This is a genomic window from Cupriavidus sp. GW821-FHT02F09 (genome assembly GCF_059421605.1).
The window spans coordinates 1-194918 of record NZ_JBWKVH010000012.1 but is presented as its reverse complement, the minus strand read 5'-3'; the positions used below and the strand labels follow the sequence as shown (position 1 = coordinate 194918).

At 65.9% G+C, this 194918-nt stretch carries 172 protein-coding genes and 1 pseudogene; 108 read left to right on the top strand and 65 right to left on the bottom strand.

What is annotated here, in order from left to right; genetic code table 11:
* The first annotated feature begins 145 nt into the window (after positions 1–145).
* The 3 genes from AC07XB_RS16485 to AC07XB_RS16475 all read left to right on the top strand — a co-directional run bounded on the left by AC07XB_RS16485 (position 146) and on the right by AC07XB_RS16475 (position 2665).
* Positions 146–469, top strand: a complete 324-nt coding sequence (locus AC07XB_RS16485; RefSeq protein ID WP_492371287.1) for a GIY-YIG nuclease family protein — start codon at positions 146–148, stop codon at positions 467–469.
* A 143-nt stretch (positions 470–612) separates the two neighbouring features.
* Positions 613–2076, top strand: a complete 1464-nt coding sequence (locus AC07XB_RS16480; protein WP_492371288.1) for a DegQ family serine endoprotease — start codon at positions 613–615, stop codon at positions 2074–2076.
* Between the two features lie 271 nt (positions 2077–2347).
* Positions 2348–2665 carry a hypothetical protein gene (locus tag AC07XB_RS16475; protein ID WP_006164639.1) on the top strand — a complete coding sequence of 106 codons (318 nt, stop codon included), beginning with the start codon at positions 2348–2350 and terminating at the stop codon, positions 2663–2665.
* A 259-nt stretch (positions 2666–2924) separates the two neighbouring features.
* Here AC07XB_RS16475 and AC07XB_RS16470 read toward each other — a convergent pair whose 3' ends face one another.
* The 5 genes from AC07XB_RS16470 to AC07XB_RS16450 form a co-directional block, all read right to left on the bottom strand.
* Positions 2925–4499 (bottom strand): MFS transporter, encoded by a 1575-nt coding sequence (locus tag AC07XB_RS16470; protein ID WP_492371289.1) that lies wholly within the window; start codon positions 4497–4499, stop codon positions 2925–2927.
* On the bottom strand, positions 4496–4984 hold the full coding sequence (locus tag AC07XB_RS16465; protein ID WP_492830760.1) for a MarR family winged helix-turn-helix transcriptional regulator: 489 nt from the start codon (positions 4982–4984) through the stop codon (positions 4496–4498). The genes AC07XB_RS16470 and AC07XB_RS16465 overlap by 4 nt, the downstream gene beginning before the upstream one ends.
* Positions 4985–5099: 115 nt before the next feature.
* The gene (locus AC07XB_RS16460) at positions 5100–7127 is read right to left on the bottom strand and encodes a transglutaminase TgpA family protein (protein ID WP_492830759.1); all 2028 of its coding nucleotides are present in this window, start codon (positions 7125–7127) and stop codon (positions 5100–5102) included.
* Complete coding sequence (locus tag AC07XB_RS16455; protein ID WP_492830758.1) at positions 7124–8170, bottom strand: DUF58 domain-containing protein; 1047 nt, start codon at positions 8168–8170, stop codon at positions 7124–7126. The genes AC07XB_RS16460 and AC07XB_RS16455 overlap by 4 nt, the downstream gene beginning before the upstream one ends.
* A 6-nt stretch (positions 8171–8176) precedes the next feature.
* Positions 8177–9097, bottom strand: a complete 921-nt coding sequence (locus tag AC07XB_RS16450; protein WP_043357117.1) for an AAA family ATPase — start codon at positions 9095–9097, stop codon at positions 8177–8179.
* 289 nt (positions 9098–9386) lie between these two features.
* Here AC07XB_RS16450 and AC07XB_RS16445 point away from each other — a divergent pair, with 289 nt between their 5' ends.
* Positions 9387–10157, top strand: a complete 771-nt coding sequence (locus AC07XB_RS16445) for a phytanoyl-CoA dioxygenase family protein (RefSeq protein ID WP_492830757.1) — start codon at positions 9387–9389, stop codon at positions 10155–10157.
* Between the two features lie 13 nt (positions 10158–10170).
* Here AC07XB_RS16445 and AC07XB_RS16440 read toward each other — a convergent pair whose 3' ends face one another.
* Positions 10171–11019, bottom strand: coding sequence for an IclR family transcriptional regulator (locus tag AC07XB_RS16440; protein WP_492371294.1), 849 nt, complete (start codon positions 11017–11019; stop codon positions 10171–10173).
* Positions 11020–11160: 141 nt separating this feature from the next.
* Between AC07XB_RS16440 and AC07XB_RS16435 the strand changes: the two genes are divergently transcribed.
* Entirely contained in the window at positions 11161–12090 is a 930-nt protein-coding gene (locus AC07XB_RS16435) for a LysR family transcriptional regulator (protein ID WP_150991598.1), read from the top strand.
* A 157-nt stretch (positions 12091–12247) separates the two neighbouring features.
* On the opposite strand, the gene AC07XB_RS16430 is transcribed toward AC07XB_RS16435, so the two are convergent.
* Positions 12248–12526: a hypothetical protein gene (locus AC07XB_RS16430; protein ID WP_253930380.1), complete on the bottom strand. Its 279-nt coding sequence runs from the start codon at positions 12524–12526 to the stop codon at positions 12248–12250.
* A gap of 209 nt (positions 12527–12735) precedes the next feature.
* Positions 12736–13305, bottom strand: coding sequence for a YggT family protein (locus AC07XB_RS16425; protein WP_492371295.1), 570 nt, complete (start codon positions 13303–13305; stop codon positions 12736–12738).
* A gap of 202 nt (positions 13306–13507) precedes the next feature.
* On the opposite strand from AC07XB_RS16425, the gene AC07XB_RS16420 reads away from it, so the two are divergent.
* From AC07XB_RS16420 to AC07XB_RS16410, 3 genes are all read left to right on the top strand, one after another.
* Entirely contained in the window at positions 13508–13960 is a 453-nt protein-coding gene (locus AC07XB_RS16420; RefSeq protein WP_492371296.1) for a MarR family winged helix-turn-helix transcriptional regulator, read from the top strand.
* A 178-nt stretch (positions 13961–14138) separates the two neighbouring features.
* A complete protein-coding gene (locus AC07XB_RS16415; protein WP_492371297.1) occupies positions 14139–14816 on the top strand; it encodes an outer membrane lipoprotein in 678 nt (225 codons plus the stop codon).
* A gap of 130 nt (positions 14817–14946) precedes the next feature.
* Positions 14947–15627, top strand: a complete 681-nt coding sequence (locus tag AC07XB_RS16410; RefSeq protein ID WP_492371298.1) for a type 1 glutamine amidotransferase domain-containing protein — start codon at positions 14947–14949, stop codon at positions 15625–15627.
* 10 nt (positions 15628–15637) lie between these two features.
* On the opposite strand, the gene AC07XB_RS16405 is transcribed toward AC07XB_RS16410, so the two are convergent.
* The 3 genes from AC07XB_RS16405 to AC07XB_RS16395 all read right to left on the bottom strand — a co-directional run bounded on the left by AC07XB_RS16405 (position 15638) and on the right by AC07XB_RS16395 (position 19061).
* Positions 15638–17179 (bottom strand): fatty acyl-CoA synthetase, encoded by a 1542-nt coding sequence (locus tag AC07XB_RS16405; protein ID WP_492830756.1) that lies wholly within the window; start codon positions 17177–17179, stop codon positions 15638–15640.
* Between the two features lie 305 nt (positions 17180–17484).
* A complete protein-coding gene (locus AC07XB_RS16400; RefSeq protein WP_492809565.1) occupies positions 17485–18204 on the bottom strand; it encodes a dienelactone hydrolase family protein in 720 nt (239 codons plus the stop codon).
* Between the two features lie 122 nt (positions 18205–18326).
* Positions 18327–19061, bottom strand: coding sequence for a DNA/RNA non-specific endonuclease (locus AC07XB_RS16395; RefSeq protein ID WP_492371301.1), 735 nt, complete (start codon positions 19059–19061; stop codon positions 18327–18329).
* 275 nt (positions 19062–19336) lie between these two features.
* Here AC07XB_RS16395 and AC07XB_RS16390 point away from each other — a divergent pair, with 275 nt between their 5' ends.
* On the top strand, positions 19337–20248 hold the full coding sequence (locus AC07XB_RS16390; RefSeq protein ID WP_492830755.1) for a LysR family transcriptional regulator: 912 nt from the start codon (positions 19337–19339) through the stop codon (positions 20246–20248).
* A 208-nt stretch (positions 20249–20456) separates the two neighbouring features.
* Positions 20457–21200, top strand: coding sequence for an SDR family oxidoreductase (locus AC07XB_RS16385; protein ID WP_492371303.1), 744 nt, complete (start codon positions 20457–20459; stop codon positions 21198–21200).
* Between the two features lie 33 nt (positions 21201–21233).
* On the opposite strand, the gene AC07XB_RS16380 is transcribed toward AC07XB_RS16385, so the two are convergent.
* Positions 21234–21485, bottom strand: a complete 252-nt coding sequence (locus AC07XB_RS16380; RefSeq protein ID WP_006163098.1) for a hypothetical protein — start codon at positions 21483–21485, stop codon at positions 21234–21236.
* 247 nt (positions 21486–21732) lie between these two features.
* The gene (locus AC07XB_RS16375; protein ID WP_492371304.1) at positions 21733–22917 is read right to left on the bottom strand and encodes a tartrate dehydrogenase; all 1185 of its coding nucleotides are present in this window, start codon (positions 22915–22917) and stop codon (positions 21733–21735) included.
* A gap of 59 nt (positions 22918–22976) precedes the next feature.
* Between AC07XB_RS16375 and AC07XB_RS16370 the strand changes: the two genes are divergently transcribed.
* Entirely contained in the window at positions 22977–23909 is a 933-nt protein-coding gene (locus AC07XB_RS16370; RefSeq protein WP_492830754.1) for a LysR substrate-binding domain-containing protein, read from the top strand.
* A gap of 45 nt (positions 23910–23954) precedes the next feature.
* Here the strand turns inward: AC07XB_RS16370 and AC07XB_RS16365 are convergent, their stop codons facing one another.
* Both AC07XB_RS16365 and AC07XB_RS16360 read right to left on the bottom strand, forming a co-directional pair.
* Positions 23955–24959: a Bug family tripartite tricarboxylate transporter substrate binding protein gene (locus tag AC07XB_RS16365; RefSeq protein WP_492371306.1), complete on the bottom strand. Its 1005-nt coding sequence runs from the start codon at positions 24957–24959 to the stop codon at positions 23955–23957.
* A gap of 112 nt (positions 24960–25071) precedes the next feature.
* Positions 25072–26478, bottom strand: a complete 1407-nt coding sequence (locus AC07XB_RS16360) for an amidase (RefSeq protein WP_492830753.1) — start codon at positions 26476–26478, stop codon at positions 25072–25074.
* Between the two features lie 437 nt (positions 26479–26915).
* Between AC07XB_RS16360 and AC07XB_RS16355 the strand changes: the two genes are divergently transcribed.
* Both AC07XB_RS16355 and AC07XB_RS16350 read left to right on the top strand, forming a co-directional pair.
* Positions 26916–27878, top strand: a complete 963-nt coding sequence (locus AC07XB_RS16355) for a LysR family transcriptional regulator (RefSeq protein ID WP_492830752.1) — start codon at positions 26916–26918, stop codon at positions 27876–27878.
* A gap of 164 nt (positions 27879–28042) precedes the next feature.
* Complete coding sequence (locus tag AC07XB_RS16350) at positions 28043–28249, top strand: dodecin (RefSeq protein WP_150991561.1); 207 nt, start codon at positions 28043–28045, stop codon at positions 28247–28249.
* Here AC07XB_RS16350 and AC07XB_RS16345 read toward each other — a convergent pair.
* From AC07XB_RS16345 to AC07XB_RS16325, 5 genes and pseudogenes are all read right to left on the bottom strand, one after another.
* Positions 28218–28991 (bottom strand): tetratricopeptide repeat protein, encoded by a 774-nt coding sequence (locus AC07XB_RS16345; RefSeq protein WP_492830751.1) that lies wholly within the window; start codon positions 28989–28991, stop codon positions 28218–28220. The genes AC07XB_RS16350 and AC07XB_RS16345 overlap by 32 nt on opposite strands.
* Positions 28992–29149: 158 nt before the next feature.
* Positions 29150–31366 carry a TonB-dependent receptor gene (locus AC07XB_RS16340; RefSeq protein WP_492830750.1) on the bottom strand — a complete coding sequence of 739 codons (2217 nt, stop codon included), beginning with the start codon at positions 31364–31366 and terminating at the stop codon, positions 29150–29152.
* 480 nt (positions 31367–31846) lie between these two features.
* Positions 31847–32077: pseudogene (locus tag AC07XB_RS16335) on the bottom strand (TonB-dependent receptor plug domain-containing protein); the annotation flags it as partial.
* A gap of 10 nt (positions 32078–32087) precedes the next feature.
* Complete coding sequence (locus AC07XB_RS16330) at positions 32088–33755, bottom strand: ShlB/FhaC/HecB family hemolysin secretion/activation protein (RefSeq protein WP_492371311.1); 1668 nt, start codon at positions 33753–33755, stop codon at positions 32088–32090.
* A gap of 199 nt (positions 33756–33954) precedes the next feature.
* Positions 33955–35472: a collagen-like triple helix repeat-containing protein gene (locus tag AC07XB_RS16325; protein WP_492830749.1), complete on the bottom strand. Its 1518-nt coding sequence runs from the start codon at positions 35470–35472 to the stop codon at positions 33955–33957.
* Positions 35473–36174: 702 nt separating this feature from the next.
* Here AC07XB_RS16325 and AC07XB_RS16320 point away from each other — a divergent pair.
* The 14 genes from AC07XB_RS16320 to AC07XB_RS16255 all read left to right on the top strand — a co-directional run bounded on the left by AC07XB_RS16320 (position 36175) and on the right by AC07XB_RS16255 (position 50439).
* Positions 36175–37350, top strand: coding sequence for a collagen-like triple helix repeat-containing protein (locus tag AC07XB_RS16320; protein ID WP_492371313.1), 1176 nt, complete (start codon positions 36175–36177; stop codon positions 37348–37350).
* A gap of 355 nt (positions 37351–37705) precedes the next feature.
* The gene (locus tag AC07XB_RS16315; protein WP_492830748.1) at positions 37706–37885 is read left to right on the top strand and encodes a Flp family type IVb pilin; all 180 of its coding nucleotides are present in this window, start codon (positions 37706–37708) and stop codon (positions 37883–37885) included.
* 21 nt (positions 37886–37906) lie between these two features.
* Positions 37907–38392, top strand: coding sequence for an A24 family peptidase (locus AC07XB_RS16310; protein ID WP_492830747.1), 486 nt, complete (start codon positions 37907–37909; stop codon positions 38390–38392).
* An 87-nt stretch (positions 38393–38479) separates the two neighbouring features.
* Positions 38480–38944, top strand: coding sequence for a TadE/TadG family type IV pilus assembly protein (locus AC07XB_RS16305; protein WP_043357084.1), 465 nt, complete (start codon positions 38480–38482; stop codon positions 38942–38944).
* Between the two features lie 82 nt (positions 38945–39026).
* Positions 39027–39998, top strand: coding sequence for a Flp pilus assembly protein CpaB (gene cpaB, locus AC07XB_RS16300; protein WP_492830746.1), 972 nt, complete (start codon positions 39027–39029; stop codon positions 39996–39998).
* A gap of 97 nt (positions 39999–40095) precedes the next feature.
* The gene (locus tag AC07XB_RS16295; RefSeq protein ID WP_492809584.1) at positions 40096–41457 is read left to right on the top strand and encodes a type II and III secretion system protein family protein; all 1362 of its coding nucleotides are present in this window, start codon (positions 40096–40098) and stop codon (positions 41455–41457) included.
* A gap of 38 nt (positions 41458–41495) precedes the next feature.
* Entirely contained in the window at positions 41496–42713 is a 1218-nt protein-coding gene (locus AC07XB_RS16290) for a CpaE/TadZ family protein (protein ID WP_492371421.1), read from the top strand.
* A gap of 1 nt (position 42714) precedes the next feature.
* Positions 42715–44031, top strand: coding sequence for a TadA family conjugal transfer-associated ATPase (locus AC07XB_RS16285; RefSeq protein ID WP_492830745.1), 1317 nt, complete (start codon positions 42715–42717; stop codon positions 44029–44031).
* The gene (locus AC07XB_RS16280; RefSeq protein WP_492830744.1) at positions 44024–44950 is read left to right on the top strand and encodes a type II secretion system F family protein; all 927 of its coding nucleotides are present in this window, start codon (positions 44024–44026) and stop codon (positions 44948–44950) included. The genes AC07XB_RS16285 and AC07XB_RS16280 overlap by 8 nt, the downstream gene beginning before the upstream one ends.
* A 12-nt stretch (positions 44951–44962) precedes the next feature.
* On the top strand, positions 44963–45985 hold the full coding sequence (locus AC07XB_RS16275) for a type II secretion system F family protein (RefSeq protein WP_492371320.1): 1023 nt from the start codon (positions 44963–44965) through the stop codon (positions 45983–45985).
* Complete coding sequence (locus AC07XB_RS16270) at positions 45982–46872, top strand: pilus assembly protein TadD (RefSeq protein WP_492371321.1); 891 nt, start codon at positions 45982–45984, stop codon at positions 46870–46872. Before AC07XB_RS16275 ends, AC07XB_RS16270 begins: the two co-directional genes overlap by 4 nt.
* Before the next feature lie 77 nt (positions 46873–46949).
* A complete protein-coding gene (locus tag AC07XB_RS16265) occupies positions 46950–47306 on the top strand; it encodes a DUF3613 domain-containing protein (RefSeq protein ID WP_492809593.1) in 357 nt (118 codons plus the stop codon).
* Between the two features lie 59 nt (positions 47307–47365).
* Positions 47366–49030, top strand: a complete 1665-nt coding sequence (locus tag AC07XB_RS16260) for a TadG family pilus assembly protein (protein ID WP_492830743.1) — start codon at positions 47366–47368, stop codon at positions 49028–49030.
* Between the two features lie 38 nt (positions 49031–49068).
* Entirely contained in the window at positions 49069–50439 is a 1371-nt protein-coding gene (locus tag AC07XB_RS16255; protein WP_492830742.1) for a sigma 54-interacting transcriptional regulator, read from the top strand.
* A 33-nt stretch (positions 50440–50472) separates the two neighbouring features.
* Here AC07XB_RS16255 and AC07XB_RS16250 read toward each other — a convergent pair whose 3' ends face one another.
* Together AC07XB_RS16250 and AC07XB_RS16245 are read right to left on the bottom strand one after the other, a co-directional pair.
* Positions 50473–50799, bottom strand: a complete 327-nt coding sequence (locus AC07XB_RS16250; RefSeq protein ID WP_150991512.1) for a hypothetical protein — start codon at positions 50797–50799, stop codon at positions 50473–50475.
* A 72-nt stretch (positions 50800–50871) separates the two neighbouring features.
* Positions 50872–51729 (bottom strand): helix-turn-helix domain-containing protein, encoded by an 858-nt coding sequence (locus AC07XB_RS16245; protein WP_492809598.1) that lies wholly within the window; start codon positions 51727–51729, stop codon positions 50872–50874.
* 400 nt (positions 51730–52129) lie between these two features.
* On the opposite strand from AC07XB_RS16245, the gene AC07XB_RS16240 reads away from it, so the two are divergent.
* Complete coding sequence (locus tag AC07XB_RS16240; protein ID WP_492809600.1) at positions 52130–53119, top strand: Bug family tripartite tricarboxylate transporter substrate binding protein; 990 nt, start codon at positions 52130–52132, stop codon at positions 53117–53119.
* Positions 53120–53240: 121 nt separating this feature from the next.
* On the opposite strand, the gene AC07XB_RS16235 is transcribed toward AC07XB_RS16240, so the two are convergent.
* A complete protein-coding gene (locus AC07XB_RS16235) occupies positions 53241–53585 on the bottom strand; it encodes a NirD/YgiW/YdeI family stress tolerance protein (RefSeq protein WP_492371325.1) in 345 nt (114 codons plus the stop codon).
* A 211-nt stretch (positions 53586–53796) separates the two neighbouring features.
* On the opposite strand from AC07XB_RS16235, the gene AC07XB_RS16230 reads away from it, so the two are divergent.
* The 7 genes from AC07XB_RS16230 (at position 53797) to AC07XB_RS16200 (ending at position 63165) form a co-directional block, all read left to right on the top strand.
* Complete coding sequence (locus AC07XB_RS16230) at positions 53797–54942, top strand: exonuclease SbcCD subunit D (protein ID WP_492371326.1); 1146 nt, start codon at positions 53797–53799, stop codon at positions 54940–54942.
* Positions 54939–58016, top strand: a complete 3078-nt coding sequence (locus AC07XB_RS16225) for an AAA family ATPase (protein ID WP_492830741.1) — start codon at positions 54939–54941, stop codon at positions 58014–58016. Before AC07XB_RS16230 ends, AC07XB_RS16225 begins: the two co-directional genes overlap by 4 nt.
* Before the next feature lie 396 nt (positions 58017–58412).
* Positions 58413–59096, top strand: coding sequence for a 3-oxoacid CoA-transferase subunit A (locus tag AC07XB_RS16220; protein ID WP_043357062.1), 684 nt, complete (start codon positions 58413–58415; stop codon positions 59094–59096).
* A gap of 20 nt (positions 59097–59116) precedes the next feature.
* Positions 59117–59764, top strand: a complete 648-nt coding sequence (locus AC07XB_RS16215; RefSeq protein ID WP_492371328.1) for a 3-oxoacid CoA-transferase subunit B — start codon at positions 59117–59119, stop codon at positions 59762–59764.
* Between the two features lie 98 nt (positions 59765–59862).
* Positions 59863–61065, top strand: a complete 1203-nt coding sequence (gene pcaF / locus AC07XB_RS16210) for a 3-oxoadipyl-CoA thiolase (protein WP_174424128.1) — start codon at positions 59863–59865, stop codon at positions 61063–61065.
* Between the two features lie 223 nt (positions 61066–61288).
* Positions 61289–62020: an SDR family NAD(P)-dependent oxidoreductase gene (locus AC07XB_RS16205; protein WP_043357057.1), complete on the top strand. Its 732-nt coding sequence runs from the start codon at positions 61289–61291 to the stop codon at positions 62018–62020.
* A 125-nt stretch (positions 62021–62145) separates the two neighbouring features.
* A complete protein-coding gene (locus AC07XB_RS16200; RefSeq protein WP_150993157.1) occupies positions 62146–63165 on the top strand; it encodes a Bug family tripartite tricarboxylate transporter substrate binding protein in 1020 nt (339 codons plus the stop codon).
* Positions 63166–63398: 233 nt separating this feature from the next.
* On the opposite strand, the gene AC07XB_RS16195 is transcribed toward AC07XB_RS16200, so the two are convergent.
* Positions 63399–63620 carry a hypothetical protein gene (locus tag AC07XB_RS16195; RefSeq protein WP_416051513.1) on the bottom strand — a complete coding sequence of 74 codons (222 nt, stop codon included), beginning with the start codon at positions 63618–63620 and terminating at the stop codon, positions 63399–63401.
* Positions 63621–63931: 311 nt separating this feature from the next.
* Here AC07XB_RS16195 and AC07XB_RS16190 point away from each other — a divergent pair, with 311 nt between their 5' ends.
* On the top strand, positions 63932–64477 hold the full coding sequence (locus AC07XB_RS16190; protein WP_150993161.1) for a PadR family transcriptional regulator: 546 nt from the start codon (positions 63932–63934) through the stop codon (positions 64475–64477).
* 115 nt (positions 64478–64592) lie between these two features.
* On the opposite strand, the gene AC07XB_RS16185 is transcribed toward AC07XB_RS16190, so the two are convergent.
* Together AC07XB_RS16185 and AC07XB_RS16180 are read right to left on the bottom strand one after the other, a co-directional pair.
* Complete coding sequence (locus AC07XB_RS16185) at positions 64593–65594, bottom strand: NAD(P)H-dependent flavin oxidoreductase (RefSeq protein WP_174424123.1); 1002 nt, start codon at positions 65592–65594, stop codon at positions 64593–64595.
* A gap of 60 nt (positions 65595–65654) precedes the next feature.
* Positions 65655–66035: a nuclear transport factor 2 family protein gene (locus tag AC07XB_RS16180; RefSeq protein WP_220810808.1), complete on the bottom strand. Its 381-nt coding sequence runs from the start codon at positions 66033–66035 to the stop codon at positions 65655–65657.
* Between the two features lie 385 nt (positions 66036–66420).
* On the opposite strand from AC07XB_RS16180, the gene AC07XB_RS16175 reads away from it, so the two are divergent.
* Entirely contained in the window at positions 66421–67446 is a 1026-nt protein-coding gene (locus AC07XB_RS16175; protein WP_492371422.1) for a tyrosine-type recombinase/integrase, read from the top strand.
* Between the two features lie 185 nt (positions 67447–67631).
* Positions 67632–68651, top strand: a complete 1020-nt coding sequence (galE, locus tag AC07XB_RS16170; RefSeq protein WP_492371329.1) for a UDP-glucose 4-epimerase GalE — start codon at positions 67632–67634, stop codon at positions 68649–68651.
* Positions 68652–68847: 196 nt separating this feature from the next.
* On the opposite strand, the gene AC07XB_RS16165 is transcribed toward galE, so the two are convergent.
* On the bottom strand, positions 68848–69153 hold the full coding sequence (locus AC07XB_RS16165; protein ID WP_043357044.1) for an H-NS histone family protein: 306 nt from the start codon (positions 69151–69153) through the stop codon (positions 68848–68850).
* Between the two features lie 346 nt (positions 69154–69499).
* On the opposite strand from AC07XB_RS16165, the gene AC07XB_RS16160 reads away from it, so the two are divergent.
* The 3 genes from AC07XB_RS16160 (at position 69500) to AC07XB_RS16150 (ending at position 74135) form a co-directional block, all read left to right on the top strand.
* Complete coding sequence (locus tag AC07XB_RS16160; RefSeq protein WP_492830761.1) at positions 69500–70105, top strand: flavin reductase family protein; 606 nt, start codon at positions 69500–69502, stop codon at positions 70103–70105.
* Between the two features lie 184 nt (positions 70106–70289).
* Positions 70290–72041: a methyl-accepting chemotaxis protein gene (locus AC07XB_RS16155; protein WP_492830740.1), complete on the top strand. Its 1752-nt coding sequence runs from the start codon at positions 70290–70292 to the stop codon at positions 72039–72041.
* Positions 72042–72173: 132 nt separating this feature from the next.
* Positions 72174–74135: a putative bifunctional diguanylate cyclase/phosphodiesterase gene (locus AC07XB_RS16150; RefSeq protein WP_492830739.1), complete on the top strand. Its 1962-nt coding sequence runs from the start codon at positions 72174–72176 to the stop codon at positions 74133–74135.
* Between the two features lie 53 nt (positions 74136–74188).
* Here the strand turns inward: AC07XB_RS16150 and AC07XB_RS16145 are convergent, their stop codons facing one another.
* Positions 74189–74941 carry a hypothetical protein gene (locus AC07XB_RS16145; RefSeq protein ID WP_492371332.1) on the bottom strand — a complete coding sequence of 251 codons (753 nt, stop codon included), beginning with the start codon at positions 74939–74941 and terminating at the stop codon, positions 74189–74191.
* Between the two features lie 344 nt (positions 74942–75285).
* Between AC07XB_RS16145 and AC07XB_RS16140 the strand changes: the two genes are divergently transcribed.
* The 22 genes from AC07XB_RS16140 to AC07XB_RS16035 all read left to right on the top strand — a co-directional run bounded on the left by AC07XB_RS16140 (position 75286) and on the right by AC07XB_RS16035 (position 98650).
* On the top strand, positions 75286–75669 hold the full coding sequence (locus AC07XB_RS16140) for a response regulator (protein WP_492371333.1): 384 nt from the start codon (positions 75286–75288) through the stop codon (positions 75667–75669).
* Between the two features lie 168 nt (positions 75670–75837).
* Positions 75838–76314 (top strand): chemotaxis protein CheW, encoded by a 477-nt coding sequence (locus AC07XB_RS16135; RefSeq protein ID WP_492371334.1) that lies wholly within the window; start codon positions 75838–75840, stop codon positions 76312–76314.
* 45 nt (positions 76315–76359) lie between these two features.
* On the top strand, positions 76360–78000 hold the full coding sequence (locus AC07XB_RS16130; RefSeq protein ID WP_492830738.1) for a methyl-accepting chemotaxis protein: 1641 nt from the start codon (positions 76360–76362) through the stop codon (positions 77998–78000).
* Positions 78001–78152: 152 nt separating this feature from the next.
* The gene (locus AC07XB_RS16125; RefSeq protein WP_492830737.1) at positions 78153–79976 is read left to right on the top strand and encodes a methyl-accepting chemotaxis protein; all 1824 of its coding nucleotides are present in this window, start codon (positions 78153–78155) and stop codon (positions 79974–79976) included.
* A gap of 50 nt (positions 79977–80026) precedes the next feature.
* Complete coding sequence (locus AC07XB_RS16120; RefSeq protein WP_492371337.1) at positions 80027–80761, top strand: DUF4088 family protein; 735 nt, start codon at positions 80027–80029, stop codon at positions 80759–80761.
* Positions 80762–81170: 409 nt separating this feature from the next.
* Positions 81171–81488 carry a flagellar transcriptional regulator FlhD gene (gene flhD / locus AC07XB_RS16115; RefSeq protein WP_006162633.1) on the top strand — a complete coding sequence of 106 codons (318 nt, stop codon included), beginning with the start codon at positions 81171–81173 and terminating at the stop codon, positions 81486–81488.
* Entirely contained in the window at positions 81485–82090 is a 606-nt protein-coding gene (flhC, locus tag AC07XB_RS16110) for a flagellar transcriptional regulator FlhC (protein ID WP_043357029.1), read from the top strand. Before flhD ends, flhC begins: the two co-directional genes overlap by 4 nt.
* Positions 82091–82329: 239 nt before the next feature.
* Entirely contained in the window at positions 82330–83193 is an 864-nt protein-coding gene (motA, locus tag AC07XB_RS16105; RefSeq protein ID WP_253930423.1) for a flagellar motor stator protein MotA, read from the top strand.
* 18 nt (positions 83194–83211) lie between these two features.
* Positions 83212–84234: a flagellar motor protein MotB gene (gene motB, locus AC07XB_RS16100; RefSeq protein ID WP_492371338.1), complete on the top strand. Its 1023-nt coding sequence runs from the start codon at positions 83212–83214 to the stop codon at positions 84232–84234.
* Between the two features lie 59 nt (positions 84235–84293).
* Positions 84294–86312 carry a chemotaxis protein CheA gene (gene cheA / locus AC07XB_RS16095; RefSeq protein ID WP_492882697.1) on the top strand — a complete coding sequence of 673 codons (2019 nt, stop codon included), beginning with the start codon at positions 84294–84296 and terminating at the stop codon, positions 86310–86312.
* Positions 86313–86333: 21 nt separating this feature from the next.
* Positions 86334–86828 (top strand): chemotaxis protein CheW, encoded by a 495-nt coding sequence (gene cheW / locus AC07XB_RS16090; RefSeq protein ID WP_006162638.1) that lies wholly within the window; start codon positions 86334–86336, stop codon positions 86826–86828.
* A 70-nt stretch (positions 86829–86898) separates the two neighbouring features.
* A complete protein-coding gene (locus AC07XB_RS16085) occupies positions 86899–87801 on the top strand; it encodes a CheR family methyltransferase (RefSeq protein WP_492830360.1) in 903 nt (300 codons plus the stop codon).
* Complete coding sequence (gene cheD / locus AC07XB_RS16080) at positions 87801–88457, top strand: chemoreceptor glutamine deamidase CheD (RefSeq protein ID WP_492371341.1); 657 nt, start codon at positions 87801–87803, stop codon at positions 88455–88457. The genes AC07XB_RS16085 and cheD overlap by 1 nt, the downstream gene beginning before the upstream one ends.
* 23 nt (positions 88458–88480) lie before the next feature.
* Positions 88481–89557 (top strand): protein-glutamate methylesterase/protein-glutamine glutaminase, encoded by a 1077-nt coding sequence (locus AC07XB_RS16075; protein WP_492371342.1) that lies wholly within the window; start codon positions 88481–88483, stop codon positions 89555–89557.
* A gap of 88 nt (positions 89558–89645) precedes the next feature.
* Positions 89646–90041: a chemotaxis response regulator CheY gene (gene cheY / locus AC07XB_RS16070; protein WP_006162642.1), complete on the top strand. Its 396-nt coding sequence runs from the start codon at positions 89646–89648 to the stop codon at positions 90039–90041.
* Positions 90042–90051: 10 nt separating this feature from the next.
* Positions 90052–90687, top strand: coding sequence for a protein phosphatase CheZ (gene cheZ, locus AC07XB_RS16065; protein WP_492371343.1), 636 nt, complete (start codon positions 90052–90054; stop codon positions 90685–90687).
* A gap of 274 nt (positions 90688–90961) precedes the next feature.
* Positions 90962–92104, top strand: a complete 1143-nt coding sequence (gene flhB / locus AC07XB_RS16060; RefSeq protein WP_492371344.1) for a flagellar biosynthesis protein FlhB — start codon at positions 90962–90964, stop codon at positions 92102–92104.
* Positions 92101–94188: a flagellar biosynthesis protein FlhA gene (gene flhA / locus AC07XB_RS16055; RefSeq protein WP_492371345.1), complete on the top strand. Its 2088-nt coding sequence runs from the start codon at positions 92101–92103 to the stop codon at positions 94186–94188. Before flhB ends, flhA begins: the two co-directional genes overlap by 4 nt.
* A 13-nt stretch (positions 94189–94201) precedes the next feature.
* Positions 94202–96643, top strand: a complete 2442-nt coding sequence (flhF, locus tag AC07XB_RS16050; protein WP_492830361.1) for a flagellar biosynthesis GTPase FlhF — start codon at positions 94202–94204, stop codon at positions 96641–96643.
* A gap of 3 nt (positions 96644–96646) precedes the next feature.
* Entirely contained in the window at positions 96647–97465 is an 819-nt protein-coding gene (locus AC07XB_RS16045; RefSeq protein ID WP_492371347.1) for a MinD/ParA family ATP-binding protein, read from the top strand.
* 40 nt (positions 97466–97505) lie between these two features.
* Positions 97506–98222 carry an RNA polymerase sigma factor FliA gene (locus AC07XB_RS16040; RefSeq protein ID WP_006162649.1) on the top strand — a complete coding sequence of 239 codons (717 nt, stop codon included), beginning with the start codon at positions 97506–97508 and terminating at the stop codon, positions 98220–98222.
* On the top strand, positions 98219–98650 hold the full coding sequence (locus AC07XB_RS16035) for a flagellar protein FlhE (protein WP_492371348.1): 432 nt from the start codon (positions 98219–98221) through the stop codon (positions 98648–98650). The genes AC07XB_RS16040 and AC07XB_RS16035 overlap by 4 nt, the downstream gene beginning before the upstream one ends.
* A gap of 194 nt (positions 98651–98844) precedes the next feature.
* Here AC07XB_RS16035 and AC07XB_RS16030 read toward each other — a convergent pair whose 3' ends face one another.
* From AC07XB_RS16030 to flgA, 3 genes are all read right to left on the bottom strand, one after another.
* On the bottom strand, positions 98845–99303 hold the full coding sequence (locus AC07XB_RS16030) for a flagella synthesis protein FlgN (RefSeq protein ID WP_492371349.1): 459 nt from the start codon (positions 99301–99303) through the stop codon (positions 98845–98847).
* Between the two features lie 54 nt (positions 99304–99357).
* Complete coding sequence (gene flgM / locus AC07XB_RS16025; protein WP_183033945.1) at positions 99358–99663, bottom strand: flagellar biosynthesis anti-sigma factor FlgM; 306 nt, start codon at positions 99661–99663, stop codon at positions 99358–99360.
* Positions 99664–99830: 167 nt separating this feature from the next.
* Positions 99831–100550: a flagellar basal body P-ring formation chaperone FlgA gene (flgA, locus tag AC07XB_RS16020; RefSeq protein WP_492830364.1), complete on the bottom strand. Its 720-nt coding sequence runs from the start codon at positions 100548–100550 to the stop codon at positions 99831–99833.
* A gap of 222 nt (positions 100551–100772) precedes the next feature.
* Between flgA and flgB the strand changes: the two genes are divergently transcribed.
* The 11 genes from flgB to flgL all read left to right on the top strand — a co-directional run bounded on the left by flgB (position 100773) and on the right by flgL (position 111465).
* Complete coding sequence (gene flgB, locus AC07XB_RS16015; protein ID WP_416051536.1) at positions 100773–101183, top strand: flagellar basal body rod protein FlgB; 411 nt, start codon at positions 100773–100775, stop codon at positions 101181–101183.
* 7 nt (positions 101184–101190) lie between these two features.
* Positions 101191–101598 (top strand): flagellar basal body rod protein FlgC, encoded by a 408-nt coding sequence (flgC, locus tag AC07XB_RS16010; RefSeq protein WP_006162655.1) that lies wholly within the window; start codon positions 101191–101193, stop codon positions 101596–101598.
* A 14-nt stretch (positions 101599–101612) separates the two neighbouring features.
* A complete protein-coding gene (locus AC07XB_RS16005; RefSeq protein WP_183033949.1) occupies positions 101613–102284 on the top strand; it encodes a flagellar hook assembly protein FlgD in 672 nt (223 codons plus the stop codon).
* 56 nt (positions 102285–102340) lie between these two features.
* Positions 102341–103582, top strand: coding sequence for a flagellar hook protein FlgE (flgE, locus tag AC07XB_RS16000; RefSeq protein WP_492371351.1), 1242 nt, complete (start codon positions 102341–102343; stop codon positions 103580–103582).
* 50 nt (positions 103583–103632) lie between these two features.
* The gene (gene flgF, locus AC07XB_RS15995) at positions 103633–104376 is read left to right on the top strand and encodes a flagellar basal-body rod protein FlgF (protein WP_416051539.1); all 744 of its coding nucleotides are present in this window, start codon (positions 103633–103635) and stop codon (positions 104374–104376) included.
* A gap of 51 nt (positions 104377–104427) precedes the next feature.
* Complete coding sequence (gene flgG, locus AC07XB_RS15990; RefSeq protein WP_043356996.1) at positions 104428–105213, top strand: flagellar basal-body rod protein FlgG; 786 nt, start codon at positions 104428–104430, stop codon at positions 105211–105213.
* 2 nt (positions 105214–105215) lie between these two features.
* Positions 105216–105893: a flagellar basal body L-ring protein FlgH gene (flgH, locus tag AC07XB_RS15985; protein WP_370564869.1), complete on the top strand. Its 678-nt coding sequence runs from the start codon at positions 105216–105218 to the stop codon at positions 105891–105893.
* Positions 105894–105907: 14 nt separating this feature from the next.
* Positions 105908–107041, top strand: coding sequence for a flagellar basal body P-ring protein FlgI (locus AC07XB_RS15980; protein WP_492830366.1), 1134 nt, complete (start codon positions 105908–105910; stop codon positions 107039–107041).
* 2 nt (positions 107042–107043) lie between these two features.
* Positions 107044–108066: a flagellar assembly peptidoglycan hydrolase FlgJ gene (gene flgJ / locus AC07XB_RS15975; RefSeq protein ID WP_043356992.1), complete on the top strand. Its 1023-nt coding sequence runs from the start codon at positions 107044–107046 to the stop codon at positions 108064–108066.
* A gap of 215 nt (positions 108067–108281) precedes the next feature.
* Entirely contained in the window at positions 108282–110195 is a 1914-nt protein-coding gene (gene flgK / locus AC07XB_RS15970; protein ID WP_492830369.1) for a flagellar hook-associated protein FlgK, read from the top strand.
* A 37-nt stretch (positions 110196–110232) separates the two neighbouring features.
* Positions 110233–111465, top strand: coding sequence for a flagellar hook-associated protein FlgL (gene flgL, locus AC07XB_RS15965; RefSeq protein ID WP_492371356.1), 1233 nt, complete (start codon positions 110233–110235; stop codon positions 111463–111465).
* A 156-nt stretch (positions 111466–111621) separates the two neighbouring features.
* Here the strand turns inward: flgL and AC07XB_RS15960 are convergent, their stop codons facing one another.
* Positions 111622–111822 carry a hypothetical protein gene (locus AC07XB_RS15960; protein WP_492830371.1) on the bottom strand — a complete coding sequence of 67 codons (201 nt, stop codon included), beginning with the start codon at positions 111820–111822 and terminating at the stop codon, positions 111622–111624.
* A gap of 416 nt (positions 111823–112238) precedes the next feature.
* On the opposite strand from AC07XB_RS15960, the gene AC07XB_RS15955 reads away from it, so the two are divergent.
* The 4 genes from AC07XB_RS15955 to AC07XB_RS15940 all read left to right on the top strand — a co-directional run bounded on the left by AC07XB_RS15955 (position 112239) and on the right by AC07XB_RS15940 (position 120489).
* Entirely contained in the window at positions 112239–114044 is a 1806-nt protein-coding gene (locus AC07XB_RS15955) for a methyl-accepting chemotaxis protein (RefSeq protein WP_492809636.1), read from the top strand.
* A 932-nt stretch (positions 114045–114976) separates the two neighbouring features.
* Complete coding sequence (locus AC07XB_RS15950; protein WP_492830372.1) at positions 114977–118366, top strand: bifunctional diguanylate cyclase/phosphodiesterase; 3390 nt, start codon at positions 114977–114979, stop codon at positions 118364–118366.
* Between the two features lie 50 nt (positions 118367–118416).
* Positions 118417–118995, top strand: coding sequence for a glycine-rich domain-containing protein (locus tag AC07XB_RS15945; protein ID WP_492371360.1), 579 nt, complete (start codon positions 118417–118419; stop codon positions 118993–118995).
* Positions 118996–119088: 93 nt separating this feature from the next.
* Positions 119089–120489, top strand: coding sequence for a hypothetical protein (locus AC07XB_RS15940; protein ID WP_492830375.1), 1401 nt, complete (start codon positions 119089–119091; stop codon positions 120487–120489).
* Positions 120490–120556: 67 nt separating this feature from the next.
* Here the strand turns inward: AC07XB_RS15940 and AC07XB_RS15935 are convergent, their stop codons facing one another.
* The 5 genes from AC07XB_RS15935 to pgaA all read right to left on the bottom strand — a co-directional run bounded on the left by AC07XB_RS15935 (position 120557) and on the right by pgaA (position 127846).
* A complete protein-coding gene (locus AC07XB_RS15935) occupies positions 120557–121795 on the bottom strand; it encodes a hypothetical protein (protein WP_492809644.1) in 1239 nt (412 codons plus the stop codon).
* 114 nt (positions 121796–121909) lie between these two features.
* A complete protein-coding gene (locus AC07XB_RS15930; protein ID WP_492371363.1) occupies positions 121910–122353 on the bottom strand; it encodes a hypothetical protein in 444 nt (147 codons plus the stop codon).
* A 13-nt stretch (positions 122354–122366) separates the two neighbouring features.
* The gene (gene pgaC / locus AC07XB_RS15925; protein ID WP_492371364.1) at positions 122367–123689 is read right to left on the bottom strand and encodes a poly-beta-1,6-N-acetyl-D-glucosamine synthase; all 1323 of its coding nucleotides are present in this window, start codon (positions 123687–123689) and stop codon (positions 122367–122369) included.
* Between the two features lie 59 nt (positions 123690–123748).
* Positions 123749–125794: a poly-beta-1,6-N-acetyl-D-glucosamine N-deacetylase PgaB gene (pgaB, locus tag AC07XB_RS15920; protein ID WP_492830377.1), complete on the bottom strand. Its 2046-nt coding sequence runs from the start codon at positions 125792–125794 to the stop codon at positions 123749–123751.
* A gap of 6 nt (positions 125795–125800) precedes the next feature.
* Complete coding sequence (gene pgaA / locus AC07XB_RS15915) at positions 125801–127846, bottom strand: poly-beta-1,6 N-acetyl-D-glucosamine export porin PgaA (protein WP_492830379.1); 2046 nt, start codon at positions 127844–127846, stop codon at positions 125801–125803.
* Positions 127847–128729: 883 nt separating this feature from the next.
* Between pgaA and AC07XB_RS15910 the strand changes: the two genes are divergently transcribed.
* The gene (locus tag AC07XB_RS15910) at positions 128730–129305 is read left to right on the top strand and encodes a hypothetical protein (RefSeq protein ID WP_492830381.1); all 576 of its coding nucleotides are present in this window, start codon (positions 128730–128732) and stop codon (positions 129303–129305) included.
* Between the two features lie 113 nt (positions 129306–129418).
* Here the strand turns inward: AC07XB_RS15910 and phbB are convergent, their stop codons facing one another.
* From phbB to AC07XB_RS15890, 4 genes are all read right to left on the bottom strand, one after another.
* Positions 129419–130162, bottom strand: a complete 744-nt coding sequence (gene phbB, locus AC07XB_RS15905; RefSeq protein ID WP_492830383.1) for an acetoacetyl-CoA reductase — start codon at positions 130160–130162, stop codon at positions 129419–129421.
* Between the two features lie 146 nt (positions 130163–130308).
* Positions 130309–130866, bottom strand: a complete 558-nt coding sequence (locus tag AC07XB_RS15900; protein ID WP_492371368.1) for a phasin family protein — start codon at positions 130864–130866, stop codon at positions 130309–130311.
* A gap of 1052 nt (positions 130867–131918) precedes the next feature.
* Positions 131919–132593 (bottom strand): M24 family metallopeptidase, encoded by a 675-nt coding sequence (locus AC07XB_RS15895; RefSeq protein WP_492830384.1) that lies wholly within the window; start codon positions 132591–132593, stop codon positions 131919–131921.
* A gap of 331 nt (positions 132594–132924) precedes the next feature.
* The gene (locus AC07XB_RS15890) at positions 132925–133842 is read right to left on the bottom strand and encodes a LysR family transcriptional regulator (RefSeq protein ID WP_492371371.1); all 918 of its coding nucleotides are present in this window, start codon (positions 133840–133842) and stop codon (positions 132925–132927) included.
* A 153-nt stretch (positions 133843–133995) separates the two neighbouring features.
* Between AC07XB_RS15890 and AC07XB_RS15885 the strand changes: the two genes are divergently transcribed.
* The 7 genes from AC07XB_RS15885 (at position 133996) to AC07XB_RS15855 (ending at position 141801) form a co-directional block, all read left to right on the top strand.
* Positions 133996–135201, top strand: coding sequence for a pyridoxal phosphate-dependent aminotransferase (locus AC07XB_RS15885; protein WP_492830386.1), 1206 nt, complete (start codon positions 133996–133998; stop codon positions 135199–135201).
* 46 nt (positions 135202–135247) lie between these two features.
* Positions 135248–136222: a Bug family tripartite tricarboxylate transporter substrate binding protein gene (locus tag AC07XB_RS15880; RefSeq protein WP_492371373.1), complete on the top strand. Its 975-nt coding sequence runs from the start codon at positions 135248–135250 to the stop codon at positions 136220–136222.
* Between the two features lie 11 nt (positions 136223–136233).
* Positions 136234–136950, top strand: a complete 717-nt coding sequence (locus AC07XB_RS15875) for an RraA family protein (protein WP_492371374.1) — start codon at positions 136234–136236, stop codon at positions 136948–136950.
* A 243-nt stretch (positions 136951–137193) separates the two neighbouring features.
* The gene (hpnI, locus tag AC07XB_RS15870) at positions 137194–138471 is read left to right on the top strand and encodes a bacteriohopanetetrol glucosamine biosynthesis glycosyltransferase HpnI (RefSeq protein ID WP_492830388.1); all 1278 of its coding nucleotides are present in this window, start codon (positions 137194–137196) and stop codon (positions 138469–138471) included.
* Complete coding sequence (gene hpnJ, locus AC07XB_RS15865) at positions 138468–139889, top strand: hopanoid biosynthesis associated radical SAM protein HpnJ (RefSeq protein ID WP_492371376.1); 1422 nt, start codon at positions 138468–138470, stop codon at positions 139887–139889. The genes hpnI and hpnJ overlap by 4 nt, the downstream gene beginning before the upstream one ends.
* 17 nt (positions 139890–139906) lie before the next feature.
* Positions 139907–140758, top strand: coding sequence for a hopanoid biosynthesis-associated protein HpnK (gene hpnK, locus AC07XB_RS15860; RefSeq protein ID WP_492371377.1), 852 nt, complete (start codon positions 139907–139909; stop codon positions 140756–140758).
* Positions 140755–141801: a lysylphosphatidylglycerol synthase domain-containing protein gene (locus AC07XB_RS15855; protein ID WP_416051584.1), complete on the top strand. Its 1047-nt coding sequence runs from the start codon at positions 140755–140757 to the stop codon at positions 141799–141801. The genes hpnK and AC07XB_RS15855 overlap by 4 nt, the downstream gene beginning before the upstream one ends.
* On the opposite strand, the gene AC07XB_RS15850 is transcribed toward AC07XB_RS15855, so the two are convergent.
* From AC07XB_RS15850 to AC07XB_RS15825, 6 genes are all read right to left on the bottom strand, one after another.
* Positions 141785–143866, bottom strand: a complete 2082-nt coding sequence (locus AC07XB_RS15850) for a 3-hydroxyacyl-CoA dehydrogenase NAD-binding domain-containing protein (protein WP_492830390.1) — start codon at positions 143864–143866, stop codon at positions 141785–141787. The two genes, AC07XB_RS15855 and AC07XB_RS15850, sit on opposite strands and share 17 nt — an antisense overlap.
* Before the next feature lie 81 nt (positions 143867–143947).
* On the bottom strand, positions 143948–145150 hold the full coding sequence (locus AC07XB_RS15845; RefSeq protein WP_492830392.1) for an acetyl-CoA C-acyltransferase: 1203 nt from the start codon (positions 145148–145150) through the stop codon (positions 143948–143950).
* Between the two features lie 32 nt (positions 145151–145182).
* Positions 145183–146940, bottom strand: a complete 1758-nt coding sequence (locus tag AC07XB_RS15840; protein WP_492830394.1) for a long-chain-fatty-acid--CoA ligase — start codon at positions 146938–146940, stop codon at positions 145183–145185.
* A gap of 54 nt (positions 146941–146994) precedes the next feature.
* Entirely contained in the window at positions 146995–148332 is a 1338-nt protein-coding gene (locus AC07XB_RS15835) for an MFS transporter (RefSeq protein WP_492371380.1), read from the bottom strand.
* Positions 148329–149003: an alpha/beta fold hydrolase gene (locus AC07XB_RS15830; RefSeq protein ID WP_492371381.1), complete on the bottom strand. Its 675-nt coding sequence runs from the start codon at positions 149001–149003 to the stop codon at positions 148329–148331. Before AC07XB_RS15830 ends, AC07XB_RS15835 begins: the two co-directional genes overlap by 4 nt.
* A complete protein-coding gene (locus tag AC07XB_RS15825) occupies positions 149000–149935 on the bottom strand; it encodes an alpha/beta fold hydrolase (protein WP_492371382.1) in 936 nt (311 codons plus the stop codon). Before AC07XB_RS15825 ends, AC07XB_RS15830 begins: the two co-directional genes overlap by 4 nt.
* Positions 149936–150177: 242 nt before the next feature.
* On the opposite strand from AC07XB_RS15825, the gene AC07XB_RS15820 reads away from it, so the two are divergent.
* The 7 genes from AC07XB_RS15820 to AC07XB_RS15790 all read left to right on the top strand — a co-directional run bounded on the left by AC07XB_RS15820 (position 150178) and on the right by AC07XB_RS15790 (position 158648).
* Complete coding sequence (locus tag AC07XB_RS15820) at positions 150178–151362, top strand: acyl-CoA dehydrogenase family protein (protein WP_416051591.1); 1185 nt, start codon at positions 150178–150180, stop codon at positions 151360–151362.
* A gap of 50 nt (positions 151363–151412) precedes the next feature.
* Positions 151413–152540: an acyl-CoA dehydrogenase family protein gene (locus tag AC07XB_RS15815; RefSeq protein ID WP_492809669.1), complete on the top strand. Its 1128-nt coding sequence runs from the start codon at positions 151413–151415 to the stop codon at positions 152538–152540.
* A gap of 432 nt (positions 152541–152972) precedes the next feature.
* Complete coding sequence (locus AC07XB_RS15810) at positions 152973–153929, top strand: ABC transporter permease (RefSeq protein WP_043356856.1); 957 nt, start codon at positions 152973–152975, stop codon at positions 153927–153929.
* The gene (locus AC07XB_RS15805) at positions 153929–154864 is read left to right on the top strand and encodes an ABC transporter permease (RefSeq protein WP_492809671.1); all 936 of its coding nucleotides are present in this window, start codon (positions 153929–153931) and stop codon (positions 154862–154864) included. Before AC07XB_RS15810 ends, AC07XB_RS15805 begins: the two co-directional genes overlap by 1 nt.
* A 13-nt stretch (positions 154865–154877) precedes the next feature.
* Positions 154878–156587, top strand: coding sequence for an ABC transporter substrate-binding protein (locus tag AC07XB_RS15800; protein WP_492371387.1), 1710 nt, complete (start codon positions 154878–154880; stop codon positions 156585–156587).
* Between the two features lie 50 nt (positions 156588–156637).
* Positions 156638–157621 carry an ABC transporter ATP-binding protein gene (locus AC07XB_RS15795; RefSeq protein WP_492830398.1) on the top strand — a complete coding sequence of 328 codons (984 nt, stop codon included), beginning with the start codon at positions 156638–156640 and terminating at the stop codon, positions 157619–157621.
* Entirely contained in the window at positions 157608–158648 is a 1041-nt protein-coding gene (locus AC07XB_RS15790) for an ABC transporter ATP-binding protein (protein WP_492830437.1), read from the top strand. Before AC07XB_RS15795 ends, AC07XB_RS15790 begins: the two co-directional genes overlap by 14 nt.
* Positions 158649–158727: 79 nt before the next feature.
* Here the strand turns inward: AC07XB_RS15790 and AC07XB_RS15785 are convergent, their stop codons facing one another.
* From AC07XB_RS15785 to AC07XB_RS15735, 11 genes are all read right to left on the bottom strand, one after another.
* Entirely contained in the window at positions 158728–159957 is a 1230-nt protein-coding gene (locus tag AC07XB_RS15785) for a TetR/AcrR family transcriptional regulator (RefSeq protein WP_492830400.1), read from the bottom strand.
* Between the two features lie 109 nt (positions 159958–160066).
* Positions 160067–161524 (bottom strand): amidase, encoded by a 1458-nt coding sequence (locus AC07XB_RS15780; RefSeq protein ID WP_492830402.1) that lies wholly within the window; start codon positions 161522–161524, stop codon positions 160067–160069.
* Between the two features lie 7 nt (positions 161525–161531).
* Complete coding sequence (locus tag AC07XB_RS15775; RefSeq protein WP_492830404.1) at positions 161532–161786, bottom strand: hypothetical protein; 255 nt, start codon at positions 161784–161786, stop codon at positions 161532–161534.
* Positions 161779–162474, bottom strand: a complete 696-nt coding sequence (locus AC07XB_RS15770; protein WP_492830405.1) for an RraA family protein — start codon at positions 162472–162474, stop codon at positions 161779–161781. Before AC07XB_RS15770 ends, AC07XB_RS15775 begins: the two co-directional genes overlap by 8 nt.
* A 26-nt stretch (positions 162475–162500) precedes the next feature.
* Entirely contained in the window at positions 162501–163286 is a 786-nt protein-coding gene (locus tag AC07XB_RS15765; RefSeq protein ID WP_492371393.1) for an SDR family oxidoreductase, read from the bottom strand.
* 21 nt (positions 163287–163307) lie between these two features.
* Entirely contained in the window at positions 163308–164123 is an 816-nt protein-coding gene (locus tag AC07XB_RS15760) for an aspartate dehydrogenase (RefSeq protein WP_492371394.1), read from the bottom strand.
* Between the two features lie 41 nt (positions 164124–164164).
* Positions 164165–165046 carry a polysaccharide deacetylase family protein gene (locus AC07XB_RS15755; RefSeq protein ID WP_492830407.1) on the bottom strand — a complete coding sequence of 294 codons (882 nt, stop codon included), beginning with the start codon at positions 165044–165046 and terminating at the stop codon, positions 164165–164167.
* A gap of 63 nt (positions 165047–165109) precedes the next feature.
* A complete protein-coding gene (locus AC07XB_RS15750) occupies positions 165110–166078 on the bottom strand; it encodes a TMAO reductase system protein TorT (RefSeq protein ID WP_492371396.1) in 969 nt (322 codons plus the stop codon).
* Positions 166079–166166: 88 nt separating this feature from the next.
* Positions 166167–167177: an ABC transporter permease gene (locus AC07XB_RS15745; protein ID WP_492830409.1), complete on the bottom strand. Its 1011-nt coding sequence runs from the start codon at positions 167175–167177 to the stop codon at positions 166167–166169.
* A 10-nt stretch (positions 167178–167187) separates the two neighbouring features.
* Entirely contained in the window at positions 167188–168153 is a 966-nt protein-coding gene (locus AC07XB_RS15740; protein ID WP_492830411.1) for an ABC transporter permease, read from the bottom strand.
* Entirely contained in the window at positions 168140–169726 is a 1587-nt protein-coding gene (locus tag AC07XB_RS15735; protein WP_492830413.1) for a sugar ABC transporter ATP-binding protein, read from the bottom strand. Before AC07XB_RS15735 ends, AC07XB_RS15740 begins: the two co-directional genes overlap by 14 nt.
* Before the next feature lie 172 nt (positions 169727–169898).
* Here AC07XB_RS15735 and AC07XB_RS15730 point away from each other — a divergent pair, with 172 nt between their 5' ends.
* The 11 genes from AC07XB_RS15730 (at position 169899) to AC07XB_RS15680 (ending at position 179638) form a co-directional block, all read left to right on the top strand.
* On the top strand, positions 169899–170849 hold the full coding sequence (locus AC07XB_RS15730) for a LysR substrate-binding domain-containing protein (protein ID WP_492830415.1): 951 nt from the start codon (positions 169899–169901) through the stop codon (positions 170847–170849).
* A gap of 208 nt (positions 170850–171057) precedes the next feature.
* On the top strand, positions 171058–171603 hold the full coding sequence (locus AC07XB_RS15725) for a RidA family protein (RefSeq protein WP_492371401.1): 546 nt from the start codon (positions 171058–171060) through the stop codon (positions 171601–171603).
* Between the two features lie 78 nt (positions 171604–171681).
* The gene (locus AC07XB_RS15720) at positions 171682–172470 is read left to right on the top strand and encodes an ABC transporter ATP-binding protein (RefSeq protein WP_492830417.1); all 789 of its coding nucleotides are present in this window, start codon (positions 171682–171684) and stop codon (positions 172468–172470) included.
* Complete coding sequence (locus tag AC07XB_RS15715) at positions 172467–173759, top strand: ABC transporter permease (RefSeq protein ID WP_492830419.1); 1293 nt, start codon at positions 172467–172469, stop codon at positions 173757–173759. The genes AC07XB_RS15720 and AC07XB_RS15715 overlap by 4 nt, the downstream gene beginning before the upstream one ends.
* Positions 173756–174424, top strand: coding sequence for a DUF3299 domain-containing protein (locus AC07XB_RS15710; RefSeq protein ID WP_492830421.1), 669 nt, complete (start codon positions 173756–173758; stop codon positions 174422–174424). The genes AC07XB_RS15715 and AC07XB_RS15710 overlap by 4 nt, the downstream gene beginning before the upstream one ends.
* A 248-nt stretch (positions 174425–174672) precedes the next feature.
* Positions 174673–175575 (top strand): NAD-dependent epimerase/dehydratase family protein, encoded by a 903-nt coding sequence (locus AC07XB_RS15705; protein WP_492830423.1) that lies wholly within the window; start codon positions 174673–174675, stop codon positions 175573–175575.
* Positions 175576–175659: 84 nt separating this feature from the next.
* Positions 175660–176463, top strand: coding sequence for a 2,5-didehydrogluconate reductase DkgB (gene dkgB / locus AC07XB_RS15700; RefSeq protein ID WP_492830425.1), 804 nt, complete (start codon positions 175660–175662; stop codon positions 176461–176463).
* A gap of 366 nt (positions 176464–176829) precedes the next feature.
* The gene (locus AC07XB_RS15695) at positions 176830–177096 is read left to right on the top strand and encodes a TRAP transporter large permease subunit (RefSeq protein WP_492371407.1); all 267 of its coding nucleotides are present in this window, start codon (positions 176830–176832) and stop codon (positions 177094–177096) included.
* A gap of 10 nt (positions 177097–177106) precedes the next feature.
* Positions 177107–178183 carry a LacI family DNA-binding transcriptional regulator gene (locus AC07XB_RS15690; RefSeq protein ID WP_492371408.1) on the top strand — a complete coding sequence of 359 codons (1077 nt, stop codon included), beginning with the start codon at positions 177107–177109 and terminating at the stop codon, positions 178181–178183.
* 115 nt (positions 178184–178298) lie between these two features.
* Complete coding sequence (locus AC07XB_RS15685) at positions 178299–178604, top strand: hypothetical protein (RefSeq protein WP_492371409.1); 306 nt, start codon at positions 178299–178301, stop codon at positions 178602–178604.
* A 185-nt stretch (positions 178605–178789) separates the two neighbouring features.
* Positions 178790–179638: a transcriptional regulator gene (locus AC07XB_RS15680; protein ID WP_492830428.1), complete on the top strand. Its 849-nt coding sequence runs from the start codon at positions 178790–178792 to the stop codon at positions 179636–179638.
* A 28-nt stretch (positions 179639–179666) separates the two neighbouring features.
* Here the strand turns inward: AC07XB_RS15680 and AC07XB_RS15675 are convergent, their stop codons facing one another.
* Positions 179667–180677, bottom strand: a complete 1011-nt coding sequence (locus AC07XB_RS15675; RefSeq protein ID WP_492830430.1) for a tripartite tricarboxylate transporter substrate binding protein — start codon at positions 180675–180677, stop codon at positions 179667–179669.
* A 257-nt stretch (positions 180678–180934) separates the two neighbouring features.
* Here AC07XB_RS15675 and AC07XB_RS15670 point away from each other — a divergent pair, with 257 nt between their 5' ends.
* The 3 genes from AC07XB_RS15670 (at position 180935) to AC07XB_RS15660 (ending at position 185351) form a co-directional block, all read left to right on the top strand.
* Positions 180935–181375, top strand: coding sequence for a DoxX family protein (locus AC07XB_RS15670; protein WP_492371412.1), 441 nt, complete (start codon positions 180935–180937; stop codon positions 181373–181375).
* A 52-nt stretch (positions 181376–181427) separates the two neighbouring features.
* Positions 181428–183035 (top strand): MFS transporter, encoded by a 1608-nt coding sequence (locus tag AC07XB_RS15665; RefSeq protein WP_492371413.1) that lies wholly within the window; start codon positions 181428–181430, stop codon positions 183033–183035.
* 252 nt (positions 183036–183287) lie between these two features.
* Complete coding sequence (locus tag AC07XB_RS15660; protein WP_492371425.1) at positions 183288–185351, top strand: NAD(+) synthase; 2064 nt, start codon at positions 183288–183290, stop codon at positions 185349–185351.
* A 121-nt stretch (positions 185352–185472) separates the two neighbouring features.
* Here AC07XB_RS15660 and AC07XB_RS15655 read toward each other — a convergent pair whose 3' ends face one another.
* A complete protein-coding gene (locus tag AC07XB_RS15655; RefSeq protein ID WP_492830432.1) occupies positions 185473–186435 on the bottom strand; it encodes a LysR family transcriptional regulator in 963 nt (320 codons plus the stop codon).
* Positions 186436–186560: 125 nt separating this feature from the next.
* Here AC07XB_RS15655 and AC07XB_RS15650 point away from each other — a divergent pair, with 125 nt between their 5' ends.
* Positions 186561–187808 carry an MFS transporter gene (locus tag AC07XB_RS15650; protein ID WP_492371415.1) on the top strand — a complete coding sequence of 416 codons (1248 nt, stop codon included), beginning with the start codon at positions 186561–186563 and terminating at the stop codon, positions 187806–187808.
* Positions 187809–188039: 231 nt separating this feature from the next.
* Here the strand turns inward: AC07XB_RS15650 and AC07XB_RS15645 are convergent, their stop codons facing one another.
* From AC07XB_RS15645 to AC07XB_RS15625, 5 genes are all read right to left on the bottom strand, one after another.
* Positions 188040–189521: a carboxylesterase family protein gene (locus AC07XB_RS15645; protein WP_492830434.1), complete on the bottom strand. Its 1482-nt coding sequence runs from the start codon at positions 189519–189521 to the stop codon at positions 188040–188042.
* 4 nt (positions 189522–189525) lie between these two features.
* Complete coding sequence (locus AC07XB_RS15640) at positions 189526–190863, bottom strand: MFS transporter (protein WP_492809707.1); 1338 nt, start codon at positions 190861–190863, stop codon at positions 189526–189528.
* An 18-nt stretch (positions 190864–190881) separates the two neighbouring features.
* On the bottom strand, positions 190882–192027 hold the full coding sequence (locus AC07XB_RS15635) for a porin (RefSeq protein ID WP_492371418.1): 1146 nt from the start codon (positions 192025–192027) through the stop codon (positions 190882–190884).
* Positions 192028–192353: 326 nt separating this feature from the next.
* A complete protein-coding gene (locus AC07XB_RS15630) occupies positions 192354–193394 on the bottom strand; it encodes a LysR family transcriptional regulator (protein WP_492809710.1) in 1041 nt (346 codons plus the stop codon).
* Between the two features lie 6 nt (positions 193395–193400).
* Positions 193401–194780: an MFS transporter gene (locus AC07XB_RS15625; RefSeq protein ID WP_492830436.1), complete on the bottom strand. Its 1380-nt coding sequence runs from the start codon at positions 194778–194780 to the stop codon at positions 193401–193403.
* Between the last annotated feature and the right edge of the window lie 138 nt (positions 194781–194918).

Here is a 194918-nt window from a genome sequence, read left to right as displayed (position 1 = left end):
AAAGTAGGTAATCGCCAGGCTCTCCCTTGAAACCCCCCAGTACGAAAGTACTGGGGGGTTTTGCTTTTGCGGCTGCGAAAAGTGATGGCAGCAAGCATAATTGCCGCTCCGGCCATCTTGCCTCCCCTTTTCTAGCTCATTTCGAATGCCAGCTGACGGCGAAGCCCCGTGGTTTCTTTACCTGCTCGAATGCGAGGGCAACACGATCTACACCGGTATCACCACGGATGTGGAGCGGCGCTTCGCCCAGCATCTGGCAGGAACGGGCGCTAAATATACGCGATCGCGCAAGCCAGTCAGGATCCTGGGCTGGCAGCGCTTCGACAATCGCTCGGAAGCCTCAAAAGCTGAAGCGGCGGCGAAGCGGCTGACTTCCGCGCAGAAGCGGAGTTTTTGCGCGCAATTGGCGACAGAGATGCCCGATGCTTCAGCCGTCGATCCTGGCTTGAGCAATATCCTCGCACCTTGAATACCCCGCATCGGTGGCACCCTTCTTGATCCCGACAGTGCCTTCTACGCTTCCTTAAGTCTGGTTTAAGGATCGGCCTTTAGGATGGTCCTGTCGCGTCCAGATAGCCCGGACGCCTGAGGTAACCAAGAAAGGAAAACGCCATGATTCGCCAGACGCTTGCACGCTCCGCCATTGGCATTGCTGCCCTGGCCGCTCTTGCCGGGGGGTATGCCTATCTGCAGAAGGAAGTGATCACGCCGGGATATGCCGCCCAGGCGCCCGTGACGGCCTCGGCCCAGCCGCTGGCCGTGGCCGCGCCCACCGATTTCTCGAGCATCGTCGACCAGTACGGTCCGGCGGTGGTCAATATCAGTGTTACGGCGCGTGCCCAGCACGCTTCGGCGCAAGTGCCGCAGGGCATGGACCCGGATGATCCCCTGTTCCAGTTCTTCAAGCGCTTCGGCCCGCAATTCCAGGGACCGCAGAATGGCCAGCAGCAACTTGTGCGTGGCCTTGGCTCGGGCTTTATCGTCAGCCCCGAGGGTCTGATCCTGACCAATGCGCACGTGGTGGACGGCGCTCAGGAGGTGACGGTCAAACTGACCGACCGCCGCGAATTCAAGGCCAAGGTGCTGGGCGCGGATGCGCAAACGGACGTCGCAGTGATCAAGATCGACGCCAAGGATCTGCCGACCGTGCGCCTGGGCGACCCCTCGCGCGTACGCGTGGGTGAGCCGGTGCTGGCCATCGGCTCGCCTTACGGTTTCGAGAATACGGTCACCGGCGGCATCGTCAGCGCGAAATCGCGCTCCTTGCCCGATGACACCTATGTGCCGTTTATCCAGACCGATGTCGCGGTCAATCCCGGCAACTCGGGCGGCCCTCTGTTCAACCAGCGGGGCGAAGTGATCGGCATCAATTCGCAGATCTACAGCCAGACCGGCGGTTACCAGGGGTTGTCGTTCTCGATTCCCATCGACGTGGCCACCAAGGTGCAGGCGCAGCTGGTGGCGCATGGCAAGGTCACGCGCGGCCGTCTCGGCATCGGCGTGCAGGAGATCAACCAGGCCCTGGCGCAATCGTTCGGCCTGCCCAAGCCTAGCGGGGCGCTGGTCAACTCGGTGGAGCCGGACAGCCCGGCCGCCAAGGCCGGCCTCAAACCGGGCGACGTGATCGTGCAGCTTGGCAACGACGTGATCGACCATTCGGGCGACTTGCCTGAGCATGTGGCCGACATTGCGCCGGGCACGCAGACTTCGCTGAAGGTGATCCGCAAGGGCGAGCCCCTGACCCTGACGGTGAAGGTCGGCACGGCCAAGGATGCGGCAATCGCTGGCAAGACCCCCGCCAATGACGCCGGCGGCAAGCTTGGCCTGGCGGTTCGCCCGCTGAGCCCGACCGAGAAGCGCGACAGCGGGATCGACGGCGGGCTGGTGGTCGAAGATGTCGCAGGCCCGGCGGCCAAGGTGGGCATCCAGCCGGGTGACGTCATCCTGTCCATCAACGGCACGCCGATCAGCTCGGCGGAGCAGTTGCGGGCCCTGGTAGCGAAGTCTGGCAAGCAGGTTGCACTGCTGGTGCAACGTGACGATGCCCGTATCTTTATCCCACTGGACCTGGGTTAACGGCAAAGCCGGCCACGGAGTTAGCCAGGGAGTTAACCGCGAAGTTAACCCCGAGTTAACCTCGGCATAAATGGCGGACGGGCCGGCGCGAAGGTATACGTGTCGGCCCGCCAAGCCTTAGTGGACGCCGAATTCCGGTGCAATAGGGCTGCCAGAACGCGCGGTAACAGGTATCATCTCGACTGCGAAGCAGGACACGCAGTAACGGCCTTGACCATCCCGGGCCATTAATGCGAAATTGTCCTGCAGACTCGATGACACAAGGAAGTCTATGCAGTTGGATTTCACCCGCGCGTCCGCGACCACGGGTACCGAGAGAGCGCGGCGCCTGCCGCAAGCCTCGCCCACCCCGCGCCGACGCAAGAAAGCCGAAGCCCCGCACTGGGAGCGGGGCTACCGTTCGCATTTCTACCGCAATGAGCGCGGCGAGAAACTGGGCGAAGTTCGCCTGTCCGATCGCGGCGACATGCCGGTGGTCTATCACTGGGCCGCAGGCAATTACTCCGGTGCGGAGGGCTCGCTCGCTCACGCCCGCATGCGCGTGGAAGAAACCATCGGCTTTGGCATGCGCCAGCTCGCTCTGTTCTGACTAGAACCGCTAGAGCCACTAGAACCGATCAACTAGCCGACCCGACGCTTTCCCGGAAAGCGACAGCCGCGCGCGCCCCGCGCCGCGCCTCCCCGGAGCGATCCGCTCCGGCATGCCAGCCAGATTCAGCCAGATTCAGCCAGATTTACCAGATCCAACACGCTGCTCCAGCCCCTCGGGCCGACACTGCGTAGCCTGTGCGGCAGACAGATCTGCCCGCGCCCCGGCATCCAACTCCCAGTCTTGCAGCAAGCGCGCTTCAATCGAGACGGCGTTGCGCCAGCATAAAGACAGCAGCCATCAGCGCAAGCGCCGCGATCAGCCGATACAGATCCTCGCAGGCAATCAGCCTGGCCTGCGTATCGACCAGGCCGGCAAGCTGCGCCAGCGCGGCCTGATAGGCATGGCCCGGATCCAGCCCACGCGCGCTCAAGGCTGCCTGGGCGGCCGCCATCCACTGCTGCGTCTCTGCCGTGTGCTGGCCAAGGGCGCCGGTCAGGCTCGTGTGTACCGCGAACTGCCGGTTCTGCAAAAGCACGGCGCCAAGCGCGGACGCGAAGGACGCGGCGATCTGGCGCAGCAGGTTCTTGCTGCGGTAGCCGTGGGCGAAATCGTCGCCTGCCAGCGAACGGAAGGTGAGTCCGGCAATCGGGATGATGACCATCACGCCAAACAGGCCCTTGCCCACCAGTCCCCACGCCAGCGCCGACGGGCCAGCGTTGGGCGGCATCGACGAAAACCACCACGCGGCCCCGGCCATCAGCAGCAGGCCGCTTGCCATCAGCGGCTTCTTGTGCGGCAGTTTTGGGGCCAGGCGCAGGTAGACGAAGATGCCGGCCAGGCTGACCGTGGCGGCGAAGGTGTTGAGCCAGCCGGTGGTCGCCAGCGGCAGCCCGAGCGCCTGCTCGGCGTAGATCGGGAACACGTAGCTGCTCAGGTTGCTGATCAGGTAGTAAACAAAATACATGGCCAGCCCGGTCAGGTAGACCGGATTGCGCAGCGCGCGCAGATGGAGCACCGGCGTGCTGTGATGCCATTGCTGCCAGAGAAACCCCATCAGCAGTCCGACACCCGCCGCGCAGATCAGCGCCAGCCGCAGTGGGTGCGAGAAGATATCGAAGCGCGCCTCCGTCATGGCGGCCTGCAGGGTCACCACCGCCGCGCCGAATAGCAGCAGCGGGCCCAGCGCGGGGCCGGGATCGTCCTCGCGCGGCTCGGCGTCTGGCAGCAGCAGCCACGCCCCCAGCGTTGCCAGCGCGGCGAAGGGCAGCACGCCGTAGAACACGTCCTGCCACACGCCACGGTCGATTAGCTCGGCTGCCATGGCGGGCGCCAGCGCGGAGGCGGCAAAGATCCCCAGCATGAAGATGCGCGAAGCGCGTGGCCGGTCGGCTGGCGCGAACATCACATTGACCAAGATGCGGCAGCTGGTAAACAGCGCCCCGCCGCCCACGCCCTGCACAAAGCGCGCGCCCACCAGCTGCGGCAGCGAATGGCTGGTGGCCGCCGCCAGCGTGCCCGCCATGAAGATCAGCAGCGCGCCGGTGAGGTAGTAGCGATAGCCAAAGCGCTGCGCCAGCCACTGCTGCTTGAGGATCATCAACATGCTGCCCACCGCGTACGCGGCCTGGACCAGGGCGAAGCTGCGCGGATCGGCATCGACGCCGCCAACGATATGGCTCGATGCGAACACGAACATGATGTTCTCAAGGAACTCCACCGAGGTGGCCAGCGCAAGCAGCAACATCACCAGGGTCTGGCGCTGCCGGTGGCTGAGCAGGCGCAGCCACCGCAGCCCGAGCCGCAGCGGCCGTAAGGCAGACACGGTTTTCATGGTTCCAGCGTCAGCAGGTTCTGGTGCATCCGGTTGAGCGCACGCGTGGCAGCGGCCAGGCCGCTTTCGCCTACCGGCCCCCAGGCTTCGGCGTAGGCCGCATGCACGGCCGGGGCGGCACGCTCCAGCATGCGGTGGCCGGCGGCTGTCAGTACCAGCTCGGTGCTGCGGCGGTCCTGCGCCGAGGTGTGCCGGCGCACCAGGCCGCGCGCTTCGAGGCCGTCCATCAGCCGGGTCATCTGCGTGCGCGTGGCGTCGAGCGTGATGCCGAGCTCGGATGGCAGGCTGGGCTGGTCGTCGTCGGTGGCGAGCAGGCTGATGGCGAGGTATTGCTGCAGGTCCAGCTCGAAGGGCGCTAGCGCGCGATCGATGTGGCTGCGCAGCAGGCGTGCGGTGCGCATGAGCAGCCGGGACGCCAGGATCAGGTCGCGCGGTGCTTCCGGATGGTCCGCGCAGAAGCGGTCAATGCGGTCTTCGAAGGACATGGCGGGGAGTCAGGTGATGCCGGAGCAACGGAGCCGGTCCGGCAATATAATTACAAACGTAATTATATCATCTGAAACAAGTCAGGGCGCTGATGCCTCCCGGCGCTCGCTATGTTTAGCGAGCAAGGTGACGGCAAAGCCGCCGCAGCGCTTGGCGCAGCCCGGCAAGCTCGGCCGAGTGCTGCGCCGGCGCCAGGCGGCCGTAGCGCAGCCTGGTGTAGCGATCGCTGAAGTCCCGCACTGCCAGCGCGGCAGCCGGGAGGGCGCGCGCGGCCCGTGCTGCAAAATCTTGCGGCCCTTCGGACGGCGCGCGCACGCAACCGCGGCGTGCCAGCTGGCGGCAGAAGCGTGCGTAGGCGGCTTGCACGGGATCGATCCGGCGGCGCTTGAGCACGAGCGGCAGGAGCGCCAGCAGGCTCAGCGCCGCCAGTCCACCCAGCAGGACTTGCGGCACGCTGTCGCCGATGCCGAGCTGCTGCATCAGCCGGGCCTGCTGGCCGCGATCGTATTGCAATACCCAGCGCTGCCAGGTGTAGACCATGCCGTCCATGCCCCAGCGCAGGTTCCGCAGCCAGCCCGGGTCTCGCATCGCGTGCAGTGCTTCAATCTCGCTGGCCTCCAGTGCGGCGTCGATGCCGCGCTCGACCCGGCTTGGCGCCACCGCGCTGGTGGGATCGACGCGCACCCAGCCGCGCCCTTCGAGCCAGATTTCCGCCCATGCGTGGGCATCGGCCTGCCGCACGATGTAGTTGCCGCCGATGGGGTTGTACTCGCCGCCGAGATATCCGGTGACCACGCGCGCGGGCACGCCGGCCGCGCGCATCAGGAACACGAAGCTGCTGGCGTAATGCTCGCAAAAGCCGCGTTGCGTGTCGAACAGGAAACTGTCGACCTGCTCGTGGCCAAGCGGCGAAGGCGAGAGCGTGTAGCTGAACGGCGCGGCGGCAAACAGCCGCAGCGCGGCCCGCGCCCGCTGGGCGGGATCCGGGTATTGCTCCGCCCACGCGGCGGCGAGCGCCCGCGTGCGCGGGTTGCCCGGCGGCAATGCCAGCGCCAGCTCTCGCGTCGCCAGATCGAGAGGCTGCGCTGCGGCGGGAGCCGAACGCGCGCGGTAGCGCAGGCGCCGGTCCACCGGGTCGCGCGTAAAAAACTCCCCGTCGGCATTGATCACCGCGCCGGCGCCGGGGGCAATCGCCTGGCCACGGTCGAGCAGGAACAGCCACGCGTGCTGGTTGGGCTCCAGCGTGATGCTGTAGTTGACGATCCCGTTGGCCGAGGCGTTGCCAACCGTTTCGCCAGGCCCGGCATCCGCAGCCGTGTCGTCGGCCGCCGGCAAGCCCGGCGCCGGCTGCGCGCGCCGCTGCCGCAGTGGCGATGGCCGCCAGGTCTGTCCATCGAATTGCCACAGCACCAGCGCGCGCCAGTACAGGGCGCTGGCCGGCAACGGACCGCCTTGCACGTCGGCGCGCAGTGCGACTTCGGTCGACTGGGTGAGCCGGCTCACGCTGCCCGGGCTCATGGTGTCGCTGATGCCGGTAGTGGCCACGGCCTCGGCTTGCGGCAGCCGCCACAGTGGACGATCCAGGCGCGGAAACAAGACAAAGAGCAGCAGCGCCCAGGGTAGCCCGATCAGCGTCAGGCGGCCGAGCAACGGCCACACGGCAAGATAGCCGCGCGCCTCGGGATGCCCCAGGAAAAGCCAGTTGCGCAGCAGCCAGGCGGCAATGGCAAGGCTGTACAAGGCCAGCCAGAACGGCTGGTCAAACAGGTACAGGCTCAGCAGCAGGTAAAAGCACAGCTGGGTAACCAGCGTGGCATCGGCCAGCACCCGGCACTCCAGCAATTTGAGCACGACGAAGGCGCCCAGCAGCGCCACCGACAGGTCGCGCCCCATGTTGCCGCCGGCCTGCCAGACCAGTGCGGCGGCCACCAGCATCACCAGCCCCGCGATGATCCCGAGCATCAGGCGCGAGGGCAGCGGCGCGCGCTGGTGCCACAACAGCCAGCGCCACGCCAGCAGCAAGACCAGCAAGACGCTGATGGTCACCGGCAGGCTGCGCGCCTGCGGCGCGAGCACCAGTGCCAGCTGGCTCAGCAGCAGGCCATGCTCTTCGTGCGCAAGGGGGCGCGGTGGCAGCTTCACGGTGTGCGCTCCGGCGGGGCTTGACCTGCGCGTCCCGGCCACAGGGCCAGGGCTTCGAGGCAGGCGCGGCGATGCGCGCCCCCGCGGCCGGGCGAGATATCGACCCCGGGCAGCCGCAGGCCGATTTCCATGGTGTCGCCCGCGGCCACCACCCAGGCGCACAGGCGCGATAGCCGCGCCTCAGGGCCGAGCTGTTGCGGCAGGGCCTGCCAGTCCAGCCAGCAGGTCGGCAGGCCGCCGGCCTCGCCGGTGCGGCTCAGCCAGCGGCCGGTACGCGCGCTATGTTTCCAGGCGACGCGGTGCAGCGGATCGCCGCTGCGGTAGCGCCGCAACTGATCCGTGCCATCGTCCGAGGGCAAGGACGCCGCGCCATCATCGTCGGGCTGCGCGGCAAAAGGCAGAGGCGGCGCGCCAGGTTCCGGCCTTGGGTAGACCAGCGCGGCCAGCGGCAGGTCGGCATAGCTCCACACCCGGAACAGGCCCAGCGGAAAACGGCTCGAGAGCGTGACGCGCGGCAGCGCCAGCCAGCCGCGCTGGTTGGTAGGCATGTGCAAGATCAGCTGGCCGGAGGCATCCCGTGCCAGGCTCAGGCGGGCAGGCAGCGCGCCGGCCTGGGCCGGCAGGCTCGCCTCCACGCCGATGCGCACCGGCGCGTCGCTGCCTGAAATGCGCAGGCTGAATGCCGCCGGCTCGCCGGCAAAGGCTGGCGCCGCGCTGACACCGGCCACCGTCATGTCGAGCAGGTTGCGGTAGGCCTGCCACATGCAGGCCATGCCGATGCCGCCGAGCAGGAAGGTGAGGGCGAAGCCCAGGCTGATGTTGTAGTTCAGCGAAGTCAGCAGCATGGCCATCAGCAACACCGCGAAGCCCAGGCCGGCCCGGGTGGGCAAGATGTACAGGTGACGGCGGTCGAGCGTTACCACGCCTTGCCGGGGGGCGCGCCGGCGCTGCAGCCAGGGTGGCGACGCCCATGCCTGCCGCTTGGGGCCAGGCGCGGCCGGGGATGCCGTGCCCGGCGAGGAAAACGGCCGGCCGCGTGCCATCGGGCGTCAGGGAATGGCTACATCAGCCAGCAGGCGGGTAAGCGCCTCCTGGCCACCGCCGGCTGCGCCGGACGGCAGCAGCCGGTGGCCCGCCACTGGCATGAAGACCGCCTGCACGTCTTCGGGCAGCACGCTGTCGCGCTGGTGCAGCAGCGCCCAGGCGCGCGCGCAGGCCAGCAGCGCCAGGCCTGCCCGCGGCGACAGCCCGGCGGCAAAGGCGGAGTGCGCGCGCGTGGCCTGCACCAGCGCCAGGGCGTAGTCCACCAGCGCCGGGCCGGCATAGACCTGGGCCGCGGCCTGCTGCAGCGCGGCCACCTGCTCGGCATCCATCACGGGCGTGCCGGCCGCGGGCGCTGCCCCGCCGAGGTAGAGCACGCGCTCGAAAGCCGGATCGGGATAACCCAGCGACAGGCGCATGGTGAAGCGGTCGAGCTGCGATTCGGGCAAGGCGTGCGTGCCGATCTGGTCCAGCGGATTCTGCGTGGCGATGACAAAGAACGGGGACGGCAAGGCATGGGTGACGCCGTCGTGGGTGACTTGTCCCTCCGCCATCGCCTCCAGCAGGGCGCTCTGCGTCTTGGGGGTGGCGCGGTTGATCTCGTCGGCAAGCACCACCTGCGCGAACACGGGGCCGCGATGGAAGCGGAATTCCGCGCTGTCGCGCACGAAGACGGAGACGCCGATCAGGTCGGCGGGCAACAGGTCGCTGGTGAACTGCACGCGCTGGAACTGTAGCCCCAACGTGCGCGCCAGCGCGTGGGCGAGCGTGGTCTTACCCACGCCCGGCAGGTCCTCCAGCAGCAGATGGCCACGTGCCAGCATGCAGGCCAGCGCCAGCCGGATCTGCCGGGGCTTGCCCAGGACGATGCGGCCAAGCTGGGCTTCCGCCTCGGAGAGCGATGCGACGATGCGTGGGCGAGCTGTCACGTGGAGCCTGCGGGTCGGGGGAGAACCCGGCCATTGTAGCGGCGCGCCTAGGCGCGGGAACAGTCTGTTTGCGCACGCAACGGGCACCCAACACACGCGGGGCGCGCCGATTCGCCCGGCTTCTGGCATTATCGAAGCTGTCGGCCCAGCCAACCCCCCATCCGCTGCAATGAACTCCCCGCTTGCTGTCCCGCCGGGTGCCGCTTCCAAAGTGGCTTCCACGGCTTCCAAGGTTTCCACCGCTTCCATCGCTTCCATCGCTTCGGCCATCGCCCCGACCGCTGCAGACTTGAACGAACTCAACCGCGCCTTTCACGCAGATGGCTATATCGTGCTGCGCGGCTTTGCCCCGCCCGCGGTCTGCGACCAGCTCGAGCAGGTTGCACGCGCGCAACTGGCCGCGGCGGCGGCGCCGGTCGAATATGAAGCCGAGCTAGGCTATCCCGGCGCGCCCGCAAGCCGCGACGCCGTCGGAGGGGCCACGGTGCGGCGCTTGCGCCAGGCCTATGGGCGCGACGATGCGTTCCGTGCATGGGCCGCCGATCCCGCGGTGGGGCAGGTGGTGGCGAGCTTGCTGGGCGAGCCGGTGCGCCTGACTCTCGCTCACCACAACTGCGTGATGACCAAGCATCCGCACTATGGCAGCCAGACCGGCTGGCACCGTGATACCCGCTACTGGTCATTTGCTCGCCCGGAGCTGGTGACGGTGTGGCTGGCGCTGGGCAGGGAGGATGAGAGCAACGGCGTGCTGCGCGTGATTCCCGGCTCGCACACCGTCGCGCTCGAACCCGGCCAGCTCGATGCGGCCGAATTCCTGATCGAGTCGCATCCGGCCAGCCAGGCCATGCTGCAAGGCGTGCGGCCGCTGGCCCTGGAACGCGGCGACGTGCTGCTGTTCGACAGCCGGCTGTTTCACAGCGCAGGCCAGAACGTTTCCGAAGCGGTCAAGTTGTCGGTCGCCTTCGCCTACCACGGTGCCAGCAACCATCCGCTGCCGGGCACCCGCTCGGCCGAGTTCGGCAGCGTCGAGCTGCCCACGCCGGCAACGCCCACGCGCTAACCGCGCTGGCGCATCAGCTCCGCAGGCTGATCAGGTTCGAGATTTTCTCGGAGGCGGCCAGCAGCGGCGGCAGGAAGCTGCTGGCCATGTCGTCGGCGCTGGTGCGGTTGGCCTGGCCGCTGATATTGATGGCGGCGATGACCTGGCCGGCACGGTTGCGGATCGGCGCGGCCAGCGAAACCAGCCCTTCTTCCAGCTCCTGGTCGTTCTGGGCCCAGCCGCGTGTGCGGATGCCGGCGATGATGGCCTTGAGCTCGGCGGGATCGGTGACGGTGCGGCTGGTACGGGCGCGCAGTTCGCTAGCGCCCAGCACCCGGTCGAGCTCCTCAAGCGGCAGGCCGGCCAGCAGCACGCGGCCCATCGACGAGCAATAGGCCGGAAGCCGGCTGCCGATGGACAGGTTGATCGTCATGATCTTGCGCGCTGGCACCCGCAGCACGTAGACAATCTCGGTGCCGTCCAGCACGGAGATCGAGCAGCTTTCACGCACCTCCTGCGACAACGCCTCCATGATCGGCTCGGCCAGGTTCCAGAACGGCATCGAGGTCAGGTAGGCGAAGCCCAGGTCGAGGATCTTGGGGGTCAGGCGGAACAGGCGGCCATCGGCGCGCACATAGCCCAGGCCGACCAGGGTCAGCAGAATGCGCCGCGCGCCGGCGCGGGTCAGGCCGCTGGCCTGCGCGATCTCGCTCAGCGTCTGGGCGGGGTGCTGCGCGTCAAAGGCACGGATGACCGAGAGCCCGCGTGCAAAGGACTGCACATAGCTATCGCTCGGCTTCTCCGGGCCCGGCGCGGCGGCGGGCGCCACGGAAGCATCCGTGGCCGGGTGGTCGGAATTGTCGGGAGCGGCAGGGCTGGCCATCGGTTGGTTCGGCTGATTGCCGAATACACACGGAAAGGCCGAAAGGGTAGAGGAAATGCGGGACGCGCGCCAGTGGCGCGCCCGCTGCGCGCATAATGTCGCGCGTTTGGGAAACATAGCTTGTAAAGGAAACATCGCCTGGTGAACGAGACAATCCAGTGGAACGATTGGGAAGCCTTCTGCTGCGTGGTGGAGCAAGGCACTTTCACGGCTGCGGCCGAGCAGCTCGACTGTCCCAAGTCCCGGGTCTCGGCGGCGGTTGCGCGGCTTGAGTCGGCCATCGGCTCCAAGCTGCTCCAGCGCACAACCCGGCGCATGCGCCTGACCGACGCCGGCAGCGCGGTGTACCGCGACGTGGCGCCCTTGTTCGCGCGGCTGCGTGAGATCCGCCAGGAAACACTGGCGCGCGAAGAGCGGGTGCAAGGCGTGCTGCGCATCGCCGCGCCGTACGAGTTTGGCGCCCAGCAACTGGGCGGCGTGATCTGCCGCACGCTGGCGGCCCACCCGGCACTGGACGTGAAGGTGGAGATCTCGCAAGGCATGGTCGATCCAATTCGTGACGGATTCGACGTCGCCTTTGTCGCGGTCGATGCCGACCTGCCCGATTCCGGGACCGTGGCGCGGCGCATCTATCATGTGGAGCGAGGCCTGTTCGCGGCGCCGGCGCTGGCCGCCGGCCTGCCGCTGCAACTGCAGCCCGAAGACCTGGCCAACCTGCCAACCCTGACCACGCCCGGTGACGGCATGTGGGAATTTACCCGCGATGGCGAGCGCGTGGCGGTACCGATCCGGCCGCGCATGCAGACCGCCAACGCCGAGCTGCGGCTGCAGGGCGCCCTGGCCGGCCTTGGCATTGCCCGGTTGTCGCTGATCTATTGCGAAGCAGAAGTCGCCCAGGGACGGCTGGTCAAGGTGCTGCCGGACTACCCGCCGCCGCCGCTGCGGGTCTTTGCCTTGCTGCCCGATCGCCGGCTGCAGCCGCGCAAGGTACGCGTCTTCATGGAGGCGGTGGAAGCCATGATGGCCTCCGAACTGCAGGACCGAAACGACGCAGCCGCGCCCGGCCCGTGAGGGCTGGCGCGGCTGTGGAGGTCATTGCGGTTGGGGGTGGGCGGCTGGCAGGCCTGCCCATGTCCGCGCTGACAATGTTGCTCACACCGTGAGCACTTGCTGACTATCTCTGACTATCTAACTGTCTCTTCCACACCTGGCGAATGCCAGGTTGCGCTCAGGCGCCGTCGCTGAAGCTGCTGCGGGGCTCGTTCACGCCGCGCGCGCCGTCGGTGTACGGGTCACGCGGGCCGCTGCGGGCGCCATCGGTGAACGGGTCGCGCGGGCCGTTGCGGGCACCGTCGGTGAACGCGTCGACCGTGCGGCCGATGCTGCCATCGAGGCGAGCCAGGTCGGAAACCGGCGTACTGGCGTGCGCGGAGGCGGCGGCCATCGACAGGCCGATGGCGCAGAGGAGGGAAACGGCGAGGGTGCGGGTTTGTGCGAGGGTCTTCATGATGCTTTTCTTCCTTCGGGCATATCGTGGTGTGTTCCACGTTGGCTGTAATGTATGCCTACATCTGCCCAGGAAAAAGCGTCAATCACCAAAACACTGTTCGTCACTATGGACAATGCCCCGGGCCTGGGCCCGGGGCACCCACAGACATCCCTTGCTGGCGGGGCCTTCAAAGGCCTTCAGAGGTCTTTAGTGGTCTTTAGATGTCTTCAGAGGCCAAATCGCGCGCCGAACAATCCCGCGCCAAGGCGGGCAATGATCATCAGCAGGATCTGCGCGATCACGAAAAGCGCCAGCGGCGAGATATCGAAGCCGCCCAGGCGCGGAATCACGCGGCGGATCGGGCGCAGCAGCGGCTCGGTCAGGTGGTTGATGGCGGGCGTAACGGGTGAGTGCGGGTTGACCCATGACAGAATCGCCATCAGCAGCGTGACCCACATCACCATGCTGATGCCCCACTTCAGCACATTGAGCACGGCGATCAGCAGGATCAGCGGCAGGTAGGTCAGCGGGTCGGCGCCGGAGACCAGCAGCACCAGCAGCAGGAACGCCAGGGCGGTCAGCCAGGCGCCGATCAAGGTGGCCCAGTCGATGCCGCCAAGGCCGGGAATGAACCGGCGTAAGGGCCGCACCAGCCAGTCGGTGACCTGGAATACGCCTTGCGAGACGGGATTGCGCGTGGGCAGCCGTGTCCATTGCATCCACAGGCGCAGCAGCAGCGCCATGCCGAACAAGCTGAAGACGGTATCGAGCAGGAAAAGGGCGATTTCCGAGAACATCGGTTTCGATTCCGGTGGAAGTGTGATGTCGGCAGTCAGGAGTGTCTGCGAACGCACAGATTCTGCCATACCCGCATCGGCGCAGGTCGAAACCCTGGCCTGGCCCCGGAACCTGGCACTGCCGCACGTCCGCGGAACCGCTGGGGGCAGCCCCTATAATGAGCGTCGAGCCAAGTTCCCCAGCGCCCAGACGCTGCCCCTTATGACCCGCCAGCCTGCCGCATCCAAATCCCCGCTTGACAAGCAGGATTTCGAGGCACTTTCCGATTTTCGCTACCAACTGCGGCGTTTCCTGCGGTTTTCAGAAGATGCCGCCCAGAGCGAAGGGCTGACCGTGCAGCAATACCTGCTGATGCTGCATATCCGCGGCTGTGCCGGCAAGGACTGGGCATCGATCGGCGAGCTCGCCGAGCGCTTGCAGGCCAAGCAGCACGGCGTGGTCGCGCTGGTCAACCGCTGCGAGGCGGCCGGGCTGGTCAAGCGCAAGGCCAACCCGGATGACCGCCGCATTGTCGAGGTCCACCTGATGGCCAAGGGCGAGCGTTTCCTTAACCGGCTGGCCATGCTGCACCGGAGCGAGCTGGAATCGCTGCGCGGCACCTTCCGCGTGGCACGCCTCACGGCCTTCAACGACGATGGCGCGGAGCGCGTCTGAGCGCCCTTGAAGCACCCCTGAAGCATTCCTGAAGCGGGAAAAAGGGTTTTTTTTACCCGGCAGGCACTCCTCGTTACAGGCGGTTACCAATCACAAGCCTCGGTGACACCCGAGGCGCTCCTGCGGCCCTAGACTCGCGCGCATTCCCACTCGCGTTGCTACCGCAGGAGTTTCCCCGATGCCTTTCCCTTCTTTCCCCCTTCGTACCGCCGCGCTTGCCTTGCTTGCAGCGGGCGCCCTGGCCGGCTGCGTGAGCGCGCCATATGGCGGCGGGTATGGCGGCTACGGGGCCTATGGCAATTCGGGCACGTACGGCAGCAGCACGCAGGCGGGTGGCGCTTACCCCGTGGCCTATCCGCAGCAGGGCTACCAGCAACCCGCTTACCCGCAGGCCGACTACCCGCAATCGGGCTACCCGCAGGCGCCGGTACAGGAGAGCTATCCGCAACAGGGTTACCCGCAAGCCGGCTATCCGCAGGCGAGCCAGCCGCAAGCCGCCTACGGCAACGATGCCTACGGCGTGCGCTATGGCCAGGTTGAATCCATCGAGATGTTGCCGGGACAGCCGGCTAGCGGCGGCGTCGCCGGTACTTTGATCGGCGGCATGGTTGGCGGCCTGCTCGGCCACCAGGTAGGCGGCGGCCGCGGCAATACGGTCGCGACCATCGGCGGCGCGGTGGTTGGCGCGGTGGCCGGCAACGAGGTGGAGAAGCGTGCCAACACGGCACCGCCCGCGTACCGCATCCGCGTGCGCACCACCGACAACAGCTACCTCACGCTGACCCAGTCGACGCCGTACAACCTGCGCAACGGCGACCGGGTCAAGGTGCAGAACGGCGTGGCAATGCCTTACTGACGATGGGGTTGCCCGGATCTTCTATTGTCTGAGGTCTAAGGGTGTTAGGGTTCCCGGGTGGAGAGGCGGCCGCGCATAGCGCACCCGCTCCTTCGCCTGGCGCCGTTCATCCCACAGCAAGGAGCACAGCATGAAGATCCTGATGGTTCTGACCTCGCATGACCAGTTGGGCAATACTGGCAAGAAAACCGGCTTCTGGCTTGAAGAGTTTGCCTCGCCCTACTATGTGTTCCGCGATGCGGGGGCCGACATCACGCTGGCCTCGCCCCAGGGCGGCCAGCCGCCGCTGGACCCCAAGAGCGACGCGCCCGATGCGCAGACCGAAGCCACCGGACGCTTGCGCAAGGACGCCGCGGCCCAGGCTGCCCTGGCCAGCACGCTAAAGCTCGCGCAGGTCAAGGGTGGCGACTACGACGCCGTGTTCTATCCCGGTGGCCACGGCCCGTTATGGGACCTCGCCGAGGATCGCGCTTCCATCGCGTTGATCGAGAGCATGTATGCCGCTGGCAAGCCGGTTGCTGCCGTGTGCCACGCGCCCGGCGTGCTGCGCCATGTGCGTGGCCCGGACGGTGAGCCGCTGGTGCGGGGCAAGGCGGTGACCGGCTTTTCCAATGCCGAGGAGGCCGCCGTCCAGCTGACCGAGGTGGTGCCCTTCCTGGTCGAGGATGAACTCAAGCGGTTGGGCGGCCACTACAGCAAGGCGGCCGACTGGCAGAGCTACGCGCTGGTGGCGCAGCGGCTCGTGACCGGGCAGAATCCTGCTTCGTCGGCCGCAGCGGCCGAGGCCTTGCTGACGTTGCTGAAGTCCTGATCGCCTTCGCCTACGCGCCTGTCCCGAACAAGTTCGCGTAATCCTCGCGCAATTGCCGCTTGAGCAGTTTGCCGGCGGTGTTGCGCGGCAGGTCGGACACGAACACGATGCGCTTGGGCACCTTGTACGGGGCGAGCGCGGCGCGGGCATGGGCAAGCAGCGCCTCCTCCTCAGCGCGCGTCTCGCGCTTGAGCACCACGCAAGCCGCCACGGCTTCCACCCACTTGGGGTGCGGCAACGCGAAGACGGCGACTTCCGCCACGGCCTCATGCTGGTACAGGCACTCCTCGACTTCACGGCTGGATACCAGCACGCCGCCGGAATTGATCACGTCCTTGATGCGGTCCACCACATACAGATAGCCGCCCTCGTCCATATAGCCCAGGTCGCCCGAGTGGAACCAGCCGCCGCTGAAGGCCTCGGCGGTCTGCTCCGGCTTGTCCCAGTACTCGGTGAGCAATTGCGGCGAACGGTGCACGATCTCGCCGAGCTCGCCGGGTCTGGCGTCCTGCATCTTTTCGTCGACGATGCGGGTTTCCACATTCAGCACGGGCCGCCCGGCCGAAGCGGGCCGCTCGCGGTGCTCATCGGGGCCGAGCACCGTGGCCAGCGGGCCGATCTCGCTTTGTCCGTAGCAGTTGAAAAAGCCCAGCGCGGGCAGTCGCTCGCGTAGCTCCTGCAGCACCGGCAGCGGCATGATCGAGGCGCCGTAATAGGCCTTGGTCAGCGAGACCAGCTGGCGCGGATCGAAGTCCGCGTGGCGCAGCAGCGCAATCCATACGGTGGGTGGCGCAAAGAAGCTGGTGATGCCGGCCTCGCGCACCGTGCGCAGGCAGTAGCCCGGCTCGGGACTTTGCGCCAGCAGGATGCTGCCGCCCATCAGCAGCAGCGGCATCAGGAAGACATGCATCTGCGCGGAGTGGTAGAGCGGTAGCGCAGCCAGCGCGTCATCCTCCGGCTTGATGTCGCACGTGGCGATGGCGCTCATGTATTCGGCCAGCAAGGCGCGATGCGTCAGCACCGCCCCCTTGGGCGCGGACGTGGTGCCGGAGGTGTAGAGGATCTGCGCCGGCATGGCGTCGTCAAGGGTGGCGAGGATCTCCCCGGCGGGGCCCTTGGCCGCCGTCAGCACGTCGCGCTGGCCGCCGCCATGCAGGCTCCCCAGCAATGGGCAAGGCAGCCCTTCGACGTGCGCGGCCAGCGCCGGGTCGGCGAACAGCGCGCTGGCGCCGGACTGGGCGACGATGTATTCGACCTCGCCGCGCGTCATCGAGAAATTCACCGGCACATGGATCAGCCCGGCACGCAGGCAGCCCAGCCACAGCAGCACGTAGGCATCCGAATTCTTGCCGAACGCCGCCACGCGGTCGCCGGGGCGCAGGCCCCACCGTTGCAGCGCGGCGCCCACGCTGGCCGCCGCGGCCTCGAGTTCGCGATAGGTCCAGCTGCGTTCGCCAAAGCGCAGCGCCACCTTGTCGGGGCTGCGCCGTACCGCGCGGGCGAGGGCATCGGGGATGGTATTGCGCAGGACGCGCTGCTGCTCTGACTGCATGGTGGTCTCCGTTATGGTTTTAGGGTCCAGCAAGTCTTGAGAGCCGATGCCGCGGGGTTTGATCGCGTCATTGCATGCCTGGCGCAAGCACGATGCCATGGCCGCGGCGTTGGCCTTCGAGGGGCCAGCATAGGGGCGGGACGGCACAGGCGCAAGCCGCCCTGGCGTGGGGGAAGGCGAGAGACGCCGGGCAGGACGCTCGGCGCAAGGGGACGATAAAGCGAGGCAGCGCGCCACGGCAGGGCCATGGCGCGTGCGTGTATGCAGCCCGGTGGCGGCGGCTGCCGGCTGCCGCTACCGCTGGCTCAGGCGGACAGCGCGCCAGCCAGGAAAGTCAGGGCTCGGCCATGGGCCAGCGCGGCGGACGGCTGATGATACGAGCCGCGCGCCCAGCAGTTGAAGCCGTGATCGGCCTGCGCATAGACGTGGATTTCCGCCTGGAGATTGCCGGCCACGGCCGCGCGCACTTTCTCGACGGCGTCAGCCGGGATATGCGCATCGAGCGCGCCGTAGTGGAACTGGACCGGCACCTTGATACTGGCGGCTTCCTGCAGATTGTTCTGGATGCCGCCGCCATAGTAAGGAACCGCCGCATCGACCAGGCCGCGCGCGGCGCTCAGGTAGGCCATCAGGCCACCGAAGCAGTAGCCCACCGCCGCAATCTTTGCGCCCGGGCTGAGCTGGCCGCGCAGCGCCTTGGCGGTGGCGGCGATGTCTTTCACCGCCAGCTCCACATCCACCTTCTGGCGCAACTCCATCGCGCGCGCCATGTCCGCACCAGCATAGCCGAGCTCCACGCGCGGCGCCAGGCGCCAGAACACGTCCGGCGCCAGCACCACGTAGCCGTCGAGGGCGTACTGGTCCGCTACCGCGCGGATATGTTCATTGACGCCGAAGATTTCCTGCACCAGCACGATGCCCGGTGCATTGGCAGCCTTGCCAGTGGGCGGCAGGGCCAGGTAGGCATCGAAGGCGCCGCCTTCGGTTTCAACGCGGATCCATTGGCTGTTGCTGTGGTTAGGCATGCTTGCTTGCTCCATTGACACTCAGTGACGTTGATCGGCAGGACAGAAATCCGGAAAGCTGCAAGTGTGCCACTGTCCGGGCAGACGTGCCGGGCGTGCCGCAGCCCGGCACGTCTGGCGCATCAGCTTGCCGGCTGAACGCCAGGCAGGAACTCGATGCCGGTGCGCTTGACCAGTTCGCCGTAGGAGATCGGCTTGCCCGGCCGGGCGGCGTCGGAGTTTTCGATCCAGTGCGCCCAGGCGCGGTTGGTCGATGGATCGTAGACGAGCTTGTAGAGGTATGTGGGGACCCAGACCTTGCCGTTGCCGATGGTGCGAACGTTGCCATCGAAGACCGGGCCCGTGATGACATAGACATCGCCGGCCGCGCGCATGGCGTACTTGCGCGTGGCCTTTTCGATGGAGGCCCATGCCTTGCGGTTGTTCTGGCTGTATTGCGGCACCACGTTGGCAAGCGTGAACGATTGCGACATGGCTTGCGCGGTCGGCTGGTCAGCCGCAGGCGACATATGGCCACGGTCGATGCCTTCATTGCCCTTGTAATCGTCCAGTTCCGCCCGCTCGGCGCGGGGCAGGCGCGCATCGGAAAAGAAGCGATTCGTTCGTGCTTCGTCCCTGGCATCGATCAGTTGCGCGCGCGACAGGCGCTCGGCCACGTACAGCGGGGTCTTGCTGCGGCCCGAGTGCATGACCGCAAAGGCGTCATAGCAAAGCGGGCGCAGCTTAAGCTCGGCCGAGCTCGGTGCCTTGGGGGCCGCGCTTTGCGCGAAGAATTGAGGACATTGGGCAAAGCTACCGGAAGCGCTGGCCACGCCAGATGCCAGGCACAGCGCCACCGAGACAAAAAACGTCTTCATGCGAGAAAGGAATCCTTACAGCTTGCAGATTGAAGAGACGGCAAAAAGCCGGCGAGAGCCGTCAGAGGACATTGCACCGTCGCGCAGGATGGCGCAGGCCGTGCGCGGGAGCCGGGCATTCTGCCAGACAGAAGCGCGATGCGGAACGAGCGATGCGCAACCTACATTGACCAGGGTGGCAATGAGACAGTTCTCATTCAACGCCGTGGCGGCTCCTATAATCGCGCTTTTGCATCATCACCCACGCACCTGCGCTTTTCACGGCGCACACCACCATGCTCAACCGGCTGGAAATGCTGAGGATCTTCTGCGCGGCAGCGGAGTCGGCTTCGTTCAAGGCGGCCGCGACGCGGCTGGGCACGTCGCCGCAAACCGTCACCCGCGCGGTCAAGGACCTCGAGGAAGCCGTGGGCGAGCCGCTGTTCCACCGCAACACCCGCCAGATTCGCATCACCGCCGCCGGCGAGCGGCTGGCCGAGCGCGCCCGCGCGGCGCTCGTCGATGTCGATAGCCTGTTCGCGCATCCGGCCAGCCGCTCGGACACGGAGCTCAAGGGCGTCGTGCGCATTACCGCGCCGAGCACGCTGGGGCGGCAGCATCTGCTGGTGGCGCTGCGGAAGCTGGCGCTGGCGCATCCGGGCATCACGCTCGATATCCGGCTCTCGGACCAGGTCGCCGATGTGGTCGACGACGAGATCGACATCGGCCTGCGCCTCGGCATGTTCCGCGACCAGCGGCTGGTGGCGCGCATGACGACGCGGGTGGGCTTCCATATCGTGGGCACGCCGGAGCTGGTGGCGCGCGTCGGCAAGCCCGCCGACCTGGCCCAACTCGCCGCGCTGCCCACCACAGGCCTGATCGACCGCAGCAGCGGCCGCGCCTGGCCGTGGTATTTCGCGCAGGGCGAGCAGTTCAATCCGCGCGCGCCAGCGTTTCTCACCGACGACCCGGAGACCGAAATGGAGGCGATCCTCTCCGGGCTCGCCTACGGTCAGTTGCCTGACTATCTCGCGCAGCCCCATCTGCGCTCGGGCCGCCTCGTCAGCGTGCTGGAGCGCTTCGCGCCCGCGCCGTGGGGTTTGTACATCTACCGCTCGCGCCGTAGCCCGGTGCCGATGCGCATCCGGCTGGTGTTCGACGCGCTGGTGGCTTACTTCGGCGACAAGGATGCCGTGCCGGCGCGCTGAGCGCGCTTCCCGCTGGCTTGAACGAGTGGACGGTGGCATGCCGCCGCCGGGCAGGGTTAGCCGATAGCCGATAGCCGATAGCCGTTAGCTGATGAGTTCCAGAAAATGGAATACTGAAATCAAAACGTTTCCATTTTGATTGATCGTCGCAGCCAAGATAATCACTCCCATCCGCAGGCAGCGCGCCTGCAGTTTTCCGGAGTGAACAATGAGCACGAACATCGCAAGCAAGGTTGTCGTCATCACCGGCGCCAGCAGCGGGCTGGGCGAAGCCACCGCGCGTCACCTGGGCGCGGCGGGCGCCTCGCTGGTGCTGGCCGCGCGTCGCGGCGACCGCCTGGAATCCCTGGCGGCCGAGATCCGCGCCAAGGGCGGCAAGGTGGAAGTGGTGGTAGCCGACGTGAGCCGGCGCGCCGATGTCGAGGCCTTGGTGCAAAAGGCCGTGGCCAGCTTCGGCCGCATCGATGTCATGATCAACAACGCGGGCCTCATGGCCATCGCCCCCATGAGCGAGGCCAAGGTCGAGGAATGGGAGCGCATGATCGACATCAACATCAAGGGCGTGCTGTATGGCATCGCCGCCGCGCTGCCAGTGTTCCAGAAGCAGGGCACGGGGCACTTCATCAATATTGCCTCGGTCGCGGGCGTAAAGGTGTTCAGCCCGGGCGGCACGGTGTACAGCGGTACCAAGTTCGCGGTGCGCGCCATTTCCGAAGGCCTGCGGCATGAAACCGGCGGCGCGATCCGCACCACGGTGATTTCGCCGGGCGCGGTCGACTCGGAGCTCAAGCTGGGCAGCTCCCACGCGGAAAGCGCCAAGGTGGTGGGCGAGTTCTATCAGCAAGCCATCCCGGCCGATTCGGTGGCGCGCGCTATCGCCTATGCGATCGAGCAGCCGGCCGACGTGGATATCAACGAGATTGTGCTGCGCCCGACCGTGCAGGAATTCTGAGCATTGCGGGCAACAAGGCCGCGCCCCTGTGGATCAGGCAGCGCGCGGTGTCTTTCGGCTGCGCATGGCCGAGGGGCGCACCTGCTGCAGGGTGCGCAGGCTCTGGATGGCATCTTCGATCGCCTCGATGCCTTGAGTGAGGCGATCGCGCGCCTGGCCCAGCGCGGTCTGGGTCTCGGCGTCGAAGATCGCCAGGTGATCAAGCGAATCGACCTCGGCCTGCAACTGGCCGACGAGCCGTCGCAACTGCGCGGTGCTGTGTGAGGCGGTGGAACGGATTGCCATTGCGGTCTCCGGAAAGGCAGGGCGCACACTCGTAAGGTAGAACGTATGCACCGGAAAGGACAAACACTTTCTCGGCGCATCCGATCGTTTTACGCGTCAGGCATCAGTCTGGAACCAGTTGGGCAAGACATCGCAAACCACAGCAAGTCGAGGGCACGAATCGCGCCATGCAATGGCATGATCCTTGCTGCCGCAAAAGCCTGTGCCGCGGCCCTTGGCGCGCACGCACGGCACATGCGCCACGCAGCTATGCAGCGAGTGCGTTCGCTAGTGGCTTGGCGTTGCGCACAATCGCCGCAATGGCCGCGCCCACGTCATCCGTGCGCGCTTCGCCGCCCAGGTCCGGCGTGCGCGGACCCTGCGCCAGCACGGCCTCGATAGCCTGCACGATGGCATCGTGCGCTTCGCGGTAGCGTGCGCTGTCGGCCGCCGCCAAGCCTTCGGTGCTGCTGAGGAAGTCCAGCATCAGCGCACCCGACCAGATCATCGCGATCGGGTTGGCGATGGCCTTGCCGTAGATGTCCGGCGCCGAACCATGGACCGGCTCGAACAGCGAGGGAAACGTGCGGTCCGGGTTGAGATTGGCCGAAGGCGCCAGCCCGATGGTGCCGGCGCAGGCGGGGCCCAGGTCGGAGAGGATGTCGCCGAACAGGTTGGAAGCCACCACCACATCGAAGCGGTCTGGTTGCAGCACGAAGCGCGCCGTGAGGATGTCGATGTGCTGCCGGTCAACCGTCACATCCGGGTAGTGCTTTGCCATGGCGTCGGCGCGTTCGTCCCAGTACGGCATGCTGACCGCGATGCCGTTGGACTTGGTCGCCACCGTGAGGTGGCGGCGCGGCCGCGATTGCGCCAGCGCGAAGGCGTAGCGCAGCACGCGGTCGGTGCCCACGCGGCTGAACACGGATTCCTGCAACACCACCTCGCGCTGCGTGCCCTCGAACATGCGGCCGCCCAGCGAGGTGTATTCCCCCTCGGTGTTCTCGCGCACCACGAAGAAATCGATGTCGCCCGGCTTGCGGTTGGCCAGCGGGCAAGGCACGCCCTCGAATAGCCGCACCGGGCGCAGGTTCACGTACTGGTCGAACTCGCGCCGGAACTTCAGCAGCGAGCCCCACAGCGAGACATGATCCGGCACTTTGGCCGGCCAGCCCACCGCGCCGAAATACAACGCGTCGAACCCTTCCAGTTGCTCACGCCAGTCCGCCGGCATCATCGCGCCGGTTTGCAGGTAGTAGTCGCAGTGCGCCCAGTCGAAGCGGACGAATTCAAGCGCCAGCGAGTAGCGCTCGGCGGCGGCTTCCAGCACGCGCAGGCCTTCGGGCATGACTTCATTGCCGATGCCGTCGCCAGGGATGACGGCAATGCGCAGGGGCGTGGGGGAGGTCGGGTTCACGTTGGAGTCCTCACTGATGGGATCGGGGAGGCCCATGGTAAGCAACTTCAGGCGGAATATAATCGGCCAAACTGTAATGCCATAAAACACACATCGTGAAGAATGACGTGCTCAACGAGGACCTGCGGGTATTCATCGAAGTGGCGCGCAAGTCCAGCTTTGCCGCCGCTGCCGAGGCACTCGGCGTTTCGCCTGCCTATATCAGCAAGCGGATCCAGCTGCTCGAAGCCGCACTTGCGGTCAAGTTGTTTCACCGCACTACCCGCCGCGTGGTAGTGAGCGACGATGGCGAGCGGGTGTATGCGCTGGCGCAGCGTATCCTCGACGATGTGGACCGTCTCTACGAGGAAGTCTCCAGCGCGCGCCGCGAGCCGCGTGGCCTGCTGCGGGTTTGCTCCAGCTTCGGCTTCGGCCGCGTCGTCGTGGCGCCGGCGATCTCGGAGTTGTCTATGCGCTATCCCGCGCTCCAGGTGCGCTTCGAGGTGTTCGACCGGTTGGTGGATGTAGCCACGGAAGGCTTCGACCTCGATATCCGAGTGGGCGATGAGATCGCACCGCACCATATCGCGCGCCGGCTTGGCGACAACCACCGGATCCTGTGCGCGGCCCCCGCCTACCTCGCGCGCCGGGGCCGGCCGCGCACGCTGGCCGACCTCGCCAGCCATGATTGCCTGGTGATCAAGGAGCGCGACCATCCCTTCGGTGTCTGGAAGCTGCGTAACGGGATGAATGGCAACATCGAGCAGACCGTCAAGGTCACCGGGCCGCTCTCGTCCAACCACGGCGAGATCGTGGTGCGCTGGGCGGTCGACGGGCGCGGCATCGTGCTGCGCTCGCTATGGGACGTGGGCCCGCAGTTGGCCACGGGTGAACTTGAGCAGATCCTGCCCGAATGCCATCAAGAGGCGAACATCTGGGCGGTGTACCCGTCGCGCCTGACCACCTCGGCCAAGGTCCGGGTTTGCGTGGAATTCTTCGAGGCGTTCTTTCGCGAGCGGGCGGCCTCGCATGGCAGCATGCGAGGCTGATATCGGTCAATTCGGTTGATGCTTGTTGATGCTGGCTGATGCCGCTTAATCCGCGTGGATATTGGCCGCTTGCGCGATCTTGCGCAGGCGCGCGATCTCGCTGGTGACGCGCGCGCGGTATTCGCCGGCGCTGCCGTACTCGGGCTCGAAGCCGTTGGCGGTCATGCTCTGCTGCAGCGCGGGATCCTTCATCATGCTGGCAATGGCGGCGTCCAGCGTCTGGCGCACCGGCGCGGGAATGCCCTTGGGCGCGACGATGGCAAACCAGGTGCTGAGCGACACGCCGGGATAGCCGCTTTCGATCGCCGTGGGCACCTGGGGCAACAGCATCGAACGCGCGGCGCTGGTGACGGCGATGGCCTTGACCTTGCCGCCCTTGATTTGCGGCGCGGCTGCCACCACGGTATCGACCGACAGCGGGATCTGATTGCCGATCAGGTCGGCCATGGCGGGCGCGCTGCCTTTGTACGGTACGTGCAGCAAGCCCATGCCGGTCGCCGCGTTGATCATCTCGCCCGCGAAGTGCGCGGTGGTGCCCGCGCCATAGGAGCCGTAGGACATGCCGCCCGGCGTGGCCTTGGCCTCGGCCACCAGTTGCTTGAGCGTGTCCGCCTTGACCGCCGGATTGGCCAGCAGCACTAGCGCGGTGGAGCCGACCATGCCGAGCGGCTCGAAGCTCTTGAGCGAGTCGTAGGGCAGGCGCGAGTATGTGACCGGATTCACGGTGAACGTGGTGGCGGCACTGAGCAGCAGGGTATAGCCGTCAGGCGTGGCTTTCGCCACATAGTCGGCACCGACGATCGTGCCCGCACCGGCCTTGTTCTCCACCACCACGGATTGCCGCAGCACTTCGCCCAGCTTGCGCGCCACCAGGCGGGCCAGCACATCCGTGGAGCCGCCCGGGGGAAACGGCACTACCAGCTTGACCGGCTTGTCCGGGTACGTCTGGGCCAGCGCCGGCCCGGCAGCCGCCAGTGCTGCGCAGGCGGCGGCACCGCCAATGATGCATCGGGCCACGCCGCTGGTCATGCCCAGCGTCCATCTTGTCATGTGCGTTGCAAACATCTGTGTTTCCCCTTGTGTTGCGATCAATGTGGTCGATGTTGTCGAAATGGTCAATGTGGCCCGGTGCGCCGGTCCTGGCCGGCGCCGCCGTGGTGGCTTACAGCGCCGGGCGGATGCGCCCGGCAGGATTGGCCTGCTCGAACAGTTGCGCAAACGCCAGCAGCGCGCGCTCGCCGCGATACTTGCCGACGATCTGTAAGCCTACCGGCAAGCCGTCGTCGGTAAAGCCGCAGGGCACCGAGATGGCGGGATGGCCCGTGATGGTGATGCGGTAGCACGAGCGCATCCAGCCGATATAGCTAGGCATCTGCACGCCTTCGATGCGCTGCGGATACTCGGTTTCGACGGCGAACGGCGTCACCTGCGACACCGGCGCGATCAGGAAATCGTAACGCGCCAGCAACGCCTGCATGCGTGCAAACATGCGGCTGTGGGCCCGCGCGGCTTCCGCCATCGCGGCGCCGTCCTGGGCCAGGCCCAGGTCGATGTTCCAGCGCACGGTTTCCTTCATCTGTTCGCCATGCTCGGTGCGCGCCGCGCCGTAATTGGTGGCGAACGCCAGCGCGCGCAGCACCTCGAAGGCGTGGTCGGCCCCGCTGAAATCCGGCTCCGCCTCGTCCACCGTGCAGCCCAGCGCCTGGCACTGGCGAATCCCCTCCTGCAGCATGCGGCTTACCGCCGGCTCGAACGGCAGCCCGCCGAGCGTCGGGCTGACCGCCACGCGCAGGCCCTTGCCATCGATCCGGGGCAGGGTGGCGAAATCGCTGGCGTCGGCAGCGATTGCCAGCGGGTCGGCCGGATCGTCGCCGGCCAGCACGCTGAACATCAGCGCCACATCCGCCACCGAGCGGCCCATCGGCCCGCCCACCGTGAGCGTGTTGAAGGCATGGTTGGCCGGCGTCATCGGCACGCGGCCGATCGACGCTCGCAAGCCCACCACGTTGCAGAAGCTGGCCGGGTTGCGCAGCGAACCGCCCATGTCCGAGCCATCGGCCAACGCGACCATGCCCGCGGCCAGCGCCGCCGCGCTGCCACCACTGCTGCCACCCGCCGATACGTCCTGGCGGTAGGGGTTGCGCGTGGCGCCGAACACGGCATTGAAGGTGTGCGAGCCCGCGCCGAACTCCGGCAGGTTGGTCTTGCCCAGCATGATGGCGCCCGCCGCCCGCTGGCGCGCCACCACGGCACTGTCCTGCGCCGGCACGAAATCCCGGTACACGGCGGAGCCAAAGGTCGTGCGCACGCCTGCGCTCAGGAAGGAATCCTTGTGCGCCACGGGCAGGCCAAACAGCGGCCCGGGCACGGCGCCGCGCGCCAGCGCCGTGTCGGCCGCATCGGCCGCTGCCTGTGCCTCGTCGAAGGTGGTGGTGACGATGGCGTTGATGGCCGGGTTGACGCGCTGGATGCGCGCGATATGCGCGTCAACCACTTCGCGCACGCCGAGTTCGCGGGTGCGGATGGCGCGGGCCATTTCCACGGCGCCCAGGTAGCAGATGTCTTCCATGAGGTTACGGTCTCCTTGCTTGGCTATTGCATTTTTGTCGGCGCCCCGCTGCCGCATGCCGCCTTGCATACGCTGCGCGGCGGGGCATGGCGTAACGATAAGGGCAGCCGGGCCGGTTCCCGCGAAGGGGCGTGTCGCAATGCCAACAGCATCTGCGGTCCTTGCATGCCAGTTCACGCCCGCCCGTGGCGTGGCGCGGCGCACTACCCGCACCGCCACGGTGCCGTTTGCGCGAGAACCTGCCGCGCAGGCCGTGCTGCACGGCATTTCGGCACCAATGGCGCTCGGGCCGGTTAGAAAGCTGCTTTCTAAAATCAGCAAGGCAAGTGCAGGCAGGAATTATCATTGTGCAAAGGCCGGTGCGGCATTGCAGCGCGCCGCCCGCCTATCTCACCGCCAGCGCGCAAGCCAGAGGCACGGAAGCCGGAAGCAAAACCATGAAGCTCACATCGATCCACGCGGTACCGCTGGCCTATTTCCTGGAGGTGGCGCAGCGCGGTTCGCTCAGCGCGGCCTCTGCCTCGTTGCATGTCGCGGTGTCGGCCATCAGCCGGCAGGTGGCCCGGCTCGAAGCGGAACTCGGTACGGCGCTCTTTGAGCGCGAGCCGCGCGGCATGCGCCTGACCGAGGCCGGACTGGTGGTGCAGCAGTACGGACGCCGCGCCTTCCTCGACGCGCAGACCCTGCAGGCCGATCTCCAGGGCTTGCTTAGCGTGGCGCACAGCAAAGTCAGGCTGGCCTGCACCGACGGCTTTGCGCGGGACTACATGCCTTACGCGATGGCGCTGTTCCAGCGCCGTTTCCCCGGCGTGAGCTTTTCGCTTGAAGTCTGCGCGCCCGCGGTCGCCACGCGCATGGTCCGCGAGGGCACGGTGGACCTGGCGCTGACGTTCGCCATCGCGGCCCAGGAAGGCGTCGAAGTTGCCTATTCGGAAGCCGCGCCGGTCTATGCCTATGTAGCGCGCAAGCATCCGCTGGCCGCGCTCAAGCGCGCCAGCCTGAAGGAAGTGGTTGCGTATCCGCTGGCGCTGCCCAGCGAAACCAACACCATCCGGCAACTGTTCGACCTGGCCTGCGGCGTGGAGGGGCTGCGCCCGCGCATATTGCTTAGCAGCAATTCACTGAGCGCGCTGGTGGGCTACCAGGCGTACGCGGACGCGGTGTACCTGACGGGTTCCCTGGCGGTGCGCAACAACCTGCGCGCGGAGCGGCGCGTGCTGGTGCCGATCGCCAGCCGCGCCATGCAGCAGCGCGCGCTGCAGATACAGACCATGGCGGGGCGCCACCTGCCGCCGGCGGTGCGCGCCTTCGTCGAATGGCTCGCCGAGGACATCGCCGGGCGGCGCCGCGCGGTGCCGGACCAGCCGGCACGCCGGCGCGCGGGCCAGCCTCAGGCATGAAACGCCGGCACGGGGCCGGTGCTTAACCCGTCAGCAATCTTGTCGGCGAGTAACCGCACTTTGGATTTGCCGTGCCTGCTGCCTATGATGGAGAAACGTATCCGGAGCACCAAGCTGGCGGGTGCGGATCATAGCCAGCGGCCATCGCGCCAAGGAGGGCGGACATGTCAAACCACACCTACAAACTGGTCGAGATCGTGGGCTCGTCGCCGGACGGCTGCGACGCGGCGATCCGTAGCGCCATCGAGAAGGCGAGCGAGACCATCAAGCATATCGACTGGTTCGAAGTGGTTGAGACACGCGGGCACATCGCGGACGGCAAGGTTGCGCACTTCCAGGTCACGCTGAAGATTGGGTTTCGCGTGAGCTGAGCTGCGCGGCATCGTCCGCGTGGCTATACAACTGGTTCAGCGCTGCGTCGGGCGCGTCGCGCAGGAAGGCGAGCATCTTGTCGATGAAGGGCGCATTGGCGGTGCGTGGCACTTGCCGCACCCAGCGGATGGCCTCGTGTTCCTGGCCGCATAGCGCCAGCGCGCGGGCGTAGTTGAACTGGCCGCGAAAATCGCCGCCTTCGGCGGCGCGGCGGTAGTAGTCCATTGCCACGGCTGCGTCGCGTTCTACTTCCCAGCCGTCCTCGTAGAAGCCGCCCACGATATTGAGCGACTTGGCGTGCCCCATGTCGGCGGCCCGCAGATACCAGTCGAGCGCTTGTGGGCGGCTGGCGGCAATGCCGCGGCCCAGCACCAGCGCGGTTGCCAGGTTGTACATGCCCCAGTCGGAGCCGCGCTGCGCCGCGAGCGTGTACCACTGCGCTGCCGCGTGATCGTCCTGCAGCGTGCCCCAGGCGTTTTCGTAGCAACGGCCAGTCATGTTCGAGGCCCCGGCGTGGCCGGCGTGCGCGGCGTGCTTGAACCACGCGAAGGCGCGGGCTTTGTCGCGCTCGACGCCGTGGCCGGCGAGAAACCACTGGCCGAGAATCATTTGCGCTTCGAGGTTGCCTTGCACGGCGGCGCCGCCCAGCCAGGGCAGCGCCAGGTGTGGCGGCTCGCGCAGCTTGTCGGCCAGGCCGTTGGGGCCAAGCTGGTCAAGCTCTCCGGGAGAGACGATGCGCAAGGAGAGTGTAGCCAGTGTGTCCAGTGTTTCCGGTGTTTCCATATGGGGCGATAAAGTAAAAACGGCACACCGTGCCGCAAGGGTGGTGTGCCGTGTGCGGGCTGGCCGGCCAGCAAGACCGGTCAGCAGCGCAGGGTTTGCCGAGCGCTTGCCGCCGCTTAATAACGCACGTTGAGGCTCAGGACACCCGAGCGTCCGGGAGCGATCGATGCGTAGTGGCTGGCGAAGGCCTGGTTGTAATAGACCTTGTCGGCCAGGTTGAACACATTGAGCTGCACCGCCACGTTCTTGTTGATGCGATACGAGGCCATCGCATCAAAGCGCCAGTACGAGGGCACCCACTTGTTGGTGGCTTCGCTGCCCCACACCTTGGAGACGTAATACGCACCACCGCCTACCGTGAGGTTGGGGATGATCTGATAGGTGCTCCACACGCTGAAGCTGTCCGCTGGCGTGTTGGGGAATGACTGGCCGTTGGTGGCGCCGAAGGCCGCACCGGAGCCGCCGTTGTTGCGCAGTTCGCTCTTCAGGTGCGTGTAGCCGCCGAATACGGCCCACTTGTCGGTGACGTTGCCCGAGAAGCCCAGTTCTACGCCGTCCACGCGCTTGTTGCCGGCCATGGCGGCGGTGCCGTCCTGCTGCGTGATGCGCGCATTGGTGGTTTCCACGCGGAAGATCGCGGCGGTCAGCGCCAGGCGCTTGCGCAGCACGTCCCACTTGGTGCCGATCTCGAAGGCGCGGTTCTTTTCCGGTGCGAGGTCGGAGCCGGGATTGCGGCCACTGCGGTCCGGCCCCAGTGCGTTGCCGTCGCTGCCTTGGGCCAGGAAGGAGCCGGCCGGGGTCGACGAGGTGCCGTAGGAGACGTAGAAGCTGGCGTTGTCCACCGGCTTGTAGACCACGCCCAACTGGTAGTTGAACAGGTTGTCGTCGCGCGAGTACTCGGCGCGGGTGCCGTTGGCGGCGCGGGCGGCCTGGAACTCGGTGCTGTAGCGGTCAAAGCGCACGCCGGCGTTGAGCAGCCACTGCTTGTTCAGCTCGATCGAATCGAAGGCGTAGACCGAGCTGGTGTTGGTCTTCGAGTTGGTCGGGTTGTTCGCGCGGCTGATGGCGCCCGCCCATGGGTCGTTGGGGTTCGGGTTGTACAGCGTGGTGCAGTTGTAGCCGCTGGCAGCGCCCGGGCCGCTCGGGCAGCGGTTGCTGCCGGTCGCCACGTTGTAGCTGTCGTTCTCGCTCTTCTCTTGCGCGAACTCCACGCCGAAGGCGTACTTGTGCTTGATGGTGCCGGTGGCGAACTCACCCGACAGGTCGGTCTGGTTGGCAATGGTGTTGGCGGTGGCCACACGCGTATTGGCGCGGCGCCAGATCATCCCGTAGTACAGATTGCCCTGGCTGTCGTCCGGCTGGGTCCAGATGAAGTCCTGGCTGGTCTTGGCAATACGGGTCTGGTTGCGGAACTTGAGCGCGGGGCTGAAATCGTGCTCGAAGCGGATGGTGCCCATATCGGCCTTATCCTTGCGGAAGTCGCGATCGGACAAGCCGTAATAGGTGTTGCGCGGCACGTTCACCGGCGAGCCGTCGCCGGCAACGCTCAGGCGCGGGCGGCCATCGGTGCGGCGATTGAAGGTGGGGTTGTTGTACGGGATGCCGGTGTCGGGGATATCGTCCGACTGCATGTGGTAGTAGGACAGCGTCAGGCGGGTGTCGGTACCCAGGCCGAAGGCCACGGAGGGCGCAAAGCCCCAGCGACTCTGGTGCGTGGTATCGCGCCCGGCGACGCCGGCATCGTGATACATGGCGTTCAGGCGGAAAGCCGCGTGGTCAGCGAACTTCCAGTTGCCGTCGACCGTGGCGCGCTTGTAGTCTGCGTTGCCGACGCCAATGTTGCCTTCGGCGAAGCTGGTCAGCTTGGGCGCCTTGCTGACGATATTGATGCTGCCGCCGGCCGAGCCGCGGCCGTCGTAGGCGCCGGCCGGGCCCTTGGTGACCTCGACGGATTCGACGTTGAACAGCTCGCGGCTTTGCGAGCCGATGTCGCGGAAGCCATCCAGGAAGGTGCTGGCCTGCGCATCGTAGCCACGGATAAAGGGCCGGTCGCCAACCGGGTTGCCGCCTTCGCCGGCACCGAAGGAGATTCCGGGTACCGTACGCAGCACATCGCTCAGGCTGGTCGAGCCGGTGCTCTGGATCACTTCCTGCGGAATGATGGTGATCGACTTGGGTGTATCGAGCAGGGCGGCGGGCGTCTTGATCGACGATGCGGTGTCCGCCTTGAAGCCGCTTTCGTTGGCGCCACTGACGGTTACCGCGGGCAATTCCACGGCGGCAACGGTCGTGCTGGCCGATTGGGCAGCCACCGGCGCGGCTGCGACCGCCATGCCAACGGCACCGGAAAGGCGCGGGATGACGTTATGTTTCTTGTTCTTCCGGACGACAAAAGCGGTCTGCACGAATTCCCCCGATCTCTTGAATGATGTTGCGAATGAGAGGAATTATCATTTGCATTTCATATGTCAGTCAAGACATACATGCATAGCGTCCGTAGCGAAAACGTTACATGTTGGGGGTTGCGGTATGGGAATACATGCCGAGGCGCGAGCGGCTCCCGCGCGCCACGGCGGCGACCCACCTCGGCTCAGTAGCGCAGGTTGACGTTGAAAATGGCGGCGCGGAGGCAACGCGGAGCCCGCGCTGGTCGGCGCGATCCCGCTCGGCTCGCTGCCCTGGCCGACCACGGCGCCGGCTGCCGTGGACGAGGTGCCGTAGGACAAGTAGACACTGGCGTTTTCCGCCGGCTTGTAGACCATGCCGAGCTGATAGTTGACGAGGTTGTCGTCACGCGTGTGCGTGCTGCGTGGGCCGACGCCACCGTTGGCGCCGGCCGGCCCGCTGGTAACCTCGACCGACTCGATGTTGAACATCTCGCGCGATGGCGCGCCGATGTCGCGCATGCCATCCAGGAAGGTGCTGGCCTGCGCATCGTAGCCACGGATAAAGGGCCGGCCGCCAACCGGGTTGCCGCCTTCGCCCGCGCCAAATGCAATGCCGGGCACGGTGCGCAGCGCCTCGGCGAGGCTGGTGGAGGCGGTGCGCCATCACCTATTCAAACTGATAGGAGTAAGTCGCGTTCAGGCGCGGCGACCGGCGCGCGGCATTGGTCGGCTTGTCGCCAACCGGCTGCGCCACCGAGACATCCAGCGTGTAGTAGCGCCGGTCCGAGAAGCGCAGGCCGATGGCCACCGATTGCAGCGTGCGGTGCACCAGCGACAAACTGTTCGAGTACACGCGCGCCATGTCAGTCAGCACGTAAGGCTGCACGGTCTTCAGGTAGGTCAGGCCGGGCGTAAAGAGGCGGTTGATCTCAGCCGACGCGCCCCAGCCCTTGTCGCCCGCCACCTCGCCCGCCGGATAGCCGAGCCCGAAGAAGCGGCCGCCAAAGCTGATCTGCTCGCTCGACGCCAGGCGCTGCCCGCTGTACTGGCCCGCCGCGGATACCGCTACGCCGAAGCCCCAGGGCAAGTCGGTGGCCTGCGACACCACTAGCCGGCTGCGCACGAAGTCCAGGTCGTTGACGTTGTTCTCACGGCTCGCGCCGAGCGCGTTCATGCCTTTGTAGACGCCTAGCGTGGCACTGCGGGTCTGGCCCTCCTGCCGCTGCACATAGGCGAGTTCCGCGCTCAGCACGCGCACGTGCGTGGTCAGCGCGATCTGGCTGCCCGTGCCCGACTGCGTGTAGCGCTCGAACTGGTCGTTGGCATAGAGGCCGCCGGTAGCCGTGAGCGAGTATGCGTTGTTGAGGATCACCGGATAGCTGAGCGTGCCGCCGAGGCGCTTGGTGTCGTTCACGTAGCGCGTATCGAAGCCGATCTGCGCCAGCGTGCCGTTTTGCGGCACGCCACGGTAATGCGAGGCGCTCAGGCGGGCCATCATGCCCTCGGTGCCGATCGGCTGGCCGTAGCTGGCGACGTAGTATTCCTCATGGTCCGGGCCCCGGGGCGCCAGCGCGGAGACCGATATCTGTTCTCCCAGCGGCGTCAGGCTGTTGGTGGTGGCGGTGAAGATGCCGCGCACGCTCGGATCCTTGTAATCCAGGCCCATGCCAAACGTAAAGGGCTTGCGCTTGACCTCGAGCACCATCTCGCAGGCGCCGTCCGTGGTCTGCGGCGGTTGCACGGTCGCGGCCACCTGCATGCCGGGCTGCAGCGCCAGCACGTTGACGTAATGCTCGAAGGTCTCGCGGCGCAGCGGCTGGTCCTGCATCAATTGCTCTGCGATGGCGCGCAGGCGGCCTTCGGCCGGGCCCGCTTCGCCGCGGATCGTGATGGTGGAAACATGGCCCTCCACCACGGTGACCAGCACATTGCCATTTTCGAAGCTCTGCGCCGGGACAAAGGCGAAGGACAGCGGAAAGCCGCGTTGCTGGTACATCTGGGTGACTTCATTCGCTACCGCCAGCAGCTGGCCCACCGTGATTTCCTTGCCGGCCAGCGGTGCGAACCTGGCTGCGATCTCCGCGAATGGGATCGCCTTCACGCCTTCGATCTGGAATCGCTGCGGCGTGAGCTTGCTGGTGAGCAGGTTTTGCAGCGCGGAGTCTGGCCGTTCGACCTGCACGGTGACATTGCTCTGCGGCGGGCGCGCGGGCGCGATGCTAGGCAAGGTTTGCGTGGGATCGCCCAGGATCGGGCTGCGTGGCTCCGCAAGGATACTGTTGCAGGCGCCGATGCCGAGCAGCAATGTGGCAACACGCAGGTGTGTGTGCGTCATGGTAATACCCCTGGATCCGTAAAAATCAGCATGCGGCTTTAACGCGCTGTGCCAATGACGCCAGGGGTGCCGCTACCCTTGGCGCTGCTGCGTGGCCGATCGCGTTCTCTTTTAAAAGGGGCGCGTCGAACGCGCCCCCTTTTTTTAATTCTTACATGCAGGCGCACGAAGCGCGAAGCATGTATTGCCTGCTTGACACTTAGCGCTTGCCGCCGAGGCCGCCCAGCAGGCCACTCACGAGGCCGGTAACCGGCGCCAGTGCGTTGTTGCCCGAGCCGCTGCCGCTGCCTGCGCCATTGCCGCCGGTGACACCAGCGACGATGCCGGTAACCGGTGCGAGCGCATTGCCTGCGCCGCCACCCGAGGCACCGCCAGCTGCGCCGGTGACCGTGCTCACCACGCCGCTGACAAGGTTGGTGACAGGCGCGAGCGGGCTGCTTGCGCTGCCGCTGCCGAGGCCGCCGGTGAGGCCACTGACCAGGCTGGTGACGGGCGCGAGCGGGCCGCTTGCGTTACCACCGCCCAGGCCGCCGGTGAGCCCGCCCGTCAGGCCGCTGACCAGGTTGGTGACAGGCGCCAGCGGGCCGCTTGCGTTGCTACCGCCCAGGCCACCGGTGAGCCCACCGGTCAAGCCGCTGACCAGACTGGTGACGGGCGCGAGCGGGCCGCTTGCGCTGCCACCCGTCAGACCACCCGTGAGGCCGCCCAGCAGGCTCGTGACCGGCGCCAGCGGGTTGCCAGTACCCGTGCCGCTCGGGTTGTAGGCCACGCCGCCAAGCGCGGCCACCGTGCTGCCCGCGCCAGCGACGATGCCGCCCACGCCCGACACCAGCGGCGTGTTGGTCTGCTTGATTGTGTTGCCCGCCGTGGCCAGGCCGCCGCCAAGCGTCGCCAGGAGATTGTTGACCGGAGCTCCCAGGCCGGTTGCCGCCCCGAGCGTCTGCGTGGTGCTGGTGAGTTGCGAGGTGAGCGGCACGATGAGCCTGCTGACGCCGCCGGTGAGCTGCTCCACGGGGCCGGTCGAGAGGGCCGCGCCGAGCTGGGCGCCCGCGCCATTGACCGCAGTGCCGACTTGCGAAACCAGTGAGCCCACCGGTGTGGTGACGGCTGCCAGGGGCGACAGCGGACCGCTGCCCAGGCCGCTGACGAGCGAGCCGGCGTTGGTCACGGCATTGCCCACCTGACTGACTACGCCGCCGGTGCTTGCCACCGTGGTGCCGAGCGGGTTGGTGGCATTAGGGATGTTGCCCAGGCCGTTTTGCACGCCGTTGCCCAGGGTGCTGACCGCGGCGCCGAGCGAACCGACCACGCCACCCAGGCCATCCTTGGATTGGGTCGAGAGAATCGGCAGGTTGGTGTTCTTGATCTGCGTGCCGAGGTCGCTCACAGCGTTGCCGGCGGAGGTCACGACGCCACCCGCCTGATCGACGATCTTGCTGGTCGGCGTCAGCGCGGCCGTGTTGCCACCGTTATTGCCACCGTTGTTTCCGCCATTGTTGCCGCCGTTGTTCCCACCGTTATTGCCGCCGTTGCTGCCACCGCCCGTGCTGGCGTTGGTGCCGCTGCCGCCGGCGGTGCCTGCGCTGGTACCGCCGCCATTGCCGGTGCCCGCACCACTGCCGGTATCCATGGACGTTGTGCCACCACCACTTGCGCAACCGCCAAGTGCCAACAGCGAGCCGAGCAGTGCCGTGATGAGGATCTGTTGAGTACGCATGACCTTTTCCCTTTTTTCTTCCCGTCGTGAAATCACGGAGCGCGTGGCGCCTGCCGTGGTGTCACTCCATAGCGCAAAGGGTGTGCCAGTGCGTGCCAGCATGCCGCCGGCTCGTGCGCGGACGCCGGATAAAAACGCGCCAAGCCTTGCCGCGCTTGGGTTTGAAGAGGATGAGACATAGCCGGTAAAGGACCAGACATGAGCGCGCTGTGCGGTGTTTCAGTGTTACGCGTTACGTAACGCCGCGGCGCCCATACGGAACAACGCGGACTTGTTCCCTGCGCCGCTGCCGCATGCCACCGTGTCGGCAACGTGTGGGCAGGCGGTGCGTGCGCAGTTGCGCATCGGGAACATCGAGGGGGGAACATGTTACGTAGCACGTAACACGCCGCGCGGCTTGGGGGCGCCTTGCTGTGCAACGTGACGCGTGACTGGCCCATGTTCGCCATCCCGCGTCAATCAACGGTTTGCGCGGCGGCGCCAGCGGTGATGGCCTGCCTTGCCGACAGCGTGCCATGCAGCTGGCACGCAGCTTGCGGTATTGACTCCCGACAAGCGCGGCGCACAGCGCGGCGCGGAGCAAACGCCCTCGTCGTAGTGCGGTATTGCGTTCCGCGCTCAAGGCTTCGCATGCATCGTCCAAGAGCCAATTCGATTGCAGTTCCAAAGGAGAACCTTCCGCGAGGAAGACCAGGAGATCCCATGAAAGCGCATTTCGCCCCGATGTCATCCATGACCCTCGCCTGTGCCGCCGCACTGTTGCTGCTGGCAGGTTGCTCCTCCGGCGGATCCGGCAGCGGCGTGAGCCCCAGCGCCGTCACGCCAACCACGCCCCCTCCGAATACACCGGCTGCGACGCCCGACACCACGCCCACCGCCAAGGTCACTGAAGGCGTGGGCAATACGGTGGTGGCAGCGGGCAATGCGGTGAGCGATATCGGCAAGCAGATCCAGGCTGCGCAAGTGCCGCTGCTGCCTGACGCCACGCGCAACGCGCTCGGCGGCGTAGTGGTAAATGCGGGGAACACGGTTGGCACGCTAGGCGTGGGTGTGCGCGACGGCCTTGGCAAGATGGGTGCAGTCACCGATCCGCTTGGCATCACCGTGTCCAGCACGGGCAACGTGGTGCAGAAAGCCGGCGTCACGGTATCGAGCGCGGGCGATCTCGTGAGCAGCCTCGGCACCGGGCAACTGGCGCCGCTAGGCGCGGTGACCACACCCGTGGGCGGCCTGGTCAATCAGGTTGGCGGCGCGGTGACGATGGCCGGTGGCAAGCTCGGCGAGGCGCTCTCGACCGGCCCCGTGGCGCAAGTCACCGGCAGCGTGAGCAAGGTGATCGTGCCGCTGACCACGCAGGTCACCACCGCTACGCAAACGGTTGGCGGAGCCACCGGCCTTGGCGCGCCGCTGGACAAGCTGCTGGCAACCCTCGGCAACTCCGTGGCCAGCGGCGGCAGCCTGCTGACCAATACCCAGGCCCCATTGGTCTCCAGCCTCGGCGGTGTCGTGACCGAGGCCGGCAAGACCGTCGCCGGGGCCGGCGTGCTGGTGCACGGCAACGGCACCGGCGGCAATCCGCTCGGCGGGTTGCTCGGCAACCTGCCTCTTGGCGGCATCGCGGGCGGTTCCAGCTCGGGCACGGGCGCAGGCGCGGCAGGCATGCTGGCTCCCGTGACAGGCTTGCTGGGGGGCGTGACGGGTGGTGCTGCCGCGGGCACTGGCACTGCCGGCGCGCTGGGACCTTTGGCCGGTTTGCTGGCGCCTGTGACGGGCGTGCTGAGCGGCGCGCGCAACGCTGCAGCGGGTGCGGCTACGACGACATCGAGCACGCCGAACACGCCGGGGCTGACCAATCTGCTCGGTGGCCTGGCTCGTTAATTGTTGATCTGAATACGTCGAATACGTCGATACGTCTTTACGGTGCGCAGTTGTCCTTACCCCGCGGCTGCGCATCCTTTTACATCACACCGCGCCAAATGGCTCACCCGAACGGGTGTGGTATTTGACGCGAGTAGAACTTTTGCTCTTTAAAAAACACTGTTTTCAAACGGACGTCAGCCATTATGCTGAGACAACTATAACTCCAAGGGGGGGTATGGTTGATACATGGCTTTGATCTATAAATTGTTCACCAGCGTTACCGCTCGGTACTAACCTGGCCACAAGAGCGAGGCGGTATCGGAGGGGTAAGCGGACGCTGCGTGATGACATAAATTAAAATCGGAGTGACATCATGAAAAACGCTTTGGCACGCTTTCTTCGGGACGAACAAGGGGCAACTGCAATCGAGTACGGGTTGATTGCAGGACTCATTTCCCTGGCTCTTATCGGCACGGTCACCCAACTGGGCCTCGACATCAGTGGCATGTTCACTGGCTTGAGCGGCAAGGTTAAGGGCATTCTTGGTACCTAAGTGTTAGCCCTAGTTGCCGCGTTGTTCTGCGCGGCAATCATCTGGACCGATTTCGCTTATCGCAAAGTACCAAATGCCGTGCTGGTTGCCACGATCGCGGCAATCGGCGTGGCGCTTGCGTTCGGGCCGGCTCTCGAGCCTAGGCTGGCTTCCCGGCTGCTCGGCTTTCTGGTGGGCCTGCTGGCCATGCTGCCGGTTTATGCACTCGGCCGCATGGGCGCGGGCGACATCAAGTTCTTCGCCGTCACAGGCTTGTTCACTGGCCCCATGGGGCTGGTGACGGTATGGGTCGTCGGCAGCCTGCTGGCGCTTGCGCATGCTTTGCTGGTGCGCATGCAAGCTGGCGCGGTCTGGGCTGTATGGCGAGACCATTTCGCAAGCTTGCTGCAGCGAGGCGGCGGCATGAGCGTCCCCGGTGCGGTGCGCCATACAGCGGAGGAGCGCGGCATTCCGTACGCCGCGTACCTTGCGATCGGTTTGTTGGTCTGGATGATTTTGGGAAGGTAGCTGCCGCGCGGGCGAGGGGCTGTTAGCCAACCGCCTGTCGCCCGCGCCACCGGTCGGCGCAAAAAGTAAAAGATAACCGGGTGAAGTATGCCATTGCGGGGAAACCATGCCGTGCGGACGCGCTCGTCCGGAACGGCTGCGCTTGAATTTGCCATCGTGCTGCCGGTTCTTCTGGCTGTCGTGATCGGCATTGTCTATTTCGGCATCGTGCTGGCCCTGCAGCAGACACTGACACTTGCTGCGGAAGAAGGTGCCCGTGCAGCCCTGCGTTACCCCAGTGGGGCATCGGCCAATAACGCGGCTGCCACGCAAGCCTTGCGGGTGAGCGCGGCTTCGACGACGGCTTTGGCTGTGCTGCCTGCCTCAATCAGCAGCGTCATTCCCACCGCCAATATTGCGCAAGTTGTCTCCTGCGCCAATCCAAGCGGCTCGGTATGCGTGACGGTAACGCTGAACCTTCCCTCAAGCGCGATCTTGCCGGTCATACCCGGGGTACCGATTCCCACAACGCTGACTGGCAGCGCGACGGTGCAACTGGCACCTGACACATGAGGATCTGCCCACGCCACGAGCGGATGCCGTTTGTCGACATGTGCCTAAGCCAGATTCCATTTATCCAAACCAGAGAGTTCGCATGACCAGCAAACAGATCCGCGTGCTTGCCATCGCGCTGCTCGTCCTTGCCGCGTTGCTGGCGTTGCTCGCGTGGCGCGTGGCGCGTACGCCGGCCAAACCAGCGGAGCCCGTAATGGCAAGCATGCAGTCGTATCCGGTGGTGATCACAGTGAAGCCGATCGAAGCCGGCAAGCCGGTCCCCGTCGACGCGCTCAAGGTAGAGCAATTGCCCATCAATCCGGCGGGGGCTTACACCGAAGTGGCCCGCGTGGCAGGCCAGGTGCCGCTGGTTGGCATCGGCGCGAACGTGCCGGTACTGGAAAACCAGCTGCTGGCGGGCCTTGCCACTCAGGTGAAAGAGGGCGAGCGCGCGGTGGCGGTTGCGGTCGATGAAGTGATTGGCGTTGGCAACCAGGTGCAGCCGGGCGACTTTGTCGATGTGTTCGCGGTGTTCCGCCGCGATGGCCAGGAGATCGCAGGCAGCCAGGCGCGCATGCTGCTCGCGCGCCTGCGCGTGCTGGCCTATGGTGCGGGGACGGTCAATGAAGCCGCCAAGCCCCCGCCCGAGCAAATGATGGCGCGCCGCGAAGGCGCGAAGACCGCCGTGCTGGCAGTGCCGGTGGCCAACGTCGGCAAGCTGGCTATCGCACAGCAAACCGGGCGCCTGTTGCTGGCCCTGCGCAATCCCGACGATCCGGATGTTCCCACCGAAGGCTTGTTTGAGGATCCCGCACCGGTCATGCAGGCAAAGACGCAGGCAAAAGGCGGGGCGCCTGCCGCAGCGCTGGCGCCATCCGATCGCGCAATGGCAGGCGTTGCGCTGGCAGGGATCGCGGGTGGGGCACGAGGTGAAGCGCTTCCTGTCAAGGCAGCGCCATCGCCTGTCCCGGCACCTGCAGCCATCGCGCAGCGCGCCCATGGCGCGGGCGCGAGCAGCGTCGCGCAAAACAGTGTTGAGATGATCCGCGGCGGCAAGCGCGAGATCGAATGAAGCCAGGCACGCCGTCGTGGTCGAAGCATGCCTCGTGCACGCCCGCCGGATTGCATTTGGATTGGTGTTTTCAGTGTTACTTCTGGATAGTCGATTGATGAAATCCATTCTTGCCGGGGCCGCCACCATCCTGGCCGTCTGCTGCACCGTCCCCGCGGCGTGGGCGCAGCAGGCCGATGGCGGCGTGCGTGATCTGAGGCTGGTGGTGGGTAGCCAGCGTGAGCTACGTCTGAACAAGCCACTGGAACGCGTGGCGATCGGCAACCCTGCCGTGGCGGATGCGTTGCTGCTAAAGAGCGGCTCGGGTGCCAACGGCGTGCTGGTGGTGGCCAAGAAGCCGGGCGCTACCGAGCTGATGGTTTGGCCGCGTGGCGAAGCCGCGCAAACCTACCGGGTGCAGGTGGATGCGACGCGAGGCGAGTCCGGCGATCCCGACGTGACAGTGTCGGGCGGGGGCGCACTGATCAGCGGCGAGGCGCGTGATGCGCAGGCTTCGCTGCGCGCCCAACTGGCGGCGCGCTCGGCCACCGCTACCGCCGAAGGCAAGGGTGGTGTGGTGATCGATCGCTCCACGATTCCGGTCAGCAGCACGGTGCAGGTCGACGTGAAAGTGGTCGAGGTCAGCAAGACCGTGCTCAAGGAGGTGGGGTTCAATTTCTACCGGAACAACGGCGGCTTCGCCTTTGGCACGTTCTCCCCGTCGTCGCTGAACAAGTTCACTTTCACACCGCGAACGGACTCCACGCCGGGTTCGCTCAGTGCCGACATCAGCTCGCCGATGAGCAGTGCCTTCAATCTTGTCGCGGCGTCATTCTCGCGCGGGATCTTCGCCAACCTGAGCCTGCTTGAGAGCAATGGCATGGCGCGGGTGCTGGCCGAACCGAGCCTGGTGGCGCTGTCCGGGCAGAGCGCGAGCTTTCTTGCCGGCGGGGAGATCCCGATCCCGGTGCCGCAGGCACTCGGCACGACCACCATCCAGTTCAAGCCCTTCGGCATTGGCCTGACCGTGACGCCCACCGTGCTAGCCAAGGATCGCATTGCCTTGAAGGTGGCGCCTGAAGCCAGCGATCTCGATCCGTCACGCGGCATATCGATCAACGGTGCCATGGTGCCTGCCATTGTCACCCGCCGCGCCGACACCACGGTGGAACTCGGCGATGGCGAGAGCTTTGTGATCGGCGGGCTGGTCAGCCGCACCACGGTCAGCAACGTCAACAAGGTGCCTTTGCTCGGCGACCTGCCGATCATCGGCACCTTCTTTCGCAACCTGAACTTCAACCAGGAAGACCGCGAGCTGATGATCGTGGTCACGCCGCGCCTGGTGCGCCCGCTCGCCAAGGGCGCGGCGGCTGTGGCCGCGGTCAGCGAGGATGGACGCACCAGCGGCAACCCCAATGTGTGGGGCCGGTATGTGCTTGGCGAATACGTCGATCCGACGCTGCCAGGGTTTTCAAAATGACATTGGGCAAGCAGGACGACGGCGCAAGGCAGGGTCAGATGGACTTCTTCCTGTTCAACACCGCACAGCCGGAGCCGCGCCAATGGCTGGCCAACGCGCTCGGCAACCTGGGCCGGCTGGTCGTCGAGGCTGGCCCGCAGGATGCCTTTGTGGAGCAGATCGCCACGGTCAATCCCGGCATGGTCTTCCTGCATTTTTCGCGGGAGCAGGCGCTGGCATCAAGCCGGCTGGCCGAGCACGTGACGAAGCTGTACCCGGGGCTGCCGCTGGTGGCGGTGGGCAACGCGGGCGAGCCGGACATCATGCTGGCGGCGCTGCGGGCTGGCGCCAAAGATTTCATCGACATGACCGCGCCGCCGGCCGGCGCGATCGAGATCGTGCGCAGGCTGCTGGCGGTGCGCGGCCACGCGGAGCCGGCGCGCCGGGGCAAGGTCGTGGCGGTGCTTGGCGCGCGCGTGGGCGTGGGTGCCACAACGCTGGCTACCAACCTCGCGGCAGCGGTGCGCAAGCGCAGCCATGGCGAAGTGCTGTTGATGGACCTGGGGCTGCCGTCGCGCGACGGCTCGTTGTATATGAACATCAGTCCCGGCTTTCACTTTGTCGAAGGCGTACGCAACCTGCGGCGCTTCGACCAGGTTTTCGTGCAGACGGCGCTGGCGCGCCACGGCAATGGCGTGGCCGTGTTGCCGCTGCCGGCCACGCTGGCGGAGATGCGGGATATCTCGTTCATGGAGGCGCTTGGGCTGCTGAATCGCCTGCGCGCCTTTTTTGACCTGCAGGTGGTGGACCTGGGCGGCTTTAGCAATGTCGATTTCATGGCGCACCTGGTCAAGGCCGCCGACATGGTGGTGTTGGTGGTGGACCAGAGCGTCGGCGCCATCGTCTCGGCTGCGGAGTTGCTCCAGGAGTTGAAGAAGCGCGAGGTGGAGCGCGAGGACCTGCACTTGCTGGTCTCGCGTTTCGAGGCGCGCCTGGGCGTGGACGCCCAGCAGATCGCGCAGCGCCTGGAGGCGCCCTCGGTCGGCACCTTGCCCGACCGGCGCGAGCCGCTGGTGCTGGCGCTCAACCGTGGCGTGGTGCTGGCCGATGACAGCCCCGCCGATCCCTATGTCCGTGCCATTGGCCAGTTGGTGGATCGGCTGGGATACCGTGCCGGCACTGCAAGCGAAGCTGGCTTGCTGGGCCGGGTAAAAGAAAAACTGCCCGAAGCGCTACGCGCCATGCGCGTGATACGCGCTGAGCGGGCTGGGAACTGACATGTCGCAAGCCATCGAATTCTCCGATAACTCCGCCGCGCCTTTTCCTGCTTCGCAGGAATTCCAGAACATCAAGGAGGCGGCCCATGAGCATCTGCTCACCCGCATTGAGGAGCTGGGCGCGGAGTTCGGCCGCTGGTCGCGCACCGCGATCAACCGCTTTGTCGACCTGGAACTGGAGAGCTTCATGCGGCTGCGCCGCATCCCCATCAACGAGGCCGAGCTGCATCAGATCGCCGAGGCGCTGACCAAGGAGCTGGCGGGCTTCGGTCCGATCGAGGACTTGCTCAACGACCCGGCGGTGGAAGACATCCTGGTCAACGGGCACCTGGACGTCTACGTATCCCGGCATGGCGTGCTGGAGCGCATCCCCGTGCGCTTTGCCGATAGCGGGCATCTGCTGCGCATCGTGCGCCGCATCCTGGCGCCGATCGGCCGGCGGCTGGATGAGTCCAATCCCATGGTCGACGCACGCCTGCCGGATGGCGGGCGCATCAACGTGGTGATTCCCCCGCTGGCGCTGGCCGGACCGGTGGTGTCGATCCGCAAGTTCCGCAAGGACCCGCTGACGCCCGCGGACCTGCAAGGCCTGGGCACCATGAGCCCCGAGGTCAACGAACTGCTCGAGGCCGCCGTAAAGGCCCGCTGCAATATCCTTGTCAGTGGCGGCACCAGTTCGGGCAAGACGTCGCTGCTCAATGCGCTGGCCACCTATGTGCCCGACGGCGAGCGCGTGATCACCATCGAGGACACGGCGGAACTGGCGCTCAACCATCCGCACGTGGTGCGGCTGGAGAGCCGCCCTGGCGGCTTCGAAGGCACGGGCGTGGTGTCGATCCGCGACCTGCTGCGCAACAGCCTGCGGATGCGGCCCGACCGCATCATCGTGGGCGAGGTGCGCGGCGGTGAGGTGCTGGAAATGCTGCAGGCCATGAGCACGGGGCACGATGGCTCCATGGGCACCATCCACTCGAGCAGCCCGCGCGAGTGCCTGTACCGACTGGAGATGCTGGCCGGCTTTGCCGGCTTCCAGGGCAGCGAGGCCAGCCTGCGCCGGCAGATCGCCAATGCCATCGACTTTATCGTGCAGATCGGCCGGCTCTCCAACGGCAAGCGCCGCATCCTCTCGATCACGGAAGTCACCGGCCTTGGCGACAACATCATCTCGACCCAGGAGCTGTTCCGCCACGAGCCGTTCATCGGCCCCGACGGCAACGAGGTAGACCGCTGGCTCTCGCTTGGCATCCTGCCGCATTCGCCCAAGCTGGCGCGCATGCGCCCGACCAACTTTGGCCTGGACGACCGCTTCGATGTCTAGCGCGGCGCTGGTCGTTGCGGCGGCCGCTCTCGTCTTGCTGGGACTGGGCCTGCTGATGCTGTCCAGCGCCAAGGCGCGCGCGCAGGAAGAGAGCGCGCGTGCGTTCCTGCAAGCGCAGACCGAGCAGGTCAAGGCACGCTATGCGACTACGCCGGAGCCGCAAGCCGGCAAGAAGCAGCACGACCTGCGGCGCAAGTGGGCGGATTTCCTGCGCCGTGCGGACCTGGCGCCGACGCGGCGCACTTATGCGTTGTGGGGTGGTTCCATCATCGGCTTGGGGCTCGTGGGCGTTGCCATGGGCGGCTGGCTGGCTGCATTAGCCGCGCTGTCAATCGGGGTGGTGATCCTTTATTTCATGCTCTGGAACCGAGCCCGTCGTACCGGGCAGAGACTTCGCCAGCAGTTGCCGTCGTTTCTCGATGCGGTAGTCCGGATGATGAGCATCGGCAGCAGCGTGCCTTCGGCCTTTCAGGCTGCCATCGGCAATACCGAGGCGCCATTGCGCCAGTGCCTGGTACAGGCCATCCACTTGCAGCGCGCAGGCAAGGAACTGGATCAGGCGGTCTTGCAGGTCGCGCGGATCTACCAGGTCGACGAACTGATGCTGCTGTCTTCCGTGCTACGGCTCGCGGTGCGCTACGGCGGTCGCGCGGACATTGTCATGGAGCGTACCGCCGCCTTCATGCGAGACCGCGAGCAAGCGCAACAGGAACTGCATGCGCTGTCGTCCGAGACGCGGTTGTCGGCCTGGGTACTTGGCTTGCTGCCGATGGTGGTGGCGGGGATGATGTTCGTGATGAATGCCGCCTACATCATGATGATGTGGCGCGACCCGGCCGGCAAGACGCTATTGCTGGTTGCCGTGATACTGGAAGTGATGGGGGCGGCCATGCTCTATCGGCTGGCCAAGTCGGTATAGGAACAAGGGACCATGGATAGCACTACCTTGATCTCGCTGAGCCTATGCGCGGCGGCCATCGGGCTAGCGGCCCTGGCCTTGCCGCTGGTGGGGCAATGGCGGCAACGTCACCGCGCCGAGCGCACCATCGACGCTGCGCTCTCGCGGCAGGCTGCCGCGGCTGCCGCCGTGCCGGATGCTCCCGCCACTGCTCCGGCCAGCACAGCCAATGTTGCCAACGCCGCCGCGGCACAAAGCGCCGGCGCTCGCATTGGCGTGCGGCTGGGCAGCCAGCTTAGCAAGCGCTTTGACCAGCGCTGGCTTGAGTCGCCTTTGGGCAAGGCCGTGGTGACAGCGGAAGAGCAGCGATTGCTTGAGCAGTGTGGCCTTTACGGTGACAAGGCCCGGGCCATATTTGGAGGACTGCGCCTGTCATTACCGGCGGCGTTGGCGGCAGGGGTCTTTGCATGGCGTTTGCCCACATCGCTGATGGGCGCAACGATGTGGGCCTTCGTCACGTTCGCGGTGTTTTTCCTGGCGCCAAAATGGGCGCTGCAGCGTCGGGCCAGCAGTCGCATGCTGCGCCTGGAGGATGAGTTGCCTGTGCTGGTCGACATGCTGCGCCTGTTGCAGGGTGTGGGGCTGTCGATCGATCAGAGCCTGCAGGTGATCGTGGCGGAGTTCGGCGGCATGCTGCGCGTGCTTGGCCCTGAACTGATGCGTGCCAACCAGCAGTTTGCCTCGGGCCGGTCGCGCGACCAGACGCTCCAGCGCATCGGGAAGTTGTTCGATAGCGAGGACCTGAAGAGCCTGATCACCATGCTTAGCCAGGTGGATCGATTTGGCGGTGCCGTTCAGGAGCCACTGCGGCAATTCGGCTTGCGCCTGCAGGAATCGCGCAAGGCGCGCATGAAAGAACAGGTGGGGAAGCTGACCGTGAAGATGACTGCCGTCATGGTGGTGACCATGCTGCCCGTATTGCTGATCATCACGGCCGGACCCGGCTTTTTGGGCGTGATAAGAATGCTGGCGCATATGTCGGGGGGACCGAAATGAACAAACAAGACAAGCGCTCGGGAAGCAGGACGAGATATCGATCGCTTTGGCCCGCACACTCTTTAACCACCCTGGCATCGGCCCTGGCCCTGGCCGTGCTATCCGGCTGCGGCACCAGCCTGGCTACCCGCATGAGCGATCAGGCCGATGCCCAGGTGGAGCTGTCCAAGCTGCGCGACAAGCAGGACCGGGCCATCTACGACGATAAATCGGTCTACCTCGGCCTGATCGGCAAGATGCAGGAAGAGGGCCTGTACTTCGCGTCGCTTGCGCATATCGACGTCTACGAGAAGCGCTTCGGCGCGTCGCCGGCGATGACGCTGATGCGCGCGGACGCGTTGCGCGAGACCAATCAGGATGCCGCTGCCGAGCAGGCTTATCGCAGCCTGGCCGGCACTTCGGTGCAAGCGCGCGCCTACCACGGCCTGGGCCTGATCGCCGGTCGCAGGAACGACTTTGCCGCTGCCGCGACAGCGTTTCAATTGGCAGCCGGCGCGGATCCCACCAACGCGCAGGTGGCCAATGACCTGGGCTACGCGTTGATGCGCACGGGTGCGTTGGGCGAGGCGCGCGTGCCGGTGATGCAGGCCTTGCAACTCGATGGCAAGAACCCGCGCGTGGTGAGCAACGCGGCGGTCTGGCTCGCAGCCGACGGCAAGCGTGAGCAGGCGGCGTCGCTGATGCAGCGGGCCGGCCTGCCAGAGGCAACGCGCAAGGCGGTGTTGCAGGAAGCAGAGCGGGTCCGGCGCGCGAGCACGCAACGCGAACGCGTTGCCGCGCAGCAGGCCGTGGCGCAGACCGCGCCACAATCGGCCCGGCTTGCCGCCGCCGCGACACCCGGCCCGAACCATCAGCGCCTGACCGATATCCTCCAGGCCACGCCATGAGAGATCGCTGGATGGCACAACCGCGCAATACCCGATACCCGTTGTCCGCGCCGACGGCACCAACCCAGGAGATTTCCATGAACCAGACCGGAACAAGAAGCCTGCGTGGCCATGCCCGCCGCAGTGGACTGGCGCTGGCGATCGCCATGCTCGGATTTGGCGCCTTCCCCGCCGAGGCCCAGACGGACGCACCTGCAACACCCTTGGCGCGACCGGCCCGGCAAGAGATTGGCCCGCATACCCGTGGCATCCTCGAGATCCAGCGCAGTGGCGCCCAGGCTGGCGAGCTGCAGGTGTTGCGTGGGGAGCAGGCAGCCCTGTCCTACCAGCGCTATATGGCGACGTTTGCCTATCCGATCCCCGAGTTCTACACGGGCCAGGCGGGATCGAAAAATGGCGCCGGCGGCGCAAGCCAGGGAGTGGCAGGCCGATGATTCGCTGCCGCTCGCCTCTCGTCGCCGGGCGCCGACGCGGGCAGCGCGGTGCCATCGGCGTGCTTGGCGCCCTGCTGCTGGCGACGGTTGCGATCGGTTCGCTGGTGTCGATCGATGTCGGCCATGTGTTCTACCGGCAGCGCCAGTTGCAAAAGATCGCCGACATGGCCGCACTGGCCGGCGCGCAGCAGCTCAAGCAAGCCGCGGCCGCCGCCACCGTGTCGGCCAATGTGCTGAGCGCCACGCAGTCGGCGGGCACGCAGAATGACTACGCCGGCACGGCGACCGCCAATTGCAGCGCAGCGGGCAGCAGCGATGCCGATGGCATGCGTGTCTGCCTGGGCGTATGGGATCCGGCTTACAGCACTGGGAGCGACACCGTACGGCACTTCAACGCCGGCTACGACACCACCAAGCTATCGGCAAACGCGGTGCAGGTGGTCGTGACCCAGACCGTGCCGATCCTGTTCGTGATTCCTGGCAGCGCGTCGCGCCAGTTGCGCGCGGAGGCGATCGCCAATGCGAGCCCGCCGGTGGCGTCGTTTTCGCTGGGTAGCGGGTTGTTGGATGTCAACACCGGTAGCAGTGTGCTCAGCAGTTTGCTGGGAACCTCGGTGCAGTTGTCCGTTTTGGACTGGCAAGGCTTGCTCAACGCCAATGTCACGCTCGACCAACTGCGCCTGAAGCTGGGTGTTGGCACCATTGACGACTTGCTGAAGACCTCGCTGTCGATCCAGCAGTTCTATGCGCTCGTGCTGGGCGCGGCCGGCAAGGATTCGCTGCTGTCCGCGGCGCTGGGCAGCCCGCCCACGCAACTTGGGTTGAGCGGGGTCAAGGCCAACGTGGGACTGGGTCAGTTGCTGAACCTGGGCGTGCTGGCGCCGGCGGCGTCGTCAGCGGCTGACGTGGCATTGAATGTGGCGCAGTTGCTGATGCTCGGGGCGCAGGTCGCGAATGGCAACTCGGCGATCCAGGTGAAGTTGCCAAATCTTAGCGTGCCCGGCCTTACCAGTATCGGCGCCCAGCTCTATGTCGTGCAGCCACCTGTGATGGCGGTTGGGCCGGCGCGGCAGCTGAGTCCCGGAGTCTGGCAGACTACCGCGCATACGGCGCAGGTGGGGTTACGACTCGATGCCGGAATCAGTATTGACGTGGCCAGCCTAGTGGGCATCGGCATAAACGTGCCACTTTACATTGAGGTTGCGGCGGCCACGGCCTCATTGCAGGGCATTCAGTGTGCGGCCGCAAAGGCGGATTGCCGTGCCACATTGGGGGTGAACACAGGCTTGGTCAAGGCATGCCTTGCCGCAGCCTCCGGCAGTGGCTGCGCGTCCGGCCCTGTCACGTTGGTGGACACCGGGATTAGTCTTCTCGGTACGGGGGTGAGCATCATCGCCAGCGGCAGTGCGCGAACCGGCGTGGTCGGCGTCAACAGTTCGACTATCAGCATGGCACCAGGCACAACGACTCGAGTCGGGACGCCCCAACCACTGACGGGTGTCCTGATCGATGTTGTGGGTAGCCTGAACCTGACGGTCGCCGTCAAGGTACTCTGGCTTGACTTATTGAGCGTCAAGTTGCCACTGGCCGGTCTGCTTACGCCTTTGTTCACTGCTTTGGACAGCGTGCTTGGCCCTCTACTAGGCGCATTAGGCATCCAGCTAGGCTACGCCGACATCTGGATGCAAGGAATCGACTGCAACAACGCCGAGCTGGTGTTCTGAGCCATGCAGCAGGCTAATCGCTATACGGCGGAAGACAGATGAAGACAGATCGCTGGGCTTACGAGAGCCTTGAAGTATATGTATGGGAAGGCAAGTCTGATATTGCCGACCGTGTGTCGCGTTTCCTGTCGCCGCTTGGCGTGGACGTGATCCGCGCCGGCGCGCTGGAGGCCTTGCCCGCGGAGCCGCGGCTCAAGCCGTGCGTGGCGGTCATCAGTGTCTCGGTGATCGGCGCGGCGAAGTTCACCGCGCTGGACTGGGAGGCGGCCCACGGCATGCCCGTGGTGTGGGTGGCGGCGCCGGGACGCGAGACGGATCCGGGGCGCTTTCCCGCGGAGTATGCGCATATCCTGGCCGACGATTTCACGGGGCCAGACCTGCGCAACCAGATCGGCAAGCTGCTGCCGCAGTTGCTGGCAGCCGCCGAGCCCGCGAATGCGGTGGCGGACCTGGTGGCGGAGTCACTCGCCATGCAGCAGTTCCTGTCGCAGGTGGAGACCTTCGCGGATTTCGGCAGCAATGTGATGCTGTACGGCGAGACCGGCGCGGGCAAGGAGCGGATCGCGCAGCGCTTTCACGAGCGCAACAACATCTATGGCAAGGGACCGTTCGTTGCCGTGAATTGCGGGGCGATTCCCGATGGCCTGTTCGAGTCGCAGTTCTTCGGACATGCCAAGGGCGCGTTTACCGGCGCGATGTTCGCGCACCGCGGCTTCTTCGAGCAGGCCAACGGCGGCACGCTGTTCCTGGATGAAATCGGCGACCTGCCGCTGTTCCAGCAGGTCAAGCTGCTGCGCGTGCTGGAGGAGAGCGCGCTGACCCGGCTGGGCTCGACCATGCCGGTCAAGCTGGATTTCCGCCTGGTCGCGGCCACCAACAAGGATCTGCGCGAGGCCGTGTCACAGGGCCGCTTCCGTGCGGACCTGTATTTCCGGCTGGCGGTGATCGAGCTGCGGCTGCCCAGCCTGGAGGAGCGGGGCGCCGTCGACAAGGTGGCTTTGCTGGTGTCGTTCCTCAAGCAGATGCTTGGGGCCTCAGGCCTGGACGCATTGCCGCCCGTGCCTGACTGGCTCAAGGGGGCGGTGGGCACGGCGTTCTTCACGGGGAATGTGCGCGAGTTGCGCAACCTGGCCGAGCGCATCGGTATTACTGTGCAGCAGACCGGGCATTGGGACGAGGCGCGGATCCGGCCTTTGTTCCGCAGCCTGCGCCCGGGTGCGTTCGATAGCAGCGAGCGCACGGCCGACTGGCGCGGCGAGACCGAGGAGCGCCGCCGTATTGTGGCCGCGCTGGATGCCAATAGCTGGCGGCGCCAGGATACGGCGGCCAGCCTGGGCATCAGCCGCAAGGTGCTGTGGGAGAAGATGCGCAAGTTTCAGATCGCCGACAACGAGGCCGAGCCGGCGTGAATTGTCCCCGTCATGGCACGGGGGCGCTGCGCTTCAGAACGTCTTCTTGCCGCCCTGGTAAGCGCTGACGATGCGGTTCATTTCCGCCAGCAGCGCGGCGCTCTCGCCGTGCAACGTGCGTGCAATGCCTTGCATGTAGCCGAGCAGCTCCTGCTTGGCGGCTTCGGCAAAGTCCATGGTCACTGCCTGGTCCTCGTACAGCAGCACGTACGAGCGGGCGAAGCCATACAGCAGGAAGTAGGCCGCCGCGTGTGCGGGGTCGGTGTCGATCAGCTCGCGCGTGGCTTTCTTCACCGTCACGAAAGCGTCGGTGCCGGGGAGCGAATCCTGGAATTGCTGGAGGGTGGTTTCAAGCGTCATGGCGCAATATCGGTTAGTGAAAACGGGTTCGGTACATCAAATGAAAATGGCTGCATGGCGGATCGCGCCCGCTCATACGCTGTTCAACATGCGCCGCAGCAGTGTGGCGCCATCGCGCCCCTTGTAGGCGCGTTGCCATAGGTCATTGACCATGGTGGTGTAAAGCCGTACCGCCTCGGGCGCTGCGGTCACGGTGGCGATGCCGGTGGACACGTTGGGAAACTCGCCAAAACGAAATGGGCTGGTGGCCACATAAGCCTTGCCGGGCCGCTCGAAGACCTGGAAGGTCACGTTGGGCATGCTGCCGTCGACGATGCCGATCTGCAGGCCGATGGGCTGCGCGTCCAGCAGGTCGATCACGCGTTCGATCTCGCGCCGGGCTGCCAGCGAGCGCTCCATGCGCACCGCGGGCGGCAGGTCCAGCCGTCCCACCAAGCCAAAATGCACGAAGCGCTCCAGCGAGCGCAGGTCGATCAGGCTGGTGATGGGCGGCACGCTGCGCGCGAACGATTGCTTGCGCTCTTCCAGCAGGTCCAGCAGGGCGTCGATGGTTGCGGCTGGCGCTGGCTGCGGACTCTCCGCCAGCATCTGGCGCAGGTGGCCGGCGTAATCGGGCGAGGTCAGCAGGTAGGAGATTGGTTCGAAATGGGCCAGGATGCGCGTCGCGCCGTGCTCGAGCTGGCGCATGCGCTCGATATACGCCACGGCCGAGTAGTAGTACTCGGACTCGACCCCCAGCATGGATGCCAGCGAGGTGCCGAGCAACTGGGCGAGACGGCCAAGGGTCTCGATCTTGACGATGTCGCCCTTCTCCATGCGATAGATCGCGGCCCGCGATACGCCGAGCTGTTCGGCGATGGCTTCCGCGCGCATCCCCGCGCCTAGACGGTACGCGCGCAGGCGATTGCCGATTTCAACGAAATCAACCATTGGGCCGGCAGCGAGCGGAGCGTCCATCCTCGGGGAATCTCAAAAAGAAGACAAGACCCATCCTAGCATGGGCCGTGGCCGGATGGCGAGAGAAGCAACATGTCGGAATGCCATGCCGCCGCACTTCCCCGCGTTCAAGGCATTCGCGCATCCGGACGATATACCCACGACGGCTGGATGATCTGGATAAGCCGCATTTTGTGCATCAATGTGCCTTTTGTGCTCAGTTGTGGTGCATAAAGATGGCGTCAATGCTTGTACAGTCTCGTAAACGAGACTTGGCTAGTTTTTTGGATGGCATGTATATTGCGATCCGCATCATGAGGCCCGCAATCCGCTGGTTTCCCGCATCACGCTTGCCACACCAAAGGAGCGCCTCAGGCGCCAGAAAAGGAATCCGATGAAGAAGTCCCTCGCCACGGCGCTGACCGCCGCCGTCACCATCGTTACGACCGCCACGCTGACCCTCGCCGTAGCGCCTGCCCAGGCCGCCGGTTATCCGGACCGGCCCATCACCATCGTCGTGCCCTACGCCGCCGGCGGCAGCAACGACCTGGTGGCGCGCGTGCTGAGCCAGCGCCTTGGCCAGGACCTGGGTGTATCGGTGGTGGTGGACAATGCGCCGGGCGCCAGCGGCACCATCGGCGCGCTCAAGACCATCAATGCGCCGGCCGACGGCTATACGTTGCTGCTGGGTTCCAACAGCGAAATCTCGATCGCCAAGCTGACCAACCCGAAGATCAAGTACGACGGCCAGCGGGATCTCGTGCCCTTGCGCATGGTGGGCTCGCAGCCCATGGTGCTGGTGTCCGGCGCGCATTCCGGCATTCAGGGCGTGGCGGGTTTCCTGGCGCTGGCCAAGAGCAAGAAGCCGGTGAACTATGGCACCTCGGGCATCGGCACGCCGCTGCATCTGTCGGGAGAGCTGATCCGCGGCGCCAGCAAGGTCGATATGACCCACGTGCCGTACAAGGGCGGCGCGCCGGCCATCGCCGACCTGATGGCAAACCAGATCGAACTGGGCGTGCTGGTGCTGTCGACGGCGCTGCCGCAGATCAAGTCGGGCAAGCTGCAAGCGATTGGCGTGACCTCGGCCACGCGCTCGCATGCCGCGCCCAATATCCCGGCACTGGCGGAGAACAAGGCCCTGGCCAATGTGGACATGCGCCTGTGGTTTGGCTTGTTCGCGCCTGCCAACACGCCCAAGGCGGTGACCGACAAGCTGACCGACGCACTGGCTCGCGCCATCAACGCGCCGGAAGTGAAGAGCAAGCTGTCCGAATCGGGTGTCGACATCGATGCGAAGGACGCCGTCGCCTTTCGCAGCTTTATCGCCAAGGAAACCGAGTCGTACCGCAAGATCGTGAGCGAAGCCAATATCCAGGAATAATCCGGATTCCAGGCTTCCAGGCTTCCAGTCTTCCAGTCTTCCAGTCTTCCAGTCTTCCAGACGTCAGTGCGGCGATGCCCGGGTGCTTACGGCCCGGCCATCGCCGTTTTTGCGCTATGCATTAAAGAATGCGGATCTGCTTGACCTTGAACTTGGAGTCGCCGAAGAGCGCCTTGTCGTATTCGCCCAGCAGTTCCACTTTGGTCGATGCGTCCACCGGCTTTCCGGCAGGCCACAGCTTCTTGTCGATCTTGATCCGGATCTGGCCGGTGCCGTCGTCGAACTGGTAAAGCTCGTGGCCCACGCTGCTGATGATTTGCCCGCGCAGCACGGCGTGCTGGTCATCCTTGCCTTGCTCCGTCAACGCCTTGACGGTGGTCGTTGGAACCGTGGTTGGGCCCACGTACTGCGCTTGTGCCAATGCGGCCGTAGCCGTCAGTGCTGCCGCGATCAGGATGCGTTTCATGGTTTCTCTCTCAGGTCTGGTTGAAACATAGCGGCTGGGGGGCGGCAACCTGGCCAGCCCATTGTGCCGGAGGCGGTGTTTTTGCACTGACTCGGCGCCTATTGTGGAGCGTGCCGGCTGAACCGAAGCTGAATGGCGGCTGGGCAACGTTATGATGGCGCTTGCCGCCGCGGTCCGCTCCGGCCCGTCCACATACTGCTAGGGATTCACATTGCGTTTTCTTCACACTGCCGACTGGCATCTCGGGCGCGTATTCCATGCGCGCAGCCTGCTTGAAGACCAGGCCTGGGTGCTTGACCAATTCGTTGCGCTGGTGCGCGAGCGCCGGCCCGATGCGGTGCTGATCGCCGGCGACGTGTATGACCGCGCGGTGCCGCCGCCCGAGGCCGTGGCGTTGCTGGACGACGTGCTGGCCCGCATCGTGGTGGATGCCGGCATTCCGGTGGTGATGATCGCGGGCAATCACGACAGCGCCCAGCGGCTTGGTTTCGGCGCGCGGCTGCTGACGGCGCAGGGTTTGCACGTGGCCGGCATCACCGAGCGCGATGCCACTTGCGTGACCTTGTCCGATGCCCATGGCGAAGTACGGATCTACGCCTTGCCCTATGCCGAGCCCGCAACCGTGCGCGACGCCTTCGACATGGAACTGCCCGGGCACGAGGCGGCGTTGGCGGCGCGCCTGGACGCGATCCGCGCCAGCCATCCGGCGCAGGCGCGTTCGGTGGTGGTGGCCCACGCTTTCGTGATCGGTGGCGAGGCCAGCGAATCCGAGCGGCCGCTGTCGGTTGGTGGCAGCGGCGCCGTTGCCGCCAGCGTGTTCGACGGCTTCGACCTGGTCGCGCTTGGCCACCTGCATCGCCCGCAGACCTTCAGCCAGCGCATCCACTACGCCGGCTCCTTGCTGAAGTACTCGCTGTCCGAAGTCACGCATGCCAAGTCGGTTTCACTGATCGAACTGGCGGCCGATGGCGCGGTCAGCATCGAGCCGATCGCGCTGTCGCCACGGCGCGACCTTCGCATCATCGAAGGGCAACTGGCCGATCTGCTGGCGCAAGGCGCGGCAGACCCGCGGCGCGATGACTACATCCACGCGGTGTTGACCGACAACGGCGCCTTGCTCGATCCGATGGCGCGCTTGCGCCAGGCCTATCCCAATGCGCTCGCCATCGAGCGCGCGGTGCTGGCGCGCACGGGCGAGGCCGGCGCGGCGGGCCAGCGCCTGCGCCAGCTCGATACCGGCGAACTGTTCGCCAACTTCTTCAAGGAGGTGGCGGACGAAGAGCTGGACGACGATAAGCGCCGCGTGCTCGACCAGGTGCTCGAGGGCATTGCCCGCGCAGACCGGGAGTCCGCATGAGACCGCTGCGCCTGAAGCTGCAAGCCTTCGGCCCATTTGCCGCCAGCGAGGAAATCGACTTCACCCGGCTCGGGGAGCGGGCATTCTTCCTGATCCACGGCCCCACCGGCGCGGGCAAGACCACCTTGCTCGACGCGATCTGCTTTGCGCTCTACGGCGACACCTCTGGCGGCGAGCGCAGCGCGCAGGACATGCGCAGCGCCAACGCCGATCCGGCCTTGCGCACGGAGGTGACGTTCGAGTTCAGCTTGGGTGGCCAGCGCTACATGGCCACGCGTTCGCCCGCGCAGGAGCGGCCCAAGCTGCGCGGCGAGGGCACCGTCAAGGAAACGCCCAAGGCCCAGCTTGATGTCATGGGCGACGCGGGCTGGACCAGCAAGGCGAGCCAGCCCAACAAGGTCGATGACTTCGTGCGCAACCTGCTGGGCTTTGACAGCAGCCAGTTCCGCCAGGTGATCGTGCTGCCGCAGGGGCGCTTTCGCGAATTGCTCACGGCGGATTCCAAGAGCCGCCAGGCCATCCTCGAGCGGCTGTTCCGCACCGAGCTGTACCGGCGCGTGGAGGAACTGCTCAAGGGGCAGGCGGCCGGCATTCGCCAGGAAGCCGAGCGCCTGCGCATCGAGCAGACGGCGTTGCTGCAGCAGTATCAATTGGAATCCGTGGACGCGCTGCGGGAGCAGGCTGCAGGGTTGCAGGCCCAGCTGGCCGAACTGCAGCAGCGCGAGGTGGCCGCGCGCACCGCGCTGGAGGTGGCCACATTGGCAACCAGGCAGGGCGAGCAGACGGATGCCCGCCTGCGGGAGCAGCGCGATACCGAGGCGGCCCATGCTGCGCTGATGGCGCAGCGGCCCGAGATGGAGGCGCAGCGCCAGCGCCTGCAGTCCGCACGCCGTGCCATGCAGGTGCAGCCGTTCGAGCAGCATCTGGGGCAGGCCGTGCAGGAACACCAGCAGGCGCAGCAAGCGCTGGCCGCCGCAAGCGCGCGGTCTGCCGATTGCGCCGCTGTCTCGGCCACTGGCGCTGCGGGGCTTGAGGCCGAAGTGGCCCGTGCCGGCGAGCGCCAGACGGCGCAAAAACAAGTGACGGAGCTGGAGGCCATGTTGCCGCAGGCGCAGCGGCTCGGCGTGCTGCAGCAAGAGTTGCAGGCCGCCGCCCGCCAGCAGGCGCAAGCGGGTGCGGCCCATGCCGGGGCGCTGCAGGCGCAGCAGCAAGTCACCGCCACGTTGCGCCAGGCCGAGGCCGGCCTGGCCCAGGCGCAGGAAGGCGCGCGCGGGCTGGAGACGATCCAGCTCAAGCTGGCCGGCCTGGCGCAGCAGGCAACCACGCTCGACAAATACGCCGCCACGCTGGTGCAGTGCGAGCAAGCGCACCGCCAGGCCGATGCCGACCAGCTCGCTGCGCAGCAAGCCGCCACACAGCAGGCAGCGAGCCTGCTGCGCCTGCGCGAGACGGAGCAGGCCTGGCGGGCCGGGCAAGCCGCGCGGCTGGCTGCCGGCTTGCAGGATGGCCAGGCGTGCGCTGTCTGCGGGAGCACCGCGCACCCGCAACTGGCGCAGCACGTCGATGCACTGGTCTCCGACGAGGCACTGGACCTGGCCCGCGAGGCCGCACGGCTTGCCGACCAGGCGGCGCAGGGCGCGGCCAGCCGTGCGCAGGGCGCGTTGCTGGCAGCCACGCACCGGCAGGAACAACTGGATGAACTGCGCGAAGCGGCGGGAACGGTGGGCATGCCCGACGGCGCCGCGCAAGACCCGGCGGCGGCCAGGCAGCAGCTTGCCGGCGCCGTCCAGGCGCTGCGCCAGCAGCAACAGGCGGCAGAGGCGGCCGCCGGCCGCTGCCAGCCGCTGGCCGCGGAAGTTGAGCGGCAGCAAGCCGCTCTCACGGCAGCCGAGGCGGCCATTCGCGCTGCCGACGCCGCTGTGCAGGATGCAGGCCAGCGTCACGCCAAGCTCCAGGGCGAGTGGCAGGCCGCCAGCACGCAGGTGCCGCCGGACCGGCGCGAGCCGGAGCGGCTGACAGCGGCGCTAGCACAGGCACGCCGGGACCTTGCCGCGCGCGAAGCCGCACTGGCCGCCGCGCAGGCCGCCGACAAGCAGGCCGGCGTGGGGCTGGCGGCAGCGCTGGCCGCGCAAGCCGCCGCGCAAGCGAGCCTCGCTACCCACGCAAAGCGGGAGACGCAGGCGGGCGCCGCATTCGCGAGCGCGCTGGAGCAAGCCGGCTTTGTCACTCGCCAGGCCTATGCCGAGGCGCGGATGCCGGGTGCGCAGATGGAGCAGGCCGAAGCCCAGGTCAATCGCTTCGACCTCGACCTGGCCGCTGCCGGCGATCGCCGCGAGCGCGCCGCCATTGCCGCGCGCGACCTTGCCCCGCCGGATCTTGCCGCCCTGCGCCAGGCCCAGGCGGACGCCGCCGGCGCGCTCGAGGCGCTGGTCCGGCAGCAGGCCGACCTGCACCGCAGCCGCGAGAACCTGCTGCAATGCCAGCAGCGGCTGGATGCCCTGGCCAGCAAGGGCGCGGACATCGAGCGCAGCTACGCGGTGCTCGGCCGCCTGGCCGAAGTGGCCAACGGCAACAATCCGCGCCGCATGACATTCCAGCGCTTCGTGCTGGCCACCTTGCTCGACGAGGTGCTGGAAGCGGCCTCGCTGCGGCTGATGCGCATGAGCCGCAACCGGTATGAGCTGCAGCGCGTGCGCCAGCAGGGCGACCAGCGCACCGCCGGCGGCCTCGACCTGGAGGTGTTCGACCACGACACTGGCATGGCGCGCCCGGCCAATACCTTGTCCGGAGGCGAGGGCTTTCTGGCCTCGCTCTCGCTCGCGCTGGGGCTGGCCGATGTGGTGCAGTCGCGCGCGGGCGGGATCCAGCTCGATACCTTGTTTGTCGACGAGGGCTTCGGCACGCTCGATCCCGAGAGCCTGGACTTTGCCATCCGCACCCTGATCGACCTGCAGCATGCCGGACGGCTGGTGGGCATCATTTCCCACGTGGCCGAGCTGCGCGAGCGCATCGATGTGCGGCTGGAGATCCGGGCCGGGGCCGGCGGCAGCCGAGCGGAGCTGCAATTGCCGTAGCGGCCCGGGCGCCACCTCAGCGGGGCCTGAAGAGCGTAAGCTGTCCGATGTTCCGGGCCGCCGTGGCCCCGTTGGCAAGCTAGCTTTCAACTGCCCTACGGTCGTGGCCGGCTAACGCACAAGCGATTTGCCGGCGCCTTGACCACCCGCGGACAGGGGGTGTAACCTGTTCATTCTGCGAATTGAAGTTCGCAATTAGAACAAACCACAATAATAAGAAAAACCAAAGTCTGTTGGATTCGTTTCCGGCGGTGCGCCTTTTGCAAGCGGAGGGCGCCCAAGCCGGATGGCTCTTCCGGCAGGACTGTCCGGAGACAGCGTTTGCGCGCCGCCTGGTTTCCCTCCTTGGCGGCCGGTTCCGGATAGTTCGTCCGGACTCTCGGAACTGGAACGCAAGTGATCAACAAGCTATTCGACTCGGTGGAATCGGCCATGGCCGATATCCAGGACGGCGCCACCATCCTGATCGGCGGCTTCGGCATGGCAGGCATGCCGGCGGAGCTCATCGATGCCCTCATCGCGCAGGGCGCCCGCGACCTCACCATCGTCAACAACAACGCCGGCAATGGCGACACCGGGCTGGCTGCGCTGCTCAAGACAGAGCGCGTGCGCAAGATCATTTGCTCTTTCCCGCGCCAGGCCGACTCCTACGTCTTCGATTCGCTCTACCACGCTGGCAAGATTGAGCTGGAACTGGTGCCGCAGGGCAACCTGGCCGAGCGCATCCGCGCCGCCGGCGCCGGCATCGGCGGCTTCTTCACCCGCACCGCCTATGGCACGCCGCTGGCCGAGGGCAAGGAAACCCGCATTATCGACGGCCAGGGCTACGTCTACGAGACGCCCATCCATGCCGACTTCGCCCTGATCAAGGCGCTGCGCGCCGACCGCTGGGGCAACCTGACCTACCGCAAGACCGCGCGCAACTTTGGCCCCATCATGGCGATGGCCGCCAAATGCCCCATCGTGCAGGTCAGCGAGATCGTCGAACTCGGCGAGCTGGACCCGGAACACATCGTGACCCCGGGGTTGTTCGTCAAGCGCGTCGTCAAGGTCGACGGCGCCAGCCAGGCCGCTGCCTGAGCGCCAAGGAGATTCAGAATATGCAACGCCTGACCCGCGATCAGATGGCCGCCCGCGTGGCCAAAGACATTCCCGACGGTGCCGTGGTCAATCTCGGCATCGGCCTGCCCACCCTGGTTGGCAATCACCTGCCAGCCGACCGTGAAATCCTGCTGCACAGCGAGAACGGCCTGCTCGGCATGGGCAAGGCACCCCCCGCCGGCGAAGAAGACGGCGACCTGATCAACGCCGGCAAGCAGCCGGTCACGATCAAGCCGGGCGGCTCGTATTTCCACCATGCCGATTCCTTCGCCATGATGCGCGGCGGCCACCTCGACTTTTGCGTGCTGGGGGCTTTCCAGGTCTCGGTGAAGGGCGACCTGGCCAACTGGCATACCGGCGCGCCGGGCGCGATCCCCGCCGTGGGCGGCGCGATGGACCTGGCGATCGGCGCCAAGGAGGTGTTCGTGATGATGGAACACCAGACCAAGCAGGGCGAGAGCAAGATCGTGGCGGAATGCACGTATCCGCTGACCGGCATGACCTGCGTCACGCGCATCTATACCGATCTGGCGACCATCGACGTCACGTCCGACGGGCTGGTGGCGCGCGACCTGGTTGAAGGCCTGTCCTTCGACGAACTGCAACGCCTGACCGGCGTGCCGCTCAAGCAGGGCGCTTCTGCCTGAGTGCCTGAGTGTTGGCCTGACCGGCGGGGCGAGCCCCGGCGAGCACGCTTGCAAGCCTCCCGTTTTCACGATCACGAACAAGCAAGAGAGAGACAACCATGACCGAAGCCTTCATCTGCGACGCCATCCGTACCCCCATCGGCCGCTACGGCGGCAGCCTGTCCGGCGTTCGCCCGGACGACCTGGGCGCGGTGCCGCTCAAGGCCCTGATGGCACGCAACCCGAACCTGGACTGGTCCGCCATTGACGACGTGATCTACGGCAATGCCAACCAGGCCGGCGAAGACAACCGCAACGTAGCGCGCATGTCGCTGCTGCTGGCCGGCCTGCCGCAAAGCGTACCGGGCGCCACCATCAACCGCCTGTGCGGCTCTGGCATGGACGCTACCGGCACCGCCGCGCGCGCGATCAAGTCCGGCGAAGCCGGCCTGATGCTCGCTGGTGGCGTGGAAAGCATGAGCCGCGCCCCGTTCGTGATGGGCAAGGCCACCAGCGCCTTCTCGCGCGATGCGCAGATTTTCGACACCACCATCGGCTGGCGCTTCATCAACCCGGCGATGCGCGCGGCTTACGGCGTGGACTCGATGCCCGAGACCGCCGAGAACGTTGCCACCGACTACAAGATCAGCCGCGAAGACCAGGACTTGATGGCCCTGCGCAGCCAGGAAAAGGCATCGCGCGCGCAAGCCGATGGCACGCTGGCGCAGGAAATCACCGCGGTGACGATCGCCCAGAAGAAGGGCGATCCGCTGGTTGTGGACCGCGACGAACACCCGCGTGCCACCAGCATGGAAGCGCTGGGCAAGCTGCGCGGCGTGGTTCGCGCCGATGGCACCGTGACCGCCGGCAACGCTTCGGGCGTGAATGACGGCGCCTGCGCCATCCTGCTCGCCAGCGAAGCCGCGGCCCGCCAGCACGGCCTGACGCCCAAGGCTCGCATCGTCGGCATGGCAACCGCCGGTGTGGCGCCGCGCGTGATGGGCATTGGCCCGGCACCGGCTTCGCAAAAGCTGCTCAAGCAACTCGGCATGACCATCGACCAGATGGACGTGATCGAGCTGAACGAAGCGTTCGCCGCGCAAGGCCTGGCCGTGCTGCGCGAACTCGGCGTGGCCGACGACGACGCACGCGTCAACCCGAATGGCGGCGCGATCGCGCTGGGCCACCCGCTCGGCATGAGCGGCGCCCGCCTGGTTACCACCGCCATGTACCAGCTGCACCGCACCGGCGGCCGCTACGCGCTGTGCACGATGTGCATCGGCGTGGGCCAGGGCATCGCTATGGTGATCGAGCGGGTCTGATCGTCAGCTGCCTGACCGTTTGACGCCTGGGCGCCCGCGGGTTTCGGCTCGCGGGCGCCGTGCGCTAAAGATTGCCGCGCGGCTGCCGTTAGTACCCGGTGGATGTGCAGGCTGATGAAGTTTCCCAACGCAAAGAAGCAGCGCGACAGGGCCGACTGGCTCGCCGGCTCTCGTCGCATCCTCTTCAGCATGACCCGGTGCCCCTTGCCGGTCGGAGTATGTGATGTCCCTTCCCGTTGCCACGCTCGTTACCGGCGCCAGTTCCGGTATCGGCCGCGCCATCAGCGAAATGCTGCTGGCCGATGGCGTGACCCAGGTGGTCAATGTCGACTATGTCGCCCCCGCCTGGTCCCATCCCAACATGACGTTTGTCCAGGCCGACCTGACCAATGCCGACGCGACCCGCGCCGCGGCCGAGCAGGTGACCTCGCGCTTTGCCGTGACCCGGCTGGTCAATAATGCCGGCGCCACCCGCCCCGGCACGGCCGACACGGCGCGCGTCGAAGACCTGGACTATGTGGTTGGCCTGCATCTGCAAGCCACCCTGCTGCTGACCCAGGCCTGCCTGCCCGCCATGCGCGCGGCACGCTTTGGCCGCATCGTGAACATGGCCTCGCGCGCGGCGCTGGGCAAGCCGGAACGCGTGGTGTATTCCGCCACCAAGGCCGGCCTGATCGGCATGACCCGCACGCTCGCGATGGAACTCGGCGGCGACGGCATCACGGTCAATGCCGTGGCGCCTGGCCCGATTGCGACCGACCTGTTCCGCAAGAGCAACCCCGAAGGCAGCGAGCAGACCAAGCGGATCCTCGCCAGCATCGCGGTCAAGCGCATGGGCACCCCGGAAGACGTGGCTCGCGCCTCGATGTTCTTCCTGTCGCCGGAGAACGGCTTCGTGACCGGCCAGGTGCTTTATGTGTGCGGTGGCACCACCCTCGGCGTCGCACCCGTGTAGTCCCGCGGCGTGACCGGTGCAAAACGCGCACCCGTCATCACGCCGCAGCATTTAGTCCGTAGAAAACTAAAAAAGATGACCCGCGCCACAAGCGCGGGCTTACAGCGATTTATCCTGGAGCAAACATGAAATCCCATTCCCAAGCTCGCACCCCGCACAACAGCGCGCGCCGTCGCCTGCTGGCTGCCGGTGTGGCATTGGCCGCCACCTTCGGCGGCATGACCAGCGCAGCCTACGCGCAAGGCAACTATCCGACCAAGCCGATCACCATGATCGTGCCGTTCTCGGCCGGCGGCACCACCGACATCCTGGCGCGCATCGTCGGCCTGCAACTGGGCAAGGCGCTCGGCCAGCCGGTGGTGATCGACAACCGTCCGGGCGCGGGCGGCAACATCGGCGCATCGATCGCGGCCAAGGCTCCGGGCGATGGCTACACCCTGTTCATGGGCACCATCGGTACCCATGCCATCAACCAGTCGCTTTACTCCAAGCTGCCGTTCGATCCGGTCAAGGATTTCGCGCCGATCTCGCGCGTGGCGATGGTGCCGAACATCGTGGTGGTGAACCCCAAGGTGCCGGTCAACAACGTCAAGGAACTGATCGCCTACGTCAAGGCCAACCCGGACAAGCTGTCGTACGGTTCGTCGGGCAGCGGCTCGTCGATGCACCTGTCGGGCGAGTTGTTCAACTCGATGACCGGCCTGCATATCCAGCACATCCCGTACAAGGGCAGCGCCCCGGCGGTCAACGACCTGCTGGGTAACCAGATCGGCCTGATGTTCGACAACATGCCGTCGTCGTACCCGCACGTGAAGGCCGGCAAGCTGCGCGCTATCGCCGTGACCTCGGCCAAGCGCTCGCCGGCACTGCCGAACGTGCCGACCGTGGCCGAATCCGGCGTGCCGGGCTATGAAGCGACTTCCTGGTTCGCGTTGTACGCCACCGGCGGCACGCCGCAGCCGATCGTCGATCGCTTGAATGCGGAAGTGGTGAAGATCCTGGCCATGCCGGAAGTGAAGAAGCAGATGGCCGACCAGGGCGCGGAGCCGCATCCCGAGAAGCCGGCCGAACTGGCCGCTTTCATGAAGACCGAGACCGCCAAGTGGGCCAAGGTGGTGAAGGCTTCGGGCGCCACGGTGGACTGATCGATCCCCGCACGGTTGCCCCGGCCCGGACTTCTGGCCCGGGCCGATGACAGTAAAAAGGCCGGCCCTTCGGGGTCGGCCTTTTTACGTGCGCTTGATGTGTGGACGCGCTCAGGGCAGAAAAAAGCCCGCGGTAGGTTGCGGGCCCAATCCTGGCCCACACACAGGGCAGGAGGAGACAGGGGGGAAACATTGGCAGGAGACGGTGCACGGCGCACGCGGCGCATCAGCCGTCAGGCCAGGCTGTACTTGACAACCTGTTCTTCCACGCCCACAAAACGCACCAGCTGACGCAAGCCGCTGGCGTACTCCTTGATATGGTGCCCGTCCGGCGTATCCGGCAGGCGGTAGTACACGGGCATCGTTGTAGCCGACGCGGGCTGGCTGGCGGCTTGGGGCCCATCGGCCTCCCACGGGACATCCCGGTCTTCGGCGAAATCTGTTCGTCCTGGCATGGACCACTCCTGGTGAATGACTGGCATGGCTGTGCCGTGGCCGAGAACCGGCAACAGGCATGCGGAATGACTATGTCTGCAAATGTATTGCACCCTGCCGAAAAATGCTATTTAGCATTTTTTAGATCTGCATCAGCGTTGTCGTTGCCTTGTCATTTTTCGTGTGTCCAACAGCCGGAAATTGGCGGTATCCGTGGGCAGCAGCCCTGGCGGGGCCGGGCTTTGCGCTACCATAGGCGCTCGCCACCCAAAGCCATGGCGGCAGCCATATGCCGCCACCGGGCGACCGGCCTCCACGTCACGCTTCCCGCATGTCCGTTCAGCACGCACTCCTGACCTCCCTTCTGGAAAAACCGTCTTCCGGCTACGAGCTGGCTCGCCGCTTCGACCGCTCCATCGGCTATTTCTGGCATGCGACGCATCAGCAGATCTATCGGGAGCTGGGCCGCATGGCCGAGCACGGCTGGATTGCCGCGGATGAGGGGGAGGGTGACGCCAGGAATCGCAAGAAGGTCTACTTCGTGCTGCCGCCAGGGCGCGACGAACTGGCGCGCTGGGTGCTGGCGCCTACCGCCGGCCTGGACGTGCGAGATGAAATCCTGGTGAAGCTGCGCGCCGATGCTGTCGTGGGCCCGCTCGGGCTGAGGCCGGAGATGGCGCGGCTGATCGGCCTGCACCGCGAGCGGCTCGAGACCTATCGCCAGATCGAGCGGCGCGATTTCTCCGCCGCGCAGCCCACGCGCGCGCAACAGGTGCAGCACGCCCTGCTCAAGCGCGGCATCCGGTATGAAGAGGATTGGGTGTCGTGGGCCGAGGAATTGTTGCCGCTGCTGGATAAGCAGGACGACGCGGCCTGAAGTCGCGCCGGGCGATCGCGCCCGGCGGATGGGAAATGCGTGGAAACGGGCGGCAATAGGGGGATCGGACAGGTGGCCAGGCGCTGCGGCGCGCTGGCCACCGTCAACAACGCGCTCAGGCCAGGTCGGCCGCCGTCGCGCCGTTGGCGTAAGCCGCTGCCGGGGCCAGCCCAAGGCGGCGGCGCGCCAGCGCGTATTCCTCTGCAAAGCGGCGCACCAGTTCGGCGGCCGGCACCACGCGCTTGATGGCGCCCACGCCCTGGCCAGCGCCCCAGATGTCTTTCCAGGCCTTGGCGCTGCCCGAACCGAAGTTCATCTTGGACGGATCCGATTGCGGCAGCGCTTCCGGATCGAGCCCGGCATTGACGATGCTCTGGCGCAGGTAGTTGCCGTGCACGCCGGTAAAGAGGTTCGAGTAGACGATGTCCGACGCCGTGCTGTCGACGATCATCTGCTTGTAGCCGGCCTGCGCGTTGGCCTCTTCGGTGGCGATAAAGGCCGAGCCCACATAGGCCAGGTCGGCGCCTGCGGCCAGCGCCGCGAGGATGCCGTCGCCGCTGGCGATGGCGCCCGACAGCAGCAGCGGGCCGTCGAACCACTCCCGGATTTCATGCAGCAGTGCAAACGGCGACAGCACGCCGGCATGGCCCCCTGCGCCCGAGGCGACCGCGATCAGGCCGTCGGCGCCCTTCTCGATGGCCTTGCGTGCGAAGGTGTTGTTGATGATGTCGTGCAGCACGATGCCGCCATAGGAGTGCACGGCATCGTTGACTTCCTTGCGCGCGCCCAGCGAGGTGATGACGATCGGCACCTTGTAGCGCACGCACAGTTCCAGGTCGTGATCGAGCCGGTCATTGGACTTGTGCACGATCTGGTTGACCGCGAACGGTGCCGACGGGCGGTCCGGATGCTTGGCGTCGTGCTCGGCCAGCTCGGTGGTGATGCGGTCCAGCCAGTCGTTGAGCACCGGGCCAGGGCGTGCATTGAGCGCCGGGAATGAGCCGACCACGCCGGCCTTGCACTGGGCGATCACCAGGTCGGGGTTGGAGATGATGAACAGCGGCGAGCAAACCACCGGCAGCGAAAGACGGTTCTGGAGAATGGCGGGAAGTGACATGGCGTTTCTGCGAGAGTGAATACAGTGGAACGGATAGGGATACGGGAAACGGCGATGCGCTCAGGCGCTGGCGCCCTGCAACACGGATTTCTGGCTGGCGAGGCGGGCGCCCATGGCGGCGGCGAGCGCGTCCAGGCCGCTCTTCGGGCGGACCATGACTTCGAAGTCGTCGATCTTGCCGGCGTCGTTAAAACGAATCATGTCGATGGCCTTGACGGATTTGCCATCGACCGTCGCGCTGAACTCCAGCACCACGCTGCGCCCGTCGTCGCTGACAAACGTGCGGTGGTAGCGGAAGTCCTGGAACACCTGGTTGACGGATTCCAGCACCATGCGCAGGGCAACGCGGCCCGGGTACGGCGTGTGGGCGACGGGCGAGTGAAAAACCACTTCGTCCGCCACGATGCTGTCCAGGTCGGACATGGAATGGGTGGCGATCATGCGGTGCCAGATGGCTAGCGAGGCCTGCGCCGCCGCTGACAAGGTTGCTTGGGTCACGGTGTCTCCTCCGGTTGGGCCGAGGGCGTGGGAGTCGCCCGTTGCGGCACGCTGCGCAACGCTTGCCCGTGGCCCCTCAGGGGCTACGGCAGCGGCGGCTTACACATCGCTATGCAACTGGTTGCATAGCGATGTGTGAAAGGTAGCAGCAGACGACGGCAAATGCAATGGCCTGACGTTGCGAGGGCAGGAACCGGTGCGTTCCGGATTGCCGGATGAGGCCCGCCCGTGCTTGGGCAGCGGTCAAACGAACTCTGTCTTTTGTGGCGACTTGTCTACAATAGCGGCATTGCCGAAAACCAATGCAGGAGCGCGAGTGAGTACTGACATGAGCGCCAACGGGCCCTCCCCCGACCTGTTCGATGCGGACCTGGAGGCCTGGCGGAAGCAGCCCGAGCGAGCCTTCGATGGCTGGCTGGCCAGCCACGGTTTTCGCCATGGCACGGCTGTGGTGTACCGCGCGATGTGGGGCAAGCTCTTGCGCTGGTCGGGCGAGCGCGGCTTGGCGCCGCTGTCCTGGTCGGCGGAGCAGATCGGGGCCTTCCTCGATGAGCAGGATCTGCACAAGCATCACCGTTACCGCTACACGCGGCTGATCGAGCGTGTCTTCCACCATCTATCGCTATTGCAGGACGGCTTGCACAACCCGGCCAGCCAGGCGGTGCGCGCTCACCTCGCCGAAGGCGAGAACGATCCGACCGCCTTCTTGCTGCCCGCCGAGCGCGATGCCCTGATTGCCCGCGTGCTGGCACCGGCGGCCCTGGCGGCCGGGCAGGACGGCGCCGCGCTGTCGGCCACCCAATGGAAGCGCGCCCGCGATACCGCACTGGTGGCCGTGTTGCTGGGCGCCGGCCTGAAAGTGGGCGAAGCGCGCGGCCTGGGCATCGACAGCATCGCCGAGGACGCCGCCAGGCTGCGCCTGGTGCGCGCCGACAACGGCCGCGCGTACGAGGCGCCGGTCTTTGCCTTCGCGCGGGCGGCGCTGCTGGCCTGGATGGAAATCCGCTCCCGTACCGGCACGCTGGGCAACCTGGTGTTTCCGGCCATGCCAAGCGGGCGGCACTTGCACGCGGCCTCGCTATACCGCCGTGTGGAGATCCTGCTCGACGAGGCTGGCGTGCTGGCGGGGCGCAGCGAGCGCGCGTCGCCGCAGACGCTGCGCAATACCTGCGGCGCACTGCATTTCGAGGCCGGAGCCGGCCCGGCCGAGGTGGCGCAGTGTCTCGGCATGCGCGACCTGGAGTCCGGCTGGCGCTTGCGTGCCGCTTTTGAGGCCTGGCAGGCACGTGCAGGGCTGAAACCGGTGCGCCGTGCCGGTGACACAGGCGCGACAGATGTGGCCTGCTATGCTTAGCCGCCCTCTTTCAACCTCTTTCAATCTGTTTCGATCCGATGCGGGCAACCCTGGCGGGGCGTGCCTGCCGCCCGCCAGGACAGCGCCGCGATATTGCAGCCTGAAGCATGGATTTCGCTTGTTGCATCGTGCGCCCTGTCCTGGCGCCTGTTACGTCTCTTTTCACAACTATTTGATGAATCGCTATGTCTGAAACCTTGCTGCTCACGGGAGCCACCGGTTATATCGCCTCGCACACCTGGGTCGCCTTGCTCGAGGCCGGCTATCACGTGATCGGCCTGGATAATCTCTGCAACAGCAATCGCGTCGTGGTCGAGCGTCTTGCGCAGATTACCGGCCAGCGCCCGCATTTTGTCGAAGGCGACGTGCGGGACCGCGCTTTGCTGGACCGTTTGTTCGCCGAACACCGGATCTCGGGCGCGATTCATTTCGCGGCACTCAAGGCGGTGGGGGAATCGGTCAGCAAACCGCTGGATTATTACGACAATAATCTCAATGGCCTGCTCACCCTCTGCTCGGCCATGAACACGGCTGGCGTGAAGCAACTGGTGTTCAGCTCTTCCGCCACCGTTTATGGCAATCCGCATGCGGTGCCGATCCTGGAGGACTTTCCGCTGTCGGCGACCAATCCGTATGGCCAGACCAAGCTGATGAGCGAGCAGATCCTGCGTGACCTGGAACTGTCGGATCCCGCCTGGCGTATCGCCTACCTGCGCTATTTCAATCCGGTGGGCGCGCACGAAAGCGGGCTGATCGGGGAGGACCCGGGTGGTGTGCCGAACAACCTGATGCCTTATGTGGCGCAAGTCGCCGGCGGGCGCCGCGAGAAGCTGCAGGTGCACGGTGGCGACTATCCCACGGTCGACGGCACCGGTGTACGCGATTACATCCACGTCTGCGATCTGGCAGCCGGCCACCTTGCGGCCCTGGTCTACCTGCGTGACCAGCAGCAGTGCCTGACGGTCAATCTCGGCACGGGCCGGGGCTACAGCGTGCTGGAAGTGGTCGCGGCCTACCAGCGCGCCAGCGGGCGCCCGGTGCCCTACGTGATCGGGGACCGCCGCCCTGGCGATATCGCTTCGTGCTACGCCGACCCCGCGTTGGCGCAACAGCTGATCGGCTGGCGCGCGCAGCACGACATCGATCGCATGTGCGAGGATTCCTGGCGCTGGCAGTCGATGAACCCGCTGGGGTTTGCCGGCTAAGCTGCCTGGCGCGGACGCGCGGGCACGTAGGCAAGCGGGGCGCGCAGCCGTTATCTGCGTGCCCGGTTTCTCCGGCGTGTCGAGGCGAGGACAGGGCAGCAGGTAATAAAGACGGCCGGGCAAATGCCCGGCCGTCTTCAGGAGTCCTGCGGGCTCGCGGCGCAGTCGGCCGCCATGCCCGGCGTTGCGCCCGACTTTAGCGAATCAGGAAGTCCTCGATGGTCTTGCCCGCGGCCAGGGCCTGGGTCAGCCAGCCCGGACGCTTGCCGCGGCCAGTCCAGGTATTGCCTGCGCTGTCGCGATAGCGAACCGGTACCTTGCGGGTTGCCTTCTTGCCGGCGGCGGGCTTGGTGCCGAAGCCAAGGTCGTCCGCGGTCAGTCCATATTGGTCGATTTTCTGGCGAATATCGGCGATGACGGAAGCCTGCTCGCGGGCCTTGATTTCCTCGGCCTGCTTTTGAAGTTCGCTGATTTTCTGAACAATTTCCTGATAAGTCGCCATTACGAGCCTCGATTTACTGGGTGAGCATGATGAACCGGATGAATTATAACGGCCGCAAGCGATCCTGCAAACGCTTTTAACCCCGATGGGGAGAATTCTGATAAATCATCTGCTCCATCTAATTAATGAACTTCCGCGCAGGTCGCCGGTCATCGATGGGGCCGGATTTTCCGGCGTGGTGCCCACTTTGGCGGCTCGCCGAAATCCATGCGTGGCGCAGATTCGGTTTTTTACACTCGCGCTGCGCAATAACCCTTCCCCTCGTAATGGCGAGGGTCATAAAGTGCTTTTGCTGCAACAATGCCGATCCGATTTCAGTTTGAGCGAACCTTCATCCGTATCCGACATGCTTGACGACTCGATTAACGTCGGCGCCGCTTCCCGGCGCGTCCCCGTAGAGCTGGCAAAAGCCTATCGCCTGCTGAATCACGGCCCGGTGACGCTGGTCACCAGCGCCCATGCTGGCCGGCGCAACGTGATGGCGGCATCCTGGGCCATGCCGCTGGATTTCCAGCCACCGAAAGTGGCGGTGGTGATCGACGCCAGCACGCTCACGCGCGAGCTGGTGGATGCCTGCGGTGAGTTCGCGCTGAACATACCCGCGCGTGGGCAGGCTGCCGCCACGCTGGCAGTGGGCTCGCGTTCCGGCCGCGAGCAGGACAAATTCGCCGCTGCGGGACTGTCCACGTTCGCGGCGGCGGAAATTGCCGCGCCGTTGGTGGCCGGCTGCCTCGCCTGGCTGGAGTGCCGCGTCATTCCCGAGCCAGCCGTGGCTGGCCGCTACGACTTGTTCATCGCGGAAGTGGTGGCCGCGTGGGCAGACTCCGCTGCATTTTCAGAGGGTAGATGGCATTTTCCGGACGCTGAGTGCCGCTCAATGCACTATCTGGCTGGTGGCGCTTTTTTTGCCACGGGAGAGGGTTTTCAGGTAGTGCCAGGAGAGCGCGAATGAGCAGGGCGAGGGCGCTGCGCCGCGGCCGTCCCGCCATGAGCGGTCTGGCGTGGCGGGCACGGCACCCGGCTCAAGGAATCGCGGGGCACCGCCGTTATCTGCCCTGAGCGGGTCGCTGGGGTGTCGATCCGCCGGGCCGGGGCCGGTGGAGGCCTTGCGCATTCCTTACCGTATCGGGTGCTTCATGTCTTTCCATAACAATATCCAGATCAAAACTCTGCTGCGCGGCGCAATGGCAATGTTGTCGCTTCTTCTGATGCTGGTTGGCGGCGTTGGCCTGTATGGCATGTCGCACAGCAACGAGGCGCTTCAGGAAACCTATGGCAACCAGCTAGCCTCCTCGCAAGCGCTGGGCGAGGCCATGCTTGGCATGACGCGCATGCGCCTGGCCCTCGATCGCGGCGTCATGCCGGGAGAGGGAGATGATGCCAAGGCGGTGGTGGACCGTTCGATGGTATTCGTCGACAGTGCCGAGGCGGCCTGGAAGCGATACTCTGCGCTACCGCAGGACGCTGAAGAAAAGGCACTGGCCACCGAGTTTGGCCGCAAGCGCCAGGAATTCATGGAAAAGGGCATCCTGCCCCTGCAAAAAGCCTTGAAGGAGAACAACGCGGACGCGGCACTCAAGGTTGCCAAGAAAGACTTGCCCGATCTGCAGCGCAGCATGGCAACGGCCTACGAGGCACTGCAGGCATTCCAGTACCGTACCGGCGAGTCCAATTTCAATGACGCGCAAGCTGGCTTCCGGCATGTGCGCGTGCTCTGCTTCCTGCTGATCGCCTTTGGCCTGGTGGTGGCCGCGCTGTGCACGACCACCCTGCAGCGGGCCATCGTCCGGCCGGTGGAGGAGGCCTTGGCGGTCTTCGAGCGTATCGCAGCGGGTGACCTGACCTCGCGTATCACCAATGTGTCGCGCAATGAGGTGGGCCGCATGATGCAGGCACTGGTCGCCATGCAGGAAAGCCTGTCGAACATCGTCTCGCAGGTGCGCGGCGGCACCGACTCGATCGCCTCGGCCACGCAGCAGATCGCCACCGGCAATCTCGATTTGTCGCAGCGTACCGAAGAGCAGGCCTCGTCGCTGGAGGAGACCGCCGCCAGCATGGAAGAGCTGACTTCGGCCGTGCGCCAGAATTCGGACAACGCGCGCCAGGCCGGCGTGCTGGCCACCGATGCCTCGCAGATCGCGCTCAAGGGTGGCGACGTGGTGGGCCGCGTGGTTGATACGATGAACGAGATCAATGGCTCGTCACGCAAGGTGGTCGAGATCATTGCCGTGATCGAAGGCATTGCCTTCCAGACCAACATCCTGGCGCTGAATGCCGCGGTGGAAGCCGCGCGTGCCGGCGAGCAAGGCCGCGGCTTCGCGGTGGTGGCAGGCGAGGTGCGCACCCTGGCGCAGCGCTCGGCCGCCGCCGCCAAGGAGATCGAGGCGCTGATCAGCGAATCCGGCCAGCGCGTGGAAAGCGGCACCAAGCTGGTCGCCGAAGCCGGCCAGACCATGGGCGAGATTGTCAACGCGGTCAAGCGCGTCACCGACATCATGAACGAGATCAGCGCGGCCACGCAGGAACAGACCAGCGGCATCGAGCAGGTCAACCAGGCGGTCACGCAGATGGATCAGGTCACCCAGCAGAATGCCGCGCTGGTGGAAGAGGCCGCGGCGGCAGCCGGCGCCCTGGAAGAGCAGGCGCAGAAGCTCAATGGCGTGGTGTCGGTGTTCCGTCTTTCCGGCAGCCACGTGATGGCAGCGCAGCCGCCGGCAACGCGCGCGCCCGTGGCCGCCAAGGCCGCGGCGAGCAGTTCACCCGGGCGCCAGCCGGCCATGCCGGCGCGTCCGCGCACGCCGGTCCAGCGCCAGGCACGCGCGGCACGTCCGGCCGTCCCGGCAATGGCTACGGCCAACGCTGGCGGCGACGACTGGAGCGCGTTCTGAGCCATGGTTGAACGTTTGCCGCCGTTTTCATCACCGGGGAAGCGCGTGTGATGCGATGATGCGGGGTTTGCGCCCGCATCGCCTGGATCGTCGCGCCATCGCCCCCAATTTTTGCGCAGCTTCCTTATTGACATGAGTGCTAGCCTTCTGCTGCTCGCTGCCCTATCCGGCCTCGCGGTCGGGTTGGGGATACGTGCAGCCAAGCCGGACCGGGAGCTGCCTAGCGGGCCGGCCCGGTCGCTGCAATGGGCGGTCTTGCTGCTCTCCCCTGCTTCCGTAGGCCTGCCGTTATGGGTTGCGCTGGGTTCCGGCAGCCTGCGCGTCACGCACGACGTGTCGCAGGCCGCGGTGGCACTCGCCGCGACGGCCGCACTCACGCTTGCCTTTCCCTGGCTGCGCCGCAACGTGCCACTGCGTGGTGCTGCGCTGGCGATGACACTGGCCGGCGCCGGCGTGGTGGTGGCTGCCGGCATGCGCCTGAGCACCCTGTGCGGCGAGGCCCCGCACCCGTCCGCCCTGTGCCTGGATCCCGGCAGGTTCATGCCGCCGGCCTGGATGGCGGCAGGCGCGCTGCTTTTGCTGCCGCTGGGATTCTTCGCCCTGCGCCGCGCCAACTTGCCCGGATGGCGGCTGGCCAGCAGCGGCAGTTTCGCAAGCCCGCAGAGCCATGCGCTGGACGAGATGTTCGAGGACCATCCGGCCGGTACCGGTGGCATCGCCGGCAGCGGTGGGCCGACGGTACCGATGCGGCGCCGTGGCCGTATCCCGGGCCGCCTGACCGTGCGAGCGACCGCGCGCGGGCATGGCACGGTCGGGGAGTACAGCGTCAGCACGGACCTTCCGGACCGCACCGGCTTTGCGCGCTGGCTCGACCAGTCGATCGCCCAGGCGCGCCTGGCCGAGACCAGCTGCGCCGTGCTGCTGGTGCATATCGCCGATTTTCGCGAGGTCGATGAGGTTTTCGAGGTCCGCGCCGACGATATCCTGGCACAGGATGCCGGGGCGCTGGCCCAGGCAGCGCTGGAGCCGCACGACTTCCTGGCGCGCCTGGCGCGGGACGAATTCGCGGTCGGCGTGCCGGAGATGGTGCACCAGAGCCGCGCCAATGAGCTGGGCGCGCGCCTGCTGGGCTCGCTCGCGGAGTTCGTGGCCGCGCGTGGCCTGCAGATGCAGATCGGCGTGAACATCGGCATTGCCATCTACCCGCGCGATGCGCAAACCTCCGAGGCCCTGATGCAGGCGGCACGCGTGAGCCTGAGCGAGGCGCGCGAGAGCGGCTCGAACCAGGTGCGCGTATTCAACTCGGCAGCCGGTGAACGCGCCCGGCGCATGCGGGTGATCCGCCGCGACCTGTGGCTGGCCATCCAGGACGATGGCCTGGCCTTGCAGTACCAACCGAAGTTCGACGTGCGCCAGCGTACCGTGATCGGCGCCGAGGCCCTATGCCGCTGGCGCCATCCGACCCTGGGGCAGGTCAATCCCGCCGAGTTCATCACGGTGGCGGAGCAGTCCGGCCAGATCGACAAGCTCGACGACTGGGTGATCGCCACGGTCTGCCGGCAGATCCGACAGTGGCAGGACGACGGCATCCCTGTGGTGCCGGTGGCCATCAACGTCTCCGGCTTGCGCTTTGCCAGCCGCGACTTCCCGCAGTACCTGCTCGAGCAGATCCACCAGCATGACATCCCGCCATCGGCTGTCACGCTCGAGATCACCGAGACCGCGGCGATGAAGGACATCGCCCAATCGCTGGAGACGCTGCTGGAGCTGCAGGCGCTGGGCATCCACGTGGCGCTGGACGACTTTGGCAGTGGCTATTCAAGCCTCGGTTATCTCAAGCGCTTGCGGGTCGGGACGCTGAAGATCGATCGGACCTTGATTGGCGGGCTGGATGTCGATGCGCAGGGCAGGGCCATTGTCGGGTCGATGGTGGCGCTGGCGCACGAGCTGAAGATGCGGGTGGTGGCCGAAGGCGTGGAGTCGCATTCGCAACTGGATATCCTGGCGGGGATGGGGTGTGACGAGGCGCAGGGGTACTTGCTGTCGCATCCCTTGGACCCGGTCACGTTTGCCAATTTGTTATCGGGAGCGTGAGGAGAATCGGCCGATTTGGGCGATTCGGGCGAATGACGCCTCGCCGTCAAACCTCACTTTCTGGGCGTGAACGGCTCCGGTAACGCGCCTCCAGGCGGAAACAACGCCAAAAGCCGGGTAAACCGCCCGCTCTCAGGCACCAGCAAGGCAAACCGGGTCTCGCAATGATGCCCTGTAACGGCCCCAAGCCGGCGCAACTGCTGGCTGCAACTAACCAGCGACGGCAGCCCGCGCGGCAGGTAGATGCTCGCCAGCAGCGCCTCCGGCTCGATCCGCGTGCGGCCATGAAAGCGCGCCAGCTGCATCAGCAGCTCATCCGACATGCCGGCCTCGCTGCTGGTGTCCAGGTGCAAGGGCAGGCCAATGGCGTCGCGATTGGCCACGGTCTGCACGTCCCGCCAGTTCAGAGGCATGGGCCCGTCGCTGAGCACCGGCGCGAACAGCACTGAAGCCAGCAGCTGCAGGGTATGCGGCAGCGCCTCGGCGGTGGTCGGCACGATGGGCCCGCAGCCGCTGGCGGCATGTGGCAGGCCGTCGACCAGCAATGTGAGCACAAGGCGATCGGGATGGCGCAGGGAGCGCAGGCGTTGGGCGGTGGTAGCGTTGATCTGCCGCTCCACGATCACAAGCTGCGCATCGGCCGGCTGGCGCGGGCGCCGCGATACCCAGTGCAGGCATCCACCAAAATCCGGCAGCGACGCCAGCAATGCGTCCGGGGCGCCCTGGACGAAGACGGTGAGCTTGTCGGGTTGGCGCGGGTCAGGGGTATCCCGTTTGCTCCACTGCGGGCCTGGCAAGTTCGACATGATCACGTTCCGATGGTATTGCAGTGCCTCAGTCGCGGGTAGCGCAGGCGTGCCATGGCCCGCCGGTGCGCGGGCCATTTTACGGCGAGGCCGTAGTATGCCCACCCGCCGCCGCCAGATGCACCCCATGCTCGTGGGGTAACAAATGCCACAAATCCCGCCGATCGACGCAACCGTGCTACGGATTCGGCCGCCGCTGCCGATATGCCCCAAAGGGGCGTTGTTTGCACCGGCCACGCCAGTCGCGCATCGCCGCACACCGCAGCCCCGTCCGCAGGAACATCGGTCCACCGTGCCAGAACCCCGGCTTGTGGACTCACCATCGTGCTGTCAACGGAGCCGCTATGTCTTTGCCTCATATTCTAGTCGTCGATGATTCTCCCTCCTTGCGCCGCATGATCGGCGCCTGCCTGCGCGCGGGGGGCTACGCCGTGTCCGAAGCCGCCGACGGCGACGAGGCGCTGGCGCTGGCCCTCGACGCTGACTTCGGCATGCTGGTGACCGACCAGGTGATGCCGGGAACGGACGGCCTGACCCTGATCCGCACGCTGCGTGCGAAACCTGCCTATGCCGCCATCCCGATGCTGATGCTGAGCACCGAGGCCGACAGCCAGGTGCGCGAGCAGGCTCGCGTGGCCGGCGCGTCCGGCTTCCTGGCCAAGCCGTTCGATCCGGATCAGTTGATGGAAGCCGTGAATGCGCTGCTAGACCCCTCCAAGGTAGGGTAAATGCCTTGGCATTGTTGCCCTTCAGTCACGTCCAGGACTGCCGTTAAGAGGTAAACGATATTCGTGCCTCGTCGCAGGCTGAGTCTCGGCCTGGCTGCCCGCCCGCGGGCCGGCCGGCTGCGGCTTTGGCAGCGCCGCATGGCCGGTCATTGCAGCGGGAGCCAGCAAATGAAAGCCGGGAACAAGACAGAGGGCGCGGGGGAAGAGTTCCTCGCGTTCAGGTTGGGCGGCGAGGAGTACGGCGTCGACATCCTCAAGGTGCAGGAGATCCGTGGCTATGAGAACGTCACGCAGATTGCCAATGCGCCCGCCTATCTCAAGGGCGTGGTCAACCTGCGCGGGATCATCGTCCCGATCATCGACCTGCGCATCAAGTTTCGCCAGGACAAGGTCAACTACGACCAGTACACGGTCGTGATCATCGCCGACCTGCACGATCGCACCACCGGCATCGTGGTCGACGGTGTGTCCGACGTGCTGACGCTGGCGCCGGGCCAGATCCGGCAGGCACCCCAGCTCTCCGGCGAGACGGATTACATCCGCGGCATCGGCTCGGTCGAAAGCCGCATGCTGATCCTCGTCGACATCGAGAAATTGCTAGACACCGAAGAACTCGCGGCCATCGAGGCAGCCGCGGCCAGCTGAGGCGGCCGCACGTAGCGAGAGCCCGATCCATGCAGTCTTCCATTCATGCGAAATAATCAACCCGTTACCTCCCGAGAGTACAAGCTCTCCGCAGACGATTACCTGATCTCCAGGACCGACCTGAAGGGTCGCATCACGTTCGCCAACCGCGCCTTTATCGAGGCCAGCGGATTCGCGGCCGAGGAATTGCTCGGCGCCGCGCACAACCTGGTCCGCCATCCGGACATGCCGCCGGAGGCATTCGCCGACCTGTGGAAGACCATTCAGGCCGGACGCTCGTGGGTCGGCATCGTCAAGAACCGCCGCAAGGACGGTGATTTCTACTGGGTCAGTGCCACGGTGACACCCACGGTCGTCGACGGCCAGCTGGTGGGCTATACCTCGGTGCGTTCGATGCCGCAGCGCGAGCAGGTCGAGGCAGCAGGCGCCGCTTACGCACGCCTGCGCGAGGGCGGCGGCTCGGGCCTGGCCGTGCGCGATGGTGCCGTGGTACGCAGGGGCCTGGCGGGGCTGCCGGCACGCCTGGGCAAGATCACGCTCAAGCGGCGCATCCTGCTGTCGCAGGCGGCGGGCCTGGTGTGGTTCCTCGCGGCGCTGCTGGCCTTCGAGGCGCTGGCCGGGGCAGAAGCCACGAGCCAGTTTCGGCCCTGGTTGTGGGGCGGTTTCGGGCTGGCGGTCGCGTCATCCTTTATCGGCGGCACGCTGCTGCTGGCACGCGTGAACCGGCCGGTGCAGGACATGCTCGACTTTGCCTTGCGCATGGGCGCGGGCGATCTCACCACGCGCCTGGACTACCGCGCGAGCGACGAGGTGGGGGCGCTGGCGCGTGCCATGCGCACGATGCAGCGCAGCTTGCTGTCGGTGGTGGGCGAGATCCAGGAGGGCATGGCGAGCATTTCCACGGCCACGCGCCAGGTGGCCGCGGGCAACAGCGACCTGTCGCAGCGCACCGAACAGCAGGCAGCCTCGCTGGAAGAAACCGCATCGAGCATGGAAGAGCTGACCAGCACGGTGCGCCAGAACGCGGACAACGCACGGCAGGCCAGCGGCCTGGCAGCCAACGCCTCCGAGATTGCCGTCAAGGGCGGCGAAGTGGTGGGCCGCGTGGTGCAGACCATGGACGACATCAACGGTGCATCGAAGAAGATCGTCGACATTATCGGCGTGATCGAAGGCATTGCCTTCCAGACCAATATCCTGGCGCTGAACGCGGCGGTGGAAGCCGCGCGGGCCGGCGAACAGGGCCGGGGCTTCGCGGTGGTGGCGGGAGAGGTGCGCGGGCTGGCACAGCGCAGCGCGAACGCGGCCAAGGAAATCAAGGGCCTGATCGGCGACACGGTGGCACGGGTGGACAACGGCTCGGCACTGGTGGGCCAGGCCGGGCTGACCATGGGCGAGATCGTGCAGGCGGTCAAGCGCGTGACGGACATCATGGGCGAGATCAGCGCGGCGTCCGCCGAGCAGAGCTCGGGCATCGAGCAGGTGAACAAGGCCGTGGCCCAGATGGACGAGGTGACACAGCAGAACGCGGCACTGGTGGAGCAGGCCGCGGCCGCGGCCGGCGCACTGGAAGACCAGGCCGGGCGCTTGCGCGATGCGGTAGCCACCTTCCGCGTCAGCTTGCGCCCTGAAGCACGGCCGGTGCGCGCCCGTCAGGGCGATGCGCTGCATCTGGCGCAAGCCTGAAAAGAGAAAGAGATCAAGCAGTGTCGAGGCAATCGGCCTGAAAGCGTGTTCTAGAAAAAGAAGTAGCGCCTGTCGTGCGCACTGCCGGCAACCCGCCGGCAGCGGACAGATGAGGCCCCGGTCAAGTCATTCAGAAAAAAGAGGTAGTCTGCATGCAATGGTTCAATCAGCTCCGCGTCACGACCAAGCTGGTCGTTGGCTTTCTGGTCGTGTCGCTTATCGGCGCGGTGATGGGTCTGCTGGGCGTCATCAATATGGGACGCATGACGGACTGGACCAGCCGGATTTATCACGGCGACCTGCAGGCGCTCAAGGCGGTGCAGAGCGGCAACATCGACCTGCTCTATTCCAGCCGCGCGCAGATTGCGCTGCTGTCGGCTTCGACCATGGGCGAGCGCGCCGCCGAGAAGGAGCAGATCGAAAAGTCGCTGGTCCTGCTGGACGAGAGCATGAAGCGTGCGCGCCCGGCGTTCGGCCAGCCCGAGGGGATCGCCCTCGTCAAGCAATTCGACACCCTGCTGCCGGCCTACCGTGAGCGCCTGGGCAAGTATGTGGCGCTCGTCAGCAAGCAGCCGCTCGATACCTCGCAGTTTGAAAGCCAGGTCTTTAGCGAAAGCGCCGACCTGATCAAGGATAGCCGCGCGCTCGAAGACGTGATGGCAAGGATGGTCAAGCGACGCGACGATCGCGCGCTGGCCAATATGGACGAAGCACGTGGCGTCTACGAAAGCTCCCGCCTGTGGATGCTGGGCCTGGTGCTGGGCGGCCTGGCCGTCTCCGTGCTGCTGGGCGCCTTCCTGGCCCGTACGCTGTCGCGCCAGCTGGGCGGCGAGCCGGCCTATGCGGTGGATATTGCCTCGCGTATCGCCGAGGGTGACTTTTCGGCCGACGTGAAGCTGCGTGCGGGCGACAAGGACAGCCTGCTGCACGCCATGCGGCAGATGCAGCAGCAACTCTCGGCCATGGTGCGCGACTTCAAGGATTCCGCGGAATCGATCGCATCCGCCTCGCGTGAGATTGCCGCGGGCAACAGCGACCTGTCGCAGCGCACCGAACAGCAGGCGGCCTCGCTGGAAGAAACCGCATCGAGCATGGAAGAGCTGACCAGCACGGTGCGCCAGAACGCGGACAACGCGCGCCAGGCCAGCGGCCTGGCGGCAAACGCCTCCGAGACCGCGGTCAAGGGTGGCGAAGTGGTGGGCCGCGTGGTGAAGACCATGGATGAGATCAACGATGCCTCCAAGAAGATCGTCGACATTATCGGTGTGATCGAAGGCATTGCCTTCCAGACCAACATCCTGGCGCTGAACGCGGCAGTGGAAGCCGCGCGTGCCGGCGAGCAAGGCCGGGGCTTTGCGGTGGTGGCAGGCGAGGTGCGCAGCCTGGCGCAGCGCAGCGCGAACGCGGCCAAGGAAATCAAGGGCCTGATCGGCGACACGGTGGCGCGGGTGGACAACGGCTCGACGCTGGTGGGCCAGGCCGGGCACACCATGGGTGAGATCGTGCAGGCGGTCAAGCGCGTGACAGACATCATGGGCGAGATCAGCGCGGCGTCCGCCGAGCAGAGCTCGGGCATCGAGCAGGTCAACAAGGCCGTGGCGCAAATGGACGAGGTGACGCAGCAAAACGCGGCGCTGGTCGAGCAGGCCGCGGCTGCCGCCGGTTCCCTGGAAGACCAGGCCACGCGCCTGCAATCCTCGGTAGCCAGTTTCCGCCTGGCCGAAACGGATGCCTTTGCCGGCTCGCGCGTGCAAGCGCCGCAGCCCAAGGTGATCGCTGCGCCCAAGGCCAAGCCCAAGCGCATGGAGCCGTCGGCACCGGCCTCCCGCCACGAAGAGTCCGGTCATGCCGAGCCCGCGCCGGTGGACAAGGATGAGCGCGAGGGCGGACGTGATATGCCTGCGCCGGTTACGGCGCGCGCCGCGCGTCCCGCAGCCCTGGTTGCCTCGGAAAGCGGCGACTGGAGCGCTTTCTGACGGCGAACAAGGTGCTCCCACCGTCAGCGGCATAGCCGGATCTGCATATCATGACTACTGAAATCACCCTGGCGCTGCCCGAAGAAGCCGCGGCCAAGCTGCGTGCCGAGTTCGAGCACTTCGTCAAGCTCTCGACCGGGCTGGACAACGAGTTCACGCCGCCCGGCTTCGATGATTTCCTGCGGGCGCGCCTGCTTCACCATGACGGCCCGCTGACCGAGCGTGCCGTCACGCGGCTGCTCTCGGGTGGGGAATACGCCTGGGCCAAGCGCGTGTTCAACAAGCAGTTGCCCAATGCCATGGCGACCCTGATGCGCGACGCGCAGCGCTATGGCTATGGCCTGGCGGTGCGCTACGAGTGGACGCCCCAGGAACGCCTTGCGCACGCCCGTGACTGGTCCCGGCAGATTCTGGAGGACGCCGGGGCCGACCTGGCCTTTACCGATCCCCTGGCATCCCAGCTGGCCACCTCGGCGGTGGATATCCGCACGCTTGAGGAGCAGATGCAGACACCGGCATGGCGCGTCGCGGAAAGCCTGCGCCGCCGGGTCTACGACCTCATGTACATGGTGCAGACTGAGCGCACCGCAGGCACGGCACGCTCGCGGCTGGGCGAGTTGCGTGCGTTGCTGGGGCTATCGATGGACTATGGCACTGTGAGTGCCGAAGAGGCTGCACGCGTGATGGAGCAGGTGGAGCAAACCTGCCCGCATCTGTTCCGCGAAGAGCCCGACGACCTGTTCGCACGGGTGGCGGCATGGCTGCGCAGGGTCCTAGTGCAGTGAGACCGACCCGTCAATAGAGGAATGCGACTAGTACACCCTCGGGCGGGATGACCTAACGCGCCATTTTAGAGCTTTTCCTCTGTTACATACGCGTAACAGTTTTGATGCAAATCACATGACAAGGAGATGTCTGTTACAAACTTTGAATCCCATGTATGTTTCATGCGACATTGCTGTACCCCAACGTAAGAGGGGATTGGCAGTCTGCTCAAATTGCCGATATAACACTGTCAGTCGCACTTACACTCTGTAACATTTGTAACGTTTCAGATAGGTCTGACCAAGCGCAGTTCCGTAGTCGTACGCAGTACCCGTCGAACACGCACTCAAACGATCTGGTCGCCTTCAGCCTTCGGCTGCGGGTAAGCGCCGGACAAGCGGTCGAAGGGCTTTTGGTAGCGGGGAAAAATTGGAAAGCAGTGAAGTTCTCCAGGAGATCAGGGAGGTCAATCTCGCCTATCTGCTGCTCGCGCAACGCCTGGTGCGCGAAAATCATCTGGAAGCCATGTTCAGGCTTGGCGTCAGCAAGGAAATTGCCGACATTCTCGCCAAGTTGACACCGGCCCAGCTTGTCAAACTGGCAGCATCAAACATGGTCCTATGCCGTTTTCGGTTCGACGACCATGCCTTGCTGTCGACACTCACCCATACGGCCAAGAGCCATGATATGCAGCAGATCCATGCTGCGATCCTGCTCGCACGGCAGCCCGTGGAGTCGCTCAATTGACCGCGCTCCTGCAGGCCCCGTCAGCCCGGAGTACCACGGCCACTCCCGTCCCCAATCGCAAGAGCGTCCTGCAGGATGCCAACCAGACCCAGCTCGCCATTGAGCTGATCGGCCTGGGTGCGCGCCTGCAAGTCCTCGAAGCCGAGACCACGCTCTCGCGCGATCGCCTGATCCGCCTCTACAAGGAGCTGCGCGGCGCCTCGCCGCCCAAGGGCATGCTGCCCTTCTCGACCGACTGGTTCACCACCTGGTTGCCAAACATCCATTCCTCGCTGTTCTTCTCGGCCTATCAGTTCATGGTCCAGCAGGGCGAGACGGTTGGCATCCGCGGCGTGGTGGCAGCCTATCGGCTCTATCTTGAGCACGTATCGCTGCTCGAAAGCGAAATTGTCTTAAGTTTCACCCGTGCCTGGACGTTAGTACGGTTTTTCGAGAGCAACATGCTGCAGCTTTCCAGCTGCACCTGCTGCGGCGGGCGTTTCGTTGCGCACGCGTACGAGCCGCATGCGAATTTCGTATGCAGCCTGTGCCGTCCGCCCTCGCGTGCTGGCAAAGCCAAGAAGCTCTCGAAGGACATCGCACCAGCGCAAGCTGTCGCCTGACTGAAATCCTTGGGTCGATAGGGCACTAAGTCTTCAAGTCTTGCCGTCTTCAGTCGTTAAGTCTTAAGACGGACAGACTTCAGGACCCAAGGCTTCAAGGCCCGATAGTCCCAAGGTCTCAGATCCGATGGCAGCCTGCGTGACAGGTGAGCCCTGCCAAGGCAGGCGGTATATCCGCCTGGCTGGAGGGGTGACCCTTGTGCGTGCCTGACGCGTGTTTTTCTGACGGGGAATCAATCGTGCTAGTTGTAATTGGCTTTGTTGTCGTGATAGCGGCGGTGCTTGGCGGATACGCCATGACCGGCGGCCATATGGGCGCGCTTTATCAACCGGCAGAGCTTGTCATCATTGGGGGCGCCGCGGTCGGCGCGTTCATCAGCTCCAATAATGGCAAGGCTATCAAGGCCACCATTCGCGTGCTGCCGACACTGTTTCGCAGCAGCAAGTACAGCAAGGCGCTGTACATGGAAGTCATGGCGCTGCTCTATGTCCTGCTGTCCAAGGCCCGCCGCGAAGGCATCCTGTTCCTCGAGAAGGAAATCGCGGATCCGGCGGCCAGCAGCGTGTTCAGCCAGTATCCGCGCATCCTTGCCGACCCGGGAATGATGGAGTTCCTGACGGACTACCTGCGCATGATGGTCAACGGCAATATGAACGCCTTCGAGATCGAGACCCTGATGGATCACGAGATCGAGACCTTCCGCCACGAGGCCGAGGTGCCAGCGCATGCGCTGACCCGCGTCGGCGACGGATTGCCCGCCTTCGGCATTGTCGCCGCGGTGATGGGCGTGGTGCACGCGCTGGCCTCGGCAGACCTGCCGCCGGCCGAACTGGGCGCGCTGATTGCCCACGCCATGGTCGGCACCTTCCTCGGCATCTTGCTCGCCTACGGCTTTGTCTCGCCGCTGGCGGCGCGGGTCGAGCACCAGGTGGACGAAACCGTGAAGATGTACGAGTGCATCAAGGTCACGCTGCTGGCTTCGCTCAATGGGTATGCACCTCTGGTGGCGGTCGAGTTCGGCCGCAAGGTGCTGTACTCGACCGAGCGGCCATCCTTCCTCGAACTGGACGACCACGTCCGCGAAGTCAAGAGCATCACCTGACGAAGAGGAGCGACAGCGATGAGCAGTGAGCACGGTGCGCACCCCATTGTCGTCAAACGCATCAAGAAGAGCAGCGCCGGGCATCATGGCGGATCGTGGAAGATCGCCTACGCCGACTTCATGACGGCAATGATGGCGCTGTTCCTTGTGCTTTGGCTGCTGAAGGCTGCCCAGCCCAAGGACCTGGTGCAATTGGCAGAGTATTTCCGCACGCCGCTGAAAGTGGCCATTGCGGGCGGCAACAAGAGCAGCTTGTCTTCCAGCGTGATCCCGGGCGGCGGCACGGACGTGACCCGCCAGGACGCGGAGGTCAGGAAGACGCCCGAAGACGCCACGGAAAAGGCCAAGGAACGCCAGGAAGCCGAGCGCCTGCGCTCGCTCAAGAAACGTCTTGAGCAGATCATCGAGAACAACCCGGTGCTGCGCCAGTTCCGCCCCCAGTTGTTGCTCGATATCACCAGCGAAGGTTTGCGCATCCAGATCCTGGATACGCAGAACCGGCCGATGTTCCGTACCGGCAGCGCCGCGGTCGAGCCGTATATGCGCAGCATCCTGCGCGAGATCGGCCCGGTGCTCAACGAGATGCCCAACAAGGTCAGCCTGTCCGGCCATACCGACTCCGCCAACTATTCCAATGGCGAGCGCACATATAGCAACTGGGAGCTGTCCTCCGACCGCTCCAATGCCTCCCGGCGCGAGCTGATTGCCGGCGGCATGAACGAGGGCAAGGTGCTGCGCGTGATCGGCCTGGCCGCGACCATGCCGCTCGACAAGAAGGACGATCTCGCGCCGGTGAATCGCCGCATCAGCATCGTGGTGCTGAACCAGCGCGCGCAGTCTCGGATCGAGGCTGAGAATGCCAGCGCCGCCGAGGTTTCGATCGCAGCAAAGGCCGGTGAAGCCGGCCAGGAAGTGCAGGCAGGCCTGGCGGCCGCCTCCGCCCCCGCAACCGCAGTCGCGCCGGCCGCTTCGGCCGCCCCGGCTGCGGCTGCGCCGGGCAACGCCGCCGCGGCCCCGGCCAAGCCGGGCAGTGTTCAATGAAGACCGCCTGCCATGCCGGCAGCGGGCTTCGCAGCAAAATTCAGTGAGCCAGGACGGTTATGTCTGTCGATATCGATATCACGCAGTTCTACCAGACCTTTTTCGAGGAGGCGGAAGAGCTCCTCGTGGAAATGGAGCAACTGCTGCTCGGGCTGGATCTCGAATCCCCCGATGCGGAAGAGCTCAACGCGATTTTTCGCGCGGCGCACTCTATCAAGGGTGGCGCGGCCACGTTCGGCTTCGCTGCCCTGACCGAAACCACGCACCTGCTGGAAAACCTGCTTGACCGTACGCGGCGGCGGGAACTGGCGTTGTCCCGGACCATCATCGACACTTTTCTGGAAACCAAGGACGTGTTGCAAGATCAGCTCAACGCCTACCGTAACGGTACGGAACCCGATCCGGAAACGCTGGCGCGTATCTGCGCCGTTCTTCAGCAACTGGCGCTCGAGGCTGCGGGCGGCACGCCGGCAGCGGCGCCCGCCCCGGCGCCTGTCGCCGCGGCGGCAACCGTGGCAGCTGCGGCACCTGCGAGCGCCGGCGGCGGCCTGAAGGTGACCCTGGTCAAGGTGTCGCCCTCGGATCAGGCGCTGTTGCGCGAGGAACTCGCCAACCTGGGCGAGATCACTGGCCAGAAGGAAGAGGGCGGCGATCTCACCGTGTGGCTGTCGAGCCAGTGCAGCGCCGATGACATCATCGCGGTGTGCTGCTTCGTCGTCGACGGCGACCAGATCATCGTGGAAGCGGCGGATGCGCCGGCTCCGGCCGCAGCGCCGGCAGCGGCCGAGCCGGTAGCTGCGCCGGCCGCCGCCGCACCGGCGCAAGCCCCGGCCGCGCCCGCTCCCGCCAAGGAAAAAGCCAAGGCACAGCCCGCCGCGGCCGCGCACGCGCAGGAGAACGGCTCCATCCGCGTGCCCACCGAAAAGGTGGACCAGATCATCAACCTGGTGGGCGAACTGGTCATCACGCAGTCGATGCTGGCGCAGACCGCATCCGCGCTCGATCCGGTGCTGTTCGACCGCTTGTTCTCCGGCATGGGCCAGCTCGAGCGCAATGCGCGCGACCTGCAGGAAGCGGTGATGTCGATCCGCATGATGCCGATGGACTACGTCTTCTCGCGCTTCCCGCGCCTGGTGCGCGACCTGGCCGGCAAGCTGGGCAAGCAGATCGACCTGGTCACTTTCGGCAAGGCCACCGAGCTCGACAAGAGCCTGATCGAACGCATCATCGACCCGCTGACCCACCTGGTGCGCAACAGCCTGGACCACGGCATCGAGACACCGGACTTGCGCGTTGCCGCAGGCAAGGAACCCACCGGGCAGCTGATCCTGTCGGCCCAGCACCACGGCGGCAACATCGTCATTGAAGTGAGCGACGACGGCGGTGGCCTGCGCCGCGACAAGATCCTCGCCAAGGCACTGCAGAATGGCCTGCCGGTGTCGGAGAACATCAGCGACGATGAAGTCTGGCAACTGATCTTCGCGCCGGGCTTCTCCACCGCCGAAGCGGTGACCGACCTGTCCGGCCGCGGCGTGGGCATGGACGTGGTCAAGCGGAACATCCAGGAAATGGGCGGCCACGTCGAGGTTACCTCGCGTCCCGGCCAGGGCACGACCACCCGCATCGTGCTGCCGCTGACGCTGGCGATCCTGGACGGCATGTCCGTCAAGGTGGGCGCCGAGACCTTCATCCTGCCGCTGAACTGCGTGATGGAGTCGCTGCAGCCCAAGCCGGAAGACGTGCACACGGCCGCCAACAACGACCGCGTGATGCATGTGCGCGGCGAATACCTCCCGCTGCTGGAACTGCACCGCGTGTTCAACGTGGCCGAAGCCGTGCACGAGCCGACCCAGGGCATCGCCGTGATCCTGCAGGCCGAAGGCAAGCGCTTCGCGCTGCTGGTGGACCAACTGATCGGCCAGCACCAGGTCGTGCTGAAGAATCTCGAAACCAACTACCGCAAGGTGCCTTGCATTTCCGCTGCCACCATCCTTGGCGACGGCAGCGTGGCACTGATCGTGGACGTCGGCGCGCTGCAGCGCACCGGAGTGCGCCGCCAAGACCCGGCGCTTGCTTAACGCTCAGGAGAACAAGACATCATGGCCGGCATCGGACACATCGATACCCCCGGGAGCGAAGCTTCCGGGCAGGAGTTCCTGGTTTTCACGCTGGGAAGCGAAGAGTATGGCATCGACATTCTCAAGGTGCAGGAGATCCGCGGCTACGACGCGGTGACCCGCCTGGCGAATGCGCCTGACTTCATCAAGGGCGTGACCAATCTGCGCGGCGTGATCGTGCCGATCGTGGACCTGCGCCTGAAGTTCCGCTTGGGCAACGTGCGCTACGACCACCAGACCGTGGTCATCATCCTCAATATCGCCGGCCGCGTGGTTGGCATCGTGGTGGATGGCGTATCGGACGTGCTGACCCTGACCGGCGAAGCCATCAAGCCGGCGCCGGAGTTCGGCGTCTCGGTCTCCAACGATCACCTGACCGGCCTTGGCACTGTCGACGGCCGCATGCTGATCCTGATCGACATCGAGAAGCTGATGACCAGTGCCGAAATGGAACTGGTCGAAGCCGAGCTCGCCTGATCCCGAGCGGATCCGCCTGAGTTCACCAAAGCAAGCCCCAGCAAGACCACGGCCAAAAGCCCCGCAACACATGACGCAGCCTCGCCCAACCGCCTTTGCCGCCGGCCCGCAATCAGCGCAGCCCGCTTCCCTGCGGCGCGACGAGCCGCGTGACTTCCTGCTGACCGAGCGGGACTTCGAGAAGATCCGCGCGATGATTCATCGCCGCGCGGGCATCTCGCTTGGCAGCCACAAGCGAGAGATGGTGTACAGCCGGCTGGCGCGACGGCTGCGCACGCTGCAGCTGGTCGATTTCGGCACTTACCTGGCGATGCTGGACGCCGATGCCGGCTCGGACGAGTGGGAGTTCTTTACCAACGCGCTCACCACCAACCTGACGTCGTTCTTCCGCGAAGCCCATCACTTCCCCTTGCTGGCGGAGCATGCCAAGAAGACCGGCCGGCCCTACTCGGTATGGTGCTCGGCCGCGTCCACCGGCGAGGAACCTTACTCGATCGCCATCACGCTGGCCGAAGCGCTCGGCGATCGCGCCGCCACCGTGCTGGCCACCGATATCGATACCCAGGTGCTGGCCAAGGCCCGCTCCGGTGTCTATACGGCTGAGCAGGTGAACAAGCTCTCGCCGGAGCGGCTCAAGCGCTTCTTCCTCAAGGGCACCGGCCAGCGCGCCGGCGCGGTCAAGGTCAAGCCGGAACTGGCGGGCACCATCAGTTTCGAGCCGCTCAACCTGCTGGCGCCGGACTGGGGGATTCGCGAGAAGTTCGACGCGATCTTCTGCCGCAACGTGATGATCTATTTCGACAAGCCTACGCAGGGCAAGATCCTGGAGCGCTTCGTGCCGCTGCTCAAGCCGCACGGGCTGCTGTTCGCGGGCCACTCCGAGAATTTCTCCTACGTGACGCGCGCCTTCCAGCTGCGCGGGCAGACTGTCTATGAACTGGCGCCGCAGTCGGCCCGGCTGGGAGGATCGTGATGCGCACGCCCCAATTGCCGGAGGCAATCGCCACCCGCAGCTACTTTGACCGTGAATTCGGCAAGCAAGCCATCAAGCTGCTGCCTAACGAGTACTACGTGACCCGCGAAGACGTGGTGCTGACCACGGTGCTCGGCTCGTGCGTAGCGGCATGCATCCGCGATGAGACGGCCGGGGTAGGGGGCATGAACCACTTCATGCTGCCGGATGACGATGGCGTGGGTGCCGACCGGCTGCTGTCCGCGTCGATGCGCTACGGCTGCTACGCGTTGGAGGTGCTGGTCAACGAACTGCTGAAGATGGGCGCGCGCCGCGAGCGGCTCGAAGCCAAGGTGTTTGGCGGCGGCGCGGTGCTGGCCAACATGACCACGCTCAACATCGGCGACCGCAATGCAGAGTTCGTGATCCGTTACCTGAAGACCGAAGGGATCCGGCTGGCCGCGCAGGACCTGCGCGGCCCGCATGCGCGCCGGGTCAGCTATTTCCCGCTTACCGGGCTGGCGCTGGTGCGCCGGCTCACGCGCCAGGACGACCAGGTGGTGGTCGAGCGTAACGAACGCGCGCTGGCACGCGCCATCGCCAGCTCCGCGACGACGCCTGGAAAGGGCGGCGCGGAATTGTTTTCACGGCGTGCGCCATCGGCTGCCGTTTCCTGATACGACAAGGACTTTTTCCAGACATGACTGCGGCCAAGATCAAGGTATTGTGCGTGGACGACTCCGCGCTGATACGCAGCCTGATGACGGAGATCATCAACAGCCAGAGCGATATGGAGGTGGTGGGTACCGCCCCCGATCCGCTGGTGGCGCGCGACCTGATCAAGCGCCTGAATCCGGATGTACTGACGCTGGACGTGGAAATGCCGCGCATGGACGGGCTGGATTTCCTTGAGCGGCTGATGCGCCTGCGCCCGATGCCGGTGCTGATGGTGTCATCGCTGACCGAGCGCGGCTCGGAAATCACGATGCGCGCGCTGGAACTCGGCGCGGTGGATTTCGTCACCAAGCCCAAGCTCGGCATCCGCGACGGCCTGATGGATTACACCGACACCATCGCCGACAAGATCCGTGCCGCGTCGCGCGCACGCATCCGCAGCAACGCACCCGCCAGCGGGGAAGGGGCAGCGCCGGCTACCCCGATGCTGCGCAGCCCGTTGCTGTCCACGGAAAAGCTGATTATCGTCGGGGCGTCCACCGGCGGCACCGAAGCCATCAAGGACTTCCTGATGCCGATGCCGCCCGATTGCCCCGCCGTGCTGATCGTCCAGCATATGCCGGCGGGCTTCACGCGTTCGTTCGCGCAGCGCCTGGACGGCCTGTGCCGGATCACGGTCAAGGAAGCGGAGCACGGCGAGCGCGTGCTGCCCGGCTACGCCTATATCGCCCCGGGCGACTCGCACCTGCTGCTTGCGCGCAGCGGGGCCAACTATGTGGCCCACCTGTCGCAGGAGCCGGCGGTCAACCGCCACCGGCCGTCGGTGGAAGTGCTGTTCGACTCCGCGGCCAAGCATGCCGGCAAGAACGCCATCGGCGTGATGCTGACGGGCATGGGCAAGGACGGGGCGCAAGGCATGCTGCGCATGCGCGAGGCCGGTGCTTATAACCTGGCGCAGGACGAGAGCAGTTGCATTGTATTCGGCATGCCCAAGGAGGCGATTGCCGCCGGTGGGGTGCATGAGGTAGTACCGCTGCACGCGATGAGCCAGCGCGTGATGGCACGCCTGGCCACCTTCGGGACACGCGCGCAGCGAGTTTGACAGGGCACAAGCGCCGGCCCGGCCGCATACCGGCGGGGCCAGCGCAAGTATTGCAGCAACTTTCCACAACTGTATTGGAGCCGTTAGAGTGGACAAGAACATGAAGATCCTGGTGGTCGATGACTTCCCCACCATGCGTCGCATCATCCGCAACCTGCTTAAGGAACTGGGCTTTGCCAACGTCGAGGAAGCCGAAGACGGCGCCGCGGGCCTGGAGAAAGTCAAGGACGGCAGCTTCCAGTTCGTCATTTCCGACTGGAACATGCCGAACATGGACGGCCTGAGCATGCTGCAGGCGATTCGCGCCGAAGGGGCGCTTGCCAAGTTGCCGGTACTGATGGTGACGGCCGAGGCCAAGAAGGAAAACATCATCGCTGCGGCACAGGCCGGCGCGAACGGCTATGTGGTCAAGCCGTTCACGGCTGCGACGCTCGATGAGAAGATCACCAAGATCTTCGAGAAGCTGGCGAAGGAAGGGGCATAAGGTGGGCGACATGTCGACGACTCCGACTCTAAGCAACGAATCTGCCGAGCAGCTGTTCCAGCGCATTGGCGCCCTGACACGGATGCTGCGCGACAACATGCGCGAATTGGGGCTCGACAAGGAAATCGAGCGCGCCGCGCAGGCCATCCCCGACGCGCGTGACCGCCTGAGCTATATCGCCTCCATGACCGAGCAGGCTGCCGAGCGCACGCTGACCGCGGTGGAGCTGGCGCAGCCGATCCAGTCCGGCATGGAGAAACAGGCCGAGGCGCTCGACAAGCGCTGGGAAGCCTGGTTCGAAAAGCCGGTGGAGCTGGGCGACGCGCGCGAGCTCGTGCTCGATACCCGCGCCTTCCTGACGGATGTGCCGCAGCAGGCCCGCGCCACTGGCAGTCACCTGCTCGACATCATGATGGCGCAGGATTTCCAGGACCTGACCGGCCAGGTCATCAAGAAGATGATGGACATGATCCACTCCCTGGAGCAGGAACTGCTGCAGGTGCTGATCGACAATGTCCCGGCCGATCGCCGCGTGGAAGCGCCGCCGACGTTGATGAACGGGCCGCAGGTGAACCCCGAAGGCAAGGCCGACGTGGTCTCCGACCAGTCACAGGTCGACGACCTGCTCGCCAGCCTGGGCTTCTGATCGCCAGGCACGGACCGCGGCGCTGCTAGCGGCGCCGCGCCGTCCCGCGTGCGCCCCTTCCCCGGGGTGCGCTGCCGGAGCGCCCCCGCCGCCAAGGCGAGGGCTGCGCATCGCGCATGCCGGCCCTCCCTCGCGCGCCGCGCGCCCCGCCCAAGCGGCGCCATCGCGCAAACAGCGCCAGAATCCCGGTCCTATTCCAGCTAATGCCCACCGGTTTCCGCTCCGATAATCGATCCTGACGAACGGCCGCATGCCGCTTCGTAACGGAGCGGCCATGTCCGAAGAAAGCGATCTCGAGAAAACCGAACCTGCCTCAGCGCGGCGCCTGGAAAAGGCGCGCGAAGAGGGGCAGGTCGTGCGTTCGCGCGAGCTCGCCACGCTGATCATGCTGATGAGCGGCGTAGTGGGCCTGTCGACGCTGGGCGGCACGCTTGCCAACAAGCTCGATGCCGTGCTGCATGCCAGCCTGGCCTTCGAGCCGGCGATTGCCTTCGACACGACGCGCATGATGTCGCGCTTTGGCATCGCGGTCTGGGAGGGCCTGCTGGCCTTCCTGCCGCTGCTGCTGTTCTTTGGCGCGGCAGCGCTGGCCGGCCCCATGCTGCTGGGCGGCTGGATGTTCTCCGCCAAGTCTTTCGCCCCGGATTTCTCCCGCCTCTCGCCACTCAAGGGGCTGGGCCGGTTGTTCTCCTCGCAGTCGCTGGTGGAGCTGACCAAGGCCATTGCCAAGGCGCTGCTGGTTGGCAGCGTGGCCGGCTGGGTGCTGTGGCGGCGGCTGCCCGAGGCCATCGCGCTGATGAGCGCGCCGATCCACGAAGCGCTGCTGCACATGCTGGAGATGGTGCTGAGTTGCACCGCGATGGTGGCGGGTTCGCTGGTGCTAGTGGCCGCGCTCGACGTGCCCTGGCAGTACTGGACCTTCTACAAGAAGCTGCGCATGACCAAGGAAGAGGTCAAGCAGGAGCACAAGGACAGCGATGGCGACCCGCACATCAAGGCGCGCATCCGCCAGCAGCAGCGTGCCATGGCCAAGCGCCGCATGATGTCCGAAGTGCCGAAGGCGGATGTGGTGGTAACCAACCCCACCCACTTCGCCGTGGCGCTGCGCTACGAAGAAGGCCGCATGAGCGCGCCGCGTGTGGTCGCCAAGGGCAGTGACGCGATTGCCGCGCGCATTCGCGAGATTGCCGTCGAGAACGGCGTGCCGTTGCTGTGCGCGCCGCCGCTGGCGCGCGCGCTGCATCGTCACGTAGAGCTGGGCAGGGAAATCCCTGCCGGCCTGTACACCTCCGTGGCCGAAGTCCTGGCCTGGGTCTATCAACTGAAGCACTGGCACCACAGCAGCGGCCCGCATCCGGCGGCACCCTCCGATCTGCTGGTGCCTGACGAGTTAGCCGTACCGGAAAGCCAAGCATGAACGCATTGACCTCGCTGTTCAAACTGCCGGGGGGCCAGACAGGCGGGCAGATGAAGGCCCTGGCCGGCCCGCTGCTGATCATCATGATCCTCGGCATGATGATCCTGCCGCTGCCGCCCTTTGTCCTGGATCTGCTGTTCACGTTCAACATCGCCCTGTCGATCATGGTGCTGCTGGTGGGCATGTACACCCAGAAGGCGCTGGACTTCGCAGCCTTCCCGGCGGTGCTGCTGTTCACCACGCTGCTGCGCCTGTCGCTCAACGTGGCCTCGACCCGGGTCGTGCTGATGGAAGGGCACACCGGGCCGGATGCCGCGGGCAAGGTGATCGAGGCCTTCGGCCACTTCCTGGTGGGCGGCAACTTTGCAGTGGGCATCGTGGTGTTCGCGATCCTGGTGGTGATCAACTTCATGGTCATCACCAAGGGCGCGGGGCGTATCGCCGAAGTTGGCGCGCGCTTCATGCTCGACGCCATGCCCGGCAAGCAGATGGCGATCGACGCCGACCTCAACGCTGGCCTGATCAATGAAGACGGCGCCAAGAAGCGCCGCGCCGAGGTCTCGCAGGAATCGGACTTCTACGGCGCGATGGATGGTGCCAGCAAGTTCGTGCGCGGCGATGCCGTGGCGGGCCTGATGATCATGTTCATCAACGTCGGCGCTGGCATGGTGGTGGGCATGGTGCAGCATGACCTGGACTTTGCCACCGCGGTGCGCAACTACACGCTGCTGACCATTGGCGATGGCTTGGTCGCGCAGATCCCGGCGCTGGTGATTTCCACCGCCGCGGGTGTGATCGTCTCGCGCGTCTCCAACGAGCAGGACGTGGGCCAGCAGCTGACCGGACAGCTGTTCTCCAATCCGCGCGTGCTCTACCTGACCGGCGCCATCATTGGCATGATGGGCATCATCCCGGGCATGCCGCACTTCGCCTTCCTGGCCTTTGCCGGGGCGCTGGTGTGGTTCGGCCGCTATGTGGCACGCCGCGACATGGCGCAGGCGCAGGAAAAGAAGCGCGAGGAACGCGCCCCCGCGGTGGCGCCGGAATCGACCGAAGCCAGCTGGGACGATGTCACCCTGGTTGATCCGCTCGGCATGGAAGTGGGCTATCGCCTGATCCCGCTGGTGGACCGCGCGCAGAACGGCGAGCTCCTCGGGCGCATCAAGAGCATCCGCAAGAAGGTGGCGCAGGAGATCGGCTTCCTGGTGCCGGTGGTGCATATCCGCGACAACCTGGAACTCAAGCCCAACGCCTACCGCATCACCCTCAAGGGCGTGGAGATCGGCCGCGGCGAAGCCGCGCCCGGGCAGTGGATGGCGATCAACCCCGGCCAGGTGTCCGGCGCGCTGCCGGGCACGCCCAGCCAGGACCCGGCCTTCGGCCTGCCCGCGGTGTGGATCGAGAGCGGCCTCAAGGAGCAGGCGCAGACCTACGGCTACACCGTGGTGGACGCAAGCACGGTAGTGGCGACTCACCTCAACCACCTGATCCACATGCACGCGGCCGAGCTGCTTGGCCGCCAGGAAGTGCAGGCGCTGCTCGACCGCATCGCCAAGGAATCTCCCAAGCTCACCGAAGACCTGGTTCCCAAGGTCATCACGCTCACCGCGCTGCAAAAGATCCTGCAGAACCTGCTGGACGAAAGCGTGCCGATCCGCGACATGCGCACCGTGCTGGACGTGGTGGCCGAGCACGCGCCGAAGGTCAGCGATCCCAACGAACTCACCTCGCTGGTGCGCATGGCGCTGGGCCGCGCCATCACCCAGCAGTGGTTCCCCAACGGCGCCGACCTCCAGGTCATCGGCCTTGACGCTGGCTTGGAACGCGTGCTTTCGCAAGCGCTCACTAACGGCGGCGGCATCGAGCCGGGCCTGGCAGATGCGCTGTTGCAGCAGACGCACGGCGCGGTGACCAGGCAAGAACAGCTGGGACTGGATCCGGTGCTTCTGGTGCCGCATCCGCTGCGCCCGTTGCTGGCGCGCTTCCTGCGCCGGACCATGCCGCAACTCAAGGTGCTCTCGCATGCCGAGGTGCCGGACAACCGAAATATCAGGATCACCGCCATGATCGGTGGCACAGCGTGAGGGGTTTCGCAAAATGAGCGTAGCTAAATTCGTGGCGGCCAATGGCCGCGAGGCCTTGCGCCAGGTGCGCGAGGCGATGGGGCCGGATGCCGTGGTGCTGTCCAACCGCACCGTCGAAGGGGGTGTGGAGATCGTCGCGATGCGCGACACCGATCTCGGCGCCATCTCCAGCAACGCGCCGGTATTCACGCCGCCGCCGGCTGCCGCGGTCGCCGTCGACGGTGCCCTTGGCGACCTGCGCGGCGAGCTGCAGACCATGCGCGCCATGATGGAGCGCCAGTTCTCCGGCGTGGGCACGCACAGTCTGCCGTCGATCGGCGGCGACCCGTTGCGCGATTCGCTGTTTACCTGGTTAGTGACCGCTGGCTTCTCCGGGCAGCTTGCCCGTTCGCTGCTGGGTCACTTGCCGCTGGGCCATGACCGGCCTGCCGCCATGACCTGGATCCGCCAGGAGCTCGCGCGCAAGGTGCCGGTGCTGAACGACGAAGATGCGCTCTTTGCCCAGGGCGGCGTGCTGGCGCTGGTGGGCCCCACCGGCGTGGGCAAGACCACCACCACCGCCAAGCTGGCCGCGCGCTTCGTGCTCAAGCACGGCCCGGAACGCCTGGCGCTCCTGACCACCGACACGTTCCGGATTGGCGCGCACGAGCAATTGCGCATCTACGGCGACATCCTTGGTGTGCCCGTGCACGCGGTCAAGGACGCGGCCGACCTGCGCTTTGCGCTGGCGGCACTGACCGAGAAGCACCTGGTGATCATCGACACCGTGGGCATGAGCCAGCGAGACCGCAACCTGTCCGAGCAGATCGCCATGCTGGCCGGCGTGCAGGCGCCGGTGCAGCGCATCCTGCTGCTCAACGGCGCCAGCCACGGCGACACGCTCAACGAAGTCGTCCACGCTTACCGTCACGATGCCACGCCCGACGGCGGCATCGACGGCTGCATCGTCAGCAAGCTGGATGAGGCCACGCACCTGGGCTCCGTGCTCGACGTGGTGATCCGCCACCGCTTGCCGGTGTACTACGCCTCCACCGGCCAGCGCGTGCCCGAGCACCTTGAACTCGCCAACGGCGCGGCCCTTGTCGAGCGTGCCTTCCAGACGCCGCGCCGCGGCTCGGTGTTTGCCGACGCGGAAGCCGCGCGCCGCGCCATGCCCGCGCAGGACGACAGCGAAGCCGCGCGCGCAGCCAGCCCCGGCGGCGCCGACGGCATGCTGCGCTCGCTGACCGACAGCGCCAACGCGGTGGGCGATTGCGTGGAGCAACTGAACGCTGGCAGCTATAGCTTTGAGCTGGTCCGCTCGCTGTGGCAGCAACGCAATGAGAGCGCACCCTCGCCGCGCCTGATGGCGCAGCAAGTGCGTGAGGCCGCCTGCCGCGACCTCGCCCGCCATTGCGACCGCTTCGTGCTGTCGCTGAGTGCCACGGTGGCCGCGCCGGTGGCGGGACGGCGCGCGCCGCGCCCATGGCAACACACGCTGTTCCTGGCGGACCGCGACGGCCTGCCGCTGGCGGCCGCCGCCGCGCCCGCCGGCCGCACCGGCCCGGCGCTGCAAGGCGGCCAGGGCGGATGGGAAGCCGATGCCGCCACGCTGTGCGCCGCCATCGCCGCCGCCCGTACCGTGGTCAACGTACTCGACGCCATGCCTGCCGCCCCCGTGCTGGCACGCTGGCAGCAAGCTGGCGAGCGCTGGCTGGCCACCGCACGCAAGACCACTCGCGTGGCCAGCGGCGGCGGTGCCGTCAAGCTCGATGCGTTGGCCGAGACGCTGACCTTCCACGCCGTGCAAGACATGGATTATCGCGGCCGCGATGCTGTGCAGTGGATCGCGCAAAGCCCGGTGCGCGTGCTCGAAGGCCAGGCACGCGGCGCCCGCTCTGCCGCCGAAGGCGGTACCGAGGCAGGCTTGCTGGTGTCGCGCGTGGTCGACCGCGAGAACGGCCAGACGCTCGCCGTGCATTACCTGCTGTGCGACCCGGCGCTGTCGGCCGAGGGCGCACAACTGGCCCGCTGGGCCCGCTGGGCCGAAGCCGGCGAAGCGCAACTGCGCACGCTGCGCCATGCGCTGGACCACCTGGGCCAAGGCGACGGCGGCAATGAACCCGCACAGGCCGAAGCGCAGGCCTGCGCCCGCTTGCTCGCGCTGCAGATGGGCGTTGCCGCGCTGCGCCTCGAGCAGGCCTGCGATGATTCGGTCACTGCATTCCTGGCGCGGCTGACCGGCCGCGCGCCGGCTCGCCAGGCTTGCGGCGCAGCGGTACTGGTCGAAGGCATCGGCCGTTTGCTGGCCTTGCTCGACGTGCTGGAAAACTATCCCGCCCGCAGCGGCCGCGCCACGCAGTCCGCCGTTCAGGAAGCGCCGCCGGAGACGTTCCAACTGGGCGGCGCCGGGGGCCAGCTCGAGGCGCGCATGAGCGGAAGCCGCGTGTTCGAGACACTGGCGCATGGAGAATAAGCCGTGAATTCACTCGCATCCGACCAGGCGGAAAGCCTGCGGCGCATGCTGGCGCCACGCGCCACGCGCCGCATTGCCGTGGTCGCAAGCGATGCCGGTGCCGGCGCCACCACGGTGGCACTGGGGTTGGCCAACGCTCTTGCCCTGCAAGGCGAACGTGTACTGCTCGTCGATGAGGACCGCTTCGGCGCCCGCGCCACCCGGCTTGCCGGCGCCATGCCGGAAGGCACCCTGGCCGCGGTGCTGGGTGGCGCGGTGACGCTCGACGCTGCGCTCGGCAAGCGTCCCGCCGGCACCATCGCCGTGCTGCCGGGCAGCCCCCAGGCCAATGGCGACCTGCAGCTGCTCAAGTCGTTTCGCACCGTGCTCAGCGACGCCCGCAGCGATGCGGATGGCGGCTTGTCGCAAATGGCAGGCGCGGCGCACAACCTCATCGTGGTGCTGCGCGCGGAGCCGGCCTCGATCAAAGCCGCATACGCCTGCATCAAGCAGCTCAATCACCTGTACGCCTGCCGGCGTTTCCACCTGGTGATCAATGCCGCCGCCGGGGACGCCGCCGCCAGTGCGGTGCTGGGCAACCTGGCCCGTACCGCCAGCCAGTACCTTGGCGTCGAGGCCAGCCCCGCGGGCAGCCTGCCGCACGATCCGCTGGTTGAGCGCAGTACCGCATTGGGCCGTTGCGTGGTCGAGGCCTTCCCGGCCGCGCCCGCCACCGCCGCATTACGCCGAATTGCCACGGGCATTGCCAGCTGGCCAATGTCCGCCGATCCCCGTTCAACCCTGTCGGCACCGATGGCGCCGACGGCCACGGCCCTGGCTTAAGGGCCGGGACCTGCAAGCTAGGACTCACGAGAATTCCACCATGTATACGATTCAGGGAAAGCTCGAACAGACTGATACCGTGACGGCGCATGCGTCGCTGGTGCGTCGCATCGCCTTGCAACTGGCGGCCAAGCTGCCTGCCAGCGTGCAGCTCGATGACTTGATCCAGGCCGGCATGATCGGCCTGCTCGACGCCGCCAAGCGCTATGAAGACACCCACGGTGCGCGTTTCGAGACCTACGCCAGCCAGCGCATTCGCGGCGCCATGCTCGACGAGGTGCGCGCCAACGACTGGCAGTCGCGCAGCCTGCGCCAGTTCACGCGGCGGATCGAGCGCACCGTGCGTGGCCTGGAGCAAACGCTGGGCCGTGCGCCGCTCGATTCCGAAGTGGCGCAGGAACTGGAGCTGCCGCTCGACGAATACCAGACGCTGCTCAACGAGGTCTATGGCTGCCAGTTGCTGCACTATGAAGACTTCGAGCGCTCCGGCGAAGAGGACTTCCTGGACCGGCACCTGAGCGTGAGCGATGACGGCAACCCCCTCACGGTGCTGATGGAGAGTGGCATGCGCGAAGCGCTGATCCGCGCCATCGAGCGCCTGCCCGAGCGGGAGAAGCTGGTGCTGTCGCTGTGCTATGACCAGGAGCTGAACCTGCGGGAAATCGGCGCGGTGCTGGAAGTCACCGAGTCGCGCGTGTGCCAGATCCGCAGCCAGGCGATTACACGGCTGCGTTCGCAGTTGCGCGGGCTGCTGTGAGCAACGGGCCCAAGCACTTCGCTGCGTTGGCGCTAGCCGTGGCGTGCTGCCCGGCACTGGCCGCGCCTGGCGGGCAGGCGCTGCATAGCTGGTCGGCTTCGGTGAACGGGCCTGCGCTGTACAGCAAAGGCTTGCGCACCGTTTCCGTCCCGATTTCACCGACCGGCTATTTGCCGCAGGCGCAGGGCGCAATCACGACGGTGCGGTGGCGCTATAGCTTCTCGCGTACGCCGCCGAATGCACTGCAGGCTTACCTATGCAATGCGCAACGGTGTGTATTGCTTTCGGGGGCTGAGGGGCTGACCGAGGCGTTTAGCGGGGATGACGCTGCCAAGGGCTTTGTGTTTGCCTTTCAGGTGCCGGGGAAGGGCGCGTTGACGCCGGTTTTGATCGGGCAGGCTAACGAGGTGACGGTTGGGTTTCGGTGAGGGGGCAGGGTAGCCTAACCTAACCGCAACTGCTTAACCGCAACTGCAGTCCCACTACCGCTGCGGGGCGGCAATCACGGCTACATCGAATCGTCTTCTGTTCCCGCTGGCTTGCTCCCCTCTCCCACTTGTGGGAGAGGGGCCGGGGGAGAGGGCGGGCACTCGCAAGAACGAGATGCCACAAACCACCCAATTCAACCAGTCGCCAGACTGACCCCTTGCGGCCCGTTCTGCGTGCGCCCGTCGCGCCCATAGAGCGTCGTGTTGTCACCCCGTTGCCGCAACGCCAGGATCGCTTCCTCGGTGAACTCGAGATGCGCATCCACAACCGCGGCATTCAGCGCATTGGCGTGGCTTGCCGTGCGTGCCGCAAACACCAGCCTCCGCCATGCGGCCTCCACCGACGAATCGATCTGGCGCCCGAACAGCTGGCCGCCCGCGCCGGTGCGAATTCCCATGGCACCCATCTGCGCCTCGCGCGTGCGCGTCAGGGCGCCCAGCAATCCGGCCAGTTCGACCTTGCGTTCCAGCAGCCCGGCAAGGGCCTGGTAATCGCCGGCCTTGATCAGGCTTCTTTCTTCGCCTAGTACGGTGGCGAACTCCTGCGCGAGCTCGGTTTCGCGGTGCAGGTTCTGGATCAGGGACTGGCTCATGGCTTGCCTATCTTAGGGTGGGGTTGGCGATGCGGCCCGTAGCAAGCCGCGGTGTCAGGCGCCGCCGCTGAGTTCGCGCAGGGACGCGAGCAGCCCGTCGGCGATCTTGCTTGGGTCGATCTTGATGCGGCCTTCGGAGATCGCCTGGCGGATCTCTTCGACCTTGGCGGTGTCGATATCGTCGTCATGGTCTTCCACCATGCGCGCGCCGATCTCGCGCACCTGGGCCGACAGGGGGCTGCTGACGCGCACGCTGGACGTCTCCGGGGCAGCCGTCGATCCGGGGGCGCCGGCCACGCTGCGCACGGCGCCGTCGATGGCGTCGCTCGGCCTCGACGAGGTGGTCTGATTGATCTTCACGATGATTCCTTGCTGGGTACCTTTGGCTTATCGGATGCTTAGGGCGAAACTTTAGGTCGAATTGCGACGCCGCGGCGCCGTCTTTCCGGCCGCGGAGCGCGCGTTATTGTCTCATGAGCCGGCCCATGAGACGCATGCGCAACTCCAGGTGTCGCCGTCCCGATTCCCTATTGCTGTAGCACCACCGTGTCGCCGTTGCGCACCAGCGCATTGACCACCTGACCGCTCTTGAGCCGCACCTGGACGTTGTTGCCCACCGCGGCCTCGGCCATGACCTTGCCCTCGCTGCTGAGCTGGAACGACTCGCCTTCCACCAGCACCGTCACGTTCTGGCCCTGGCGTACGGCAATGGCCTTCTTCAGTAGATCCATCCGCATCGGCGAACCCGCGGCGATGCGGTTGGCCGCCACCGCGCCGGTCACCTGTGCGGGATCCGTCACCACCGCGCGCGGCAGCGACGCCAGGTCGCCTTGGCGGACTTCCATATCGGCTGCATCGATGGCCTCGCCGGGCATCAGGTTGCGCCCGGCCACATAGTAGTCGGCCACCACCGACACGCGCGCTTGCACGTAGCGGGTCCAGGGACGTTCGCCGGCGCAGCGCACGCCGACCGAGACCCGGCCCCAGGGGGACGCGCCCGGCGGCAGGAACGGCTCGGGCAGCGGGCAATCCGGCGCGCGCCCGCCCGAGGGCGGTACCACCTGGATGGTGGCCTTGCCGGGCAGGCCGGCAGTCTGGCGCTCAAGGAATTGTTCGACCGCGGCGCGCACCGGGTCTTCGAGAAACGGCGAGGGCGGCGCCGCGCCGGCGCTGCCGGGCAGCGTGCCGCCGGCGGCCAGCACGCAGAGCAGGGCGCGCGCCGCGGCGGCCCGGAAACGAGGGGTCATGTGTACATCCAGGCAAGGAAACGACGCGGGCCGCACCGCGAAAGCGGGTGCTGCGTGCGTGTCAACGGGTCCTATTGTAGGCAGCCCCGCGTTCTTGCTCGAGTCGAAATGCGCGGTTTTCTTTGCCCTATTCGTGCGATTGGCATGACGGGGCCGCCCCTAAGATGGCACACCTGAAGAAGGTCGACCTTCGTTGCTCTCCCCCTCCAGCGAGACACAGACATGATTGACAGACTCGATGCGGCGTTGCGCTTCCAACAAGAAGCGCTGAGCTTGCGGACCCAGCGGCAATCGGTGATTGCCTCCAATATCGCCCATGCCGACACACCTGGCTACAAGGCGCGCGACTTCGATTTCTCCAGCACGCTGGCGCAAAGCGTCGAGCGCGGAAAGCAAGCCGAAGGCGTGTCGCTGTCCACCACCTCGGTGCGCCACTTGCCGGGCGTGACGTCTGCGTTCGCCGACAAGATGCAACTCGACTACCGCATCCCGATGCAGTCGAGCATCGATGGCAATACCGTCGAGATGGACACCGAGCGCGTCGCCTTTGCCGACAACGCGGTGCACTTCGAGTCCGGGCTGACCGTGATGAGCGCCAAGATCAAGACCATGCTGTCGGCCATCCAGCAGTGAGCACGCCATGCCCGCAATGAACATCTTCGAAGTCGCCGGCTCGGCCATGGCTGCGCAGTCGCAGCGCATGAACGTGACCGCGTCCAACCTGGCCAATGCCGACAGTGCGGTCGGCCCCAACGGCCAGCCCTACCGCGCCAAGCAAGTGGTGTTCGGCCTTGCCGCCACACCAGGCCAGAACGACGTGGGCGGCGTGCAGGTGGAGGGTGTGATGGAAGATCCGTCGCCCCCGCGCATGGTGCATAACCCCACGCATCCGCTGGCCAATGCCGACGGCTACGTCACGATGCCAAACGTTAACCCGGTGGAGGAGATGGTCAACATGATCTCGGCCTCGCGTTCCTACCAGGCCAACGTGGAAGTCCTCAACACCGCCAAGAACATGATGCTCAAGACACTGACCATCGGTCAGTAAAACCGGGATACGCAATGACCACGACCTCCTCCACAGGCAGCAGCACCAGCGCCGCCGGCATCGCCAATACCCTGCAAAGCGGCAGCGCATCCGCCGCCGACCTGCAGAACAACTTCCTGACGATGCTGGTCACGCAGATGAACAACCAGGATCCGCTCAACCCGATGGACAACTCGCAGCTGACCTCGCAGCTCGCGCAGATCAGCCAGGTGAGCGGCATGCAGACCTTGAACACCACGCTGAACTCGCTGCTGTCGCAAGTCAGCGCGAGCCGCGCGATGGATTCGGCAGCGCTGATTGGCCACACCGTGATGGTGCCGGGCAATGCCACCACGGTGGCCAGCGGCGTGCCGGGCCAGATCGGTGTGGACCTGCCGTCCACCGCCGATGCGGTCACGGTCCAGGTGGTCGACGCGAACGGCAACGTGGTGCGCAACATCAACATGAACGGCCAGACCGCCGGCGTGCACGACATCGCCTGGGACGGCAAGAACGATGCAGGCGTCGCCGTTGCCGATGGCGACTACAGCTTCAAGGTCACCGCTACCGCCAACGGCAAGGATGTCGCGCCGGTCGCGCTGGTCTACGGCAAGGTCAACAGCATCAGTGGCGACTCCACGGGCGTGCTGGTCGACATCGGCGGCGGCCGCACCGCGCCGGTCGACGGTGTTCGCCGCATTCTTTAATCACGTGGCCACGCGCGAGACGCGCCGGCAGGATGTCAGGTAACTAGGAGAAAATCATGGGTTTCGGTCAAGGGGTAAGCGGCATCAATGCCGCCGCATCGAATCTGGACGTCATCGGCAACAACATCGCCAACGCCAACACGGTCGGCTACAAGCAATCGACCGCGCAGTTCGCCGACGTGTACGCCGGCACCAAGATTGGCTTGGGCACGACCGTGAATTCGGTGGTGCAGTCGTTCAACCAGGGCAATATCGAGTCGAGCGGCAATGCGCTCGATGTGGCCATCACCAATGGCAATGGTTTCTTCCGCCTGACCGATTCCTCGGGCTCGGTCTTCTACTCGCGCAACGGCCAGTTCCAGCGCCAGCAGGACGGTAGCATCACCAACGCGCAAGGCCTGAAACTGACTGGCTACCCGGCTGGCACGGTGGGCGGCGGCGCTGTGCAGCCGCAGCCGCTGGTGGTGCCGAACACCACGATGGCCGCCAAGGCGACCACCACCCTCGGCATCTCCTTCAACCTGAACTCCGGCAGCACCGTACCGACCACGCCGTTCGCCAGCACCCCGGCCGCACTGCCGACGTCGAGCATGTTCAACTACAGCTCCGGCGTCACCGTCTATGACTCGCTGGGCAACGCCAAGCAGCTCACCGCGTACTTCTCCACGGGCACGCCCGGGGCGGGCACGTTCCCGGCGGCGGGCGGCGGCGGCACCGACTGGACGATGAACCTGACCGATGCGGCGGGCAACGTGGTTGGCGCGCCGATCACGCTCAAGTTCGACTCGAAGGGCACGCTGCAGTCGCCGGCCGCAGGTGCTACCACCGCCATCAACATCGCCGCTGCCAACGGTGCGGCACCCCTGGCCATCGCGATGGACCTGACCGGCACGACGCAGTTCGCCGGCGCCAACGACACCAAGCCGCCTGTGCAGAACGGCTATACCGCGGGCAGCCTGCTCGGCTTTGCGATCCAGCCGGATGGCACCATCCTTGGCAGCTACTCGAACCAGCAGACGCAGTCGCTCGGCCAGGTCGTGATGGCCGGCTTTGGCAACGTGCAGGGCCTGAAGCCGGAGGGCAACAACGTGTGGTCCGCGACCGGCGCATCGGGCCAGGCCGTGGTCGGCGCGGCCGGCGGCAGCCTTGGCACGCTCAAGTCCAATGCGGTGGAGGCATCCAACGTGGACCTGTCCGGCCAGCTGGTCAGCCTGATCGTGGCGCAGCGCAACTACCAGGCCAACGCGCAGACCATCAAGGCGCAGGACACCGTCATGCAGACACTGGTCAACCTGTAATGCGCAGCGTTGGCAAGACGAGCCGCACGGACAGGAACTAAAGGGACGCCATGGACCGCATGATCTATACCGCCCTGTCGGGGGCCAAGCAGACGCTCGACCAGCAGGCCGCGGTGTCCAACAACCTGGCCAATACTTCCACGCCGGGCTTCCGCGCGCAGGTCAACATGTTCCGCGCGGTGCCGGTGGTGGGGCAAGCCTCGCCAACGCGCGCATTCACGCTGGCGTCCACGCCTGGCGCCGACTTCAAGGCCGGCCCGCTGACCTACACCGAGCGTCCGCTGGATGTGGCGCTGCAGGGCAACGGCTGGCTGACGGTGCAGGCGCCGGACGGCACGGAAGCCTACACCCGCGCCGGTTCGCTGCAGGTGTCGGCGGACGGGCAACTGGTTACCAGCACCGGCCTGCAGGTGATGGGCGATGGCGGCCCGATCGCGGTGCCGCCGGGCGCGCAGGTCACCATCGGCAGCGATGGCACCATCACCGCGCGCGGCCCCGGGGAGACCTCCGCGGGCCTGGCCCAGGTGGGCAAGCTGCGGCTGGTGAATCCACCACCCGATTCGATCGCCCGAGGCGATGATGGCCTGTTCCGGCTGCGCCCCGGCGCGCAGCCGCTGCAGGTTGACGCCAACATCCGCGTGATTTCCGGTGCGATCGAAGGCAGCAACGTCAACCCGGTCGAAGCGATGGTCGACATGATCGCCAACGCCCGCCGCTTCGAGATGCAGATGAAGATGATCCAGGGCGCTGACACCAACGATCAGCGCGCTAATCAACTGCTCTCGAATAACTGAACTTTGAATTGATGTGCTGCCGCGGCTCGCGGCAGCCTTGTGAGGACAAACATGATCCGCTCTCTCTGGATTGCCAAGACCGGCCTCGATGCGCAGCAGACGCAGATGGACGTGATCTCGAACAACCTGGCCAACGTCTCCACCAACGGCTTCAAGCGTGGGCGTGCCGTGTTCGAGGAATTGATGTACCAGACCGTGCGCCAGCCCGGCGCATTGTCTTCGGACCAGACCACGCTGCCGTCCGGCCTGCAACTGGGCACCGGCGTGCGTCCCGTGGCTACCGAGCGGATCCATACCCAGGGCAATCCGCAGCAGACCGGCAACAGCAAGGACGTGGCAGTGATCGGCCAGGGCTTCTTCCAGGTCACGATGCCCGACGGCACCACCGCCTACACGCGCGATGGCTCGTTCCAGACCGACCAGAACGGCCAACTGGTGACGTCCAGCGGTTTCGTGATCCAGCCCGCCATCACCTTGCCGGCCAACTACACGGCGCTGACCGTTGCGCGCGACGGCGTGGTCTCGGTGACCCAGCCCGGCTCGAGCGCCAACGTGCAGGTCGGCCAGCTGCAACTGGCTACCTTCGCGAACCCGGCAGGCCTGGAGAGCCTTGGCGAGAACCTGTATGTGCAGACCGATGCGTCGGGCGCGCCGAACACCACGGTGCCTGGCCTGAACGGCTCCGGCACGCTGCAGCAGAACTACGTCGAAGCGTCCAACGTGAACGTGGTCGAAGAACTGGTGAGCATGATCCAGACCCAGCGCGCCTACGAAATCAACAGCAAGGCCGTGCAGACCTCCGACCAGATGCTGCAGCGCCTCACCCAGCTGGGATGATCATGATTGCCTCGCTGACTCGCCTGGGCGCGCTTGCCCTTTGCTGCTTCGCGACGGGTTGCGCGATGATGCCGCGCGAGCCGCTGGTCCAGCTGCCCACCTCCGCGCGGGCAGAGCCGCGCGCGCTGGCGCCGGCGAGCGGATCGATCTACCAGTCGTCGTACGCGGGCAATCCGTTGTTCGAGGATCGCCGGCCGCGCAACGTGGGCGACATCCTCACCATCGTGATCAGCGAGAACGTCAACGCCAGCAAGAACTCCGGCACCAACGCCAGCCGCACGTCCAACAGCGCGCTGGCCTTCGATGCCGTGCCCAGGGCGCTTGGCGGGCTGTTCAGCAGCGCCCAGAACGCAACCATGAGCGGCGCCAATGCGCTTAAGGCTAGCGGCGGCGCCAGCGCCACCAACACGTTCAACGGCACCATCACCGTGACCGTGCTGGAAGTGCTGGCCAACGGCAACCTCATCGTCTCCGGTGAAAAGCAGATGGCCATCAACCAGGGCGCGGAATACATCCGCTTCTCCGGGGTGGTCAATCCGCGCACGATCACCGGCGACAACGCGGTGCCGTCCACGCAGGTGGCCGATGCGCGCATCGAGTACACCGCCAAGGGTTATATCGACGAGACGCAGAACATGGGCTGGCTGCAGCGTTTCTTCCTCAATGTTTCACCGTATTGATCACTGACCGCGTCATGTCCCTGTCTTCGCTCCCCGCCTCGCGCAGCCGCTTCGTCCGCGCTCTCTTCCTGGCGCTGACGCTGGGCCTGCTAGCAGGCGCGGCGCACGCGGAACGGCTGAAGAACCTGGCCAACTTCCAGGGCGTGCGCGACAACCCGCTGGTGGGCTATGGGCTCGTGGTGGGGCTGGATAACACCGGCGACCAGACCATGCAGACGCCGTTCACCACGCAGAGCCTGACCAACATGCTCTCGCAGCTCGGCATCACCCTGCCGGCCGGCAAGAACATGCAGCTCAAGAACGTGGCGGCGGTGATGGTCACCGCCACGCTGCCGCCGTTCGCACGGCCCGGCAGCCAGCTCGACGTGGTGGTGTCGTCGATGGGCAATGCCAAGAGCCTGCGTGGCGGCACCTTGCTGATGACGCCCCTCAAGGGCGCCGACGGCCAGGTCTACGCGATCGCGCAGGGCAATATGCTGGTGGGCGGCGCGGGCGCGTCGGCCAACGGCAGCAAGGTGCAGGTCAATCAGCTGGCGGTGGGCCGCATTGCCAATGGCGGCATCGTGGAGCGCGCCGTCCCCGCGTTCCAGCCCGAAGGCGGCATCCTGAACCTGGAGCTGCGCGAAACCGACTACGGCACGGCCGAACGCGTTGTCGAGGCGATCAATCGCGCGATGGGCGGCGGCGTAGCCAGCGCGCTGGACGGCAGGGTGGTGCTGGTGCGCACGCCCGCGGCCCCGAGCGCGCGGGTGGGCTTCATGGCCCGCATCGAGAACATCGAGGTCACGCGCGCCAAGGCCGCCGCCAAGGTCATCCTCAATGCGCGCACCGGCTCGATCGTGATGAACCAGGCCGTGACGGTGGACGACTGCGCGGTGGCGCATGGCAATCTGTCGGTGGTGATCAATACCCAGCCGGTGATCAGCCAGCCGGCGCCGTTCAGTGGCGGCCAGACGGTGGTGGCGCCGGTTTCGCAGATCAACATGAAGCAAGAAGGCGGCGCGCTGCAGATGGTCAAGGCAGGCGCATCGCTGGCCGCGGTGGTCAAGGGCCTGAACGCGCTGGGCGCGACGCCGGCCGACCTGCAGACCATCCTTGAGGCCATGCGTGCTGCAGGTGCGCTGCGCGCCGACCTCGAGATCATCTGATCATGTCAGCCAGCCGCGTGGCCGCACAGGCCGAACTCTCGCAACGCTTCGCCCTGGATACGCAAGGCTTCGAAGGCCTCAAGCAAAGTGCCCGTACCGGGGCCACCCCGGAGACGCTGCGCACCGCCGCGCGCCAGTTCGAGGCGGTGTTCACGCAGATGGTGCTCAAGAGCATGCGCGACGCCACGCCGCAGGATGGCCTGTTCGACAACGAGCAGACCAAGCTGTACATGTCGATGATGGACCAGCAGCTGTCCCAGCAGATGTCCACGCGCGGCATCGGCCTGGCCGACGTCATGGTGCGCCAGCTCGCGCGCGCCAGCGGCGCGGGCCTGCCGCCCGAGCTCGCTGGCGCGGCCGCCAAGCAGGCCGCCGTGCAGGCGGGCATGGACGACGCGGCCCCCGGCCTTGCGCGCACGCTGGACATGCGCAACGGCGACGCGGACGCGCCGCGTGCAGGCAGCGTGGTGGCCGGCACCAGCTGGAACCCCACTGCGGGCCTGCGCCAGTATCAGTCGCAGGACACCGGTGCGTGGCAGGGCGGCAATGCCGTGTTGCCGGAAGACACGCCGGCCCACATCAGCGCCTTCGTCTCCCGCATGGCGGGGCCGGCGCAATCCGCAGCGCGCGCTACCGGCGTGCCGGCCAAGCTGATCCTGGGCCAGGCCGCGCTCGAATCCGGCTGGGGCCGGCGCGAGATTGCCTACCCGGACGGCAGCACCACCTTCAATGTCTTCGGCATCAAGGCGGGCGCCAACTGGAAGGGCCAGGTCGCGGAAATCACCACCACCGAATATGTCGACGGCCAGCCGCAAAAGGTGCGCGCGCGCTTCCGTGCCTACGGTTCGTACGACGAAGCCTTTGCCGACTACGGGCGCTTGCTGAGCAACAACCCGCGCTACGCCGAGGTACTGGCGGCGGCCACACCGGACGACGCGGCGCGGGGCCTGCAGCGTGCCGGTTATGCCACGGATCCGGCTTACGGCGAAAAGCTGGTCCGGATCATGCGGAAAGTGCCCGTCTGAGCGCATGCCGAGCCCTGGCAGGGCACAGGCCGAGCGGACGCAAATTGTGGGCGCCGCGCACTAAAGTCTCCTTGTACTTCTGCCGTTACTTACATCATTCACCGCCGTTCATGTCCGGCAGCGGCGAACCGGCATCGAAGGCTCCTCGACAAGCGGCCACGGTGCACGGATCGCCAGGTCAGGCACACGGCAGCCACCAGACGCGGGGTTAGAGCATGTCTCTCTTCAATATCGGACTTTCCGGCCTGAACACGGCGCAGAACGCGTTGACGACGGTTGGCCACAATATCAGCAATGCCGCCACGGCAGGCTATACGCGGCAGAACACCATTATTGCGTCCGCAGGTGGCCAGTACACCAGCAGCGGCTTCTACGGCCAAGGGTCCAACACGACCTCGGTGGTCCGCGTCTATGACGAGTTCCTGACCGGCCAGCTGCGCAACGCCCAGTCCGCCAGTGCCCAGCTCTCGACGTACTCCAGCCAGATCGGCCAGATCGACAACCTGTTGGCCGACCAGACGGGCGGTATCGCACCGCTGATGCAGAAGTTCTTCGCCGCCGTGCAAGGGGTATCCGACACGCCGGCGGATCCGGCCGCGCGCCAGAACATGATCAATGCCGGGCAATCGCTCACTGGGCAGGTGCGCGCCGCCAACTCCTACTTCCAGCAGTTGCGTGACGGTGTCAATACCCAGCTGCAGAGCTCGGTGACGCAGATCAACGCCTACTCCCAGCAGCTTGCCAAGCTCAACGACCAGATCACGCGGGCTACCGCTGCCGGCGGCGGCCAGCCGCCCAACGACCTGCTCGACCAGCGCGACCAGATGGTCTCGCAGCTGACCCAGCTGGTGGGCGTCAAGGTGGTGCCGCAGGACAATACATACAACGTGTTCGTCGGCAACGGCCAGCCCCTGGTGATGGGATCGAACTCCTATGATCTGAAGGCGGTGCAATCGTCGGCCGATCCGTCGCGTACCACGATCGCCTACACGCAGGCCAACGGCAACGTGACCGAGATGGACGAAAGCACCCTTACCGGCGGCTCCGTCGGCGGCTTGCTCAAGTTCCGCACCGAGTCGCTGGATCCCGCGCAGAACGCCATCGGGCGGCTGTCGGTGACGCTCGCCCAGACCTTCAACGACCAGCATAAGCTGGGCGTGGACCTGACCGGCCAGATCGGCGGCAACCTGTTCAAGCTCGGCACGCCCGTCACGCTGCCCAAGAGCTCGAATACCGGCACCTCGCTGGTATCGGCCAGCATCAGCAACACGTCGCAATTGACCACTAGCGACTACACGCTGACCTACGACGGCACCAACTACTCGCTCACGCGCATGTCGGACAACACGGTCGTGGCCACCCAGGCGGGCGCTACCGCCACCTATCCGCTGACGCTGTCGGCGGATGGCGTGGACGTCAAGATCCCGACGGCGATGTCGGCCAATGATTCCTACCAGATCCAGCCGACCCGCAATGTGGCCGCGAGCATGGACATGGCCATTACCGATCCCGCCAAGATTGCTGCCGCAGGCCCGCTGCGCGCCAGCGCAGGTACCACCAACACCGGTACCGGCACGGTCAAGGTCAGCAATGTCGCGCAAGGCTTCAGCCTGCCCGCTACCACGATCACGGCCAAGTACAACGGCGCCAATTACGTCTTCACCGATGCGACGGGCGCGCCTGTCGTGCCCACCAGCGGCCCGACCCCCAGCGGCACCGCGACGCAATACTCGTTCAACGGTGTCACGGTCAGCTTCGACGGCACGCCCAAGACTGGTGACAGCTTCACGCTGGCGCCCAACCTGAGCGGCGTATCCGATAACGGCAATGCGCTCGCGCTGGCCAAGCTGCAAACCACCAAGACCATCGGCGGCGTGTCGAGCTACAACGACGCCTTCGCGCAGCTGGTCAACGACGTCGGCAGCCGCGCCAAATCAGTGCAGATCGCGTCGACTTCGCAGGACAGCGTCACGACCCAGGTGCAGACGGCGCAGCAAGGCATCTCGGGCGTGAACATGGATGAGGAAACGGTCTCCATGCTGCGTTTCCAGCAGCTCTACCAGGCCAACGCCAAGGTCATCCAGACTGCCACCACGCTGTTCGACACCATCATCGGTATCGGCCGCTGATCGCTGCTGAAGACCCGGATCTCCTAAAGGAACAGACATGCGCGTTGCAAGCTCCACGCTCTACCAACTCGGCCTGGCCTCGATGAACAGCCAGCAAGGCTCATTGCTGCATGTGCAGCAACAGCTCGGCACCGGCCGCCGTATCCTGACGCCGTCCGACGACCCGGTGGGTGCCACCCGGGCGCTGGTGGTCTCGCAGTCCAGCGCGGTCAACGGCCAGTACGCCACGTCCCGCAAACAGGCTAACACCAACCTGTCGATGGAACTGAGCTCGCTCAACAGCGTCGTCACCACCGTCCAGAATATCCAGACGCTGGTGGTGCAAGCCGGCAACGGCACCATGAGCGATGCCGACCGCGCCTCGGTCGCCTCCTCGCTGCAGGACTCATACAACCAGCTGCTCGGCCTGTCCAACGCCGACGATGGCAACGGCCAGTTCCTGTTCGCCGGTTACCAGTCGTCCACGCCGCCGTTCGCGAAGAACGGCAGCGGCGCGGTGGTCTATGGCGGCGATACCGGCCAGCAACTGCTGCAGGTCGACGTTGCCCGTCAGATGCCCACCAACGACAACGGCAACGCGATCTTCATGAGCGTGCAGTCCACCGCCACCTACGTTGCCTCCTCGCCAACCACCAATACGGGCACCGGCGAGTTCAGCGCGATCTCGGTGACGGATCCAACCAATGCGCTGTACGGCCACAGCCTCTCGCTCAATTTCGCCACCAATGCCGTCACGGGCAAGATGCAGTACCAGGTAATGGACCAGAGCGCCGCGCCGCCGGCCGCCGTTGGCGCCCCGGTGGACTATGTGGACGGCGCCGGCATCTCGGCCGGCGGGCTCTCGCTGTCGATCAAGGGCACGCCCAAGGATGGCGATGTCGTCAACCTGCAACCCGCGAAGCAAGCCGGCACCGACATCTTTGCTAACCTGCAGAGCGTCATCAATGCCCTGAAGCAGCCGATCGTCACCAGCACCGACCGCGCCACGCTGGCCAACGCGCTGTCCACGGCAAACCGCCAGATGGCCAACTCGCTGGACAACGTCAGCACGGTGCAGACCTCGGTCGGCTCGCGCATGAATGAGCTCGATGCGCTCAACACCATCGGCACCAACCGTGGGTTGAACTACACCGAGACGCTCTCGGGCCTGCAGGACCTGGATTACTACTCGGCCATGACCGAGTACTACCAGCGCCAGACTTCGCTGCAGGCGGCACAACAGTCATTCATGCAGATCCAGGGGATGAATCTGTTCAAGTACCTGGGGTAAGCGCGAGGTTTTGCGTCCGGCAAGAAATAGCTCGCTTGTCCCGAGAGAATGGATATAGGTCATCTTGTGTGAGTTGCACGCTATAGGCCCTGCCGGATAATCTGGCAGGGCGCTGGTGTCCTGAACGCACTTGGATATTCTGCCGGCCGGCCTAATTCAGTTCAGGTTTGAATAGTCGTCGGGAGTTCGCTGGCGGACGCTCGCGACTAGCTTCTCGCGATCGATGTTGATGGCGAGATCAAGCACCGTAGTTTTGATGGCATCGAGCAATATTTCGATTGCGGCGACGGGCACCTGCTTCCATGCCGCGACAAAACGGATACCCTTGTGTTGCGCGTGATCCGCATTGGCGCACAAGCTCCGGCACCCATGGCAACGTCAGAGTTGCCCCGACCTCCCCGTCTGTGAAGCGCTGGAAACCGCTGGCAAGGCCACCCATTTGAGCCACGCGATAGACGTCCCGAAACGCGGCTGGCAACACGCCAACCTGGGATGTGGAATTCCCCTGGGAGACTGACGAAGAGACGGTAGTTCCCCACCAATCCTTTCCGCCGCCTACATAGATCGCTCTACCCGAGCGAAGAACATGTTCCAGCCCACCCTCGGGCTCGGCGTACGCCACTTGCGCCGGTTCTTGCCGCCGGCCTAAAGTTGCCCGCTCGGTTGCCGTAGTTAGCTCTGTGGCGCCTAAGACCGGCCGATGCCGTGGTCTCAGGCACCGCGATAATGCCGTACTCAGACCGACTCACCCAGGTAACATCACTCTCTTCGGTATGACCGCATCCTCGCTCCGCACCCGCATCGCTCTGATCATGTCCGCCACGGTTGTCGGCGCTCTCGCACTCTCGGGTGCCGCCACCTATGGCATCGTCCGCGCAAATATGACGGCAACAATGGAGAGCGACCTTAGCGCCATCGCCAGTGGCAACACGCTGGCGATCGAACAATGGGTCGCCGCCAAGGCTTTGGCCGTCAAGACTGCAGCGGAGGTCGTGGAGAAAGGCGACCCCGCTGGCTTGGTCAAGTTCATGGGTGATGCCAACGGCTTTCCCGTGACCACCATCGGGTGGAGCGACAAGTCATACTACTCGAGCAGCAGCACGACGCCGAAGGACTACGACCCCACCGCGCGCCCTTGGTACAAAGCGGCGCTGGCCGCGGGCAAGCCGACTGTGACCAAGCCGTATGGAGATGTCTCGACTCGAGTGCCATACGTTTCCTTTGCGGCGCCACTCATCCGTGACGGTGCGGCAATCGGTGCCGTTAGCGGCGCAGTGCCACTGGAAGGCGTGCGAGAGGTCGTGAAGGCGATACATCCAACGCCTTCGAGCTTGGCCTTCGTCGTAGCCAGGGATGGCCAGGTAATCGCCCACGCCGATGCGAATCAGATGCTAAAGCCGGTCAGCGAAGTGACAGCCGCACTGACGCCGGCCACGCTCGAGAACCTGGTTCGGGCTAGTGCGCCGCTAGAAGTGGAAATCCAGGGCGTGCCGAAGCTGCTAAAGGCCCAGGCTGTCGCCGGCACCGATTGGTATCTGGTGATCGCGCTCGATAAGGCCGAAGCCACCGTAGGCCTGCGCCACGTCGTAAGCGCCATGGGCATAGCCTTGGTCCTGCTTACCCTGGCGGCGCTCGGCATTGCCACCTTCTTTACCGCAAAAGCACTCCGCAGGCTCTCCGGGGTACGTGACGCGATGGATACCATCGGGACTGGCGGGGGCGACTTGACCCGCCGGCTGGATGTCGTGGGCAATGATGAGGTGGCACAGATATCCGCGTCGTTCAACGCCTTCGTAGAGAAGATCGGCGCCGTGTTGGTCGACGTGCGTGCCAGTGTGCAGGGTATGACCTCGGCAACTGGCGAGATCGAGGCAGGTAATCGCGACCTATCCCACCGCACGGAAGCCTCAGCCAGCAATCTGCAGCAGACCTCGGCAGCCTTGACCCAACTGGCATCGAGCGTAAAGCAGACTGCGGAAGCGGCCGAACAGGCAACGCAGTTGGCGACTGACGCCAGCGCCACCGCGGCGCGCGGCGGCGAAGTTGTCTCTGGCGCTGTGCGCATCATGGACGAGATTGCCAAATCGTCGGGACGGATCACGGAAATCATAGGCGTGATCGACAGCATCGCCTTCCAGACCAATATCCTAGCGCTTAACGCGGCAGTCGAGGCGGCGCGTGCCGGGGAACAGGGCCGCGGCTTTGCCGTGGTGGCTGGCGAGGTGCGAACCCTGGCTCAGCGCAGTGCCACAGCCGCCCAGGAGATCAAGGGACTCATCGAAAGCTCCGTAGCCAGCGTAAGCAGCGGCACCGAGCGCGTCCAGGCAGCGGGCTCGACCATGACCGAAATTGTCAAGGACATCGAGCACGTTCGACGGATCATTACTGAGATACACGGTGCGGTGAGCGAGCAGAACACAGGTATTGGACAGCTCGACCAGAGCGTGTCAGAAATGGATCAAGCCACGCAACAGAACGCTGCGCTGGTGGAGGAGTCTGCGGCAGCATCATCGATGCTTAATGATCGGGCACGGGAGCTCGCGCGAACAGTGGCACGATTTCAATTGCACGAGGCATAACACGATGTTGTACCTCGGTCGATAGCGGCAGTCCGCCTCCAAGGATTCAGATCTGGAGGTCGGCACGCCTCCCGGACTGCAAGCTGATTGACATGTTGTTCGACAGGTGGGGATGCACATTCCAATGTCCGCATGGCGAGTCCGCGCGTTCATGTCGGTGCCGCTGTCTGCGGGCTGCTGCCAGAGAACCAACCTTTGGCCCATCGCGATTGCCGGCCTGCTTTGACGTTGCGAACTTGCTTCCCACCATCCCCTCCACAGCCTGAAATGGCTCGCCTTCAGTCACGGCGGGACTGCAGCAAACAAAGCTCTCGTTGCTCTGAGACTCGGTCCATCCCATATTGACTGTGGATGCAACCGGTCAATGCAACGGATCGATGGATTCCAAGTGAGCCCCATTCTTCTTGTGGCGTCGCGCGCGCTCGCCTGGCTTAGTCGAGCCCGGCGCCGGCCTTCTCCCGCTCGGCTGCTATCATCGCGGCCCGCGCTGGTTGCGCTGCGCCTGCGCCTCGCCCACCTGCCAGATCGACCGCACGGCGCCGTGAGGTAGTTTCTAGTACGGGAGGGTACCGATTCTTTACGCGGGACCTTCAAACTCCCTCGCCTCGCATCCGCTATGTTCCTCCGCCCCTCGCCTCCCTGTCGCTGTTGCTTGCCGCGGCGCCCGTCGCCCATGCCGAGCGGTGGCAACCTTTGCGCCCCTCATGCTTGACTAAGCACATAGGGCGTACCCCCCACTTAAGTGGGGAGTCGACAATCGTATTCGGCCTTGCCCCCGCTCCAATTTGAGATAACGTTGTAGAGACAGGTAAAAGAACGCTGCGCAAATCCGCGCGCCCCGGTGGCGGCGGCCCAGCAGTAGCCGGCTGACACCATCGCCGCTTGATCGCTTAGGTCTGCAGTCCACACGTCACGTTCCTGGGGGATATCGTGTGCGCAAGCTACTGACGCAATTGTTGCGTCCGATCGGACGCGTCAGTACGACCGTCATCACGCTCGGCGCGCTGCTGCTCGGCCTGCTTAGCACGATCGTCGTGCATTCGCTGTACACAGAGCTGCTGGAGAGGGATGCGCGCCTGCGATTCAAGAGCGATACCGACGATATCGTCCAGCAGATCGATACGCGTATCCGGCTCTACACCGACGTCCTGGTAACCATGCAGGCGCTCTTCGGCGCTAGTGATGATGTTTCGCGCGAGGAATTCCGCGACTTCGTCAATGGCCTCAACCTGGAACAGCGCTATCCCGGGTTCCAGACGCTGAACTACGCGCCCTATGTGCCGGCCTCCGAGCTGGCCAGCTTTGTCGCCAGCCAGCGCAAGGACCCAGTCCTGCGCGAGGCCGGCGTGGCGTTCTCCGTCCACCCTGCAGGGAAGCGGCCAGCCTATTTCGTGTTGACTTATGTCGAGCTGTTCCAGAGCAACCTGCCGTCGATCGGCATCGACATGGGTGCGGAGCCGGGGCGCCTGGCCGCTCTCGAAAGAGCCCGTGACAGCGGGCAGGCAGTGAGCAGCGGGCGCCTGATCTTCAGCGAAGCCAAAGGTCCCCACGTCGGCATTGCCTTGCGCCTTCCGGTCTACAGAAAAGGCCAGCCGCTCGATTCAGTGGAGCAGCGCCGCCGTGCCTATATCGGCTCCGTTGGTGCTGGCATACGAATCAGCGGGCTGCTTGGGGAGATTGCCGGCAGCGAGCGCGTGTATGGGACTCGTTTCGAACTGTACGACGCCGGGAAACTCGATGGCGAACCAGTACCGCCGTCCCCGGCGACTCTGCTGTACAACAGCGCCGGCGGCATGACGGCCACCGCCCCCGCCAGTGCCAAGGCGGCTAGCCAGGCCAGCGCCGCACGGCTTGCCGCCAGCAACGAGCCATCCGCGCCCCAGCGGGCAAGCGTATCGGACGATCGTTCCTTCCAGCGCAAGGAGATGACACAGCCGTTTGGAGGACGGCGCTGGCTCATTGTCTTCTCCGCCGACGCCCAGGCCATGGTGGGCCCGCAACGCTACCTGAAGAGTGTGGTGCTTGGGGCCGGGCTGATCATTACCGCGCTGCTGGCCGGGCTGGCCTACGCGCTATCCAGTTCCCGGTCACGAGCCCTGGCGGTGGCCGATGGCATGACGCACAGCCTGCGCGAGAGTCGAGAGGGCCTTGCCCAGGCGCAGCGGATCGCGCACCTGGGGGATTGGCGTCTTGACCTGGAGCGCAATGCGGCCTATTTCTCCAGCGAGATGGCCCGGCTGCTGGGTGTGCGAGCGCTGGATCCCACGCCCGACACACTGCTAGGCGCAGCCGATCCTCGCTTCCGCGGCGTGTTGCGGCAGAGGATGCAAACCGCCTTGCGGGAGCGCGTCGCTTTCGAGCTCGAATGCCCCTACCGCTCGTTACGTGGACGCATGGGTTGGCTTCACCTGATCGGCCATGCGCATGGCCCACCGGGCACGGCCGTCCTGCGCGGCACCGCGCAAGACATCACCCAGCGAAAGCTCATCGAGCAGGCTCGCGCACAGGAGCATCTGGTTGCCTTGCATCTCGCCACCGTGTCTAGCGAAGCCGAAGTCCTGGAAAAAATCATCCGTACCTTGGTTGCGGGAATGGAATGGGAGGCGGGTGCATTCTGGCCTTCGGATGCAGGACGTGGCTTGGCGCTTGCGCCGGTTTGCCGGGCCAGAGAGCAAGAACTGGAAGCTTGGCTGGCACGGCGCCCGGCCGATCCGCAGGCAGATCAGGCAGACGTACTGACGGAACCGCGTTGGTATGCGGGCCGCGGTGCCATCGCGCGCTTGCCTCAGCATCGCTGGCTGGCCGACGGGAGCGTGCGCACTGTATTCGCTTTCCCACTGCGCAAGGGCACGACCACGCTCGGACTGGTGGAGATGTATTCGCGCACCAAGCGTCCACGCGATCCACATGCGCTTGCGATGGCTAGCGCGATAGCTAGTCACACTGGCCACTTCCTGCTGCGTCGCCAGGCCGAGGAGACCCTACGCTTTTTTGCCAATCACGATGCGCTCACAGGTCTGCCCAACAGGTTGATGTTCAAGAACCATCTCGAGAGCAGCCTCGCTCGTTCCCGCTCCCGTCAACACCGTCTCGATATCCTCTTTGTTGACCTGGACCAGTTCAAGAGGGTCAACGACACAATGGGCCACAACGCGGGCGACGTCTTGTTACGCGCCGTGGCAGATCGCTTTAGCGCCACGCTTGGCGAAGCCAACCTGATTGCCCGGCTCGGTGGCGACGAGTTCGTCGTACTGGTCGAGCCAATCGACGACTTCTCCCTTTTGCACCGCATCATCAAGCGTATCCAGGCCGCGCTCGCATCCGGCTTTGTCGTCAATGGCAAGGAGCTGCAGGTGACGGCAAGCATTGGCGTCAGCTCCTTCCCCGAAGATGGCAATGACGCGCAGACGCTACTAAAGCATGCCGATCTCGCCATGTATGCCGCCAAGCAGCTCGGCAAGAACGGCTTCCAATACTATGTGCGCGAGATGAGTGTGACCCTGCAGAATCGCATCGACATGGAATCGCATCTGCGCAGCGCACTCGATCACAATGAGTTCGTGCTGCACTACCAGCCACGCATCTCGCTGGACACCAATGCCTGTACCGGCGTCGAAGCCCTGATCCGATGGCGCCACCCGAAGCTCGGCATGGTGATGCCCGCTGACTTCATTCCGGTTGCGGAGGAGTGCGGGGCCATCGTGCAGATTGGCGCGTGGGTACTGCGTGAGGCCTGTCGCCAGAATGCGCAATGGCTTGCCGACGGCAATGCCCCGATACGCGTCTCGGTCAACCTTAGCGCAAGGCAATTTGCCGACAAGGACCTGAGGCAGGTCGTGCTCGATGCCCTGAAGCAAGCCGGCTTGCCAGGGTATCTGCTCGAACTCGAACTAACCGAAAGCATGGTCATGCGCGATGCCGAGCAAGCGGCGCGCTGGCTGTCGCGCCTGAAGCGAACCGGGGTACGGCTGGCCATTGACGATTTCGGCACCGGCTACTCCTCGCTCGCCTACCTGAGCCGTTTCCCGATTGACACCGTGAAGATCGACCGTTCGTTCATACGCTATCTGCCCGATAGCAGGAGCGATGCGCAAATCACGAGCGCAATCATCGGGCTAGGACATCAGATGGCGCTGGAGGTCGTGGCCGAAGGCGTCGAGAACGAGGCTCAGCTGGACTTTCTTCGCCGCGAGGGCTGTGACGAAGTCCAGGGCTACTACTTTAGCCGCCCTATTCCGGCCGAGGACGTCACCGCGTTCCTCGCTGGCCATACCGTGCACGGTCTGCTGCCTGAACAGGGACCGCAGCCGATGCGCGCCTGATTCTGAGTTCCGGCGCGCGCCCCAGCGTCAACAACAGGAGGGAACACATCATGACAGTGCAGAAACAGTGGATTGAACGGTCATGGCAAGCCATCGATGCGCTCGATTTCTCGAGGATCAAAGCCAAGCTTCTACATGGCAAGTCCGCCCATTGGAGCCCCGAAAGCCTGGCCGATGCCGAGGCCGGCTACCGCAGGTTTCTCAAGCTAGCGGCAAAGTACCCCGACACACCAGTCGTGCCCAGCGAACAGGTAGACGCGTTCTGGCACGCCCATATCGTCGATACCAGGCGCTATGCGAACGACTGTGAGCACATTTTTGGCCATGTCCTGCATCATGACCCCTACGTCGGTATCGATGGCCCACAGGATGAAGCCCGCCTGCGCGCGTTGGCCGAGGCAAGTGCCCGGCTTAGCGCGCGCGAGTTTGGGTTGAGACCGGCGACGGCGGCCTACTGTGCGGTCACGAGCGAGGGCAAGCCCACGCTGGGAGCCGAGCCCGCGGACGCCAAGGCAGCGTACTGCGCAATCACCAATGGGACGCAAGCGGCGTACTGCGCGATCACCTCCGGAGTCGTTTCGTCCTGCGGTCGGGACGCGCCTTGCCCTGTGGGGCTGCCGCGTCACTGATGCGTTGCGAAGTGCCGTGCCAACTGGCCGTAGGCGCATTCACGGCACCCCGACCACGTCCGGGAGGGGTGCCATTCTGTGGGAGACGATGCGATGATGGATTCATTGCTGTTTAGCAAGCCGTTTACCTTCCTGGCTTGCCCGCCGATTGCAGAACTCAAAGAAGCCATCGATGCGCTTAACACGTTGCCGGGACATTCGCGCTGGCTTAAGGAGGAAAACGCCATTCGCCGCGATCATGTTCCTGCCTTTGTCGAGCAGAGCCGCCAAGCCCTGGAGGCGCTTGTTCCGGGCCGGTCCTTCATGGTCGATAGCCTCGCCGATCGGATTCGGCACACGCCACGGGTGCTACAGGAGTTGCGCGAGTACGGTCCGGAGGTGGCGGCTGCCGCTCACTCTTACTTCTACTGGCGCTATTCAGCCGACGTGCTCGGACGGGCGCAGGGCATTCCGCGCAGTGCGCTGGAACGTCAATTTGGCAGGGTGGCGGCACGCGATGGCTCCCACAAGATCATATGGGGCTGTCCGTGTTGCGATCATCCAGCGCGATACCAGGTCGATGGGCTACTTGCCAATCAGCGCCCGGCGCGCCAGGGCGGCTTTGCGCTTGAGTGTGATCACTGTGGGCATCAGGAGCGGGTGTATGCTGGATTTCTGCATTACGGGCGTCTCCAGTGCCAATGCGCTGCGTGCAAGAGCTATGTTGGCGTTCTCGCCTATGACATGGCCAGGGCTACGCGAAAACTAGCTGAAAATCTCGAGAAGTACGCCTGGAGCCAAGCTGCCGAGACCCTTGCCGAGATCCAGGAGTACAAGGACGAGTCCATGCAAATGCTGCAGCGCCGGGCTAGCCCATCACGCAATGCCGCTTCCTTTGCACTTGAAGTCGTGTCCGGCAGGCACCAATCGATGCCAGCGATTCTAACGAGCCTGGACCCTGGCCTGGAAGGTTGCATCGAGAAGAATCCCAGGGCTTGGGCGTTGCTGTGCGAACTGCTACGCGAAGGCGTCGTTGACAACGAATACCTCATCTACGAGGAAGCTGACCGCGAGCGCGTGGCGCTGCAGCTATCACTGCTAGAAGAGCCCTCCTCCCAAACGGAAGGCTTGCCACAGAAGAATCTTGAAACTCTGTTGCAAGGCTACCAGCCTGCGTCTCGCGAGTCCTTTGTCGCGTGGCTGAAAGCAAGCATGCAACTCAAGATCTTTACCGGCAAGTTCTGTACCGCGGTGGAGGTTACCTGGAAACCCAACGCGCAGCGTTGCGAGTTCATCGCTAGCAGTCAGGTCGACCATGCTCGGCCGCTCGCGCACGATACGCCTGCGAGATCAGACGCGTCCTTCGTGCCGCCTTCAAAACACCCGCCTCACACTGACGCTGAAATTGAGGCAGTGACGCTACTGAGATCGCTGGGGTACATTGTTGTGGACCCCGCCGTCATTGAAGCGCATGGTTACTCAAAACTGGAGGAAAACACACCGCTCAACAAGTAACCCTGTGTAGCACGCATCGGTGATCGATGCAGCGCCAAACGGGTCACATTGCGCGGCGGATACTTGCCTACCGGCACAGATCCGCGGCCGAAGGCGGCGTCGCCCGGCTCAAATCAAAATCGCTCTCTCGCAAGCCCGCTGGCGTAAGCGACACCCAGTGCAGTATGGATGACGAGCGCACCAGCCCAAGGCTGCCCGCATAAGTCCATGGAATCGGCGATGGCTGGCTACCGCGCAACTCAATCGTGCCGGCGGACAGCTTCAGGTGCAGCAGGCGGCCGTCCGCCGCAGGCGTGTACGCCATGTCGCCGACCACGGTGATGCTGGCCTCGCGCACGCTTTCCGGCATGCAGGCCAGCGAGGCACTCACCCTGCCGGCCTTATCCAGCAGATGCGCGAAGCCCTTGCCCAAGTCGTTGGTGCCGACCAGCAGGAAGCTGTCCAGGGCCGGGACATAGGCGACACTGTAGGTGTAGTACTTCAGGCGGCCATTCAGTGCTTGCATGCCAGTCAGCGCTCCGTCGACGGGCCGATAGACGGCCGTCTTCAGCCTGGCGTGCGTCTCGCCGGGTACGAACTCCTGCCAGGCAAGCAAGGCCGTCTCCTTCGAGCCTGCAATCAATGGCCACCACTCGCGCTTGTTCGGCGCCACCTCAGTGCTTTGCAGCAGCCGGCCGTTACCGTCATACGTCTTGAGGTAGACGCCGTTCCCGGTGCCCAGGTTGTCCACGCCGCCACCATCGATCCAGTCGTCCGAGTAAAACACCACGAAATTGTCCCCTACCGCCGTCACGTGGCCAGAGTGCCCGCCAGACCAGACGTCAGTCGATTTCGCCTCTTGCGATTGAAGGTCCGTGCCGTACACACGATAGCGCTGGCTGACGCTGTTGGTGGTATTCGAGCCATCCTCAAAGGTCAGCATGATGCGGCCCGCGGCGTTCTGCGCTACTGACACCGGCTCCTGCGCTTCCTTCTCGGCGACCAGTAGCCGGGGCTTGCCAAGACTGGCCTGGGCCGGGTTCCATTCGGCGACGTAGATGTCGTGCGTCCAGTTGCGATTGCGATCCGGGCCGCGCGGCGGCAGCCCGGAGCTGCTGAAGAAGACGTAGGTGGTCTGCCCAGGCCCGGTGGCTGCGCCAATGCCATGCATAAAGGCGCGCTGATCGATCGCCGGGCGGACCTTGGCGGGCGGCCGGGTATCAGCGCGGCTATGGTTCCGGGCTTCGTTACGCGCACCCGACGGCGAGCACAGCAGCGCACCGGCAAGCACTAGAGAAGCGCCACACATCATGACGAGCGGACGCATGGCTACTCCACATTTCCTCGTGACAATGGACAATGCCAAGACCATTCAATGAGGACCTCGCGCGACAGCGGGCGGCACCGCCGGCTGCCGCGCGAGGCCAAACCGCGGAGCTGCTCAGGCCAGTTCCTGCTGTAGTGGCGCAACGTGCGAGATCAGGCCGTCTTCGTCGTGAAAAGCCACCAGGCGACGACCGGTGCCAACCGAGAGCACCACATCCTTGGCCAGGTCGAGCGTCGAGATCGGCGCCACCCGGGCAGGCTGTTTCAGGTTGGAAACGCTTGTCCCGAAGCGGCGCGCCAACGTCCACGCCGTGAACGCCAGCCCTATCCCGAGGACGGTCAACGCATCGGGGATGATCTCCCCAAGCGAGAACTCGCCGCTTCCCGCGGAGGCCACGCACCAGTGGATGTAGAACGCCGCAGCTACCCAGATGCTGGCCACCAGCAGCGGCCGCGCCAGCCGATACCAGAGATATCGTCGGACCGCCTTTCCCCGCGCAAGGTGCTGCAGATACTGCTGCAATGTCGTGCTGGACGCGTCAATGATGGGTTCTTTCATGTCTCACTCCTCCTCAAGAATGCTCTTCAAGCTGCCCGACAACTGGAGATGCGGGCGCAGGTGACCTTGGCGGCGTGGACGCGGGGGCGTCCTCGCGGATGCCGCGGTCGGGGCTGACCCACCTTGCCCGGGTGCGGCGCTGGTGCAACAGCACGCTGGGCAGGGCGATCACCGATGCGACCATGCTGATGGTCCAAAACGCGATCGGGTACCAGATCGTGTCAAGAAAGTAGCGCAGCAGCTTGGTGTCGTAGCAGCGATCGATCACGCAGCCGACCAGGATCTGCACGCAGCAGGTCAGAAAGAGAAAGACGCCTGCCCCGCGCGGCATGCCGGCGAAGCGCCAGGCTTCGGGCAGCTCGAACAGCGCGGTCGCGGCCGTCATCACCAGGGTGAACAGCATGCAATAGGCCCAGATCACGCTGACCGTATACTCGAGGAAGATCGGCCACATCATCGGCTTGTTCTTTGTGACGATGGGCGCCGCATACTTCTGCAGCACCTGGATGCCGCCCCGCGCCCAGCGCAGGCGTTGCCTGAACAGGCCCTTGAATGTCTCCGGCATCAGGATCCAGCTGAGCGCGTGTGGCTCGAAATGCAGCCGCCAGCCATTGACCTGCAGTTTCCAGCTGATATCGATGTCTTCGGTCAGCATGTCGGGGCTCCAGTAGCCCACGCCGCGCAGCGCGCTCTTGCGGAACATGCAGATCACGCCAGACACGGTCAGCAGGCGGCCATACAGTTCCTGGGTCCGTTTGATCAGGCCCACGATCGACGAGAACTCGCCGACCTGCATGCGCCCCAACAGCGAGGTCCGGGTGCGGATGCGCGGATTGCCGGTGACTGCGCCAACCCCCGCATCCCGCAGGAAGTGCCGCAGCATCCAGCCGATCACCTCGCGGTCGAGCAGCGAGTCGCCGTCGATGCACAGCAGGTACTCGGCATCGGTCAGCATTGCCGCAGTGGTCAGGCCAATGGCCTTGCCCTCGTTACTGTGCTGGTGGATCACCAGCAATTGCGGATACTGATCGATCAGCGCATTCAGGATATCGCCGGTGGCGTCGCTGCTGCCGTCATTGACGGCGATGATGTTGTAGTTCGGATAGCGCAACTCCGCCAGGTTCGCGATGACCTCGCGCACATTGGCTTCCTCGTTGAAGCAGGGCACGATCACCGAGACCTTCGGGCACTCGAGCAACACGTCCGCCCGCGTTTTCTTGCTCTCTTTTCTCTCGATCAGGAAGTAGTGAAGCAGGCCACCGGTCATCCATAAGTAGGACATGAACAGTGGGTAGTAGAAGACAAAATTCGAAAGCAGGCTTGCCGTATTCTTCATAATCTTCCCCTACCTTGTTGCTATCGGCTCTTGGTCTGGCTCTTGATCCGGCTCTTGGTCTAAACCTTCATGCCATTGCGCGGTCGCACCAGGTTCTGCATGGACATGACATCCCGCAGCACCGCCAGGTCTGGCTGGTTCACCATGAACTGGTCGGGGCAGTAGCCGAGGTGCTTCACGCCAGCCATGCGCAGGCGCTGCATCTGATCACGTAGCGCGGTGCTGGCGACCGGTGCCTGGGTTCGGCCATCGAGTGTCTGCAACGCGAAGATGGTCTTCGGCAGCGCGCCCGGATGCGCCGCTACGGCGCGGACCAGGCCCTCCAGCCAGGGCGTCGAAGGCGGGCCGCCTCCGGCATCCGCGTAGGCCATCAGGTTGACGAAGTCGTATTGCGCGGCGAATGCATCGATGTCCTGAGCCAGGCGCATGCTCGCGTCGGGACGCAGCACCGCATTGGCAGGCAGGCTGCGCACGGTCAGCACATTGCCGCCGCCCTGATAGTCCTTGACCAGGTCGCCCAGTTGCCGCGTAAAGTCGATCAGGTACCGGAGCTTGGCGTCCGACCATCGTTGCAGCAGATCGGGGTTGGCGCGGATCGCAGCCAGTTCGCGCGGCAACCCCCAGTCCGCGTAGGCGGCAAGCGCCGCATCGCTCGCATCTTCGACATCGCTCAGGCTCGCGTCATCGCCAAACACGACGCCGTTAAGACTGGTGTATCTGCCCAGGTCGTAGTAGATATCGCGGATCACGCTGCGGGCGAGCGGGTCGAAGGGGCTGAGCCGTTGCCGCTGGCGCGGGTCCGGGGGCGTGGCCGGCGCGGCCGGCATCACCGCTACCAGCCGGGACGAAGCCGGATGGCCCGCGGGCAGCTTGTAGGCAAGCACCGGCAATGCCGCGTAGACCTGTACGCCAGCGCGGGTGATCAGCTGCCAGGCCGCGCGCGAGAAAAGGTCGCCGCGCACCGGCATGTGGCGGTTGGGAAAGTAGAGCGCCTGGGCGGTGCCGCTGCCGTCGGGATCGTGAAACGCCTGCAGGTAGACCGATTTGGGCTCAAGATCCTTGATCCGGTCTATCAGCCGCGATAGCCTGGCCTCCTGGCGATCGGGGTTCGGATCGTACACGTCGTCGAGAGAGACGTTAACAACCCGTTCGACCGGCTGGTTGTCGCCGCGATAGGCCGACTGCTGGCGGAACTGGCCCATCATGACACCGGCATCCCAGTCGTAGGAAACCAGCAGGCGCCTGATCTTGGTCAACGGCACCTCGGGCGTATTGGGTCCGTCGTCGAGGGTGAAGTGGACATTCATGCCCAGTTTGTGCGAAGCACCGATCAGCGCCGCGTTGTACATGCCGTAGGGCCAGACCATCGAGCGCACCCGAGCCCCGGTTTTCGCCTGGATCATGTCCGAGCACGTCTTCAGGTCGCCACCGACCCGGCTTTCGTATTCCTGGTCGGTTTCGTAGCGTTTCAGGTCGGCATGGTAGAGGTGCGCGCTGGCCGCTGGTAGTTCGTTGCCTTGCGGATTGGCCACTGCGCCGTGGTGCATGTCGTGCGTGTGCGAGGCGATCTCCACCAGGCCTGACTCAGCCATCTCGCGCAGGTTGTCCCAGCTCATGAAATAGCCTGGCGCCATCACCGACTTATGGCTGATGCGCACCGGCTCGTCCCGGGGAGTACCGGTCCAGCGCGACACCACCGCGACCAGGCCTGGGTAGTTGTACTCTTGCAAGAGCGGAAAGACCTTGGTGTACTGGCTCTTGTAGGCATCGTCGAAGGTCAGCAGCACTGCACGCGGCGGCAGGCGCGGGCCGCCGTTGCGCGAGGCAATGATCTGGTCGACGCTGACAGGGTGGAAGTCGTTGCCCTTGAGCCAGGCGAAGATATTGTTGAGCGTGGCGGTGCTGATCGCACAGGTATCTGCCACCGTTCCCACATCCGCACGCAGGTCGTCCCGGATGTCGTGAAACGCGAGTACGCGGAAGGTCAGCCCGTCGTCGCGATCCTGCGGCGGCAGCAAGGACAGCGCATAGCCAGCGTGGACGCTATTGGTCACCGACAGCGCGCCGGCGAGCCCGATGAATGTTCGGCGATTGAGCTTTTGCATGATGACCTATAGAGGGACGTTGAGGTTGAGGTAGATCAGCTTGGTTGTCTCGCGGTTGGCGTCGAAGCGCCTGCTACCGATGCCGATGCCGTAGGTGAGCGAAGCCTTGCGGCCAAGCTGCCAGAACTGTTCGAGGCGCGCTTCCCACAACATGCTGTCGCCGAAGCCGTCCTGCCGGTAGCCACCTGCGGTGACATACACGCGCTGGCTGAAGGATTTTTCGGCATAGCGCCACGGCGTCCATTGGTACATGGTGCGCAGTTGCGCGGTGTAGTCGCGCCGCGGATTGAAGTAGGCGGTGCTGTCCAGCGTATTGCTGGTGGTGCCCACGTCGAGCCAGATCGCCACCTGGTGGCGTGGTTGGTTCAGCAGCCGCTGGTAAGCGGTGCCCTGCCACATCTGGTGAAAGTTGGTGTCGCTGTAGCGCGACGCGCCGTACATCACATTGAAGTAGCGCGCATCGTCCTGCGAGTAGCGCGCCGATGCCGTGGCAGTGCGGCCTGTCACGCCGGCCTGGTAGGCTTTCAACGGCAACGCGTTGTCGTCGGAGTCGACGCCCGCGCCAAAGCGCCAGGAGTCATTGGGCTGGAAGGCGACCGTGCCGGTGCCGCCGGTCTTGCCCTGACCTCCGGTGGACTGATGCAGCTCGGCGGCGGCTTCCCAGCCGTCGCGCCGGAAGTCGCCGCCGAGGCCGTTGCGTATGCGGCTGACGCTCTGGCCATCGCCGGTGTCGCCACGCGCCGTGTATTGGTGCGCGAAGACACGCCAGTAGTCGGCCATCGGCGACGAGTAGAGACGGGTGTCAACCCCCCAGGCATGATCCGCCAGCACGGCGTTGCCGCGCTCGCCAATGGCGTCGATGATCAGTTGCGGGCGCTCGTAGACGCGGTACTCGCGCTGGAAGTTCTTGACGCTGTTGTTGTCGGGGAAATTGCCGTCGAAGGCCGCGGCGACCGCCTTCGCCTGATCGTACTGATGGAGCTGGAGGGCGGTCTTGCCGAGCCCCACCAGGCTTTCGATATCGCCGGGGTGGTCGGCCTGCGCCTGCCGGTAGATGCTTTGCGAGGCGTACGGGCGTTCCAGCACCAGCGAACCGTCCGCGCGGGCGGTCAGCAGGGAGGGATCGAAGGGGGCGTCCTTGCGCAAGGCATCCAGTGCCTGGACGCCCTCATTGACGTGATTGGTATAGAGGAGGTATTGCGCCTGCAGCTTCTTGACGCGGCCGTACTCGGGATTGGTCTTGTCCACGTCTTCGGACAACTCGGTTTGCGCCGGCGTGTTGCGGGCCATCATCGAGACCAGTTCGCGCGCCGCCTCGTAGTGTCCCTGGTCCAGGTAGGCAAAGAACAGGCTTTCCTGCACGCTAGGACGCGATAGCGCATAGGGCTCGGTAGTCTCCTTGATCGGCTCGATGACCGCCTGCAAGGCCAGTTCGTAGGCGCGCGAGGCAAGGTCGGGCTTGTCGAGATAGGCGTAGGCGTCGCCCGCGGCGGCATAAGCGGAGCCCGGTAGCGGCTCGTTGGCCAGCGAGAGCTGCTCGTATAGCGCGGCGGCTTCCTTCATGCGCCCGCGCACGGACAACGCCGTGAGGCGATCGGACTGGACCGCGCGCCGCACCCCGTTGTATTCGTCATCGGCGGGAATCCTGCCTTGCAGTGCCTCGGCAGCAGCAAGCGCGCCGTCGGCGGGAACCAGGCGATCCTGGTCATTGGAAGCGCTGGCTTGCTGCCGTGCCCACCGGATTTGCTGGGCAACGACAAGATGCTCCAGCAGCAGCAGATCCCGGCGCGCGAAGACATCGGGGCGTGCGGCGGCCTGTTCCAGCGCTAGTTTTGGAGACCCTGCTTCGGCCAGGGCGAAAATGCGCTCCCTGAGCCCGTCGTTCTCGCCCGCCGATGCGGGTTGCTCCAGCCTGGCCGGCGGCTGCGCGCGCGGTGCTGCCGGCTTTGCGGTTTCTGCCGCGCAATGCTCGCGAGCGAACAGCGCTAACAGCACGGCTGTGGTCTTGAGCGTGGTCCGCAATCGCCTGCGGCACTGCTGGGATGCGTTCACGTTTTGATCCCCCGGAATGCGCTGCTGCAAACAAAACGTCTCCCTTGGCGTGCGGCATATCCTTGCCGGCGCCAATGCGTGTAACCGGAGAGACGGACATCACACGGCTAACCTGCTGGCCCTGTTGCAACGCAACGCGCCAATCCGGTCCGCCGAGACATGACCTTGCTGAATCCGACCAGAAATCAAAGCGACCCCGGATCTTCTCCGGTTGCGCCCTGTTATTCCCATCCAATGCCTGTCGCGCCCGGCAGCGATTTGTGCTGCGGCGATGCGGCCTATTCCACTGTCTTCTCGTTCTGCTTTCGTCTGCCGCAAAAAACGGCTGCTCCCTGCCAACCACGTCTCCAGGCTTGCTCTTTGCGCCTGCCTTGATGCCCTTCTTAGTGCTTGTGCGCCATTATTTGGTGATCGGGTGCTATTGCGACAGTCGCCAAAAGCACTAGAGCGACCAGCTGAAAGATGGAGTCGACCTAAACCGGGAGACCAGCCCCGCTGTTACAAGGATGAAACGAAAGCGTGCGCAGGAATGCGCCGCTAAGGAAAACGCGCCGTCCAGCAAGCGAGCACTGCCACGAGCGCATGCTTGAGGTCGGATGTCGGATGGGGAGACCTACACTGAGGCACAGCGCGTCGAACTGAACGTTCAAGCGAATCTGCGCCGGATTGGCCCGCCCTCGCGGGTTACCTCACCGGGTCTGGCCCGGGTGCGGTAGACGAGGAGGGCGTAATGTGCGCCACGCCGCAAATCGGTGGGACTTCTGGCGGATAGCTGCGTATGCCGCTTGTGTCTAGTCTTGTCGCACCAATTCAGAGGGGGAGCGCCATGTCAATCTCACATACTGCCCGCGCTGCGGCTGTTGCGCGTTTTGTACTCATCGGCATGTCGGCGGCGCTCGCGTTTGGCACGCAAGCCCAATCGTTGCGCGAGGCGCCGACCCAGCAAGCGCAAGCCGTGCCTACACCGCCGGAGATGGCAATTCCGGCGGCGGCAATGCCACAAGCCGCAGACCCGCAGGCCTCAACGACACAGGCGCAAGCGGAAAATCAGGAACCGCCGCTTGTCATCGCGCAGCCCGAGGCCGCAGCCTCGCCGGCGCAGCCGGCAGTCATGCGCCAGCAGGCCTCGGGACCGCAGTTGATGACGCCGCGGACTATTGGCAATGTCACCTATATCTGCGGCGGCACGGGCGTCGAGGAGCAGGACCAGCTGACCAGTCTCGAACAGCAATACAACCTCGGCGTCATCTTCACGAAGGGGCCGCAAGGCGATTTGCTGGCGGGGGTCGATGTCCAGCTGCGGCGCCATGGCAAGGTGCTGGCCGCGTTTCAGGCCACCGGTCCGCGCTGCCTGTTCAAGGTGCCGCCCGCCGACTATCGGGTGGAGGCCACCTACAAGCAGCGAACGCAATACGTGATCTTCGAAACCGGATCCCTGGGGACAGGCCTGCGCTGGTAGCAATGACCCGCGGCTGGCGCGCCTGGCAATGACGCGGCCCCCTGTTATCCCCCTACTGGGTCGAAGGAGCGGGCCGAGACCCGCTGTGCAGCTTCGCTATGCTTCCACCAGTGTCACTGCAGATGCTGGCCCCCATTGATCGCAATGTTTGCGCCAGTCAGGAAAGCCGCTTCACGCGAACATAGGTAGACAATCAAGGCCGCTACTTCCTCCGGCTCCCCCAGGCGGCCAACCGGGATTTGCGGGATGATCCTGGTGTCCAGGATCTCCTGCGGCACCGCTGTCACCATCTTGGTCGCAATGAAACCAGGGGACACGGTGTTGACCGTCACGCCGCTCCTGGCTACCTCGAGCGCCAGCGACTTCGTGAAGCCATGCATGCCTGCCTTGGCCGCTGCATAGTTGGTTTGGCCAAAGCCGCCTTTCGAGCCGATGATGGACGACACATTCACGATCCGCCCCCAGCCGCGCTTGACCATCTCGTCGCACACCGGCTTGGTCATATTGAACACCGAATCGAGATTCGTCCGCATGACCGAGTCCCAGTCCGCTTTTTCCATCTTCCTGAAGCTGGTGTCCCGCGTGATTCCGGCGTTGTTGATCAGAATGTCGACAGGACCAATCTCCGCCCGAATCCTCGCCACACCCAGCTGGCACGAATCGTAATCGGCCACGTCGACCGGGAAGGCATGGAATCGGTGTCCGCTTTCCCTCATCCGCGACAGCCAGCTGGCAACACCCGTGTTCGCCGGGGAGTGGGTCACAACCACCTCGCAATCTGCTTCCAGCAGCCTGGTGCTGATGGCTTCGCCCAATCCCCCCATACCCCCCGTTACCAGGGCTATCCTCGTCGTCATGATTGAATCCTCCATATACTGCGTTGAAGGCCAGGTCGGTGACACGGCCGTAGGAGCAGGTGGCCGAAGCCCAGCCTGCCGCTGGACATGGCTCGCGCTCGCCGCGGCCCCGCGAAGCGTAGGGGCCGCGGCAGCCATTGCGCGGCTTACTGCCGGACGGCTCGGGCAGGCGGTTGCTTCACCGACCTTGAGGCCGCTTCGGCAGCCGTATTGAAACTGCTCTGCGCAACGTGCGCCGCCTGCTTTGCCGTCGACTGCATGGTCTCGTATAGCGTGTGGGTTGCATCGATTGCCGACTGCCAGGCGGCGACAGCCGCGCTGGAACCTGCTGGCGCAGCGCTCACCGCGTTGTCAAGGAGACGCTGCACCCCGCGCTTGTTTGCCTCGTAGTGCGTTTCCGCAGCCTTGTCGAATTCGACCCGCGTCGCGGACGCAATTTCAAAAAATTGCAGGCGATACGAGAGTGTCTTTTCCGTCGCTTGCTTGAGCAACTCGATCTGCAATGCAAAAAAATCCTGGGGGTGCTTGACCGACAGGGCTTTGCGCGCGCCTTCGCAAGTATCGGATAGTGCGGCTTTCGTCGTCTCGATATTCAATGCGAGCAGCTTCTCAAAACCTTCGACAGCTTTGGCCGTCAGACCTGCCGTGGCGTCAATAATCGCCTTCTGCGCAGCCAGGACTTGCTCGGGGGACAGCTGATTCATCTTGCAGCTCCTTGGTGTGACCCACGCCCCGTGCCATCCCATGACAGCACGTTCGCGGCGGAGTCGCGTGAATCGGGCGGCGGCGTAACCGCGGCGGAGGTTCCGGTGCGCAAGAGCCGAGTACATGCCAGGCACCTGCAGGCATCTCAGACGGGCGCGCTGCGCCCTTTTCGTGAGGCGGGGCGTGTCAGATCCGCTCTGTGGAGGACACGCCTGAAGGCTCTGAGCAAGGCGTAGCCCTGGATTGTTAGCTGAGGTCGGCGAAAGCCCGGCACAGGCCGGTCGAGCGCTATTGGTTCATGCTCCAGAAGCGCCTTCCGAGTTCACACCCAAAATAACCTCTATTGGCTGGAAACCAAAGATCAGATACTTTAGATCAAAATTCGCATGCTCCGTGATTTAATATTTTGAATTCAGAGTTAATTAATATTCACATAAAAAGGTTTTAAACAATTTACCCCCGGAAAGAGGGGTTTGAGATCGCAGGGCTCGTTGCAACGCGCCCATTGCCTGGGTGCCTGCTACATCGGTGCGACGTGGGCCGATACGATGAACACGACGCGCGTGCCGTTGGCTTGCCTGGATGTCAAGAACCTGAAGGTCGCGTCCTAGCAGTGGAATGAAGTGTTCGACGCAAGTCTGGAGGAGGGCATCCTCACCTGGACTGCTTCTCGTGCTGCCTGCACAAAAACGCAGGCACCGGGTATCTCACGGAGTCAGTGTTTGGCAAGTGCTTTCGCGAAGTATCGATCGAGATCGTTTTCGAATAACGATTGCTCATGGGCCTGCATGGCTGCGCGGCCGCCATTCGCCAGTGCGTGCGCAAGGATGCCGGTGTCGGTATGCTAGGGGTAGCTGCCCCAGTCAGTATTGCGCTGCGGCAGCGCAAGCGCGGACATCGCGGCCAGGAACGCCTGCCGATGAAGCGCGACAGAGTCCGTCAGCGTGCCGTCGATGTCCAGAACAAGAATGCGGTCGGCTCTCGTGGTCAGGCTCTGGTTGGCAGGTAGCGCACGTGCGGCATGCGAGAAGCGCTCCCTGCGCTGGGTTGGTTAGCTGGCTATCAGGATGTCTTCATAGAAGGCGCCGAATGACTTGGTGGGATGGGCGATCTGGATCTCCAGTATCCACAGTCCAGTCTTGGGGCACCGTTCATAGTCTCCCAAGTCCCCCGCCCGATAGATCGCATGAGGGAAATCGGATACGCGGTGCCCCTTGATTTCGAGGTTGAGCTTCCAGCCCGCAGCCTCAGCCCTCTGCGCTGCATATTGGTATAGCGCCGGTCCGCCAAGACCATCTTCACGCCAGCGCGCGCTGACTTCTTGCCAGAGGATGCGCGCGGCCTCGGCGCAGGCATGCATCTCCGGGTCCTCCCCGACGACGAAGGTATCACCCGCATCGCCTTCATGATCGTTCCAGACAATGCCGAGGTCTATGAAGAAGATGTCTTGCTCACCGAGAACATGATCCGGGTCTATGCGCTCCTTGAACGTCTTCAGGGTGTTCCGGCCAAAGCGCACGATGATCTGATGCCAGATGCGCTGCATGCCCATCTCCTCGAGCGTGATGCGCGCAAAATCACAGGCCTGCTTTTCGGTCATGCCTGGACGAATGCCCGCGGCAATGCGCCGGACCCCTTCGGAGGTCTTGTCCCGCGCGTATTGCATGGCGGGCAATGAGAATTTGGCCCCAACGGCTTCCCGGTCAAGGCTTGGTGTGCTTTCCATGAAAAATCCAGATGTCGTCATGATTCTGCCGAGTTGAGGCGGGCTGCGGTGCCGGCGGAATCAGCGGACCCCTCCGGGGAGGATTGCCGGGCCCATCGTGTGTGGGGCCGGAGAATCGCTGCCTGGAAGGCCTTGCTGCCTTGGTCGCCACAGCAGGCGTACCTCGCGTCGGAAGGGCTCGTTGGGGCCGGATGTTGCCGCTGGCAACCTATCGTGTCCCAGCTCCCGCTTGATTGCCGAAATATATCATTGAATATAACGAATGTGCGTTACGACACTCTTTCCGGTTTCATTGCGGCAGCATCTCCCAGTTGGGCGCGCAATAATGCGCTCACCGTGCAACCGCAAGATCATGCGGGCCACGCGAGAAGTCGCACACAAGCCGGCTGACCTCGGCAATGACATCCAGCGCCGCACTGAAGGCATCGTCCCGGTACACGGCGGAGTAAACCAGCGGCGGTGGCATGGGGTCGCTCTTTACCACGCGCAAGAGCCCTTGCTCGATATCCGTGGCGAAGTAGTCCAGGGCAAGCTGGCTGATGCCGAGTCCTTCGATGGTCAGTGCTCTCAATACGGTCAGGCTGTTGGTGGCAAATACCTTCTTGAACCTGAATCCATGCTCCCGGCGCCAGGCGCCGTAGAAGGTGTTCTTCGCGGACCCGATGGATTGCTCCAGCACGGGATACTGGGCAAATTCTTCGGGGCGCAGCGGCCTGTCGGGTAACGCGAGGGTGGGGCTCGCCATCCACAGGTCTTCCACGCGGCCGACCTCCACCGTCTTGTAGGCTTCGCCCCAGAACGTGCCCGGCAGGATCGCCAGGTCGATCTTGTTTGCCTCCAGGCCTTCGAACAGGTTCATGCCCGCATCAACCACCGGTTCCAGTTGAAGCTCTGGATGCCGGTTCTTGAGTTCCTTGAGCAGCTTGGTCAGCCAGGTCAGTGCGATGAGCTCGGTGACGCCGATCCGGTAGGTGCCGGTGAGCTTGTCGACCTGCCCGACCTCGGCATCGATCCGCTCGCGCAGTCGCATGGCTTCTGCGGCGAGGGTCAGGAGCCGGCTGCCGGCATGGGTGGGCACGAGGCCCTTTGGCGTGCGGTGGACGAGTTGCACGCCCAGGACCGCCTCCAGTTCGCCGACACGCTTGGACATGGCCGATTGCGTCGCGTGGAGCTTGGTGGCCGCCGAGCTGAAGGATGCATGCGTCACACAGAAGTAGAAGGCTTCGAGTTGCTTGAACGTGACAGACATTTGATTTCCCGATTCTGTGCGGCGACATATTCTCGCACCAACAATGCCCTCATCACGAAAAAATGGAATACCGGCGCAATCCGATTTCTCGTTTTGCCGGGCCGGCGCGGTGGCGGATACTTTCTCGCAAGATCCCTTCCATGGCCACGCCTCATGCTTTCGCTCACCGACCGACTCAACCGAATCAAGCCCTCTCCCAGTTCCATGGCGGGGCAACGCGTGCGGGAGCTCCGCGCCGCGGGGCGCGATGTGATCGGCCTCACCGCCGGGGAGCCGGACTTCGAGACGCCGGCCCACATCCGGGAAGCCGCCTGGAGCGCAATGCAAGCCGGCAAGACGCGCTACACCGATGTGGGGGGCACGGCCGAGCTGCGCCACGCCGCCGCGCAGAAATTCAAGCGGGAGAACGGTCTCGACTATGCGGCCAGCGAGATCATCGTCAGCACCGGTGCCAAGCAGGTCATCTTCAATGCGCTCATGTGCACGGTGCAACAGGGCGACGAGGTCATCGTGCCCGCGCCATACTGGGTGTCATACCCGGATATCACGCTGTTTGCCGGTGGCGTGCCGGTGTTCGTGGCATGCCGGCAGGAGAATGGGTTCAAGCTCACGCCCGAGGATCTCGAGCGGGCCATCTCCGCGCGGACCCGCTGGCTGATCCTCAATTCGCCGAACAACCCCAGCGGCGCCGCCTATACCCGCGCGGAGCTGGTTGCCATCGCCGAGGTACTGGAGCGTCACCCGCACGTCTGGGTGATGACGGATGACATCTACGAGCACCTTACCTACGACGACGCCGCCTTTGTCACGCTGGCGCAAGCCGCCCCGTCACTGAAGGCGCGCACGCTGACCATCAACGGCGTCTCGAAGGCGTACGCGATGACGGGCTGGCGCATCGGCTACGCCGGCGCGCCGGCGCCGCTCATCAAGGCGATGGTGAAGCTGCAATCGCAAAGCACGTCTGGCGCCAATTCGGTGGCGCAGGCCGCGGCGATCGCGGCGCTGGATGGCCCGCAGGATTTCATCACGGCCAACAAGGCGGCGTTCCAGGCGCGCCGGGACAGGGTGGTTGCCGCGCTCGGGCAGGTCGACGGCATTCATTGCCAGGCGCCAGCCGGCGCATTTTATGTCTTTGCGTCGTGCGAAGCGCTGATCGGCGCACGCACGCCGCACGGCTCGGTGATCCGGTCCAGCGACGACTGGGTCAACTGGTTGCTGGACTCGCAGGATCTCGCGGTACTGCAGGGTTCCGCCTACGGCGTCGATACGCACTTCCGGCTTTCGTTTGCCGCCAGCATGGCGCAGCTGGACGAGGGCTGCCGCCGGATCGAAGCCGCGGCGGCCGCATTGATTCGCTAGGCATCGCACGACCTTCCTTCATTCATTTCATCCACCAGGGCGCACCATGAACTATCTGCTGAAGTGTCTTCGCCTCGTCGCGGCGGGCTTGCCGCTGCTTGCCACGGCTGCCCATGGCGAGCCCGCGTATCCCTCGAGGCCGATCCGCATCCTTGTGGGTTTTTCTCCTGGTGGCTCGAACGATATCGTCGCCCGTCTGCTGGCGCCCAAGCTGTCCGAGGCCCTGGGCCAGCAGGTGCTCATCGACAACCGCCCCGGCGCCGGCGGCAACATCGCTGCCGACACCATGCTGAAAGCGCCCGCCGATGGCCACACCCTGATGATCTGCACCACGGGGATGCTGTCCATCCAGCCGTCCTTGCAGAAGGTCAGCTACGATCCGCAGACCGACATCATTCCGGTGTCCCTGATCGCCAACACGCCGTATATCGCGCTGGTCAACGCGGCGCTGCCTATCCACAACGTCAGGGAGCTGATCGCGTATGCCAAGGCCAATCCAGGCAAGCTGAACTTCGCTTCGTCTGGCAATGGCACGGCGGGCCACCTCGCGGGCGAAATGCTCAAGCTGCGCGCCGGCATCAACATTGTCCATGTGCCTTACAAGGGCACGGGGCAGGCCATGACGGACCTGCTTGGCGGCCAGGTCTCCATGATCTTCGACCAGCCCATCAGCTCCCTGCCTTACGCCAAATCCGGAAAGCTGCGCGTGCTTGGCGTGGCGTCGCTGCAGCGCTTGCAGTCGCTGCCCGACGTGCCGACTTTTGCGGAGTCGGGCGTGCCCGGGTTTGACCCCGTGGCGTGGACCGGGCTTTGCGCGGCCAAGGGCACGCCGGCCAGCGTGGTGGCGCGCTTGCAGCACGACGTGGCGCAGGTGCTGCGCCAGCCGGAGATTGCGCAGCGCCTGAGCCAGGACGGCATGGAAGTGGTTGGCAGCACGTCGGATAAATTCCGCGAGTTCCTGGCCACCGACAAGCGCAAGTGGGTCAGCGTGATCAAAGAAGCCAACGTCACGCTGAATTAAAGGGACACGACATGGACATCGACATCGACATCGACATCGAGAGCAACCTGCCGGATATGGTCCGGGATTTCGAGCGTGTTCGCCCGGACCTGGTCGAGCAAGCATCTCAGTTCGCCGCCTCGATCTTCGCGGATGTGGCGGGGCGCCGGGGCGGCATGCACGGGCGCATCGCACCGCTCGACCGCGCGAGCCGCTTCTGCGGGACCGCGCTCACGGTCGAAGTCCGGCCGGGAGACAACCTGATGATTCACGCCGCCATGGCGCTCGCAAAGCCAGGTGATGTGATCGTGGTGGACGGCAAGGGCGACCAGTCTTGCGCGCTGATGGGGGCCATCATGACGAACCAGTGCAAGGCGCTTGGCGTGGCGGCGGTGGTGCTGGACGCGGCATCGCGCGACGCCGACGAGATCCGAGAGCTGGGCTTTCCGATGTACTCCGTGGGCACGAATCCCAATGGTCCCACCAAGCTTGTGCCCGGCCGCGTCAACCATCCGATTCAATGCGGCGGCGTTACGGTCAGGGCCGGTGATCTTGTGATCGGCGACGCCGATGGCGTGGTGGTGGTCGAGCGCGAAAAGGTGGCCGAGCTGATCGGGCGGGCGGCCGAGAAGGTGGTGGCGGAGCGAAAGCGGATCGATGGTATCCGGTCCGGCCAGGCGTTGCGCCCGGCGTGGCTCGACGCGTCCTTGCGCGCGGCGGGCGTGCTCAAGGCGGGCGAGGCGCTCTGAGCGTAGCTGGCAATCCGGGCCTGTCTCTGGCTCTGGCCCTTCCGATATAAATAAAAGTAACAAGAATTGTTATCAATATCTTTCTTGTCTAATTTAGGTACCCCACGTTGTCCCCATGCCATCCGCGATCTTACTAGTGGACGAAATAACTTCTGTGCGTCATATTTCCCCTTAATACTTCCTTAAGTATTCACGCTATACCGTACAACTTTAGTCAAAACCTTAATTTGAGGGCTGGCCGAAATGACGTTGGGAGGGCTCGCTGGTCCGGCAGTTGCATGGCTCGCGGCAGGATATGCCGTGGCGGCGGCGTGGATCAGCCGACGGTCCTCGCCCGGCCCGGCGCCCGCCTGCGTAGCCCCGGATAGCGCGAGTATTCGGCCCGTGAGCGTGCTCAAGCCACTCTGCGGCGCCGAGCCTCGTCTCTACGAAAACCTGGCCACCTTGTGCAGACAGCAGCACCCCGCCTACCAGATCGTGTTTGGTGTACGCGCTGTCGACGATCCCGCCATAGGCGTCGTGGAGCGCTTGCGCGCCGATTTCCCCGCCTGCGAGATCGACCTGGTCATCGATCCCCGGGTGCATGGCAGCAATCTCAAGGCCAGCAACCTGATCAACCTCTGCGCCAGCGCGCGCCACGCATGGCTGGTGGTCGCCGATAGCGACATTGCCGTGGCGCCGGATTATCTGGCACGCGTTACGGCCCCCCTGGCCGATGCCCGGGTCGGTGTGGTGACTTGCCTGTATCGCGGCCATCCGGTCGGCGGCTTCTGGTCGCGCCTGGGGGCGGGATTTATCGACCACTGGTTCGCGCCTTCGGTGCGGATCGCCCACGCGGGCGGCTCCCGCAGTTTTTCCTTTGGCGCTACCATTGCCCTGCGGCGTGACGCACTGGCCGCAATTGGCGGGTTCGAAGCGCTCTCCAACCGCCTTGCCGACGATTTCTGGCTGGGCGAGCTGGTTCGGCGCCAGGGGCTGGAGACGGTGCTGTCGGATGAGATGGTCACCACAGATGTGACTGAGTCAACTCTTTTCGATCTCTGGGCGCATGAATTGCGGTGGATGCGCACCATCCGCTCGCTCAATCCGGCTGGCTTCGCCTTCACCTTCATCACGTTCACCTGGCCAATGCTGGCGCTGGCCGCCTGGATTTCGCCGCAGCCGCTGGTGCTGGCCGCGGTGGTGTTGGGCGGGCTGGCACGCAGTTTCCTGGCTGGCGGCCTCGGCGCCGCGCTGATGGCGCCGCTGCGTGATACCTTGCTGCTCGTGGAGTGGGCGGTTGCCCTGGCCGGATCGCAGGTGCGTTGGCGTGATCGGATATTGCCGGTGCGAGACCCTCCCACAGCCGAGGCGCCGCTGCAGCCGCGCGCGCCGGCGGCGCGCGCGGGCATGGAACCTTACCAGGGTGCTGGCGTAACGCTTCGCCCCCTTCCCTTGATGACGGAGGGGACGGACAATGGCGTGCCGGAACGCCAGTCGTCCCGTTCGACAAACGGCTTGAATCCCCCGAGGCTGCTATGAAAACCTTGTTCCTCCAGGTGCCTTCCTTCGATGGCTTTGACGGCGGCGCCGGCTCGCGCTATCAAGCCAAGCGCGAGATCAAATCGTTCTGGTACCCGACGTGGCTGGCGCAGCCCGCCGCGCTGGTGCCGGATAGCCGCGTGCTCGACGCGCCCGCCGACGGCCTGGGTGTGCAGGAAACGCTGGATATCGCCGCCGGCTATGAACTGGTCATCATCCACACCAGCACGCCGTCCTTTCCCACCGATGCCAAGTTCGCGGAAGAACTCAAGGCACGCCACCCAGGGGTGATGATCGGCATGGTAGGCGCCAAGCCCGCCGTCGACCCCGGCGGCACGCTCGGCGCGAGCTCCGCCATCGATTTCGTGTGCCGCGAGGAATTCGACTACACCTGCCAGGAGGTGGCCGCCGGCAAGCCGCTCAAGGACGTGCTCGGCCTGAGCTACAAACTGCCCGATGGCTCGCAGGAGCATAACGGCCCGCGCCCGATGATCGAGAACATGGACGAGCTGCCCTTCGTGGCACCCATCTACCAGCGCGACCTGAAGATCGACAACTACTTCATCGGCTACCTGAAGCACCCCTACGTCTCGATCTATACCGGGCGCGGCTGCCGCTCCAAGTGCACCTTCTGCCTGTGGCCGCAGACCGTGGGCGGGCACCGCTATCGCACGCGCTCCCCGGAGAACGTGATCGCCGAGGTCAAATGGATCAAGGAGAACATGCCCGAGGTCAAGGAGATCATGTTCGACGACGACACCTTCACGGATTTCAAGCCGCGCGTGGAGGAGATCGCGCGCGGGCTGGGCAAGCTGGGCGTGACGTGGTCCTGCAATGCCAAGGCCAACGTGCCCTACAGCACGCTCAAGATCATGAAGGAAAACGGCCTGCGCCTGCTGCTGGTGGGCTACGAGTCCGGCGACGACCAGATCCTGCTCAATATCAAGAAAGGCCTGCGCACCGATATCGCGCGCCGCTTCACCGAGGACTGCCGCAAGCTCGGCATCATCATCCACGGCACCTTCATCCTCGGCCTGCCCGGCGAGACGCGCGAGACGATCGAGAAGACCATCGCCTACGCCAAGGACATCAACCCGCACACGATCCAGGTCTCGCTGGCAGCGCCCTATCCGGGCACCACGCTATACCGGCAGGCGGTGGAAAACGGCTGGCTGGAAGACAACAAGGTCATCAACCTGGTCAACGACAAGGGCGTGCAGCTGGCCGCGATCAGCTATCCGCACCTGAGCAAGGAAGAGATCTACCACGGCGTGGAAACGTTCTATAAGCGCTTCTACTTCCGCCCGAGCAAGATCTGGGAGATCGTGCGCGAGATGCTGGGCAGCTGGGAAATGATGAAGCGCCGCCTGCGCGAAGGGGTGGAGTTCTTCCGCTTCCTGCGCTCGCACGAGGCCTGACCCTGGCTAGCGATCCTGTGGCGTCTGATCCTGCGCGGCGTGCCCTGATCATCACCGCCGACGATTTCGGCCTGCACGGCGGTGTCAACGAAGCGGTGGAGCTGGCGCACCGCGATGGCGTGCTGAACGCCGCCAGCCTGATGGTGGGCGCGAGTGCGGCTGCCGATGCGGTGGCGCGCGCCAGGCGCCTGCCGCGCTTGCGCGTGGGCCTGCATGTGGTGCTGGCCGACGGCCCGGCCGTGCTGGCCCCGGCCGCCATTCCGGCGCTGGTGGATGCGCATGGCCGCTTCGGCTCGGCCATGGCGCGCGACGGCTTCCGCTTTTTCTTCCTGCCGCATGTGCGGCGCCAGCTGGCCGCGGAGATCCGCGCCCAGTTCGAGGCGTTCGCCGCCACCGGACTGACGCTGGACCACGTGAACACCCACAAGCATTTCCACTTGCATCCCACCGTGCTGTCCCTGATCTTGCAGATCGGCCGCGAGTTCGGCCTGCACGCCATGCGCCTGCCCAGCGAGCCTGCGGCGCCGCTGCTGCTGCGGCCCTGGCTGGCTTTGTTGCGCAGGCGGCTGGACCTGGCCGGCATTGCCCACAACGACTACGTGCTTGGCATTGCCAATAGCGGCCGCATGGACGAAGCCGCCTTGCTGGCCGCGCTGGCGGAGCTGCCGGCGGGCGTGGGCGAGATCTACCTGCATCCCGGCGTGGTCTCCGGCGCCGAGGTCGCGCCCAGCATGCGTGGCTATCGCCATGCCGACGAGCTGGCCGCGCTGCTGTCGCCCCGCGTGCGCGAGGCGCTGGAGCGCGCCGGTGTGCGTCGCGGCGGCTTTACCGACATCTTTGGCGCGCCAGGTGCCCTGGCCCCAGCATGAAGCGCCTGATCTACCTGACCGGGCTTTTGGGCATGCTGGCCCTGACGGCACTGGTGCTGCACGAAGGCGCGTCCGACATTGGCCGCATCGTCGGCCAGGCTGGCTGGCCGCTGCTGCTGCTGGTGCCCTTCCACGCCCTGCCGCTGCTGCTGGACGCGCAAGGCTGGCGGGTGTTGCTGACGTCAGCCGATCCGGATGAGTCCGCCGGCCTCGCCTTCCTGTGGTGGGTGGCCACCGTGCGCGAGGCGGTCAACCGGCTGTTGCCTACCGTGGGTGTGGGTGGCGAGCTGGTCGGCATCCGGCTGACCCGCCTGCGTATCGCGGATACCACGGCAGTGACCGCCAGCATCGTGGTGGAAGTCATGGTGACGCTGTTCGCGCAGTACCTGTTCTCCGCGCTCGGCGTGGTGCTGCTGCTGTTGGCGCTCGGTGGCGGCGATGGTCATGCCTGGGTGATCCTGGCTGGCTTGCTGCTGTCCTTGCCGGTGCCAGTGTTGTTTGCGCTCTCGCTGCGCCATAGCGCGCTGTTCGAGCGGCTGGAGGGCGCCGCGCGGCGCTTGTTCGGCGCGGACCACCGGGTGGTCGCACTGATCGACGGCGCCCGGCTCGACGCGCAGATCCGTGCGCTGAATGCGCGCCGCGGCGAATTGCTGGCCGCGCTGTGCTGGCAGTTCGCCGGCCTGGCCTTGGGCGCGGCGGAGATCTGGTTCGCGCTGTGGCTGCTGGGCCATCCCGTCCCGCTCTGGCAGGCGCTGGCGATCGAGTCGCTGACGCAGGCCGTGCGCCATGTGGCCTTCTTCGTGCCGGCCGGCCTTGGCGTGCAGGAGGCGGTGATGATGCTGCTGGGCCACCTGCTTGGCGTCGACCCGCAGGTGGCCTTGTCGCTGGCACTGGTCAAGCGCGCGCGCGAGGTGCTCTTCGGCATCCCGGCGCTGCTGTCGTGGCAGTGGGTGGAGCTGCGGCGCTACATGGCCCCCAAGGCCGGGCCGGCCAAGGGGGCGCATCGGCACGCAGCGCCGGAACTGCCTACTTCAGGTCGCTGAACTTCCTGCCCTGCGCAACCAGGTCCTCGAGCAGCTTGGCCGGCTTGAAGTCTGCGCCGAGCGTTGCCTCGAAGTTCTTCATGGCCGCCAGCACCTTGTCCAGCCCGATCGTGTCCGCATAGCACATCGGGCCGCCCCGGTACACCGGCCAGCCGTAGCCGTTGACCCACACCACATCGATGTCGGAGGCGCGGATGGCCTTGCCTTCCTCCAGGATCTTCGCGCCTTCGTTGATCATCGGGTAGATGCAGCGCTCCAGGATCTCCTGCTCGGAGACCACGCGGCTGGTCTTGCCCTGCCTGGCGGCAAAGTCGCGGATGATCCCCTCGACCACGGGCGAGGGGATGGCATTGCGCTTCTCGTCGTAGTCGTAGTAGCCCGCGCCGGTTTTCTGGCCGCGGCGGTCCATCTCGCACAATATTTCGCGCAGCGTGGAGCTGCCGGATTTCTCGCGGATCCAGCCCAGGTCCAGGCCGGCCAGGTCGCTCATGGCGAATGGCCCCATCGGGAAGCCGAAGTTGTACAGCACGCGGTCGATGTCCCACGGCAGCGCGCCTGCGAGCACGAGTTTTTGCGCTTCGCGCTGGCGCTGGGCGAGCATGCGGTTACCGACAAAGCCCGGGCACACGCCCACCAGCGCGGCAATCTTGCCAATCTTGCGGGCCAGCTCCATCGACGTGCGGATGACGGGTTTGGAGGTCTTGTCGCCGCGTACCACTTCCAGCAGCTTCATGACGTTGGCCGGCGAGAAGAAATGCAGGCCGATCACGGATTCCGGGCGCGACGTGGCGCGGGCGATCTCGTTGACATCGAGCGCGGAGGTGTTGGTGGCCAGGATGGCACCGGGCTTCACGATCTTGTCGAGCTTGCCGAAAGTGTCTTTCTTCACGTCCATGTTTTCATAGACGGCTTCGATGACCAGGTCGGCGTCGGCCAGCTTGCCGAGTTCCAGCGTCGGGGTCAGCAGCGCCATGCGCTTGTCGACCTCGGCGGCGGTGATGCGGCCCTTTTTGGCGGTGTTGTCGTAGTTGGCGCGGATGGTGCGCACGCCGCGGTCCAGCGCTTCTTGCGCGGTTTCCACGATCACGACGGGAATGCCGGCGTTGAGCATGTTCATGGCGATGCCGCCGCCCATGGTGCCCGCGCCGATGATGCCGACCTTCTTCACGTCGATGACCGGTGTGTCGGCTGGCACGTCGGGCAGGTTCCAGACCTGGCGCGAGGCGAAGAAGTAGTAGCGCTGCGCGGCGGATTGCGTGCCGTTCATCAGCTCCAGGAAGAGCTTGCGCTCGACCTTCATGCCTTCGTCGAAGGGCAGGTTGACCGCGGCCTCGATGCAGCGGATGTTGTACTCGGGCGCGTCGAAGCCACGGAACTTGCGGGCGTTGGCGCGGCGGAAGTCGGCAAACAGTTCCGGCTTGCCGCGCGCGGCTTCCACTTTTTCGTTGAGGTCGCGCACCTTGCGCAGCGGGCGCTGCTCGGCGTTGACCTGCCTGGCGAAGGCAATGGCGCCGGCGCGCAGCGCGGCGTCTTCGGTCACCAGGTCGAACAAGCCCATCTCGGCGGCGGCGGCCGCGCCGATGTGGGCGCCCGAGGTCACCATGTCGAGCGCCTTGGCGGGGCCGACGATGCGGGGCAGGCGTTGTGTGCCGCCAGCGCCGGGCAGCAGGCCGAGGTTGACTTCCGGCAGGCCGCATTTGGCGGACCTGGCTGCCACGCGATAGTGGCAGACCAGCGCGACTTCCAGCCCGCCGCCCAGCGCGGTGCCGTGGATGGCGGCGACCACCGGCTTGGGCGAGCCTTCGATTGCGGCTTGCACGTCGGCCAGCGAAGGGCCAACCGGCGGCTTGCCGAATTCGGTGATGTCGGCGCCGGCGATAAAGGTCTTGCCCGCGCAGGTCAGGACGATGCCCTTGACGTTGCCGTCGGCGATGGCGCGCTCGACGCCAGCGAGGATGCCGGCGCGGACTGCGGCGGACAGTGCGTTCACCGGCGGCGAGTTGAGCGTAAGGATGGCGATATCGCCTTCCACGGCGAGATCGGCGACTGCGTTGATAGCGGTCATGGGTGTGGACTCCAGTGTGTCAGTGTGTCGGTGTGTCGTTGTGTCGGTTCAGGTGGCTTGATGCGAGGGCTGGCGCCCGGCTCAGAAAATCTCGAACAGCCCGGCCGCCCCCATGCCGCCGCCAATGCACATCGTCACCACGCCGAACCTGGCGCCGCGGCGCTTGCCTTCCAGCAGCAGGTGGCCGCTCATGCGCGCGCCGGACATGCCATACGGATGGCCAATGGAGATCGCCCCACCGGAGACGTTCAGGCGATCGTTCGGAATGCCCAGCGTATCGCGGATATGCAGGACCTGGCTGGCGAACGCCTCGTTCAGCTCCCAGATGCCGATGTCGCTCATCGACAAGCCATGCTGCTTGAGCAGCTTGGGAATGGCGAACACCGGGCCAATGCCCATCTCGTCCGGATCGCAGCCGGCGACGGCCATGCCGCGATACGCGCCCAGCGGCTGCAGGCCGCGGCGTTCGGCTTCCTTGGCTTCCATCAGCACCATGGCGGATGCGCCATCGGACAGTTGCGAGGCATTGCCGGCGGTGATGAAGCTGCCCTCGGCCACGCGTTGCCCATTCTTGAAGACCGGCTTGAGGGCCTGCAGGTCGGCCAGCGTGGTGCTGGGGCGGTTGCCCTCATCCTTGGCCAGCGTGACCTGCTTCTCGCTCACGGCGCCGCTGGCCTTGTCGGTGACCAGCATGGTGGTGGTGATTGGCACGATTTCCGCGTCGAAGCGGCCGGCTTGCTGCGCGGCGGCCGTGCGCTGCTGCGATTGCAGCGAGTACGCATCCTGGGCTTCGCGGCTCACGCCATAGCGCTGCGCCACGATCTCGGCGGTCTCCAGCATCGTCATGTAGATCTGCGGCAGCGTTTGCACCAGCTGCGGGTCCTGCGCGCGGTAGCGGTTGATCTTGTCGTTCTGGACCAGCGAGATCGACTCCAGCCCGCCGCCCACGGCAACCTGCATGCCGTCGACGATGATCTGCTTGGCGGCCGTGGCGATCGCCATCAGGCCGGAGGCGCACTGGCGGTCCATCGACATGCCCGACACCGTGACGGGCAGCCCGGCGCGCAGCAGCGCCTGGCGCGCGACGTTGCCACCCGTGGAGCCTTGCTGCACCGCGCAGCCCAGGATCACGTCGGCGATCTCCGCCGGGTCGATGCCGGCACGCTGCACGGCGTGCGAGATGGCGTGGGCGCCGAGTTCCTGCGCCTGCGTGTTGTTGAAGGCGCCGCGATGGGCCTTGCCGATCGGCGTACGTGCGGTGGATACGATAACTGCTTCACGCATGGGAAGTCTCCTGCTGTGTTTTGAGTGAATGCCTAACCGTGGCGATGCGAAACGTCCTTGGCGATGGCCAGGAATGTCTCCAGGTCATCGCGGATCTGCTTTTTGTTGTACTTGCCTACGCTGGTCTTGGGGATGTCCCGCGTGATGGCGACGAGCTTGGGCAGCATCCACCTGGTGATCTTGCCGGTCTCGACGCCGTGGACCTTCAGGAAATCGATGACGCTGTCCTCGCTGGCCGCAAAGCCGTTGCGCACGCTGACCAGCGCCAAGGGCTTCTCGCCCCATACCGGATCGGGCACGCCGACCACTGTCGCCTCGTGCACGAAATCGGCCATCGCGATCAGGTTCTCCAGCAGTACCGTGGGCACCATTTCCGCGCCGCTGCGGATCACGTCCTTCATGCGGTCGGCGATGGTGATATAGCCCTCGGCATCCACCTTGGCGATGTCGCCGGTGTGCAGCCAGCCGTCTTGCCACAACTCCGCGCTTTTCTCGGGGTTGCGGTAGTACTGCCCGGTCGTCCAGGGCGCGCGCACCACGATCTCGCCGACCGTGTGGTCGTCCTGAGGCACTGGCTTGCCTTTGTCGTCGATGACCTCCACCTCCACGCCAAGAATCGGCAGGCCGGATTTGACCAGCACCGCATCGGTCTCGTCCCGGTCCAGGTGGACCATGGTCTTCTTGATGAACGAGCCAACGATGGTGGGCGCGGTCTCGGTCATGCCGTAGCCCGAACTCATGCGGAAGGTGGGGATCAGGGCTTCCAGCTTGCGCTTGAGCCCGAGCGGCAGCGCGCCGCCGCCCACGCTGACGCGCACCAGGCTGCTGAGATCGTACTTCTTCAGGTCCGGGTATTCGAGCAGCATGGCCGCGATGGTCGCCACGATGCCCACCGACGTCACCTTCTCGCGCTCCACCAGCTCGCAAAAGCCCTGTACGGTAAAGGTCCCGTGCAGCACGATCTTCTGCGCGCTATAGACCGCGACGAAAGGCTGCCCCCAGCCGTGGATGTGGAACATCGGCGTATTCAGCAGCGGCACCGCGCCTTCGCCCAGCCGCGTGCCCAGGCCATCGGCGATATCGTGGTCCGGCGTGTTGCCGATAGCGAGCTGCGCCATCATGTGGATCGTCAGCAGGTAGAGCTGGCGATGCGTGAAGGTGGCGCCCTTCGGCTGGCCCGTGGTGCCGGTGGTGTAGCACAGCGTGGCGTTCACGTCCTCGTGCAGGGCGGGCCACTCGATGGTCTCGGCCTGGCGGGCGATCAGCGTTTCGTACTCGATGATGTTGGGGATGCGGGTCTGCGGCAGCCCCGGCTTGTCCGACATATAGACCACCAGCTCGACCACGTCTTTGATCTGGTCGTAGATGCCTTCCAGCAAGGGCATCAGGGTGTCGTCGACAAACAGGATCTTGTCCTGCGCGTGCCGGATGGTGTAGACGATGTGCTGCGGGGACAGGCGGACATTGATCGGGTGCAACGTGGCGCCAATGCCTGTCACGCCGTAGTACAGCTCCAGGTGGCGGTGGGTGTTGAGCGCCATCGTGGCGATGCGCTCGCCAGGTTCGCCAGGCGTGCCGGCTTGCACCTTGAGCTCGCCGCGCAGGCCGTTGGCCAGCTGGGCGACGCGCCGGTACCACTGCATCCAGGTAAAGCGGAAATACTCGCCGGTGGCGGGGTTGCGGTAGACGACGCCGATCTCGTCGGGATACATCCGCACCGGGCGCTTCATGATCGTGGTGAGCACAAGCGGGTAGTGCGTGCTGAATTCCGGATAGGTCCTGAATGTCATCCTGTCTCCTGTTGATCCCTGATCCTGTTGATCCCGATGATCCCGATGTTGGCGCTACGCGTTGCCCTCGCGCTGCGGCCGCGGGCGGCGGCGCGGCTCCTCCACCCGCAGGGCTAGCACAAAGGCGATGCTCATGACCACCATGGCCGCGACGAACACCAGCGAGAAGCGCACCCCCTGCGCCAGCATGCCGCCGAGGATCGGCCCGCACGCCATCATCGTGTAGGTGGCTGTGTCGGACACCGCCAGCAGCATCGGGCGATCGCGCCGGTTGCCGAACTCCAGCGCAAAGTTGTCCGCGGACAGGAAGTAGCCGCCAAAGCTGGCGCCCAGCCCGCAGAACACCAGCAGGAACGCGCCCAGGCTATCGCAGAGCAGCAGCGCGGCGGTGGACAGCACCCACAGCCCGATGCTGCACAGGAACACCAGCCGATAGCCGTGGCGGTCGGCCAGGCGGCCCCAGATCAGGTTGCTGGTAGTCTGCGCCAGCAGGTAGGCAATGCTCAGGTAGCCCAGCGTGGCACCCGAGAGCGGCAGATGGCTACCGACATAGATGGCATAGAACGGCACGGCCATCATGCTGAACGCCACCAGCGCGCGGGCCACGAAGAAGCGCACGTAGTGCTTGTCCGCGCGCAGCAGCGCCGGCACTTCGCGCAGGCGCTGGCGAAAGCCCGATTGCACGCGTACATCGTGCAGCACCGGCTCGCGCATGCGGGTCAGCGCGGAGATGCCCAGGCTGGTAAGGACAAAGGCGGCGAGGAAGGTGGTGGCGTAGCCATTGCCGAACACATTGCCGCCAACCAGGAAACGGCCGCCCAGATAGGCCACCGCCGCCGCGATCAGCCCGCCGAGGAAATTGCGGAACGCGCTCAGCGCGCCCCGCCGCTCCAGCGGAATGATCTTGGACGTGAGGTAGTTGAAGGTGACGTTCTGCACGCCGTTGAACAGGCCGAACAGCAGCAGGAACCCGGCGGCGGCGGCCAGCGCGCCGTCGCCCGAGAGCAGGAAGGCGGACAAGCCCAGGCCGAGGATCTGCAGGCGCACCAGCCAGCCCACCAGGTAGATCAGCGGCATCACGCGCTGGCGATGCTCGATCTGCGTTGCGCCCCAGATGGAGGACATCGCCATGCCGGCGTACTGCGCGCCAAGCACGCACCCCACCACCAGCTTGGAGCCGGACAGCAGGTAGATGTAGGCCGGCACGAAGGTGGGGGCGGTCACCAGCCGGAAGCCGGTCATGCCCAGCATGCCGTGGACCAGGTAGGCGCGCGCGTTGCGTGGCAGGTGCTGCTGTACGTGGGCGCGGAAGCTGTCCTCCGCCAGTGCGTGCGCATCGCCATGTCCGGCATTTGTGCCACGGGCGGCTTGCGCGGCGAGTTCCGCTTTCATGCCTGAGCGTCTCCACGCATCGCCGCTTGCGCCGCGTAGTGTTGCAGCGCCTGGTCCAGCTCGACCTTCTCCAGCGAGAGCAGCTCTGTCACCGCTTTCAGCCAGTCCGGGCGCTCGCGCGTGCACACGGAGATCGGCTGCGGTGTGTCAGAGTGCTGCGCGGCCAGCATCGCGTAGTTGGCCGCGTAGCTCGGCGGGCGCACGTCGGTTGCCAGGTCGGCGATGGCGTACGGGTCGGGCGGGCCGGTGCGCGAGGTATCCACCACCGGGATATACGGATTGCGTGCCGCGGTGCCGCCACCGGCCAGGCCGGGGCCGTCGCGCAGGATGGCGCCGCGCACCTGCTCCGGGCGCGCGCCGGCCAGCAGCAAGGCGATATAGCCGCCCAGCCCGCGCCCCGCCACGGTCGACGGGCCCAGGTGCGCCAGTGCGATATCCGCGTCCGCCATCAGGAACTCGCAGCTGTAGCCACCGCCGCGCGGAATGTCCGAGAGCCCGTGCCCGGTGAAATCCAGCGCGTGCACCGTGCCGGGCCAGCCGGCGTACTCCGCCGGCAATGTGTCCGGCGATCGCTCGCCCAGCCCGTGCAGCAACAGCAGCGCGGGCCCGCTGCCGGTCTTGAGCGGATGCAGGGCAAGGCGCAGGCGATTGTGGCGCAGGTAGAGGGTCATGAACGGAGGAAGGGCAGGATGCGTTCCGCGGTCTCTCGCGGCCGCTCGATATGGATGAAGTGCCCGGTGTCGGCCATCACCTGTACCTGGGTCGAGGGCGGGAAGTACGGCGCGAGGTCGGCCGCGGTGGCATCCCACCCCATCGGTTCGCGCTCCGTGCCGAAGATGGCCAGCATGGGAATGGGAAAGCCCGGCAGGCGGTCGGTCATCCAGCGCGCGCGCATGGGGCCAAAGCCGGAGGAGCCGATCACCGGGTCGAGCTTCCAGCGCCAGCCGTGCGCATCCTGCCGCGCGCCGAGCGCGGCCAGGTAGCACAGCCACGCATGGGCCAGCCGCGGGTTCATGCGGGCGCGCCGCCGGGCGAGTTCCTCAAGGGTGCCGGGCTTGCGTGCGAGGCCCGGGCTTTGCCGGCGCGTATCGAGCCAGCGCGTGATGATGGGCGCGGTCATCGATTTCTTGTCGCGCACGGCGCTGTCCGCGTGCGGATTGCGAAAGGGCAGGCCATCGATGGCGACAAAGCGGGTGAACCGGTGCGGCAGCGCCTGGATCGCATGCACCAGCAGCGAGCCGCCCTTGCTGTGGCCGATGGCGATCAGCGGCTCGCGCGTGACCGAGTCGGCCACCGCCAGCAGGTCCCGCTCGTCCGCGACCCAGCTGTACAGGTCGGCATGCTCGGAGTCGCCGTGGCCACGCTGGTCATAAGACACCACGCGGTAGCCGGCATCGGCCAGCAGCGGCGCGAAGACATCGAAGGTCCGCGCGAAATCCATGGCGCCATGCACCAGCAGGACCGGCGTGGCGTCGATCGCGCCCCACTCATGGACGGCGATGCGGATGCCGTCGGCGCTGACGGTGCGCGAGCGATCCGGCGCCCGGGCACCCGGAAAGGCAGGGATGGCACAGCGCGGCGCGCTGCTGGCCTTGGCCTCCACATTGTCTCCTGGTTGCGCCCCACGGGCGCCGACCGGCTTGGTGTGCTTGCCGGTTTAGTGGTTACGGTATGTTCCCGGGAATGCTATCACATCGGCAGAAAATGCATGCTTGGCAGCAATGGTCGGGTGTTTGGCCGTACCACGTTTTCATTTTAGGAAATGGAGTATTGACGTTGCGGGGTCGGGCTTATATAACGAATCCAAACCAAAACAAGACAAGCCAAAAAAAACAGGAGACAAGCGTGGATGACCTGGAAACCTTCCGGCAGGAGGTGCGTGCCTGGCTGGAGGCGCAATGCCCGCCCGAAATGCGGCAGCCCGTGCGCAACGAGGACGACATCTGCTGGGGCGGGCGCAAGTTCCGCTTCCAGTCCGAGGCGCAGCGCCTCTGGCTCGCGCGCATGGGGGGGAAGGGCTGGACGGTGCCGGAGTGGCCGCGCGAGTATGGCGGCGGCGGCCTCTCCCGCGAGCAGGCCAAGGTGCTGCGCCAGGAAATGCAAGCGCTTGGCTGCCGCGTGCCGTTGCAAAGCTTCGGCATCTGGATGCTTGGCCCGGCCTTGCTCCGGTTTGGCTCGGAGGCGCAGAAGCGCGAGCATCTGCCCAGGATCGCCCGCGGCGAGATCCGCTGGTGCCAGGGATATTCGGAGCCCAATGCCGGGTCGGACCTGGCCTCGCTGCAAACGCGCGCGGACGAGCGCGACGATCACTTTGTCGTCAACGGCCAGAAGGTGTGGACCTCGTACGCCGACAAGGCGGACTGGATCTTCTGCCTGGTGCGTACCGACTTTTCGGCACAGAAGCACACCGGCATCAGCTTCTTGCTGTTCGACATGGAAACGCCGGGCGTGACGGCGCGGCCCATCGTGCTGATTTCCGGCAAGTCGCCGTTCTGCGAGACCTTCTTTGACGATGTAGTGGTGCCGCGCGCCAACCTGGTGGGCGAGCAAAACGGCGGCTGGGCCATCGCCAAGTACCTGCTGACCCATGAGCGCGAGATGATCAGCGGCATCGGCGGGCGCGGCCAGCGCCCGCCGATGGGCAAGCTGGCGCGCGACACGCTCGGCCAGAACGAGCGCGGTGAAGTCGACGCGCCCATGCTGCGCGCGCAGATCGCCACCTTCGAGATCGATGAAGCGGCATTCGCCCTGGCGGGGGAGCGCGCGCTGGACCTGGCCCGGCAGGGCGAGGGCATCGCCGCGTTCTCGTCGGTGCTCAAGTACTACGGGTCGGAGCTGAACAAGCGGCGCTATGAGTTGCTGATGTCGATTGGGGGCAGCGAGGCCCTGGAGTGGGAGAGCGAGCGCAGCAACGACGGTGCCACCGCGCGCGGCTGGCTGCGCAGCAAGGCCAACTCGATCGAGGGCGGCACGAGCGAAGTGCAGCTCAACATTGTTGCCAAGCGCCTGCTCGGCCTGCCCGGCGTCTGACAGCCCCAACTCCACGCTTGAATGCTCAGGGACCGACTATGGCAATCGTATTGAATCAGACCCAGGAGATGCTGCGGGACAGCGCCCTGGCATTCCTGCGCGAAAGCGCACCCATCCCGATGCTGCGCAAGCTGCGGGACACCCGGGACAACACCGGCTTCTCGCCCGCCCTCTGGCGGGAGTTTGCCGAACTGGGCTTTGCCGGCGTGCTGATCCCCGAGCAGTATGGTGGCAGCGAGCTCGGCGTGGTGGAGGCGGGCGTCCTGATGGAGGCGCTTGGCCGCACGCTGGCCCCCACGCCGTTTTTCTCCACCGCCTTGCTGGGCGCTTCGTTGATTTCCCGCGAAGGCAGCGCAGCGCAGAAGGCGCATTTCCTGCCCGCCATCGCGGCTGGCAAGCACCTGACCGCGCTGGCGATCGACGAGGGCGCGGCGCACCGTCCGGAGCGCCAGGCGCTCGCCGCCGTGCAGCAGGACGGCGGGTTCGTGCTCAATGGCGCCAAGGTCTTCGTCATCGACGGACATATTGCCGATACGCTGATCGTGGTGGGCCGCACCAGCGGCAACGCCGACGACCGTGACGGCGTCACGCTCTTCCTGGTGCCGCGCGGCGCCGATGGCATTACCGTGGAGCGCACCGTGATGGCGGATGCCCGCAATGCCGCGCGCGTGCAGTTCCGGGATGTGCGCGTGGCGGCGGACGCGGTGCTGGGTGAGGCCGGTAGCGGCGCGGCCGTGCTTGAGCACGCGCTCGATATCGCCCGCGCGGCGCTGGCGTCCGAGCTGGTCGGCATTGCCGACGAAGCCTTCGAGCGCACGCTGCAATACCTGAAAGAGCGCAAGCAGTTCGGCAAGATCATCGGCGAGTTCCAGGCGCTGCAGCATCGCGCCGCCCATCTGTTCAGCGAGATCGAGATCACGCGCGCGGCGGTGCTGCGCAGCCAGCAACTGCTAGACGACGGCCCGGCACAGCCAATCGCGCTGGTATCCGCGGCCAAAGCCCGCGCCGGGTCCACGGCGATGCTCGCGGTGCAGGAGGCCGTGCAGATGCACGGCGGCATTGGCATGACCGACGAGTTCGAGATCGGCTTCTACATGAAGCGCGCCTGCGCCGCGCAGATCCTGCTCGGCGACACCAACTTCCACGCCCAGCGCTGGGCGATCTTGCGCGGCTACTGAGCGCCGCAACGCACCATCGTCAACCGTGTTTGCAGGCCGTCCATGCGCAGGCGTGGCGCCTGCGCTCGCCCTCGCGTTTTCCGCCGCGCGTTTGCGCCGCACAAGCGGCCCGCCACGGCGGCGCCGACCTAGGTAAATCCACTAGACATTCAAGGGTCAGTTCGGTTGTCATGAATTAGAACTCTGGGTATGCTGAATGGGCTATCTGCACAAACAGCAGCTCGGTGGAAGCCTCCCAGGGATACTTCCTTGATCGCACCATATATCGCTTGATTTACGTGTTCAGCGATGCTTGTATGGTGTGTTTGGCGACCACGCGAAGCACCGAACAGGAGACGGCATGGTCGGGGCGGCATTTTTTATCGTATCCACGGTATCTTTTTTAAGGGCATACGGCGTGGCCCGGACTGGCGTCACGGAAGCGGGCGCGCCATGAGTGCCTACATCCTGCGCCGCTTGCTGGCGCTGCTGCCCACGCTGCTGTTCGCCAGCCTGATCGTCTTTGTGATCGTGCGCATGGTGCCGGGCGATGTGGTCGACCTGATGCTGAGCCAGAACGACATCAGCGCCGACACCAAGAGCCGCGAGGACCTGATCCGCGCGCTGGGCCTGGACCAGCCGATGTGGTTCCAGTACGTCCACTGGATCGGCAACATCGTGTTGCACGGGGATCTCGGCCAGTCGCTGTGGCAAGGTGAGCCGGTGCTGAAGATGGTGCTGGCGCGCATGCCCGCCACCTTCTCGCTGGGCGCGCTTGCCCTGTTCGTGGCGCTGTCGGTTGCGTTGCCCGTGGGCGTGCTCTCGGCGATCCGGCAGGACACCGCGGCCGACTACGTGGCGCGCTCGTTTTCCATCCTGATGCTGGCAGTGCCCAGCTTCTGGATGGGCACGATGATCATGGTGTTTCCTTCCGTGTGGTGGGGCTGGTCGCCCGAGGTGCGCTACGTTCCCTTCCTGGAGGACCCGCTCCAGCACATCAGCAACATGCTGGTGCCCGCCATCATCCTTGGCATGGCACTGTCGGCCATCACCATGCGCATGACGCGCACCATGATGCTGGAGGTGCTGCGCCAGGACTACATCCGCACGGCCTGGGCCAAGGGCTTGAACGAGCGCCTGGTGATCCTGCGCCATGCGCTGCGCAACGCGCTGATTCCGGTGGTGACGCTGATCGGCCTGCAAGCGCCGCTGCTGATCGGCGGGGCCGTGGTGATCGAGCAGATCTTCGCGCTGCCGGGCATGGGGCTGCTCCTGCTGGACGCCGTGAACCAGCGGGACTATCCCGTGATCACCGGCGTGTTCCTGGTGGTCGGGGTGGCCGTCATGCTGATCAACCTGCTCGTGGACCTGAGCTACGGGCTGTTCGACCCGAAAGTGAGGCATCGCTGATGGCACGTCCAATCGCAAACGCCCCGGCGCTCAAGACGGCGCAAGCCGTCCCTGCCGCGCCGCCGATGTCTGGCCCGGGCCGGCTCGGGTCAGCCTTCGCACTGGTGGGTCGCCTGTTGCGCGAGAAGCCGCTGGGCGCCGCCGGCGCGGTGATCTGCATGATCTTCCTGTTCTGCGGCGTCTTTGCCGACTGGCTGGCGCCTTATGGCGTCAACGAGATCAGCATGATGAAGCGGCTGCAGCCGCCGTCATGGGCGCACCCCTTCGGCACCGACAACCTCGGGCGCGACATGCTCTCGCGCTGCCTGTACGGCGCGCAGCTCTCGGTCATCATCGGGCTGTCGGCCGCCACGCTGGCTACCGCCATCTCGGTGCTGATCGGCATCCTGACCGGCTACCTGGGCGGCAAGTTCGACCTGATCGTGCAGCGCATGGTGGATGCGTGGATGAGCTTTCCTGACCTGGTGATCCTGATCGTGGTGGTGTCCGTGCTCGGCCCGGGCAGCTGGCAGATCATCGGCACGCTGGGCTTGCTGCTGGGCGTGGGCGGCTCGCGCATCATCCGCAGCGCGGTGGTCTCGGTGCGCGAGAACATGTATGTGCATGCCGCGCAGTCCATGGGTGCCTCCACCGGCCGCATTCTCTGGCGCCATATCCTGCCCAATGTGCTGCCGCCCATCATCGTGCTGTTCACCACGCGCGTGGGCACCGCGATCCTGGCCGAGTCCGGCCTGTCCTTCCTCGGGCTGGGCGTGCCGCCGCCCGCGCCGACCTGGGGCGGCATGCTCTCGGGCAACGGCCGCACCTTCATGTTCCAGGGGCCCTGGCTGGCCTTGGCCCCCGGCATCTGCCTCACCGTTGTCGTCTATGCCATCAACGTCTACGGCGACGCGCTACGTGACCTGCTCGACCCGCGCATGCGCGGGTCGCGATAACCAACAACGAGGGATGACGATGGAGGGACGCGGCTTGAACCGGACAATATCTTCAGTGGTGGCGGGCGTGGCGCTGGCGCTTGCCGCCGGCGCGGCCTGCGCGCAGGCCGAAGCGCCGAAGTACGGCGGCAATCTCGAGATCGGCTCCATGTATCCCACCATCTCCGCCTTGTCGTGGGACCTGGCCGACTGGAACTGGAAGCAGAACTACGACACCGGCCAGGTCTACGAACAGCTCTTTGTCGCCGACCTTTCCAAGGCCAGGCGCAATGGCGGCAAGTATCCGTTCCAGGCCGATGCGTGGCTGCCGGAGGACGCGATTCGCGGCGAGCTGGCCGAGAGCTGGAAGTGGGTCGACCCGCTGACGCTCGAAGTCAAGCTGCGCAAGGGCGTGAAGTTCCCCGCCAAGGCGGGCGTGATGGAAGAGCGCGAGCTGGTGGCCGATGACGTGGTCTTCAGCTACAACCGCCAGAACACCAGCGCCAAGAAAATCCCCACGTATTACGACCACCTCAACAAGGTGGAGGCAACGGACAAGTACACCGTGGTCTTCCGCTTCAAGGAGTTCAACGCCGAATGGGATTACCGCTTCGGCTGGGGCTACTACTCCGGCATCATGCCCAAGGAAGTGGCGGCGGCCGGGGCCGGCAACTGGAAGAATGTGAACGGCAGCGGGCCGTTCCTGCTGAGCAACTTCGTCCAGGGCACCGCCAGCACTTACACGAAGAACGAGCAATACTGGGATAGCGACAAGATCGCTGGCAAGGACTACAAGCTGCCCTTCGTCGACAAGGTCGTGCTGCGCACCGTCAAGGACGAGTCCACCCGCAACACCATGCTGCGCACCGGCAAGCTGGATGTGCTCGAGTCTGTCCGCTGGACCGCGGTCGATGAGCTCAAGAAGAATGCGCCGGCGCTCAAGTGGTCGCGCTGGCTGTCGACCAACGGCCAGTACGTGGCGCTGCGCGTCGATACCAAGCCGTTCAACGACCTGCGCGTGCGGCGCGCGCTGAACATGGCGGTCAACAAGCAGGAGATCGTCAAGCAGTTCTATGGCGGCAATGCCGAACTGTTCGCCTACCCGCAGCATCCGGATTACGCCGGCTACTTCGAGCCGCTGAGCGCCATGCCGGATTCGGTGAAGGAGCTGTTTGCCTACAACCCGGACAAGGCGCGCAAGCTGCTGGCCGAGGCGGGCTACGCGAAGGGCTTCACCTTCAAGGTGCAGGTATGCGCCTGCCAGCCGGAGCACCTGGAGCTGCTGCCGCTGATCGGCGCCTACCTGGAGCAGGTTGGCGTGCGCATAGAGATCCAGCCGATGGAGTACGGCGCGTTCCTGTCGGCCATGACCACCAAGACCAATGCGCCCGGCTACCTGATGAGCAATGGACATACCAACCCCACCACCACGATCCGCAAGAGCTTCGTGAAGGGCCAGGTCTGGAACGCCGCGCAGTGGGGCGACGCCAAGTACGAGCAGCGCGTGAACGAAGCCTTCCAGATGCGCGACCTCGGCCGCCGGCAAGAGGCCTTGCGCTCGCTGACGCGCGATGTGCTCGCGGATGCGCCGTATATCTGGTTGCCGACCCCTTACGTGTACACCGCATGGTGGCCCTGGGTGAAGAACTACAACGCCGAGCTGCGCGCGGGCGCGGTCCGTCCCGGCCCGATCTACGCGCGGATGTGGGTCGACCAGGACATGAAGAAGAAGATGGGGTTCTGATTTCCTTGCTCCCACCTTGCTCCACGCTTGTCCCTTTCAAGGAGGCCCGCATGACGCAGCCCATCCTGCAGGTGAACCAGCTGACCACGCGCTTTCGCACCGACCGGGGCGTGGTCACGGCGGTGGACCAGGTCTCGTTCGATGTCGCCCCCGGCGAGACACTGGCCATCGTCGGCGAGTCCGGCTCGGGAAAAAGCGTCACCGCGCTATCCATCCTGGGCCTGATTCCCAGCCCGGCGGGCCGCATCGAATCGGGCGAGATCCGCTTTGACGGGCAGGACCTGCTCCAGCTCAGCCCGGCAAGAATGCGTGCGATCCGCGGCAACCGGATCGCGATGATCTTCCAGGAGCCGATGTCGTCGATGAACCCGGCGCTCACCGTGGGCAAGCAGATCGCCGAGCCGATCAACCTGCACCAAGGCATGCCGTGGAAGACCGCCCTGGGCATCGCCGGCGAACTGCTTGGCAAGGTGCAGATCCCCGAGCCGCAGAGCCGGCTGGGCGCCTATCCGCACCAGTTCTCGGGAGGCATGCGCCAGCGCGCCATGATCGCCATGGCGCTGGCCTGCAAGCCGCAGCTGATCATTGCGGACGAGCCCACCACCGCGCTTGATGTCACAGTGCAAGCGCAGATTCTCGACTTGCTCAAGGACCTGGCCAGCCAGTCCGGTACGGCGCTGGTGCTCATCACGCATGACCTGGGCGTGGTGGCCCGCTATGCCGATCGCGTGGCCGTGATGTACGGCGGCCGCATGGTCGAGACCGCCACGGCGCGCGAGCTCTACGGCCATCCCGCGCACCCGTACACGCGCGGGCTGATGGCATCGGTGCCGCGCATCGACGGCGATACCCGCCAGCCGCTGGTGCCCATCGACGGCCAGCCGCCCGACCTCACCGCGCTGCCGCCAGGGTGCGCCTTCATGCCGCGGTGCAAGCTCGCCACCGATCAATGCGGCCTGTCGCGCCCCGCGCTGCGTGCCGTGCGTCCGAATCACTTCAAGGCATGTTTCCTCCATGACCATGACCACAACTGAAGCACGGGCAGAGCCCGCCGCGCGCCAGCACGGCAAGATCGGCGACGAGATCCTGCGCGTCGAGGACCTCAAGGTGCATTTTCCCGTGACCCAGGGCGTCTTCATCAAGCGGCAGGTGGGCTCGGTCAAGGCGGTGGACGGCGTATCGTTCACCCTCAGGCGCGGCGAGACACTGGGCCTGGTCGGCGAAAGCGGCTGCGGCAAGTCCACGACCGGCCTCGCCATCATCAAGATGCTGGCCGCCAGCGGCGGACGGATCGCCTTCGATGGCGACGACTTCGCTACCTTCAGCAAGGCGCAGGAGAAGAACTTCCGCCGCAGCGTGCAGATGGTCTACCAGGATCCGTTCGGCTCGCTGAACCCGCGCATGAAAGTCTGCGACATCATCGGCGAGCCGCTCGAAGTGCACGGCATGGCCAACGACCGCGAGCACTATCGCGCCCGCATCGCCGAGCTGCTGCAGATGGTCGGCCTGCTGCCCTATATGGCGGACCGCTACCCGCACGAGTTCTCCGGCGGCCAGCGCCAGCGCATCGGCATTGCCCGCGCGCTGGCGGTCGAACCCAGCCTGATCGTTTGCGATGAACCCGTCTCCGCGCTGGACGTATCGATCCAGGCGCAGGTGGTCAATGTGTTCATGGAACTGCAGCGGCGGCTCGGACTGACCTATATCTTCATTGCGCACGACCTGGCCGTGGTGCGCCACATCAGCGACCGCATCGCCGTGATGTACCTCGGCCGCATCGTGGAGATCGCCGGGCGCGACGAGCTATATGCGAATCCCCGGCATCCCTACACCAAGGCGTTGCTGTCCGCCGTGCCGGTGGCGAGCGTCGAAGCCGAGGAAAGGCGCCAGCGCATCGTGCTCAAGGGCGAAGTGCCAAGTCCGCTGAACCCGCCATCCGGCTGCCGCTTTCACCCGCGCTGCGCGCAGGCAACGCAGCGCTGCAGGGTGGAGGATCCGGTGCTGAGGGAGCGGGGAGGTGGGCAGATGGTGGCTTGCCATCTGGAGGGTCTTGCGGTGTGACACGGGAAGCGGGGAGCCAGGCCTTGGTGCATCGAAGCGCATCAGGCGCATCAAAGAGCATCAAGGCGAATACTCGCGCTCACTGCCCTGAAAATATCCCCAGGAACAAAGGCCGGATAAACAAGTCCGCCGCGTTCTCCCCGGATGCATCCGGCACCCACCGCCGCAACTCCACCGCGGCATTGATCATCCCATTCACCTGCAACGAAGCAATCGACTGATCCAGCGCCCGGATCGACCCGTCCTGCATCCCTTGTACGAGGAACCGCGCAAACCGCGCCGACAGCCGGTTCATCGTCAGCATCTTCTCTTTGCGCATCTCCTCGGGCAGTGCGCCGTAGATAGTCAGCCGCAGCAACGGCCCCTGGCTGGAGAACTGATAGCTGACCAGCGCGCGCGCGATCGCGCACAGCTTGTCCCAGCCGGTGCCCGGGCCGACTTCCACTTTCGACTGCGCATCGCGGATCACCGCGAACATGCGGTCGAAGCAGGCGGAGATCAGGTCGTCCTTGTTTTCGTTGTGGTGATAGAAGGCCCCCTTGGTGAGATTCAGCCGCGCGGAGATGCGATCGGCGGAAGCGCCCCGATAGCCCAGTTCGTTGAGCAGTTCCGTTGCGGCGCGCAGGAAGGCTTCCTGCGTGGTTTCGGCCACCGGGATTGGGGGCGTCCCGGCGGGGGCGCTGTCCCATTGCGATGACGGTGACGCAAAACCGTTGAGCAGGATATCCACGACGGTATCCGCCACCTTCGGATAGTCCTCCGGCTCATAGCGCTCCACCCATGTCATCGCGCCGCTGGTCAGCGACAGCAGCAAGTGCGCCGCCGCGCTCAGGGCACTGCGTTGCGCCGGGTCCTTGGGTGTGTCGCTGCGCAGCAGCTTGCGGATGCGCCGGAACATGTCCGTGTAGGCCGCGAAGGCGACGTCCGCGTGGGTGTCGGGCAGCGAGCGGATCTCGCGAAAGCTCATCAGCTCGGGGCGCTCGCCGGTTGCCGTCCTGGCCAGCCGCTGGAAAAAAAGCGCGATGAAGCGGCGCACCCTGGCCTGCGGCAGCGGCTCGCCGGCCGTGGCGTCGGCGATACCCGCGATTTCATCGATGGTGCGCATCAGGCACGCCACCACAAGGTCTTCCTTCTTGCGGTAGTAGTAGGTGATGCTGTTGGTGCTCAGGCCGACTTCTTGCGCTACGTCCGAGAGCGTGGCGCCGCGCAAGCCCTTGCGGTTGAACAGCCGGGCAGCGGCATCGAGGATCGCCTCGCGTTTTTCCACGTACCGGCGTGTCGGGCGGGCTTGCGCTGTTTCCTTGAGCATGAGGCGAGATATCTGCGATGGTTGGCCGGGAGCGCGGATTATAGAGGTGGCCCGCGCGGGTTGAGGCTGTGCCGAGTCTACCATCGCGCCGGCCTGCCATTTTAGATGCTTACCCGTTGTCCGGCTCCGCCGCGATGCCGGCCACCTTCGTGCCATCGAGCACGGGTTCGATACGGTGCCAGCTGGTGGCTTGCTGGAATGCGGCGCAGGCGTCAAGCAGGGTACCTTCGGCCCAAGGCCTGCCGATCAGTTGCAAGCCCACGGGAAGGCCGTCGGGCGTGAATCCCACTGGCAGCGACACGGCAGGCAGGCCGAGATAGCTGATGCAGCGGTTGGCGCGCAGTAGCGAGGTTGTCACGCGCACCGCTTGCGCGGCGTCTTGCGCCACGGAGGCGATCCGCGGCGTTGGCACGGCAACGCTGGGTGCCACCAGCACATCGCACGCCGAGAAGACGTGATCGACAAAGCGCCGCAGCGCCAGCGGCCGGTAGGCCAGGGCACGCGCGTAATCGTCGGGGCCGGCCGCCAGCGCCGTCTCCAGCCGCAGCCGCGTGGCACGGGCCAGGCGATCCGCGTGGCTACGCAGGCGCTCGCCGTGGAGCGCTATCGCTTCGCGCCACGTCACCACGGTGGCCGCGGTATCGCAGGCCTCCACGCCGGGCACGGTCTGCTCATGCAAGCTGGCGCCCAGCGACTCGAACGCTAGCAAGGCGCGGGCAATCACCGAGGCGCCGTCGTCATGCGTTACCTCGAAGAACGGGTGCCGGGCAATGCCGATGCGCAGGCCGGCCAGCGGACTGCGGAGGTCGCTGATGCGATCGAACGTGGTGGCCTGTGCCGCCGTTGGCTCCAGCGCGTCGAGCACCGCCGCGCAATCCCTGGCGGTCCGGGCGATGATGCCGAGCGTGTCCTGCGACGGCGACAGCGGGACCGCGCCGCGCGTGCAGAGGCGGCCCCAGGTGGGTTTCAGGCCAACCACCCCGCACATCGACGCCGGGATGCGGATCGAGCCACCGGTGTCCGCTGCGATGGCGAACGGCACCGCGCGCGCCGCGACCGCCGCCGCCGCGCCACCCGACGAGCCGCCGGTGATGTAGCGCGGATCCCACGGGTTGCGGCAGTGGCCATAGTGATCGTTCAGGCCGGTGGCGCCGTAGCTGAGCTCGTCGAGCGCGGTGGCGCCCAGGCCGATCGCGCCGGACAGGTGCAGGGCTTCGAGCACGGCTGCCGGCCTTCGGGCCGCTGCCGGATCGTCGATCAGGTCGTCGATCAGGTCGTCGAACAAGGAACCCGCGCGCGGCGGCCGGACGGGGTCGGACAGCACGTCCTTATGCGCGAACGGGATACCCCAGAGGGGTGCCTGGGCAGCGCCGGCCGCGCTGTGCGTCTCCAGCTGGATGGCGCGGGCGAGCGCGCCTGCGTCGTCCAGCGCGGCAAAGCAATGCGTGGCGGCGTGCGCCGCCGCGGCCCGCCGCAGGCAGGCTTGCACCAGCGCGGAGGGTGACAGGCGCCGGTGGGCCAGCGCCATGCGCAACTCGGCAACGCTCAGGAGGGTGGGGTCGAGCATCGTCCTCCTAGCGCACGGTGGCGCACTGCCGCAGCCAATGCGTGTACGGCCATGGCTGCGCTGCAAGTTCCGCGTCGCCCGCCGGCAAGGCACGGACGGCTTGCAGCAGCGGCGCGGCCGCAGCCGCGATCTCGTCGCAGCGGCCACCATCCAGCCGCAGCCCGAGATCCGCCGCGCGCTGCATCACCTGCGCCGCCAGGTCTGCCAATGCTGCCGGTGCTGCCGGTGCTGCCGGTGCTGCCAATGTCTCCAGCTCAGACATGCCCGTACTTGGCCAGCGCATCGGCCAGGCTGAGCCCGTGCTGCAGTTCCACGCGGATGCTGCGCTCCTGCTCGGTCAGGCGCTCCGCCTCGAGCAGCACGGTGTCGACCACTTCGTGCGGGATCACCAGCACGCCGTCTTCGTCGCCCAGCACGAAGTCGCCCGGGCGCACCTGCACCCATTGCGAGGTGGCGCCACGGATGCTCACCGGCACCTGCCATCCGTTGACCTTCCAGCGGGCAATCGACTGCACCGGCGTGCGGTAGCGCGCGAACACCGGGAAAGCTTGCTCGGCGATCCAGCGGATATCGCGAATGCCGCCATCGATCAGCGAGCCGACGCAGCCGCGCTCTTTCATGCCAATGGCGATCAGCTCGCCGAAGTAGCAGACGCCTTCGCCGTCGCCGCTCCAGACCGTGACGTCGCCGGCGGACACGCCCGCGCAGGCCTTCATCTTGTCCGGGTCGCCGCCGAGCGCGTACGGCGACATCTGGCCGCGGATGGTGTAGGCCCAGCCGGCCAGCTTGCCACCATTGGCGGGGAACGGCGTAAAGGCGGACGAGAGGCCCTGGTCGAACAGGCCGAGCGTGTCGAGCACGTCGGCAACGTTGGAGGTATCGACCAGCAGGAATCGCTGGCGGATCGTCTCGCGCTCGGTGGCGCTGCGGGCTACGTGGGTGGTTTCCATGCTGTGCTTCCTCGGGAGATAAGTGATCAGATGCTCGGGATCATGCCGCCGTCGACGCGCACGACGGAGCCGGTGACAAAGGCGGCGCGCTCGCTGGCCAGGAAAGCCACCACGTCGCCGTACTCCTCGGGCCGGCCGTAGCGCCGGGCTGGAATCGTCCCGGTGCTGGCCGCCACGATGTCTTCATAGGTCTTGCCCTCGCGCCTGGCGCGGGCTTCGTCCAGCGCGCGGATGCGGTCCGTGGCGATGCGCCCGGGCAGCACCACGTTGACGCAGATGCCGTCGGCGGCTACCTCGTTGGCCAGCGTCTTCGACCAGCCCAGCAACGCCATGCGCAATGTGTTGGACATGCCCAGGTTGGGAATGGGCGCGACCACGCCGGACGAGGTGCTGGTGATGATGCGGCCCCAGCCCTTGCGCTTCATGGCCGGCAGCAGCAGGTCCGTGAGATGCATCAGCGACAGCACCATCGATTCGAACTGCTTGCGCCACTGCTCCGGTGCGACTTGCGCGGCCGTGGAAGGGGGCGGCCCGCCCGAGTTGTTGACCAGGATGTCCGGGTCGCCCAGCGTGCTCCTGACCTGCTCCACCATGGCCGTCACGCTCGCCAGGTCGGCAAGATCGGCGCGCACGCCGAAAGCCTGCCCGCCGGCCGCGCGGATGCGGGCCACCGTATCGTCCAGTGCCTCCTGGTTCTGGTCCGATACGGCAACCACGGCGCCTTGCGCCGCGAGCGCCAGCGCAATGGCCGAGCCGAGCCCGCCGCCCGCCGACATGACCAGCGCGACGCGCCCCTTGATGCCTAGATCCATGTTGTTGCTCCTTGATGGTTTTCAGGTGCCCACGCGCAGCGGGCTGCGCAGCTTGCGCAGTACGGCCAGCACGCTCTGCGCCGTGATGCGGCCGGTCTTGGGGTTTTCCGTGGGAATGTTCTGGATGCTCATGGAGAACGACGCGGCATCGGAGTCCACCACGATCTCGTGGGTGTTGCGGGTCAGCGCCGGGTCCGCCCAGATTTCCAGGTGGGTCTTGTCCGGGCCGATGCCGGCCAGCGCCAGCGCAACCACCACGTTGAGGTTGGCGGGGAAGCCCTTGGCGGCCTCGCGGGCGGTGCCGGAGAAGATCTGGATCGGCGCCGTCACGTCGTCGATGTTGATGTTGTTCTCCACCAGGAACGGCGCCCCAACCAGGCCACGCACCGGCTTGCGCGTGATCATGCGCACGGAGTGGATGACGCCCTCCGATGCCGCCGTCACCGCATCCAGGCCCAGCAACGCGCCGGTCGGCACGATGATCTGGCCGCCGTGCTCGCGTGCCAGGTCCACCAGGTCCATGCGGTCAAGCAGCGCCCCGCAGCTGAGCACGATCATGGTCTTGCCCGCGCGCAGCACCGGCTCGGCGATCTCGCCGACGAGTTCCGCCGGCGCGCATTCGATCACCACGTCCGCCAGGCCGGCCAGCTCGCCGAGCCCGACGATGGCCACCTCGTTGCGCAGGCCCTGCAGCGCTTGCGCCGCCTTTTCCTTGTCGCGCACTGCCACCGCCGTCAGCCGCAGGCCGAAGACGCCGGCATCGAGTTGCTTGACGAGCTTCTTGCCGACCGCGCCGAACCCGGCGATGCCGACCCGCAGTTCTTTGTCGAATGACATTGTGTGATCTCCTGTTTGATGAACTTGTTGTTTGGTTCGGCTCAGGCGTCTTGCGCAGGCAGGCCGATGTAGTGCTGCACAATGGCGCCGGTGGTGGTCAGCCAGATCTGGTTGCGATGGCGCAGGATGTGCTCCATCGCCCGGCGGAACTGCCGCAGCCGGTAGGGCTGGCCGACCAGGAAGGCGTGGATGGAGATGCCATAGACGAGCGGCTGCTCCACGCTTTGCTCCAGCATCTCGTCGAAGTTGTCGATGATGATGTCGGCGAACTCGCTCGCGGTGGCGTCGTGCAGTGCGATGGCGGGGATATCGTTGACCTCGTGCGGGTAGGGGATGCTCAGCAGGCGGCCGCCGCGCGTGTTGATCCACACCGGCTGGTCATCCATCGGCCAGTCGAGGATGTAGCGGTAGCCGGCCTCCTGCAGCAGGTCGGGCGTGACGTTGCTGGGATTGACGCCGGGGCTGAGCCAGCCCGCGGGCGGCTTGCCCTCGTGGTGGGCGATGGCTTCGGTCACCTCGCGGATCAGCTCGCGCTCCTCGGCTTCGGAGAAGTTGTTCTGCTGCTCCGAGTTGGTGCGGCCATGGCCCAGGATCTCGTCGCCGCGCTTGCGCAGCGCGTCGATCACCTGCGGGCAATGCGCATAGCATTCGGCGTTGAGCAGCACCGACAGCGGGATGCCGAGCTTGTCGCACAGCGCGATGATGCGCCACACGCCAACCCGGTTGCCGTACTCGCGCCAGCCCCAGTTGTAGGTATTGGGGTGCGGGATGCCGGGGGAATAGGAGATGCCGCCGCCGGTGTTGTAGGCGAAGTGCTCCAGGTTCAGGCACAGATGCACCGCGAGGCGCTTGCCGCCGGGCCAGTCGAATTGCGGGCGATCGACGATGGGCGAATAGGGAAATCTGTCGTGAGAAGCAAGCATGGCGTTATTGACCTGGCTGGATGCGTGAGTTTGAGTAAGGCGGAATCGAATGGTGGCGCTGCGTCACGGACGATAGTCCTTCGGCGCGGTCACCAGGGAAAGGTCGAGCGTGGCGAGATTGTCGCGCGTGGCCAGGATGGACGGCGTGCGCACGACTGCTGTCGTGCTCTCCTTGCGGGCGGCGGCCACCGCCTGCCTGAGCGCCTCGCGGCCCTGCGTGACGATCTGCTGCACGGACGAGCAGGCCAGCTCGCCGTTCTGCAGCATCTGCTGCGCGGTGGGGCTGAGGTTGGAGGCACTGATCTTCACGCCTTCGCGGTGGGCGGACTTGACCGCCAGCGCCGCGCCCGCCGCCGAGTCATCCACCGCGGAATAGATGCCGTTGAGCTCGGGAAAGCGTTGCAGCCAGTCGTCCACCAGGTTGATGGCGCCGTTTCGCGTGACCGCGCTGCGCGACTCCGCGACCACCTTGATGCCGGGGTATTCCGCCTTGATGGTTTCCAGGAAGCCCTGGCGCCGCAGGTCGGCCCAGGTTTGCCCTTGTTGCTGGGAGATCATGCCCACCGCGCCCTTGCCGTTGAGCGACTTGCCAAGGCACTGCGCCTGCAGGCGGCCCATGTCGTAGTGGTCCGCGCTGATCCTGGAGGCCAGCTTGTCGCTGCTGGGCACGCTGGAGAGGCCCACCACCGGGATGCCCTTGCCAATGGCATGCTCCACCGCGCCGCGGATGGCATCGCCGTTGGTGGCGCCGACGACGACGGCGTCGACCTTGCGCTGTACGAGGTCCTGCAATTGCGAGATCTGGATGTTGACGTTGGCATCGCCGCCAGCGTTGAGCTTGACCAGCGCAACGCCGAGCTTCTTCGCTTCATCCTCCACCCCGTAGGTCATGGAGATCCAGAACGACGATGACAAGTCCGGCGTGGCGTAGCCGATCGTCAGCGCTTTCTGCGCCATGGCCGGCCCGCATGCCAGCAGGGCGCCTGCCAGGGCGACGGCGGCCCGCAGCCGGGGAATGCTGATTCGCTTCATGATTCAAGCTCCTGTTCGATGTCGTTGCAGTGAAGGTAAGGTAAGGTAAGGTAAGGTAAGGTAAGGTAAGGTAAGGTAAGGTAAGGGTTCAGCCCTGGCGCGATCCCACCCTGCGCATCAGGTATTCGAGCAGGCCTGCGGATACGATGACCGCGCCCAGTACGATCTCGGAGGCAAAGGGCGAGGTGCCTAGCAGGTTCAGCCCGTTGAGCAATGCCTGGATGAACAGGGTGCCCACCATCACCTGCCACACGGCGCCCTTGCCGCCGCTCAGCGCCACGCCGCCGATCACGCACGCGGCAATGGCTTGCAACTCCATGCCCGCGCCGTCGACCGCCACCGCTGCGCCGCTGCGCGCCAGCAGGAACACCGCCGCCAGCCCGGCCAGCGCGCCGCACAGTCCATAGGCCAGCACGCCGGCGGTGCGCACGGGCACGCCTACCAGCAAGGCCGCATCGGGATGGCTGCCGATCATGTAGAACCAGCGGCCGAGTGGCAGGCGCGCGCACAGCAGCCAGGCCAGCGCCGCCACCGGCGCGGCCAGCCACACCATCGCCGGTACACCTAGCCATGCCCCGTAGGCCAGCGACTGGATCACCGTCGCGGGCGGCAGCGGCACCGCATCGACGCCACCGGAGACGATGGTCGATATGCCGCGCACGATCAGCGTGGCGCCCAGCGTGACGACGATCGGCTCCATGCGCCGGCAGGCGATCAGGTAGCCATTGCAGAGCCCCACCACCAGCCCGGCGCCCGTGCCCAGCAGGATGGCGGGCGCTTCGCCCAACTGCGCGGCCGTCTGCGCGATCACGATGGACGACAGCACCGCCACGGCGCCCACCGAGATATCGAAGCCGCGCGTGACCACCACCAGCATCTGCCCGAGCGCGAGCAACAGCAGCACGGCACTTTGCGAAACGATGTTGGCCAGGTTGTCCGAGGTGGCGAAGCCGGGCGAGATCACGCCCATCACCAGCCACAAGCCCGCGCAGGCGAACAGGCCGGTGGATTTGCGCAGCGCGGGCACGGAGTGCGGCGAGAACGCCGAGAGGGCGGCGCCGGTGCGAGCCTGCAGGGACATCAGTCGTTGCGTGTTCATGTTCATGCGCTCAAGATGCGTTGGCAGGAAGGCTGGGCAGCGGGCGCGCGCGCAGTGAGCGGCCGCGCAGTTGCTGGAGCAGCACGGCCGCGAGGATCAGCACGCCAAGCAGGACGCTCTGGATATAGCTGGGGAAATTGACCAGCACGAGCGCATTGCCCACCATGGCCAGGATCAGGCAGCCAAACAGCGCGTGCAGCGGGCCGCCCTTGCCGCCGGTGAGCGGAATGCTGCCGATGGCGCACGCGGCGATCGCCTCGAAGGGCAGGTTGGGATAGAGGTTGGGCTGGCCCGAGCCGAGCCGCGAGGTCAGCACCGCGCCGGCTATCGCCACCAGCACGGCATTGGCCAGATAGGCCTGCAGCACGCGTGGCTTCACCGCGATGCCCGCCAGGTGCGCGGCCTCCGGGTTGCTGCCCACCAGATACCATTCGCGGCCTGGCGCCGTGTAGCGCGTGAGCGCGCCCACGACCAGCAGCGCGGCGCCGGCCAGCCACAGCGGCAACGGCAGGCCCAGCCACTGTCCCCGGCCCAGCGCGGAAAAGTCCACGCTGGACGGGGCATCCAGCGGCACGCCGCCCACCAGCACGCCGCACAAGCCGTGCACCGCAATCATGGTGCCGAGCGTGGCAAGAAAGGCGGGAATGCGCAAGATGCCAACCAGCGTGCCATTGAGCACGCCCAGGGCCAGCACCGACAGCGCGCCGGCGGCAAACGCGCCCCCCACGCCGATGGCCGGCATGCTCAGCACAGCCACCACGCTGAACAGCGCCACCCCGGAGCCCACGGAAAAATCCAGCCCGCGCACCACGATCACCAGGCCCTGGCCGATCGCCACCAGCAGCAGCACCGCCAGCACGCGCGCCAGGTTGAAGATGTTGCCGCTGGTGCCAAAGCGCGGCACCGCGATCACGCAGACCACGAACAGCGCCAGGCAGACCCAGGCCGATGCCGGCCACTTCCTAAGCCAGGCCATGATGTGCCTCCTCACGCGTGGGTTGCTTGCTGTCATCGCCATCGCTGGCGCCGGTGGTGCACGCAATCACCTGGTGCAACGCCACCCCGCGCGCAAATACCCTGGCCATGCGGCCGTGGCGCATCACCACGATGCGATGCGACAAGGCCACCACCTCGTCGATGTCGCTGGACGCCACGATCACGCACACGCCACGGCGCGCCGCGTCCACCAGCGCATCGTGGATGGCCTCGCGGGCGTTCACGTCAACCCCGCGCGTGGGCTCGATCACCACCAGCACCTTCAGCCCGGGCAGCAGCAGGTTGCGGATCACCAGCAGCTTTTGCTGGTTGCCGCCGCTCAGCGCGCTGACGTCCAGCGCCGGATCGCCCGGGCGCACCCGCAGCGACGCGAACAGGCGCTCGCTGGCGCCCACCTCCATGGCATCGGAGACGAAGAGATGATCCGAGATGGATGCGTAGGTGGAGGCCACCGCGTTGGCGGCGCAATTGAGCCCCGGGAAGATGCCGTCGCTGCTGCGGTCGGCCGGGATCAGCCCGACGCCGCCTTGCTTGAAGCGCCGGCGCGACATCGCCGTCAGGTCCAGTTCGTCGACCCGGATGGTGCCGGCGCTGGGGGGGCGGCTGCCGCTCAGCACTTCGCCCAGCTCGATCGCACCCGAGCCGATCAGGCCAGCCAGCCCGACGATCTCGCCTCGCCCCACCGACAGCGTGACGTCGCGCAGCAGATCGCCGCAGGCGATGCCTTCAACCCGCAGCCGCGTGTTGCCTTCAACCCGCAGCCGCGTGTTGCCTACGACGGGGAGCTCGCGCGCGGGGCGCTCGGCCACCGGCCCCACCATGGCCTCGACGATCTGGTGCGGCGTCATGGCGGCCACCGGCGCCGCATCCACCACGGTAAAGCCATCGCGCAGCACGGTGATGGTGTCGCAGACCTGCTTGATCTCGCCCAGCTTGTGGCTGATGAAGACGATGCCCTTGCCTTCTTCCTTGAGGCGCGCGACAGCGGCGAACAGACGGTCGGCTTCATGCGCGTTAAGCGCGGCGGTCGGCTCGTCGAGGATCAGCACCTCGCACTTGCGCGCCACTCCGCGCGCGATCTCCAGCAACTGCCGCTCGGCCATCGACAGGCCGGACACCAGCTGGCGCGGGTTGAGCGCCAGCCCGATGCGCCGCGCCGTGTCCAGATAGCATTGCAGGGGCAGGCGGGCGCCAGCGTGCAGCGCGCCGGCCCGGGCCACGTCGAAGGCATGCAGGTTTTGTTCCACCGTCAGGTCCGGGAACACGGTGGCATGCTGGTACACGGGAATCACGCCGGCCGCGATGGCGTCGCGCACCGAGCCAAAGGCAACCGGCTGGCCGCGCAGCACGATGGTGCCCGTATCCGGGCGCAGCGCGCCGACGAGCATCTTCACCAGCGTGCTTTTGCCTGCACCATTTTCGCCCATCAACGCATGCACCTCGCCGGGGCGCACGGTGAGATCGGCGCCGCGCAATGCGCAGGTCGCTCCAAATCGCTTGGAAAGACCGGATACCGAGAGCAGGGGGCGCTCCTCGCCGGGCGTGGTTGTCATGTGGGCTCCTTTTTTTGGCTTTGTCTTTTGTCTGGGTCTTTGTTTTTTGCAGATGCTTTTTTTCTTGCCTGAGAGGAATACTCGGCGTCGCGGATCTTTTCAGCAAACGACTTGATTGCACATACGCATGACTTATACTTATGCGTCCATCGCCCTCGCCCCCAGGTGCCGCATGAAACGTTCGCTTCCTCCGCTGGTTTCGCTGCGCGCTTTCGAGGCCGCCGCGCGACACATGAGTTTCACGCTGGCCGCGGACGAGCTGTGCGTGACCCAGAGCGCGATCAGCCGGCATATCAAGAACCTGGAAACGCACTACGGGCTCAAACTTTTCAACCGCCTCACGCGCGCCATCGAACTCACCCCCCAGGGCGCGCGCTTGTTCGACGTGGTGACGCGCTCGCTCGACCAGATCGAGACGGTTGCCCGCGAGCTCACCGGGGCCAGGAACTCGCGCAGCCTGCTGGTCAGCATCCTGCCCACGCTGGCCTCCACCTGGCTGATGCCGAAGCTGGTCAACTTCACGCAGGCGCACCAGGCCATCGAGATCCGGCTGATCACGTCGATCGATCCGGTTTCGTTCGATCGCGACAAAGTGGACGTGGCCATCCGTGTGGGCAAGCCGCCTGGCAAGCGGGCCCGCAAGGGTGCGCCGCGCATCGACCTGGTGATGACGGATGAGTGGAAGGGCGTGGCCACGGAGCCGCTGTTTCCCGACAGCCTGGTGCCCGTATGCAAGCCTGGGCTGGTGAAGGGCCGGCTGCCCGCCAGCCCGGCCGTGCTGGCGCGGCTGCCGCTGATTCACACCGACTCCCGCGCGCATGCCTGGCCCGACTGGTTTGCCGCGCTGGACGTGCCCTACGCGGCCGGCGCGCAGGCCCTGCATTTCGGGCATTTCTTCATGTCGGTGCGGGCCGCCATCGAAGGCCGCGGCATCGCGCTGGTGCCCGATGTGCTGGTGGCCGAGGAGATCGCCTCCGGCAGGCTGGCCGTGCCGGTGCGCGAACGCATCACCAGCGGCGGCGACTACTGCTTGCTGTACCGCAAGGAGCGGGCCGACGACTACGCCATCGCGGCGTTCCGCAACTGGCTGCACGCCGAGGTGGCGGCGATGCCGTCGATCTGAGCTGTCGTTGGACCCACGCATGACCTCAGGGCATGCATGCGGCGCAAGGAGTCATTTGTCCGCGCACAGGGGCGGCTACTAGCATGGGGTCGTGACAATCGCGAACGCGTTCGGTGTTCAGTGTTCTGCGTCCCGCGTTTGCACGGTCCGGCAAGGCAACGCCGCGTTGCCCGGATCCTCCTTCCTTGCTTCTACCGACAGGCCCCCCATGCGCGCAACACGCTTGCTATCGTGTATTTCCATCGCCACCGTCGTCGCTCCGGCACTTTGCATCGCCACGGCCAACGCCGCCGAGCAGATCGTCCGGCATCGCAACCCGGCGCACATGACCGAACCCTGGGCGCGCGAGTTCGCCGAGGCGATCGAGATTCCCGCCAGCGCGGAGCAACTCGTGCTCAGCGGCGTGGGGCCCACGGTGGCGAATGCCTCCGCGCCGCCCGATACCGCGGCCTCCTATGGCGACACCGCAACCCAGACCCGCAACGTGCTCGGCCAGATCGAGCACATCCTCAAGGACCGCGGCTACCAGATGGGCGACATCGTCTCCATGCAGGCGCTGATCGTGGCGGACCCGGCCACGGGCAAGCCGGATTTCACCGGTTTCTCGGGCGTCTATAACCAGTACTTCGGAACCGGCAAGCAGCCCAACGTGCCGGTGCGTACGCGCGCCGAAGTGTTGCGGCTGGTGCCGCCGGGATGGCTGGTCGAGGTCACGGTCACCGCGAGCCGCGTGCCGGCGCGCCCGGCAAGGTAGACGCCGGGGCCGCTTGCCATCTCTTGCCGGGTCGCAGCATAATGCAACACTGTTGCATTATGCTTGGCGAGGTTCTGGATGGCGAATGGTATCGGCGAACGTAGCGAACATGGCGAGCCCAGCAAGGCCGGCGGCGATGCCGTCATCGACCTGCGGGACATCGCATTCACCTGGCCCGCGCAGGCCGCGCCCGGCCTGCGGCTTGACCGGCTCCGGCTGGGCGCGGGCGAGCAGGTGTTCGTGTGCGGCCCCAGCGGCAGCGGCAAGAGTACCTTGCTGTCGATGCTGGCCGGCGTGCTGCTGCCACAGCAAGGCACCGTGCGCGTGCTGGGCACCGCGCTCGACGCGTTATCGGCCTCGCAGCGCGACCGCTTCCGTGCCGATCATGTTGGCCTGATCTTCCAGCAGTTCAACCTGCTGTCCTACCTGTCGGTCGTGGACAACGTGCTGCTGCCCTGCCGCTTCTCGCCCGCCCGGCGCGAGCGTACGGCGGCGCAGGGCGAGACGCCGGAAGCCGCCGCGCACGCGCTGCTCAGGCAGCTCGACCTGTCGCCGGCCCTGTGGCAGCGCCCTGTCACCCAGCTCTCGGTTGGCCAGCAGCAGCGCGTGGCCGCGGCGCGCGCGCTGATCGGCTGCCCGCAGGTGGTGCTGGCCGATGAGCCCACTTCGGCGCTGGACGCGCCGCGCCAGCAGGCCTTCATGGCGTTGCTGCAGCGCGAATGCGGCACCGCCGGCGCCAGCCTGGTGTTTGTCAGCCATGACGAGCGCTTGTCGGCGGGCTTCGCACAGAGGTTGTCGCTGCCGGCGATCGATACGATGGACGCGACCGGCGCGATCGAGGCTAGTGACGTGATGGAGCCGGCATGATGCTGATGCTATCGATGGCGGCGCGCAGCGCGTGGAACCGCCGCTTCAACCTGCTGCTGATGCTGCTGGCAATAGCCCTGTCCGTTGCCATGCTGCTGGGCGTGGAGCGTATCCGGCATGCGGTGCGGGCGAGCTTCGCGCAGTCGGTGTCCGGCACCGACCTGGTGGTCGGGGCGCGCACCAGCCCGATCCAACTGATGCTCTACACCGTGTTCCACCTTGGCGGGGCCACCAACAACATGCGCTGGGACAGCGTAGAGCGGCTATCGCGGCATCCGGCGGTGGCGTGGACCATTCCGATCTCGCTGGGCGACTCGCACCGCGGCTTCCCGGTGCTGGCGACCACGGCCAGCTACTTCACCCACTACCGCTACGGGGATCGCCGTGCGCTGGAGCTGGCGCAGGGCAGGATCTTCCCGTCGCTGTTCGATGCGGTGCTTGGCGCCGAGGTGGCGAGCCGGCTCGGCTACCGCGTGGGCGACCGCATCGTGCTTAGCCACGGCGACAGCGACGGCGGTGGCGATGGGCCACATGCCGATCCTGCCGGCCATCATGACCATGCCGACAAGCCCTTCGTGGTCAGCGGCATCCTGGCGCGCACCGGCACGCCGGTGGACCGCACCGTGCATATCTGCCTGGATGCGATGCAAGCCATCCACCTGGGCTGGGAGGGCGGCGTGCCGCTGCCGGGCCTGGCGATCCTGCCGGAGCAGGTGCGCAAGTTCGACCTGACGCCCCATAGCGTGACGGGCGTGCTGGTCGGGCTGAAGCTGCGCTCGCAAGTGTTTGCCGTGCAGCGCGAGATTGCCGAGGACCCGCACGAGCCGCTGACGGCGGTGTTGCCGGGCGTAGCGCTGGATGACCTGTGGCGCGTCATCGGGGTGGCCGAGCGCGCCATGCTGCTGGTGTCGGCGCTGGTGGTGGTGGTCGGGCTGGCGGGGCTGGCGTCCTCCATCCTTGCCGCGCTGGGCGAGCGGCGGCGCGAGCTGGCCATCCTGCGTGCCGTCGGCGCCCGCCCGCGCGACCTGCTGGCCATGCTGGCGCTGGAGGGGCTGGTGGTGATGGCCGCCGGTGCCCTGCTCGGGCTCCTGCTGCTGAGCGCGCTGGCAGCGGGGCTTGGGCCCTATCTGGAAGCCACGTACGGCGTGGCCTTGCAAGCGGCCTGGCCCACGCCGGGTGAGTGGCCACTGCTTGGCGCCGCGGTCGCCGCCGGCTTCTGCGTGAGCCTGCTGCCCGGGTGGCGCGCTTACCGCCTCAGCCTGGCCGACGGGCTGATGCCGACCACATGATGATGAACAAGCCCGGCATGACCCCACGTGTGCGGCGTGCCTTGTTTGCGCTCACTGTCATCGGAGTGGCTATTGCTGGCGCGGCGTATTTCTTCCGGCCGTCGGCGCCTGCGCAAGCCAAAGCGGATGCAGCCACTGCCGAGCCGCCCGCTTATGCGATAGGCGAGGCGCTGCAACCCGCGCCCGCCACACCTGACCCCACCTTGCGCGAGATCGGCTGGCAGGCCTTGCTGCCCAAGGGCTGGGATCCACTGGCGTCGTTCAAGGGCCTGCGGCTCGATGAACTGGAGGACGCCGACCCGCGCGCGCAGATCGCCCTGTACAAGGCCCGGCAGTACTGGAAGAACGCACCGGTGGAGCCCTCGCTCGATGGCGCGGCGGTGCGCATAGCGGGCTTTGTCGTCTCGCTCGACGGCGAGGGCGAGGCGATCCGCGAATTTCTGCTGGTGCCGTACTTTGGCGCGTGCATCCATGTGCCGCCGCCGCCCGCCAACCAGGTCATCCTTGTGCGCACGGACAAACCACTGGCGGGGCTGCGCAGCATGGACACCGTGTGGATCAGCGGCGCGATGCGGGTGGAGCGGGCGGACACCATGATGGGCTACGCCGGCTACGCCATGCCGGCGGCAAACGTGCAGCCTTATCTGGCGTCGCCGCGCCGTTAATCGGTGGCGACGTTCCGTTCCCGGCCTGGGGCTAAGCACGGCAGCGCAGGCAGCGCGCGCCACATTTTGCGTGCGCGCTGCCCATTCTTGCGCCGGAATCAAATATGTTCTGCACGCCGCACGGTTTTTCTCTGCATGGGTTGCGCGGATACTCGGGTCACGTTCATCCGGCCATGGCCGCCGCCTCACGGTCTCACGGCCCCGCCCCAATCCGGCGCGCTTCACAAGCCCGCTTCCAGGAGCATCCCATGCAAATCTTCATCACCGGCGCGGCCGGCTTTATCGGCGGCTCTGTCGCGGCTCACCTGATCGCCGCCGGGCATAGCGTGCGCGGCCTGGTTCGCAACCCGGCGCAGGCCGCACAGCTGGCCATGCGCGGCGTCGTGCCCGTGCAGGGCACGCTCGACGACGCCGCGCTGCTGACGCGCGAAGCCGCGCAGGCCGACGGCGTGATCAACGCCGCCAGCAGCGACCACCGCGCCGCGGTAGAGGCGCTGCTGGCCGGATTGCGCGGCTCGGGCAAACCGTTGCTGCATACCAGCGGCTCCAGCGTGATCGGCGACGACGCCGGCGGCAATGCCTTGTCGCCGCGTATCTTCGACGAACAGACGCCGTTCGTGGTGGAGCCGGGCAAGCAGGCGCGCCACGCCATCGACCAGATGGTGCTGGCGGCCGCTGCGCAAGGCGTGCGCAGCGCCGTGCTGTGCAACAGCATGATCTACGGCGTCGGCGCCGGGCTGCATGCCGACAGCGTGCAGATTCCGCCGCTGGTGGCGCAGGCCAGGCAAAGCGGCGTGGTGCGCATCGTCGGCGCGGGCGTGAACCGATGGTCCAACGTGCATATCGCCGATGTGGTGGACCTCTATGCGCGCGTGCTCGACAGTGCGCCCGCGGGCGCCTTTTATTTTGTCGAGAACGGCGAGGCTTCGTACGCGGAGATCGGCGCTGCCATTGCCCGGCGGCTTGGCCTCGGGGCCGTGCAGTCCTGGTCAGTCGAAGAGGCCACGCCCATCTGGGGCGAGGGCCAGTCGCGCTACTCCTTCGGCTCCAACAGCCGCGTGCGCGCCCGGCGCGCGCGCTCGGAACTGGGCTGGCAGCCCCGGCACGCGTCGGTGACGGCGTGGATCGAGAACGAGATGCCGCTCGCCTGACGCCCGCCTGAAGCGCGGATTCATTCCGGCCATGGCCGCAGCCGGCCGTGGCCGCCAACGCATGACCTGATATAGGAAAACACAATGTCCATTCCCGCCATTGGCCTCGGCACCTTCCGCCTGCAAGGCCAGACCGTCATCGACTCCGTGCGCAACGGCCTTGACGTTGGCTACCGCGCCATCGATACCGCGCAGATCTACGGCAACGAGGCCGAGGTCGGCCAGGCCATCGCCGAGAGCGGTGTGGCGCGCTCGGCGCTGTTCCTGACGACCAAGATCTGGACCGAGAACCTGTCGCGCGACAAGCTGGCGCCCAGCCTCAAGGACAGCCTTGCCAAGCTGCGTACGGACCATGTCGACCTGACGCTGATCCACTGGCCGTCGCCAGGTGATGGGGTGCCGGTTGCTGAGTTCATGGGCGCGCTGGCTGATGCTCGCGAGCAGGGGCTGACGCGTCAGATCGGGGTGTCCAATTTCACGATCGGGCTGATGCAGCAGGCGATCGACGTGGTGGGGGCGGGTGCCATCGCGACCAACCAGATCGAGTTGCATCCGTTCTTGCAGAATCGCAAGGTGGCTGACTTTGCCCGCAGCCAGGGGATTCCGATCACTTCGTACATGACGCTGGGTTACGGCAAGGTGTTGCAGGATCCGGTGGTGCAGGCGATAGCGCAGCGCAACGAGGCTACGCCTGCGCAGGTGGTGCTGGCTTGGGCTATGCAGCTTGGGCATGCGGTGATTCCTTCCTCTACCAAGCGTGCGAACCTGGAGAGCAACCTGGGTGCGCTTGCGGTGCGGCTGTCTGAGCAGGACATGGCTGCCATCGGTGCGCTGGATCGGGGCGCACGCTTGACCAGCCCGGAGGGGTTGGCGCCTGCCTGGGATTGAGGGCGGTGGCTTGGTTGCTGTATTTGCTGTATTTGCTGTAGTTGCCCGCGCCAGGGCGGTCACGGCCTGAACCACTTCCTTCAGAATGCGCAGCCGGGCACCGCCGCAATGGCGGCGATACCCGGCAAGCCGTCCTCCTTGCATTTGTCTCACGACCATCTATGATTTGTAAATCGATTTAGTAAATCGTTTTACGGAGACGCTTAATACTTGGTGCCGAGTACCGGAGACCAAGTGCGCAAGCGCGGCAATCATGGCGTCAGACGAAGTGCAGCGCGACGCGCCTCGCCGCAGCCTGGTGCCATCCCCCCTGGACTTTGCCGCCGGCGCCGATCCTGTTCGGCCGGCTGCTCATGCCCGGTGCTCATGTCCATTGGCCAGCAGGCCGGCGTGCATCCGCTACACTTCGGCACGGTGATGGTGATTGCCATGGGCTTTGGCCTGTTCATGCCGCCCTCGGGCCCGGGGCTGGTCGCCACTTGCGCGATGGCCGCCACGCGCATGGAGCAGGTGGCGGGGCCGATGCTGAAGTACCTCGCCTTGCTGCCGCTGATCTTGCTGTTGTTGATCCCGACGCCATCGCTGACGCCATCGTTGACGCCATGGCTATCCCGCCTGATGACGCTGGCATGAGATCCCGATAATGGCAACCATACAAGATGTCGCCAGGCTGGCGAACGTATCCGTGAGTTCCGTTTCCAACGTGCTCAACGGACGCACCGAACGGCTCAATCCCGCCACGTTCGAGCGGGTGCAGGAGGCCATCCGCACGCTTGGCTTCCGGCCCAGCCAGGTCGCGCGCCAGCTCAAGACCGGCCGGACGCCGATGCTGGGGCTGCTGGTGCCGTCCACCGCCAACCCCATGTACGGCCAGCTCGCGCTGAAGATCGAGGCCGAGGCGCAGCGCCAGAACGGCTACCGCGTGCTGCTGGGCAATACCAACCGGGACCGGGAGCAGGAGTCGCGCATGCTCGACGATCTGCTCTCGTTCGGCGTGCACGGGGTGATCATCGTGTCGTCGCTCACCGACGAGCAGCATTTCCAGGCGGCGACCCGGCAGGGGCTGGCCATGGTCAGCTACGACGGCGGCGCCGACGCGAACATGCCTGCGTACATCGATCATGTGGCGCCCGACAATTTCCAGGCGGGCCATCTGGCCGCGTCGCACCTGATCGAGCTGGGCCACCGGCGCATCGCCTTTGTCATGCCCGCCGGGCGCACGGTGAGCCGCGCGAGCAAGATCGCCGGTTTCCAGGCGGCGGTGAAAGAGGCCGGGCTGGGGGACGCGGCGGTGATAGAGTGCCCGCCCACCGCGCATTACGGCGATGCCGAACTGGCGGAACTGGGCCAAGTCCTGGCGGGGCAGCTGGCGCAGGCCAGCATGCGCCCTACCGGGCTCATCGCGGTCAACGACATGATGGCGATCGGGCTGATGTCCGGCCTGCACCAGGCGGGCCTGTCGGTGCCGGACGACGTCTCGGTGATCGGCATGGACGATATCGGCATGTGCTCGTACACCAATCCCGCGCTGACCTCGGTGGCCATGCCCTTTGACGAGATGGTGCAAGCCATGGTGCGGCGGGTCATGTTGCGGCTGGCGCAACCAGACGAAGCGCCGATCCGCCTGTGCTTTCCCAGCGGGCTGGTGGTGCGCCAGTCCACCGCGAAGCCGCCCGCCGCCACCCGGCTGGCCGGCGCGAGCGCACCAATGCGAGGCTGACGCACGCATGACAAGCCCATGGCCGCGGGGGGGCCGCAGCCATGGGCGGATGGAACCACGCACGCCGTGCGTGGCTGTGGTTGTCACAAATCGACCTGAATCGTGGAGGAACGAGATGGTGCTCGACAAACCGGAACGCCGGCTGGCAGGCCCGGCCAGGACGTATATCGAGGCCGGATATGCCATCGAGGTGGATATCCTGCAGGTGGCGCAAGGCAGTTGGGGAGCGCTGGTCCGCCTGTCAAAGCTGGCCGACGGCCAGGTCCCTGCCGCGCACTTCATGCTCAACCGCACGTTCGAGGACCGCGCCATGGCGTTCTCATACACGCTGGCGCTGACGCGCTCCTGCGTAGCGCAATTCGCACCGGCCTCCGCGACCGAGATTGCCGAGATGCTCAAGACTGGCAAGGCGGACCACTAGGATAGCGGAGGCTATCCAGCATGCAGCAGACGTGGCGCACCACAAATGCCCGGCACGATTCAGCGCCAGCCCTGGCCGGCGCGGGATATCCGGCGAACGATCGCAACGGCACGCGCGCCCCCCGGGCGCCGGCACGCTGCGGCAAGAGCTGAAGAGGGGACCCACCAGGCAATCAGGGGGGCAGCATGGAGAACACCACGGTGTTCACAAGACAGGAACTAGATACTTACTTTGCTTCATATGTGGGGATGGAGGGGGGCAATCCGCGGGCCTCGGTCTGGTTTTGCGACAGGAGCCCGCATCCGTGGTCCGAGCACCTGCGCGCGCCACTCAAGCCGCGCCTGGCGCCGCTGGCCTGGGACGCGGCGTTTCGCGCCGCGCACCGCGCCAGCATGGGCAAATGGCTCAGCCACCAGCGCATCGCCCGCATCATGGCCGCCGCCCGCGCTCAGGTGCTGGGCTTGCGCGACGACGATGCCGGCTGGAAGCCTTATTACGAGCACCACCTGTACGCCGCCTGCGGGGCCGAGTTCAAGCTCAACCTGTTTCCCCTGCCCATGCAGCTCGATGGCCTGACCCCCTGGTCCACGGTGTTCCGCGGCCAGCCGGCCCTGGTGCCCAAGGAGCACTACCTGAATCTGTGCCGGCACGGCGGACGCTTCCGCTTCCTGGCCGAGATGTGCGCGCGCTGGCGGCCCAAGGTGGTGGTGTGCCTGGGCCACCGGCATACCGAGGATTTCGTCAACGCGTTCGCGCTGGACTACGCGGCGGTGCGGGACGAGAAACTGCAGCCCGCTGACCTGGTGAAATCACTGCGGGTGTTCACGCGTGACGACATCACCTGGATCATCTGCCCGGCGCTGGCCGGCCCCTCCGGGCTGACCTCCGATGTCTTGCTGAACGCCTTCGGCAAGCTGCTTGCCGCCAGCCTGGACGCGAGCGACTTCGGCGTTGTGCAGACCGGCCGCAAGGCCGTGGGCTTCAGTCCATGGCCGCAGGCCGCGGCTTACCTGCAGGCCGAGCCCATGCGCTGACGTCGCCCTTTCCTTGCATCGATTTGCATCAGTCAGCCTTGAGGCCGATCCGCAGGGCCAGCTTGGTCCATCGCGCGATATCGGCGTTCACCACCCGCTGGAACTCCGCCGGCGTGCTGTGGGTGGTGGCGAAACCCAGGTTCGCCAGGTTGGCCATGACCTCCGGCCTGGCAATGACCCTGGCGATCTCCAGGTTGAGCTTTTGCACGACTTCGGGCGACGTGCCCGCTGGCGCCAGGATGCCGAACCACTGGTCGACGTCGTAGCCCGGCAGGCCAAGCTCGCTGGCCGCGGGCACCTCGGGCAGGAACGGTGAGCGGCCACGGGACGTGACCGCCAGCGCGCGTAGCTTGCCAGTCTTGAGGTAGGGCAGGGTGTTGGTGAGCGTGTTGATGCTGACGTCCGCCTGGCCGCCCAGCACGTCGGTCATGGCGGGTGCGCATCCCTTGTAGGGAATATGCAGCAGATCGGTCCTTGCCGAGATCTTCAGCAACTCGCCCGCCAGGTGCTGCGGCGTGCCGTTGCCGCACGACGCATAGCTGGGCGGCTTGCCCGAGCGCCCGGCAGCGATCAGGTCCTTGACGCTATGGATCGGGGACTGTTCCGGCACGGCGATCACGGACGGCACCGACGCAAACGCGATGACCGCGCTGAAGTCCTTGCCTGGCTCGAAGGGCAGCTTGCGGAACACGCCGGGATTGATGGCGAAGCTGCTGTTGACCACCAGCAGGGTATAGCCATCTGCCGGGCTCCTTGCCACCAGCTCCGCGCCGATATTGCCGCTGGCACCGGGCCGGTTGTCCACCACCACGGCCTGCCCGAGGCTGCGCCCAAGTTCCGTGCCGATCACCCGCGCCAGGGTATCGGTGCCGCCGCCCGGCGGAAATGTCACTACCAGGCGGATTGGCCGCTGCGGGAAGTCGCTAGCGGGGTTGGCGCTGGCATTGGTATTGGTATTGGCCCGGGCCGGCATGCCTGCCAGCGCCGCCCCAAGCAACGAGATCGCCGCGAGGCAGCGTACGACGGATGAGAATTTCATGTGAAGCCATCTTCGGATGACCGACATGATAGAGCAGCATGCGCGCACACACGGCGGCAGGGTTATTGCCGCAGCCGTGCAGCGCCGTGCGGCTTCGGTTCCCTTCGTCCTGGCCCGCGTCGCATCCTACAATCACATGGTGTGACGCCGTCGCGGCTCGTGGCCGGCAGGACGGCTGGCGGCGCGGGCCGTTCCGGTTTTGCGCCTTTGCGGTTAGGCAAGCGAGTTGGCAACTTACCTATCAAGGGGATGCATCGATGGAATCGAGAAGCTCGTACCCCGGGATCTCCCGCGGCAATGGCCTGTCGCGCACCGCGTCCGTCATAGCGTGGATAGGCTTGCTGGGGCTTTGCGCGGCCTATCTGCAGGGCGGCATCAACAAGGCGCTGGATTTCCCCGGCGCCGTGGCGGAACTGGCGCACTTCGGCCTGGCGCCAGCGGCGCCCTTGGCGGCGGCCACCATCGCGCTCGAACTGGGGGCTTCGCTGATGATCCTGCTCGGCTTCTATCGCTGGGCCGGCGCGCTGGCGCTGGCGGTGTTCACCGCCTTTGCCACCCTGATCGCCAACCGGTTCTGGCTGATGGCGCCGCCGGAGCGTTTCATGGCGGCCAATGCCTTCTTCGAACACCTCGGCCTGGTTGGCGGCTTCGTGCTGGTGGCCTGGTACGACCTGCGTCACCGGCGCCATCGTGGCTAGCCTGGCGCGTAGCCGCAGCGGGCCGCCCGGCATCACTGGACCTGGAGTTGAAATGAATCAGGAACTCTCCGGCACCGCGCTGGCGCAGCCTGCGGGCGGGCCGTGGAGCCCCTTGCGCAACAAGGTGTTCCGGGCCATCTGGCTAGCAACCCTGGTCTCCAATATCGGCACCTGGATGCATGATGTGGGCGCCGGCTGGATGATGACCTCGGTCAGCCCGTCGCCGCTGATGGTGGCCCTGGTGCAGGCCGCCACCACGCTGCCGATGTTCCTGTTTGCCCTGCCGTCCGGCGTGCTGGCCGATATCGTGGACCGGCGCAAATACCTGCTGTTTGCCCAGGCCTGGATGCTGGTGGTGGCGACGGCGCTGGGCCTGCTGGCGCTGGCCGGGCTGGTAACGCCGGCGGTCTTGCTGGCCGCCACTTTCCTGCTAGGCACCGGTGCGGCGATGAGCGCGCCGCCGTTCCAGGCCATCGTGCCGGACCTGGTGCCCAAGCCGGAGCTGCAGTCGGCGGTGGCGCTCAACTCGCTGGGGGTGAATATCAGCCGGGCGATCGGGCCCGCCCTGGGCGGCGTCGTGCTGACTCTGTTTGGTCCACCTGCCGTGTTCCTCCTGAATGCGGTGTCGGTGGTGGGCGTGCTGTGGGTGATCTGCCGATGGCAGCCCGCGCAGACCACACGGCGCTTGCCGCCCGAGCATTTCTTCCCGGCCGTGCGGGCGGGCCTGCGCTACGTGCAGGCGGCGCCAGTGCTGCAGGTGGTGCTGGTTCGCGCGGTGGCGTTCTTTGCCTTCGGCAGCGCCGGTTGGGCGCTGTTGCCGCTGGTAGCGCGCAAGGAACTGGCGGTGGGCCCCGGTGGCTATGGGCTGCTGCTGGCGTGCGTGGGCGCCGGCGCGATCGGCGGCGCGCTGATGCTGCCGCGCCTGCGCAAGATGCTCTCGCCCGACTGGCTGGTGCTGGGCGCCAGCGTGATCTTTGCGCTGGCCTTGTTCGCCATGTCGGGCATCAAGCGCTTTGCCCTGATCGCCATCGTGCTGCTGTTCGCAGGCATGGCGTGGATTGTCGTGCTGTCCGTGCTCAATGGCGGTGCGCAGCGCAGTTCCGCCGGGTGGGTCAAGGCGCGGGCGCTGGCGGTCTACCTGCTGGTGTTCTTTGGTTCGATGGCGGCCGGCAGCGCGGTATGGGGACAGGTTGCCTCGCTAGAGGGCACCGCGCCGGCACTGCAGGTGGCCGGCGTGGGCATGCTGCTTGCCGCCGCGCTGGCCATGCGCTGGCGGCTGGCCGATTCTCCCGACCTCGATCTCACCCCGTCGCCACATCATGCGGGCGCGCCGGTGCCTGGCGAGGCCGCGGGCGATCGCGGCCCCGTGATGATCAGCGTCGAGTACTACATCGACAGGGCCAATGCCGCTGCGTTCCATGCCGCTGCCCGTGAGATGCGGCGCGTGCGCCGGCGGGGCGGGGCGCTGTCATGGAGCCTGTTCGAGGACATGGACGAGCCGGGGCGCTATGTGGAAACGTTTGTCATCGAGTCGTGGCTGGAGCATCTGCGCCAGCATGAGCGCTTCAGTGTGAACGACAAGGCGATCCAGGCCCGCGTCCATGCGCTGCACCTGGGGCCGGCGGCGCCCAGGGTCCGGCATTTCGTGTCTCCGCCTTAGCGAGCGCGCGGCAGGCGCCGAGGCATGAAGGACCGCATGCCTTCCTGGCGCAGTTTGCCGGCCCTTGGGCTTTGCGCCGGGCTGTTCTCCAGCAACTACGCGCACCACTGTGGCGCGCCAACGCCTCGTTGCTTCGGGACGTCCTCCCGCGCGCGTCGTAGAATTGCGCCATATACCGCACAACCTACTTCTCGCCCGGCCTGCGCCGCAAGCGCTGCACCGCGCAGTGCAAGGATGATTGACATGATTGACATGACTGACACGAAGAACCCGTTCCTCAATATCTACGCCCATGGCTTTGCCCGCGTGGCCGTGGGCGTGCCGGTGTGCCGCGTGGCCGATCCGGCCTTCAATGCCGCCGAAACGATCGCGCTGGCCAGGGATGCCGCCAGCCAGGGCGCGGCGCTGGTGGCCTTTCCGGAGCTGGGTTTGTCCGCCTATACCTGCGACGACCTGTTCCATCAGCGCGCCTTGCTCGACGCCTGCGAGGCGGCCCTTGCCGCGATCGTCGATGCGTCGAAGTCGATTGCCGCGACGCTGGTGGTGGGGCTGCCGCTGCGGGTCGAGCATCAGCTGTTCAACTGCGCGGCGGTGGTAGCCGGCGGGCGCATCCTTGGCGTGGTTCCCAAGACTTACCTGCCGAACTACTGGGAGTTCTACGAGGCGCGCCAGTTCAGTTCGGCCGATAGCGCGGTAGCCACGGAGGTGCTGCTGTGCGGCAGCAAGGTGCCTTTTGGCGCCGGCCTGCTGTTCGAGGCGCAAGACGTGCCGTTCTTGCGCTTCCATGTGGAGATCTGCGAGGACGTGTGGGTGCCGATTCCGCCGTCGTCGTTCGCGGCGCTGGCGGGCGCGACCGTGCTGGTGAACCTGTCGGCCTCCAACATCGTGGTCGGCAAGTCCGGCTACCGGCACCAGCTGGTCAGCCAGCAGTCGGCGCGCTGCCTGGCGGCGTACCTGTACAGCTCGGCGGGCAAGGGCGAGTCGTCCACCGACCTGGCGTGGGACGGGCAGGCGCTGATCTACGAGAACGGCGAGCTGCTCGCGGAGTCCGAGCGCTTTGCGGACAGCTCGCACCTGACCTTTGCGGATGTCGACCTCGAGCGCCTGTCGCGCGAGCGCATGCACCAGACCACGTTCGGCCACTCGGTGCGGCGCCACGGCGCGGAGGTGGCGAAGTTCAAGGTGATCCCCTTTGCCATGAACCTGGTGCTGGACAAGCCATTGCCGCTGCGCAGGACGGTGGAGCGGTTCCCCTACGTGCCGTCCGACGCGCGGCGGCGCGACGAGCGCTGCAGCGAGGTCTACAACATCCAGGTGCAGGCGCTGGTCCAGCGGCTGTCGTCCAGCGGCATCTCCAAGGTGGTGATCGGCGTCTCCGGCGGGCTGGATTCCACGCACGCGCTGCTGGTGTGCGCCAAGGCCATGGATCGGCTGAAGCTGCCGCGCACCAACATCATCGGCATCACCATGCCGGGCTTTGCCACCAGCGAGCGCACGCTGCTCCAGGCGCGCAAGCTGATGGAGGTGGTGGGCTGCGTGGCCAAGGAGATCGACATCCGGCCAAGCTGCGTCGAGATGCTCAAGGACCTCGAGCACCCCTATGCGTCCGGCAAGCCTGTGTACGACGTCACGTTCGAGAACGTACAGGCGGGCGAGCGCACCAATCATCTGTTCCGCTTCGCCAATCACAGCCACGCCATCGTGATCGGCACCGGCGACCTGAGCGAGCTGGCCCTGGGCTGGTGCACGTATGGCGTGGGCGACCACATGTCGCATTACAACGTGAACGGCAGCGTGCCCAAGACGCTGATCTCGCACCTGGTCCGCTGGGTGGCGGAGACCGGGCAGATCGGCAATGCCGGCTCGGACGTGCTGCTCGACGTGCTTGGCACGGAGATCAGCCCGGAACTGGTGCCGGGCGACTCCGCCGACGCGCCCCAGCAAAAGACCGAAAATTTCATTGGTCCGTATGAGCTGCAGGATTTCAACCTGTACTACACGCTGCGGTTCGGCTTCACGCCGACCAAGATCGCCTTCCTTGCCCTGAGCGCATGGGGCGAGCGCGACAAGGGCAACTGGCCTGACGGGCTGGACGTGGTGCGCAATGTGTACAAGGTGGCCGACATCAAGCGCAATCTGCGCATCTTCCTCGACCGTTTTTTCCGGACCAGCCAGTTCAAGCGCTCGTGCGTGCCGAACGGGCCCAAGGTGGGGTCGGGCGGCTCGCTGTCGCCGCGCGGAGACTGGCGGGCACCGAGCGATTCGGAGTCCGTGGTGTGGATGAAGGACCTGGAGCGGGTGCCGGACGAGATCTGATGGCGCCGGGGTGGCTCTGGTTTCCGGGCTTTGGCTATCACGCGAAGCGGCCCGGCGGGTCGATGCCGAGCACTTCGATCTTGAGCCTGCCGCCCGGCGGCAGCTTGCGCTCGGCCAGGGTTCATCCTGCCATGGTCGCCGGCACGCATTGCCGCATCGTTTCCACAAAGCGGCGCAGCTTGGCGGGATAGAAGCTCGCATAGGGATAGATCAGGTACATCGGCAGCGAGGATGCCTGCCACTCGGGCACCAGGTGCAGCAGCCGGCCCTGTGCAATATCCTCGGCCATCAGCCAGGCCGACGCCACGGCCACGCCTAGTCCCAGCGCCGCCGCGCTGCGCAACGCATACAGGCTGTCGGTGCCCATGCGCGGGCGGAACGTCAGCCGCTGGTTCTCGCCTGTCGCCGCATGGGTCAGCGTCACCTCGTTGCGATAGAAGGTGCGCAGGGAAAGCCAGGGCAGCATGGCTAGCTCGTTCGGGTGCGAGGGCGTCGCCAAGCCATCCAGCACGGCAGGCGCGGCAACGACGATGCGGGGCACCTCGGCAAGCCGGATCGCCACCACCGACGGGTCGCTCACCTCGCCAACGTGGATGGCGCAGTCGATGCCGTCGGCAATGAACTCCGGTGTCCGGTCATACAACAGCCACTCCACCGTCACCCGCGAGTGACGGCGCAGGAACTCCGCCAGCGGCCCCAGCAACTGCTGCTGCCCGAAGGCATGCGGCACCACGACCCGCAGCGTGCCTTCGGGCTCGTCACCGGCGCCGCGCAGGTCCGCTTCGAAAGCCTCCCATCCCGCTACCAGCTCCTTGGCGCGCCCAAAGCAGCGCTCGCCATCCTCGGTGAGCTTCATCGCATGGGTTGAGCGCTGCAGCAGGCGCAGGCCAAGCGAGCGCTCCAGGCTTTGCAGGCGGCGGCTGATGGTGGGCTGGGTGGTGCCTAGTTGCGCGGCGGCCGCCGACAGGCTGCCGGCCTCGACAATCCGCACGAAGGTCTGCATCAGCTCGACGCGGTCGGCGGAAGGCGTGGAGGAGGTGGCCGGAGCGACTGGAGCGACTGGAGCGGAGGGCTGGGTTTTCATGGTTTCCGGCATGGCGGCTGTTGGTCATGCGTCTGGCGTATAGCCATTGTGCGAAGTGTAGTACTACCACGTGCCGAGGGCCACCGGCAAACTCCAGCCATGTTTTCCAACTGAGGGTTAACGCAATGTCTTCCATTCAAGCCGCACATACCACCGCTGCCGCGCGCACAACGCACACGGCGGATTCCCCTGCCACCGGCCTGCCCGCACGGCTGGTCCTGCTGCTTGCCGCGGGCGCCGGCCTAGCCGTGGCGTCGCTGTACTACAGCCAGCCCATGCTCGGCGTGCTGGGCCCGGACATCGGTGCGTCCGATGCGGCGGTCGGCCTGGTGCCTACGCTCACGCAGCTCGGCTATGCGCTGGGCATCCTGCTGCTGGCCCCGCTGGGCGACCGCTATGACCGCCGGCGCATCATCCTGGCCAAGGCTGCCGTGCTCAGCGTCGCGCTGCTGGCCAGCGGCGCCGCCTCCGGCATCGGGCTGCTGCTGGCCACCAGCCTGGCGATCGGGCTGGCCGCGACGATGGCGCAAGACATCGTGCCGGCCGCCGCCACGCTGGCGCCCGAGTCGCACCGGGGCAAGGTCGTTGGCACCGTGATGACCGGGCTGCTGCTCGGCATCCTGCTCTCGCGCGTGCTCAGCGGGTTTGTGGCCGAGCACTTCGGCTGGCGCATCATGTTCGTGATCGCAGCGGCCAGCATTGCGCTGATCGGCGTGGTGGCCGCGCGCGGCCTGCCGCGCTTCAAGCCCACCACCCATCTTGCGTACAGCGCGCTGCTGGGCTCGCTCGGCAAGCTGTGGCAGAAGCACGGCGCGCTGCGCCGGGCGACGCTGTCGCAGGGGCTGCTGTCGGTTGGCTTCAGCGCATTCTGGTCGACCCTGGCCGTGATGCTCCACGGCGCGCCGTTCCACCTGGGCAGCGCGGCTGCCGGCGCATTCGGCCTGGCCGGTGCCGCCGGTGCGCTCGCCGCACCGCTGGCCGGCCGCCTGGCAGACCGCAAGGGCCCGGAGCTCGTCACCCGCCTGGGCATCGCGCTGACCGCGATCTCGTTCGCCGGGATGCTGCTCTCGCCGCTGCTCGCACCGCACGCACGGCTGTGGCTGATTGGCGCCAGCGCGCTGGGCTTCGACCTTGGTGTGCAAGTGACGCTGGTCGCGCACCAGACCATCGTCTACGGCATCGAGCCTGGCGCCCGCAGCCGCCTCAATGCGGTGCTGTTTGTCGGCATGTTCGTGGGGATGGCGGCCGGCGCCGCGCTGGGCAGCGTGCTGCTGGCGCGCTGGGGCTGGATGGCGGTGACGCTGTTGTCGACCGCGACGGCCGTCGGGGCCCTGGTGGTACGGATGTGGCCGGGGGCACGGCTGGCCCGGTGATGGCATCCGTGGCTTGACGACTCTCCTGCCGGAGCGCAAAGGAGCCCCGCCAGCCTGGGAAAGGGCATGGCGGGGCGAAGGTACGGTGCTAGGGGCCAGTCACGTACAGGGATGAGTCTGGGACCAGGAGAGGGCTGCGAATGTCTGCCGCCACACAGAGCGGGGCGGGTGTTGTCGGCCGGAGACGAGGTTGTCACCGGTTCTCGGACGGATCGCTACCCATGGCTGGCACTAAGTGGCAAGCAAGGGATGCCACGGCTGCCAGGAGAGGCCGGCATCCGCGAAGTCCGCGATGCCCGGCTCGGCGACATCGAAGGGCTGCCACGCAGCACCAGACGGCGTGGCTGGCTTGCCCGTCGTGACAAAGCTGGATATGGCCAGGCGGAAGGCGGCGCCCACGTTCTCGAATATCTCTTCAGGGATGTTCGCAATCATGGGTGCATCAAGCCAGTTGCCGCGGTTCCCGAACAGGAAGGGCAGTTCCAGGCAATGCGGGCTCATGAGGTTTGGCACGCGGCTCTGCACGCTGAACCGGTACGGATAGACAGGCTTGGCCGCGCTGGCGAGAGCGCTGGAGATCTCGCGCGCCGCGGCACCGAACAGGCCGTATCCGCTTGCATCGACCAACTGGGTGTACGGCGTGTGGGCAGGGCGCGCGGCAGCAAAGGCCGCGTAGTGCTCCATTGCGGCCGCCCCGAATTTGTTCTCGAACCAAGCCATGACCTGCTGCGCCGAGGCTTCCACCACCTCGGGCGCGGCTGCCATGAAGGCGGTACTCTCGTCAGCCGTAAAGCCGAGCAGGGACGCTGACACGTGCGCTTGCCTGGCCGCGCGCGGCAGGTCGAAGAGCCAGTCGGGGACAAGGCCTTCTTCTGCCACCGGCCGCAAGCCGACCGAGACTTCACCGAAACTGGCGCGCGAGCGCATCAACTGGCTCTGCGCCGCAAGGATCTCATTGACCGACAACGCGCCGATGTCTCGCGCGCCTGCGGCGTCGAGCAGCGCGAGGCTCGTGCGATACGCGTCGTCCGGTGAAAGCGGCGGCAGGGCCGGCAGGCTGAACATGGCGTTTCGATGGAGCAGCCCCTTCGACGCAGGGCTGACGCCAAGCAACCAGGCGTAGTAGGCACCGGCCGACTGGCCGCCCACCGTGACGCGCGCCGGATCGCCGCCAAACCGGCTGATATGTTCCTGCACCCACTCCAGGGCGCGAATCAGGTCGCGAACGGCGCGATTGGCGCCGCGCGCATCGCTGGCATCGGTGAAATGGCCCAGCGCGCCAAGCCGGTAGTTGACCGTTGCCACCACCATCCCGCTTTCCCTGGCCAAGCGTTCGCCGTCATACCAGGCAGCGGTGCCACCGCCGGTGAGAAAACCGCCACCGTGAATAAACACCAACACTGGCCGGCGCTCCGCGTCCTGCGGCGCCCACACATTGAGGAGGAATGCGTCTTCGGATTGCGGGTTGCGGTCGATGCCGTTGCCCATGACCGTAGCCAGGCGCGAAGGGGCTTGCGGAAAGACCGCGCCGAGCGCGGTGGCATCGCGTTCGCCAGTCCATGCGGACGGCGGCATCACTTCGGATAGCCGGTTCCCAGGATGGGCTCGCTCGCCATAAGGCACCCCGCGAAATGCAAAGACGCCATCGGACGCCTCGCCACGGATGGCGCCGATGGACAAGGACACCACAATGGATTTCTCTTTGACAGGCATTGGATCAGACTCCAGGTTCACGCAACTTGCGGATAAGGAACGGTACGATCACGGCGCACACCAGCACCGCGGCGCCGACAGCGGCGATGATCTCGGGCAGCCCCACGCCGGACTTGATCAATAGCCCGACAGAGCCCGCGCCGGCCAGCGATCCCACGCGGCCGAGCGCGCTGGCCCAGCCCGCGCCCACGGAACGTATCTGCGTGGGGTAGGCCGCAACCGCGACGGCGTTGAGCACGACGATGGGCCCGCTGATCAGGAAGCCCGAGCAGAACACGGCGATGGCGTACCCTGCCGTGGCATCGGGCGCGGCGATCAGAAGCGGGCTGGCGGCACCGATCAGCAAGGCGATTCCGACGAAACGCAACGGCGCGACGCGCCGGATGGCGAAGGCGCCGACCACCGCGCCGACCAGGCCGCCAAACTGGAACAGGGAGGCCGTCCTGGAAGCCATGGCAACGCTTTCCCCGGTACTCTTGATCAAGGTCGGGAGCCAGCTCGCGATGACATAGAAGCTGCCCAGTATCAGGAACATCAGCAGCCAGAGCAGCACCGTGGTTGACCGGTACTGCGTACTGAAGAGCTGCGCCACGCTGCCCTTGGTGATCTCGGCCGGCTGCGCGGGGGCCTTGAACATCGCTGCGCCAGGCTGGGGCGCGCCCAGCTTGGCCAGGGCGGCGCATACCCGGCCCGAACCGGCCCCGATCTGCACCAGGAATGCTGGCGACTCGGGCAAGAGAGCAAGGATGGCGGGAACGAGCAGCAGCGGCCCGATGCCTCCGAGGAGAAACAGCCCCTGCCAGCCGATGCCATCGATCAGGTGCCCCGTCAGGAAGCCCGCCGCGGCAGAGCCGAACAGGAATCCGCAGAACACGCCGGAGAGCGCCGATGCGCGCCGGCGGGCGGGCAGCAATTCCGCCAGCAGCGCGGCAACGGCGGGCATCGCCACACCGACGCCCACGCCGGTCAGGCATCGCCATGCCACCAGCTGGAATAGCGATGCGCTGAACGCAGAGGCGAGGGTGGCTAGCGCAAACGCTAGCGTGCCGGCCACAAGCACAGGCTTTCGTCCTCGTGTGTCAGCAATGCTCCCCGCGGTGACATAGCCGAGCAGCAGCCCGAACATGCCCGCTGCGATGGCAGCGGAAATCTCGGCGGGCTTCGCGCTGAAGTGCGTAGCGATCTGCGGCGCAATGAATCCAATGATGGCTGCATCGAAGCCCTCGAGCGCAACCACGGCAAAGCAGATGGCGATGATGCGGCGGCGGTGTCGATTGGGCGGGATGTCGTCGATCACCGCGGAGATGTCCAGGGGATCGGCACGCAATGGGGGGTTTTTCATGGTAGGCGCTCGTCCCGCTCAGAATGCGTGCTCGACAAAGAGCCCGGACAGTACTTGCTTGTTGCTGTCCGACGGGCCGGCAGCGCCGTTGATAAAGGCCTTGGCGTCCGCGGTGCCCCCCGCCTTCTGGAACGCGGCTTGCAGGTAGACATGGGTTCTCAGCGACAGCGCCTTGTCCAGTTTCAGCAGGACCTGATGCGCGTAGCGATCCTGCAGCGCCGCGTTGCCCTTCATGTACTGGTAGTGAAGGTTGATCGTGTAGCTATCGCCCACAGGCACTGTCGAGCCCGCGCCGAACGTGTCGATCGCGCCATTGGTGAGCGCGTTTCTCACGCGGGTGTAAGACCCAGCAATCGTCGACTCGCCGATGTTCCACTTTGCCCCCAGCCCCATCGTCTGGAAGTGCGCGCGGCTGGTCGGCGTGCTGCTGTCCCTGAAATCCGTATAGGCGACGGCGGCGCCATAGCGCGGGGTTTCGTAGAGTGCGCCGAGGCTATAGGTGCTTCCGTCGTTGATCGAACTGGTGCGCTCGCCGAGGGCGTACATCGCGCCGAGCTTGAGCGGCCCGAATTGCCTGGTGTACTTGGCCGCGTTGGCCAGCGCTTCGCCGTTGGTCCGGTCGGCGTCGAACGAACCCACGCGAGCCGGGCTATAGACGCCGCCAAAATTCAGGAACGGCCCCTGCGGGCTGCCCCAGATGCCGCCGAACCACGAGCCGCTGAAGCCCGGGATCGTCAGGAAATCGAACATGAAGTCTCGCGTGTATCCCAGGGCGAGGTCGCCCAGCGAACCGCGCAAGCCAACGATCGCATTGGTGTTGAAGAGCTGCCCGACCGTCTGGCCGTTATCCGCAAAGAACCGGCCGGCCAGCCTGAAGTACGCCGCCATGTCTGGCGACAACGTCTCGGAACCGTTCATGGCGATGTAGTTGGGCCGGTACGGGCCGGAATCGACGCCATAGCGTGAAGCCCCTCCGACATTCGACGTCACCGTGGGACCCGCCGTTACCAGGCCGCTGAGTGAGACCCCGTCGGGCTGCGCGGCCGATGCATTGGCCGCCATGCCCAGCGCGGTTGTCGCCAGGCTTGCCAGGCAAAGCCGGCGCAGATGAATTCGTGGAAATGCACTTCCCGTGATGGCAGACCTGCGGCCTTTCGTCCTCATTGTTTCCTCCTTTTGTGGTTTCGGTTGGAGCGCTCACGCTCAGCAGCACAAGGTGGCGATCTCTCTGATATCCGGCAACGACTTGCCGCGTGGGCGATGTCATTGGCCTGTGACCGATACCGATGGTAGAGCGAAGGTGGCGCGGCAAGGCATGACGAAATTGAGAAGCGTCATGCGTAGGTCGCATGGCCTGTGCCGGTGCTTCGAGGCAGGTGAATAAGCATGGCGGACGCGGGCCACGGCACGGGAACGCGCGGTGACGCCAGCGCGGTGCGGACGGCTTTGAAGGGGTGTGTGATTGCCCGCGAATGGGGCAAGCCGCAGGCTCAGTGGCTGCCGGCGTCCCAGGAGGATTCGACGACGCGCCGCAGGCTGAGGATAAAGCTGCGCGTCTGCCGCGTGCTGGTCCGGTCGCGCCGCCAGATGGCCGATAGCGGACCAAGACTGAGGTTGAACGACAGCGGGAGGATGCAAACCTCGCCGCGCGCGGCCATGAAGCGTGCGGCACTTTCGGGGAGCTGCCACAGGAAGTGGCCGCGCGACATCAGTTCGCGCCCCAGTTCCAGCGAGAGCGCGCCCACGATTTCCGGCGCCGGGAGACCGGCTTCCCGGATTTCATGCACCAGCATTTCCCGAAGGATGCTTCCTGGTGGCGCGGAGATCCAGGGGTACTGGATGCACGTCGCGATATCGACATCCTGCCTGGCCAGCGGATGATCCGGAGCGCACGCAAGCACGATGCCGTCATGCACCAGCGCGGCGGTCCGGTAGGTTTCGGCGCTCTGGCTTCTCGGGGCGCGGCTGATGAGCAGGTCGATCGCGCCCGCATCCAGTTTCTCGATCAGGGCTTCGTGCGATCCGACTTCCACCGTGATCTCCACGCGCGGATTCGCCTGGCGGAACTGGAGAATGGCCTCCGCCAGCGGCCACCGGCTGAACATCGAGAAGCAGCCCAGGATCATGTTGCCGAGATCGCCCCTGGCGATGGCACCCAGATCCGCCTCGGCCTTGTGGAAGTCGCTCAGGAGCAAGGCCGCATGGCGGCACATCGCGGTTCCGAGCGCGGTGGCCATCATGCCCTTCGCGGATCGCTCGAACAGCTTCCCGGCAACGATCTCCTCGACCTCGGCAACCGCCCGCGAAAGCCCGGACTGCGTCATGTGCAATTGCTCGGCGGCCTTGGACAGGTTCCCAAGTTCCGCGACGGAGAGAATGATCTCCAGATGGCGCGTCCGAAGCTTTCCGCGAAATGGGGTCATCGTTTGTGGATTTGAATGAACTTTCGGGATGCGCCCGTTGACCGGGCAGGTCGGAGCGAACCGCGATCTTACCCGTAAGTGCATGCGTGGCGGCGCCTGCGCCGCCACGCCCCCTTACGATGTTGTGTGTGACCCCGCCACCAGCGCGATGGGTGCTACATGCTCCGTCTTGCCCTCGGCATGCTGCGCCGAAGCCGAGCGCCGATGATCGATCAGCAACACCGCCATCATCGCGATCACCGCCGGAATGGCGATGGCCACGAAATTCTGCTGCAGCGGCAGCGACATGCCCACCAGCGCGCCGATCACGATCGGCGCCAGGATGGCCCCGCTGCGCCCGATGCCTGACGCCCAGCCGATGCCGGTCGCGCGGACCGCCATCGGATAGAACTGCCCCACATAGGCGTAGGTGACGATCTGCGTGCCGATGGTCGAGGCGCCGGCCAGCGCTACCAGCACGAACAGCAGCGCGGTGGGCACCGGGTAGCCCAGCAGCGTGATCGATACCGCGGCCAGGGCGTACATGCCCACCAGCACGTACTTGATATTGAAACGGTCCGCCAGCCAGCCACCGCCGATGGCGCCGATCATGGCGCCGAAGTTCAGCACCAGCACGAAGGTGAGCGCCGAGCCCAGGCTATAGCCTGCACCGGCCATCATCTTGGCCAGCCAGGAGCTGAGCGCGTAGACCATGAACAGGCACATGAAGAACGCTACCCAGAACATCAACGTGGAAAAGCCGCGTCCGTCCTGGAACAGCTTGCCGATGGGCGCGTCGCCCGCTTTCTCGCCGGCGGGCAGCGCGAACCGGTCACCGGGCTGGGGCTGGTAGCCTGGCTCCAGGCGCGAGGCGATGTGCTTGAGTGCGTCGATCTGGCCCGATTTGATCAGGAAGGGCATGGACTCCGGCAAGGACTTCAGGATGACCGGGATCAGCAGTGCCGGCAGGCCAGCGGCGAGGAAGACCGATTGCCACCCGTAGCTTTCAATCATGCCTTTGCCCAGCAGCGCGGCCAGCATGCCGCCCACCGAGTAGCCGCTGAACATCAGCGTGACCATGGTCCCGCGAATCTTGCGCGGGGAGTACTCGGTCATCTGCGCCACCACGTTCGGCATGACGCCGCCGATGCCCAGGCCGGCCAGGAAGCGTGTCACGCTGAACGTCACGGGATCGCTGGTGAAGCCGGCCGCCGCGGTGAAGACGCTGAACAGCAGGATGCAGATGGCGATGGCGCGGCGCCGCCCGATACGGTCAGCCACCGTGCCCATGAAGATGGCGCCGAACATCATGCCGAACAGCGCGGCGCTGACCATGAAGCCGGCGCTGGTGGCGTCCACGCCCATGCCCTTCATGATCGACGGCAGCGCGATGCCGACCACGGCGAGGTCGTAGCCGTCGAAGATGATGATGAGGGCGCACCAGAGGAGGATTTGGGCGTGGAAGCGGTTGAAGCGGGCTTCGTCGGCTAGTTTGTGGATGTCGATGTGGGGCATGGGGGGTCTCCTTTGGGGTTTTGTTTTTGTTTGGTGGGGTTGCTAAACGTCAAAGGCAAAGGCAACTGCAGTTTCACCACCCCTGCGGGGCGGCGACCTACTTTCTTGTCTTGCCAAGAAAGTAGGCAAAGAAGGCGC

Bases quoted from the DNA above. Each gene is read 5' to 3' on its own strand.
- AC07XB_RS15710 (WP_492830421.1), top strand. From the start codon at position 173,756: ATGATGATGAACAAGCCCGGCATGACCCCACGTGTGCGGCGTGCCTTG.
- AC07XB_RS15780 (WP_492830402.1), bottom strand. From the start codon at position 161,524: ATGCTCGACCCCACCCTCCTGAGCGTTGCCGAGTTGCGCATGGCGCTG.
- AC07XB_RS15655 (WP_492830432.1), bottom strand. From the start codon at position 186,435: ATGAAAACCCAGCCCTCCGCTCCAGTCGCTCCAGTCGCTCCGGCCACC.
- AC07XB_RS16125 (WP_492830737.1), top strand. From the start codon at position 78,153: ATGCAATGGTTCAATCAGCTCCGCGTCACGACCAAGCTGGTCGTTGGC.
- AC07XB_RS16455 (WP_492830758.1), bottom strand. From the start codon at position 8,170: ATGGCACGCGGCCGGCCGTTTTCCTCGCCGGGCACGGCATCCCCGGCC.
- AC07XB_RS15850 (WP_492830390.1), bottom strand. From the start codon at position 143,866: ATGACCGCTATCAACGCAGTCGCCGATCTCGCCGTGGAAGGCGATATC.
- AC07XB_RS16270 (WP_492371321.1), top strand. From the start codon at position 45,982: ATGAACAAACAAGACAAGCGCTCGGGAAGCAGGACGAGATATCGATCG.
- cheZ (WP_492371343.1), top strand. From the start codon at position 90,052: ATGTCGACGACTCCGACTCTAAGCAACGAATCTGCCGAGCAGCTGTTC.
- AC07XB_RS16215 (WP_492371328.1), top strand. From the start codon at position 59,117: ATGCAACGCCTGACCCGCGATCAGATGGCCGCCCGCGTGGCCAAAGAC.
- AC07XB_RS16390 (WP_492830755.1), top strand. From the start codon at position 19,337: ATGCTCAACCGGCTGGAAATGCTGAGGATCTTCTGCGCGGCAGCGGAG.
- cheA (WP_492882697.1), top strand. From the start codon at position 84,294: ATGTCTGTCGATATCGATATCACGCAGTTCTACCAGACCTTTTTCGAG.
- cheW (WP_006162638.1), top strand. From the start codon at position 86,334: ATGGCCGGCATCGGACACATCGATACCCCCGGGAGCGAAGCTTCCGGG.
- AC07XB_RS16410 (WP_492371298.1), top strand. From the start codon at position 14,947: ATGAAGATCCTGATGGTTCTGACCTCGCATGACCAGTTGGGCAATACT.
- AC07XB_RS15980 (WP_492830366.1), top strand. From the start codon at position 105,908: ATGTCCCTGTCTTCGCTCCCCGCCTCGCGCAGCCGCTTCGTCCGCGCT.
- AC07XB_RS16240 (WP_492809600.1), top strand. From the start codon at position 52,130: ATGAAGAAGTCCCTCGCCACGGCGCTGACCGCCGCCGTCACCATCGTT.
- AC07XB_RS15755 (WP_492830407.1), bottom strand. From the start codon at position 165,046: ATGCTTGCTTCTCACGACAGATTTCCCTATTCGCCCATCGTCGATCGC.
- AC07XB_RS16160 (WP_492830761.1), top strand. From the start codon at position 69,500: ATGCTTGACGACTCGATTAACGTCGGCGCCGCTTCCCGGCGCGTCCCC.
- AC07XB_RS15685 (WP_492371409.1), top strand. From the start codon at position 178,299: ATGGTGCTCGACAAACCGGAACGCCGGCTGGCAGGCCCGGCCAGGACG.
- AC07XB_RS15765 (WP_492371393.1), bottom strand. From the start codon at position 163,286: ATGGATCTAGGCATCAAGGGGCGCGTCGCGCTGGTCATGTCGGCGGGC.
- AC07XB_RS15955 (WP_492809636.1), top strand. From the start codon at position 112,239: ATGACCGCATCCTCGCTCCGCACCCGCATCGCTCTGATCATGTCCGCC.
- AC07XB_RS16325 (WP_492830749.1), bottom strand. From the start codon at position 35,472: ATGCGTACTCAACAGATCCTCATCACGGCACTGCTCGGCTCGCTGTTG.
- AC07XB_RS16295 (WP_492809584.1), top strand. From the start codon at position 40,096: ATGAAATCCATTCTTGCCGGGGCCGCCACCATCCTGGCCGTCTGCTGC.
- AC07XB_RS15940 (WP_492830375.1), top strand. From the start codon at position 119,089: ATGATGGATTCATTGCTGTTTAGCAAGCCGTTTACCTTCCTGGCTTGC.
- AC07XB_RS15855 (WP_416051584.1), top strand. From the start codon at position 140,755: ATGAAGCGCCTGATCTACCTGACCGGGCTTTTGGGCATGCTGGCCCTG.
- AC07XB_RS16040 (WP_006162649.1), top strand. From the start codon at position 97,506: ATGTATACGATTCAGGGAAAGCTCGAACAGACTGATACCGTGACGGCG.
- AC07XB_RS15805 (WP_492809671.1), top strand. From the start codon at position 153,929: ATGGCACGTCCAATCGCAAACGCCCCGGCGCTCAAGACGGCGCAAGCC.
- AC07XB_RS16120 (WP_492371337.1), top strand. From the start codon at position 80,027: ATGACTACTGAAATCACCCTGGCGCTGCCCGAAGAAGCCGCGGCCAAG.
- AC07XB_RS15715 (WP_492830419.1), top strand. From the start codon at position 172,467: ATGATGCTGATGCTATCGATGGCGGCGCGCAGCGCGTGGAACCGCCGC.
- AC07XB_RS16340 (WP_492830750.1), bottom strand. From the start codon at position 31,366: ATGGCGGTCGCAGCCGCGCCGGTGGCTGCCCAATCGGCCAGCACGACC.
- AC07XB_RS16265 (WP_492809593.1), top strand. From the start codon at position 46,950: ATGAACCAGACCGGAACAAGAAGCCTGCGTGGCCATGCCCGCCGCAGT.
- flhB (WP_492371344.1), top strand. From the start codon at position 90,962: ATGTCCGAAGAAAGCGATCTCGAGAAAACCGAACCTGCCTCAGCGCGG.
- AC07XB_RS16320 (WP_492371313.1), top strand. From the start codon at position 36,175: ATGAAAGCGCATTTCGCCCCGATGTCATCCATGACCCTCGCCTGTGCC.
- AC07XB_RS15840 (WP_492830394.1), bottom strand. From the start codon at position 146,940: ATGACATTCAGGACCTATCCGGAATTCAGCACGCACTACCCGCTTGTG.
- AC07XB_RS16275 (WP_492371320.1), top strand. From the start codon at position 44,963: ATGGATAGCACTACCTTGATCTCGCTGAGCCTATGCGCGGCGGCCATC.
- AC07XB_RS15775 (WP_492830404.1), bottom strand. From the start codon at position 161,786: ATGTCTGAGCTGGAGACATTGGCAGCACCGGCAGCACCGGCAGCACCG.
- flhF (WP_492830361.1), top strand. From the start codon at position 94,202: ATGAGCGTAGCTAAATTCGTGGCGGCCAATGGCCGCGAGGCCTTGCGC.
- AC07XB_RS16235 (WP_492371325.1), bottom strand. From the start codon at position 53,585: ATGAAACGCATCCTGATCGCGGCAGCACTGACGGCTACGGCCGCATTG.
- flgA (WP_492830364.1), bottom strand. From the start codon at position 100,550: ATGACCCCTCGTTTCCGGGCCGCCGCGGCGCGCGCCCTGCTCTGCGTG.
- AC07XB_RS16030 (WP_492371349.1), bottom strand. From the start codon at position 99,303: ATGAGCCAGTCCCTGATCCAGAACCTGCACCGCGAAACCGAGCTCGCG.
- AC07XB_RS15795 (WP_492830398.1), top strand. From the start codon at position 156,638: ATGACGCAGCCCATCCTGCAGGTGAACCAGCTGACCACGCGCTTTCGC.
- pgaC (WP_492371364.1), bottom strand. From the start codon at position 123,689: ATGAAGAATACGGCAAGCCTGCTTTCGAATTTTGTCTTCTACTACCCA.
- AC07XB_RS16075 (WP_492371342.1), top strand. From the start codon at position 88,481: ATGACTGCGGCCAAGATCAAGGTATTGTGCGTGGACGACTCCGCGCTG.
- AC07XB_RS15935 (WP_492809644.1), bottom strand. From the start codon at position 121,795: ATGCGTCCGCTCGTCATGATGTGTGGCGCTTCTCTAGTGCTTGCCGGT.
- AC07XB_RS16475 (WP_006164639.1), top strand. From the start codon at position 2,348: ATGCAGTTGGATTTCACCCGCGCGTCCGCGACCACGGGTACCGAGAGA.
- AC07XB_RS15665 (WP_492371413.1), top strand. From the start codon at position 181,428: ATGAATCAGGAACTCTCCGGCACCGCGCTGGCGCAGCCTGCGGGCGGG.
- AC07XB_RS16250 (WP_150991512.1), bottom strand. From the start codon at position 50,799: ATGACGCTTGAAACCACCCTCCAGCAATTCCAGGATTCGCTCCCCGGC.
- AC07XB_RS16145 (WP_492371332.1), bottom strand. From the start codon at position 74,941: ATGTCGAACTTGCCAGGCCCGCAGTGGAGCAAACGGGATACCCCTGAC.
- AC07XB_RS16305 (WP_043357084.1), top strand. From the start codon at position 38,480: ATGCCATTGCGGGGAAACCATGCCGTGCGGACGCGCTCGTCCGGAACG.
- AC07XB_RS16185 (WP_174424123.1), bottom strand. From the start codon at position 65,594: ATGTCACTTCCCGCCATTCTCCAGAACCGTCTTTCGCTGCCGGTGGTT.
- AC07XB_RS15645 (WP_492830434.1), bottom strand. From the start codon at position 189,521: ATGCCTGTCAAAGAGAAATCCATTGTGGTGTCCTTGTCCATCGGCGCC.
- AC07XB_RS15930 (WP_492371363.1), bottom strand. From the start codon at position 122,353: ATGAAAGAACCCATCATTGACGCGTCCAGCACGACATTGCAGCAGTAT.
- AC07XB_RS16425 (WP_492371295.1), bottom strand. From the start codon at position 13,305: ATGTTCTCGGAAATCGCCCTTTTCCTGCTCGATACCGTCTTCAGCTTG.
- AC07XB_RS15725 (WP_492371401.1), top strand. From the start codon at position 171,058: ATGCGCGCAACACGCTTGCTATCGTGTATTTCCATCGCCACCGTCGTC.
- galE (WP_492371329.1), top strand. From the start codon at position 67,632: ATGTCTGAAACCTTGCTGCTCACGGGAGCCACCGGTTATATCGCCTCG.
- AC07XB_RS16360 (WP_492830753.1), bottom strand. From the start codon at position 26,478: ATGGAAGACATCTGCTACCTGGGCGCCGTGGAAATGGCCCGCGCCATC.
- AC07XB_RS15900 (WP_492371368.1), bottom strand. From the start codon at position 130,866: ATGAATCAGCTGTCCCCCGAGCAAGTCCTGGCTGCGCAGAAGGCGATT.
- pgaB (WP_492830377.1), bottom strand. From the start codon at position 125,794: ATGCAAAAGCTCAATCGCCGAACATTCATCGGGCTCGCCGGCGCGCTG.
- AC07XB_RS16290 (WP_492371421.1), top strand. From the start codon at position 41,496: ATGGACTTCTTCCTGTTCAACACCGCACAGCCGGAGCCGCGCCAATGG.
- hpnJ (WP_492371376.1), top strand. From the start codon at position 138,468: ATGAAAACCTTGTTCCTCCAGGTGCCTTCCTTCGATGGCTTTGACGGC.
- AC07XB_RS15660 (WP_492371425.1), top strand. From the start codon at position 183,288: ATGACTGACACGAAGAACCCGTTCCTCAATATCTACGCCCATGGCTTT.
- AC07XB_RS16395 (WP_492371301.1), bottom strand. From the start codon at position 19,061: ATGAAGACGTTTTTTGTCTCGGTGGCGCTGTGCCTGGCATCTGGCGTG.
- AC07XB_RS15730 (WP_492830415.1), top strand. From the start codon at position 169,899: ATGAAACGTTCGCTTCCTCCGCTGGTTTCGCTGCGCGCTTTCGAGGCC.
- AC07XB_RS16135 (WP_492371334.1), top strand. From the start codon at position 75,838: ATGAAAGCCGGGAACAAGACAGAGGGCGCGGGGGAAGAGTTCCTCGCG.
- AC07XB_RS15640 (WP_492809707.1), bottom strand. From the start codon at position 190,863: ATGAAAAACCCCCCATTGCGTGCCGATCCCCTGGACATCTCCGCGGTG.
- AC07XB_RS15680 (WP_492830428.1), top strand. From the start codon at position 178,790: ATGGAGAACACCACGGTGTTCACAAGACAGGAACTAGATACTTACTTT.
- AC07XB_RS16350 (WP_150991561.1), top strand. From the start codon at position 28,043: ATGTCAAACCACACCTACAAACTGGTCGAGATCGTGGGCTCGTCGCCG.
- AC07XB_RS16485 (WP_492371287.1), top strand. From the start codon at position 146: ATGCCAGCTGACGGCGAAGCCCCGTGGTTTCTTTACCTGCTCGAATGC.
- flgC (WP_006162655.1), top strand. From the start codon at position 101,191: ATGCCCGCAATGAACATCTTCGAAGTCGCCGGCTCGGCCATGGCTGCG.
- AC07XB_RS15750 (WP_492371396.1), bottom strand. From the start codon at position 166,078: ATGAAGCGAATCAGCATTCCCCGGCTGCGGGCCGCCGTCGCCCTGGCA.
- AC07XB_RS15770 (WP_492830405.1), bottom strand. From the start codon at position 162,474: ATGGAAACCACCCACGTAGCCCGCAGCGCCACCGAGCGCGAGACGATC.
- AC07XB_RS15740 (WP_492830411.1), bottom strand. From the start codon at position 168,153: ATGGCCTGGCTTAGGAAGTGGCCGGCATCGGCCTGGGTCTGCCTGGCG.
- AC07XB_RS15695 (WP_492371407.1), top strand. From the start codon at position 176,830: ATGTCCATTGGCCAGCAGGCCGGCGTGCATCCGCTACACTTCGGCACG.
- cheD (WP_492371341.1), top strand. From the start codon at position 87,801: ATGCGCACGCCCCAATTGCCGGAGGCAATCGCCACCCGCAGCTACTTT.
- AC07XB_RS16470 (WP_492371289.1), bottom strand. From the start codon at position 4,499: ATGAAAACCGTGTCTGCCTTACGGCCGCTGCGGCTCGGGCTGCGGTGG.
- AC07XB_RS16180 (WP_220810808.1), bottom strand. From the start codon at position 66,035: ATGATCGCCACCCATTCCATGTCCGACCTGGACAGCATCGTGGCGGAC.
- AC07XB_RS16365 (WP_492371306.1), bottom strand. From the start codon at position 24,959: ATGACAAGATGGACGCTGGGCATGACCAGCGGCGTGGCCCGATGCATC.
- dkgB (WP_492830425.1), top strand. From the start codon at position 175,660: ATGTCCATTCCCGCCATTGGCCTCGGCACCTTCCGCCTGCAAGGCCAG.
- AC07XB_RS16245 (WP_492809598.1), bottom strand. From the start codon at position 51,729: ATGGTTGATTTCGTTGAAATCGGCAATCGCCTGCGCGCGTACCGTCTA.
- AC07XB_RS15745 (WP_492830409.1), bottom strand. From the start codon at position 167,177: ATGAACACGCAACGACTGATGTCCCTGCAGGCTCGCACCGGCGCCGCC.
- AC07XB_RS16150 (WP_492830739.1), top strand. From the start codon at position 72,174: ATGAGTGCTAGCCTTCTGCTGCTCGCTGCCCTATCCGGCCTCGCGGTC.
- AC07XB_RS16155 (WP_492830740.1), top strand. From the start codon at position 70,290: ATGTCTTTCCATAACAATATCCAGATCAAAACTCTGCTGCGCGGCGCA.
- AC07XB_RS16330 (WP_492371311.1), bottom strand. From the start codon at position 33,755: ATGACGCACACACACCTGCGTGTTGCCACATTGCTGCTCGGCATCGGC.
- AC07XB_RS16140 (WP_492371333.1), top strand. From the start codon at position 75,286: ATGTCTTTGCCTCATATTCTAGTCGTCGATGATTCTCCCTCCTTGCGC.
- AC07XB_RS15790 (WP_492830437.1), top strand. From the start codon at position 157,608: ATGACCACAACTGAAGCACGGGCAGAGCCCGCCGCGCGCCAGCACGGC.
- AC07XB_RS15650 (WP_492371415.1), top strand. From the start codon at position 186,561: ATGTCTTCCATTCAAGCCGCACATACCACCGCTGCCGCGCGCACAACG.
- AC07XB_RS16285 (WP_492830745.1), top strand. From the start codon at position 42,715: ATGTCGCAAGCCATCGAATTCTCCGATAACTCCGCCGCGCCTTTTCCT.
- AC07XB_RS15810 (WP_043356856.1), top strand. From the start codon at position 152,973: ATGAGTGCCTACATCCTGCGCCGCTTGCTGGCGCTGCTGCCCACGCTG.
- AC07XB_RS15830 (WP_492371381.1), bottom strand. From the start codon at position 149,003: ATGACCCTCTACCTGCGCCACAATCGCCTGCGCCTTGCCCTGCATCCG.
- AC07XB_RS16225 (WP_492830741.1), top strand. From the start codon at position 54,939: ATGAGACCGCTGCGCCTGAAGCTGCAAGCCTTCGGCCCATTTGCCGCC.
- AC07XB_RS16420 (WP_492371296.1), top strand. From the start codon at position 13,508: ATGACCCGCCAGCCTGCCGCATCCAAATCCCCGCTTGACAAGCAGGAT.
- AC07XB_RS15670 (WP_492371412.1), top strand. From the start codon at position 180,935: ATGGAATCGAGAAGCTCGTACCCCGGGATCTCCCGCGGCAATGGCCTG.
- AC07XB_RS16315 (WP_492830748.1), top strand. From the start codon at position 37,706: ATGAAAAACGCTTTGGCACGCTTTCTTCGGGACGAACAAGGGGCAACT.
- hpnI (WP_492830388.1), top strand. From the start codon at position 137,194: ATGACGTTGGGAGGGCTCGCTGGTCCGGCAGTTGCATGGCTCGCGGCA.
- AC07XB_RS16380 (WP_006163098.1), bottom strand. From the start codon at position 21,485: ATGGCAATCCGTTCCACCGCCTCACACAGCACCGCGCAGTTGCGACGG.
- AC07XB_RS16005 (WP_183033949.1), top strand. From the start codon at position 101,613: ATGACCACGACCTCCTCCACAGGCAGCAGCACCAGCGCCGCCGGCATC.
- AC07XB_RS16165 (WP_043357044.1), bottom strand. From the start codon at position 69,153: ATGGCGACTTATCAGGAAATTGTTCAGAAAATCAGCGAACTTCAAAAG.
- AC07XB_RS16130 (WP_492830738.1), top strand. From the start codon at position 76,360: ATGCGAAATAATCAACCCGTTACCTCCCGAGAGTACAAGCTCTCCGCA.
- flgE (WP_492371351.1), top strand. From the start codon at position 102,341: ATGGGTTTCGGTCAAGGGGTAAGCGGCATCAATGCCGCCGCATCGAAT.
- AC07XB_RS16415 (WP_492371297.1), top strand. From the start codon at position 14,139: ATGCCTTTCCCTTCTTTCCCCCTTCGTACCGCCGCGCTTGCCTTGCTT.
- phbB (WP_492830383.1), bottom strand. From the start codon at position 130,162: ATGACGACGAGGATAGCCCTGGTAACGGGGGGTATGGGGGGATTGGGC.
- AC07XB_RS15890 (WP_492371371.1), bottom strand. From the start codon at position 133,842: ATGTCTGTCACGTTCAAGCAACTCGAAGCCTTCTACTTCTGTGTGACG.
- AC07XB_RS15635 (WP_492371418.1), bottom strand. From the start codon at position 192,027: ATGAGGACGAAAGGCCGCAGGTCTGCCATCACGGGAAGTGCATTTCCA.
- AC07XB_RS16205 (WP_043357057.1), top strand. From the start codon at position 61,289: ATGTCCCTTCCCGTTGCCACGCTCGTTACCGGCGCCAGTTCCGGTATC.
- AC07XB_RS15880 (WP_492371373.1), top strand. From the start codon at position 135,248: ATGAACTATCTGCTGAAGTGTCTTCGCCTCGTCGCGGCGGGCTTGCCG.
- motB (WP_492371338.1), top strand. From the start codon at position 83,212: ATGAGCAGTGAGCACGGTGCGCACCCCATTGTCGTCAAACGCATCAAG.
- AC07XB_RS15760 (WP_492371394.1), bottom strand. From the start codon at position 164,123: ATGTCATTCGACAAAGAACTGCGGGTCGGCATCGCCGGGTTCGGCGCG.
- AC07XB_RS15720 (WP_492830417.1), top strand. From the start codon at position 171,682: ATGGCGAATGGTATCGGCGAACGTAGCGAACATGGCGAGCCCAGCAAG.
- AC07XB_RS16190 (WP_150993161.1), top strand. From the start codon at position 63,932: ATGTCCGTTCAGCACGCACTCCTGACCTCCCTTCTGGAAAAACCGTCT.
- AC07XB_RS15625 (WP_492830436.1), bottom strand. From the start codon at position 194,780: ATGCCCCACATCGACATCCACAAACTAGCCGACGAAGCCCGCTTCAAC.
- AC07XB_RS16400 (WP_492809565.1), bottom strand. From the start codon at position 18,204: ATGCCTAACCACAGCAACAGCCAATGGATCCGCGTTGAAACCGAAGGC.
- AC07XB_RS15910 (WP_492830381.1), top strand. From the start codon at position 128,730: ATGTCGGCGGCGCTCGCGTTTGGCACGCAAGCCCAATCGTTGCGCGAG.
- AC07XB_RS15690 (WP_492371408.1), top strand. From the start codon at position 177,107: ATGGCAACCATACAAGATGTCGCCAGGCTGGCGAACGTATCCGTGAGT.
- AC07XB_RS16355 (WP_492830752.1), top strand. From the start codon at position 26,916: ATGAAGCTCACATCGATCCACGCGGTACCGCTGGCCTATTTCCTGGAG.
- AC07XB_RS15895 (WP_492830384.1), bottom strand. From the start codon at position 132,593: ATGGAAAGCACACCAAGCCTTGACCGGGAAGCCGTTGGGGCCAAATTC.
- AC07XB_RS16430 (WP_253930380.1), bottom strand. From the start codon at position 12,526: ATGAAGACCCTCGCACAAACCCGCACCCTCGCCGTTTCCCTCCTCTGC.
- flgJ (WP_043356992.1), top strand. From the start codon at position 107,044: ATGTCAGCCAGCCGCGTGGCCGCACAGGCCGAACTCTCGCAACGCTTC.
- AC07XB_RS15835 (WP_492371380.1), bottom strand. From the start codon at position 148,332: ATGAAAGCGGAACTCGCCGCGCAAGCCGCCCGTGGCACAAATGCCGGA.
- AC07XB_RS16480 (WP_492371288.1), top strand. From the start codon at position 613: ATGATTCGCCAGACGCTTGCACGCTCCGCCATTGGCATTGCTGCCCTG.
- flgF (WP_416051539.1), top strand. From the start codon at position 103,633: ATGGACCGCATGATCTATACCGCCCTGTCGGGGGCCAAGCAGACGCTC.
- flgG (WP_043356996.1), top strand. From the start codon at position 104,428: ATGATCCGCTCTCTCTGGATTGCCAAGACCGGCCTCGATGCGCAGCAG.
- AC07XB_RS16195 (WP_416051513.1), bottom strand. From the start codon at position 63,620: ATGCCAGGACGAACAGATTTCGCCGAAGACCGGGATGTCCCGTGGGAG.
- AC07XB_RS15785 (WP_492830400.1), bottom strand. From the start codon at position 159,957: ATGCTCAAGGAAACAGCGCAAGCCCGCCCGACACGCCGGTACGTGGAA.
- AC07XB_RS15945 (WP_492371360.1), top strand. From the start codon at position 118,417: ATGACAGTGCAGAAACAGTGGATTGAACGGTCATGGCAAGCCATCGAT.
- AC07XB_RS16375 (WP_492371304.1), bottom strand. From the start codon at position 22,917: ATGGGCCTCCCCGATCCCATCAGTGAGGACTCCAACGTGAACCCGACC.
- AC07XB_RS15875 (WP_492371374.1), top strand. From the start codon at position 136,234: ATGGACATCGACATCGACATCGACATCGAGAGCAACCTGCCGGATATG.
- AC07XB_RS16465 (WP_492830760.1), bottom strand. From the start codon at position 4,984: ATGTCCTTCGAAGACCGCATTGACCGCTTCTGCGCGGACCATCCGGAA.
- AC07XB_RS15735 (WP_492830413.1), bottom strand. From the start codon at position 169,726: ATGACAACCACGCCCGGCGAGGAGCGCCCCCTGCTCTCGGTATCCGGT.
- pcaF (WP_174424128.1), top strand. From the start codon at position 59,863: ATGACCGAAGCCTTCATCTGCGACGCCATCCGTACCCCCATCGGCCGC.
- flgK (WP_492830369.1), top strand. From the start codon at position 108,282: ATGTCTCTCTTCAATATCGGACTTTCCGGCCTGAACACGGCGCAGAAC.
- AC07XB_RS15675 (WP_492830430.1), bottom strand. From the start codon at position 180,677: ATGAAATTCTCATCCGTCGTACGCTGCCTCGCGGCGATCTCGTTGCTT.
- AC07XB_RS16385 (WP_492371303.1), top strand. From the start codon at position 20,457: ATGAGCACGAACATCGCAAGCAAGGTTGTCGTCATCACCGGCGCCAGC.
- AC07XB_RS15800 (WP_492371387.1), top strand. From the start codon at position 154,878: ATGACGATGGAGGGACGCGGCTTGAACCGGACAATATCTTCAGTGGTG.
- flhA (WP_492371345.1), top strand. From the start codon at position 92,101: ATGAACGCATTGACCTCGCTGTTCAAACTGCCGGGGGGCCAGACAGGC.
- AC07XB_RS16255 (WP_492830742.1), top strand. From the start codon at position 49,069: ATGAAGACAGATCGCTGGGCTTACGAGAGCCTTGAAGTATATGTATGG.
- cpaB (WP_492830746.1), top strand. From the start codon at position 39,027: ATGACCAGCAAACAGATCCGCGTGCTTGCCATCGCGCTGCTCGTCCTT.
- AC07XB_RS16440 (WP_492371294.1), bottom strand. From the start codon at position 11,019: ATGGCCAGCCCTGCCGCTCCCGACAATTCCGACCACCCGGCCACGGAT.
- AC07XB_RS16175 (WP_492371422.1), top strand. From the start codon at position 66,421: ATGAGCGCCAACGGGCCCTCCCCCGACCTGTTCGATGCGGACCTGGAG.
- flgL (WP_492371356.1), top strand. From the start codon at position 110,233: ATGCGCGTTGCAAGCTCCACGCTCTACCAACTCGGCCTGGCCTCGATG.
- AC07XB_RS16280 (WP_492830744.1), top strand. From the start codon at position 44,024: ATGTCTAGCGCGGCGCTGGTCGTTGCGGCGGCCGCTCTCGTCTTGCTG.
- AC07XB_RS16085 (WP_492830360.1), top strand. From the start codon at position 86,899: ATGACGCAGCCTCGCCCAACCGCCTTTGCCGCCGGCCCGCAATCAGCG.
- AC07XB_RS15885 (WP_492830386.1), top strand. From the start codon at position 133,996: ATGCTTTCGCTCACCGACCGACTCAACCGAATCAAGCCCTCTCCCAGT.
- flgH (WP_370564869.1), top strand. From the start codon at position 105,216: ATGATTGCCTCGCTGACTCGCCTGGGCGCGCTTGCCCTTTGCTGCTTC.
- AC07XB_RS16200 (WP_150993157.1), top strand. From the start codon at position 62,146: ATGAAATCCCATTCCCAAGCTCGCACCCCGCACAACAGCGCGCGCCGT.
- AC07XB_RS16405 (WP_492830756.1), bottom strand. From the start codon at position 17,179: ATGCAGTCAGAGCAGCAGCGCGTCCTGCGCAATACCATCCCCGATGCC.
- AC07XB_RS15705 (WP_492830423.1), top strand. From the start codon at position 174,673: ATGCAAATCTTCATCACCGGCGCGGCCGGCTTTATCGGCGGCTCTGTC.
- AC07XB_RS15845 (WP_492830392.1), bottom strand. From the start codon at position 145,150: ATGCGTGAAGCAGTTATCGTATCCACCGCACGTACGCCGATCGGCAAG.
- flgB (WP_416051536.1), top strand. From the start codon at position 100,773: ATGATTGACAGACTCGATGCGGCGTTGCGCTTCCAACAAGAAGCGCTG.